Origin of the sequence: Pedobacter sp. Bi27, from assembly GCF_918698255.1 — a bacterium.
Lineage (GTDB): Bacteria > Bacteroidota > Bacteroidia > Sphingobacteriales > Sphingobacteriaceae > Pedobacter.
The window spans coordinates 576,714-807,399 of sequence record NZ_CAKKMW010000003.1; the positions used below are offsets into that span (position 1 = coordinate 576,714).

At 38.5% G+C, this 230,686-nt stretch carries 182 protein-coding genes and 1 tRNA gene (2 of these 183 only partly in view); 105 read left to right on the forward strand and 78 right to left on the reverse strand.

Annotated features, from left to right (window positions below):
- The 4 genes from LQ227_RS12635 to LQ227_RS12650 form a co-directional block, all read right to left on the reverse strand.
- On the reverse strand, positions 1–940 hold the 5' portion of the coding sequence (locus LQ227_RS12635; RefSeq protein ID WP_230149535.1) for a type III polyketide synthase. 113 nt of this gene lie to the left of the window's left edge; the window shows 940 of its 1,053 coding nt (coding positions 1–940); its start codon is at positions 938–940; its stop codon lies beyond the left edge, outside the window.
- Positions 937–1,650 (reverse strand): methyltransferase domain-containing protein, encoded by a 714-nt coding sequence (locus LQ227_RS12640; protein WP_230144668.1) that lies wholly within the window; start codon positions 1,648–1,650, stop codon positions 937–939. The genes LQ227_RS12635 and LQ227_RS12640 overlap by 4 nt, the downstream gene beginning before the upstream one ends.
- Before the next feature lie 3 nt (positions 1,651–1,653).
- On the reverse strand, positions 1,654–2,781 hold the full coding sequence (locus LQ227_RS12645; protein ID WP_230149536.1) for an NAD(P)/FAD-dependent oxidoreductase: 1,128 nt from the start codon (positions 2,779–2,781) through the stop codon (positions 1,654–1,656).
- Between the two features lie 425 nt (positions 2,782–3,206).
- Positions 3,207–4,346, reverse strand: coding sequence for a sterol desaturase family protein (locus LQ227_RS12650; RefSeq protein ID WP_230144670.1), 1,140 nt, complete (start codon positions 4,344–4,346; stop codon positions 3,207–3,209).
- A gap of 209 nt (positions 4,347–4,555) precedes the next feature.
- On the opposite strand from LQ227_RS12650, the gene LQ227_RS12655 reads away from it, so the two are divergent.
- The 4 genes from LQ227_RS12655 to LQ227_RS12670 all read left to right on the forward strand — a co-directional run bounded on the left by LQ227_RS12655 (position 4,556) and on the right by LQ227_RS12670 (position 9,756).
- Positions 4,556–5,713, forward strand: coding sequence for a carboxypeptidase-like regulatory domain-containing protein (locus LQ227_RS12655; RefSeq protein ID WP_230149537.1), 1,158 nt, complete (start codon positions 4,556–4,558; stop codon positions 5,711–5,713).
- Between the two features lie 186 nt (positions 5,714–5,899).
- Positions 5,900–6,961, forward strand: coding sequence for a tetraacyldisaccharide 4'-kinase (gene lpxK, locus LQ227_RS12660; protein WP_230144672.1), 1,062 nt, complete (start codon positions 5,900–5,902; stop codon positions 6,959–6,961).
- Complete coding sequence (locus tag LQ227_RS12665) at positions 6,933–7,748, forward strand: purine-nucleoside phosphorylase (RefSeq protein WP_029275454.1); 816 nt, start codon at positions 6,933–6,935, stop codon at positions 7,746–7,748. Before lpxK ends, LQ227_RS12665 begins: the two co-directional genes overlap by 29 nt.
- A gap of 1 nt (position 7,749) precedes the next feature.
- The gene (locus tag LQ227_RS12670; RefSeq protein WP_230149538.1) at positions 7,750–9,756 is read left to right on the forward strand and encodes a putative porin; all 2,007 of its coding nucleotides are present in this window, start codon (positions 7,750–7,752) and stop codon (positions 9,754–9,756) included.
- A gap of 67 nt (positions 9,757–9,823) precedes the next feature.
- Here LQ227_RS12670 and LQ227_RS12675 read toward each other — a convergent pair whose 3' ends face one another.
- Together LQ227_RS12675 and LQ227_RS12680 are read right to left on the reverse strand one after the other, a co-directional pair.
- Entirely contained in the window at positions 9,824–10,564 is a 741-nt protein-coding gene (locus LQ227_RS12675; protein WP_230149539.1) for an outer membrane beta-barrel protein, read from the reverse strand.
- A gap of 283 nt (positions 10,565–10,847) precedes the next feature.
- Entirely contained in the window at positions 10,848–12,029 is a 1,182-nt protein-coding gene (locus LQ227_RS12680) for an asparagine synthetase B (RefSeq protein WP_230144815.1), read from the reverse strand.
- A gap of 233 nt (positions 12,030–12,262) precedes the next feature.
- Here LQ227_RS12680 and LQ227_RS12685 point away from each other — a divergent pair, with 233 nt between their 5' ends.
- Both LQ227_RS12685 and LQ227_RS12690 read left to right on the forward strand, forming a co-directional pair.
- Positions 12,263–12,724 carry a peptidylprolyl isomerase gene (locus LQ227_RS12685; RefSeq protein ID WP_029275450.1) on the forward strand — a complete coding sequence of 154 codons (462 nt, stop codon included), beginning with the start codon at positions 12,263–12,265 and terminating at the stop codon, positions 12,722–12,724.
- A gap of 145 nt (positions 12,725–12,869) precedes the next feature.
- The gene (locus tag LQ227_RS12690; protein WP_057932097.1) at positions 12,870–13,412 is read left to right on the forward strand and encodes a DUF5606 domain-containing protein; all 543 of its coding nucleotides are present in this window, start codon (positions 12,870–12,872) and stop codon (positions 13,410–13,412) included.
- A gap of 60 nt (positions 13,413–13,472) precedes the next feature.
- Here LQ227_RS12690 and LQ227_RS25580 read toward each other — a convergent pair whose 3' ends face one another.
- Together LQ227_RS25580 and rlmH are read right to left on the reverse strand one after the other, a co-directional pair.
- Complete coding sequence (locus tag LQ227_RS25580; RefSeq protein WP_256449212.1) at positions 13,473–13,601, reverse strand: hypothetical protein; 129 nt, start codon at positions 13,599–13,601, stop codon at positions 13,473–13,475.
- A 208-nt stretch (positions 13,602–13,809) separates the two neighbouring features.
- On the reverse strand, positions 13,810–14,283 hold the full coding sequence (gene rlmH / locus LQ227_RS12695) for a 23S rRNA (pseudouridine(1915)-N(3))-methyltransferase RlmH (RefSeq protein ID WP_108198206.1): 474 nt from the start codon (positions 14,281–14,283) through the stop codon (positions 13,810–13,812).
- A gap of 113 nt (positions 14,284–14,396) precedes the next feature.
- Between rlmH and LQ227_RS12700 the strand changes: the two genes are divergently transcribed.
- Positions 14,397–16,211, forward strand: a complete 1,815-nt coding sequence (locus tag LQ227_RS12700) for a DNA mismatch repair protein MutS (protein ID WP_230149540.1) — start codon at positions 14,397–14,399, stop codon at positions 16,209–16,211.
- Between the two features lie 60 nt (positions 16,212–16,271).
- On the opposite strand, the gene LQ227_RS12705 is transcribed toward LQ227_RS12700, so the two are convergent.
- On the reverse strand, positions 16,272–17,156 hold the full coding sequence (locus LQ227_RS12705) for an AraC family transcriptional regulator (RefSeq protein WP_230144676.1): 885 nt from the start codon (positions 17,154–17,156) through the stop codon (positions 16,272–16,274).
- 218 nt (positions 17,157–17,374) lie between these two features.
- On the opposite strand from LQ227_RS12705, the gene LQ227_RS12710 reads away from it, so the two are divergent.
- From LQ227_RS12710 to LQ227_RS12740, 7 genes are all read left to right on the forward strand, one after another.
- Complete coding sequence (locus LQ227_RS12710) at positions 17,375–20,113, forward strand: DUF1553 domain-containing protein (RefSeq protein ID WP_230149541.1); 2,739 nt, start codon at positions 17,375–17,377, stop codon at positions 20,111–20,113.
- Between the two features lie 11 nt (positions 20,114–20,124).
- On the forward strand, positions 20,125–21,636 hold the full coding sequence (locus LQ227_RS12715) for a DUF1501 domain-containing protein (RefSeq protein ID WP_230144678.1): 1,512 nt from the start codon (positions 20,125–20,127) through the stop codon (positions 21,634–21,636).
- An 87-nt stretch (positions 21,637–21,723) separates the two neighbouring features.
- A complete protein-coding gene (locus LQ227_RS12720) occupies positions 21,724–22,656 on the forward strand; it encodes a sugar phosphate isomerase/epimerase (RefSeq protein ID WP_230144679.1) in 933 nt (310 codons plus the stop codon).
- Position 22,657: 1 nt separating this feature from the next.
- On the forward strand, positions 22,658–24,052 hold the full coding sequence (locus LQ227_RS12725; RefSeq protein WP_230144680.1) for a c-type cytochrome domain-containing protein: 1,395 nt from the start codon (positions 22,658–22,660) through the stop codon (positions 24,050–24,052).
- Between the two features lie 300 nt (positions 24,053–24,352).
- Entirely contained in the window at positions 24,353–25,690 is a 1,338-nt protein-coding gene (locus LQ227_RS12730; RefSeq protein ID WP_230144681.1) for a GH1 family beta-glucosidase, read from the forward strand.
- Between the two features lie 54 nt (positions 25,691–25,744).
- Positions 25,745–26,182 carry a putative signal transducing protein gene (locus LQ227_RS12735; RefSeq protein ID WP_230149543.1) on the forward strand — a complete coding sequence of 146 codons (438 nt, stop codon included), beginning with the start codon at positions 25,745–25,747 and terminating at the stop codon, positions 26,180–26,182.
- A 57-nt stretch (positions 26,183–26,239) separates the two neighbouring features.
- A complete protein-coding gene (locus tag LQ227_RS12740; RefSeq protein ID WP_230144683.1) occupies positions 26,240–26,554 on the forward strand; it encodes a hypothetical protein in 315 nt (104 codons plus the stop codon).
- Between the two features lie 745 nt (positions 26,555–27,299).
- On the opposite strand, the gene LQ227_RS12745 is transcribed toward LQ227_RS12740, so the two are convergent.
- From LQ227_RS12745 to LQ227_RS12760, 4 genes are all read right to left on the reverse strand, one after another.
- Positions 27,300–29,579, reverse strand: a complete 2,280-nt coding sequence (locus tag LQ227_RS12745) for an aconitate hydratase (RefSeq protein ID WP_230144684.1) — start codon at positions 29,577–29,579, stop codon at positions 27,300–27,302.
- 193 nt (positions 29,580–29,772) lie between these two features.
- Positions 29,773–32,538, reverse strand: coding sequence for a bifunctional aconitate hydratase 2/2-methylisocitrate dehydratase (locus LQ227_RS12750; RefSeq protein WP_230149545.1), 2,766 nt, complete (start codon positions 32,536–32,538; stop codon positions 29,773–29,775).
- A 252-nt stretch (positions 32,539–32,790) separates the two neighbouring features.
- Positions 32,791–33,414 carry a hypothetical protein gene (locus tag LQ227_RS12755; RefSeq protein ID WP_230144686.1) on the reverse strand — a complete coding sequence of 208 codons (624 nt, stop codon included), beginning with the start codon at positions 33,412–33,414 and terminating at the stop codon, positions 32,791–32,793.
- A 166-nt stretch (positions 33,415–33,580) separates the two neighbouring features.
- A complete protein-coding gene (locus LQ227_RS12760) occupies positions 33,581–34,249 on the reverse strand; it encodes a polysaccharide deacetylase family protein (protein WP_230144687.1) in 669 nt (222 codons plus the stop codon).
- Positions 34,250–34,269: 20 nt separating this feature from the next.
- On the opposite strand from LQ227_RS12760, the gene LQ227_RS12765 reads away from it, so the two are divergent.
- The 4 genes from LQ227_RS12765 (at position 34,270) to LQ227_RS12780 (ending at position 39,645) form a co-directional block, all read left to right on the forward strand.
- The gene (locus tag LQ227_RS12765) at positions 34,270–35,763 is read left to right on the forward strand and encodes a TolC family protein (protein WP_230146658.1); all 1,494 of its coding nucleotides are present in this window, start codon (positions 34,270–34,272) and stop codon (positions 35,761–35,763) included.
- 114 nt (positions 35,764–35,877) lie between these two features.
- On the forward strand, positions 35,878–37,218 hold the full coding sequence (locus tag LQ227_RS12770) for an efflux RND transporter periplasmic adaptor subunit (protein WP_230144689.1): 1,341 nt from the start codon (positions 35,878–35,880) through the stop codon (positions 37,216–37,218).
- 172 nt (positions 37,219–37,390) lie between these two features.
- Complete coding sequence (locus tag LQ227_RS12775) at positions 37,391–38,392, forward strand: NAD(P)H-dependent glycerol-3-phosphate dehydrogenase (protein WP_230144690.1); 1,002 nt, start codon at positions 37,391–37,393, stop codon at positions 38,390–38,392.
- A 908-nt stretch (positions 38,393–39,300) separates the two neighbouring features.
- Entirely contained in the window at positions 39,301–39,645 is a 345-nt protein-coding gene (locus LQ227_RS12780; protein ID WP_230144691.1) for a hypothetical protein, read from the forward strand.
- Positions 39,646–39,718: 73 nt separating this feature from the next.
- On the opposite strand, the gene rimO is transcribed toward LQ227_RS12780, so the two are convergent.
- The 6 genes from rimO to rpmB all read right to left on the reverse strand — a co-directional run bounded on the left by rimO (position 39,719) and on the right by rpmB (position 43,368).
- Positions 39,719–41,050, reverse strand: a complete 1,332-nt coding sequence (rimO, locus tag LQ227_RS12785; RefSeq protein WP_230144692.1) for a 30S ribosomal protein S12 methylthiotransferase RimO — start codon at positions 41,048–41,050, stop codon at positions 39,719–39,721.
- Positions 41,051–41,132: 82 nt separating this feature from the next.
- Positions 41,133–41,507, reverse strand: a complete 375-nt coding sequence (locus tag LQ227_RS12790; RefSeq protein WP_230144693.1) for a GxxExxY protein — start codon at positions 41,505–41,507, stop codon at positions 41,133–41,135.
- A 99-nt stretch (positions 41,508–41,606) separates the two neighbouring features.
- Positions 41,607–42,569 carry a signal recognition particle-docking protein FtsY gene (gene ftsY, locus LQ227_RS12795; protein ID WP_057932079.1) on the reverse strand — a complete coding sequence of 321 codons (963 nt, stop codon included), beginning with the start codon at positions 42,567–42,569 and terminating at the stop codon, positions 41,607–41,609.
- 84 nt (positions 42,570–42,653) lie between these two features.
- Positions 42,654–42,809: a DUF4295 domain-containing protein gene (locus LQ227_RS12800; RefSeq protein ID WP_010599808.1), complete on the reverse strand. Its 156-nt coding sequence runs from the start codon at positions 42,807–42,809 to the stop codon at positions 42,654–42,656.
- Between the two features lie 98 nt (positions 42,810–42,907).
- Entirely contained in the window at positions 42,908–43,090 is a 183-nt protein-coding gene (gene rpmG / locus LQ227_RS12805) for a 50S ribosomal protein L33 (protein ID WP_010599807.1), read from the reverse strand.
- 44 nt (positions 43,091–43,134) lie between these two features.
- Entirely contained in the window at positions 43,135–43,368 is a 234-nt protein-coding gene (rpmB, locus tag LQ227_RS12810; protein WP_025145121.1) for a 50S ribosomal protein L28, read from the reverse strand.
- A gap of 300 nt (positions 43,369–43,668) precedes the next feature.
- Between rpmB and acs the strand changes: the two genes are divergently transcribed.
- A complete protein-coding gene (acs, locus tag LQ227_RS12815) occupies positions 43,669–45,564 on the forward strand; it encodes an acetate--CoA ligase (RefSeq protein WP_057932078.1) in 1,896 nt (631 codons plus the stop codon).
- Positions 45,565–45,625: 61 nt separating this feature from the next.
- On the opposite strand, the gene LQ227_RS12820 is transcribed toward acs, so the two are convergent.
- Positions 45,626–47,005, reverse strand: coding sequence for a RagB/SusD family nutrient uptake outer membrane protein (locus LQ227_RS12820; RefSeq protein WP_230149546.1), 1,380 nt, complete (start codon positions 47,003–47,005; stop codon positions 45,626–45,628).
- 17 nt (positions 47,006–47,022) lie between these two features.
- The gene (locus LQ227_RS12825) at positions 47,023–50,112 is read right to left on the reverse strand and encodes a TonB-dependent receptor (RefSeq protein WP_230149547.1); all 3,090 of its coding nucleotides are present in this window, start codon (positions 50,110–50,112) and stop codon (positions 47,023–47,025) included.
- 200 nt (positions 50,113–50,312) lie between these two features.
- On the opposite strand from LQ227_RS12825, the gene LQ227_RS12830 reads away from it, so the two are divergent.
- The 5 genes from LQ227_RS12830 (at position 50,313) to LQ227_RS12850 (ending at position 61,114) form a co-directional block, all read left to right on the forward strand.
- On the forward strand, positions 50,313–50,498 hold the full coding sequence (locus LQ227_RS12830; protein ID WP_029276197.1) for a CsbD family protein: 186 nt from the start codon (positions 50,313–50,315) through the stop codon (positions 50,496–50,498).
- Between the two features lie 67 nt (positions 50,499–50,565).
- Complete coding sequence (locus LQ227_RS12835) at positions 50,566–51,618, forward strand: glycoside hydrolase family 130 protein (RefSeq protein WP_230149549.1); 1,053 nt, start codon at positions 50,566–50,568, stop codon at positions 51,616–51,618.
- Positions 51,619–52,871: 1,253 nt separating this feature from the next.
- The gene (locus tag LQ227_RS12840; RefSeq protein WP_230149551.1) at positions 52,872–56,237 is read left to right on the forward strand and encodes a hypothetical protein; all 3,366 of its coding nucleotides are present in this window, start codon (positions 52,872–52,874) and stop codon (positions 56,235–56,237) included.
- 6 nt (positions 56,238–56,243) lie between these two features.
- Positions 56,244–56,684 (forward strand): hypothetical protein, encoded by a 441-nt coding sequence (locus tag LQ227_RS12845; protein WP_230149554.1) that lies wholly within the window; start codon positions 56,244–56,246, stop codon positions 56,682–56,684.
- A gap of 11 nt (positions 56,685–56,695) precedes the next feature.
- Entirely contained in the window at positions 56,696–61,114 is a 4,419-nt protein-coding gene (locus tag LQ227_RS12850) for a DUF6443 domain-containing protein (protein WP_230149557.1), read from the forward strand.
- A 286-nt stretch (positions 61,115–61,400) separates the two neighbouring features.
- Here LQ227_RS12850 and LQ227_RS12855 read toward each other — a convergent pair whose 3' ends face one another.
- A complete protein-coding gene (locus tag LQ227_RS12855) occupies positions 61,401–62,105 on the reverse strand; it encodes a hypothetical protein (protein WP_230144702.1) in 705 nt (234 codons plus the stop codon).
- A gap of 1,887 nt (positions 62,106–63,992) precedes the next feature.
- On the opposite strand from LQ227_RS12855, the gene LQ227_RS12860 reads away from it, so the two are divergent.
- Positions 63,993–64,271 (forward strand): helix-turn-helix domain-containing protein, encoded by a 279-nt coding sequence (locus LQ227_RS12860; protein ID WP_230144703.1) that lies wholly within the window; start codon positions 63,993–63,995, stop codon positions 64,269–64,271.
- A gap of 88 nt (positions 64,272–64,359) precedes the next feature.
- On the opposite strand, the gene LQ227_RS12865 is transcribed toward LQ227_RS12860, so the two are convergent.
- Entirely contained in the window at positions 64,360–64,515 is a 156-nt protein-coding gene (locus LQ227_RS12865) for a hypothetical protein (RefSeq protein WP_230144704.1), read from the reverse strand.
- 275 nt (positions 64,516–64,790) lie between these two features.
- Here LQ227_RS12865 and LQ227_RS12870 point away from each other — a divergent pair, with 275 nt between their 5' ends.
- From LQ227_RS12870 to LQ227_RS12885, 4 genes are all read left to right on the forward strand, one after another.
- Positions 64,791–65,429, forward strand: coding sequence for a DUF6266 family protein (locus tag LQ227_RS12870; protein ID WP_230144705.1), 639 nt, complete (start codon positions 64,791–64,793; stop codon positions 65,427–65,429).
- Between the two features lie 70 nt (positions 65,430–65,499).
- Positions 65,500–65,874 (forward strand): hypothetical protein, encoded by a 375-nt coding sequence (locus tag LQ227_RS12875; RefSeq protein ID WP_230144706.1) that lies wholly within the window; start codon positions 65,500–65,502, stop codon positions 65,872–65,874.
- Complete coding sequence (locus LQ227_RS12880; protein ID WP_230149559.1) at positions 65,793–66,356, forward strand: peptidoglycan-binding protein; 564 nt, start codon at positions 65,793–65,795, stop codon at positions 66,354–66,356. Before LQ227_RS12875 ends, LQ227_RS12880 begins: the two co-directional genes overlap by 82 nt.
- Positions 66,346–66,828, forward strand: coding sequence for a hypothetical protein (locus tag LQ227_RS12885; RefSeq protein ID WP_230149561.1), 483 nt, complete (start codon positions 66,346–66,348; stop codon positions 66,826–66,828). Before LQ227_RS12880 ends, LQ227_RS12885 begins: the two co-directional genes overlap by 11 nt.
- 419 nt (positions 66,829–67,247) lie before the next feature.
- Here LQ227_RS12885 and LQ227_RS12890 read toward each other — a convergent pair whose 3' ends face one another.
- Positions 67,248–70,181, reverse strand: a complete 2,934-nt coding sequence (locus tag LQ227_RS12890) for a pitrilysin family protein (RefSeq protein WP_230149563.1) — start codon at positions 70,179–70,181, stop codon at positions 67,248–67,250.
- Positions 70,182–70,403: 222 nt separating this feature from the next.
- On the opposite strand from LQ227_RS12890, the gene surE reads away from it, so the two are divergent.
- The 16 genes from surE (at position 70,404) to LQ227_RS12970 (ending at position 95,479) form a co-directional block, all read left to right on the forward strand.
- On the forward strand, positions 70,404–71,249 hold the full coding sequence (gene surE / locus LQ227_RS12895; protein ID WP_230149565.1) for a 5'/3'-nucleotidase SurE: 846 nt from the start codon (positions 70,404–70,406) through the stop codon (positions 71,247–71,249).
- 24 nt (positions 71,250–71,273) lie between these two features.
- Positions 71,274–71,534: a stationary phase survival protein SurE gene (locus LQ227_RS12900; RefSeq protein WP_230149567.1), complete on the forward strand. Its 261-nt coding sequence runs from the start codon at positions 71,274–71,276 to the stop codon at positions 71,532–71,534.
- 152 nt (positions 71,535–71,686) lie between these two features.
- The gene (gene lpxB, locus LQ227_RS12905; RefSeq protein ID WP_230149569.1) at positions 71,687–72,799 is read left to right on the forward strand and encodes a lipid-A-disaccharide synthase; all 1,113 of its coding nucleotides are present in this window, start codon (positions 71,687–71,689) and stop codon (positions 72,797–72,799) included.
- A 247-nt stretch (positions 72,800–73,046) separates the two neighbouring features.
- On the forward strand, positions 73,047–74,051 hold the full coding sequence (locus tag LQ227_RS12910; RefSeq protein ID WP_230149571.1) for a LacI family DNA-binding transcriptional regulator: 1,005 nt from the start codon (positions 73,047–73,049) through the stop codon (positions 74,049–74,051).
- 344 nt (positions 74,052–74,395) lie between these two features.
- Entirely contained in the window at positions 74,396–77,446 is a 3,051-nt protein-coding gene (locus LQ227_RS12915; protein ID WP_230144714.1) for a SusC/RagA family TonB-linked outer membrane protein, read from the forward strand.
- Positions 77,447–77,456: 10 nt separating this feature from the next.
- Complete coding sequence (locus tag LQ227_RS12920) at positions 77,457–79,097, forward strand: RagB/SusD family nutrient uptake outer membrane protein (protein ID WP_230149573.1); 1,641 nt, start codon at positions 77,457–77,459, stop codon at positions 79,095–79,097.
- Positions 79,098–79,369: 272 nt separating this feature from the next.
- Positions 79,370–81,814: a glutaminase family protein gene (locus LQ227_RS12925; RefSeq protein WP_230149575.1), complete on the forward strand. Its 2,445-nt coding sequence runs from the start codon at positions 79,370–79,372 to the stop codon at positions 81,812–81,814.
- A gap of 110 nt (positions 81,815–81,924) precedes the next feature.
- Positions 81,925–84,192 carry a GH92 family glycosyl hydrolase gene (locus LQ227_RS12930; RefSeq protein WP_230149578.1) on the forward strand — a complete coding sequence of 756 codons (2,268 nt, stop codon included), beginning with the start codon at positions 81,925–81,927 and terminating at the stop codon, positions 84,190–84,192.
- Positions 84,193–84,249: 57 nt separating this feature from the next.
- A complete protein-coding gene (locus tag LQ227_RS12935) occupies positions 84,250–85,125 on the forward strand; it encodes an ROK family protein (protein WP_230144718.1) in 876 nt (291 codons plus the stop codon).
- 270 nt (positions 85,126–85,395) lie between these two features.
- A complete protein-coding gene (locus LQ227_RS12940; protein ID WP_230144719.1) occupies positions 85,396–86,367 on the forward strand; it encodes a basic secretory family protein in 972 nt (323 codons plus the stop codon).
- Between the two features lie 304 nt (positions 86,368–86,671).
- Positions 86,672–87,343 (forward strand): basic secretory protein-like protein, encoded by a 672-nt coding sequence (locus LQ227_RS12945; protein ID WP_215125491.1) that lies wholly within the window; start codon positions 86,672–86,674, stop codon positions 87,341–87,343.
- Positions 87,344–87,378: 35 nt separating this feature from the next.
- Positions 87,379–89,667 carry a GH92 family glycosyl hydrolase gene (locus LQ227_RS12950; RefSeq protein ID WP_230149580.1) on the forward strand — a complete coding sequence of 763 codons (2,289 nt, stop codon included), beginning with the start codon at positions 87,379–87,381 and terminating at the stop codon, positions 89,665–89,667.
- Between the two features lie 165 nt (positions 89,668–89,832).
- A complete protein-coding gene (locus tag LQ227_RS12955; RefSeq protein WP_230144721.1) occupies positions 89,833–91,236 on the forward strand; it encodes a DUF1080 domain-containing protein in 1,404 nt (467 codons plus the stop codon).
- A gap of 11 nt (positions 91,237–91,247) precedes the next feature.
- Positions 91,248–93,209, forward strand: coding sequence for a hypothetical protein (locus LQ227_RS12960; protein ID WP_230144722.1), 1,962 nt, complete (start codon positions 91,248–91,250; stop codon positions 93,207–93,209).
- A 947-nt stretch (positions 93,210–94,156) separates the two neighbouring features.
- Positions 94,157–94,846 (forward strand): ribose-5-phosphate isomerase RpiA, encoded by a 690-nt coding sequence (rpiA, locus tag LQ227_RS12965; protein WP_230149582.1) that lies wholly within the window; start codon positions 94,157–94,159, stop codon positions 94,844–94,846.
- A 243-nt stretch (positions 94,847–95,089) separates the two neighbouring features.
- A complete protein-coding gene (locus LQ227_RS12970) occupies positions 95,090–95,479 on the forward strand; it encodes a hypothetical protein (protein ID WP_230144724.1) in 390 nt (129 codons plus the stop codon).
- A gap of 515 nt (positions 95,480–95,994) precedes the next feature.
- Here LQ227_RS12970 and LQ227_RS12975 read toward each other — a convergent pair.
- Positions 95,995–96,981, reverse strand: a complete 987-nt coding sequence (locus tag LQ227_RS12975; RefSeq protein WP_230144725.1) for a GlxA family transcriptional regulator — start codon at positions 96,979–96,981, stop codon at positions 95,995–95,997.
- A 144-nt stretch (positions 96,982–97,125) separates the two neighbouring features.
- Here LQ227_RS12975 and LQ227_RS12980 point away from each other — a divergent pair, with 144 nt between their 5' ends.
- From LQ227_RS12980 to LQ227_RS13000, 5 genes are all read left to right on the forward strand, one after another.
- Positions 97,126–97,536, forward strand: coding sequence for a transcriptional regulator (locus LQ227_RS12980; protein WP_230149584.1), 411 nt, complete (start codon positions 97,126–97,128; stop codon positions 97,534–97,536).
- Between the two features lie 6 nt (positions 97,537–97,542).
- Entirely contained in the window at positions 97,543–97,956 is a 414-nt protein-coding gene (locus LQ227_RS12985) for a VOC family protein (RefSeq protein WP_230149586.1), read from the forward strand.
- Positions 97,957–97,958: 2 nt separating this feature from the next.
- The gene (locus tag LQ227_RS12990; RefSeq protein ID WP_230149587.1) at positions 97,959–98,336 is read left to right on the forward strand and encodes a DoxX family protein; all 378 of its coding nucleotides are present in this window, start codon (positions 97,959–97,961) and stop codon (positions 98,334–98,336) included.
- A gap of 156 nt (positions 98,337–98,492) precedes the next feature.
- Complete coding sequence (locus LQ227_RS12995) at positions 98,493–99,812, forward strand: DUF3887 domain-containing protein (protein WP_230144729.1); 1,320 nt, start codon at positions 98,493–98,495, stop codon at positions 99,810–99,812.
- 160 nt (positions 99,813–99,972) lie between these two features.
- A complete protein-coding gene (locus LQ227_RS13000; protein WP_230144730.1) occupies positions 99,973–100,941 on the forward strand; it encodes a YihY/virulence factor BrkB family protein in 969 nt (322 codons plus the stop codon).
- Between the two features lie 6 nt (positions 100,942–100,947).
- Here the strand turns inward: LQ227_RS13000 and LQ227_RS13005 are convergent, their stop codons facing one another.
- From LQ227_RS13005 to LQ227_RS13050, 10 genes are all read right to left on the reverse strand, one after another.
- Complete coding sequence (locus tag LQ227_RS13005) at positions 100,948–101,370, reverse strand: secondary thiamine-phosphate synthase enzyme YjbQ (protein ID WP_230144731.1); 423 nt, start codon at positions 101,368–101,370, stop codon at positions 100,948–100,950.
- Between the two features lie 5 nt (positions 101,371–101,375).
- Positions 101,376–102,437: a YhcG family protein gene (locus LQ227_RS13010; protein ID WP_230144732.1), complete on the reverse strand. Its 1,062-nt coding sequence runs from the start codon at positions 102,435–102,437 to the stop codon at positions 101,376–101,378.
- A 49-nt stretch (positions 102,438–102,486) separates the two neighbouring features.
- Positions 102,487–103,521 carry a DUF2157 domain-containing protein gene (locus LQ227_RS13015; protein ID WP_230144733.1) on the reverse strand — a complete coding sequence of 345 codons (1,035 nt, stop codon included), beginning with the start codon at positions 103,519–103,521 and terminating at the stop codon, positions 102,487–102,489.
- Between the two features lie 103 nt (positions 103,522–103,624).
- On the reverse strand, positions 103,625–105,838 hold the full coding sequence (locus LQ227_RS13020; protein WP_230144734.1) for a cation:proton antiporter: 2,214 nt from the start codon (positions 105,836–105,838) through the stop codon (positions 103,625–103,627).
- A 511-nt stretch (positions 105,839–106,349) separates the two neighbouring features.
- On the reverse strand, positions 106,350–107,342 hold the full coding sequence (locus LQ227_RS13025) for a bifunctional riboflavin kinase/FAD synthetase (RefSeq protein WP_230149588.1): 993 nt from the start codon (positions 107,340–107,342) through the stop codon (positions 106,350–106,352).
- 131 nt (positions 107,343–107,473) lie between these two features.
- Complete coding sequence (locus LQ227_RS13030) at positions 107,474–108,334, reverse strand: YitT family protein (RefSeq protein ID WP_230144736.1); 861 nt, start codon at positions 108,332–108,334, stop codon at positions 107,474–107,476.
- The gene (gene truB / locus LQ227_RS13035; protein ID WP_230149589.1) at positions 108,331–109,062 is read right to left on the reverse strand and encodes a tRNA pseudouridine(55) synthase TruB; all 732 of its coding nucleotides are present in this window, start codon (positions 109,060–109,062) and stop codon (positions 108,331–108,333) included. The genes LQ227_RS13030 and truB overlap by 4 nt, the downstream gene beginning before the upstream one ends.
- Positions 109,063–109,360: 298 nt before the next feature.
- Positions 109,361–110,155, reverse strand: coding sequence for an undecaprenyl-diphosphate phosphatase (locus tag LQ227_RS13040; RefSeq protein ID WP_230144738.1), 795 nt, complete (start codon positions 110,153–110,155; stop codon positions 109,361–109,363).
- An 80-nt stretch (positions 110,156–110,235) separates the two neighbouring features.
- Positions 110,236–110,463: a DUF3098 domain-containing protein gene (locus LQ227_RS13045; protein WP_029275801.1), complete on the reverse strand. Its 228-nt coding sequence runs from the start codon at positions 110,461–110,463 to the stop codon at positions 110,236–110,238.
- Complete coding sequence (locus tag LQ227_RS13050) at positions 110,463–111,341, reverse strand: ABC transporter permease (RefSeq protein WP_029275800.1); 879 nt, start codon at positions 111,339–111,341, stop codon at positions 110,463–110,465. Before LQ227_RS13050 ends, LQ227_RS13045 begins: the two co-directional genes overlap by 1 nt.
- A 199-nt stretch (positions 111,342–111,540) precedes the next feature.
- Here LQ227_RS13050 and LQ227_RS13055 point away from each other — a divergent pair, with 199 nt between their 5' ends.
- Positions 111,541–111,969, forward strand: coding sequence for a hypothetical protein (locus tag LQ227_RS13055; protein ID WP_230144739.1), 429 nt, complete (start codon positions 111,541–111,543; stop codon positions 111,967–111,969).
- A gap of 256 nt (positions 111,970–112,225) precedes the next feature.
- The gene (gene leuS / locus LQ227_RS13060) at positions 112,226–115,012 is read left to right on the forward strand and encodes a leucine--tRNA ligase (protein WP_230149590.1); all 2,787 of its coding nucleotides are present in this window, start codon (positions 112,226–112,228) and stop codon (positions 115,010–115,012) included.
- Positions 115,013–115,284: 272 nt separating this feature from the next.
- Here the strand turns inward: leuS and LQ227_RS13065 are convergent, their stop codons facing one another.
- On the reverse strand, positions 115,285–116,586 hold the full coding sequence (locus LQ227_RS13065; protein WP_230144741.1) for a DEAD/DEAH box helicase: 1,302 nt from the start codon (positions 116,584–116,586) through the stop codon (positions 115,285–115,287).
- Between the two features lie 598 nt (positions 116,587–117,184).
- On the opposite strand from LQ227_RS13065, the gene LQ227_RS13070 reads away from it, so the two are divergent.
- Both LQ227_RS13070 and LQ227_RS13075 read left to right on the forward strand, forming a co-directional pair.
- Complete coding sequence (locus LQ227_RS13070) at positions 117,185–120,415, forward strand: TonB-dependent receptor (protein ID WP_230149591.1); 3,231 nt, start codon at positions 117,185–117,187, stop codon at positions 120,413–120,415.
- A 14-nt stretch (positions 120,416–120,429) separates the two neighbouring features.
- Entirely contained in the window at positions 120,430–122,142 is a 1,713-nt protein-coding gene (locus tag LQ227_RS13075; RefSeq protein WP_230149592.1) for a RagB/SusD family nutrient uptake outer membrane protein, read from the forward strand.
- A gap of 108 nt (positions 122,143–122,250) precedes the next feature.
- Here the strand turns inward: LQ227_RS13075 and LQ227_RS13080 are convergent, their stop codons facing one another.
- From LQ227_RS13080 to LQ227_RS13095, 4 genes are all read right to left on the reverse strand, one after another.
- Positions 122,251–122,544 carry a hypothetical protein gene (locus LQ227_RS13080; RefSeq protein ID WP_230144744.1) on the reverse strand — a complete coding sequence of 98 codons (294 nt, stop codon included), beginning with the start codon at positions 122,542–122,544 and terminating at the stop codon, positions 122,251–122,253.
- On the reverse strand, positions 122,538–122,873 hold the full coding sequence (locus LQ227_RS13085; protein ID WP_230144745.1) for a hypothetical protein: 336 nt from the start codon (positions 122,871–122,873) through the stop codon (positions 122,538–122,540). Before LQ227_RS13085 ends, LQ227_RS13080 begins: the two co-directional genes overlap by 7 nt.
- A gap of 47 nt (positions 122,874–122,920) precedes the next feature.
- Positions 122,921–124,255, reverse strand: a complete 1,335-nt coding sequence (locus LQ227_RS13090; RefSeq protein ID WP_230144746.1) for an MFS transporter — start codon at positions 124,253–124,255, stop codon at positions 122,921–122,923.
- A gap of 273 nt (positions 124,256–124,528) precedes the next feature.
- Positions 124,529–125,866 (reverse strand): APC family permease, encoded by a 1,338-nt coding sequence (locus LQ227_RS13095; RefSeq protein WP_230149594.1) that lies wholly within the window; start codon positions 125,864–125,866, stop codon positions 124,529–124,531.
- A 393-nt stretch (positions 125,867–126,259) separates the two neighbouring features.
- On the opposite strand from LQ227_RS13095, the gene LQ227_RS13100 reads away from it, so the two are divergent.
- The gene (locus tag LQ227_RS13100) at positions 126,260–128,131 is read left to right on the forward strand and encodes a DNA topoisomerase IV subunit B (protein ID WP_230144748.1); all 1,872 of its coding nucleotides are present in this window, start codon (positions 126,260–126,262) and stop codon (positions 128,129–128,131) included.
- Between the two features lie 273 nt (positions 128,132–128,404).
- Here LQ227_RS13100 and LQ227_RS13105 read toward each other — a convergent pair whose 3' ends face one another.
- The 3 genes from LQ227_RS13105 to LQ227_RS13115 are packed head-to-tail and all read right to left on the reverse strand — an operon-like array spanning position 128,405 to position 136,722.
- Positions 128,405–129,427: a YihY/virulence factor BrkB family protein gene (locus LQ227_RS13105; RefSeq protein ID WP_230149596.1), complete on the reverse strand. Its 1,023-nt coding sequence runs from the start codon at positions 129,425–129,427 to the stop codon at positions 128,405–128,407.
- Between the two features lie 7 nt (positions 129,428–129,434).
- On the reverse strand, positions 129,435–131,747 hold the full coding sequence (locus LQ227_RS13110; RefSeq protein WP_230149599.1) for a BamA/TamA family outer membrane protein: 2,313 nt from the start codon (positions 131,745–131,747) through the stop codon (positions 129,435–129,437).
- On the reverse strand, positions 131,731–136,722 hold the full coding sequence (locus LQ227_RS13115) for a translocation/assembly module TamB (protein ID WP_230149601.1): 4,992 nt from the start codon (positions 136,720–136,722) through the stop codon (positions 131,731–131,733). The genes LQ227_RS13110 and LQ227_RS13115 overlap by 17 nt, the downstream gene beginning before the upstream one ends.
- Before the next feature lie 148 nt (positions 136,723–136,870).
- On the opposite strand from LQ227_RS13115, the gene LQ227_RS13120 reads away from it, so the two are divergent.
- From LQ227_RS13120 to LQ227_RS13140, 5 genes are all read left to right on the forward strand, one after another.
- On the forward strand, positions 136,871–137,359 hold the full coding sequence (locus LQ227_RS13120) for a cytidine deaminase (RefSeq protein ID WP_230149604.1): 489 nt from the start codon (positions 136,871–136,873) through the stop codon (positions 137,357–137,359).
- A 222-nt stretch (positions 137,360–137,581) separates the two neighbouring features.
- Complete coding sequence (locus tag LQ227_RS13125) at positions 137,582–139,267, forward strand: PNGase F N-terminal domain-containing protein (protein WP_230144753.1); 1,686 nt, start codon at positions 137,582–137,584, stop codon at positions 139,265–139,267.
- 562 nt (positions 139,268–139,829) lie between these two features.
- The gene (locus LQ227_RS13130) at positions 139,830–142,757 is read left to right on the forward strand and encodes a DNA gyrase/topoisomerase IV subunit A (protein WP_230149606.1); all 2,928 of its coding nucleotides are present in this window, start codon (positions 139,830–139,832) and stop codon (positions 142,755–142,757) included.
- 353 nt (positions 142,758–143,110) lie between these two features.
- Positions 143,111–143,731: a nicotinamide riboside transporter PnuC gene (gene pnuC, locus LQ227_RS13135; RefSeq protein WP_230144755.1), complete on the forward strand. Its 621-nt coding sequence runs from the start codon at positions 143,111–143,113 to the stop codon at positions 143,729–143,731.
- Positions 143,732–143,761: 30 nt separating this feature from the next.
- Positions 143,762–144,850: an acyl-CoA dehydrogenase gene (locus LQ227_RS13140; RefSeq protein WP_230144756.1), complete on the forward strand. Its 1,089-nt coding sequence runs from the start codon at positions 143,762–143,764 to the stop codon at positions 144,848–144,850.
- Here the strand turns inward: LQ227_RS13140 and msrA are convergent, their stop codons facing one another.
- The 7 genes from msrA to LQ227_RS13175 all read right to left on the reverse strand — a co-directional run bounded on the left by msrA (position 144,851) and on the right by LQ227_RS13175 (position 149,889).
- Complete coding sequence (msrA, locus tag LQ227_RS13145; RefSeq protein WP_230144757.1) at positions 144,851–145,393, reverse strand: peptide-methionine (S)-S-oxide reductase MsrA; 543 nt, start codon at positions 145,391–145,393, stop codon at positions 144,851–144,853.
- A gap of 326 nt (positions 145,394–145,719) precedes the next feature.
- On the reverse strand, positions 145,720–146,769 hold the full coding sequence (locus tag LQ227_RS13150; RefSeq protein ID WP_230144758.1) for a hypothetical protein: 1,050 nt from the start codon (positions 146,767–146,769) through the stop codon (positions 145,720–145,722).
- 97 nt (positions 146,770–146,866) lie between these two features.
- Positions 146,867–147,748, reverse strand: coding sequence for a class I SAM-dependent methyltransferase (locus LQ227_RS13155; protein WP_193420498.1), 882 nt, complete (start codon positions 147,746–147,748; stop codon positions 146,867–146,869).
- 4 nt (positions 147,749–147,752) lie between these two features.
- Positions 147,753–148,136 carry a type II toxin-antitoxin system VapC family toxin gene (locus LQ227_RS13160; RefSeq protein WP_230144759.1) on the reverse strand — a complete coding sequence of 128 codons (384 nt, stop codon included), beginning with the start codon at positions 148,134–148,136 and terminating at the stop codon, positions 147,753–147,755.
- On the reverse strand, positions 148,136–148,378 hold the full coding sequence (locus LQ227_RS13165; RefSeq protein WP_230144760.1) for a DUF2281 domain-containing protein: 243 nt from the start codon (positions 148,376–148,378) through the stop codon (positions 148,136–148,138). Before LQ227_RS13165 ends, LQ227_RS13160 begins: the two co-directional genes overlap by 1 nt.
- Positions 148,379–148,402: 24 nt before the next feature.
- The gene (locus tag LQ227_RS13170) at positions 148,403–149,155 is read right to left on the reverse strand and encodes an ABC transporter ATP-binding protein (RefSeq protein ID WP_057932020.1); all 753 of its coding nucleotides are present in this window, start codon (positions 149,153–149,155) and stop codon (positions 148,403–148,405) included.
- Positions 149,155–149,889 (reverse strand): ABC transporter permease, encoded by a 735-nt coding sequence (locus LQ227_RS13175; protein WP_057932019.1) that lies wholly within the window; start codon positions 149,887–149,889, stop codon positions 149,155–149,157. Before LQ227_RS13175 ends, LQ227_RS13170 begins: the two co-directional genes overlap by 1 nt.
- A 147-nt stretch (positions 149,890–150,036) precedes the next feature.
- On the opposite strand from LQ227_RS13175, the gene LQ227_RS13180 reads away from it, so the two are divergent.
- The 7 genes from LQ227_RS13180 (at position 150,037) to LQ227_RS13210 (ending at position 158,437) form a co-directional block, all read left to right on the forward strand.
- Complete coding sequence (locus LQ227_RS13180) at positions 150,037–150,726, forward strand: SDR family oxidoreductase (protein ID WP_230144761.1); 690 nt, start codon at positions 150,037–150,039, stop codon at positions 150,724–150,726.
- Positions 150,727–150,745: 19 nt separating this feature from the next.
- Positions 150,746–151,441: a PspC domain-containing protein gene (locus LQ227_RS13185; protein WP_230149608.1), complete on the forward strand. Its 696-nt coding sequence runs from the start codon at positions 150,746–150,748 to the stop codon at positions 151,439–151,441.
- A gap of 5 nt (positions 151,442–151,446) precedes the next feature.
- Entirely contained in the window at positions 151,447–152,430 is a 984-nt protein-coding gene (locus LQ227_RS13190) for a LiaI-LiaF-like domain-containing protein (RefSeq protein WP_230144763.1), read from the forward strand.
- Between the two features lie 185 nt (positions 152,431–152,615).
- Positions 152,616–153,248, forward strand: a complete 633-nt coding sequence (locus LQ227_RS13195) for an RDD family protein (protein ID WP_230149610.1) — start codon at positions 152,616–152,618, stop codon at positions 153,246–153,248.
- Positions 153,249–153,508: 260 nt separating this feature from the next.
- Entirely contained in the window at positions 153,509–154,858 is a 1,350-nt protein-coding gene (locus LQ227_RS13200; protein WP_230144765.1) for an alpha/beta fold hydrolase, read from the forward strand.
- 91 nt (positions 154,859–154,949) lie between these two features.
- On the forward strand, positions 154,950–156,929 hold the full coding sequence (gene ispG, locus LQ227_RS13205) for a (E)-4-hydroxy-3-methylbut-2-enyl-diphosphate synthase (protein ID WP_230149612.1): 1,980 nt from the start codon (positions 154,950–154,952) through the stop codon (positions 156,927–156,929).
- A 233-nt stretch (positions 156,930–157,162) separates the two neighbouring features.
- A complete protein-coding gene (locus LQ227_RS13210; protein WP_230149614.1) occupies positions 157,163–158,437 on the forward strand; it encodes a mechanosensitive ion channel family protein in 1,275 nt (424 codons plus the stop codon).
- 115 nt (positions 158,438–158,552) lie between these two features.
- Here the strand turns inward: LQ227_RS13210 and LQ227_RS13215 are convergent, their stop codons facing one another.
- Positions 158,553–159,380 carry a S9 family peptidase gene (locus tag LQ227_RS13215; protein WP_230144767.1) on the reverse strand — a complete coding sequence of 276 codons (828 nt, stop codon included), beginning with the start codon at positions 159,378–159,380 and terminating at the stop codon, positions 158,553–158,555.
- A gap of 607 nt (positions 159,381–159,987) precedes the next feature.
- Here LQ227_RS13215 and hemA point away from each other — a divergent pair.
- The 14 genes from hemA to LQ227_RS13285 all read left to right on the forward strand — a co-directional run bounded on the left by hemA (position 159,988) and on the right by LQ227_RS13285 (position 174,289).
- On the forward strand, positions 159,988–161,214 hold the full coding sequence (hemA, locus tag LQ227_RS13220; protein ID WP_230144768.1) for a glutamyl-tRNA reductase: 1,227 nt from the start codon (positions 159,988–159,990) through the stop codon (positions 161,212–161,214).
- Positions 161,215–161,553: 339 nt separating this feature from the next.
- A complete protein-coding gene (gene hemC, locus LQ227_RS13225) occupies positions 161,554–163,134 on the forward strand; it encodes a hydroxymethylbilane synthase (RefSeq protein ID WP_230144769.1) in 1,581 nt (526 codons plus the stop codon).
- 181 nt (positions 163,135–163,315) lie between these two features.
- On the forward strand, positions 163,316–164,284 hold the full coding sequence (hemB, locus tag LQ227_RS13230; protein ID WP_230144770.1) for a porphobilinogen synthase: 969 nt from the start codon (positions 163,316–163,318) through the stop codon (positions 164,282–164,284).
- Between the two features lie 96 nt (positions 164,285–164,380).
- The gene (gene hemL, locus LQ227_RS13235) at positions 164,381–165,751 is read left to right on the forward strand and encodes a glutamate-1-semialdehyde 2,1-aminomutase (protein ID WP_230144771.1); all 1,371 of its coding nucleotides are present in this window, start codon (positions 164,381–164,383) and stop codon (positions 165,749–165,751) included.
- A gap of 326 nt (positions 165,752–166,077) precedes the next feature.
- Positions 166,078–166,944, forward strand: coding sequence for a sensor histidine kinase KdpD (locus LQ227_RS13240; RefSeq protein ID WP_230144772.1), 867 nt, complete (start codon positions 166,078–166,080; stop codon positions 166,942–166,944).
- 8 nt (positions 166,945–166,952) lie between these two features.
- On the forward strand, positions 166,953–167,657 hold the full coding sequence (locus LQ227_RS13245; RefSeq protein ID WP_025146905.1) for a response regulator transcription factor: 705 nt from the start codon (positions 166,953–166,955) through the stop codon (positions 167,655–167,657).
- The gene (locus LQ227_RS13250; protein ID WP_230144773.1) at positions 167,657–168,172 is read left to right on the forward strand and encodes a hypothetical protein; all 516 of its coding nucleotides are present in this window, start codon (positions 167,657–167,659) and stop codon (positions 168,170–168,172) included. The genes LQ227_RS13245 and LQ227_RS13250 overlap by 1 nt, the downstream gene beginning before the upstream one ends.
- Positions 168,173–168,363: 191 nt before the next feature.
- On the forward strand, positions 168,364–169,389 hold the full coding sequence (gene hemE, locus LQ227_RS13255) for a uroporphyrinogen decarboxylase (RefSeq protein ID WP_230149615.1): 1,026 nt from the start codon (positions 168,364–168,366) through the stop codon (positions 169,387–169,389).
- Positions 169,390–169,443: 54 nt separating this feature from the next.
- On the forward strand, positions 169,444–169,677 hold the full coding sequence (locus LQ227_RS13260; protein WP_230149616.1) for a hypothetical protein: 234 nt from the start codon (positions 169,444–169,446) through the stop codon (positions 169,675–169,677).
- Positions 169,678–169,775: 98 nt separating this feature from the next.
- Complete coding sequence (locus LQ227_RS13265) at positions 169,776–170,336, forward strand: CopD family protein (RefSeq protein WP_230149617.1); 561 nt, start codon at positions 169,776–169,778, stop codon at positions 170,334–170,336.
- A 190-nt stretch (positions 170,337–170,526) separates the two neighbouring features.
- On the forward strand, positions 170,527–171,684 hold the full coding sequence (locus LQ227_RS13270; RefSeq protein WP_230149618.1) for a hypothetical protein: 1,158 nt from the start codon (positions 170,527–170,529) through the stop codon (positions 171,682–171,684).
- Positions 171,685–172,081: 397 nt separating this feature from the next.
- A complete protein-coding gene (locus LQ227_RS13275) occupies positions 172,082–172,651 on the forward strand; it encodes an RNA polymerase sigma factor (RefSeq protein WP_025146912.1) in 570 nt (189 codons plus the stop codon).
- A complete protein-coding gene (locus LQ227_RS13280) occupies positions 172,632–173,390 on the forward strand; it encodes a hypothetical protein (RefSeq protein WP_230149619.1) in 759 nt (252 codons plus the stop codon). Before LQ227_RS13275 ends, LQ227_RS13280 begins: the two co-directional genes overlap by 20 nt.
- Positions 173,391–173,503: 113 nt before the next feature.
- Positions 173,504–174,289 (forward strand): outer membrane beta-barrel protein, encoded by a 786-nt coding sequence (locus LQ227_RS13285; RefSeq protein ID WP_230144780.1) that lies wholly within the window; start codon positions 173,504–173,506, stop codon positions 174,287–174,289.
- A gap of 112 nt (positions 174,290–174,401) precedes the next feature.
- On the opposite strand, the gene LQ227_RS13290 is transcribed toward LQ227_RS13285, so the two are convergent.
- A complete protein-coding gene (locus LQ227_RS13290; RefSeq protein ID WP_230144781.1) occupies positions 174,402–174,818 on the reverse strand; it encodes a PIN domain-containing protein in 417 nt (138 codons plus the stop codon).
- Positions 174,808–175,092, reverse strand: a complete 285-nt coding sequence (locus LQ227_RS13295; RefSeq protein WP_230144782.1) for a DUF6364 family protein — start codon at positions 175,090–175,092, stop codon at positions 174,808–174,810. Before LQ227_RS13295 ends, LQ227_RS13290 begins: the two co-directional genes overlap by 11 nt.
- A 151-nt stretch (positions 175,093–175,243) precedes the next feature.
- On the opposite strand from LQ227_RS13295, the gene LQ227_RS13300 reads away from it, so the two are divergent.
- Positions 175,244–176,236, forward strand: a complete 993-nt coding sequence (locus tag LQ227_RS13300; RefSeq protein WP_230144783.1) for an ABC transporter ATP-binding protein — start codon at positions 175,244–175,246, stop codon at positions 176,234–176,236.
- A 7-nt stretch (positions 176,237–176,243) separates the two neighbouring features.
- On the opposite strand, the gene LQ227_RS13305 is transcribed toward LQ227_RS13300, so the two are convergent.
- Positions 176,244–176,654, reverse strand: coding sequence for a hypothetical protein (locus tag LQ227_RS13305; RefSeq protein WP_230144784.1), 411 nt, complete (start codon positions 176,652–176,654; stop codon positions 176,244–176,246).
- Between the two features lie 135 nt (positions 176,655–176,789).
- Here LQ227_RS13305 and LQ227_RS13310 point away from each other — a divergent pair, with 135 nt between their 5' ends.
- Positions 176,790–177,350, forward strand: a complete 561-nt coding sequence (locus LQ227_RS13310) for a DUF4230 domain-containing protein (protein ID WP_230144785.1) — start codon at positions 176,790–176,792, stop codon at positions 177,348–177,350.
- Between the two features lie 164 nt (positions 177,351–177,514).
- Here the strand turns inward: LQ227_RS13310 and LQ227_RS13315 are convergent, their stop codons facing one another.
- From LQ227_RS13315 to ilvE, 17 genes are all read right to left on the reverse strand, one after another.
- Entirely contained in the window at positions 177,515–177,865 is a 351-nt protein-coding gene (locus LQ227_RS13315; protein WP_230144786.1) for a cupin domain-containing protein, read from the reverse strand.
- Positions 177,866–178,002: 137 nt separating this feature from the next.
- Entirely contained in the window at positions 178,003–179,253 is a 1,251-nt protein-coding gene (gene ilvA, locus LQ227_RS13320; RefSeq protein WP_230144787.1) for a threonine ammonia-lyase IlvA, read from the reverse strand.
- A 293-nt stretch (positions 179,254–179,546) separates the two neighbouring features.
- Entirely contained in the window at positions 179,547–180,707 is a 1,161-nt protein-coding gene (locus LQ227_RS13325) for a 2-isopropylmalate synthase (protein ID WP_083488690.1), read from the reverse strand.
- Positions 180,708–180,717: 10 nt separating this feature from the next.
- Complete coding sequence (gene leuB / locus LQ227_RS13330) at positions 180,718–181,809, reverse strand: 3-isopropylmalate dehydrogenase (protein WP_057931994.1); 1,092 nt, start codon at positions 181,807–181,809, stop codon at positions 180,718–180,720.
- 109 nt (positions 181,810–181,918) lie between these two features.
- Entirely contained in the window at positions 181,919–183,388 is a 1,470-nt protein-coding gene (locus tag LQ227_RS13335) for an ATP-binding cassette domain-containing protein (RefSeq protein WP_230149620.1), read from the reverse strand.
- Positions 183,388–183,972 (reverse strand): 3-isopropylmalate dehydratase small subunit, encoded by a 585-nt coding sequence (gene leuD, locus LQ227_RS13340; RefSeq protein ID WP_230144789.1) that lies wholly within the window; start codon positions 183,970–183,972, stop codon positions 183,388–183,390. Before leuD ends, LQ227_RS13335 begins: the two co-directional genes overlap by 1 nt.
- A gap of 121 nt (positions 183,973–184,093) precedes the next feature.
- Positions 184,094–184,396 carry an antibiotic biosynthesis monooxygenase gene (locus LQ227_RS13345; protein WP_230144790.1) on the reverse strand — a complete coding sequence of 101 codons (303 nt, stop codon included), beginning with the start codon at positions 184,394–184,396 and terminating at the stop codon, positions 184,094–184,096.
- An 82-nt stretch (positions 184,397–184,478) separates the two neighbouring features.
- Positions 184,479–185,885, reverse strand: coding sequence for a 3-isopropylmalate dehydratase large subunit (leuC, locus tag LQ227_RS13350; RefSeq protein ID WP_230144791.1), 1,407 nt, complete (start codon positions 185,883–185,885; stop codon positions 184,479–184,481).
- A gap of 103 nt (positions 185,886–185,988) precedes the next feature.
- Positions 185,989–187,470 carry a ketol-acid reductoisomerase gene (gene ilvC / locus LQ227_RS13355; protein ID WP_116251731.1) on the reverse strand — a complete coding sequence of 494 codons (1,482 nt, stop codon included), beginning with the start codon at positions 187,468–187,470 and terminating at the stop codon, positions 185,989–185,991.
- A gap of 438 nt (positions 187,471–187,908) precedes the next feature.
- Complete coding sequence (locus LQ227_RS13360) at positions 187,909–188,373, reverse strand: DinB family protein (protein ID WP_230149623.1); 465 nt, start codon at positions 188,371–188,373, stop codon at positions 187,909–187,911.
- 18 nt (positions 188,374–188,391) lie between these two features.
- The gene (locus tag LQ227_RS13365; protein WP_230144793.1) at positions 188,392–188,781 is read right to left on the reverse strand and encodes a glyoxalase superfamily protein; all 390 of its coding nucleotides are present in this window, start codon (positions 188,779–188,781) and stop codon (positions 188,392–188,394) included.
- Between the two features lie 66 nt (positions 188,782–188,847).
- Positions 188,848–189,486, reverse strand: a complete 639-nt coding sequence (ilvN, locus tag LQ227_RS13370) for an acetolactate synthase small subunit (protein WP_057931987.1) — start codon at positions 189,484–189,486, stop codon at positions 188,848–188,850.
- A gap of 31 nt (positions 189,487–189,517) precedes the next feature.
- Entirely contained in the window at positions 189,518–191,269 is a 1,752-nt protein-coding gene (ilvB, locus tag LQ227_RS13375) for a biosynthetic-type acetolactate synthase large subunit (RefSeq protein ID WP_230144794.1), read from the reverse strand.
- Positions 191,270–191,290: 21 nt separating this feature from the next.
- Positions 191,291–191,881: an ORF6N domain-containing protein gene (locus LQ227_RS13380; RefSeq protein ID WP_230144795.1), complete on the reverse strand. Its 591-nt coding sequence runs from the start codon at positions 191,879–191,881 to the stop codon at positions 191,291–191,293.
- A gap of 48 nt (positions 191,882–191,929) precedes the next feature.
- Positions 191,930–193,612 (reverse strand): dihydroxy-acid dehydratase, encoded by a 1,683-nt coding sequence (gene ilvD / locus LQ227_RS13385; protein WP_230144796.1) that lies wholly within the window; start codon positions 193,610–193,612, stop codon positions 191,930–191,932.
- Positions 193,613–193,850: 238 nt separating this feature from the next.
- Entirely contained in the window at positions 193,851–194,432 is a 582-nt protein-coding gene (locus LQ227_RS13390; protein WP_230144797.1) for an O-methyltransferase, read from the reverse strand.
- 121 nt (positions 194,433–194,553) lie between these two features.
- Complete coding sequence (gene ilvE / locus LQ227_RS13395; RefSeq protein ID WP_230149625.1) at positions 194,554–195,444, reverse strand: branched-chain-amino-acid transaminase; 891 nt, start codon at positions 195,442–195,444, stop codon at positions 194,554–194,556.
- 701 nt (positions 195,445–196,145) lie between these two features.
- On the opposite strand from ilvE, the gene LQ227_RS13400 reads away from it, so the two are divergent.
- On the forward strand, positions 196,146–197,099 hold the full coding sequence (locus tag LQ227_RS13400) for an alpha/beta fold hydrolase (RefSeq protein ID WP_230149627.1): 954 nt from the start codon (positions 196,146–196,148) through the stop codon (positions 197,097–197,099).
- Positions 197,100–197,163: 64 nt separating this feature from the next.
- On the opposite strand, the gene atpC is transcribed toward LQ227_RS13400, so the two are convergent.
- Together atpC and atpD are read right to left on the reverse strand one after the other, a co-directional pair.
- Positions 197,164–197,409, reverse strand: a complete 246-nt coding sequence (gene atpC / locus LQ227_RS13405; protein ID WP_029276466.1) for an ATP synthase F1 subunit epsilon — start codon at positions 197,407–197,409, stop codon at positions 197,164–197,166.
- A gap of 73 nt (positions 197,410–197,482) precedes the next feature.
- Positions 197,483–198,985 (reverse strand): F0F1 ATP synthase subunit beta, encoded by a 1,503-nt coding sequence (gene atpD, locus LQ227_RS13410; RefSeq protein ID WP_029276465.1) that lies wholly within the window; start codon positions 198,983–198,985, stop codon positions 197,483–197,485.
- Between the two features lie 161 nt (positions 198,986–199,146).
- Between atpD and LQ227_RS13415 the strand changes: the two genes are divergently transcribed.
- The 3 genes from LQ227_RS13415 (at position 199,147) to LQ227_RS13425 (ending at position 200,772) form a co-directional block, all read left to right on the forward strand.
- Complete coding sequence (locus LQ227_RS13415) at positions 199,147–200,049, forward strand: SDR family oxidoreductase (RefSeq protein ID WP_230149629.1); 903 nt, start codon at positions 199,147–199,149, stop codon at positions 200,047–200,049.
- Positions 200,050–200,134: 85 nt separating this feature from the next.
- The gene (locus LQ227_RS13420) at positions 200,135–200,599 is read left to right on the forward strand and encodes a redoxin domain-containing protein (RefSeq protein ID WP_230149631.1); all 465 of its coding nucleotides are present in this window, start codon (positions 200,135–200,137) and stop codon (positions 200,597–200,599) included.
- Positions 200,600–200,698: 99 nt separating this feature from the next.
- A tRNA-Arg gene (locus LQ227_RS13425) sits at positions 200,699–200,772 on the forward strand.
- Positions 200,773–200,835: 63 nt separating this feature from the next.
- Here LQ227_RS13425 and LQ227_RS13430 read toward each other — a convergent pair.
- Entirely contained in the window at positions 200,836–201,426 is a 591-nt protein-coding gene (locus LQ227_RS13430; RefSeq protein WP_230149633.1) for a hypothetical protein, read from the reverse strand.
- Positions 201,427–201,796: 370 nt separating this feature from the next.
- Between LQ227_RS13430 and LQ227_RS13435 the strand changes: the two genes are divergently transcribed.
- From LQ227_RS13435 to obgE, 3 genes are all read left to right on the forward strand, one after another.
- Complete coding sequence (locus tag LQ227_RS13435) at positions 201,797–202,330, forward strand: hypothetical protein (RefSeq protein WP_230149635.1); 534 nt, start codon at positions 201,797–201,799, stop codon at positions 202,328–202,330.
- A gap of 423 nt (positions 202,331–202,753) precedes the next feature.
- Positions 202,754–203,329, forward strand: coding sequence for an adenylate kinase (locus LQ227_RS13440; RefSeq protein ID WP_086547556.1), 576 nt, complete (start codon positions 202,754–202,756; stop codon positions 203,327–203,329).
- 155 nt (positions 203,330–203,484) lie between these two features.
- Positions 203,485–204,480, forward strand: coding sequence for a GTPase ObgE (gene obgE / locus LQ227_RS13445; RefSeq protein WP_029277724.1), 996 nt, complete (start codon positions 203,485–203,487; stop codon positions 204,478–204,480).
- A 76-nt stretch (positions 204,481–204,556) separates the two neighbouring features.
- Here the strand turns inward: obgE and LQ227_RS13450 are convergent, their stop codons facing one another.
- A complete protein-coding gene (locus tag LQ227_RS13450; RefSeq protein WP_230149637.1) occupies positions 204,557–205,303 on the reverse strand; it encodes a YdcF family protein in 747 nt (248 codons plus the stop codon).
- A 104-nt stretch (positions 205,304–205,407) separates the two neighbouring features.
- The gene (locus LQ227_RS13455; RefSeq protein ID WP_230144807.1) at positions 205,408–205,773 is read right to left on the reverse strand and encodes a YtxH domain-containing protein; all 366 of its coding nucleotides are present in this window, start codon (positions 205,771–205,773) and stop codon (positions 205,408–205,410) included.
- A 184-nt stretch (positions 205,774–205,957) separates the two neighbouring features.
- Between LQ227_RS13455 and LQ227_RS13460 the strand changes: the two genes are divergently transcribed.
- The 4 genes from LQ227_RS13460 to LQ227_RS13475 all read left to right on the forward strand — a co-directional run bounded on the left by LQ227_RS13460 (position 205,958) and on the right by LQ227_RS13475 (position 211,292).
- Positions 205,958–206,338: an OsmC family protein gene (locus tag LQ227_RS13460; protein WP_057932237.1), complete on the forward strand. Its 381-nt coding sequence runs from the start codon at positions 205,958–205,960 to the stop codon at positions 206,336–206,338.
- A 106-nt stretch (positions 206,339–206,444) separates the two neighbouring features.
- Positions 206,445–207,698 (forward strand): DUF2130 domain-containing protein, encoded by a 1,254-nt coding sequence (locus tag LQ227_RS13465; protein WP_230144808.1) that lies wholly within the window; start codon positions 206,445–206,447, stop codon positions 207,696–207,698.
- Between the two features lie 488 nt (positions 207,699–208,186).
- On the forward strand, positions 208,187–210,331 hold the full coding sequence (locus tag LQ227_RS13470) for a glycoside hydrolase family 97 protein (RefSeq protein ID WP_230149640.1): 2,145 nt from the start codon (positions 208,187–208,189) through the stop codon (positions 210,329–210,331).
- Between the two features lie 484 nt (positions 210,332–210,815).
- The gene (locus LQ227_RS13475; RefSeq protein ID WP_230149642.1) at positions 210,816–211,292 is read left to right on the forward strand and encodes an acyl-CoA thioesterase; all 477 of its coding nucleotides are present in this window, start codon (positions 210,816–210,818) and stop codon (positions 211,290–211,292) included.
- Between the two features lie 168 nt (positions 211,293–211,460).
- On the opposite strand, the gene LQ227_RS13480 is transcribed toward LQ227_RS13475, so the two are convergent.
- Both LQ227_RS13480 and LQ227_RS13485 read right to left on the reverse strand, forming a co-directional pair.
- Positions 211,461–213,212: an ATP-binding protein gene (locus LQ227_RS13480; protein WP_230149644.1), complete on the reverse strand. Its 1,752-nt coding sequence runs from the start codon at positions 213,210–213,212 to the stop codon at positions 211,461–211,463.
- A gap of 979 nt (positions 213,213–214,191) precedes the next feature.
- The gene (locus LQ227_RS13485; protein ID WP_230149646.1) at positions 214,192–214,713 is read right to left on the reverse strand and encodes an NADPH-dependent FMN reductase; all 522 of its coding nucleotides are present in this window, start codon (positions 214,711–214,713) and stop codon (positions 214,192–214,194) included.
- A gap of 180 nt (positions 214,714–214,893) precedes the next feature.
- Between LQ227_RS13485 and LQ227_RS13490 the strand changes: the two genes are divergently transcribed.
- The 11 genes from LQ227_RS13490 to LQ227_RS13540 all read left to right on the forward strand — a co-directional run.
- Entirely contained in the window at positions 214,894–215,697 is an 804-nt protein-coding gene (locus tag LQ227_RS13490) for a ParA family protein (RefSeq protein ID WP_055912555.1), read from the forward strand.
- A 7-nt stretch (positions 215,698–215,704) separates the two neighbouring features.
- Positions 215,705–216,613, forward strand: a complete 909-nt coding sequence (locus LQ227_RS13495) for a ParB/RepB/Spo0J family partition protein (RefSeq protein WP_029280116.1) — start codon at positions 215,705–215,707, stop codon at positions 216,611–216,613.
- Positions 216,613–217,338, forward strand: a complete 726-nt coding sequence (locus tag LQ227_RS13500) for a DUF5683 domain-containing protein (protein WP_230149649.1) — start codon at positions 216,613–216,615, stop codon at positions 217,336–217,338. The genes LQ227_RS13495 and LQ227_RS13500 overlap by 1 nt, the downstream gene beginning before the upstream one ends.
- Positions 217,339–217,588: 250 nt before the next feature.
- Positions 217,589–218,323: a 4-hydroxy-tetrahydrodipicolinate reductase gene (gene dapB / locus LQ227_RS13505; RefSeq protein WP_230149651.1), complete on the forward strand. Its 735-nt coding sequence runs from the start codon at positions 217,589–217,591 to the stop codon at positions 218,321–218,323.
- A gap of 162 nt (positions 218,324–218,485) precedes the next feature.
- A complete protein-coding gene (gene lepB, locus LQ227_RS13510) occupies positions 218,486–219,679 on the forward strand; it encodes a signal peptidase I (RefSeq protein ID WP_230146257.1) in 1,194 nt (397 codons plus the stop codon).
- A gap of 411 nt (positions 219,680–220,090) precedes the next feature.
- Positions 220,091–221,278, forward strand: a complete 1,188-nt coding sequence (locus LQ227_RS13515) for an ROK family protein (RefSeq protein WP_215132417.1) — start codon at positions 220,091–220,093, stop codon at positions 221,276–221,278.
- Positions 221,279–221,409: 131 nt separating this feature from the next.
- On the forward strand, positions 221,410–224,766 hold the full coding sequence (locus LQ227_RS13520; RefSeq protein ID WP_230149653.1) for a SusC/RagA family TonB-linked outer membrane protein: 3,357 nt from the start codon (positions 221,410–221,412) through the stop codon (positions 224,764–224,766).
- A 19-nt stretch (positions 224,767–224,785) separates the two neighbouring features.
- On the forward strand, positions 224,786–226,387 hold the full coding sequence (locus LQ227_RS13525; RefSeq protein WP_230146259.1) for a SusD/RagB family nutrient-binding outer membrane lipoprotein: 1,602 nt from the start codon (positions 224,786–224,788) through the stop codon (positions 226,385–226,387).
- A 58-nt stretch (positions 226,388–226,445) separates the two neighbouring features.
- The gene (locus tag LQ227_RS13530; RefSeq protein WP_230146260.1) at positions 226,446–227,033 is read left to right on the forward strand and encodes a redoxin domain-containing protein; all 588 of its coding nucleotides are present in this window, start codon (positions 226,446–226,448) and stop codon (positions 227,031–227,033) included.
- Positions 227,033–228,367, forward strand: a complete 1,335-nt coding sequence (locus LQ227_RS13535; protein ID WP_230149655.1) for a cytochrome c — start codon at positions 227,033–227,035, stop codon at positions 228,365–228,367. Before LQ227_RS13530 ends, LQ227_RS13535 begins: the two co-directional genes overlap by 1 nt.
- Before the next feature lie 54 nt (positions 228,368–228,421).
- Positions 228,422–230,686 carry the 5' portion of a VCBS repeat-containing protein gene (locus tag LQ227_RS13540; RefSeq protein WP_230149656.1) on the forward strand. It continues 1,086 nt past the right edge of the window, so only the first 2,265 of its 3,351 coding nucleotides appear in the window; it begins with the start codon at positions 228,422–228,424; its stop codon lies off the right edge, out of view.

The window sequence follows — 230,686 nt, forward strand, 5'->3', positions numbered from 1 at the left end:
CTGTTACGCTGCTCATGTTTCCATAAAGCCTTAAAACTTCTTTCGTTTCGTCTATATTTTTGCCTAGCTGGCCAAATAATTCTTCAACAATCTGGATAATTTTTTTTCCACCCGGATGAAAGATTAAATGGTTTATATTATTAATGTCGAGATCATTTTTGGAAAGAAAAGGATGAATAATAGCTGGAAAATGATTGGCAATGGTTTCCGGAACTGCCACATCCAGTACCATTTGCAATCCGGTATTGGTAAGTTTAAATCCCATCATCTCTTCAGCATCATAAAAATGGTACATTTCTTCAGCCAAAATCTCTGGCCCACTATCTTCTTCATTCGAACTTAACAGTACACAGGCGGCACCATCGCCAAATATTGCTGCACTTACAATGTTGGCCATCGAAAAATCGTTTAATTGAAAAGTTGCCGTTGGCGATTCTACCGCAACAACTGCGGCCCGTTTACCAGGATTTGCTTTCAGAAAATTCTTGGCATAAATCATGCCTGATACACCAGCGGCACAGCCCATTTCAGTAACCGGCAGGCGCACAATATCCTGGCGGAGTTTAAGTAAGTTGATCAGATAAGCATCTAAAGAAGGGATCATGATACCGGTGCAGCTCACCGTAATGATGTAGTCTAAATCCTGAGCTTGCCAGTTGGCTTTTTCGAGTGCGGTTTCCAAACATTTGGCACCCAGTTTTATCCCTTCTCTTACATAAATATTGTTTCGCTCCTCAAAACTTAAATCACTAAAAACCGCTTCGGGCGACATGATCGAGTATCTTTTATCTACCGCGGCACTTTCAAAAATCTTTTTTACCTTTCGGATAAAGCGATCATCCTGATCTTTTAGCCAAATATCTAGAAATGGTAAAATCTCATCAGTTGACCTCCAGAATTCGGGCAAGGCTTTACTTACTGCTTTTACGGTTACGCTCATATTGTTTTAATTATCCATTGGTAGCGGAAAGCCCATTTCCATTTTATTGAACTCGATTTCAGCTTTAATTGTTTGCTATATTTAAGCAAATCTGCCCTTTTAAACCCACGCAGAATTGATACTAAGCCGTCTTCTCTAGACATGTCATTTAAACGGAATACATAACACAAAGCTTTAAACAAGTAATACGCTACTGCACTTCTTTGCAGGTCGTTTATTACAATGCCCATTGTTGCCAACCTTTTAAAATTCTCAAGCAGATTAATAATTTCTTCATCTTTAAAATGATGTAGGGTTAAAGTACAAAGCATAATGTCGCAAGGTTCTGTTTTACTTAAATCCTCAAAAATATCGCTACAGGCGTAGGTTATATTGGGATAGTTTTTGGATAAACTTTGCGCATGATTTATCGTGAACCTATTGGCATCTATCCCTTTTAAAATAAAATGTAAACCTTGTTTATTTGCATAATCTGCCAAAGAGCGCAACATATCTCCATTTCCACAACCAATATCAGTAATACGAATAACCTCGTCCTTTGGTTTGCTGGTGATTAAGCTTTTAACTCCTTCGAGTGTAACTTTATTACCACCAAGGAGTTGATTGATGCTGGCTATTTTATCCAGTGCATCGCGTAATATCTCACCTTCCATGGCAAAGTCATCCATAATCTCCGGCGCTGTACTTCTATATGTGGTATCTACTGGCATTTATTATAAAATCTTGATCGGTTTACCATGTGTCTGCTTAATTATTTTGTGGAGAAGAAAGGGCATTTTAGTCAACGCACTCATGGCCAAATTTTCGAATTTATTGTTCCTCAGCAAAGAAGATAATACGCTGCCCACTTTTAAGCGGCTTTTAAATTCTTTATTCCAGTGTAAAGTATAAGTTTTTTCTAATGCTACACGCGAACCAATTTTTCCCTCTATTCTTTGATGCAAAAGTTCTGAAACAATTTTAGCACTGTGGATGGCCATGGCCATACCATTTCCACAAAGTGGATGAATTAATCCGGCAGTATCGCCAATCATTAAAATATGGTTATACACAGGTTCTTTAGTTTCGAAAGAAATCTGACTGATGGTTAATGGTGTATCGAATAAACAGGTAGCATTTTCGAGAATAGCTTTCAAATGCCTGTTTTTATAGACTGCGTTTTCCTGGAAAGCAAGCAGGTTTTTGTGTTTTTTGAAACGCTCATAGTTAGCCAGGTAACAGATATTTAATCGATCATTTTCAACCTTCGAAACGCCACAATAGCCACCTTCAAAATTATGAAGGCTTACCAGGTTATTCGGAAAATCGGCTTTGTAATGCGCTTTAACTGCTAGATAGGGCGATTGTTTGTTGATGAAATTCCGGTTTAGCTTAACATCAATTGCTGACCTTTTTCCATAAGCACCAATAAGGTATGTTGCAACAAAAGCGTTTTTAGCAGTTGTTACTGTAAATTGATTGTTGGCAAAGTTAATCTGTACAACGCGATCATGAATTACGTTTATTTTTCTCCTGATCAGTTCGGTATACAGATAATGATCGATGGTGTATCTGCTTAAACCAAAGCCGCCAAGGGGTAATTTAGTTTTGATGCTTTTGCCAGAAAGGGAAGTGAAAAGCAATTCGCTTATTAATGTGGGAGCCAGATTTTCAATATCCAGACCGAGCCATTCAAAATAGGGGAGCACTTCATTAGAAACATATTCGCCGCAAACTTTATGGTGGGGATAGGTATCTTTTTCGATCAACGTAACATTTAAACCCGCCTTATTCAGGTGGAGTGCTGCTGTTAAACCTGCCAATCCACCACCAATAATTAAAATTTCTGTTTCGGCCTGCATATAATAAGATGGAACCCCAATATAACATTAAAACTCGGGTTTGTTCCATTTAAGCTTCTTTAACCACTGAGGTCATGGAGAGAAAAACACAAAGTGCACTGAGTTGGCTGTGTAATGTACTAACATGCTGTCAGATGTTACCATCTGACAGTTTCATTTGTGCTCGTTCCCAAACGAGTGCACAACAGCTTTACGATTTTGTCGTTTGTGACGATTGATTGTCTTTTCTGGGAGGTTCAAAACTTAAATAGTAGCACCACTGTTCCAGATTTAAACGGGATTGTAGCGGTATCCTTTTGTTTTCCTTCAAAACAAAAGATTTAGCGGAAAGCCCGACTAACGTTGATAATATTTGCGGGTATTACTTTCCTAAAAACCCGATGAAATATAATCCAATCTGCTTTGATTTTCAAATGAAAGCCAGCTTATCTGTCACTTCTTTCTTCCATATTCAAGTCGGTATCAAACGGACTTTTTGTAAATGGATAAATGGTTTGTTTAACAAAACCTTTCGGATACGAAGCTTCATGTACACCTGTTCCGGCGGGCCATTCTTTGCCTGGTAAATAATAGGTGCCAAACATCATATCGATAAAGGGAAATATTGAGGCGAAGTTATGTCCATAATATTTAGGGTCTTCGCAATGGTGCCAATGGTGATATTGGGGTGTTGTAAAAATGTATTTTAACGGACCAAAATTAATCCTGGTATTGGCATGGATGAGTACTGCATGTATTGCAATAAATATAATGTATACATTGAAAACGGTAGATGAAAAGCCCAAAACATAAAGCGGGATGAAAGTCATTGCCCTGGTGAAAAATATATCTATAAAATGGGTACGGCTTCCCGCCAGCCAATCCATATTTTGTGTAGAATGGTGTATGGAATGGAAACGCCATAAGGATACCCGGGTATGGAAAAAACGATGTGCCCAGTATTGAAACAAATCGGTACTGAAAAAAGCCAAAAACAAAGCCACTATAAATGGAAGACCCTGTACCCAGGTGTGCAATTTATCTAAACCTATCCAACCGAAAAATAATACTGCAGGTTTTTGGGTTACAATGCCAAAAAACTGAATAAATAGGTGACTGATTACAAAATAGGTTAAATCGGTACGCCATTCTTCGTGGAATTTGGTTTGCTCATTATTTTTTGGGAAAAACAATTCTAAAGGGACAAAAATGGCAACCATTAATAGGAGATCTAAAATCATCCAATCAAGGCCAAAATGCCAGCCCGATTTGGCTACATCTCTACCTTCTACACTCAAAGCCCCCAATATTACAGCTAAAGCACCGAGTGCAAAGCCTGGCCAGGCCCATTTTAGTTTTTTACTAAGGATTAAACTTAACAATGAAAAGAAGAATGCTGCAATAACGCCTCCAAGCATTAGGGCTTCCATACTGTTTTTTGTGTATATTTCACGGAATTCAGGCGTGGTTAACTTCTCTGGATAATGAAAACAGAGAATGCCAAATAAGGCCAATACGGCTAAAAAAATAGAAATATATCCACTAATCTGGCCTTGGCCCACTACTAATCTTTTGTTCGGAGACATTAAAATATGTTTTTGATAGATAACAATGATAATAAAAAAAGATAATATGGTCGAATAACTTTTGTTAGTTCATTGTTTAATACTTAACCGACCCGAACGCCCTGCGCCGAATACCCAACTTAATCCAGTATATTTTTGTTATTTAAAGAGAATAATTATTTTACACCTAAATAATCAAATATTAGCTAAATAAAGCCTCAAATCTACCTATGTCATATCACTCAAAAATCATAATCTCAATCGTAATAGGCTGCTTTTTCATCTCCCCGCGCGCCTTGGCGCAACAGCTTATTAAAGGACAAGTGGTTAACGAAGCCAATAAAGGTATCGCATCCGTATCGATTTATAATAAGCAGAAATTAATTGCCCTGAGCGATCCTGAAGGAAACTTCAGCTTTAAAATAGATTCCTTAAATAAAGGTCAATCGCTTTCTTTCAGTTCGGTGGGTTACGAAAGCCATTCGGTTAAGGTTGATGAGCGAAGCAGTACAAGTGACCTCATAGTTAAGCTAAAAGACAAATACACTAAATTGGACGATGTGCATATTTATGCTGCCAATTTTGCTTCTGCCTTAATTAAAAATGCGGTCGCGCACCTTGCCGATACCGGTGTGGTGAGCGAAAAATTGTTGTGTAGGCAGTATATGGTAAAGGATGGCAAATATTATAGTTATGCCGAAGGATTATTTAACCTTCGTACCGATGAATATAAAAACGATATCAGGTTACAGCTTGAGGGACTAAGAAGGCTTAAGGAGCTCAAAAAAACAAGAGGTGTGAAGATTAATTACGCTGTTGATTTAAGAATTGAGCTTAAATCTTATTTTGTAAGTAATCTTAACGATAATATGCTCAGCGGAGATAATGATTACGAAATTGAAGGACAGGTTGAATATGAAGGGACAAAATGTTACAAGATCTCTTTCACAAGGGCAAGAAATGTATTGTACAAACGCAAGAATGGCTGGATTTATATCACGGTAGATAAACACCTGGTTAAAGGAATGGAAAGTAATATCGCTACGATAAACAAAAGCATGATCTGGATAAACAGGCAAAACTACACCATCGATAATGGTTTGTCGAAGTTATCTTCTACGTATTTAAAGTGTAATGTAGTGGCCGGCTTATTTTCGGAAGGAGAACCTTCGGCAGAGATGGAACTGATTTTTCTGGAAAATATTGATCTGGAATTAAAAAACAGCGACAACTATTCTACCCTAAAACTTAGACAGGATTTTTATCAATATCCTAAAAAGAACAATGCCGAATTTTGGGCAGTACTTTATCAAAAGCATAACTTAAAGATTCCGGAGATAATTGTCGAAACCTACAAATCGGATAAAAATATTTTGGAACAATTTTAAATCTATCTGTTCATTCGTTCATCGGGTTATTGTTTAAACCGGTTAATTGACTCCAAACGCCAAACTCTCAACTCCAGACTAAATCATCTTCCTACAAACCATTTCATTGATTAAGGGTTGCTTTATTGGGGATCGGCTTAGCCATGCCTTTCTTTTTTAAATAATCAGTATTTTTGAAACCACGATATGCTACTGAACTATCTACGCCTTTTACTGCTTCCTTTTTCGATCATTTATGGAATGGCTATTCTTCTCCGTAAAAAACTTTATGATTGGGGATTGATGCGATCTGTAAAGTTCGATTTGCCAGTAATCTGTGTAGGCAATTTAGCCGTTGGCGGATCGGGCAAAACACCAACAACAGAATATTTGGTGAAGTTGCTGGCCGGTTATAAAATCGCCATACTCAGTAGGGGGTATGGCCGGAAAACGAAAGGTTTTATTGTTGCCGATGGCGCTGCGACAGCCGAAACGATAGGGGATGAGCCATTACAGTACCATCAAAAATTTGCAGGTGTTACCGTTGCTGTTTGCGAAGACCGTTTAAATGGGATTAAGCAATTGGAAGAGAATCACGATTTAGTTATTCTTGATGATGCCTTTCAACACCGCGCGGTAAGGGCAGGTTTTAATATTCTGCTTTTCGAATTTAGAAAGTTGGGTACTTTGCAGTTTTTATTGCCAGCAGGAAACTTAAGGGATGTTTTCTCCTCGCGTAAAAGGGCCGATGTATTATTGGTTACAAAATCGCCGGTTCCCCTGTTACATGTTGCCCAGCAGGCTGCTATAAATGAATTGCAACCAAATGCCAATCAACCTGTATTACATTCTTATCTCAAGTACGGCGATCTTATTCATTTATACCATAATGAAAGCCGTACGCTCGAGTCGATTAAAGATTTCGAAATTTTCCTGCTCACCGGAATTGCAAATCCTGCTCCGTTAATAGAAGAGCTTGAAAAATATACCAAAACCATTAAACACGAAGAATTCCGGGATCATTATGCTTTTAAAAATGATGATATTAAGAAGTTTAAATCTGTTTTTTTGGCAGGGACTAAAAAAGATAAAATCATTATCACAACAGAAAAGGATAGCAAGCGTTTAAGAGCTACCGGATTTGAAGATTTACTGGTAGATTTACCTGTATATTATTTACCCATAGAGGTTGAATTATTTGAAGAAGATAAGATTACCTTTGACGAACTCATTTTAAACTATGTTAAGAGCAATAGAAGAAACCGTTGAATATATAAAACGTAAAACAGAGAACTTTAAGCCAGAAATAGGTATTATTTTAGGTACTGGCTTGGGTGGCTTGGTAAAAGAAATCGAAGTTGAGCATCAATTGATGTATTCTAATATTCCAAATTTTCCAATTTCTACTTTAGAATTTCATAGTGGGAAACTGATTTTTGGAACATTGAACGGAAAGAAAATTATTGCCATGCAAGGGCGCCTACATTATTATGAAGGTTACAGCATGCAACAGATCACCTTCCCGGTTAGGGTAATGAAAGGTTTGGGTATAGAAAACTTAATTGTATCTAATGCTGCGGGCTCGTTAAATCCTGAGTTTAAAAAGGGCGATTTAATGATTATCGACGATCATATTAATTTGCAGCCAGATAACCCATTGCGTGGTTTAATTGAAAGTGAACTAGGCCCCCGTTTCCCGGATATGAGCCAACCCTATAAACGCGATATCATAGCTAAAGCGCTGGAAATAGCTAAAGATGTAGATATTAATTGTCATAAAGGGGTATACGTTGCCGTTTCCGGACCGAATTTAGAAACTAAAGCTGAGTATAAATACCTGCGTTTGATTGGCGCTGATGCCGTTGGTATGAGTACTGTGCCTGAAGTTATTGTGGCCAATCACGCCGGTTTACCTGTTTTTGCCATCTCTGTGTTAACGGATGAGGGTTTTCCGGAAGATCTGCAACCTTTTAATTTAGAAGAAATTTTAGCAGCAGCCGCCAAAGCCGAGCCTAAAATGACGGAGATTTTAACCCGCTTAATTTCTGAACTATAAGATGCATAAAGTCGTTAAAATCTGTTTTTTTCTCTTACTGCTGTTAGGCATTAACAAAACCTTTGCACAAGATTTAAAAACAAGTGTTGGTACCAACAAAGAATTGGATTCTGTTCGGAAGAAACTAGACTCGGGGAAGGATTCTGTCGTTTTTACCGCAAAATATATCAGGTTTACCAAGCTGTCGTTAACTAAAGACAGTATTGTACTGCTGCCTTTAGATACTTCAACTACGAATATCCAGAATTACAGCCCGCTTTTACAGCCCTTGCACCCAACCATAAACAATGGTAACATGGGCTTGGCAGCCAGACCTTTATTGTATGAACCTAGTAAAAGGATTGGCTTTGACGCAGGATTTCATTCGCTCGATTATTACGCTTTAACGCCCGAAGATATTATTTACTATCAGGCCAGGACCCCTTTTACCAGCTTGTATTTTGTTAGTGCCGGGCAAAAAGAGCAGCTTTTTAGAGCCATCCACACACAGAATATTAAAAAAAACTGGAATGTTGGGGTTAATTTTAACCGTGGCGATTCCAGAGGCTTTTACGCCAGACAACGTGGCGATAATTTGAATGTTGCTGTATTTTCATGGTATCAATCGCCAAGCAAACGTTATAATATGTGGGCATCAGCAATTTTTAATACCATGCGTGCCTACGAGAATGGCTCTACCGTAGCTACAGGTTTATTCGACCCTGATTATACTAAAATTGCAAGAGAGGCTGAACCGGTAAATTTATCAGACTCAAGAAATCTGTACCGTAAAAACACCGTTTTCTTAAAGCAAACCTATTATGTAGGTAGGATAGATACCTCTGCAAATGTGAACAATGCTGTTTTACCAACCAACAAGGTTTCGTATACGTTTGAGTATAATAACGACAGCTTCGATTTTTACAAAAATGGAACGGATGTTAATCATGTACTGCCTCCCGGAATTGCGAGTACAATATTTACAAATGATTCGACCCATGTACAACACATTAAAAATGAATTTATTTATAGTTTCTTTTTAAGACCAAAAAATAGTTCGGTTATTAAAAATGAACTGAAGGTTGATGCAGGTGTAAGGCATGATTATTACAAGCACGAATATTTTGGTATAAAACAAGATGCAACCAATTACGAGCGCAGTAGGTTTGCTCATCAAAACATTACCATTTTAGGTGCAGCGGGCTATCGGTTCTCTAATAATATCGATTTCAATTTAGATGTTCAGCAAATTTTGCAAGGTGAAAATGCAGGCGATTATTTATACGAGGCAAAAAGTAAAATCCTTTTAGGTAAAACCATAGGAAGAATCGAGTTGGGTGCTTATGTACAAAACCAATCGCCAGCGGCTATTTTTAATTACTATCATGGCAACCATTACCAATGGACAAACAGCGATTTTAAGAACACTAAAATTGCCAATTTATCATTTAACTATATCAATGATAAGTATGGTTTTACTGCCGGAGCCAAATATTTCTTAACCAGTAACTATGTTTATTTTGCTGCCGACCATACCAATGGTACAACTGCAATTTTACCAAAACAGGCTACTGCCGATATTAGCTTAATCAGGTTGGATGTATCAAAGAAATCGAGGTTTGGTAAGTTTGTGATGGAAAATTATATCGCTTATCAAAAAACAGATAAAAATGCAGTGTTAAGAACACCGGAACTTTATACTTATAACAGTATTTATTTTGATAATACTTTTTTTAAAGTATTAAAGGCTAATGTAGGATTTGATGTAAGGTACAATTCTGAGTATGGAAACTATTTATATTCACCTGCAACAGCGCAGTTTTATATTGATGAGCGCAATCCAACAAACCTGGCTTCAAAACCAGTAATTGATGTCTTTTTTAAAGCAAATTTAAAAAGGGCCAATATTTTTGTTAAATATGATTTTGTAAATCAGGGTTTATTCCAACCGGGTTATTACACTGTAAACAGGTACCCCATGCAAGATGCCCTATTAAAATTTGGGGTAAGCTGGAACTTTTACGACTAAATAATAAAGCATAAAAAAGCCTCCCGATTTAATAATCTGGGAGGCTTTTGTTTTTAAGGCCTTTCGCTTAGAAAGAATAACCTACAGATAAACCAATTACACGGTTGGTCAATTTATTAGAATTGGCCTGTCTGTCTTTAGGTGTTAAATCTGTTAAACCCAAGCCATAGTTGGCACCTACTAAAAATCCTGAATTTGTGCGATAAGCTAAACCAAAGTTTGCACCAAATTCGGTACTATTATAGTTTTTATCGCTGGCACTACCAAATGTTAGGTCTTTATCATTAGAAGTCGTAACGGTAGCACTGGTATTGTTGGAGTTGTTCACTGTTGTAACCGTGTTTTCTCCTTTGTCTTTACCAGAGATGTTAAAGCCGATATACGGACCAGCACTGATCTGAACGGCGCCGGCATCGCCAGTAGGAATTCTGAATACTGCATTTACAGGTACTTCAATGGTCATTAAATTGGTTTTAATTGAAGATGTGGTTGTAATGGTATTACTTCCTGCGGTTGCTGTGCTTACGGATTCAAATTTATTACCCTTATTCTGTAATGATACGCCTGGTTGAATGAAGAAATTATTTCCTACACCGAAATCACCGAATGCGGTCACATTAAAGCCAACATTGTTTTTTGCATTATCATTAAAATTATTGGCTGCGGCATCATCGCCACCAGCGTGAACCTTTGAAAGGTTAACACCAGCTTTTATTCCAAAGCGAGCAGTTTCACTAGTCATTTTTGTTTGTGCAAATGCACCTGTTGCTAATAATAAAACTGAAGCGCTTAATAATAACTTTTTCATAATATTTTTCTTTTAGAAGAATCTTGTTTAAAATTTCAGGCTTTAACCTGCTGTTAATTACAAGCCTCAATTCCAAAAGCTGTGCCAAAGTATCAAGTCTGTTACAGTTTGTTTGGTAATCTATTGGTTTACAGGGGCTTTTTTGAGCGGTTTCAGTATAATTACGATAGCAATTAGTTATGCCGATAGATATGATTTACTGTCTACATAATAGGAATATCTAGTAGAATTACTAATTTTTTAACCCTAAAAGAAAAGATGCCAAAAGGCGATTACGCTAAAATTATGTTTTTTGAGGTTTCTTTTTCGCTGCGGGGAAAAGAACATTATTTAAGATCAAGCGGTATCCTGGTGAATTAGGATGTAGATTTAAATCTGTTGGCGGATCGCCTACGGCATGTTGATAATCTTCCGGATCGTGCCCGCCATAAAAAGTAAACTGGCCTTTGCCAATTTCTCCATGTAAATACCTTACCTCTGCAGCACCTTTATTTTCACCCAAAACAGTCACACTTGTTTTAACTAAACTCTTTCTGAAAGCCGTGGTTTGCCCCATAAAACCTTTAATCACTTTATCATGATCTTGGGTAAGCATGGTTGGGACAAGATCCCATTTGGCTGAAAAATCGAATAAAGTAAAGTAATCGTTGGTTTGGTTCAGTGTACGGGTTTGAGTAGCGTCGATATCCGAAAATTCATAGTTCATTGGGTTGTTATCTAACTTAAAATTCTGGAAGGCCAAGGTTTTATTAAAATCCAGTTTACTTTGTGCATTTGGGTCTGCAGCATCACCATCAAACATTTGGGCGCAAATATCTACCCCATCAGCAGCAAGGGCAATGTCGAAACTATCAGTGCCCGAACACATTGCAAACAAAAAGCCTCCACCAGCACAATATTCTTTGATGTGTTTGGCAACGGCTAATTTCATTTCAGAAACCTTTTTGTATCCCATGCGCTTAGCTAAGGTTTCCTGGTTTTTTACATCTTCCTGGTACCAGGTTGCGTACCTGAAATTAGCCCAGAAACGGCCGTACTGGCCGGTAAAATCTTCATGGTGCAAATGTAACCAATCGTATTTGCTCAATTTATCCTGTAAAATATCATCATCATAAATTACATCGTACGGGATTTCGGCGTAGGTTAAAACGAGTGTAACGGCATCATCCCATGGTAATTTGCTTTTTGGAGAGTAAACCGCAATTTTTGGTGTTTTCTCCAGCTTAACCATCTCCATATTCACCGCAGGATCGCTGATTTCGTTTAAAAGGTTGGTTGCCTTTCCATCGGCCATTACTTCGTAAGATACGCCACGGATTTTAAGCTCGTCTTCAACTGTTTTATTGTATTTAATTAAAAAACTTCCGCCGCGATAGTTTAAAAGCCAATCAACCTCCAGTTGTTTGCTGATTGTCCAATAGGCAATACCATATGCTTTAAGGTGGTTCTTTTGGTCTTCATCCATGTAAATTAACAAAGAAGAAGCCCTTAGCCCCAAGGAGCAAAGCAGGCAAATGAGCAGGATATAATATTTCTTTATCAAATCGGTATGCTTAAAACACTAAAATACCGCATTTAAACTGTATAGAAAAATTTAATGATGTTATAAGTTATACAATTTTGTTATTTTTGCCCTCTACTAAAAAAATACGATTGTTTTTTTAGTGAATAAAATTTAAAATTAGTACCGATATTGATATGAGTAAAGCAATAATAAAAACAGAAAAAGGCGAAATGACTGTAGAATTCTACGATAATGATGCGCCGAAAGCCGTTGCAAACTTTAAAAAATTAGCTAAAGAAGGCTTTTATGATGGTGTAACTTTTCACCGTGTAATTCCTAACTTTATGGTTCAGGGCGGATGCCCAAATTCAAAAGACCCAGCTAAAGCACATTTGGCAGGTACTGGTGGCCCAGGTTACAAAATTGACTGCGAACTGGACGGAGAAAATCAATATCACGATCGTGGTGTTTTATCTATGGCTCACGCTGGCCGCAATACTGGTGGTTCACAGTTTTTTATCTGCCATAGCAGAACAAATACCGCTCACTTAGACCGTAATCATACTTGTTTTGGTAAAGTAGTTGAGAATGTAGACCTTGTAGATGATATTCGCCAAGGTGATAAAATTTTAAACATAGAAGTTTTAGAAGATTAGTGCGCAATGCGTTTGGCGATAAGCGTTTAGCGCTAATACCAATTGCTCAATATTTAGGTTTTAAAACATTAGAAAACGCGATGCGTTTGGTGGCAGGCGTGTTATAACGCTAAACGCCAAACACTAACCGCTAAACACACATAATATGAATTTAAGAGGAATTGTTGCCGTATCTGGCAGACCGGGTTTATTTAAACTGGTTGGACAAAATAAAGTAGGTTACATTTTAGAAGGCTTAGATGCTCAAAAAACTAAAGTTGTTGCCAACATCACCAACACAAAATTAGCTTCGTTAGAAGATATTACTGTGTATGGCGAAGATGAGGAAATTAAATTGGCAGATATTTTTGCTAAAATTTCAGCAAAAGGATCTACTCCGGATTTGAAAGGCGATTTACGTGCTTACTTTCTTGAAGTAGCACCAGGTCACGATCAAGAGAAAGTTTATGCCTCTGATATGAAGAAAATTATCACTTGGTATAACTTATTAAAAGACCTGCCATTGTTTACTGAAGAAACTCCAGAAACGCCGGGTACACCAGCAGAGGTTAAGTTATCAGAAGAAAAAGCAGCTTCAGATAAAAAACAAAAAGCTACAGGATCTAAAGCATCAGCAAGTGCTAAAGCAACTACTAAAACTTCAGCGCCAGCTAAAAAAGCAAGCATGACGAGTAAAAAAGGCGTTTAAGCTTTATTTACCGAAATTATAGCGAACACCAGGCAATTTGTCTGGTGTTTTTTTATGGGTTTAATCGAAGAAATAATAAAGCAAAGCTATAATAACCAATGATGCAATAATGCTGATCCATAGGTATTTATTGTTGCCATTCTGATTGCTTTTATATCTATACTCCCGTTTATATTTATCTAATAACATAATTTCTTTTATTTAATGATGATTTTTATTCGCGTTTTCCATATTCCCATCTTACTATAACCATTGTCATTGCTAAGCGTGATGTCATTATATAATATGCCCGAGGTAAACATAATTTAACCACAGATAAAAAGGATGCACACAGATATAAAATCCGTGTTTATCTGTGTGCATCTGTGGTTAAAACCCTTAACTTAATGGCATTGTTCTAAGCGTGATGATAAGGTTCTCCTTTTAAAATGCTAAATCCCCGGTAAAGCTGCTCTACAAAAAACAATCTGATCATTTGGTGAGAAAAGGTCATGTCAGACAGCGAAATTAACCCGTTTGCCCTTTTGTAAATGGTTTCATCAAATCCATAAGGGCCGCCAATAATAAAAATTAAATGCTGCACGCTACCAACCATCTGTTTATTTAAGTAGTTTGAAAATTCTACGGATGAATATTTTTTTCCTTTTTCATCCAATAAAATAACAACATCGCCATTGTTAATTTGTTTATGCAGCAACTCTGCTTCTTTTGCCTTTTGCTGGGCCTCGCTTAGGTTTTTAACATTCTTTACATCTGGCAAAGCCACAAAACTAAAGTTAATATAGTGCTTTAAACGGTTGATGTATTTATCAATTCCTTCAATTAGATATTTATCTTCTGTTTTGCCAATGGCGATCAGTGTAATCTTCATTTAATATTTTGCCTATCTTTAGAATTTCGAGATTCAAACTTAGAGAAAATTGTAACAAAAAAGACAATCTATCGATCTTATACCTTCGAAAATATATACACCGAAGCGATATCATGTTAAAACAACAAGTAGAAATAATAGCCGATTACGATCAAAAAATTAAGCAGGTTACTGCTGATATAGCAGAGACCAAAAAAATAATCGATCAACTTTCTTTCATCCGGATAGGCCTGTTCCTGGCCGAAATTTTATTCTTTATTCTACTGTTACGTTCTGCAGATGATGGATTACGCACATTAATTCAGCTTGCATTATTGGTGCCGATTATTGCCTTTGCCTTTATTGTGCGCAGGCAAAGTAAGCTAGACCGCGAAATCGATTTTAAAAAGCAACTCTTATGGGTTTATCAGAATGAATGGAATGTTTTAAACGGAACAGCGAATGGCTATGATCATGGTAAGGCTTTCGAATCTGAACTGCATCCCTATACTTCCGACCTTGATATTTTTGGAAGTGCATCGCTGTTTGCACTGATCAACCGTTGTAGTACCAAAAGCGGAAATAACCTCCTGGCTAAAAATTTCGCAGAAAAACCGACCAGAGATAAGATATTACTCCGTCAGGAAGCCATAAAAGAAATAACAGATAAGATAGCAGAAACTTATAGTTTCAGGGCTAATCTGCATGGTTACGACCCAGATAAAATAGAGCAGATTAAAATACAGCTTAAGCACCAATTGGGCGCACAATTGGAATTTGTAAAGGGCAGTTTTTTGAGGTTTTACGTCAAGCTGGTACCTTATATTTCTGTTGGTTTAATTTTGGCGGCACTTCTTATCAGCGCTGCTTTTTGGAAAATACTGGCACTTCTATTTGTAATACATACAGGGTGGAACGTTTTATTAGGCTCAAAAATTAACAAGGTTTTTTACACTTTTGGCGGAAGTTCGAGTCTGTTAAACGGTTATGCCAGTGCTATTTTATGGACAGAGAATCAAAACTGGAAAAGTTCGTATACCTTAGGTTTATTAGATTCAAAAATCCCGGTAAGCAAAGAAATTAAAGGCTTATCCAAAATTATCCAGAATTTTGATGCCAGGCTGAATATCCTGGTTGGCGGTATATTGAACGCACTTTTGCTTTGGGATTTAAAGTGCTGCATCAGTTTAGATATTTGGTACAAATCATCATCCGAGGATGTGATTTCGGCCCTTGACCATTTAGGCGATTTTGAAGAACTGATTTCATTGGCCACAACAGCCTATAATCAGCCAGATTGGGTTTTTCCAGTGGTAGCAGATCAATTTGCATTAGCCACCACTCATATTGGCCATCCGCTTATTAACGAGCAGGTTCGGGTGGATAATGATTTTCATTTAGAAACCAAACCAACTGTAGATATTGTAACGGGTTCTAACATGGCCGGCAAAAGCACTTTTCTACGTACTTTGGGTATTAATATGATATTGGCTTATACTGGTGCACCGGTTTGTGCCAAAACCATGCAATTATCGGTTTTTTCGATCAATACTTATATGCGGATTAAAGATTCGCTGAACGAAAGCACCTCTACTTTTAAGGCAGAGTTAAACCGCCTGAAAATGATTTTAGATAATGTAGTTAAAGACAAAGATACTTTTGTATTGATTGACGAAATGCTGCGGGGTACAAACAGTAGGGATAAATATTTGGGCTCGAAGGTTTTTATACAAAAGCTGATTACCGAAAAAACACCTGCACTTTTTGCTACACACGATTTACAACTGGCAGATCTGATTATCGATCACCCCGAAACCGTTCGTAATTTCCATTTCGATATCCAGATCACCGAAGGTGAAATGAAATTTGATTATTTACTAAAACACGGACCGTGCAAGACTTTTAACGCAGCTATTTTGCTGAAGGAAATTGGCTTAACCTTGGATTAATGTGCTGTCAGATGTTACCATCCGACTGTACATCGAACATCTGTCTGCCAATAAAAAACATCAGTTAAACCTATTATCGCGGTATTGTTTCGGCGAAATGCCCATGATGCTTGAAAAGAGCCGGCTAAAATAGTAAGGATCGTTAATGCCGACTTTTTGTGCAATTTCGTTAATCCGCAGGTTGGTGAACAGTAAATATTGTGTGGTTTTCTGAATTTTGAGCTGGTTAAAATAATCGATCGGTGAGGTTCCGGTTTTCTTTTTAAAAATGGCCGATAAATAGGAAGGTGAAAGGTAGACAGCCAGTGCCATTTCCTTTAAACTAAGCATCTTTTCAATGTTTTTCCGCATAAAATCTATAACCTCTTCAACTTTATCAGGTTCCATAATTTTATCGTTAACGAGATGTTTATCGGTATAAACAACTTCAGCAATGTATTGGTGGAAACATAAATTGGCATAAATTATATTTTCTCTACTAAAACCTCTTTCCAGTCGGTTGTAAATCGTGTCGAACAACATGTTCCGTTCTTCACTAAAACCCGCATAAGCCTTATAATTCTGTAACGAAGCAACCAGTTGATCAGCACCGGTTCCGGAAAAATGGAACCAATAAATAGTCCATGGTAACGCTGGGTCAGCTTGGTAAGTATGTGCTATTTCTTTTGGGATAATAATGAAATTACCGGCTTCAATATGATAATTGGTATCCTGAAATTCTACGTTTCCTTTTCCTTCTATGCAATAAATCAAAATATGCTGTTCTGAACCATTATTTCTTTTTATATAGTGATTCAATGCCTTACGGTAATAACCAATATCGGTAATAAATAAATTGTTTATGATTTCATTTTTAGTGCACTGTTTTATAAGTACATTCCTGGGGATGATAAAGGCTTTTTGAAAATCAAAACTATTTTTCTGTCCTACTTGGCGTTTCTCCATTGTGATTCTTGATAAAAAGTAAGATAATCCATTTTTTGAGCAAGTTAATACATTTTTGTGTTTTATTTTTTTATTGATCTTTGGTTTAAAGGGAGCGAAATCTTAGCGATTTAGTCTAATAGCCGCCTCTATTGTAATTTTTGATAAATGTTTAGCTTAATTTAACTTTGTATACAGTTAAGAAGCCTAAAAATTAGCTTAAATTTATTCTAACCAAAATGTTATTGAAAAAGAAAATATTATTTGCATCAGGCTTCGTACTGGTTGTGATTACCTTAATAGCCTTTTCGCTTTTTTCGTCGGAGAAACCGATCGATTTTAACACGCAGGTTAAGCCCATTTTAAATAAAAAATGTATCTCCTGTCACGGAGGGGTTAAACAGCAAGGCGGTTTTAGCGTATTGTTTAGGGAAGAGGCTTTGGCTAAAACTAAAAGCGGCAAACCGGCAATTATTCCAGGCAATCCGGAGGATAGCGAATTTATCAAACGCTTAAAATCAAACGATCCTGAAGAAAGGATGCCATATAAGCACCCCGCTTTAAATAATGATGAAATTGACATTTTGAGTGGCTGGATAAAACAAGGTGCAAAATGGGGCAACCATTGGGCTTATGTTAGTGTAAAACCGACTGAATTGCCAGATGTGGATAATGATTGGATACGCAACGATCTGGATAAATTTATTTTTGCAAAACTTGAGGAAAATAAACTTGAGCCATCTAAAACTGCTGATAAGGCTACCCTATTAAGAAGAGTAAGTTTAGATCTGATCGGTACTTACCCATCTGATAAGCTGGCCAAATTCTATTTGAACAGTAAAGACGAACAGGCAGCCTACAATGTGCTGGTTGATAGTTTGCTGGCTTCGCCTAAATTTGGCGAGCGCTGGGCATCGATGTGGCTGGATATAGCACGTTATGCCGATACTAAAGGCTACGAGAGTGATCCTAACCGAAATATCTGGAGTTATCGCGACTGGGTGATTAAAGCCTTTAACCGCGATATGCCATATGATCGATTTATTACCGATCAGATTGCCGGTGATTTATTTCCAAATCCAACTGATGCCCAATATATTGCTACGGCTTTTAGCAGAAATACGCCAACCAACGATGAGGGGGGAACCAATAATGAAGAATTTAGAACGGCAGCGGTTTTAGATCGTGTAAATGCCACCTGGGAAGGGTTAATGAGTACAACTTTCTCTTGTGTACAATGCCATAGCCACCCATACGATCCTTTTAAACATGATGAGTATTATAAATTCATGTCGTATTTTAATAATACAAGAGATGAAGACGTTTCTGCAGAATACCCATTACTTAAAGATTTTAATGATAGCCTTAAAAACGAGCTCGATCATTTAACCAGCTGGGTTAAAACGGTTGCAGGTAAAGAAAGAGCTGCCGAAGTTGATTTATTCTTAAAAACTGGTCAGCCGGCAATAAACTCTACAACGGCCGATGAATTGGTAAATTCAGTAATCGGTAATCATAACATTGCACTTTATTTTAAAAATAGTTCATCTGCAAGGTTAAAATCTGTAAACCTTGAAAATGTTGACCAATTGATTTTCCGCTACAACTGCAGCAAACCTGGTGGTACAATGAGTTTACATTTAGGCTCACCAAACGGCCCTGTTGTAAAATCGTGGAAACTCGCCCAAACTGAAGGTTATGAAAATGTAGAAATAGATTTTGCAAAGCAAAGTGGGTTAAAGGATGTGTATTTAAAGTATACCAATCCTTCGGTAAAAAATCCTGACGAATTTATGGTGTACTTCGATTGGTTTTATTTTACCAAGCAGTTTCCCGGAAAAGGCAAGCCTGAGTATGTGGCCAATAAAAAAAGATTTACTGATTTAATGAATGCAAAGGTGCCAACAACACCGATTATGGTCGAAAACCCATTGAGCATGCAGCGCAAAAACTATGTATTTGAGCGTGGTGCATGGACTTCGAAAGGCAAAGAAGTTAAAGTTGGTGTACCTAATTCTTTGGCTTTTGCTATGCCTAAAAACGCACCTGATAACCGGATGGGTTTAGCCATGTGGCTTACCGATAAAAGAAATCCTCTTGTATCGAGAACAATGGTGAACCGATTATGGGAGCAGTTATACGGAGCCGGTTTGGTAGAAACTTTAGAAGATATGGGCACCCAGGGAATGGCGCCTACCCATCAGGAACTTTTGGATTTTATGGCTTATCAGTTTATGTACAAATACAACTGGAGCGTTAAAAAAATGTTGAAGGAACTGGTGATGATGGCTACTTACAGACAAGATAGTAAGGTAACCGAAGAACTGAAAGAAAAAGATCTGTTTAATAAGTTTTACGCCAGGGGTTCGCGGATCAGGTTAAGTGCTGAGCAAATCAGAGATCAGAGCCTTGCCGTTTGCGGGGTATTAAGTAATAAAATGTACGGACCACCCGTAATGCCCTGGCAACCCGAAGGAATTTGGTTTTCGCCTTATAATGGTGCTAAATGGGTGCTCAGTGGTGGGGAAGAACAATACCGCAGGGGAATTTATACCTATTGGAAAAGAACAGCCCCATATCCATCAGCTATTGCCTTTGATGGCGCATCGAGAGTGGTTTGTAGTCCGCGGCGTATCCGAACCAATACCCCACTACAGGCCCTGGTAACCTTAAATGATAGTGTTTATATCGATTTGGCAAGAAAACTGGCGCTACGCATGGAAAAAGTAGGAGGAGGTACCAGCAGATCTAAAATTGCCAAGGGCTATGAATTGATCTTATATAAAACGATCCCTCAAAATAGGTTAAAAGTATTCGAAGACCTGTATGCCAAGGCTTTTGGCGAGTTTAGAAAAAATTCGGCAAGTGTATCGGCATTTATGGGCGATAAACAAAAGAAATTTAAGCCAGAAGAAGCAGCAATGGTACTAGTAGCCAATGCAATGCTTAATCTGGATGAAGTGGTTACCAAAAATTGATTTGATCAGTTATGACAAGAGACGAATTAAACGCACATAGGTTAATTAAAGAAGCACATGAAGCAAATGCACGCCTAAACTCGCGGCGCCATTTTTTAAAAGAAAGTGCGATGGGTTTGGGTGCTTTGGCAATGGGTTCGTTATTGGGTAGCTGCGGTAATCTTTTTTCGAGTCCACAAACAAAGATTGCTTACGATCCTGCACACCCATTATTACCAAAATCGCCGCCACTTGTAGGCAAGGCCCGAAGTGTAATTTATTTGCACATGGCAGGTGCTCCGTCTCAATTAGAATTGTTTGATTTTAAACCAGAGCTCATGAAAATGGATGGTCAGGATTGCCCTCCATCATTACTTGCCGGGAAAAAATTTGCTTTTATAACCGGGGTACCTAAAATGTTGGGTCCACAGGCTAATTTTGCCAAATATGGCCAATCAGGAGCCTTGGTGAGTGATAATTTACCACACTTTTCTACCATGGTGGATGAGGTAAGCTTTTTGAAAGCTGTAAAAACAGATCAATTTAACCATGCTCCGGCGCAGTTGTTGGTACATACAGGTTCACCGCGATTGGGCAGACCAAGCATGGGCAGCTGGGTAACCTACGGTTTGGGATCAGAAAACCAGAATTTACCGGGATATGTAGTATTGACCAGTGGGGGTAGTTTCCCTGATGCCGGAAAAAGTGTTTGGGGAAGTGGCTTCTTACCCTCTGTTTATCAAGGTGTACAATGTAGAAGTGAAGGAGATCCGGTATTGTTTATAAAAGATCCCGATGGAATGAACCGGGATTTGAGAAAAGCATCTATCGAAGCCATTAATAAAGCTAACGAGCAGCAATATCAAGAGTATAACGATCCTGAGATTTTATCGCGGATAGCACAGTATGAAATGGCTTACCGCATGCAGATATCGGCACCAGAGGTGATGAACATCAATGATGAACCAGCCTACATTCACGAAATGTATGGTACACAACCAGGTAAAGCATGTTTTGCCAATAATGTGTTGCTTGCCCGTAAACTGGTAGAAAAAGGAGTACGTTATGTGCAGTTATTCGATTGGGGATGGGATGCGCACGGCGATAATCCAAACAACTCACTTAACATCGGACTGAAGAATAAATGCAGAACCATTGACAGGCCAATTACCGCTTTATTACTCGATTTAAAACAACGTGGTTTATTAGAGGAAACCCTGGTTGTTTGGGGTGGTGAATTCGGGCGTACGCCAATGATGGAAAACAGAAATGGTATTCAAAATCCATTTAAAGGTAGAGATCACCATACAGAAGCATTTACCATTTGGATGGCCGGTGGAGGTGTAAAAAAAGGATTTACACACGGCGAAACAGACGAAATTGGCTATAGTGCCGTAAGTGGAAAAGTTGATGCTTTTGATATTCAAGCCACTATTTTAAACCAGTTGGGCTTCGATCACGAACAATTTACCTATCCTTTTCAGGGGAGGCCATTTAGGTTAACCGATGTGGCAGGTAAGGTGATCTCAGAGATTGTAGCTTAAGTCAGGAGTCGGAAGTCATGAGTCCACAGTCTATTAACCGATTAACCGAATGACGAATCTACAAATGAACCAACAACAAGTGAACCAATGAACCAAACCAGAAGGAAATTCTTACAAAATACAGCTGTTGTAACGGCAGCATCAATTTTAGCCCCCATTCAAAACATGAGCGCCAACGAACTTAAAAATACAAAAGCAAAAGCTGGCTACGAACTATTATTTATGCAAACTGATTGGGGTTTTGGAGGTACAAGAGATGAGTTTTGCGCAGCAGCCAAAAAAGAAGGATATGAAGGCATTGAAGTATGGTGGCCTGGTGAGGACAAAGCGATAAAAGAACTTTTTGATGCGGTTAAGAAATATAAACTGGAAATCGGGTTTTTATGCGCTGGATCGCAGTCGAACATAACTGAGCACTTCGCTTCTTTCAAAAAAAGTTTAGATACCATTTGTGCCAATACTTATCAAAAACCGGTTTACATTAATTGCCATTCTGGAAAAGATTATTTCACTTACGAAGAAAATAAACAGATTATCGATTACGCAACGGCCAAGAGCAAATCGTCGGGCATACCGGTTTATCACGAAACGCATCGTAGCCGTATGATGTTTGCTGCACATGTTGCTAAAAATTTTGCGGAGAAAAATCCAGAATTGAAATTCACTTTAGATATTTCGCATTGGTGCAATGTGCACGAAAGTTTATTATCTGACCAGAAACAGACCATCGATTTTATTTTAGAAAAGGCAGAACATATCCACTCGCGGGTTGGGCACCCCGAAGGACCACAGGTAAACGATCCACGGGCACCAGAATGGGCAAAAGTGGTAGAAGCACACCTGGCCTGGTGGGATAAAATTATAGAACGCAAAAAGAAAAACGGCGAGCGTATGACCATTCTTACCGAATTTGGCCCGGCTGATTATATGCCTACCCTGCCTTATACGCGCCAACCCCTTGCCGATCAATGGGCAATAAATGTTTACATGATGAATTTATTAAGAAAGAGATATCAATAAGATGTTAGAGTTTTTCGGCCGCTTTCACCCAGTTTTTGTCCACCTTCCTATCGGAATTTTGTTACTTGGCTGTATTTGTATTCTCTTATCATTTGTTGCAAAGTTTATCAACCTAAAACCAGCCATTCCTGTTATGCTGCTTCTAGGTGCGTTAAGTGCTGCAGTATCTTGCATTACTGGCTATTTATTGGCCAATGGTGGCGACTATGATGGAAAACTCGTGAGTAATCATCAATGGATGGGAATCAGTGTTGCTGTTATATCTTTTATATTGTGGATTATTTACCAAAAGGTTAAATCAAATGCCATACTGGGTACAATAGCGGTGGTTCTCATCGTGCTCATTTCCATTACAGGGCATTTAGGAGGTTCTTTAACCCACGGTTCTGATTATTTAACCGCGCCGTTAAAATCGGGCAGTACAAAAGGTGGTGCAGCCATACCACCAATTCCAAATGTTCAGGAAGCCTTTGTTTACCAAAATGCTATTCAACCACTTTTTCAGAACAGGTGTTATAGTTGCCATGGCAGCGAAAAGCAGAAAGGCAAGCTAAGGTTAGACCAAGAAGAATATATTTTAAAAGGTGGAAAAGATGGACGCACCATAGTAAAGGGTAAAGCTGATGATAGTGAGCTGATGAAGCGGGTTTTATTGCCGTTGAATGATGAAGACCACATGGCACCTAAAGAAAAACCTCAACTCACTAACAATGAGATTGCCTTATTAAAATGGTGGATTGATAATGGCGCCGATTTTAAAAAGAAATTTAAAGACCTTCCCCAGCCAGAAAATATAAAAACAATTTTAGCCAGCCTACAGAAAGGCGAAAGCGGGGCCGAGCAAATCAAAGCCAGTGATATTCCAACTGAAGAGGTATCGGCAGTTGATAATAAAGTATTGAAAAAATTTACCGATGCAGGGATTACCGTATTCCCGGTTGCCCAGCATACCAATTACCTTTCGGCCAATTTTATCAATGCACAATCGATGGGTAAAGATGTTTTGGACCTGATAAAATCAATCGAAAAACAGCTCCTTTGGCTTAAGTTAGAAAACAATAAAATAAACGATCAAACCTTAACTGCAATAAAAGATTGCAAAAACTTAACCAGGTTAAACCTAAATAATACCCAGATCACAGATGCAGGTTTAGCATCGCTGAAAGATTTAGATCAGTTACAATCATTGAGTCTTGTCGGGACAAAAATTACTGCAAAAGGGATTAATCAATTAAAGAAACTGAAAAATTTAAAATTTCTGTATGTATATCATACCGGGATAGGTAAAGTAGATTTAGCCAGTATAAAAAAATTATTGCCTAAAGTAAGTTTAGATACCGGAAACTATAAAGTACCAATGATAGCGCAGGATACTACCGTGGTTAAAGCACCGTAGTTGCTCGATCAATGAATTGAATTAACTAAATGGTATCGCTAATTTAGATAGGATGTCAGATCGTAATAGCTGATGTCATGCCAAAAATGTGCAGTCGGATGTTACCATCTGACTGATCCCGCAGGATTAAGCAATAATAAAAGCGTTCCTTTCAAAGGTACTGATTTGGGTATCGTATCAGGTCGTGTATCTGCCATTAAGAGCACTAACAAGTAAAATGTAGGTAAAAAGTCTTTTCTATTCCTTGTTAATGATTTGTTAATATTAAACTTGCAACTTATGGCAATTAATTGATAGCGAATGATTAATGCAAGTGATTTTGGCCAAAATTTTTTATGGGGCGTGGCTACTGCTGCTGCTCAAATAGAAGGTACAGCTACCCAGTACGGTAAAGGTCCTTCCATTTGGGACACCTTTACGGCGAAAAATGGAAAAATAAAAAAGAATCACAAATTAGATCCTGCTTGCGATTTTTATCACCGCTATGCTGAAGATATAGCTTTAGTTAAACTGCTTGGCTTTAAAGTGTTTAGGTTTTCTATTGCCTGGTCGCGCATTTTACCTGCAGGTAGGGGAGAGATTAATCAGGAAGGCATCCGTTTTTATCACAATCTTATCGATGAATGTTTAACCCATGGAATAACACCTTACATCACGCTTTACCATTGGGATTTGCCGCAGGCTTTAGAAGATGAGGGCGGCTGGACAAGCTTTAGCATCAATGCTGCTTTTAATGCTTTTGTGAGTATCTGTGCCTTAGAATATGGCGATAAAGTGAAAAACTGGATTGTGTTGAATGAACCTTTCGGTTATACTTCTTTGGGCTATATGTTAGGCGTTCATGCCCCAGGGAAAACAGGATTAGGTAATTTCTTTTCAGCGGTATTACATACTGCACTGGCCCAGGCAGATGGGGGCAAGATTTTACGCGCAGAAATTAGCAAGGCTAATATCGGAACTACTTTTTCTTGTTCGGAAGTAATCCCAAGTACCCAGAGTGATAGCGATATCCTTGCTGCAAAACGGGTAGATTGCCTAATGAACCGCCTTTTTGTAGAACCTACACAGGGCATGGGGTTTCCCACTGCCAATTGGGATGTGTTAGAAAAATTTCAGATCGAATATGGTACCTGGCGGCTTCACGAACGGATGAAATTTGATTTTGACTTTATTGGTCTTCAGAACTATTTCCCTTTGGTGGTTAAGTATAATGCCTTTATTCCGGTTATTCAGGCCTGGGAGGTAAAAGCCAAGAGCAGAAAAAAACCTCATACCGCAATGGGATGGGAGGTAAATGCTGATAGTTTCTATAATATCGTGAAACAGTTTGCTGCTTACCCAAATGTCAAAAATATCATAATCACGGAAAATGGTGCTGCTTATCATGATAAATTGATCAACGGTAGGGTAGAAGACCCTGAGCGGATCGAGTATTTCAAACTTTATTTAAATGCACTGTTGAAGCTCAAAAAGGAAGGTGTAAACGTAACTGGTTATATGGCTTGGACATTAATGGATAATTTTGAATGGGCTGAAGGATTTACTGCCCGCTTTGGATTGATTTATAACGATTTTAAAACACAGGAGCGCAGCATTAAAGATTCGGGCTATTGGTGGCAAAATTTCCTAAAAAGTTAGTTGATATATGGCTGTTTTTTTCTTCATTATTAAACAAATTCTTAAGTTTGGTTGATGAATGATAGAACAGTAGTTTACAGCACTTATTACAATCCGATGGAGGCCAATATTATTAAAGCTAAATTGGAAGATAGTGGATTTGCCTGTTTCCTGGCGGATGAAAATGTTGCAACCTTAAATCCACTTTACAATCAGGCCATTGGCGGTGTAAAACTCATTGTTTTTGAAAGAGATGTAGCGGCCATTAATGCTTTATTAGCTGAAGACAATAGTTTGGCTTTTGAATCATCAGATGAAATTGTTGATGAAGAAGAATCAGCGGAAGGTCAAATAGTTTGCGAGAAATGTGGCTCTACCAATGTGGGTTATGGAATGGCTACCGATAAAAAATACAGTATTTGGGCCACCATACTTGCCTTTTTAACCCTAACTACGCCCATTAAGGCCAATAAATGTCACCACTGCTACGATTGCGGTTATGAGTTTGAATGATTGTAGCGTTACTGTTAATTATTGCGTTTAAGTAACGTGTTATTAGCAATTAGATAGATGAAAAGAATACAACTTGCAATTGCCTGTTTATTGATTATTGGACTCGGCTGTAAAAAAAGAGAAAAAGTTGAAGGCGTTTTAGATACAAAAGCAAAAATAATTCGCGATTGCGTAGGGACATATATACAAACTGAAGGAGCTAAATTATATCGGGTTTGTAATATTGATAAAACAAATTCATTCGCGAACCAGGCAACGGTATCTATTAAATATGTTAAGATAACTGCTTGTAGTGGAGGTTTTAAAGAGATGTCCTGTTATAAAATGCCTATGCCTGATAATGGAATTATCGAAGTTGTGAGCATCATGTAGCCTTAATTCTCAAACAAAAATTAACAAAATGAGTCTTTGTTTTTTGAAGCGCAGGATCTGTAACAGCTATTAAGGTTTGTTCCCATGCTTCGCTATATCCTTACGCTGCGCTTCAGGGATGCCGCTGCGCCTGGAGCTAGAATGCTCATTTTCTGCAAGGAAGGCAAAATCTCCCTCATGGCATCCAGGGAATCTTTGTGTGAAAAGCACCGCTGTCTCTGCCATCTAAACCCGATATACGCGAATGCTGGTTCCTCCAACCAGCAGCAGCATTAGCGGGGACTAACCCCAAGCTAAGAATTACTGCAAAGCTTTCCAAAAAAAAGAAAATTACTGATTGCATCTTTTGAAGCGCAAGGCCAGTAGCAGCTATTAAAGTTTGTTCCCATGCTTCGCTATATCCTTACGCTGCGCTTCAGGGATGCCGCTGCGCCTGGGGCTAGAAAACTCATTTCCTGCAAGGAAGGCAAAATCTCCCTCATGGCATCCAGGGAATCTTTGTGTGAAAAGCACCGCTGTCTCTGCCATCTAAACCCGATATACGCGAATGCTGGTTCCTTCAACCAGCAGCAGCATTAGCGGGACTAGCCCCAACATAAGACCTACTGCAATTGCTTTCCAAAAAAAGAAAGAAAACTTAAAATTATCTGAAAACAAAAAATCCCGTTCTGATTCAACAAAACGGGATTGATACAATGTCATCCAAATCTCGAACTTCCGATTCCGGACTTCGGACTTCAGTCTACTAAAGCGCTGCCTTAGCCGCTGCTTCAGCCCGAATAATATTTAGTGCACCACCAGCTTTAAACCACTCGATTTGTTGATCGTTATAACTGTGGTTAACCGGGAATTGCTCCTGGGTGCCATCAGCATGGTGTAATACTAATGTTAATGGTTTATCTGGAGCGAACTCTGTTAAGCCTACGATATCGATGGTATCATCCTCTAAGATTTTATCATAATCATCTTTATCTGCAAAGGTTAAACCTAACATACCTTGTTTCTTCAGGTTAGTTTCGTGGATACGGGCAAAAGATTTTACCAATACAGCACGAACACCTAAGTGTCGAGGTTCCATAGCGGCATGTTCGCGTGATGAACCTTCGCCATAGTTTTCGTCCCCAACAACAATAGATCCTAAGCCAGCGGCTTTATAATCGCGTTGCGTTGCAGGAACCGGGCCATATTCACCAGTTAATTCATTTTTAACGTTATCGGTTTTATCGTTGAAATAGTTAACCGCCCCAATGAGCATGTTGTTAGAAATGTTATCTAAGTGACCACGGAATTTTAACCATGGGCCAGCCATTGAGATATGATCTGTTGTACATTTACCTTTGGCTTTGATTAAAAGTTTTAAACCTTTTAAGTCGGTACCTTCCCAAGGGGTAAATGGATCTAACAATTGTAAACGGTGTGAAGTTGGAGAAACCAAAACCTGAACGGATGAACCATCAGCTGCCGGAGCCTGATAACCTGCATCTTCTACAGCGAAACCTTTTGTTGGCAGTTCAAAACCTGTAGGTGGATCCAATTTAACCTGTTCGCCTTTATCGTTTGTTAAAGTATCGGTTAATGGATTAAAGCCTAAATTACCTGAAATTGCAATTGCAGCAACCATTTCTGGCGAAGCCACGAAAGCGAAAGTATTAGGGTTCCCATCTGCGCGTTTAGCAAAGTTTCTGTTAAACGAGTGTACGATCGTGTTTTTTTCTGCTTTTTCTGCCCCGGTACGGTCCCACATCCCAATACATGGTCCGCAGGCATTGGTAAAAATTGTTGCGTCTAAATCTTCGAAAGTTTTTAGGAAACCATCACGGTCTGCAGTATAACGTACCTGTTCAGATCCTGGGTTGATACCGAAAGCCGATTTGGTTACCAAACCTTTTGCAATAGCCTGGTTTGCGATAGATGCCGCTCTTGATAAATCCTCGTAAGAAGAATTGGTACAAGAACCGATCAATCCCCATTCTACTTTTAAAGGCCAGCCGTTTTTCTCTGCCTCCACTTTCATCTGCGAAACAGGAGTAGCTAAATCTGGTGTAAAAGGGCCATTTAGGTATGGCTCTAAAGTATCCAAATCGATCTCAATAACCTGATCGAAATAGTTTTCCGGGTCAGCATAAACTTCAGCATCGCCAGTTAAATATTCCTTTATTTTATTTGCTTCATCAGCAACTTCATTTCTACCCGTTGCGCGTAAATAACGTTCCATACTTTCGTCATAACCAAAAGTAGAAGTGGTTGCACCAATTTCAGCGCCCATGTTACAAATGGTGCCTTTACCCGTACAGCTCATTGAGGTGGCGCCATCGCCAAAATATTCTACAATTGCACCTGTACCACCTTTTACGGTAAGGATACCCGCAACTTTAAGAATTACATCTTTAGCGGCAGTCCAGCCGTTTAATTTTCCTGTTAACTTAACACCGATTAACTTAGGGAATTTAAGCTCCCAAGGTAAACCCGCCATTACATCGCAGGCATCAGCACCACCAACTCCAATAGCAACCATACCCAAGCCACCCGCATTTACGGTGTGCGAGTCGGTTCCGATCATCATTCCACCTGGAAAAGCATAATTCTCTAAAACTACCTGGTGAATAATACCAGCACCTGGTTTCCAGAAACCGATACCGTATTTGTTCGATACAGAAGATAAGAAATCAAAAACTTCGGCACTTTCGGTTTTAGCATGAGGTAAATCTATTGCAGCACCTTCTTTAGCCGTAATTAAGTGATCGCAATGAACTGTAGAAGGTACAGCCACTTGCGGGCGACCAGCCTGCATAAATTGCAATAATGCCATTTGAGCTGTTGCATCCTGCATCGCAACCCGATCTGGTGCAAAATCTACGTAGTCAGAGCCACGTTTAAACGCCGTTTTAGGATCTCCATCCCAAAGGTGTGTATACAATATTTTTTCAGATAATGTTAAAGGCCTGCCAACCACTTTACGCGCAGCCTCAACGCGGCTGCCAAAGTTTGCATAAACCTTTTTAATCATGTCTATATCAAAAGCCATACTTTATTTTTTATAATTATTGTCAATAATGAGACTACCTAAATTAAACAATTTTTAACAGACTTGTTTTTGTGAATTGTCAAATTGTGTTATTTAAAAACATTCTATGCAATTTTTACATTAAACAAAAAAGGCTATCCGGTTTACCAGATAGCCTCGTTGTTGATTAACAAACTGTATGTTTATTTGTTTCTTATTGTTTTGTAGAAATAGGCGTAAACTTGGTTAAGTTGATGCCTTCTACAGCTACTTTATACTCCTCAATGCTTGGAATACGACCTAAAATGGCAGAAAGAACAACTACCGGCGTAGATGCCAATAAAGACTCTCCTTTTTTACCATCTTTATCTTCCACTACGCGGCCCTGGAATAAACGGGTTGACGTAGCCATTACAGTATCGCCTTTGGCCGCTTTCTCCTGGTTACCCATACAAAGGTTACAGCCCGGACGTTCCAAGTACATGATGTTCTCATATTCGGTACGCGCTGCAGCTTTAGGTAAAGCATCGCTAAACTCAAATCCAGAGTATTTTTGTAAGTATTCCCAATCGCCTTCTGCTTTCAGCTCATCGATGATATTGTAAGTAGGGGCCGCAACCACCAACGGTGCTTTGAACTCTACTTTACCAGTAAGTGTCTCTACGTTTCTCAACATCTGAGAAACGATTTTTAAGTCATCTTTATGTACCATACAAGAACCTACGAAACCAAGATCTACTTTTTTGTCGCCACCATAAAAAGTTAAGTCTCTGATGGTATCATGCGTATAACGTTTAGAAACATCTGCGTTGTTTACATCCGGATCGGCAATCATTGGCTCGTTGATGATATCCAGGTCAATAACTACTTCTGCATAGTATTTGGCATTATCATCTGGCATTAAAGCTGGCTTGATACCGGTTTTAATTTCTTCAATACGTTTGTTTGCTTTATTGATCAATCCTTGTAAAACCTGGTTATGGTTGTCCATACCCTTGTCTATCATGATCTGAATACGGTTTTTAGCAATTTCTAACGATTGGATCAAAGTATCATCTTGCGAAATACAGATAGATGCTTTTGCTTTCATCTCAGCTGTCCAGTCTGTAAAGGTAAAAGCCTGATCAGCTAATAAAGTACCAATGTGTACCTCGATAATACGGCCCTGGAATACATTTTCGCCATCAAACTGTTGCAACATTTGCAATTGTGTCGCATGAACTACATCACGGAAATCCATGTGTTCTTTCATCTGACCTTTGAATGTTACTTTTACCGACTCGGGAATTGGCATAGAAGCCTCACCAGTTGCCAATGCTAATGCTACGGTACCAGAATCTGCACCGAAAGCTACACCTTTAGACATACGCGTGTGTGAATCACCTCCGATGATAATTGCCCACTCATCAATAGTAATGTCATTCAATACCTTGTGAATAACATCTGTCATTGAATGATATTCGCCTTTAGGGTCGCGGGCAGTAATCACACCGAAGTCATTCATGAACTTCATCAATTTAGGGATGTTTGCCTGTGCTTTTTTGTCCCAAACAGATGCGGTATGACAGCCAGATTGATAAGCGCCATCAACAATCGGAGAAATAACTGTAGCAGCCATCGCTTCTAATTCCTGAGCGGTCATCAAACCTGTTGTATCTTGAGAGCCTACAATATTTACTTCTACACGAACGTCAGAGCCGGCATGTAAAACCTTGCCCTGTGTTAAACCTACCGCATTTCTATTGAAGATTTTTTCCACAGCCGTTAAACCCTGACCTTCAATAGATACCTCTTTAGCAGGGGCGAATACTGGCGAAGGTTCGATAGCTAAAGTTTTAGCTGCAAAAGTTTGGATTTTTTTACCAAAAACGATAGCGTAAGAACTACCAGCTTTGATAAATTCCATTTTTTGCGGTGTCAACGCTTTTGAAATGTCGATCAGCTCTTGATCTCCATTGTATAATTTTTTAGTTTTTGTATTAATGGTAAGTACTGTGCCCGTTTCTATAGAATAAACCTGCTCTAAAACTGGCTCGTCATTTTCGTTACGGATAACATTGCCATTTTCATCCGTTTTCTTTACCCAGTTTTTAAGGTCGATACCAATACCGCCTGTTACATCAACTGTTGTTAAGAAAATTGGAGAAATACCATTGGTGCCACCTACAATTGGAGCGATGTTCACAAATGGAATATAAGGGCTAGATTTTTTACCCGTCCAAAGTGCAACATTGTTTACCCCCGACATACGTGAAGAACCTACACCCATGGTACCTTTTTCAGCTACCAGCATTACACTTTTATCAGGGTGTTGCGCTTGCAACGCTTTAATTTCCTCCTGAGCCTCTGGCGTAATCATGCATTTGCCATGCAATTCGCGATCTGAACGAGAGTGTGCCTGGTTACCTGGAGACAATAAATCTGTAGAAATATCGCCAATACCAGCGATAAAAGTTACCACTTTGATTTCTTCTGGTACTTCTGGAAGATTAGTGAAGAACTCAGCCCTGGCATAACTTTCTAAAATTTCTTTAGCAATGGCATTGCCATTGTTATAAGCTTCTTTTAAACGATCGGTATCTGCATCGTATAAGAAAACCTGTGTTTTAAGTACATCTGCAGCTTTATGGGCTTTATCACCATTATCGGCCAGCGCAATGTCTAACAACACTTTGATAGAGGCTCCACCTTTCATATGCGATAACAATTCGAAAGCAAAATCAGGTGTAATTTCTGCAACGATAGTTCCACCTAAAATAATTTCTTTTAAAAATTCTGCTTTTACACCAGCAGCTCCGGTAGTACCCGGCAAGGTGTTGTAGATGAAAAAATTAACAGCATCTGCCCTGTTAAAATTATTTACATTTTTGATTTGATCGATGATTTCACTCAATAATTCTGCTCCATCAATAGGTTTAGGGTGAAGACCTTGAGCTTTTCTGTCTTCAATCTCCTGGATATAATCGTTATAAATACTCATCTTAGCTATTTTATTCTTTTTGTTATAAGATTGTGCAACAAAATGTACACCCGCTTTTACAAAAAAAGAATACTGTTTTGTATATTAATTTGCGTTTACTGAGCCAATAGGGCCGAGTTTTTTGGTTAAAACAAAAATAGCAAAAAACAACCCTTAAATGTAATTTAGGCAGGCGATTAAACAATTTGGAATTATTCTAAATAACAGTAAAAGAGCGGGATTAAAGGTCGTAAAATCACATAAATTGAGCTATTAATCAAAGCATTTGTTGTTATTAACATCATAGAAAAAGCCCAAGCTTTTAGCTTTGTAATTGCCTGATGTATTAATGCAAACCTTAAAAGGTTCTGTTCTTACTGTACAGTTGTGAAACTTAACTAAATAGAACTCATAACCGTTTTTAACCTTTTTGTACGAACCTCCAATTGGCTGGCTGTAATCTATAGTAAGTCCTCTTATACTGGCAATTAACAAGCTTTCTTCGATACTATTTATATTGCCAATAAATTTGATGAGTTGTTTTTCGTTTATGACCAGTTTTACACTATCATTTTCGAGGTAAGCAATGTAATAGTATCCATGTAAGATTTCGCTTTTGAAACCAGATTTAGGGAGGTTAAACTTAATATTCATGATTTTTGATATTTCACCCTTAGCTGTAATAACCTCCGTTTCTGCATTAATTTTCTCCGGAAAATCCTGACGAAAACACACCCAATGCTCAAATTTTTTATCAGGTTGAATAGCCCTGATTAGTGCTTCGATTGCATTCAGCCCCGGCGGGATTTTTTCAAAACCTTGTTCAACCTTTCTGTTGCATGATAACAGTAGTAATGGAACAATAAAAAGATAATATCTTGTCAGTTTATGGAACATGTGGCTCTTTTAACTGATGATGGATAATTATAGGCTTTTCCATAACCGTTCGTTATCGGACAGATTTGTGCGATTTTGAACAGTTATTTGTTGTTTTATAAATTAATTTATTGATAATCAGTTTGTTGTATTGTGTTTAATGCCTTGGCATAAGATTAGCTTAAGGCTAAAGCGTTGAAAATGTAAAACCTTTTTCACTAAAATAAGCCAATACTTTAGGAAGTGCGTAAGATAAACGGTCGAATGCTTTTAAACTATCATGAAATACAATTATAGAACCATTTTCGGTATGTTTAATCACGTTTTGATAACATTTTTCGGGCGAAAGCTGAGTGTCGAAATCACCGCTGAGTACATCCCACATTACAATTTGCAGTTGGGAGTTGAGAGTTGTGGGTTGGGAGTTGCTGGGCGCTTTAAACTCCGAGCTCCAAACGCCAAGCTCCAAGCTACGAATCTGGCTCTTCCTAATCCTTCCATAAGGTGGGCGAAACAGGTTTGTTTGTGTAAGTTCCTGGCATTTTAGCGTATTTTGAAGGTAGGTTTCATTATCGGTTTTCCAGCCTTTTAAATGATTGAAAGTATGGTTGCCAATGGCATGTCCGTCGTTTTTTACACGTTCAAAAACTGCGGGGTGTTTTACAATATTATCGCCAATGCAAAAAAATGTAGCTTTAGCATTAAAGACTTTTAAAGTTTTTAATACAAAATCTGTAACATTGGGTATGGGTCCATCGTCAAAGGTCAAATAAATAACTTTTTCGGTGCGGGATTTATTCCATAATAGTGATGGATAATACCATTTTAGCAGAAGCGGTGATTTGATCAGGTACATTTTAGCTACAAAGTTACTAAATGCCTGTACAGATTGAAATTATTAAAGTTGTTTATATAGATTTGAAACAAATTATGAAGATGTTTACCAAGAATAAGTTAATTACCGGTTTTGCTTTTGTTATCGCGCTCAGTTTTGCCAATAAGGCTAATGCCCAGCAAGTTTTAACCATCCAACAGGCAGTAGATAATACCCTTAGAAATAATTTACAGATTAAACAGGCCGCATTTAGTGCTGCGTTAAGCAATGAAACGCTAAGTCAATCTAAAAATGCGCTTTTACCAACGCTTAACGGATCAGCAAGTTATAATAAAAACTTTGGCCGTAGCATCGATCCATCAACCAATCAGTTTATTTCACAGCAATTTTCATCAGCCAATGGTAGTGTAAGTGCAAGTGCCGATCTTTTTCAGGGCTTTCAGAAAATAAACCAGATCAGACAGAACAAACTTTTGCTTGCTGCCGATCAAACCAATGTAGAGAAAATCAAAAACGATTTAATTTTACAGGTGGTTACCTCATACATGCAGATTTTGTACAACAAAGATTTGTTGGCAGCTTCGCAACAACAGTTAGATGTAGCTAAACAGACCTTAAAAAGGGAACAAGCTTTGTTAGATGCTGGCAATAAAACCTTAGCCGATATTTCGCAGGCAAAATCTCAGGTAGCTACTGCCGAGTTAAATACTACAAATGCTCAAAATACATTGTCGGTATCTTATTTAACTTTAAATCAATTGATGGAAATGCAGCCAGAAAACAGATTTGAAGTAAAGGCACCTGTTGTTGCAGAAAATTATTCTTTGCAGAACAGTTATGATATTAATACAATTTTTACCAGTGCGGTAACTAATTTCCCTGATATTAAGTTAGCATCATTGAGAACTGAAGCTGCATTAAGAGGAATTAGTGTTGCAAAATCTTCTTATTACCCAAGACTATCAATTGGAGCTGGTTTAGGATCTAATTTTTCAAGCGGTAGAAGTAAGGTAGTTTCTATTACCCCAAATGGATTCTCTGAAATTGGAAGAACCTTAACAACAAACGAATCTGTTGTTGCACCAGATTTTGTAACTGTTTTAGGCAAACAAGCCTTTGGTTCACAAATAGAAGATAACTTTAACCAATATATTGGATTAAATCTTTCTATTCCTATTTTTAATGGGTTTCAGGCAAGAACAAATGTTAGAAAAGCAAAAATTAACTATCAGAATACACAGGTACAAGAACAACTTACCAAGAATAATTTAAGCAAGGTAATCTCTCAGGCTGTTTATGATTTAAAAGCAGCAGAAAGCCGTTATTCATCAACGCAGAATGCATTTCAGGCACAAAAAGATGCCTTTTATGTAATTGAGCAGCGTTATAATGTTGGTTTGGTAAACTCTTTAGATTACAGCACGGCTCAAACCAATAGAAATAAAGCGGAGATAGATTTTATCCAGGCTAAATATGATCTTTTGTTCAGGGCTAAAGTAATTGATTATTATTTGGGTAAACAGATCACATTTTAAGATTAAAAGCTGAAAATAGAAAACGGAAGCTTTAGTTTTATACCATAACATTACAACGTTTTAATTTTAAAACATTACAACATAATACAACAAACGAAATACAATCAATAAATTATGAAACTGAAGCATATTATTATTACCGTAGTTGCTATCGTAGCTCTTCTAGTTATACTAAAGCTAACTGGAGTTATAGGCGGGAACAAAACCGAAAAAGTAACTACAGAAAAAGCATCAGATAAAACTGTTGTTGAAACAGTTACTGCAAGTGGTAAAATTCAACCAGAAACTGAGGTTAAATTAAGTTCTGAAGTATCGGGAGAGGTAGTAGAATTAAAGGTGAAAGAAGGAGATATTGTTAAAGCCGGACAATTGCTTTGTAAAGTACGTCCGGATGTTTTGCAATCGGGTTACGAAAGAACAGTTGCTACCTTTAATGCGCAAAGGGCCAGTGTGGCTGCAGCGCAACAGCAATTGATACAAAACCAGGCTAACTTTGTAAATGCAGAAGCAACTTACAAACGTAATGTAGAGCTTTTTAATAAAAAGGTAATTTCTGCATCAGAGTTCGATGCTGCCAAGGCGTCTTATCTAACTGCTAAAGCAAATCTGGCCAGTGCAAAAGAAAATGTAACCGGTGCTAAATTTACGCTAGAGCAAACAGGGGCAAATGTTAAAGAAGCAGGTGCAAACTTAGCTAAAACAACAATTTATGCTCCGGTTGATGGAGTGGTTTCAAAATTGTCAATCGAATTGGGAGACCGTATTTTAGGAACTTCGCAAATGGCAGGTACAGAAATTATGCGTATCTCTAACCTATCATCAATGGAAGTTAATGTTGATGTTAACGAAAACGATATTACCCGTGTAAAAGTTGGCGATAAAGCTTCGATTGAAGTTGATGCTTTCTCAGATAAAAAATTTAGGGGTGTAGTAACCGAAATTGCAAGTTCATCAACAGCTGTTGGTACTGCGGTATCTACTTCAGTAGATCAGGTAACCAATTTCTCTGTAAAAATTAGAATTACTGAAGAACTAGCTGGTAAACAACAATCTATTTTCCGCCCGGGCATGTCGGCCACAGTTGATATTGAAAGCGAATCGTTAACAGGTTTAGCTATTCCAATTCAGGCTGTATTTACCGATAATGGTAAATCTGGTGATGCTGGTCAAAACCAGGGCAATCAGGAAAACACCGATAAGCAGAAATCTAAATTAACCGATAAAAAAGTGAAGCAATATATTTATGCTTACGATGCTAAAACTAAAAAGGTTAAAAAGACAGAGGTAACCACAGGCATCCAAAATGACCAGTTTATTATTGTAAAATCTGGTGTTAAAGCTGGTCAGGAAATTGTTACCGGTCCTTATTCTGCCATCCAGAACAAGTTAAAAGACGGAATGATTGTAGAAAAAACATCTAAAGACCAATTGTTTAGCAAAGACGCTAAGAAGTAGTTTATAATTAATAGCAAGAAATAGTAACTTGCGTTGTTTAAGGTGTATTCCTAAGGGTTTAGGGTGTAAGGTTTAAGGTTGAGGGCAATTGGTCCTAGCTTTACACCTTACACCTTTTGCCTTAAGCCTTTAAAAGGCCTTACACCTTTTACCTTAAATATTTTTTATAAACATGGTACCTAAAATAGCAATGATTGGGGGCGGGAGCTGGGCGACTGCCATTGTTAAAATGCTTGCAGATAATTTATCTGAAAAGGAAATTTTTTGGTGGATGCGCAACGAGGCTGCCATAGCGCACATTAAAAAATTTAAGCATAACCCCAATTATATTAGTTCTGTTGAGATTAAACTTACTCAGGACGACCATATCTCTTCAGATATCAATTCCATCATAAAATCTGCCGAATTTGTAATTCTAAACGTTCCTGCAGCATTTTTAAAAGACACTTTAACTTCCATCACCGCTGAAGATTTAAAGGGCAAAAAAATCATTTCAGCCATAAAAGGCATAGTACCGGAAGATAATCTGATTATCGGCGAATTTTTGCACGAAAATTATAATATCCCATACGATGATATTTTGGTGGTTAGCGGACCATGCCATGCCGAAGAAGTAGCTTTAGAAAAATTATCATACCTAACCATAGCTTGTACCGATGTAGAAAAGGCATCCACTTTCGCTTCATTTTTAAATACCCGTTACATTAAAACAAACGTATCAGACGATATTTTCGGGACGGAATATGCTGCGGTTTTAAAAAATATTTATGCCGTAGCCAGTGGTATTTGTCATGGCATTGGTTATGGCGATAATTTTCAGGCCGTATTGATCAGCAATGCCATCCGTGAGATTAAACGTTTTGTTGATGCCGTTCACCCCATCAATAGGGATATTATGGAGTCGGCATATCTTGGCGATTTGTTGGTTACAGCCTATTCGCAGTTCAGCCGCAACCGTACGTTTGGTAATATGGTAGGCAAAGGTTATACCGTAAAATCGGCCCAATTGGAGATGAATATGGTGGCCGAAGGCTACTATGCAGTTAAATGTATGCATATTAAAAATCAGGCGTACAATGTGGATATGCCAATTTGTAAGGCGGTGCACAGTATTATTTATGAAAACCGTTCGCCGCATATCGAAATGAAATTACTGGCCGAGAAATTAAATTAGTGTCGCCCTGAGGGATAATTTATGGTGTAAAATGGATATAAATGACATAATGGGTTTTTATCGTATTTTAAGCTTCAAAGAATCGTCATTGCGAGAAGGCTTTTTCAGCCGACGAAGCAATCTTACAACGATCGCTACTAGCGTGCGCATTAAGATTGCTTCGTCGTGCCTCCTCGCAATGACGACCTTTCTATAGGAATCTGTCAATGCTAGTATAGTCAAAAGATCTATTTAATTTATCAGCCTCTGGAAGTCTTCGACTACGCTCTCCACAGGAGTCCTTTGGATAGACTGAAAACCGCTCTACTTAAATTTGTAGCCAGCTTCATGTTTCCTTGCAACCGTAGCTGTTTAGCCCCGGGCAAAGCGGTATCCCTGAAGCGCAGTGGAAGGATACAGCGTAGAACGGGAACAAACTTAAATAGATGCTGTGCCCATGCGCTCCAAAAAAACAATTTAAATCTTTTGTAAAGCAGGTTTGGTGCTTTTCGGTTAGGGTAGTCCTTCTTTTCGCTATTATCTTTTTGCGATCCGTTAGTGGGGATTTTTTTGGCAGTGCAACAAAAAGGATAACCGCTTCAATAAGGTTTATTTAACGGGAGGCAGTGCAAAAAAACGAAAAAAATAATTTTTGCTTGAGGAAAGGAAGTAATTAGGTGTTTTGTACTTCTTGCAGCACCAATTGCTTAGCCCCGGGCGAAGCGGCATCCCTGAAGCGCAGCGAAAGGATACAGCGAAGAACGGGAACAAACCCTAATAGTTGTCACTGTCTTTGTGCTCCAAAAATGATTTATTTTTTATCTCAATTATGCTTATGCTTAGCCACGTAAATATGGTTTATTTAATATTATCTGCGATAAAACAAATACAGCGATAAACTGTTATCACTTAAATAAAATATAGCTGTCATGAAAAGAAAATTAGTAATGGGTTTATTAACGCTGGCCTTATTTGGAGGTGCAGCCTTAACCGTAAATGCTCAGGAAAAGAAAAAAACTGAGGTTGGTAAAGCATTAGATCATACCGGAAAAGCAATTGGTAAAGGTGCTAAATCTGTAGGTAATAAAACTGCCGAAGTAGCAGTAAAAGGCAGTTCGAAAGTTGCAGATAAAACCTGGAAAGGTAAAATGGCTCCAGATGGATCTAATGTTTACATCAATGCCAAGAATGAAAAATATTATGTAAACTCGAAAGGTGCTAAAATCTGGTTAAAACCTAGTCAGATTAAAAATAGACCTGAGCCTAAGAAATAGAAGAATGTAATTTAAAGAAGTCAAGTTTTTAAAAACCTGACTTCTTTTTTATAAACAAAACGGAGGGTTTAATCTATACTATCGTTCCGTAAAGATCGAAATCTTCAGCCCGGTCAATTTTCACATTAACAAAGCTTCCGTTAGCGGCATAACCTGTAGCTGCATCGATTAAAACCTCATTATCAACCTCAGGCGAGTCAAATTCGGTTCTGCCTACAAAGAAATCGCCTTCTTTTTTATCTACCAGCACCTTGAAGGTTTTGCCTACTTTTTCTTGATTAATATCGAACGAAATACCTTGTTGTATTTCCATAATATCATCAACACGTTGTTGTTTTACTTCATCAGTAATATCATCAACTAAGGTATGTGCATGTGTTTTTTCTTCATGCGAATACGTAAAGCAACCCAAACGATCGAATTTGGTTTCTGCAACCCATTCCTTCATTTCTTCGAAATCATGTTCAGTTTCGCCAGGATAACCACAGATTAGCGTGGTACGCATAGCGATGTTTGGCACTTTATCACGGATCTGATTGACTAAATCGATGGTTTTTTGTTTGGTGGTACCACGGCGCATCGATTTCAACATATTATCGGTAATGTGCTGTAATGGCATATCCAGGTATTTGCAGATGTTATCGCGCTCGTTCATGGCATCTAAAATTTCCATGGGGAAACCAGAAGGGTAGGCGTATTGCAAACGGATCCATTCGATTCCGGGAACATCCGATAAACGGCGCATCAATTCATCTAACTTGCGCACACCATAAAGGTCTAAGCCATAATAGGTAAGGTCCTGAGCAATTAAAATCAATTCTTTTGTGCCGTTTTTAGCTAAGATTTTGGCCTCGTTAACCAATTCTTCCATTGGTTTACTCAAGTGTTTGCCACGCATTAATGGGATGGCACAGAAAGAACACGGACGGTTACAGCCTTCGGCAATTTTGAAATAAGCGAAATGAGAAGGAGTGGTGAGCAAACGCTCGCCAATAAGTTCGTGCTTATAATTGGCACCTAACTCATGTAAAATATTCTGTAGATCGTTAGTGCCAAAAAAGGCATCAACGTTGGTGATTTCTGATTCAAGTTCGGGTTTGTAACGTTCAGATAAACAACCTGTAACCACTACTTTGCCAATTTTACCGGCTTCTTTTAGTTCACTGAACTGTAGAATGGTATCGATTGATTCTTGTTTAGCATTATCGATAAAACCGCAGGTGTTAATTACAACGATATCATCTTTGCCCATCTTGTCTGATTCGTGCACAACATTTAAATTGTTGCCACGCAGCTGCCCCATCAATACTTCCGAATCGTATATGTTTTTTGAACAACCTAATGTAATTACATTAATTTTTGGTTGTTTAATTGCGCTTTTACTTCTTACTATTTTGGTATTCATATTAATTTTATTTACACCTTCCTTGCGGCTTGATTCCACAGATTTGGTGATTCCACTGATTCTGGTGTGGATATTTAAAGGACTACACAGCTATTCTTTTTACCTCACAGCTTGTGTTGCCAAAGTTAATCAGTAATCCTGTCTTAATTTTACTGGCTTTTAAATAAGATATAAGTTGGTTCTGAAATAATTTAGGTTGATACCCGGTTACAGATTTTAATTCAACAATTACCTTTTGCTCTACAACCAGGTCACATCTAAATTTACCAATAATTTGGTCTTCAAACATCACTATAAACTCCTTCTCAACATCAAATTTTAACCCAGCTTGCTGAAGTTTTATTTTAAGGGCATTAACATAGATCTTCTCTAAAAAACCTGGACCTAATTGCGTATGGACATTGTAGCAACAACCAATTATAATTTTGGTAAGCTCATGGTTTTCATATTCTTCCATTACTAAAATTACATAATAATCTGTGTAATCCTGTAATCTGTGTAATCAACCACGAAGTGAATTGTAGGCTAAATCCTCGGTGTAATCGACCACGAAGTGTTATTTAAACAAACTATTCACAAACTCTTTCTTATCAAAAAGCTGTAAGTCGCCAATTTTTTCTCCTACGCCGATATATTTAACAGGAATCCTGAACTGATCTGAAATTCCGATTACTACTCCACCTTTTGCTGTTCCGTCTAATTTTGTAATGGCCAATGCATTAACATCAGTCGCTTCGGTAAACTGTTTGCATTGTTCAAAGGCGTTTTGTCCGGTCGAGGCATCTAACACCAATAAAATTTCATGCGGTGCACCTGGCACTACCTTTTGCATCACCTGTTTAATTTTACCCAACTCATTCATCAAACCGATTTTGTTGTGTAAACGTCCGGCAGTATCAATAATCACTACATCTTCATCGTTAGCAACAGCCGATTGTAAGGTATCAAAAGCAACAGAAGCAGGATCTGAGCCCATAGCCTGTGCCACAACCCTCACGCCAACGCGTTCTCCCCAGAGTTTAATCTGGTCAACGGCCGCAGCCCTAAAGGTATCGGCAGCACCTAATACTACTTTAAGTCCCGATTCTTTAAGTTTATGGGCCAGCTTTCCAATGGTAGTGGTTTTACCAACACCATTTACGCCAACCACCATAATTACATAAGGTTTATGATCGCCGTATTCGAACTGGCGGAAATCGTTACTGTTGTTTTCGGATAAAAGCAACTGGATTTCATCACGAAGGATAAAATTTAGTTCTGAGGTATTGAGGTATTTATCTTTGGCAACACGTTCTTCGATACGTTTGATAATTTTTAATGTAGTACTTACGCCAACATCAGAAGTAACCAAAACTTCTTCCAGATTATCGAGCACTTCATCATCAACAGAAGATTTTCCTGCTACAGCTTTGGTAATTTTATTAAAGAAACCGTCTTTAGTTTTCTCTAAACCTTTATCCAGTGCTTCCTGAGCTTCAGGTGCAGTTTCTTTCTTTTTGAAAAAATCGAATAAACCCATATCTAAATTTTTATATAACAAAAAAAGCCCTTCCGGTTAAAACGGAACGGCCTTTAATATTTTTAATATTAAAAAATATTAACCTTATTTAGATGCAATAGCATCTTTTACGTGGTCGTTGTGTACGATAAGTTCTTTGAATGAGTAAGCACCGGTTTTTGGTGATTTTACCATTGTAATTACTTTCGAATATTCTTTACCTGTACCTGTTTTAAGGGTTGCAACTACTTTCTTTGCCATGTTCTTATAATTTTAATTATTAGATTTGAGATATCAGACATTAGATTTGAGACTTGCAAAATGCTTTAGTCTTTAAGCTTTGGTCTTTTATTTCTAACCTATTTAATTTCTTTATGTACGGTTACTTTTCTCAATACTGGATTGAATTTTTTCAATTCTAATCTCTCAGTAGTGTTTTTACGGTTTTTGGTAGAAATATATCTAGACATACCTGGCATGCCACTTTCTTTATGTTCAGTACATTCTAAAATAACCTGAACTCTGTTACCTTTTTTTGCCATTTTAATATAAATTGAAAACTGTTAATCTCAACAGTTAATGTTTTTTACAAAAATCCTTTTTTTACGAAACGGTTAATTGCTTCGCTAATGCCCACTTTATTGATGGTTTTAATCGCTGAAGTAGAAACTTTCAACGTAATCCAACGGTTTTCTTCAGGAATATAAAATTTCTGAAGTTGTAGGTTTGGGTAAAATTTGCGTTTGGTTTTAACGTTTGAGTGAGAAACGTTGTTACCTACCATTGCTTTTTTTCCTGTTAAATCACAAACTCTTGACATGACTTGTAAATATAGTTGTTAATATCGTCCGCTTAATTTTTTTAAGAGTGTGCAAATATCTGAATAATAATTGTAAACAGCAATAGCTTAGCTAATTATTTTTATAATAATATTTATGGGCAGAAAAGGTTTGTGCAATGTTTGTTAATGCCAAATCTTAAATTCTTCCTATATTACATCTATTTAAAATAAATTATTTCTTATCAAACGTTTGATATTCATTTTGATACGATTAGACTGTTTCTCCTTATTATTATTTATTTAAATTAGCCCCCACTAATCCAAAATATAGAACGAGCAATGCAAATTACATCTTTTAAGCAATACGAAGAAGATTATAAGAAAAGCGTAGAAAACCCAGAGCAGTTTTGGGGCGAAGTGGCGCAAAACTTTCAATGGCGCAAGCCTTGGTTCAAAGTATTATCCTGGAACTTTAACGAACCAAATATCAAGTGGTTCGAAGGCGCTAAACTTAATATTACCGAAAATTGTTTAGATCGGCACTTGGCCACCAATGGAGATAAACCTGCTATTGTTTGGGAACCTAATAATCCTGAAGAAGAAAGTGTTACTTATACTTATAAAATGTTGCACGAACGCGTTTGCCGTTTTGCCAACGTTTTAAAACGTAATGGTGCAAAAAAGGGCGACCGGATCTGTATTTATATGCCTATGGTGCCCGAGCTGGCTATTGCTGTTTTGGCCTGTGCCAGAATTGGTGCCGTTCACTCGGTTATTTTTGGCGGGTTTTCTGCTAAATCTATTGCCGACAGGATTAACGATTCGCAATGTAAAGTAGTGATTACGGCCGATGGTTCTTATCGTGGCAATAAACAGATTCCTTTAAAAGATGTAATTGACGATGCATTAATTGGTTGCCCAACCGTTGAAAAATGTATCGTGTTAACCCATATCCGTACACCTGTTTCGATGCTGAAAGGCAGGGACGTGTGGTGGGAAGATGAAGTTAAACACGTAAATGATATTTGTGAAGCGGAAGAAATGGATGCGGAAGATATGCTGTTCATTCTCTACACATCCGGCTCTACCGGAAAACCCAAAGGTGTGGTGCATACCTGTGGTGGTTATATGGTTTATGCGGGTTATACTTTTTCGAATGTATTTAACTATCAGCCTGGTGAGGTTTATTTCTGTACCGCCGATATTGGCTGGATTACCGGTCACTCTTATATTGTTTACGGACCGCTTTCGCAAGGTGCTACTTCGGTTCTTTTCGAAGGGATTCCTACTTACCCTACACCATCACGTTTTTGGGATATTGTAGAAAAACATAAAGTAAATACTTTATATACTGCGCCAACGGCTATCCGCTCATTAATGAGTTATGGTGAAGATCCATTAAACGGCAAAGATTTAAGCTCAATCCGCGTTTTAGGCTCGGTAGGAGAGCCGATCAACGAAGAAGCATGGCATTGGTTCGATGAGAAAATCGGGCACGGTAAAGCGCCTATTGTTGATACCTGGTGGCAAACGGAAACGGGAGGCATTATGATTTCACCTATTGCCACGGTAACACCAACCAAACCTAGTTTTGCTACATTGCCTTTACCAGGAATTCAGCCAATTTTAGTTGATGAAAATGGTAATGAAATTGAAGGAAATGGCGTAATGGGAAATCTTTGTATCAAATTCCCCTGGCCGGGCATGTTGCGTACCACTTATGGCGATCACGAACGTTGCAAACAGACTTATTTCTCTACTTACGAGAATTTATATTTTACCGGTGATGGCTGTTTGCGTGATGAAGATGGTTATTATCGGATCACAGGTCGTGTTGATGATGTATTAAATGTTTCTGGACATAGAATTGGTACCGCTGAAGTGGAAAATGCCATTAATATGCACGCTGGTGTGGTAGAAAGCGCAGTTGTGGGTTATCCGCATGATGTAAAAGGGCAGGGCATTTACGCTTTTGTAATTTACCCTGAAATGCATGGTGAAGCAGAATTATCTAAAAAAGATATTTTACAAACGGTTACCCGTGTAATTGGGGCGATTGCCAAGCCCGATAAAATATTGTTTGTTTCTGGTTTACCCAAAACACGCTCGGGCAAAATTATGCGTAGAATTCTGCGTAAAATTGCCGAAGGGGATACCACTAATTTAGGCGATACGTCTACACTGCTTGATCCAGGTGTGGTAGAAGAAATTATAGCGGCGGCCAAAAAGCTTTAACCATAATTTTAAGAAAAAGAAATGGCCCCGAAAAATCGGGGCCATTTCTTTTATGCTGTTTCTAGTAACCTGGGTTCTGAACCAATTTAGTATTTGCATCAATTTCACGTTGTGGAATTGGGAAAACTAATCTGGTAGAATTCCAGGGTAAGCTACCAATGTTGGTTTGCGTTCTTTTTGCATCATGTAATGAAAAGCCTTCAAAAGCAAATTCTAGTTTTCTTTCATTTAGAATATTTGCCAGGGTAGCGGTTAGTGTTGTTAAGCCAGCCCTGCTTCTAACGGTGGTTAAATCTTGTAGTGGTGTAACGCCTCCAATAGGAGCAGCCGGAGCTAAGCGTGCATTAGATTCTGCCCTGATTAAATACATTTCTGCCAACCTGATAACCGGAACATTTCCGAATTGATTACCAAATTTCGCCGTAAACATATCGTCATCGTCATAAAAAGCATTAATCCTGTCATCATTTGGAGCATAGGTTGCATCAATCCAATCTTGTGAAATTACCGCATCCCCGCGGCCACCAAATGTAGATGAACCATAAAATTCATTAAAACCATTAAATCCGGTAAGCGTTGTTACCTGCACGGCAAAAACATCTTCAGTAGTATTGTCTCCAGGTTTTGCGGGTCTTCCACTTTCTGGCATTTTAGGGAAAGCACTCAGATAAGTATCTGTTAAATGATAATTTCCAGATGTAATTACCCGGTTTGCAGCTGTTCCGGCTGCAGTATAATTACCTATTTGCAAATATAGTCTGGCCAGCATGGCTGCCGCAGCAGATTTAGTTGCGAAAAAACCATTAGTGGCCGGAAGTTTAGCTTCTGCCTCTGTCAAATCTGTTATCGCCTGATTGTAAACGGCAGCTACTGTGGCCCTGCTTACATAATTCGCTTCGCTTATGAGATTGGTTGGTGTTAACACAATTGGTACGCCCAAATTCGTGCTTGGAGAGCCATCATTGTAGGCTTTTGCAAATACCCTAACGAGTTCGAAATATGCCGACCCCCGGATAAATTTAGCTTCTCCCTCTACTCTATTCTTTTTCGCAGGCTCTACTTTGTCGAGGGCAGCAATTACATTATTGGCATCATTAATTGCGGTATAGCCTGCAGCCCAAACATTATCTACAAAGGTATTTGTTTTTAAAAGCTGTTTATTGATGGCCTGGGTCAGTTCCTCATATGTTCCGCCCCATTCAATGGCATCAGTATTTGCTAAGAAATCTGTTATTAAAAACGAACGGCCGCCAAAAAAATTACGGCTACCGAGATCTGAGTAAGCACCAACCAAGGCTCCTTCAACATCCTTTGATGTGAGTAAAGCATTCTTTTGCTCAATGGTATCAACAGGATTTATATCGAGTGCTTTCTTGCACGATGATAAAGCCATCAAAAACATGCAAGCAAATATGATATTATTTATATATGTCTTTTTCATTTTGATTCTTTTTTTAATTATAGGCCAATGTTAATACCTAATGAAATTACCCGTGGTTGTGGTGCTGAGTAAAAATCTACGCCTTGGTTAATGTTTGTAGATTGATAATCTGCATTAACCTCGGGGTCCCATCCTTTGTAACCAGTTATGGTAAGCAGATTTTGTGCCGTAGCATATAACCTTAATTTGCTTAACTTAATTTTGGTTAATACCGAAACCGGAAAAGTATAGCCAAGCGTTAATGTTTTTAAGCGGACATAAGAACCATCAGATAAATATCTTGTTGAGTTTCCGATCCCATTGCCTGCAAACAAACGGGGCTCCGGAACAGATGTAACATCACCAGGTTTATCCCAATAGCTCATTTGATCTGCAGTTTGGTTGTCATAACCGTTTGATGCATTGGCGCTCATATACTGGCCGCCGGCATTGAAAATTTTATTGCCTTTTACACCTTGAAAAAATATACCTAAATCGAAATTCTTGTACGAAAACGTGTTATTTAAGCCAAATGTATATTTAGGATTAGGGTTGCCTGCAAAAATCCGTTGTGCATCGTTAATGTTATTTGTTGTACTCCTGTCTACATTGCCATTTGCATCAACTGTGTTTTTGTAATAAATCGCATCACCATTAGCCGGATTTACCCCCGCATATTCCGGGATGTAAAATACGCCGATCGGTTGCCCTGAAATAGCCGCATTTATTTCATTGCTATTTAAAATCTGCCCGCCTAAATTTGTAATCTTATTGTTGTTAATTGCTCCTGTTATTGCGGTTGACCATTTAAACGCGCCTACAAAATTTTCTGTATTGATGCCCAATTCAAACCCGGTATTTTTTAATGAACCTAAATTCTGGGTTTTAGTAGAGAAACCTGTTGTTTGCGGGATAGGCACATCTAATAATAAATCGGTGGTGTTTTTTTGATAGAAATCAAAAATTCCTGTAATTCTATTCTTTAAAATACCAAAATCAAAGCCGATGTCGAGTTGCTTCGTTTTTTCCCATGTTAAGTCCGGATTGGCTATCCGCGAAGGAATCTGCCCAGGCAAACCACCATATGCTCCTGTTCCAGCGAATAAACCACGGGCAGAATAATTACCAATTTCGGCATTACCCGTTAAACCATAACTGGCCCTGAATTTTAACAAACTGATGGTTTCACTTTGTTTTAAGAAATCTTCTTCAGATGCAATCCAAGCCACTGAACCTGCCGGGAAATACCCATATCTATTATTGGTTCCAAATCGTGATGAACCATCAGCCCTTACACTAAAGCCCACTAAATAACGGTCGTTGTATTTATAATTGGCCCTAAAGAAATAAGACAGAAAGCTAAAAGCACCTTCATTACTGGTTGCAATCACTTTTGTTGCAGCAGAACCTAATTTAATGTAAGAATCACTTGGGAAATCCTGTCCTTCGATGGTGCTGTACTTGGTGGTTGATTTTTGATAACTTGTACCCAAAATAACATCAAAGGCGCTTTTGCCGATAGTTGTATTATAACTGAAGAAATTATTGGTATTCGCATTAATTACAAAAGTCGAAATATTTTGCCCGTAGCCATTTGATGTGCCTGTATTTCTAAAAGTCAATGAACCATAATAACTTTCTTCGTTTTGATTTAAGTTATCAATAGAAAAATCAGTGCTGAATTTTAATCCCTTAGCAATGTTTATGTTCGCAAAAGCTTTGCCAATTGTCCGGTACACGGTTGCTTTATAAAAAGCATTATCGACACTTATAAATGGATTATAGTATAACGGATAGTTTGAAGCTGCTCCGGGTAAAGTTCCACTTATTAAACCCGACCTTGGGTCTATAAAAGGCGTAATGGGAGAGAGCGCTACAGATTGTAACGGACTTGAAAAGGCATTATCATTTGATAGCCTGTTATTGATACTGTTTGAAAAATTAAGGTTAATACCCACTTCTAAAAAATCGGTTACTTTATTGGTCAGGTTTAACCGGCCGCTATAGCGTTTATAACTGTTGCCTATCACAATTCCTTGTTGATCTAAGGCCTGGCCACCGATGTAAAATTTCGTTTTTTCATTTCCTCCTGTTAAATTAAGGTCGTATTGTTGCGTAACAGGTTTATCCTGAAAAGAAGCAGCTTCCCAGTTAGAGTTTACCTTATAAGTTTGATAATCGTTGTTGCCCGCCGAATACCGGTTTAAACGCGCCTCTACACTTGCGCTATAATCATCTAATGCTTCTTGCAGGGTTGCGTAATCTCCATTGAGGAAATCCTGATTCGCCTGGCCCTGCCCAGCCCTGCGCTCTATTTGAACGTACTGTTCTGCATTTAAAAAATCCCTATGGTTAGAAGGTGAGCTTATGCCACCAAGTGCGTTAAACTGGATAAGTGTTTTGCCTGCCTTACCCTGTTTGGTTGTGATCAATACCACACCGTTTGAAGCTCTTGCGCCATAAATTGCCGATGCCGATGCATCCTTTAATACTTCTATAGATTCGATATCATTGGTGTTTATATCTGCCAGCGCACTCGTAGGCGCAGTAGTACTCGAAAAATCTCCCGAGGTAATTGGTATTCCATCAACGATGTATAGTGGCTCGCTACCTGCTGTTACTGATGCAGCGCCCCTTACCCTTACCGTTATTCCCTGCCCTAATTTTCCATTTTGAGCGGCAATCTGAACACCTGCTGCTTTTCCTTGTAAGGCCTGTTCAAAACTTGTTACTGGTAAGTTTTCCAGGTCTTTAGATTTAACAGAGGCTACAGATCCTGTCACATCACGTTTATTCTGCGTTCCATAACCCACCACCACCACATCCGATAGCGTATTGTTTTCTTCATCAAGATTTACGTTAATGCTTTGCCCGGTAATAGGCACTTCTTTGGTTTTGTAACCGATAAAGCTAAAAATAAGTGTTTTGGCATCATCCGAAACGGTTAATTTAAAGGCGCCCGAGGCATCACTCTGCGTGCCGTTAGCTGGTGAGCCTTTTACAAATACGCTAACGCCCGGAATTGGTCCTGAGGCTGACGTAACTTTCCCGGTAATCACTTTGCCTTGTGCGAAAGCAAACGAAATTGTACCGAGATACAAAAGCATACTTAAGAGTAGTTTTTTCATCAAATTGGTAGTTTAGTTAGTAATGTTTAGTAGTTCGTTAAAACGATTTTTTAATATAATTAAAAATTTTTATAAAACCTGCTGTAGTGAAGCAAAATCGGATAGTTGTTTGGTTTTTTGAGCTTAAATCAAAACAAAAAGCGGTAAAAAGTGTTGATACATTTAAAAAAGCATATTATTTACCACAAAAAAACACGAGCATGGATAAGTTAGAATTAAAAGGGAAGTGGAATGAAATAAAAGGAAAGGTTAAACAAGCTTATGCCGATTTAACCGACGATGATTTAAAACACGAAGAGGGGCAAGACGATGAATTGTTGGGGAAACTGCAACAAAAAACAGGAAAAGGAAGAGATGAACTTGTAAAATGGATCAATTCATTATAACATCAATTTTATTAATCATATACAGGCGGCCAATTTTGGTCGCCTGTTTGGTTTAAAACCTTATGTCATGAGTGATATTGCACAACGGTTTATTCAAAATCCAATACTTTGTCCAAAAGATTTAGTGCCGAGTACAACGGGCCTGGAAATCGCATGCCTTTTAAATCCTGGTGTTTTTACCTTTCAAAATAAAATATGGCTTCTGGTGCGGGTAGCAGAACGGCCCGCGCAAAAACAGGGACTTATCTCTTTTCCGGTTTTAAGGAAAAACGGCATCGAAATTATCGAGATAGCGGAGGCAGATCCTGCTTTGGTAGCTAATGATCCAAGGGTGATCAATTATCAGGGTGCCGATTATTTAACCACCTTATCGCATTTAAGGCTCGTTTGCAGTGATGATGGCGTGCATTTTTATCAACCGGCCGGTTATCCTTTATTACAGGGTGAGGGAGAAGATGAAACTTTTGGCATTGAAGATTGCCGTGTATCCCTAATTGATAAAACCTACTATTTAACCTTTACTTCTGTATCTGCCCATGGGGTAGGGGTTGGATTAAGGACGACAAAAGATTGGAAGTGTTTTGAGAAACACGGCATGATTATTCCGCCACACAATAAAGACTGTGCTATATTTGAAGAACGCATTAACGATAAATTTTACGCCTTACACCGGCCTAGTAGTGTGGCGCTGGGTGGTAATTATATCTGGTTGGCCGAATCTCCGGATGGCATTCATTGGGGCAAACACAAATGTATCATCAAAATCAGGCCTAAGCACTGGGATAGTGCCCGTGTTGGTGCCGGCGCTGCCCCCATAAAAACCGCAGCAGGATGGCTCGAAATCTATCATGGTGCAAACGGAAAACGTCAATATTGTTTAGGCGCTTTTCTAATGGATTTAAATGATCCATCCAAAGTACTGGCCAGAACCGAAGAACCGATTATGGTAACAACAGCAGATTACGAGCTGCATGGTTTCTTTGGTGAGGTGGTATTTACAAACGGCCACATCGTTAACGGAGATGAATTAACAATTTATTATGGTGCAGCTGATGAGTTCGTTTGCGGGGCCAAGTTTTCGTTGAAAGAAATTTTGGAGGTGTTGGCTTTTTACCACTAAGACACAAAGACACAATTTTCTGCATCATGCAACCAATGAACTTTGTTTTTTTACCACCAAGACACGATTTGTGTTTTTATACTTTGTAGTAGGAATTAATGAACTTTTAGGCAGGAAGGGAAGAGTTTTTTTATACACTTTATAGTCCTGATAGTATCACAAAATTTCGTTTTTAAACCGGCTTGAAGGGAAGATCCTTTTTTGCGGCCTGAGCAATTGGGTATTGGGCAAAAAAGACCGCACTGGTCTTAGTGTCTCGCTAAGACCTTTTTCTTTTCGCTCAATAAACAATCGCCCATATTTATGAAGCGGATGACTGAGGGTACAAGTATTGTAATATTACCTAGGAAACCTTATCCTCGCGGAAGGAATGGTTACCTAACAGATTATGGAGAAGTTTACCGCAGTAACCCTAGCTATTATCCCAGGTTTAGTTTTTAATTTTAGTCATCATGAATATGAAAAGAGCTTATTATTATCTGTTTTATAAACTATATAAATTTTGGGAAGTGGTATCAATACCTAGAGTTTTGGAGCGATTGGAAAGCGGAATTTTGTACTGATGTTTATTGCTATTTTGGGAGCATCTGTTTTGGTTTATTACAAGGTATTTATCAATAGATACTTCCATTTAAGTGATTCTAACTTACCTGTTATTATTGTCTGTATTTCAATATCAATCTTTAACTATTTCATTTTTCACCATAAAAATCAATGGAAAGTTATAGTTAAAGAATTTGAAACCTTGCCGATAAAAGAGAAATAGACGCGGATCGGTTGTGGTTGGGCTTGTAATAATTGCTGTAATTTTAGATCTTGTATTTAATGAGCAGAATAGATTGGAGTCGATATCGATAGAATGATAACCGTTTATATAACGTTTTTTATAATTTGGAATAAATAATGGGAGGTTTGTCATGTAAAACGGTACGTTGGTGTAATTTTTTTGCTAAATGTTGATTATCAAGAGAAATTGATCACATCAAAACATTTAAATATGGTATCTAAATTTTCGGCTCTCCACTTCCTTCCAATGGGTATTTACTGCCCCGATCTTAAAGAACAAAAAATACTACGGCTTTTACCTGGTGCTGAGTTCGTTTTTGCAGTAGCGGTTTTTGTTTCGACCTCCTGAAGATTCCATCTAGGATCTTATTATTTTTTTTAGCATTGTTTCAAAGCAAATTGGAGCAGTGCAGGGATAAGCTTTGGCCAGTCTCACTTTATATTCTCAAAAATAAAATTCACTCTCTATGAAGAATAACTATAAATTTCTTTTTGCGCTGTTGTTTTTATTCCTAAAACATCAACTTTCTTTTGGACAGTTTGAAGTGCCAAAGGTCATTCCACCATCACCTGATGTAGCATCCTTAACAAGGTATGCGGAAATTCCCGTTAGCTACAGTACCGGTGTGCCTGATGTAAGTGTGCCTATCTATACGGTTAAGACAGGGAGCATTTCGCTGCCAATAAGCATTTCCTATCATGCAAGCGGGATAAAGGTTAGGGATATTGCAAGCGTGGTAGGCCTTGGCTGGGCCCTGAATGCCGGGGGAACAGTAGCAAGGACAGTTTTGGGTAGAAGAGACGAGAGCCTTGACTATATCTCGCCTTACAAAACTACAGATGACCTCCAGACTGCCCGAACCTCTGTTACCAGTGAAGGTGATGCGATCAATCTGATGAATCATTTTCAGAACATGAACAAAAATAATTTTGAGACACAGAGTGATAGGTATGCCTATAATTTTGGAGGTAAGTCAGGATTTTTTAGGTTTGACTGGATTAATGGTTCTGTAAGGTTGATTCCGTATGCCCCACTTAAAATTACAAAGGAATATATTGACAATAATGTAGCTCCCCAGAATCTTTATTATGCCATAACGGATGAAAGTGGTACAAAATATTATTTTCAGGCAGCAGAGTCGACCACACAGGGCGGAATGTCGCCGACTACTGCGTGGAACCTGACCAGAGTGGTTTCCGCTGACCAAAAGGATGAGATAAAGCTGCATTATTCTTCTGGTGAGGTTATTGTTCAGCTCTCGGAAGTTACTACCGTGGTGAGAAATCCGGGCAACGGGCTTAGTGGAGCCTCGCAAGTCCCATCATCAACGGAATTTGTCAGGACCCCTATAGGCAGCCAGAATTACCCTAAGCGGCTGGACAGCATAACTACTACAGACGCGATTGTTAAATTTGAGTACAGCGGTGATCGGGTGGATGGAAGACAGATGCGCTTGGTAAAGGTTACTGTAAACAACAGGGTATCTAACGATGCGATAAAAGAAGTTACTTTGGGACAAAGTTATTTTGGTACCTCGACAGACCATACCCTCAGGATGCGGCTCGATGCGATCCAGGTGAAAGGTGGTCCAGGTTCACAACCAGAGAACTATTCCTATTTGTACAACAATAATGTACCTCCGGGATACTATACTACCAGTGGGTATGTTTTTCCTGGCGGAAGTTCATTCCCGCCCTACATATTAGAAGATTATTGGGGGTACAGCGGAGGGGGTAGTGGGATTCCCAGTGAGTTTCTGGGTTTTTTAAATTCTTCGGAAATAGGTCTATATGGGGGTAGTAGAAATCCCGTAGCCGCTTCGGTACAGGATTGCATCCTGCAACAGATAAAGTATCCGACAGGTGGTAAGACGGTATTCGAATTCGAAAATAACAGGTCAGAAAACCCAAAATTTTATGATTATCCAAATCAGACCAATGCGAATAATGGCATAGTGGGCGGCCTGAGGATAAAAACAATAAAAAACTATTCGGCTGAAAATTCGCTGGCATTTCAAAAAACATATACTTATGATTGGGTAGGATCTGAGCACACCATTTCATCTATACTGTTCAGGTATCAACAGCCAATAAACTATGGTAGAAGTGTAATGAATGATATAGGAAGCTATACCGGACATATCCCTATAGGAGTAATTAGCAGTAATGTTGCAACCTCCTCAAGTCTTTATCCATTGTCAGTCCTGTCGGGTTCCCCTGTTGTCTACGGACAGGTGTCAGAATACAATGGGACATTAACAGAAAATAAAGGAAAATCGGTCTTTACTTACTATCTGCCTTTTGACACTAGGCTGGAATCTACAAATATATTAAGTGCTCCGAAATTTATCAATGAATTTACGATCGACAGGGGTACAATGAACCCATTGCTAGCGTCTAAAACAGTCTATAAGAATATCAACGGTTTATATACCAAGGTAAACCAGGTAGAAAACCGGTATTCTCCTAGAAGAATGAACGAATTTCTAACTGGCATACGTGTCGATCAGGAGGTTCAGTTTAGGGATCTAACAGGGTACTTCTCTCCTGATGATTACGACACCCCATATTGGTTGGAATATTTAAACTCATATACTTGGGAAGCGACGAAAGGGTATGAAGATGTAACGACACTTGATACCACCATAACAACGGATTTTTCAGACCTAAGCAATCCAGTGAGTCAAACTACTGTCTACAATTATGACAATCTTGATCACCTGATGCCTACCAAAAAGACTGTCACTGATAGTAAAGGAGGGAACATCACAACAGAGATGAAATATCCCCATGATTTTGCCGGAACGCAGCCCTACACCGATATGGTAGATACCTATCATATGTGGGCACCGGTTGTTGAACAGCTAGATTACAAGAATTCGGTTACCCCATTGAGTGCAGTTAAGAACAACTATTACAATTGGGGAAGTAATATTGTTGCACCGATAACTATTGCGGGCAAGATCGGAACGGGAAGCTATGAATCCCGGGTTACTTTTGAGGGCTATGATGATCATGGGAAGATAAAGAGTGTCTCTAAAACAGGAGCTTCAAAAACATGCTATCTCTACAGTTACAGGTCACAGCATCCTATTGCCGAGATCAAGAATGCAGACTATACGACAGTAGAGTCGTTATTGGGAGGTAGTCCGGCTGTTACTGCTTTTAGTAATCTGGTCAGTCCCGACAAAACGGCGATCGATAACTTTCTTTTGCCACTGAGGAACAATCTTCCCGATGCATTCATTTCGAGTTATGTGTACAAGCCACTTGTTGGTATGGTGAGCCAGACGGACGCAAAGGGTATGACCGTTTATTATGAGTATGATGCTTTCCAGCGGTTGAAACTGATCCGTGACCAGAACAATAATATTGTCAAGACCTATTGTTACAACTATGCAGGCCAGGTCACCGATTGTAATGCTGGCGGAGGGACGACAACTCCTCAGCCTAGCCAGGTCTATGCACGTATCGAGGTACTGAACCCGAGCTGGAGCGCTCCGATTGATGGAAGTACAACTGAGGCGGATATCTACCTTGCCCTTTATAGTGATGCGGCCTGTACGCAGCCTGTGTCGCGTCCTCAGGGTTTTGATGTGAATGTAAGTACTACGGGCACTTATTTTTACAACAACAGCTCTTCGGTTTCGAGCTGGACCAATACCTATAGTGTGCCGGCCAATACCGGTCGTGTGCTGCTCGGCCGTTATGTGACCGATTCGTGGTACTCTTATTACGATCCTTATTATGGCACGATAATCAATTCAGAAAACTACACCTACCAGGTGGAGGACAACGGCGCAAATGTTTATATTCCATCACCAACTTATTAGAAAACCATGAGCAGACATTTATATTTTTCATTATTCATCCTGTTGCTGATGGTGACAGGGATATCAAATTCATTTAGTCAGGAAGCTGTTAAAACTAAAAAAGAACGAGAAGAAGTGGCAGGCAGGGAACTCGGCCTCGATAAAGATAAATCTGTCAGATTGGTGGAGCGGCAGGAGAAATACCGTGTGCAGGTGGCGGCCGTGCTGCAGGATACCAGCCTGCGCCCCCAGCAGCGCAGTGCGAGGTTAAAAGCACTGGCCCGGGAGCAGAGTGCCGCGCTCAATATATTATTGAGTCCCCAGCAACGGGAAAAGATGTCAGCTGCGATCAGTTCACGGAACGGGGCCCGAACAGCGGCACACCGGAAAGAAATGGAATCCAGGCTTCCCGGTAAAAAGGACAGGAGACCGGCCGTTGACAGCACTAAAGTTAAACTAAAGAATTAATGCCTCTCCAGATGAAAACAGGAATAAAGATTATCGGCATATTTACTGGGCTTTTAGCCCTCTGTGCAGGCCTTGCAGGCCATGCACAGCTTTCGGTCAGCTATTCGCCCTCGAGCCAGAGCTATAGTACTGGGAGTGCTATCTCTACACTTTCCCCGACAATGAGCGGGGGCAGTGCATCAGCAGGCGGACAGACGACCACTACTTTTGTCAGTAGCGGACTGTATAACCCGCTGAACACGGCGGTAGATGCGGCGGGCAATCTGTACATTGCTGATTCGGACCACAACCAGATCCAAAAAGTTACACCATTGGGTACCATGAGCATATTGGCCGGTTCCGGATCTGCGGGATCAACAGATGGTACGGGTACGGGGGCAAGTTTCCAGCACCCTTCTGCACTTGCTGTTGATGCTTCGGGCAATGTCTTTGTTTCCGATCAGCAGAACCACCGGATCCGTAAGATTACCCCGGCAGGGGTAGTGACAACCTTTGCGGGCAGCGGATCACCTGGCTTTGCGAACGGAACGGGGACGGGCGCAAGTTTTTACAGTCCGATAGGACTGGCCTTTGATGCTTCGGGCAACCTTTATGTGGCCGATTATTCGAACAACCGGATCCGCGTGATTACGCCATCAGGGGTGGTGAGTACCTTTGCGGGCACGGGTACGGCAGGGTCTTCCAATGGCAGTGCCTTATCGGCCACCTTTCGCAATCCGATGGGTGTGGCGGTGGATGCCTCGGGCAATGTTTATGTGGCCGACAGGCTGAACCATATGATCCGTAAGATCAGCGGGGGCACGGTGAGCACGGTTGCGGGCAACGGATCGATGGGTTCGGCGAGCGGCTATGGTACCTCTGCCAGCTTCCAGTACCCCAACAACCTGGCGGTGGATGGCTCGGGAAATATTTATGTGGCCGACCAACAGAACAATATGGTCCGCAAGATCGATGCTTCAGGTTATGTTTCGGCCTTTGCGGGCGCGACCTCTTCGGGTACGGTAAACGGTACGGGTTCGGGGGTAAGGCTGAGTTCGCCCTACGGCTTAAGTATCGATAGCCAGGGCACGCTTTATGTGGCGGAGATCGGAAGTCACTATATCCGCAAGATCGCCACGGCTGCTTTTACGGTTGCACCAGTGCTACCGGGCGGTCTGAACTTCAACAATACGAACGGCAACATCAGTGGGGTTCCAACGACAGCGTCTGCTGCAGCCAATTATTATATTACGGCCTACAATACCGCCCAGAGCAGTTCGGCCTTTGCGCTGAACATTACTATAATAGGTGGAAGTGTTGCGGGCATCCAGCCGAGTTACAGCCAAAATTTTGTTATGGAGACCGTTGTAAAAGAGGCCGGTGCAACCAGTTTGGCACAGGTAGGCAGTTTGCCTGTTGCCCAGGCGAACCGAAACATTCAATATTTTGACGGGCTGGGCAGGCCTATGCAGGCCGTGCAGGTACAGGCAAGTCCAGGCGGAAAGGATATTGTGCAGCCCACAGCTTATGATGCCTACGGGAGGGAAACAGTAAAATACCTGCCTTATGCGGCGCAGTCGGCAAACAACGGAGCTTATAAAGCTGATGCTTTGATCCAGCAGTCGGATTATTACGGTATTAGCACCGGCTGGGATGCAAATGTGGTTAAAACGCCGGTACCTTACAGTGTAACGGTGTTCGAGGCTTCACCATTGAACCGCGTGGAGCAACAAGGTTCGCCAGGTGCAGACTGGCAACCTGTTACAGGCCGGACAGTAGTAAGTGAATACGGGGCCAATGTGGCGGGGGATGTCAGGAAATGGGCTGTGAGCAGTACAGGCGCGAGTTCAGTGAACAGTTTTTATGATGCAGGGAAACTTTACAGGTCGACTATAAAAGATGAGAACTGGGTGCCGGGGGATGTAAGGACGGGTACAACAGATGAATATAAGGACTTGGAGGGACGGGTAGTGCTGAAGCGTGTCTGGGAAACGGATATTAAAAGCCTTTCGACCTATTATGTATATGATGACCTAGGTAATTTGCGCTATGTACTACCACCGGCAGTCAACCTGAACACTGATAGGTTATCCGCTGAGATCGCTGGTTTTACCGAATCGGATGATGTCTTCAAGGATTTTATGTACGGTTATCATTACGATGGCCGGAAACGGTTGACCGAGAAAAAGATCCCCGGCAAAGACTGGGAATATATGGTGTACAATACCCTGGACCAGGTGGTACTGACCCAGGATAAGATACAGCGTAATTCCAGCCAATGGCTGTTTACCAAATATGATGCCTTAGGTAGGACGATCATAACGGGGCTGTATACCGATTCAAGGGAACGCGGGCCTATGCAGGATTATGTGGATGGCCTGTTAGCTGATAACACCTACCAGTTATGGGAGGTACGGAACAACAGCAATGAAAGCGGAACTTATACAGGCTATAGTAATAATGCCTTCCCAAAAAGTGTGGCTTATTATCATAGCATAAATTACTATGACAATTATAACTTCTTTAACAATACCATGGGCATGCCTGTTCTGCCGCAGGTAGGGAACGATCGGGTAAAGACCATGCTGACAGGCATGCGTACAACGGTACTGGGTACTGGGACGATGCTGCTTTCGGTAAATTACTATGATGGCGAGGCACAGGTGATCCAGACCAAGAGCGAGAACCATATCGGGGGCAGCGATGTGGTGGATTATGAGTGGAATTTCGACGGAAGCTTAAAGAACAGTGTTCGTGTGCATGTGGGTAATGGGACAGGAACGACTGTAGCCAATAGCTATGTATACGATCATGTAGGCAGGAAGAAAACAACAAAATCCCGGATTAACGGTGGCGACCTGGTGACTTTAAGCAGCTTAACCTACAATGAGATCGGACAATTAACAGGTAAGGGACAACACAGTACCGATGATGTGAATTTTGCGCAGCATATAGCTTATACCTATAATGAGCGGGGCTGGCTGACCAGTCAGGGCAGTTCGCTGTTCAGTTTTTCACTGGGTTATAACAGTGGCAGTGGCCCACAGTATAACGGGAATATCTCTTCTCAGAGCTACACCAACGGTGGCGCATCAAATACATTTAATTATAGTTATGATAGACTGAACCGTTTGACGGTGTCCAGTGCAGGAAATAGCCTGGGTGAGAGCATCAGCTATGATGTAATGGGAAATATCAAAAGCCTGAACAGAGATAACTTCGGGGCCAATGATTACCATATCGACCAGTATCAAGGCAACCAGTTAAAGACCATCAGTGGTTTTACGAATGAAAGTTATACCTATAACGAAAATGGTAACCTGATAAGTGACGGCCCTAATGGCAACAACATCAGCTATAACTATCTAAACCTTCCCCTACAGGTAAGCGGTGCCAGGGCCGTGAGTTATACCTACGATGCGATAGGAAATAAATTGATGAAGGTAAGTGCTGTGAACGGTAGAATCGATTACCTGGACGGTATTGTTTACAAACCTAATGGTACCATTGATTATATCCAGACTGAAGAAGGAGTAGCACGCAGCAGCAATGGAAGTTATAGCTATGAATATAACCTGTTGGACCATCTAAGAAATGTAAGGGTGAGTTTTCTGAAAAACCCAGTATCGGGTACAGTGGAACCAATACAGAGGGACGATTATTATGCCTTTGGATTAAGAAAACCTGCAAGTGGGGGGACGAATAAGTATCTTTATAATGGTAAAGAATTTCAGGAAGAACTTGAACAATATGACTATGTAACGAGGTTCTATGATCCGGTGATCGGACGTTTTAAATCAGCGGATTTTTACTCGGAGTTTTTTCCTTGGATGAGTAATTATCAATATGGATCAAACTCTCCATCAAGTAAAATAGATTTAGATGGTTTAGAGGGATTTAGTACTATTTTCTTGGAGAATACAACTTTTATCCCTGCGGAACTACCGATGGAGAATGCTGTAGGTAATTTAGCTAAGGCAGGCGGGGAAGTGAATGGTGCGCGCATTTCGATACCGACTGAAGTGGTATCGAGCCCTAAGTTCGAATGGCATCATATTATCCCTAAAGCGCTAAGGTATCTAGAGATTGTAAAAAAAGCGATTAAGGAAGGATTTGAGTTTGATGGCGAGGAGAATCTGATGAATTTAGAAAAGTATAGTGCAAAAACCGGTAAAGGAGTTCATGGAAATGCTCCAAAATTAACTAGAGCAATAAGAAACCAACTAGCTGAAGCCGAAAAAGCGAATCCAGGAGCCTCTGCTGCTGATATTTTAAGAGCAGTCTCTAAAAATTCTCGGCAAAAGATATCAGATAATCCATATACTAAACTTAATGATTTGTATGGTTTTAATCCTTTTCTTTTTGCTCCAAAAATCAACCCAATAATTACAGTGGGTCCAATATCTCCTGGGGTTATTTTGCCAGACGATAAACCAGCGACAAGAAATTAATAAAGAAAATGTAGTTAAAAACCGAGACTCTTTATGGGTGAAGAGTCTTATTAAAGCAATTTGTTATGCACAATGTGGTGCCTACACAAAGAATAAAGAGCTGGCATCTGTCGGCTCTTTATTCTTTGTAAGGTATTCCTGATGGTCAGAAAACTTATAGGATTACCCCATTTTTTAAAACAAAGGCATCATTTGATCACAGGCTTCTTGTTCTCAGATGTCGAAACTCAATGAAGTATCGCTGTTCCTTTTGGTATACAAATAGTCTTTGAAACCTACATAAAATCTAGATCAAAATTCTATTTGTTGCCTCGATATCGCATCCTGTTATACCGTTTTCGATTAATGCACATTTTAAATTGTAACTAATATAATTGTCGACTCCAAAAGGAGCTGTAAAGAAATCTAAATTTTTATCAAATTCTGAGGTAAAGCAAATTTTTTCTGCAAAAATGGTGCGATAAATATTTTTGTTTACGGAAAAGTCGTTTTGTAACTTTTTGGAAGTGTCAAGGTAGTGTTGTTTGGAGGTGAGGGCAATGTTTTGTGGGTGGTCCCGTGCGACTCCTGCCGTAATAAAGATAGATCGTTCGTAGTCTACAAAATCCAAATAGTCTTTATTGTCCGAAGCAATGTGTAATAGGTAATAATTTTTCAGTTCTAGGTTTTTGTGTATGATTTTAGTTGGGTAAAGTTTATATGATGGAAATTTGAACTGCTCAATTATTATTTTAGTTTTTTCATTTATAATATAACCAATCGATAAAATAGAACTAATTATATCTGTGGGTTTAGCGCTGTTGCACATTACCAATCCATCTAGATCAGGCACAAAGGGTGGGAAATTGCTCCCCTTTGAAGATGCTTCGTAATAAGAATAATATGAATCAGGTTTGTCTTCGTTATAACCAGGTTTCCATTTCTGAATTTGTGGATAATTTGGGCCAGTTTCTTTAGTGCTACAAGCTTCTTTGAAAAGATAGAATTTCATGGAGTATTAAATTTAATAATAGGGTATTTAGTGTCTTGAAGGATCCTAAAATTTATTCGGTAATTAGTTTGTTGGTTGAAGAATACAGTTTAGCTGTTATAAATGTAGATAATTTATATTTCTAAGCATATTGATCTGGTTTTAATTATCTAAATTGACTGCAAGTTATTTAAACATTCGCACTTTTTAGGCATTGTACGATTTTAAAAAAAACGGATGCGAATAATGATATTTTGCTCAACCTTATTAATCAAGTTCATGATTACCTCCCCATCTAAATTAACACGTTCAGGTTTTCGCTGGATATAGGGCGCTCAGTCCTTATACTGTTTTTGTAAGTTAAAGATTCATTAATGGTTTTTTGAGGTAGATATGTATATTTAATGATCTTTTATCTGCTCACTTGGGGATTTCAGGGATAGTAGACACCGGATTTCAATCCAAACTGTGCACCCGGCTTTAGTCCCTGAATAAAGGGAGATTTGAATCAATCTGTCCCAAAGATAAAAGATCATCCGAACTTTCAGCTTTCAGTTTTTTGAACATGGCAATCTACTCTGCCGGGGTTCCCAAATAGCTTTTAGTTCCCTGAATCCCTTTAACGGCTTCCATTCGTCATTCAGAAACTATCCAAACCTGAAAAAACGGTCCATCAAAACTATATCACCCAGAACAACCTACTCTTTCTTTTTTTAGCCAATTTTAAAGCATCTACGGCGCGTTTTATTGCTCAGACGAAGATTCCGGAAGCCTTAGAACCAAGTTTAAAAACGCTAAAAATCAGTCGACTGCACACTTTAAGCGGTAATCAGTGCACATTTTGGAGCGAAATAAGTGACCATTTTAGATAGGAATGAGTGACCATTTTTGGGATAATCCCCACTGACTATAGGATAAACCTGTCTTTAGTTAGCTTATGTAACGCCGCTTAGTAATCAATCTTCTGGCATTTTACCTGGCAAATTATTGGAGGCAGAGAAAATAGATCGTCAGAGAGCGCATGCTCAAGGTAAGCAGAAAATCCATTATTCGAAACCAAATAGGACAAATGTCAAGTCATATCGGATCGATTACTCATAATTTCATAATTGAGTATAAGATAATTACATATTGTGAAATAGCATAGCTAATTTAGAATGGCAGGTCATCATCCCGATCACCATTATAAAAAGGAACAAACAGCGGTGGCGGTTCAGGCAAGTGGGCTCTACATAGCATCAGGTCATTCCTTGTACCAAATACCTCTAATTTCCAGCTCGAAAGCTAGATTGAGCTGCTGAGAGGGGATGGCAAACTTTGGTTTTTTCGCTTGGGGCAGGTTTTTAATGTTCCGTTTTTGATGACACAAACCTACCTGGTTGCAATAAATTGCTGTTTTTGATATACGATTTGAAATAAGTTGTCGTTATACAGGATATAATATGTAATAATACTACGTCTTTAATTACTGATTAAATTTACGCTCGATGGAAAAACTAACACCAGTTACTTTTTCAGCCCTATCAATTAAATTATCTAATACGGTGCATAAACCGCTCATTTGTGCACGGCAAAACCGCCCCCAACGGGTAGCTTGTATTCCTTTCAACCTGGGGCTCATCTGCAGCAGCCGGGGCTACCCATAAATTTGGGGCAAGCTGCCCCTGCAATAAATTACAATATACACACCACAATTAACTCGAATTTTACCAGGCTTGTTAAACCGTGTTGATGTTGTTTGTCGCAAAAATTTAAAGGTGAATACCACACTTTCTAACCGATTTTAGCCACTACAGCACTACGGGTTTAACCGCCTGAATTATAGCACAGAAACATTTTTCGGATCCGGATTGCGGAACGCCTCATTAACTTTTCGTAGTACGGTTTCATGATTTAATTTTACGCTCCATGAATAACCTTGATGCACTTGTACAGGTAATGTACAACATTTACCTCGTACTGAACAAAGAACAACTAGCCTTTACTTTTATCGATCTCCTTGGCGACCCTAATGCGCAACTTACCCGCCAACAGGTTAAAGACTACCTGAACATCAGCGAAAGTACCTACAAACGTAAGGTAAAAGATGGCACGTTAAAGCCTATAAAACTACCTGGTGGCGATCGTTTTTACGCGAAAGATTTGCTGGCTGCCTACCTGGAGAGCCAGCAAAAGGGCCGTATTTAATTACCCCTGCATTACCTGTTCTGTACCCTTTGTTGCTACCAAGTTAACCCCAAGGTTACCCCAGGGTTACCCCGGCGTCACCTTTTCTCTACCTAAAAGGTAAAGCCAGCGCCTGCTTTCGCAGAATGGCACCACCGCCGATGGTTATGCTGCCCTTGAGCAGGGCGCCACCCAATGTAATTAGTTGAGAATTTTTAACCACAGATGCGCACAGGTAAACACAGATTTTTATATCTGTGTGCATCCTTTCTATCTGCGGTTAAATTATTTTTCGTGCCCCATGGTTTAATTTAAAGGTATTGTGCCGCCACAAGCGCCAAGGTTTTTGCGCCGCCTGCCACAATTATAATGGCTCATTTTAGCTCAAAAACGGTCGTATTTAGCTCAATTTAGCTCATTTTAGCTCAAAATGGGGCGCCAGTGCTGCTAAGCCGCTAGGTTTGGACATGGATTTAAACATACCGGTATAAACAGAAATCCTTTTATAGAAACATTTTTTCACTTAAAAAAACAAAAATTATGGCAACGTATTCAAAAGGCGCAAATGGCGCATTCTCGGGCAAAGTAGGCAGTGTAGTCGGCAGCAACTGGCGCAGTGTAGATTACCTAAAGGGCCTGCCCAAAAAGAGCAGTAAACCCAGTACCCAACCGCAATTGGCCCAGCGCAGTAAATTTGCCCTGGCACCGATGTACCTGAGCCCTATTAAAGACATTTTAAACATTGGCTTTAAAGATAAACAGCTGAGCAAACTTACAGGTTACAATGCGGCAGTTAAGGTCTTTTTAAACCAGGCGATTGTAGGTGACTATCCTGATTATACTATCGATTTTTCGCAGGTGGTGCTAAGCAAAGGTTCGCTTTCGGTTTTTCATGGGCTTAACGCGGGTTTGCAGGGTGCAGACCTGGTACTGAACTGGCAGAGCATTTTAAACCGCTACAGTGCCTTTACCGATGACCTGCTAACGGTAGTGCTCTTTAACGATACCAAAAAGATGTACCTGGTGTACGAAGAAGCGCAGCGCGGCGCGCTTACTTATACCGCGGCAATTGGTGCCGGCTTTACGGGTGATGTTTTTTACGGATGGGCTTTTGCGGTTAAGCGCGATGCCACTTCGGTATCAAGCAGCCAGTACCTGGGCACTTATACCATTCCTTAGTTTATCTAGTTAATTAACCCGCCCAAACCTTGCAAAGCCGCAGGTTTGGGCTTTTTTAAAAAGAAGAGATATGAAAACATTAAAACTGGCTTTAACGGCACTGATGCCAAAAAGGCAAATACTCGAAAAACTGATGCTGGCCACCATTTTGGTTTTGGGCTGGCTTACACTCCCCAATTTATTAAGGACCTTCGAACCCACCGCTGCCCTGCTGGATGCAGGCATCTGGCAGTTGCTTATGCTCGGCCTGTTGTGTTATGTGGCCTTATTGCAAATTTCCTGGTGGCTCTTGTACCGCTTTTGGCTCGGCCTAGGCCTGCTTAATTTAACAGATATGGTTTTACGCTTTAAACAACTTACATCATGGCAACAGTTAAGATTTTTTTGGGCATCGTTTGCTTTGCTCTTTTTAGCGGGGATAGCCTGCCTGGCCGCTATAACATAAACCAGGCGCCGAACCGGGCATTTGCCGATAGGGCCAAACTGTTGTGCATTGCAAAAAACGAAATAGGCGTGCGCGAAGTTTCAGGCCATAACGATGGGCCCCGGGTAGCTGCGTACCTGCGTTATACAGGTGTTGAACAGGGCAGCCCCTGGTGTGCGGCTTTTGTAAGCTGGGTTTTTGGCCAGGCCGGGTACCGCGCACCACGCACCCCCTGGAGCCCGGCCTTATTTCCGTTAAATAAGCGCACCAAAGAGATAGGCCCTGCAGTGGTATTCGGCATTTACTTTAGCCACCTAAAGCGCATTGCCCATTGTGGCCTGGTGGAGCGGCAGGAGGGCGATTGGCTCATTACCATTGAAGGGAATACCAATATAGCGGGCAGCCGGGAAGGCGATGGGGTGTACCGCAAACGGCGGCCATTAAAAGCCATGAGATACTTTGCCGATTGGACCAATAAGAAAGGAGCGGATCATGAAAACTGAGTTAATCTTATTGATGGCCTGTAGTATGCTGCTTTCGGCCTGTGGGAGCTTAAAAAGCAAGAAGACGCTGCATACGGAAAACCTTCAATCGAACAGCAATTACCAGGAGCATACCGATCTGCAAAGCTGGGCAAAAGAAAACACCTTACTGCTTGATACCAGTAATAGCGAATATGTGGTACAAATTATCCCGGTGGGGAAATTCCGCTACAGTGCTGAAAATGGTTTCGAAGGAGTGGCCGAAAAAGTTCTGGTAAGCGGGAAAGTTGGTAAAAGGAAGACCCTTCATCAGCAAAAGCAAGCGAGCCACCAGCTTCAGCGCCAAAAGCGCAGCCTTGAAAGCAAACAGGTAAAAAAGAAGTTGCAGCACATAGATAAAAGCAGGAAGCCACGTTGGGCCGCGATGTGCATTGGGCTGGTGGCGGCACTTGGCCTGGCTTATTGGTTAATAAGAAAACGGCTGTTTACCTGAACATTAAATGCCCCTATTGGGGAAATTCCGCTACAGTGCCGAAAATAGTTTCGAAGCAAGGGCGAAAAAATCCTGTTAAACAGAAAAGCGGTAAAAGGAAGATCCTTAATCAGTAACCTTGATGTACATAGGGCAAGTTGTGGTATGGGTCTGGCTTGCTGGCAAATGAGAAAAACGGGTCTTCGCCTGGATATTAAAATGCTCCCTGTAAAACCAGCTTAAGGGGAGCATTTATTTCACATTACTTAAATTATCCAAGACTTAAGCTGATAGTTAGGCTAAACTAAATAACCTCCTAGGCAATGAACTAATTAACCAAACAAAAAAAGCGATCCCCGTTTCCGGGAATCGCTGGTAATTTTGATATTAAAGCATTAGGTTTTTACCTTAAACCCTCCGCCTTCCTACCTTTAACCTTATTAGTATCCAAAAATCTGCTCCAGGCTTAGTTTAGTTACCGGACCAAATTTTGCTAAATCGGCCATGTTGATTTTTTTCTCTGAGGCTACGATACAATAACTGTAAGGTTTGCCCGAAAGATTGGTTTGGTGGAATGATTTTACATCATTAAAAGTTAATGGTTTTAAGTTCGCGTATTCATCAGCTCTCGAGTCGTGATCGAAACCTAATTTTTTATCGGCCAAATAGCTATAGATAATTCCATCTTTGGTGATGCGGCTGGTTTCCAGGCCATTTAACGAGTTGGTTTTTGATAATGCAAATGATTTATCAGACTCTGGTAAAGTGGTTAATAACTCATTCATACCGGCAACGGCTTCATTCATTTTATCGGCCTGTGTACCTACATAAGCAATAATGGTATTTTCTTTTTCTTTGGTATTTGGAGAAGAATATACTGCAAAAGTAGAATAAGCCAAAGCTTTAGATTCTCGGATGGTTTGGAATACTACTGAGCCCATGCCGCCGCCAAAATAGTTGTTAAACAAGGCGATTTTTGCAGCATTGGCCGGATCGTATAAGCCACCGTTGCGTACCCAACGGATTTCTGCCTGCACCATATCGTAATCGGCAAAGTAAACTTTGTTCGAATCGGTTTTGGTGTATACAAATTTTTTGATTGGTGCGGCATCAGTAAATGCTTTGGCCAATGGGTGTGCTTTTACAATATCAGCAGAAAATGCGGTTAAAGTTTTAGGGCCATAATAAGTAATGGTGTGTTTGTAATTGGTAAGGTTGTGCAAGATATAGATCAAATCTGCCGATTTCATATTTTTGATCTCATCATTGCTTAATCCGTAATTGAAAGGATTATCTGCACCGTACTGTGCATAACTCATTAAACCACCAAGAATTGATGATTTGTTTAATTTTGCGTTATCTCTCGATTTTAACAAACGGCCTTTTAAATCTTCTAAGGCTTTTTCGTTTGCTTTGCAATTGGCCAGTACATCTTCTACCAGGGCAACAGCTTTATCAAAGTTTTCTTGTAAACCACTGATGGAAACTGTGGTTACATCGGTACCTACGTTTATGCTATAGCTGCAGGCAATGTTGTAAAATGCTTTACTAATATCTTCTGCCGAATATTTATCGGTACTTAAGAAGGCCAAATATTGAGCGGCATAAGGCAACAATTTATAGTTGTACGAGCCCATATCAAAACGGTAGCCTAAACGGAAAATTCCGTTTTCGGTGTTTTGAACCGCAATTACATCAGCAATGCCGGCTTTACCGAAATTAAGGTCTTTGGTATAATCTAAAAACTTAGGGGCTATGGGTTTTACCGGCGCAGCAATAATATCTTTCGTAAATGGAGAAACCTCATTGGCATTGGTTTTTACCGCGGTAATGGCCGGTTTTTCTACTTTAACAATACTTTTATCTTCGCCTTTATGTTTTAAGATAGAAACATAGTTGTTGACGAAAAATTTATTGGCAAAATCTACAATTTCCTTTTTGGTTACTTTAGCCATTGCATCGGTTGATGCCAGGGTTTTATCCCACTCGGTACCACGGTTTTGGATAAAAGCATTCATCGCAAAATCTGCACGCACATCGTTATTATCGAAACTTTGTAACTCTGCTAATTTGATGTTCGCAACAGTTGCTTTAATCAAACTTTCGTCGAACTCGCCTTTTTTAAGCAGTTCTACCTGTTCTAACAATAATTTTTGCGCTTCTTCTAAACTTTGGCCAGCTTTAGGTGAGCCAGATAAAATGAAGATTCCATAATCTTTCATTGAGTTATAACCAGCGCTTGCCCGCAACATTTTTTGCTGTTTATTGATGTTGATATCCATTAAACCTGCTTTACCGTTGGCTAAAATGCTGCCGATTAAATCTAACAATAAACTTTGATGCGTATTTTGGGCAAAACCCCTGTAAGCAACATATAAATTTTCGGCACTTGGGCCATAAATATCAACGGTTTGAACCTGTGTTAACGGTTTTTCTGGTGCGGGGTTGTAAAGCGACAAAGGTTTAGGTGCCATATAAGCGAAATCTTTGTCGATTTTTTTAATTAAATCATCATAGTTAATATCGCCGCTCATAATTAAGGCCATATTATTGGGCACATAATATTTGTTGTAATATTTTCTGATTTCGATTAAGGATGGATTTTTTAAATGCTCGATGGTACCAATGGTGGTTTGTTGTCCGTAGTTATGTGTCGGGAACAAAGCATACAGCATTTTTTCATACATTTTACGGCCATCGTTATCCATACCGATGTTTTTCTCTTCGTAAACAGCTTCTAACTCTGTATGGAAGATGCGGAAAACAGGGGCACGGAAACGTTCTGCCTGTACGGCCAAAAATTTATCAATGGCATTTGATGGAAGATCTTCCTCGTACACGGTTTCTTCTACCGCGGTGTGGGCGTTGGTAGAATTGCTCCCGATCGATTTCATCATTTTATCGTATTCGTTTGCGATAGAATAATTAGAAGCTTCGCCCGAAGTTTTATCAATTTCCTTGTAAATCTCTTTACGTTTGGCCGGATCGGTAGTTTTGTTGTACGTTTCGTAAAGTGCTTCGATCTTATCTAAAAGCGGTTTTTCTTTGGCGTAGTTTAAGGTTCCAAATTTATCCGTTCCTTTAAATAAAAGGTGTTCTAAATAATGCGCCAGGCCGGTATTGGTACGCGGATCGGTATTACTGCCCGCTCTTACGGCCATTTTATAGGTAATATTTGGCTCTTTATTGTTCTGAGATAAAATTACTGTCAAACCGTTTTTTAAAGTATAAAAACGTGTTTTGGTCGGATCGTTGGTTACATACCTGTAGCTAAAGCCGCCAGATGTTCCTGTTTTCCATTGATAGGTGGTTTGCGCCTTCGCTAAAGCACCTGTAATTAGAAAACAAGCCAAAGTAAATAGTTTGAATTTCATTGAATTGGTTTTGGTTTATGATAATGAGTGTGTAGCTGTTGCTTTAAGCGTGATCTTAAATACAGCCTTCATTTTTAATAAGTTATTTATCCAAATATATATGCTTTCTGGCAGGGAATGAAATAATTTTGATTTCAAAACTAAAAATCTAGGAATAAATGATTTTAGCATATAAATCATGGCTTATTGTGCCTTGAATTTATAATCTGTATTTTTACCGGCATGACAAAGCAGGGCACAAAACCAAATATTTTAGTTGTAAATGATGACGGGATTACAGCTACGGGCATAAAGAATTTAATGGAAGTAATGCAGGAGCTGGGCAATGTAGTGGTGGTTGCACCAGATAGTCCGCAGAGCGGAATGGGACATGCCATTACCATAGGCAAACCTATCCGTTTTGATAAGGTTGATCTTTATGCAGGTGTAGAAATGTATAAATGCAGTGGAACCCCGGTTGATTGTGTTAAAATTGCTGTAAATAAGATTTTTAAAGGTAAAAAACCTGATTTATGCGTTTCGGGAATTAACCATGGACTAAATAATTCGATTAATGTACTTTATTCAGGTACCATGTCTGCAGCAGTAGAAGGCGCAATTGAAAAAATTCCATCTATTGGTTTCTCATTAGACGATTTTGCAGCTGATGCCGATTTTAGTCATACCAAAAAATACATTAAAAACATCTGTGAGCAGGTTTTGTTGAATGGTTTACCAGAAGGAACCTTGTTAAATGTGAATTTCCCAAAAGGTGATCAGCTAAAAGGCGTTAAGGTTTGCCGCCAGGCCAATGCGAAGTGGATGGAAGAATTTGATGAAAGAACCGATCCTTACAAACGGCCATACTATTGGTTAACCGGTGTTTTCGAAAATTTCGACAAAGGAGAAGATACTGATGTTTGGGCATTGGAAAACAATTATATTTCTATTGTTCCGGTCCAGTTTGATTTAACGGCACACCATGCCATACAAACCATAAACAGTTGGGATTTTATTGGCAACAATGCGGCTAAATCTGCAAGTGCCGGCACTAAAGTTTCAGCGCCAGATGGCATTAATTTAGGTTAAGCGCTTGCCATTATGATTGATCGGTTGAAAAGATTAAATAATTCTGTATGGATAGGTTTGGGCATTGGTTTGCTTGTGCCAGCAATATTTTGTTCCATTGCCTGGTACATTATTGCTCATGTAGCTTCCCTTGCCAAAGCAGATTTGTTATATATTGGTGGTATTGCCATAAATGCTTATACCATGCAATACTTTTTTAAATACAATAAAGAAAATATTGGCAGGGGAATATTGGCCGCAACGTTTTTATGCGCTTTTGTATTTTTTGCTTATAAAGTTTTTTAAAACGGGCGTCATTGCGAACTGAAGAAGGGGATGGTGAGCTGGGGTGAAGCAATCTTTCCAGAACAACGGAGAATTAAAGGATAGACAATAACATAAAAGATTGCTACGTCGTGCCTCCTCGCAATGACGATTTTGTTATAACATAAGAAAATATGAAATACTACCTCGTAGCCGGAGAAGCCTCAGGCGATTTACATGGCGCCAACTTAATGAAAGCCTTAAAAGCGGAGGACGGCGAAGCTGTGTTCAGGTATTTCGGGGGGGATAAAATGCAGGCCGAGGGTGGCGAGTTGGTTAAACACTATGCCGATATGGCTTTTATGGGCTTTACAGAGGTAATTCTAAATTTAAGGACCATTTTCAAAAATCTTAAAGCCTGCAAGAACGATATTATACAATGGAAGCCCGACGTGTTGATTCTGATCGATTTTCCGGGGTTTAACTTAAAAATCGCGGAGTTTGCAAAGGCCAACGGCATTAAAGTATGTTATTATATTTCGCCTAAAGTTTGGGCATGGAACCAAAAACGGGTGCTGAAAATCAAAAAGGTTGTCGATCATATGTTCTGCATCTTACCTTTCGAAGTAGATTTCTACAAAGAATGGGGCATGCAGGTAGATTATGTAGGCAACCCATTATTAGACGAAATTGCGCAGTTTACGCCAGATCTAAATTTTCGGGAAAACCATCAATTGGGAGATGGAAAAATTATCGTCCTGCTGCCTGGTAGCCGCAAGCAGGAAATAGAACGTTTACTTCCGGTAATGTTGAGCGTTACCGAAAACCATCCCGATTATATTTTCGCCATAGCAGCCGCACCAACCTTTACCGAAAGTTATTATCGCCAGTTTACGGGAGATAAAAAAATTCACTTGCTTTTTAACAGTACCTATAATTTATTGCACCATGCGCATGCTGCAATTGTTGCTTCAGGAACAGCTACGCTAGAAACTGCTTTGTTTAAAGTGCCACAAGTGGTGATTTATAAGGGTGGAACCATTTCAATTGCCATTGCCAGGATGTTGGTAAAAATTAAGTTTATTTCACTGGTTAATCTTATTGTAAACAAGAAGATTGTAACCGAACTTATCCAGGAAGATTGTAACACCCAAAAGGTGAACGGAGAACTCGAAATTATCTTGACAGGCGAGGGCAGGAATGAGATGTTAAAACATTATGATGAGCTGCTTTTACTTATGGGAAAACCAGGCGCTTCGGCAAAAACGGCCAGATTGATTACGACCTATTTGCACAAAACAATTTAACAGGATAGAGGGGCCTGATGATGAACTTATTTACTTTTACAGGATATTAATTTTGATACAAAAGACGCTTTAATGGCGCCTTTTGTTGTTTTAAGCTTTCATATTTACCTTGTACCATCCTTTAACAAGTGTTTCTAAAACGATTAACATAAAAAATGTTAAATTGCGTCTTTATAATGGGCAAAAAATTAAAAGCTGCAATTTTTATTTAGCTTTGAATTGATTAACTTAAAGAAACTCCAACCAGATGAAATCGCTTTCTATTAAAGATATAGCCGTAAAAGCAAATGTATCCATTACCACAGTTTCATTCATTATTAACGGTAAAGCAAAAGAGAAATCAATAAGCGAAGCAGTAATAGAGAAAGTTGAAAAAATTATCGAAGAAAGCGGTTATAAGCCTAATCAGATTGCAAGAAGCTTAAGAACTGGTAACTCCAATATCATCGGTTTAATTATCGAAGACATCTCCAATTCATTCTTCTCCAGGATTGCAAGGTTAATCGAAGACAAAGCCTATAAAAGAGGCTATAAAATCATTTATTCCAGCACCGAAAACAATGTAGATAAAGCGAAAGAACTGATCAACATGTTCAAATCGCGCAAGGTTGATGCGTATATCATTTCTCCGATAAAAGGAATAGAAGAAGATATACAAATGCTCCTTGATGATGGTAACCCGGTAATCCTGTTCGATAGAAATTTGTCAGACATTAATACCAGTTATGTTGGCGCAGATCATTTTAATGCCTCGCACCAATCCATACAGAGTTTTATCGATCAGGGTAAAAAGAATATCGCCCTGGTTACCACTGATATAAATGTGGAACAAATTATAGAGCGATGCGATGGTTATAAAAAAGCACTGCAAGATAATGGAATCAAATATGATGACAACCTGGTTTTAAAGATCCACTTTAATCAGGAAGAGCGCGAAACGATTGCTCAGATTCAAGAACTCTTCGAAAATAAAAAAATCGATGCAGTGTTATTTGCAACCAATTATTTAGCAATTAGTGGTTTAAAAGCATTAAAACAAATCAATAAAAAAGTAGGAGATGATTTAGGAGTTATCGCATATGATGACCATGAAGCATTCGAACTGCATACCCCCCGTATTTCTGCTGTCCAACAACCCCTGGAAGAAATAGCTGAAACCATTATTAAACTCATCTTAAATCAGCTTTCTTCAAAAGGTAAATCGCCTGTTGAAGAGGTAATTATCCCCGCCCGTTTAGTCATCAGAGACTAGGAAAAAAATCATCCCTCGCTGCATTGTAATATTTTTTTTACTTACTAAAACGTTTTATTATAATTTAAAATTCTTATAATTGACCGACTAAAACGTTTTAGCATAGCCGATCTATTATTATGAGAATTACAGCAGCTCCTTACTGGATTTTAACCGTTTTTACCAAACCGCAGAAATAGATTTTGGTCGCCGGAGTTTTTTCTATCATGATCAAATCAAACCTTTTAAATCGATAAGATACCTGAAAATGTTCGGCAACTAATCCATCCGGTCATTTCCATAGCAGATAAAATATTACCAGGAAAAAAAATAACTAATCAATTTATAATTTAACAAAACCGTTAATGAAAATTAATTTACTTAAAATCACGGGGCTGTCTGCTGCAATTATATTGCTAAATAGTCCGGCGTTTTCAATGAATTTGGAGTGGGAAGGTACACGGAGGTTCTTGAATGATAACAAGCTCAATGGGCGGGTTCAGGCGCAAAAGAATGTTACCGGAACAGTGGTGGATGATAGTGGCCTGCCAGTTCCAGGGGCAGGTATCAAAAACCAAACAACAGGTAAAACAACTGTTACCGATGCTAACGGTAAATTTGCTATCGAAGCCAGTGAGGGGCAGGTGCTCCGTTTTACTTATATTGGTTACGATACCCAAGATATAACTGTTGGCCAATCATCAGTTATCAACGTAAAATTTGCAGTATCAAAAAATACAAACCTAAAGGAGGTAACCGTTGTTGCTGTTGGTTATGGTACACAGGGCATTAAAGAAACTACTTCTGCAGTAGGCCATGCCGGTATTGAAGATTTTAGACAAAGTGGATCAAGAAATCCTTTAGATCTTATCCAGGGCAAAATTGCCGGTTTAAACTTAACCAGACCAGGTGGTAGTAATCCAAATAGTGGTGTTTCTGTACAGCTTAGGGGATCCGTAACGGTGACCGGAAGTCGTAGTCCTTTATTTGTAATTGATGGCATACCGGGTGGTAACCCAGATTTATTGCAGCAGGACGATATTGCTTCAATCGATGTATTGAAGGATGGTTCGGGAGCAGCAATATATGGTACCAGCGCCAATGCCGGTGTAATTTTGATTACGACCAAGAAGGGTAAAGCAGGCCCTGGCGTGTTCGAATATTCTAGTTATTTGAGAAAGGAATATCTGCAGAACCGTCCAGATTATTTAACCGCTGACGAATATCGCGAAAAAATAACATCAGGACAGATTAAACAGCAGAATTTTGGTAGTTCAACCGACTTTTATAATGATTTGATCAATCACGATAATCTTTCGCAGAATCACAATCTTTCTTTCAGCGGGGGAACCGATAAAACAAACTACAGAGCGAGTTTAAACTATCGCGATTTAGAAGGTATTGCTAAAGAGAATGGTAGAGAGGAATACACCTTAAGATTAAATGTAAACCAGAAAGGATTGGATGACCGCTTGAATATTCAGATGAACTTGGTTACCAATTTTAATAAAGCCAATTTATTGGGCGGTGGCGGATGGGAAAGTGAATCGGCAAAAAACCCTACGCTTTCTAACTTCAAACCAGATGGTTCATATCGTTTTGATTTAACGAGTACCAACGAGTATGCGCGTTTATTCCAGGAAACGAATTACAGAAAGCAGCAAACGACTTCTGGTGACGTAAAGGCTGATTTAGATATCATTAAAGGATTAAAGGCTTCAATTTTTGGGTCGGTAGTGCGAAATTCATATGTGGATGGTCAATACCGCTTAAAAGCCAGTGAGAACTCTGTTGAAAATACCGATTTCCCTAATGGCGGTTATGCTTACAAAGGAGATTTTCTTTCACAGGCTTACGCGCTTGAACCTACCTTAAATTATACCAATACATTTGCTCAAAAGCATAATATTACGGCATTGGCAGGTTATAGCTACCGTTATTATATGGAAGAGAGCTCAAACCTGTCTAACCGCGGGTTCATCAACGACCTTTTTCATGAGGATAATATATCACAGGGAGCTGCATTGGGTGTTGGTAAAGCAACAATGGCCAGCGGTAAAAACGACAATACTTTAATTGCATTCTTCGGAAGGGTAAACTATGCTTTCGATAATAAATACCTGGTTCAGTTTATCTTAAGAAGAGAGGGTTCATCAAGGTTTGGGGCAAATAACAAGTGGGGTAACTTCCCTGCTGTTTCTGCCGGATGGAATATTACTGAAGAAAGTTTTATGAAAAATATTCCTTTTGTTAACTACCTGAAATTACGGGCTGGTTATGGGGTTACCGGTAATTCACCTACTGTTAATAACGTATCCCGTGTTACGCTTGGCGGTGGCGGTAAATACCTATATCCTGATGGTAACTACTACGAAACTTATGGACCAGATAGAAACCCAAATCCGAATTTAAGATGGGAACGTAAACAGGAGGCAAACATCGGTTTAGATTTTACCTTGCTTAACAGCCGCTTAACGGGTTCGATTGATGTATTTAAAAGAACAACAAAAGATCTTCTGGATAGTTATACAACACCTCAGCCACCGTACGTTCGCGATAATCTGCAAACCAATGTTGGTCAGATCTCCTCTAAAGGCATAGAGTTGGGCTTAAGTTACATGGTAATTAAAAATGATAACTTCAGTTGGAACATGGATGCTACAGCAAGTACATTAAGCAATAAGCTGGATAGCTACTCAAATGATGTATTTAAAGTTAAATTTATTACCCGCGGAGGCATTGGCGGTGCGGGAGATTTGGGTGATGCCTTTACCATATTTGAAGGCGGAAAAATCGGCGAATTCTATGGGAAAAGGTTTGCTGGTTTCACACCTGAAGGCAAATGGTTATTCTATAACAGAAACGGCGAAAAGGTTTTAAATGGCCAGATCAATACCTCACGCAACGATTTAAATGCAACAGATTTAGCCGTTATCGGTAACGCCATTCCTAAATACTATGCTTCGTGGACAAATAGCTTTACCTATAAGAATTTCGACCTTCGTATATTTTTGAGAGGTAAATTTGGTTTTGATGTATTAAACACCACGGCATTAACCTACGCCAACAGAACATGGTCTGGTAATTTATTGAGGAGCACTTTCGATAAATACAAAGATATTAACGATACCTACATGTATTCCGATTACTATTTAGAAAGTGGAAGTTTTGTTAAACTTGATGAGGTTACTTTAGGTTACAACTTTAAATTTAAGAATAAGTACATCCGCAAGCTGCGCCTTTATGCAACCGGACAAAACCTTGGAACCATTACGGGTTATACCGGAAATGATCCTGATTTTGTACAGGATAATGGTATCGGAAACGAAATTGATGGTAAGAGTTTAGGTATTGATACAAGAGGCCCATACCCAAGTACCAGATCATTTGTAATCGGATTAAATGTTGGATTCTAAAAACTTAAAAATGAAAAATAAATCAATTATATATGGTATGCTTGCTGGCGTATTAAGCATTAGTGCTTGTACCAAACTTGATGAAAATGCATACGATCAGTTATTAACTGATAATTTTTATAATAACAAAACAGAGGTATTATCGGCCGTGTTAAGACCCTATACACACGCAAATGCATGGGTTACCCCATCTGGCCAGGATGGTTGGTGGCGCCTTGCCGAATTATCTGGTGATCAACTGGCATGGCCTACCAAAGGCCGCCATGGTGAGGATGGAGGTAAATGGAAAAGATTACATTACCATACCTGGACCGTTGATGAAGGTGGAATTAACCAGGCATGGGTATTAATGAACTGGGGAATGGGCTTATGTAATGATCCGATTGAAAATATCGAAAAACGTGATATTGGACAGATGGGCATTACGCAGGTGGAAAAGGAAGCTTATATTGCTGAATTAAAACTTTTAAGGGCATTTCATTATCTTAAATTAATGGATCTGTTTGGAAATATCCCTGTAGTAACCAAAGTAGGGTTTCCTGAAAGGCCTGAAACCATGCCGAGAAAAGAGGTATTCAACTTTATCGAGTCGGAGATCAAAACCAATATCGATAAAGCACCTAAACTTTCACGTGCAATGGTGGGCAGGATAAGCCAGGCTGCTGGTTATGCCATGTTGGTAGAACTTTATCTAAATGCAGAGGTATGGACAGGGACTCCACGCTGGGATGATTGCATTGCTGCAGCAAATAAACTAATCTCTGGCGAAGCAGGAGCACAGAACGGCGTTATGGCGCTTGATCCTAACATTACCGACCAGTTTAAAACCACAAACGACTTATCTAAAGAGGTTATTTTCTCTATTGCTTATAATTATTCAATTGCCAATTTTCAGCCTTCTTGGCCAGCAGAATTCTATCACTTTAAACAACAGCAAATTTATGGTGGTGGTAGAAATGGTAACGATGGTATTGTGTTGATTCCCGGTGTTTTTACAACTTACGAAGACGCTGACTTGAGAAAAAGAGGTTGGCTTTTAGAAGGGCCTATGTTCCAGTTTGTTGCTCCAACCCAACCAGTTCTTGCATCTGAAGAATACAATGGATCGCAGTTGGAATTTGTTGATAATATCAGGAAAAACAAAGTGGGCTCTACTGTAAGCAACATGAGCGAAGGTGAAGAAAATTCTGGTGTACGTTTTAACAAATATAAATTAGGTAATCAGTTTCCTGGCCCTGGCGGAGTGCCTGCCATTGATGTGAATTACAACAATGGCGATTGGAATATCTATCGTTTAACTATGATTTATTTTGCTAAAGCAGAAGCAATTATGCGTAAAAATGGGGGAGTAGCTACAGCAGAAGCTGTTCAGTTAATTAACGATTGTAAAAAACGCGCGTTTAGTGAGGCAGATTTTGCTACCCGTGCCTACACTACAACAAGTTTAACTTTAGATGAGCTTTTGGCTGAAAGGGGAAGAGAGTTTATTTTTGAAGGCATGAGAAGAGATGACCTGATCCGCTTTGGCAAATTTGCATCAGGTAGCTGGTGGGATCATACGCCATCAACAGCGACAAAGGCGCTCTACCCAATTCCTTTAAGGCAATTAACATTGAATACCAATCTAAAACAAAATCCTGGTTATCAATAAAAAATAACAAAAAAAGGTGTCCAATTTGGGCACCTTTTTTTGTTATTTTTGCTCAAGCTCTTTGTAACCTATATGTTACGAATTTAAAGGGTAAAAGATGTACATTTTTTTATTAATATTGAATTAGTAAAACGTTTTACTTTAATCGACTACCGAGCAGCAATAATCCACTTAATTTACGGTCATTTTTACGTTTTTTCTGTGATCAGAATTAGAAAATCTAGCCGGGAAAATTAGGTAAAACGATTTATGAACGAACCAAATATTAATTTATGAGAAAACTTTCCTTAGTAGCACTTTGTCTTTTTTTTAATTTAATTACAAAAGCACAAGATAAAGCACCCGCTTATCCCTTAATTACACATGATGCATATTTTAGTATTTGGTCTTTCGGCAATGGGCTTAACCAATCGGTAACTAAACATTGGACAGGTAAGGAGCAATCTTTACTGGGCATTATAAAAGTAGATGGTAAATTTTACCGGTTTTTAGGGGAGGAAAGCAAAACCTTTAAAGAAATACTCCCAGCTGCCGATGCATTAAAATACCAGGCCAGCTACAGTTTCGACAAACCTGAAGCAGGTTGGGAAAATAACAGTTATAACGATAATAGCTGGAAAAAAGCCGAAGCCCCTTTTGGAGACGATAATTCTGCCAAAACAAAATGGAATAGCGATGATCTTTATTTTAGAAGAACCTTCGATGTAGACAATGTATCGGCGACAAAAAAATACCTGAAACTCAATCACGATGATAATGTAATTGTTTATTTAAACGGTAAAGTAATTTATAAAAAGAATGGATGGGCTTCTGATTATATTTATGTGCCAATTGAAGATGGCATCTTAAAAGCAGGAAAAAATGTATTGGCCATCCATTGCAAAAATACAGCTGGTGGCAGGCATTTAGATGCCGGGCTTGTAGAAGAAGCTGCAGACAATGTAAAAATTGCTACCGCTACTCAAACCAATGTATCTATTCAGGCTACCACTACCAAATATACTTTTAGCTGTGGCCATGTAGAACTACAGGTAGCTTTTACCTCCCCATTATTGCTTAACGATATTAAATTAACAGCCAGGCCAATCAGTTATATCAATTATACCGTAAAATCTACTGATGCCAAGCCGCATAGTGTTGATATTTTCTTTGGCGCATCATCAAACCTGGCTGTAAATACACCAAGCCAAAGTGTATCGGCCTGGAAGCGTTCGAAAAACAATCTCTCCATCTTAAAAACAGGGACTGTAGAACAGCCAGTATTAAAGAAACGGGGCGATGATCTGCGTATCGATTGGGGCTATTTATATGTGGCCGTTCCCGCTAAGTTTAATGCCACTCAGTTTATAGCTACTCAGAATGAAAGCTTAAAAAGTTTCGTCGATTCCAGATATCCAACACAAACACAGGTTTTAAATTCGAAAAACCTAAACCTAAGCAGTATTATTTCTTTCGGTTCGGTTTCTTCAAGCCCGGTAGATAAATATATGATGTTGGGCTATGATGACCTAAAATCGGTTGAATACTTTGGCGAAAAGCTACAGCCCGTTTGGCGACAGGCTGGTTCACAGCAATTCGAAGATCAACTGGCCGAGGCGAGTACTCAGTACCCTTCGTTAAAAACCAAGTGTGCCATTTTTGATGCCAAACTATACGCCGATGCCGAAAAAGCAGGTGGCAAAGAATATGCAGATCTATGTAAACTGGCTTATAGACAGGCTATTGCGGCGCACAAAATTGTATACGCACCAAATGGCGATATCCTGTTCCTATCGAAAGAAAATTTCAGTAATGGATCAATCAATACAGTGGATGTAACTTATCCATCAGCACCACAATTTTTAGTGTACAATCCCGAATTACTAAAAGGAATGTTGAATGGCATTTTCTATTACTCGGAAAGCGGAAAATGGAAGAAACCATTTGCAGCACATGATTTAGGTACTTATCCTTTAGCCAACGGCCAAACCTATGGCGAAGATATGCCTGTAGAAGAAGCCGGCAATATGATCATCTTAACAGCTGCCATAACCAAAGCAGAAGGAAATGCAAAGTATGCCGAGAAACATTGGGAGGTAATGTCTGTATGGGCAAACTATCTGCTAAGGGAAGGTTTCGATCCGGCCAATCAATTATGTACGGACGATTTTGCCGGCCATTTGGCCCGGAATGCGAATTTATCGGTAAAAGCTATTGTAGCTTTAGGTGCTTACGCACAAATGGCGCAATTATTAGGCAAGGCCGATATAGCTACAAAATATAGAACAGCTGCCTTACAGATGGCCCAGAACTGGATGAAACTTGCAGATGATGGCGATCATTACGCTTTAACTTTTAATGATAAAAATACCTGGAGCCAGAAGTACAACCTCGTTTGGGACAAACTTTTAAAACTTGATCTTTTTCCTAAAGAAGTATACAAAAAGGAAATTAACTTTTATTTAACCAAACAAAAAGATTTCGGATTACCGTTGGACAGCCGTAGAACTTACACCAAATCTGATTGGATTATGTGGACAGCTACCTTGGCCGATAACGAAGCCGATTTTCAAAAATTTGTAAGTCCGATATACCGTTTTGCAACCGAAACGGAGAGTAAAGTACCATTGAGCGACTGGCATGAAACTACCAATGGGAAAATGACAGGCTTTCAGGCGAGAAGTGTTGTTGGCGGTTATTTCATCAAGATGTTAGCTGATAAATGGAATATTAAATAATCATATCATCAGCATTTGCAAGCCTGTAACTGTGCTCACAAATGCTTTTTTAAAAAAATACACAGCCTGGTTTTGGTTATATCAGCTGGAAAGGATAAACACACAAACAAATGAAATTTAAATTAATCGCATCCATTTTATGCTGCCTTGCTGCCAAAAGTTTAATGGCGCAGCAGAAAGATTGGGTTCACTACGTTAACACACTTCAGGGCACAAACTCCAAGCACGAACTCACCAGGGGGAATACCTATCCAACAACGGCACTGCCATTTGGCATGCACACCTGGACACCTCAAACTGGTAGAAATGGCGATGGTTGGAAATATCAATATTTTAAAGATAAAATCAGAGGCTTTCAGCAAGCGCATCAATGCAGTTCGTGGACGAGAGACTATGCCGTATTTTCTTTAATGCCAATGGTTGATGAACTGATAGTAAATGAAGATAAACGCGAAACTAAATTTAGTCATCAGGACGAGATTGCTAAACCAAACTATTATAAGGTAACATTCGAAAATGATATTACCACCGAAATTTCACCGTCAGAGCGTGGCGCACACCTCAGGTTCAGCTATCCAAAAGGCAAAAGAAGCTTTTTAATTTTAGACGGATACAACAGATTAAGCGGTGTTCAGATCTATCCTAAAGAAAATAAAATAACGGGCTGGGTAAACAATGGCGAAGGTTTTAAAAGAGGTTGGAAGAGTTATTTCGTAATTCAGTTCGATCAACCGATTAAATCTTACGGTACCTGGGAGAATAAACGTAATACTATTGCAAAAGATTCTATTTCTGCTGAAGGATTGGGAAAAGGTACATTTGTACAGTTCGAATCTGGAACGAAGGTGCAGGTGAAAACTGCTTCATCTTATATTAGTTTACAACAGGCCGAACTTAATTTAAAAAGAGAACTGGGCAATGATAAGACCTTAGAAGATACCAAAGCCCATGCTGCTGCGGCGTGGAATAAATCGCTCGGCAAGATAGAAGTAGAAGGCGGATCTAAAGCAGATATGGAAACTTTTTATTCTTGCTTTTTTAGGGCAAGCCTGTTCTCCAGAAAGTTTTATGAAATAAATGAAGCCGGAAAACCATATTACTTTAGTCCGTATGACGGTAAAGTGCATGATGGATATATGTTTACCGATACGGGTTTCTGGGATACCTTCCGTGCGCAATTTCCACTAAACACACTGGTGCAGCCAGAAATGCACGGTCGCTATATGCAGGCCATGCTCGATGCCTATGAGCAATGTGGTTGGTTGCCATCGTGGTCTTTTCCCAGCGAAGCTGGAAGTATGATTGGTAACCACGCTATTTCTTTGTTAACCGATGCATGGGCGAAAGGAATCAGAACGTTTGATCCGAAAAAGGCGCTAGATGCTTATTATCACGAAGCAATGAATAAGGGGCCATGGGGCCCTGCAAATGGTAGGGATGGCGTAACAGAATATAACCAATTAGGTTATGTACCTTATCCAAAATACAGAGAAGCTACAGCCAAAACACTAGAGTATGCCTACGATGACTATTGCGCTTACCATTTGGCAGAAATGATTGGAGATAAGCATTATATGAAGGTTTTTGAGAAACCTATGTTCAATTATAAAAATGTTTATGATCCTTCTACCCGTTTTATGAGGGGTAGGAACGCAGAAGGAAAATGGTCGCCAAATTTCGACCCAACGGAATGGGGAGGCCCGTTCACCGAAGGAAATGCCTGGCATTGGCAATGGTCGGTTTTTCAAGATACCAAAGGTTTAATTAATTTGATGGGAGGGAAAAGTAATTTTATCGCCAAACTCGATTCTGTTTTCAGCGAACCTAATAAAGTAAATGTGGGTTCGTATGGCGGGATGATCCATGAAATGACCGAAATGGTAATGGCCAATATGGGTCAATATGCACATGGAAATCAACCGATACAGCATATGGTGTATTTGTATAATTATGCCGACCAACCCTGGAAGGCCCAGTTTTATGCCCGTAAGGTGATGCATGAACTGTACAATGCCACAGAAAATGGTTATCCTGGAGACGAAGACCAGGGGCAAACTTCATCGTGGTATGTGTTAAGCGCGTTAGGGTTTTACAGCGTAACTCCAGGTACGGGGGAGTACGTTTTAGGAAGCCCAATGTTTAAAAAAACGACTATTAATTTAGAAAACGGCAAAAAATTCGTGATTGAGGCACCCGCCAATAATGCTGCCAATGTTTATATAACATCGGCAAGCTTAAATGGTAAAAATTACACCAAAAATTTTATAAACCATAGCGATTTGTTAAAAGGAGGGGTGTTAAAATTAGAGATGAATGTTAAACCTTCGTTAAATAGGGGGGGATTAGAAGAAGATAAGCCATTTTCACTTAGTAAATAGCTACTTTTGGCGAATTAATTCAGATTATAAAGAATAGATAACAGAAATATATATAGAATGGAAAAGCCTGTTGCATTAGGTGTAGATATTGGCGGCTCGCATATTACGGCCGCATTGGTGGATTTAGAAACGAGAACTTTGGTGAAGGATTCCATCAAACGTAGCCCTGTGAATTCGCAGGAGAGTAAAGAAGTGATTTTATCCGCGTGGTGCGATATCATCAATAAGGCTTTTAAAAACATTAAAAACGGTGCCCGGAATGTTGGGATTGCCATGCCTGGTCCTTTTAATTATAGTGAAGGCATTTCATTAATTAAAGACCAGGATAAGTTTAAATCACTTTACCAGATCAATGTAAAGGAAGAACTGGCTGAAAGGTTGGATATCCCTGCAGCGCATATTCATTTTATAAACGATGCAGCAGGTTTTTTACAAGGTGAGGTTTTTGCAGGCGCTGCCAAAGGAAATGCCAGTGTGTTGGGCTTAACGCTTGGTACGGGCCTGGGATCATCGCTTTGTCTCAATGATAAAGCTTTTGATGCTGACCTCTGGAACTCCGAATTTTTAGACGGAATTGCGGAAGATTACCTTTCTACGCGCTGGTTCGTAAAACGTTTTAACAAGCTTAGCGGTAAAACGGTAGATGGCGTGAAAGAATTGGTGGAAATGGTAGAAACCGATCATTTTGCTACCCGGGTATTTATGGAATTTGGTTATAATCTTGCCCAGTTCCTGATCCCTATTATTAAGAAACACAAAATCGATACTGTGATTGTTGGTGGTAATATTGCGCAATCTTTTAGTGCTTTTGCACCCGAGTTGATCGCAACCTTAAAAGGTAACGACATCGACACGGAAATAAAAATATCCGAACTTAAAGAACATGCAGCGTTAATTGGTGCTGCAAGTTGCTGCGATTTAAGCTTAACTTAATAAGGAGAAGACTGCAGGTGACTTAACATAACTAGACCTGCAGTCTGTTCCTCTTTTGTCTTTCTCTACAGCGTAATGCCCTTTTTCATGGCAATCCTGTTTATCATTCGTGTATTTTAGTTATTGATCTTTTTGTCTCAGTTTATTAAAAAAATGGAATTAATTTTTCATCTGCGATATTATGCTTATTATTGCTTGATAAAACGTTTTAGTATGGCGTTAGATCACGTTTAAATTTTTAAAATATTTCATAAAATACACCAACAAACCATGATTAAGAAGTTTTTAATAATCGCGTTGCTGGCGAGCGCTATAAGTACTTTTGCACAGAATAAAGGTTATGAATTAACCTTCAACGGTGAAAGCAATATAGCTGATGCCATAACCAAAGCCAGATTGGATACTGCTTTTATCCACGTTTACCCAAAATTTGCCATGGCCGATGGGTATCGTACCAAGAGAAAGGTTGAGCTAACATTTGCCAACAACGAAACCGAAACCATTAAAGCCAAAGCAGGAGAAATTAAGGTTAACAGCGGTTGGGTAAAAGGTAAATCGCAGTCTAAGATCGATAAAGAACTATTTAATGCACTTTCAAAAAACTGGGTTTCTTACAGTAAAGAAAAACACAAAGGTTATGAGTTAACCTTTATTAGCAAAGATCCAAATTTAGATCCAACGGTAAGAAAGAAGTTAATTGCTACTTATTTCGAAATCTATCCAACCCTGGTTAAAACATTTAACGATAAATCTACGCACGATGTGTTATTTGTGGTAGATACAGCATACAAAGCAGTTGCAGAAGCAAGCGGAAACAGAATTTTGTTTAGTGCGGCTTACATGAAAGCGCATCCAACCGATATTGATGTGGTAACACACGAAACCATGCACATTGTTCAGGGTTATGGCTATAGTGCTGGCCCGGTTTGGTTAACCGAAGGTATTGCTGATTATGTACGTTATAAATATGGTGTTGATAATGTAGGCTCGAAATGGAGTTTGCCGGATTATAATGCAAAGCAGAGTTATAAAAATAGTTACCGCATTACCGCAAGGTTTTTTGCATGGTTGGAGCAAAATGTGAAACCTGGCTTAATTGCTACTTTAGATCAACAGTTAAGAGCGCATCAATACAAGGAAGAATCTTGGGCAGCCTTAACCGGGAAAACTATCGACCAGCTATGGGAAGATTATAGCAAAGAACCACAAAAGGTAAGCCTTAGTTACAGCAGCAAAAAATAAGAAATTTATCTAGATGGAACGGTCGTCATCTCGATCCGATAGCTATCGGATGAAACGCAGTGGAATGTTCCAAAGGAACTCCTTCGGAGGAGAGATCGATCTATACAGATTAGCTTCGCTGAGCCTTCGGGTTCTCGACTCTGTTGCAAGTTGCTCGAAAATGACGACCTCTGCTTTGTAAAAATAATCATCACTAAAGTAAAATTTTTGATCATTTACTAAATCGTTTTACATATTATATTTATTTTGCAGAACTAAACAGGCTAACCAAAGTAACAATCCATCACAATAAAAATATAATCAGATGAAAAAAATATTTACTTTTTCAATCTTCCTAATGTTTGTTTCGGCTTTTTCAGCTCATTTAAAAGCACAGGAAATCACAAAGAAAAGTGGTTATACATTATCGTTCGAGAGCAATTTTAAGGAATTAGACCCTCAATTGAAGAAACGGTTAATCAAAACTTTTTTCGAAGTTTACCCAAAACTGGCCAAAGCGTATAATCCAGCTACCATAAAAGAAGTGAAATTTTTTGTAGATACAGCTTACAAAGGCGTGGCGGCAACTGCTGATGGTAAAGTAACCTTCAGTTCGATCTGGATGGTGAAACATCCTGAAGACATTGATGTAGTAACCCATGAGGTAATGCACATTGTACAAGATTATGGCCGAAGTGTTGGCCCGGGCTGGTTAACAGAAGGTATTGCCGATTATGCACGCTATAAATTTGGCGTAGATAATGAAGGTGCCAAATGGTCGCTACCTGCTTTAAAACCAGAACATAGTTATAAAAATAGCTACCGCATTACTGCAGGTTTTTTTGCCTGGATGGAGAAAAGTGTAAAACCGGGTATAATCAAAACGGTTGACGCTTCTTTAAGAGACCACACTTATACCAAAGATATCTGGACAAAATTAACGGGTAAAGATTTAGATGCGCTTTGGGCAGATTACGTTAAAAATTCGGAAGTTTAAAATAAATACAAGCATATAAAACACAAACACAACAAATGAAAAGATTATTTATCGCTTTATTGAGTGTTGCGGCGTCAACCAGCTTCGCGCAAACAATAGGCAAAATTACAGATCCGGTAGATTGGATAAACCCTTTAATGGGGACGGCATCCAAGCCATCATTATCTAACGGAAACACCTATCCGGCAATTGGTTTGCCATGGGGAATGAACATGTGGACGCCACAAACCGGTAAAAGTGGCGATGGATGGGCTTATGTTTACGATGCCGACAAAATCCGCGGCTTTAAACAAACACATCAGCCTTCGCCCTGGATGAACGATTACGGCGCTTTTTCAATTATGCCTGTTACTGGCAAATTAAGATTCACAGATGATGACCGTGCCAGTTGGTTCAGCCATAAAGCAGAGGTTTCTAAGCCATATTATTACAGTGTTTATTTAGCCGATGCTGATGTAACCACCGAAATTACCCCAACAGAACGTGCTGCGCAGTTCAGGTTTACCTTCCCTAAAACGGATAGTGCTTACGTGGTAGTAGATGCACAGAATAAAGGTTCTTACATTAAAATTATACCGGCAGAAAGAAAAATTATCGGTTATACCACTAAATATGCCCGCGGTCCACTGCCTAAAAATTTCAAAAATTACTTTGTAATCTATTTCAACAAAGATTTCAAATTGGCTAAAACCTGGGATGATAAAAAACTTAACGATAAAGATTTAGAATTAACTGTAGATCATGCCGGCGCTGTTATTGGTTTCGCCACACAAAAAGGCGAGCAGGTAATTGCAAAAGTAGCCTCTTCATTTATCAGTTTTGAGCAGGCCGATTTGAACCTAAAAAGAGAATTGGCTAGCGATGGTTTCGATGCCACGAAAGCAAAAGGCAGAGCAACCTGGAACAAAACTTTAAGTAAAATCGCGGTTGAAGGGGGGACGATTGATCAAACCCGTACTTTCTACTCAGCAATGTACCGTACTTTATTCTTCCCTAATAAATTATATGAGATTGATGCACAAAACCAGATTGTACACTGGAGTCCTTACAACGGACAGGTTTTACCAGGATACATGTTCGCTGGTACGGGTTTCTGGGACACTTTTAGGGCATTATATCCATTCTTAAACCTGGTTTATCCTTCAATCAACAAGGAAATGCAACAAGGCTTAATCAACGATTACAAAGAAGGCGGTTGGTTGCCAGAGTGGAGCAGTCCGGGTTATGCAAACATTATGGTGGGTAACAACTCTGCTTCGGTAGTTTCTGATGCTTATATCAAAGGTATGCGCGGTTATGACATTGAAACGTTATGGCAGGCTTTAAAACATGGCGCAAACAACGAGGGCCCTATGGAGGCCGTTGGTCGCGATGGTGTTAAATATTACAATGAATTGGGTTATGTGCCTTTCGATGTAAAAAAGAATGAAAATGCCGCTAAAACATTGGAGTATGCTTACGATGACTTTACCATTTATCAATTGGGAAGAGCTTTAGGCAAACCGGCTTCGGAGATCGATATTTATAAGAAAAGAGCCATGAACTACAAGAATCTTTTCGATCCGGCTTCGGGTTTAATGCGCGGTAAAAATCAGGATGGAACTTTCCAAAGCCCATTCAGTCCATTTAAATGGGGCGGTGCATTTACCGAAGGCAACAGCTGGCATTATACCTGGTCTGTTTTTCAGGATGTTGATGGCTTAGCCAAATTAATGGGTGGCCATAGTAAATTTGTAACCAAATTGGATTCTGTGTTCTCTATGCCTCCGGTATTTGATGAGAGTGCCTACGGTGGTGTAATTCACGAAATCCGCGAAATGCAGATTGCAAACATGGGCCAGTATGCACATGGTAACCAACCGATCCAGCACATGATTTACCTGTATAACTACGGTGGTGCGCCTTATAAAACACAATATTGGGTAAGAGAAACCATGAACAGAATGTACAAACCTACTCCTGATGGATATTGTGGTGACGAAGATAACGGGCAAACTTCTGCCTGGTACGTTTTCTCGGCAATGGGCTTCTATCCGGTAACACCTGCAGTTGATCAGTATGTTTTGGGTGCTCCTTTGTTTAAAAAAGTAACTGTTACTTTAGAAAATGGTAAAACTGTGGTGATTAATGCAGCTGCCAATAGCGATAACAACCGTTATGTTCAGTCGTTACAGATGAACGGTAAACCATATTCTAAAAACTGGATCAGCCATAGTGGTTTGCAAAAAGGTGCGGTGTTAAACTTCAATATGACAGCAACGCCGAATAAAACCAGAGGTTCAAATCCGGCTGATTTCCCTTATTCATTATCAACAGAAAAATAGAAAAAACAATAGAGACTGTATCATAAATATAGAATTTTCATCCTGTCTAAAGGACTCCTACGGAGAGCCTGTAGAAGGATGGATTAAGTTGACGCTTTATGATACAGTCTCATATTTAGGAAAAACCTTTAGTCCTGATTGGGCTAAAACTAACAAACCAAGTATATGAATATTTCAAAGACGGGTTTTACAGCCATTTTCTGGCTTTGCGGAACCCTGTTGGCATTTGGCCAGCGTATTGATCTCAAAGATCTTTCAGCCTTTAAAAATCCTTCAAATTCATGGTCGATCGCTCAAAATGTGGTGGCCGACCTAAACGCCGAAAATGTTTTAAAAACAACCAAAGGTGGAGGGATATTGATTAATCAATCTACAGCAAAAAAAGCGGGTTCTGACTTATATACCGTAAACGAATACGGGGACGTAGCAGTAGAATTAGATTATTTAACTGCAAAAGGAACAAATTCTGGTATTTATCTTCAAGGTAATTACGAAATTCAGATTGATGACGCATGGGGACTGAAAAACCCAAGTTCATCAAACAATGGCGGTATTTACCAACGTTGGGACGATAGCAAACCTGAAGCCGAAAAAGGGTTTGGAGGTGTTGCTCCCCGTCAAAATGCAAGTAAAGCGCCAGGTTTATGGCAGCACATTAAAATTATCTTCCAGGCACCAAAATTTGATGCATCAGGAAAGAAAACGCAAAATGCTAAAATTATCAGTGCAGAACTAAACGGGGTGGTGATTCACGAAAATGTTGAGTTATTTGGTGCAACGAGAGGAGCTGCAGGAGCTGAAAAAGCAAAAGGACCTTTACGTTTACAGGGCGATCATGGTTCGGTAGCGTTCAGAAATATCCAGATTAACGAACTATCAGAAATTCCAAAACCAAACCAAAACGGTGGGGCAGATCCAATTTACATTGAAGCAGCAAGCAACAACATGATCAGAAGTTTTGTTGATGTTGCGCCAAGAGTACGTTCGGTACATGCTATTTCGGTAGGCGGACCAGAAAAAGTTGCCTATAGCTACGATTTAGATAATGGTACATTATTACAGGGATGGCATGGCGATTTTATCGATGCTACACCAATGTGGGATGGCCGTGGAAATGGAACTTCTCGTGCATTGGGCAGTGTTACCCGTTTCACTAAAAAACCAATTTTGGCCATTGCAAAATTAGCGAACGATCAGGCTAAATGGATAGCTGATACTGCTGGTACTGGTTTCAGAACCAAAGGTTATGTAATGGATAAACAAGACCGTCCGGAGTTTAAGTACATCATTAATGGAACAAATGTTATAGATGCCGTTAAGGTGATGGAAAATGGACAAGGTTTAACGAGGGAGATTGCTGTTGATAAACCATCAAAAGATCTGTATTTCTTATTGGCAACCGCTTCTGATATAGAGGAAGTAGCCAAAGGTTTATACCTGATTGATGATAAATCTTACTATATCCAACTTGCTGAAGGTTCTGCTAAACCAGTAATCAGAGAAGTTGATGGCAAGAAAGAAGTTATCGTAGCTATTGGAACTAAGTTAAATTATACCATTTTGTTTTAATTGGAATGACAATGAGAAATACATTTAAAAAATTAGCAATACTGGCATTAAGTTTTAGCTTTACTACAGTTTTTGCACAAGAAACACCGAAAGAAGAAGATTTTTTCAGAATTAATAAAGTACGCGTACCCGAAGGCCCCATTTTAGAAGTTGGGGGTCTGATTACTTTGCCAAATGGCGATTTAGGTATTTCTACCCGTAGAGGAGAAGTGTACATTGTAGAAAACCCTACAAGTGCCAAGCCTTACTGGCGCAGGTTTGCTTATGGTTTGCACGAAATTTTGGGCATCGCCTATAAAAATGGTGCATTATATGTGGCACAGCGCGGCGAGTTGACCAAACTGGTTGATAAAGATCAGGATGGCAAAGCCGATGTGTACGAAACCATTTATGCGTGGCCATTAAGTGGGCACTACCACGAATATAGTTTTGGGCCGAAGTTAATGCCTGATGGTACTTTTATGGTTACCGGAAACGTGGCCTTTGGCGATGAAGAATGGTGGAGAGCAGAAAGCCGTGTGCCGATGCGTGGTTGGGCCATGAACATTACAGAAGATGGTAAAATGAGTCCTTATGCTGCGGGTTTCCGTTCGCCAGCGGGGATTGGCACTATTGATGGCCAGTTTTATTATACCGAAAACCAGGGCGACTGGGTAGGTTCAGGTGGTTTATGGAAAGTAAATAAAGGTGATTTTATGGGGCATCCAGCCAGTTTAAGATGGACCAACTTACCTAACTCTCCAGTTAAACTGCAGTCAGATTTCTTTTACTCGCAAATAGACGAGCGTAGAACCAAAAACGAACAAGGAAGATACATTAAACCAGAAAATAGGGTAAACGAAACATTCAAAACCTTATTCGAAATGAAGAAAGTATTCCCTGAATTACGTTTGCCATCGGTTTGGTTGCCTTATGGTATTTTGGGGATCTCTTCTGCAGAACCTGTTAAAATTCCAGCAAATACATTCGGCCCGTTTGCTGGTCAGATTTTAGTCGGCGATCAGGGAATGAGTATCATTTCGAGGATTTTTATGGAAACGGTGAAAGGCGAGGAACAAGGTGCTGCCTTCCTTTTCCGTAAAGGTTTCCGTTCAGGCGTATTGAGGTTAGAATGGGGAACTGATGGTTCATTGTTTGTTGGAGAAACCAACCGTGGTTGGGGATCGGCAGGTGATGCTAACGAAGGTTTAGAAAGACTGGTATACAACAATAAAACCCCTTTTGAAATGAAAGCCGTTAGGGCAATGCCCGATGGTTTTGAAGTGGAGTTTACCATGCCTGTTGATCGTAAATCGGCCGAAGATTTAGCTTCATATGATGCAGAAAGCTTTATTTACAAATATCACCCTGTGTATGGTTCACCTCCTGTAAATACAGAGAAATTAAAAATCTCTGGTGTTAAAGTTTCGGCAGATGGTTTAAAAGCCAGAATTATTGTACAAAACCTTCGCCAGTATTATATCCATACCTTAACATTAGATGGTTTAAGATCTCAAGATGGTTTTTATTCATTAGTTCATCCGGTAGCTTATTATACCTTGAACCAGATTCCTGATGGAAATAAACTTTCTACCAGTGAAGTAAGTACCAAAAACTCTGCGGCACCGGTAAATGCTCCTGCTAAGAAAACAACTGCTCCAAAGGCAACAACCGGGAAAGCACCTGAAGCAAAAGGAACAGCTACTCCGGCTAAACCTGCTGCTACGGCTAAAGCACCTACTTTTAAAGAAGTTGAGGGTTTATTAACAAAAAATACTTGTCTGGCCTGCCACAATCAAACCAAAAGACAGATTGGCCCGCCATTCGTAGAAATTGCAAAACGTAAGTATTCAGCAGAGAAAATATTTCAGTTGATCCACAACCCACAGCCACAAAATTGGCCGGGTTACTCAACAGAAATGCCTCCAATGCCGCAAGTAACGAAAGCAGAAGCTTTAAAAATTGCAGGATGGATAAATTCTTTAAATAAATAAGTGAGTTTAATTGTTAGGAAACGGTTGGTAGAAATACCAGCCGTTTTTTTGTTATAAAAGAAATGGGGATTCCACTATTGCAGAATCCCCATCATCTAAATTAACGCTCTCATCTACATTAACGCTGTAAATAAGATTTATTGTATTGTGCGTAAAATTTTTCTGCCTTGATATGTGTGAGGTAGTTGAGTCGTTGTGAGTCATCATCATTTCGACTACGCTACCACTGACAAGCCCTCCAATAGAATGGTCGTCATTGCGAGGCACGAAGCAATCTTAAAGCGCTCGGTACTAGCGATAGTTGTAAGATTGCTTTGTCGGCTGAAAAGGCCTCCTCGCAATGACGATTCCTCGCGGCACCTAGCACTCTGTCATTTATTGATTTTTATAAAATAAATTATTCCTCAGGATGACATAATTCATGGAATAAAGAAATGGGGATTCCACTATTGCAGAATCCCCATCATCTAAATTAACGCTCTCATCTACATTAACGCTGTAAATAAGATTTATTGTATTGTGCGTAAAATTTTTCTGCCTTGATTGTGTGAGGTAGTTGAGTCGTTGTGAGTCATCATTATTTCGACTACGCTACCACTGACAAGCCCTCCAATAGAATGGTCGTCATTGCGAGGCACGAAGCAATCTTAAAGCGCTCGCTACTAGCGATAGTTGTAAGATTGCTTTGTCGGCTGAAAAGGCCTCCTCGCAATGACGATTCCTCGCGGCACCTAGCACTCTGTCATTTATTGATTTTTATAAAATAAATTATTCCTCAGGATGACATAATTCATGGAAAAAAGAAATGGGGATTCCACTATCGCAGAATCCCCATCATCTAAATTAACGCTCTCATATACATAAACGCTATAAAAACGATTTATTGCATCAGCAGTAAATTTTTTTTCGTTTTTGCGATGTTTATCATTTAAACCTATTTTTACGTTATGGCTACTATAGAAAAAACTCAACAAGATGCAGAAAAACTGGCAGCTGCCCTGGCTGCAGTAAAATTTGTTAAAGATGGTGATATAGTAGGCCTTGGTACGGGATCTACCACGATCTTTGCCATTAAAGAATTGGGTAAACGTGTAAAAGAAGGACTTAAGATAAAGGCCGCCGCGAGTTCCATCCGAACAGCAGAACTCGCTAAATCTCTGGGCATCGAGATTCTTGATCTCGGGCATTTAAGCAAAATTGATATCAGTATCGATGGGGCTGACGAATTTACAGAGTCACTCGACCTGATTAAAGGTGGTGGCGGGGCGCTGTTTAGAGAGAAGATAATTGCTTCATTGAGTAAAAATGCCATCATCATTACCGATGCTTCAAAAAAGGTCAAAAAATTGGGTGCTTTCACTGTTCCTATCGAAGTAATTCCATTGGCCTATCAATATGTGTCCGATCAGATTAATAAGCTTGGTGGAAAGGGTATATTGAGATCTGTAGCTAACGGAACATTTATAACCGATAATGGTAACCTGATTATCGACGCCGATTTTGGCCTCATTGATGATCCTGCAAAATTATCTGCTAACCTGAACCAGGTTAACGGATTATTGGCTCATGGATTATTCATTAACATCACTTCAAAAGTAATTATGAGCGAAGGAACGGATATCATCATTTTCGAATGATAGTTGGTTCACTGGTTCATTAGTCATTGGTTTATTGTTTACATCGATTAATCGACTTCTGACTCAGGACTACTGACTTCGGACTAATAACATTTTCACCGATAAATCGTTCCTTCCCTAAAGTCTTACAATTTTTTTACCGACAGTTTTATTTCACTCACCGATAAAACATCACAACTGAGGGAAAAGCCATTCCCCGGCATTGGTATTCGTGATACATTTGAATTATAAAAACAAACAGTCATGGAAAATTTAATCAAAAAAAATCACGCAGATAAACAATTTGGTTTAGGTGTTTTAATCATAGCAATCGGTTCGGTGTTCTTGTTAAGAAATTCTGGTATAGATGTTCCATACTGGATATTGAAATGGCATACCATCATGTTAGGCGTAGGTTTATGGATGGGTTACCGCAAAAACTTCCAGGGCAGCAGCTGGTTAGCCTTAACAATTATAGGTGGTTTATTTACCCTTAAAGCAATAACCATTTTTGATTTCGACCTGTCAAGAATCAGTACGGCTTTAATACTAATCGGATTAGGAATATATGTAATTCTAAAACCTAAAAAGGTGCAAAACTTCGATCAGTATTTTGAAAAGAAACCCGTTGATTTTACTGATAAAGAAAGCTAAAATTCTTAACTCCATCATATATCTTAAAAAGGGACATTTTTTAACAATGCCCCTTTTTTTTTATTTGAAATAAATGTGTCTAAAATGCATGATAGGTTATTTCGCAACTTTACCGTCATTTCGACTGAAGTGAAGCGGAACGGAGAAATCTGTTCAAGAGATCCTTCGACTACGTTACTATCGATAGACTCCAATATAATGATCGTCATTCCCGCGTAGGCGGGAATCTTAAAGCGCATGCTAATAGCGATCGTTGTAAGATTGCTTCGTCGGCTGAAAAAGCCTTCTCGCAATGACGATTCCTCGCATCCTATTACTGGGAAAAGAATCTCCTGTAATTCGTATTGATTTTATACAATAAATTATCCCTCAGGATGACAAACAAAAAAGAAACGGGGATTCCACTCTTAGGCAGTATCCCCGTCATCTAAATTAACGCTCTCACATACATAAACGCTGTAAATAGAATATATTGTGTGCAGCTTAATTTTTTTTATTTTTTTTCCATAAATGAGTTAAACCTGCAAAACAGGTACGGCTTTATGGTATTTGTTCCGGTACTCAATCGGTGTTAAACCGGTAATTTTTTTGAAAACATCTCTAAACGATTTTGTGTCTGTATAACCTACATCAAACATTACCTCAGTTATGTTTTTTCTGCTCGATTCGAAACTCCGCTTGGCAGCCTCAATTTTAACCCTTTGAATGTATTCGATTACTGTGTTTTTGGTCGCACTTTTAAATCTCCGCTCAAAACTTCTTCTACCCAACGCCAGCATATCGGCCAGTTGATCGACCGTAATCCGATCCTGGTAATTGCCATCAATAAATTCCTGTGCCTTTTTGATTTTTGCATCTTCATGCCCCTTCTGTCCTTGAAACATCATAAAAGCCAGCTGACTTTCGCGATCGATATCAATAGCAAAGTATTTTGCCGCTAAAATGGCGGTATCTCTATCTGTATGTTTTTCAACCAGGTATAAAAGTAAGTTCCAGTAAGAGTTTGCACCACCGCTGGAGTATAAACCCTGCGCATCGGTAATAATACTCCCATCAACCAACTCTACTTCGGGAAACATCTCTCTAAACTGGTTGGCAAACAGCCAATGCGTAGAACATTTTCTGCCATTTAACAAACCGGTTGCGGCCAGTAAAAAAGCACCCATACAAAGCGAAGCCACTTCTGCACCTTTTGCATGATGTTTTACAATCCACGGCAATAGATCTTGATTCGACTCCATCGCATAACCAATATTGCCACTGATGGCCGGTACAAAGATCAGATCGGTGTGATCAACCTCGTGCAGCAGTTTATCGGCATGAACAGAAAAAAGGCTATTGTTCAACCTCACCTCTTTCGTCATCCCTACGAGCTCAACTTTAAACAATGGCAACTTGCCCGACGCTTGTAAAAACTCGTTAACGGCGGTAAATAGATAGCGGGGATCTGCAATGGCTTCAATCACGGCAGTCTCTGGAATTAAGATAGATACATGTTTCATAATCCAAATATAACGAGGCTAATTGTCGTAAACAACCCCCGCAATTGTCGTTTCTACATATTTAGCTTGTTAATTTCTGCCCGTATGTTTGTGTTGTTAATCGTTTACAATTGAATCTTTAAAGCGGTAATGCCGATAATGACAATGGAAGAGTATATTTTAAATGAGGATATTAAGGTAATGTGTATTACTGCCGAATCTTTCCCAAACGGAGTTTTGGCGGCACATCAAAAACTTCATGCCCTGTTTCCACTTGATAAGCAACGCAAGTATTTTGGAATAAGCAGGCCTAACGAAAAACGGGAGATTATTTATAAGGCTGCCGTTGAAGAAATAACAGATGGCGAAGCTGAGAAATTTGGGATTGAGGCCTTTACCATAAAGAAAGGAATATTTATTAGTGAACTGGTTCCCGATTTTATGAAAGATGTTAGCCAGATTGGAAAGACCTTCGAAAAACTGCTCAATCAATCCAACATTGATCCAAACGGCTATTGCCTTGAAATGTATATTAACGAAACAGATGTGCGCTTAATGGTAGGCATCAAAAAATAAAATCAATTGGCAAGTATAAATTCATATCTCACTTTTAACGGCAACTGCCGAGAGGCAATGACATTCTATCAGGGTTGTTTGGGAGGAGAATTGACCTTCGAAACCATTGGAGAATCGGTTATTGTTGATAAAATGCCCAATATTATGAAGCGGAGTATTATGCATGCTGTTTTGGCTAAAGATGATTTGGTGATTATGGCAACAGATATGGTAGAAGAACGCGGATTAATTAAGGGAAATTCGATTTCTATGATGCTGAATTGTAATTCGGAAGAAGAGGCCCGGGCTTTTTACCGTAAACTTTCAGCAGGAGGGAAGGCCTCCCATCCGCTACAGGAAACATTTTGGGGAGCACTTTTTGGCGATTTAACAGATCGCTTTGGGAATAATTGGTTAATAAATTACGATAAAAACAGATAAATATGAAGAAGTTAAAAACGTGGTACTGGATTATCACCATTATTTTTGCATTAATGATGGTTATGGATGGTGTTGGCGGAATTACTCAACAGGAAGCAGGCAAAGAAGTGCTTAAACACCTCGGTTACCCGATGTATCTGCTCATCATTGTTGGTATTGCAAAACTGCTTGGGGCGGCATCCATCCTTCAAAATAAATTTAAAACCATTAAAGAATGGGCATACGCGGGTTTTACGATTAATTTTATTGGCGCCTTTGCCTCCAGGGCATTTGTTGGAGATGGCATATCGCTTTTAATCCCTCCACTTATTGCCCTGGTAATTATGTTTATCCCATACATTTTGTGGAAGAAACTGACATCAAATGTTAAAATTAGTTAAAACTAAACGGCTAGTTTAGGTTGCGGCTTTTCAGAACCAAATATTGTTAACTTTGGGTATTGTAAACAACCAAACACAATACATGAACCATCATGATTTTTTAAATCCAGAAAAGGATTAATCATTGAATCTCATTACCATTAAAACAAAACACGGATGAAAAAAAGCCTTTTATTTATAATTGCTTTATTATTTACAAGTACAGCATTTTCTCAAAATGTGATCCAGCTGTTCAACGGTGCAAACGACTTTTTTAAACTGTTGCAGGAAGAGAAATTTAAAGATGCCCACGCTTTCTTTGATGATACTTTAAAAACGAAATTAACAGAAGAGAGTTTAAAGAAACTTTGGGGAGATATTGGAACAAAATATGGAAAGGCAGAATCGTTAGATGCCGTTCAAAGTAAAGCTCAGGGCGAGTTTTTTGCAGTAACAGTAGAAGGCAAATTTGCCAACGGTGATCAGAACTTTATCTTAGGTTTTAATAAACTACAGAAAATCGTCGGAATCTTCCTCGCGCCTTCTCGAAAAGCAGCCGCTTATTTAAAACCAACTTATGTTGATACCAGTTTATACAAAGAAAAGTCGGTTTACATTGGGCCGGCAGGAAAACAGTTGGCAGCCATTATCACCACGCCAAAAAATGCTAAAAATTTCCCTATAGTGGTCTTTGTGCATGGTTCTGGTCCGGCAGATATGGATGAATCAGTTGGTGGGAATAAACCCTTTAAAGATTTAGCTGGCGGTTTAGCAACCAAAGGTATTGCTTCTGTTCGTTACGTAAAACGGACCTTAATCTATCCGAATGAATTTAATAAAGCATTTACAGTAAAAGAAGAAGTGCTGGATGATGCAACTGCAGCTATTGCACTCGCAAAAACTGTTGTTGGCGCTAATCCTAAAGCTGTTTATGTATTCGGCCACAGTTTGGGCGGAATGCTGGCACCTAAAATGGCTACTATTACACCTGATTTAGCAGGGATTATTTTGGCAGCAGCACCTGCAAGAAAATTAACAGATATTATTGTTGATCAGAATAAGTATATGTTCGATCAGGCTAACGATACAACAGCTGCCTTTAAAAAACAACTGGCAGATGCTTATGTTGAAATTGATAAAAGCAGAATTTCGCAGTTGGGAACTACCATAAAACCTGATTCTTTAATTTTAGGACTGCCTGCAAAATATTGGACAGATTTAAATACCTACAATCAGGTTGCTGTAGCAAAAAGCCTTTCGAAACCTAAAATATACGTATTGCAGGGCGGTAATGATTTTCAGGTGGGTAAAGTAGATTTTGATTTATGGAATACTGCCTTAAGTAAAAAGAAAAATGTGGTTCTTAAATTTTACCCAGACTTAAACCACCTGTTAAGTGCTCAAACCGAAAAGGGTACAATGGCCCAGTATCAAGCAGCGGTAAGTGTGTCAGAAACTTTAGTTAACGATATTGCTTCATGGATTAAGGCCAAATAATATAAAATGATCTAATCGATACAGAAAAAGCTCCGACCAAAATTCGGAGCTTTTTTTGTGCATTTAGTTTCTTTACATCCTGTATTCGCCTCATTAATTAACAAACAATTCAAAATATGAGTGGTTTAAGTTTAGAGCATCTCATCTTAAATCGTTTGTTATGGCAAAGCATAAAATCACTTTAAAAGGAATATGGGGCATTTTAAAAGCATCGTTTACAGGTTTTAATGATCATAAAGTAACGAAACTTAGCGGCTCATTAGCCTATTATACGGTGTTTTCTATGGCGCCGTTGCTCGTGGTAATTATTTCTTTGTGTGGTATATTTTTAGGGAGAGAAATAGCCGAAGGACAGGTTTATGCCCAGCTTGAAGGCTTTCTAGGTAGAGAATCGGCTGTTTCCTTGCAGCAGTTAATCAAGAATGCTTATCTGGATGGAAAAAGTACCATCGCTTTAATTATCGGTATCATAACCCTATTAATTGGGGCAACTACCGTTTTTGGCGATATCCAGGATTCTATTAATACCATTTGGGGTTTAAAACCGAAGCCGAAAAGAGGATGGGTAAAAATGCTCCAGAACCGGTTCTTGTCCTTTTCGGTAATTATTAGCCTGGGTTTTGTACTGTTGGTTTCGTTAGCGGTTACATCTGTACTCGATGCCTTTAGTGATCGCTTGCAGGCCCGCTTTGCCGAAATATCTGTTATTGTATTTTACGTTCTTAATCAAATTGTAACCTTGGCTGTTATTTCATTAATATTTGGCGTAATATTTAAGGTATTACCTGATGCAATTATAAAATGGCGTGATGTAATTGCTGGTGCAGTAGTTACCGCTTTGCTATTTATGATCGGTAAATTTGCCATTTCACTTTATATAGGGCAAAGCAATGTTGGTAGTACTTATGGTGCAACAGGATCGTTGGTAGTTGTGCTTTTATGGACTTATTATTCTTCTATTATTTTATATTTTGGTGCCGAATTTACCAAGGCTTATGCGGTTGCTTTTGGATCTGAAATTTACCCTTCTCATTATGCGGTTACCACAAAAGAAATTGAGATAGAAACGGGGAGTAAATCCATTCAGGATAATCATCCCGAAATTAAAAAAGAGGTTAAGAAAGCTTAAAATTATTTATTCACCCCAGGCTGTAATGATTAATCTTCTTTGGCCGCCATGGTTGCGGTGTTCGCAAAGATAAATGCCCTGCCAGGTACCAAGCGCCAATCTGCCGTTTCTAATCGGAATGGTAACAGAACTACCTAAAAGTGCTGACTTTAAATGCGCAGGCATGTCGTCCGATCCTTCATAGTCGTGCTTATAATCGGGATCATTTTCTTTTACAGTTTTATTGAAGAACATTTCAAAATCAACCCGAACCGTAGGATCTGCATTCTCGTTGATGGTGAGCGAAGCAGAAGTATGCTGTATAAAAACCTGGCAAATGCCAATGTTAATTTCGTCAATTTGGGGCAGGGCATCCTCAACCTCATCAGTAATGATATGGAAACCCCTTCTACGTTCTCTCAGTGCTAAGGCTTGTTGGTATATTTTCATTTGAATTAATTCTCAATAATTCTAATGAAATCCTTTTCGCTAGGTAAAACCGTTAAATACTTACTTGCGAAAATTTGTTCATTGTTTTCCGGAAGCGTATATCTTACCACAGATTCACTTTTATCCTGACAAAGGATAATACCGATGGTTTTGTTTTCATCCTCAAGTCTTACTTCTCTATCAAAGTAGTTCACATACATCTGCATCTGGCCTATGTCTTGATGTTTTAGTTCTCCGATTTTTAAATCGATAAGTACAAAACACTTTAAAATACGGTTATAAAAGACTAAATCTATTTTGAAATGTTTTTCTTCGAAAGTTATTCTTTTTTGACGCGCTACAAAGGTAAAGCCATTGCCTAATTCTAATAAGAAATGTTCGAGTTTATCAATTAATTTTTGCTCTAACTCGCTTTCTGAATAAAAACTTTGTTCTGGTAGGCCTAGGAATTCTAGTACGTAGGGGTCTTTTATTAAATCCTTATTTTTTTCGATTATTTGTCCTTTCTGGCCAAGTGATCGTATCTCTTCCTTGTTTTTGCTTATTGCTAAACGTGTATATAATGCTGAATCATATTGACGCTGCAGCTCGCGTAGACTCCAATTATTTTTTATTGCTTCTATTTCGTAAAAATTACGTTCGTTTATATCGGTTATTCTCATTAACTTAAGGTAGTGAGACCATGTAAGTTTGAATTGCGCAGACAGTGTCTGCTGAATTGAATTTGAAGTTTTAGGAGACGCTGTTTTGGAAATTTCATTGTTTTCGAATTCGTCAGACACTGTCTGACGAATTGAATATGTAAGGTAAAAATACCTCATTTGTTTTAAATTTGTTTCAGAAAAGCCCTTGCCAAACTCTGAAATTAGCTTTTCTGAAAGCTCACTCAAAATTTGTTTGCCATATTCGGCTTTTTCTTTGCCGTCCTGTTCCTCTTCAACAATCATCTTACCGATTTCGTAGTAGGTCATAGCCATTATATTATTAATGGTTTGCGATACCTTTTGTCGAGACTGGACTAGCAGTTCAACAACCCTACTGTATAGATTTTGGTTGTTTATTTTCATTTTAAAAACCTTTAAAAATCGATGCCTAAATGCGAGCTTATAATCTTCCTTACTTCAAAAACTCTACATTCCATATCTTTTCTGCTTTTCTGCCAATCAGCCAAAAAGAGGCCGCCAGTACCGAAAAGAATAAAGCTTTATGCCAACTGTCCCAGAAGTATTCAAAATAGCGTGTGTAGAGGTTAATAAAGAGAAAAGTAATACCAAATTCGCGGGCAATGTCATCACGGTATTTTAAACCAAATAAAGTACTCGCTACACAAATGGCGCCTGAAATTAATGCCCAATAAAATAAGCTTAACTGCCTAACCTTATACCATTCTTCTAAACTGGCAAAATTGCCAAATACGGATAGGGCCCAAAGCGAAACAAACAAATAAACCATTCCGGCAATATAAGTAACCTGAAAGAAGTTGTGTGTTTTGGGGAAAGCTTTCATAATAAACGATGCTGCGGTTAATGCAGCGCCAAAAACCACAAAGCGTAAAGGGTAATTCATACCAAGAAAGTAATAATTCCAACGGCTCAAATAACCTGTTTCAGTACCAAACCAAGCACCTAGAGATATCAAAGCAAAAATCCAGATCAAACGCGAATTGAAGATATAACCTAAAGCACCATAAATGAAAACGGATACTAAAATCAGGATGGAGAAGTTGCCAGATCCATTGTCTAGCGCCTTTCCAAAATAAGCAATGGCATTTGCCGTGAGTAAAATTGCAGAAAAAACGATAGCTTCATTACTAAACTTTAAATGGGCCAGTTTCTTTTTTCGCTTAAAACCTAAGATATAAAGCCATGCTGCCAATCCGCCAGAAACAATAGCAATTACGATGTTTGGTGTATTGTAAACCCGTTTTAAATAGTTTAAGATCGAATTATCAATGAGGAGCGATCCAAGTGCAATAAAACCGCAAGCCAGGGCTACCCAAAAAGCATACTGTGCCAGGCGTAACCAATCGAAGTTTTTGGCTTCATAACTTTTACGGAGTTTATCGCCGGTTTCGTTATTAATTAAGCCGTCACTTTGCCATTGCTCAATCATATCATCAAGAAACTCACTCTTTTCTCTATCGACTTTCATAGGTTAGGTTATATACGAAGATAGCTTTTTTAGCCCTTAGTCAAAAGTCCCGAGTCAGCAGTCTATATCGACTAAAGACTGCTGACTAAGGACTTCGGACTAACTAAATAACCTCTTTTATTTTCTTATTGTTCCCAACAATCCAAATTACATCGCCGTTATCGAATACAAAGTCTGAGGAAGGATTCAATATCCGATCAGTACCTCTTTCTATGCCGACAATTAATGCCTGTGCTTTTTCGCGGATACCTGCATTTCTAATACTTAACCCATAAACCGGCGATTCGGCATGCACAACCACCTTTTGCAAGGTCATTTCTTTATTCGGAAAATTACTTTCTTCAGCTGTTTCTGGCGCATCAACTTCTAAAAGTACTTTAACAGCAGCCAATTGATCATCAGCACCAATTAATAGCAGTTTATCGTTTGGATAAAGCCGCTCATCTCTTCCCGGTGTTGGAATGTTATTTCTTCCACGTTCTATTAAAGCAATGTTAACGCCATATTTTTCCCTGATCATTAATTCGGTAAGTGTTTTTCCAACTACTTCCGATTCAGGGGAAACAGTGAGTTCAGTTAAGTGGGTATCCCAGGGTAAAATATTAGGTTTTTGATGCTCACGTGCATTTAAATTCAACATGAAACGTCTTTCCAGTTTATCGTAAAAAGACTGTAGTTTCCTGGAGAAGATGATCATACCTAAGATAATCAGGGCTAATGCGATCACAGCGGCAATCCAGGTATCAAAAAACTCATACATTAAAAAACCTACAAAGAAAATGCCTAAGGCAATTCTGAAAAACTCGATTGCGATTAACGGGCCCCGGGTATATTTTTTGTTTAGCCAAAGGTGGGAATAGGCTGTTCGCTGGATTCTTCGGATAGATAATGCCCATAAAAAAGGCGACATTAAAATGAAGGAAACCACTACGCTGATAATAATAGAAGTTAAACTATTGGCAATATTGCTCACAATAAAAGGCTGAACGTACCTGTAGGCTAAAAAGATGATCGCAATGATAATTACGGAGTGAATAATGGTATTAAAAATATAAGACCTCAATAAAACCTTCCAATCGCTTAATGTTGTAATTCCTTCTGTACTGGAGCTGTATCTTTCGATCCCATCTAACCATTTTTTAGGTAAAACACGGTTCAAGTACCGGTAAAAAGGTTCAGATAGTTTAATCAGATATGGCGTAGTAAATGTAGTGATCGCTGCTGCCGCTACTGCAATAGGATAAAGGAAATCGCTTGTTACTTTAAGGGTTAAGCCTAATGAGGCAATGATGAATGAAAACTCACCAATCTGCGCCAAACTCATGCCCGATTGTACAGAAGTTTTTAACGGCTGACCAGATAATAACGCACCCAAAATGGTAAATATAATTTTCCCTAAAATAATCACTAATGTAGCAACGATAATCGGTACAGCGTACTTAACCAGCATAGCAGGATCAATCAGCATACCAACCGAAACAAAAAATACCGCTGCGAATAAATCCTTTACCGATTTGGTTAAATGTTCGATTCTTTCTGCCTGTGTGGTTTCTGCCAAAATGGATCCCATAATAAATGCACCCAAGGCAGGAGAGAAGCCCACCTTATCGGCCAGTAATACCATTACCAAACATAACGCTAAAGATACCACCAACATGGTTTCGTCGTTCATTAATTTCTTGGTTGCTTTAAGAAACGAAGGAACCAGGAATATTCCGCCCAAGAACCAAAGTACCAGGAAAAAAGCCAGTTTTAAAATGGAATACAGCATTTCTGTACCTGCCGATTGCTGACTAACCGCCAGGGTAGAGAATAATACCAGTAACAAGATAGCCACCAGATCTTCAACAATTAAAACACCAAAAACCAGGCCAGCAAACTTTTTATGTTTTAAACCAAGTTCTTCGAAAGCCTTAATGGTAATCATTGTTGATGAGATGGACAAAATTCCCCCCAGAAATAAACTATCCATGTCTTTCCAGCCCATTGCTTTACCGACCAAGTAGCCCGCCAGAATGATAAAAAGCACTTTCACGATCGCCGTGATGGAAGCAGAACCGCCAACTTTAACCAGTTTTTTAAAACTGAATTCTAAACCTAAACTGAATAAAAGGAAGATTACGCCTATTTCGCCCCAAATATTGATGCTTTTTGTATCGGTAACTGAAGGGAAAAAATCTAAATGTGAGCCAACCAAGAGGCCGGCCAGTATATAACCTAAAACCAGCGGTTGTTTAATTCGTTTAAATATGAGGGTGGTTATCCCTGCAGCAGCAAGGATTAATCCCAAATCGGCAATTAAGTCAGGTAAATGCATCTATAAAAAATGGGTATTGATGATTAAATAATTTATTTCCAAGTGTTGTTACTCGGCATTTTATTGAAAACTCCACATTTGTGGTTAAAAATGAAATTACTTACCAAAAAACATGTTTTGGGTAGAGCATCTTAAACAGGCACCAATAATTATATTTTAATCTCTTGATTACAACTTTTATATTGATGGTTTTGTTCTTGAAAAAATGGAACAGCAAAAAAGTGATCAGTACAAACGCACTGGATGATATTTTTATAATTGAACTGTTAATGAAATCTTTTTGCAAACTTTCACTATCCTGATTGAAATCGGAATTGGATTTGATATTTTTTTTGCATGAAATGAAACTTATTCTGGTGTTTTTTAATGGTACATCATTTCTTTTTTCCAGCGATGCGAAGGCCGCAAAATTAATGGAGATAGACAGGAAAAAGATGATGTAAAAAAGCCTCATTGCCGCTAATATAACGAAAATGAGGCTTTTTTGAAAGGAAAATTGGATTTAAATCTGTTAACTTAAAAATTCAAAATAAGCTAAAGTAGCCTCCTTATCTTTTTGTAACTGAACAGTTAAAGCTTCTAATCCGGTAAATTTTACATCATGACGAAGGAATTTCAAAAAGTTCATCTTAATATCCTGCCCATAAATTTCCTGGTTGAAATCGAAAATATTTACTTCAATATTTCTGGTCATTCCGTTAATGGTTGGGCGTTGCCCGATGTAGGCCATCCCCTTGTATGGTTGAGGGTTTAAGGTAGAGGGTTTAGGGTTTGGGACTTCAGACTCCGGACTTCGGACTTCGGAGTCCATTTCTACGGTAACCGCATAAATGCCATCGCCCGGAATCAGTTTATAAGTTTCTTCTATAAAGATATTAGCTGTTGGGAAACCTATTGTTCTTCCGATTTTATCGCCTTTAATTACCCTTCCAAAAATAGAAAACGGATAACCCAGATAATCGTTGGCCAAGCTTACATCGCCCGCTAAGAGTGCCTGTCGGATTTTGGTAGAACTTACTGCAACATCATGAATATCCTGCTCCATAATTTCTTCAACACTAAAGCCATAATGTAAACCTGCGGCCTTTAAATCGCTTAAATTTCCAGAACGGTCTTTCCCAAAGCGGTGGTCGTAACCAATAATGATATGCTTAGTGCCAATATTATTCACTAAGGTGTTTTTTATATAATCTTCAGGCAGCTGATTAGAGAAATCTCTGGTAAATGGTGTGATGATTAAATGATCTACACCTAAACCTTTTAAAATTTCGGCTTTTTCATTAATGGTATTGATCATTTTTAGCTCCTGGTTTTCAGGATCTATAATCATTCTGGGGTGGGGGAAAAAAGTTAATATTACGCTTTCTCCGTTATCGGCTTTTGCCTTTTCTACCAGTTGTTTAATGATTTTCTGGTGTCCGAAATGCACGCCATCAAAAGTGCCAATGGTTACAATGGCGTTATCTAATTTTTTAAAATCGGAAAGGTTATGATATATTTTCAATGGTAAAATCTATTTTATTGATCTGGGTTTTGTATGAGGGATGGAAGCGGTATCCCCCGATTTTCTATCGGGGATTTAGCGTACAGCCCGACCCTTTGCGTAGCTTAGGGACATGCCCAAATTTATTGTTATTAATGTAAAGCATGGCGTTTCACTACCCCACCTTTTAAATCGGCAATTTGTTGTTGTATTACAAAGGCATCCGGATCGATCTGTCGTATTGCGGTTTGTAATTTGCTCATTTCTAGTTTGGTAACCACGGTAAAAATAATATCGATATCTTTCTTTTCTCCGTAACCACCTTCGCCTTTATAAACGGTCACCCCGCGTTTCATATCGTTAATGATGAACCCTTTTATGTCGTCCTGGTGCTCTGAGATAATGGTTACACCAGTGTATTGTTCTATACCGTTTACAATGAAATCGATTGTGCTTGATGCTGATAAGTAGGTTAAAATAGCATACAACGCAGTATTGATGTTTAGGAAATAAGCTGCGAAGGCAAAAATAATAATATTTAAAATCAGGATGATATTTCCAACGGTTAAAATGCTGTTTTTACTGATGTAAAGTGCCAAAACCTCTGTCCCGTCGATAACACAGCCACCGCGCATGGCCAATCCAATCCCACCGCCTAAAAATAACCCGCCGAAAAATGCGATGAGCAATTTATCGTGGGTAATGGGCTGAAAGGGAAGAAAAATTAAGGCCAACGAGAGCGCAGCAATGGCAATAGCGGTTTTAAGGGCAAAGCCTTTACCAATCTGCCTATAACCTAAAATTACAAAGGGAATGTTGATAATTACAATAAGGTACGATAAATTCCAGTCTGTTAAGGTGCTTAGCAAAAGAGAAATACCCGTTACACCACCATCAATAAAATGACTGGGCATTAAAAAGCTTTTTAAGCCAAAACATGCCGAAGTTACACCTGCAATAATTAAAAGAATTTCTTTTATAAACCTGATGTTTCTGTTTTTGATGCGGTTCATGCCTCTGCTGCAGTTTTAGCTTCTTCTTTCTTGCTACGAATATAATTAACAAGTTCTAATACCTCAAACGCATCTTTAAGCAAAAAGTTTCCGCTCCGGGTACGGGTAAGTTTGGAAAGATAAGCACCACTGTTTAAAGTTTTACCAAAATCGGATATTAATGAACGGATGTAAGTGCCTTTACTGCATACAATTCTAAAATCGATCTCTGGCAGTTCGATCCGCGTGATTTCAAACGCTGGAACGCTTACAAAACGTTTACGTAGCTCAACCTCTTCACCCAGCCTTGCTTTTACGTATAAACGCTCTCCATTTACCTTAACAGCAGAGTGTGCTGGTGGATATTGTTCTATATCGCCAATAAATGGTGTACAGGCAGCGTATATATCTTCTTCGGTGATGTTACTGATGTCGAAAGTTTGATCTACTTCAGTCTCCATATCGAATGATGGGGTAGTAGCACCTAAAATCATGGTGCCTGTATATTCTTTCTCTTCTGCCTGGAAAGTGTCTATCTGCTTAGTTAGTTTGCCTGTACAGATGATTAGCAAGCCTGTAGCAAGGGGGTCTAAAGTGCCGGCATGACCAACCTTTAGCTTTAGCGGTTTTAAAGAATTACGGATTTTGCCTACTACATCAAACGAAGTCCATTTGTATGGTTTGTTAATTAAGAGCAATTCGCCTTCTGCAAAATTGAAGTCTTTAAATTTTGAATTTTCGGTACTCACAAATCTTTTTTGCGCAAAGATACGGATTCAATGTCGTTTTTTAACACAGATGAAAAGGATGCCAGGGAAATCGTTTTTAACTTTGTTCTGGTAATTTTTCCTCCTTCTTCGCATGCCTGCATTATGTTTGTCACGGAAGCACGAAAAACACGGAAAAACTTTAATTCTATTCCGTGATTTCTGTGTTTCCGTGGCTAATTAATTTTTGCACATGTTTTAAAAGCGATTTCCCTGAAAAGGATGCACACAGATAACAATCATCCGTGTTTCTGTGTAAATCTGTGGTTAATATTCTGAATTATATAATCTGTAAGTTGTGCCCGCTCAGCAATAAGATGATAATGATTAAACCAGCAGCAATTCTATACCATCCAAAAACCTTGAAACCGTGTTTGTTTAAGTATCCGATAAAACTTTTTATCGCCAAAAGTGCCACTATAAAAGCAAAAAGATTACCAATAATTAAAAGATTAGTCTGCTCGTGGGTAATGGTGTGCCCTTCTTTATAAAAATCGTAAAGTTTTTTTGCTGTTGCAGCAAACATGGTAGGTACAGCTAAAAAGAATGAAAATTCTGCAGCAACTTTTCTGCTTAATTTCTGACTCATACCGCCAACAATAGTGGCTCCTGAGCGCGATACACCTGGTAGCATGGCAATACACTGAAAGAAACCTATTTTCAGCGCTGTTAAATAAGTTACTTCCTCCTCTTCATTAATAGTTGGTTTATTAAACCACTTGTCTACAAATAATAAGATCACACCGCCAACTAACAGCGAAATACCAACAGCCATTGGGCTTTCTAATAATTCGTCGATTTTTTTGCTCAATAGCAGACCAAATATGGCAGCTGGGATAAATGCAACCAGTAATTTAATGTAGAAATTTATCGATTTGAAAAATCTTTTGAAATAGAGTACAACAACAGAAAGTATTGCACCCAATTGTATCACAATGGTAAAAAGTTTTACAAATGGTTCTGATGCAATGCCCATAAACGATGATGCAATAATCATGTGTCCGGTACTCGATACAGGCAAAAATTCAGTTAATCCTTCAACAATAGCAAGGACAATGGCTTCAAAAGAGTTCATATGTTTTGAAAAGATAAGAAATAAAGAAAACGCTTAATCAATAAATTAAGCGTTTTCAAGTATAATCCTTTAGGATAAAATTATTTTTTTAGGATAGCATAAATGCCAAAAGCAAAACCCGCCAGCACCACTATCGGAGCCAATAAAGTTCTTCTGAAATCATAAATATCGCCAGTAGTACCCATCATTAATATAAAACCAACTGCTACAATTGCAATGCTGATTAACAATAACTGATAGTTTTTTTTGGTAAACACCAATTCGCTTTTAACGTCCTTTACAACCGGACCTGTTTTTTTTTCTGCCATTATCTATAAAGATGATAAGATTTTAAACGTAAATATCTGCTTACTGCAAACCAAGTACTAATGCCTGTTATAAAAATACCCACAATTAAAAGGCCTATAAATACGAAGCCAAATTCCTGGTAGTTATTTAAAATAATAATCTCAGGTACCTCTTTGCGGGCGTAAATTAAAGTTGCCAATAAAATTATGATGGCAATAAATGCAGCAATTAAGCCGTGTAATGCAGCGTATAATAAGAAAGGACGTCGAATAAAGTTTTTCGTTGCACCAACCAGCTGCATACTTTTAATTAAAAAGCGTTGTGAGTAGATTGCTAGTCTTATTGTGTTGTTAATCAGTGCTATAGATATGATTAATAGGAGTGCAGCAAAGGCTAAAATAATTAAGCCAATGGTGCTGATATTTTTGTTAACCATATCAATTAAAGAGCTTTGGTAAACCACTTCTTTAACAACAGGATTTTTAGAAATACTGGCTTTTAAGGCATCAATGCTTTTATTGTTCGCATATTCTGCTTTTAAATACACATCGAAAGTAGATGTTAGTGGGTTGTAACCTAAAAAGTTAACAAAATCCTCACCTAAATCCTGCGTTAAATTTCTTGCGGCAAGCTCTTTATTTACATATTGAGTTTGCTTTACCGCAGGATTTGCATTTAATTCTTTCTGAAAGGCCAAAACATCGGCTTCTTTTGCGCCTTCATCAACAATAATGTTTAAAACGATGTTTTCTTTAACGTAGTTAGACAGATTTTTGGCATGTACAAGTACCAAACCAAGCAGCCCCAGCATTAATAAAACCAAAGCAATACTGATTATAGTAGAGATATAAACGGTTTTGGTTTTCTTAGATGCATCACTTACTTCGAATTCTTCCATGTATTTCATTTTTGTTTCTGCGAAAATATAAATTATACCTGATAAACACCAATTAATGATTGCTAAATGAATATTAACGCAAAGCTTTTGCTTTTAGTTTGAGCATTAATTCTTTAATTAAATTTACTTTTTGTGAAAACGCGGTACGAAATTTGTTGAAACGGCGTTAATTATGGATATCTTAAAACTAAATTTAACTATGAAAAGACAAGTTACTCTTCTAAGCCTATTCTTACTTATCGCCTCAACAATTATTTCTTGCAAAAAAGATGATACTTCATTAAAAGCCCAGATGTTAGGCCGATGGACGTTAAATAAAATTGTAACTTCCGGTTATACTGCTGAAGAAACATTGAAAGATCCAAAAAAGATTAATGGAACTGTTACCTATGGTACAACAAGTGATTATGTTGACTACAAATCAAATAACGATGATCAGGTAGAGCTGAGTTTATCAGGTAACAGAACAATCGGAACTTATGTAATCATTTATTCTGATCAGTTCAGTATGGATATTAATGATGGGCTGAACTATTGTAAAGTAAACAGTATTACTGCAAACAAATTAGAGTTTACTGCTAAAATTGATAAAACAAACGTTACTAAAGTATATTCTTTATCAAGATAAGATCTTAATTCCCCGATTATTTGCTGCGCCATTGGTTTTTAACATCAATGGCGCATTTTTTTGTAGTGGCACCAGATATTCCCTTATTTAAGTAATCGATAGTCAGATGATAACATCTGACTACACAAAGGCATCGAGGTTTTACCCTTAACCTCTTCTAATTCTGCATTTCTGCTGGCAAAATATTATCATGAATCTGCTTTTTTAAGCCCCTTAATTTCCGTATTTTCGCACCTTTAAAAATTTAAAACTTGCAATGGATTACCAATTCAAAGAAATAGAACAAAAGTGGCAGAAATTTTGGGCAGATCATCAAACGTTTAAAGCCGAAAGTAATTCTGATAAACCAAAATATTATGTGTTAGATATGTTTCCTTACCCATCAGGAGCAGGTCTGCACGTTGGTCACCCACTGGGTTACATTGCATCAGATATTTTTTCAAGATATAAACGCCTTAAAGGCTTCAATGTATTGCATCCAATGGGATACGATTCGTTCGGATTACCCGCAGAGCAATACGCCATACAAACGGGGCAGCATCCTGCTATTACCACCGAGGCAAACATTGCAACCTACCGCCGCCAGTTAGATCAGATTGGTTTTTCTTTCGATTGGAGCAGAGAAGTACGCACCAGTGAGCCATCTTATTATAAATGGACACAGTGGATTTTTATGCAGTTGTTCAATTCATGGTACAATATCGAAAACGATAGGGCAGAAGATATCACCACGCTGATCGAAAAATTTAATGCTTCTGGGACTGCTGATGTTAAAGCAGTTTGTGATGAAGATACTAAAGAATTTATGCCGAGCGATTGGGCAACCTTTACCGATGAAGAGAAACAGATCGAATTGTTGAAATACCGCTTAACTTATCTTCGCGAGAGTACGGTAAACTGGTGCCCTGCTTTAGGAACCGTTTTGGCGAATGATGAAGTTAAAGATGGTTTCTCGGAACGTGGCGGTTTCCCTGTTGAGCAAAAGAAAATGATGCAATGGAGCATGCGGATCACCGCTTATTCTGACAGACTTTTGCAGGGTTTGGATACCATCGATTGGCCAGAGCCGATTAAAGAAATGCAACGCAACTGGATTGGTAAAAGTGTTGGAGCATCCGTAAAGTTTCAGGTTGAAGGAAACGATAAACAAATTGAAGTTTTTACCACCCGAGTAGATACCATTTTTGGGGTTTCTTACCTGGTTTTAGCTCCGGAGCATGAGTGGGTTGCAGAGTTAACTACTCCTAAACAAAAAGAGGACATTGCAAACTACATCGCTTTAACTAAAAAGAAATCAGAGTTAGACCGTATGGCCGATACCAAAACGGTGTCTGGTGCTTTTACGGGTACCTATGTAATTAACCCTGTAAGTGGTGAACGCGTACAGTTGTGGATTGCTGATTATGTGTTGGCAGGTTACGGAACTGGTGCCGTAATGGGCGTTCCGAGTGGCGATCAACGCGATTGGTTATTTGCTACCCATTTTAATTTACCGATTATCCAGATTTTGGATGGACAAAAGGATATTGATGTTCAGGCAGATCCAACCAAAGAAGGAAAATACATTAATTCTGGTTTCATAAACGGAATGACTTACAAAGAAGCTGTTCCATTTTTGAATAACTGGTTGGAAGAACAGAAAGTAGGGAAAGCAAAAGTAAACTTCCGCCAACGTGATGCGATTTTTGGTCGTCAGCGTTATTGGGGCGAGCCGATTCCGGTTTACTTTAAAGATGGATTGCCTTATTTGGTAAATGAAGAAGAATTGCCATTGTTACTTCCTGAAATTGATAAATATTTACCGACAGAAACGGGAGAACCACCTTTGGCGAGGGCTGAAGACTGGGTTCCAAAAGATGGCGGACATTACGAATTAAGCACCATGCCAGGTTGGGCTGGAAGCAGCTGGTACTGGTACCGTTACATGGATGCCAACAACAACAACGATTTTGCTTCAAAAGAAGCTGTTGAATATTGGAAAGATGTCGATTTATACATTGGTGGCTCTGAGCATGCAACCGGTCACTTATTGTACAGCCGTTTCTGGAATAAATTTTTGAAAGATTTAGGTTACACCAAAGAAGAAGAACCTTTCAAGAAACTGATTAACCAGGGCATGATTCAGGGTAGAAGTAATTTTGTTTATCGCATTAACGATGAGAACGGAAAACCTACTAATACTTATGTATCAGCTGGATTAAGAAAAGAATATAAAACTTCAGCATTGCACGTTGATGTGAACATTGTTGAAAATGACACTTTAGACATCGCTAAGTTCAAAGCCTGGAGAGAGGAATATGCCAACGCAGAATTTATTCTTGAAGGCGGGAAGTACATCTGTGGTGTCGAAGTAGAGAAAATGTCGAAATCAAAATTCAACGTGGTTAATCCCGATGATTTGATTGAACGTTATGGTGCTGATACTTTGCGGATGTACGAAATGTTCTTAGGTCCGTTAGAGCAGAGTAAACCCTGGAATACGAATGGTGTTGAAGGTGTATTTAAGTTCTTGCGTAAATTCTGGCGCTTGTTCCACAACGAAGAATGGGCTTTCCATGTAAACGATGCTGTTCCTACAAAAGCCGAATTAAAATCGTTGCATAAAATCATTAAAAAAGTGCAGGATGATATCGAGCGTTTCTCGTTTAATACTTCTGTATCGAGTTTCATGATTGCAGTAAACGAGTTAACCGATCTGAAATGCAAAAACCGTCAGATTTTGGAAGATATGGTGATTATCCTTTCACCTTATGCGCCACATATCTGCGAAGAGCTTTGGGTATTGTTGGGTAATGAAGCCGGAACTTTATCCTACACGGCTTTCCCGACATTTAAGCCTGAGTATTTGGTAGAAGATGAATTTGCCTATCCGGTTTCGATCAATGGTAAAATGAAAATGAACCTGAATTTGAGCTTAACTTTGGCTCAGCCAGAGGTAGAAAGCATTTTATTGGCAGACGAGCAATTCCAGAAATTCTTAGACGGAAAACCAACCAAAAAGATCATTTTCGTTAAAGGAAAGATTATTAATGTGGTGGTTTAAGGAGTCTAAAGCTTAAAGACTAAAGCGGAAAGCTTTCCTGCAAAGTTTTATAAAAGGAACCCCCGAGTTGTACGATCAATTCGGGGGTTCTCGTTTTATCGTCGTTGCTCTGTTGGCTGAAAGCCTTATCGCAATGACGACTGCTTTTACTTATTTTCCACCCCTCAACTGTAGATAGGTATAAAAACAAAACCCAAGCTGTATTTTACAACTTGGGTTTTTATACGATAAGCAGGAAAACTTTAGTCTTTCTGCTTTAGTCTTTCAGCGTTCTATCTTTCCCCTCTTTTTCTGTTTCCACCAAATCTTCTATTGTTGCTGGCATTGCGCGGTTTGCCGCTCATATTACCATCACCGCCTTTTTTAGCGCCTCCACCGCCTTTAGATTGGGCTTGTGGTTTACGTTTAACCTGGTTTTTGGCCAGCATACTTTCCCAGCTTAATGGATAAGGATGATCATCAACAACCGGGAGCGTAATTTTAATCAGTTTCTGGATATCCAATAAGTATTCGTTTTCCTCTGCATCGCAGAAAGAAATGGCAATCCCGTTTGCACCAGCACGGCCTGTACGGCCAATTCTGTGTACATAAGATTCAGGAATATTCGGCAATTCGAAATTGAAAACGTGCGATAACTGATCGATATCAATACCACGTGCAGCAATATCGGTAGCTACCAAAACGCGGATTTTACGGTCTTTAAAATCAGTTAATGCCCGTTGTCTGGCATTTTGCGATTTATTGCCGTGAATGGCAGCAGCTTTAATACCTGCATGGGCCAAATCCTTAACAATACGGTCTGCACCATGTTTGGTCCGGGTAAAAACCAAAGCAGTTTCGATCTTTTTATCCTCAAGAAGGTGGATCAATAATTTCTTTTTATCAGGTTTGTCTACAAAATAAACCGATTGAACAATTGTTTCTGCTGTAGAAGAAATGGGGGTAACCTCTACTTTTGTCGGACTAGATAAAATCGTATTTGCCAACTTCTGGATTTCATCTGGCATGGTTGCAGAGAAAAATAAAGTCTGGCGTTTTGCAGGCAATTTAGCCACTACTTTTTTCACATCGTGAATAAAGCCCATATCGAGCATACGGTCGGCTTCATCCAATACGAACAATTCGATAGTATTTAAGCTGATAAACCCCTGGTTCATTAAATCTAATAAACGGCCTGGTGTTGCAACTAAAATGTCAACGCCTTTTCTTAAAGCTTCTACTTGTGAGTGTTGATTTACACCACCAAAAATTACTAAATGGCGTAAATTTAAATGACGGCCATAAGCCTTAAAACTCTCTTCAATCTGGATGGCAAGCTCGCGTGTTGGCGTTAAAATTAAAGCCTTTATGTTTTTGGTTGCCTTGGTATTGATGTGTTTTTCGTGCAATAACTGCAACATTGGGATAGCAAAGGCGGCGGTTTTTCCGGTACCGGTTTGCGCGCAGCCTAATAAATCTTTACCTTTTAATATCGTTGGAATGGATTGCTCCTGTATTGGTGTCGGTTGTGTATAACCTTCGGTCTCAAGGGCCTTTAAAATTGGCTCAATGAGGTTTAATTCTTTGAATAACATGTATGTTTCTGTGTAATATTTATCGAAGAAGCTAGAACAATCAATTGTTGAAGGACTAACTTGCGGAGAGAATATGCCATTCAGAATGGCAAGCCCTTATTCCTGCTTCGGCGGCAAAGATACAAAAAATGTATGAGAATTTACTATTTGATAAACGTAACCTCAAATCGTTATCTATTACTCACATCTGTTATTGATCTAATGCATTAATCCTTTTAGTTAGTATTTTATAGTCTGTTTGTGTATGTGTTTTTTTGTAGTATTATTATTTTTATATGTATATTTATTTTTAATCAAGTGTATATTGTACACTAATTCATTACTTAATTAAAAATATCATTATGTAAATCATCAATAAAAATACCTAACAACCTATCTAACCACTTACTTATGAGAAAAAATCTACCACCCTTCAGGAGAAATCCATTCTTCTTGCATGCCTGCCTTTTTTGGTGCATTGGCATCATCCAGCAAAAAACTAAACCACTTAAACACCTCGTCATAACTGACGGAGATCACCTGATACTGCTAAGTTTATTAACCTAGAAGTACATCAGTCGTATTGAGTACGCATTATTCACCTAATCATTTATAACCTATGAAACAAAATCTATCTTGTATCAAGAGGAGTTTTCTTCTCTTGTGTTTGGGGATGTTATTTGCCCTCGGCGCAATGGCCCAATCAAAAATCACTGGTAAAGTTATTGCAAGTGATGATAAACTCCCTGTGGTTGGCGCCACGATCAAAATTAAAAATGGTAGTGGTGGTACCGCTACTGATGCAAATGGGGCCTTCTCGCTGAGTGTAAAACCTACTGATGTGTTGGTTATTTCTTTTGTTGGCTATGGCAATAAAGAAGTAACAGTGGGTACCCAAACCAACATTTCAATTGTATTACAAGCCAACAATAATAACCTTACAGAGGTTGTAGTGACAGGTTATTCTTCTCAGCGGAAGAAAGACTTAACCGGTTCTGTAGCTGTAGTAAGTATGGAACTGTTAAAGGCCCAGCCTGCAGCTAGTGCTGTAGAGGCGTTGCAAGGAAAAGCAACAGGGGTACAAATTGTAAATGACGGGGCTCCTGGTTCAACGCCACAAATAAGAATCCGGGGTTTTAGTACCATTAATAACAATGACCCACTTTATGTAATTGATGGGGTTCCGTTTGAGGGAAAACTATCCTGGCTTAACCAGAATGATATCGAAAGCATGCAAGTATTGAAAGATGCTTCTTCAGCTTCTATCTATGGTTCAAGAGCCAATAATGGTGTGGTTATCATTACCACAAAAAAAGGCTCAGCAGGACTACCAAAAATTACGCTCGATTCTTACTATGGCACACAGTCGCCAAGAAAAAATAGCTTCCCACAAATGATGAATCCTCAACAATATGCACAATATGTATTTAATGGGTATACTAATGCCGGAAAGCCTATTGCTGCTGGAGATAACTATGGTTCGGGCACAGTACCGGTATTACCTGAATATTTGGTGGCAGGTTTAAAACTCGGTCAGAATGTTACTGCTGCAGATGCAGATCCTTCTAAGTACAACTATAGCCGTGATCCAAATCTGTTTTATCAAATTACAAAAGCAAATAAGCAAGGTACCAATTGGTTTGATGAGATAACCGAATCTGCACCGGTTCAGAATTATAATATTAGTGCACTGGGAGGTTCAGACAATGCAACCTATTCTATTAGTGCCGGATACTTGAACCAAAAAGGAACGATAAAATACACAGGTTTTAAACGTTATAGTTTTAGATCCAATACTGCGGTATCTGCTTTTAATAAAAGGGTGCGTTTCGGAGAAAATGCACAGTACAGTTATTCTGAAGGCGTCGGATTTGGCGTTAACCCGAATACTCCCGGTGGTTATCAGGATCAGGGAAGTGCTTTAGGATGGGCATACCGCATCCCAACAATTATCCCTGTTTATGACATTGCCGGAAACTTTGCCGGTAGCCGCGGTAGTCAGTTGGGAAATGCAGAGAACCCACTCGCATTTCTATTCAGGGCAAAGGATAATGTTAATAAAAACAACTTCTTTTTTGGGAATATCTTCGGTGAGGGTGATATTATTCCGGGTTTAGTATTAAAAACCAATTTTGGGATACGTTACGAAAATTACAATAGCTTATCTATGCGTTATCCGAATTTGGAATTCTCTGAAGGTAATAATTCAAATAATTTAAGCGAAATCCAAGGGTATAATACAGAATGGACCTGGACTAATACTTTAAATTATAATAAAAAATTTGCTGAAAAACACAGCTTAAATGCATTAATCGGTACAGAGGCAATCAGATCCAGGACCAGACAATTAACTGCAGGAAGAAATGATTTTTTTCTTTTGGGTAATCCGGATTATTATTATTTAAATACAGGTTCTTCAAATATCAGCAATGCCAGTACCGGAGCAATTGGTTCACTGTTCTCCGTGTTTGCAAAGCTTGATTATTCCTTTAATGATCGTTATCTCGCCAGTTTTACTATCCGTAGGGATGGTTCATCTAACTTCGGTTCTGCTAATAAGTATGGTAATTTTCCGGCAGCAAGTGCTGCATGGAGGTTATCTGAAGAGGAGTTTATGAAAAGCCTCAATTGGGTTAGCGATTTGAAACTTCGTGTTGGATACGGACAAACCGGAAATCAACGGATACCTGGATATCAATATATCAATAGATTTCAAAGTTCTATTGTTAATTCAGCTTATGCGCTTGGTGGCGGTAATGGTCTTACAACTGGTGTGCGACAAAATGCCTATCAAAACCCTGATATAAAATGGGAAGCTGTAAATTCTTTAAATATTGGTCTTGATTTTACTTTGTTAGGTGGGGCTGTTGATGGATCAGTAGATTGGTATAACAAGAAAACGACTGACATGCTTTACCCGGTACCGCTACCAGCAAGCATTGTAGGAATGGGAAGTTCACCTTTTGTAAATATCGGCGATATGAGTAATAAAGGGGTCGAATTTAATGTCGCTTATCATTATGGAAGAAGCGCTGATAGCCCTTTTAAATTTGATATTGGTGCAAATTTCTCCAAGAATAACAATAAAATCGTAAGGTTGGCACCAGGTATTCTCAATCAGGTTTATGGTAATTATAGGAGCTTACAAACCAGCGTTTTACAGGAAGGTGCGCCACTGGGTTCATTTTTTGGATATAAAACCGCAGGAATTTACCAGAGTACTGCTGATATTCAGAATAATCCTTCTTATTCGGGTGCCAGGGTTGGTGGATTACGTTATCAGGATATTAATGGTGATGGTATTATTGATCCAAAAGATCGGACAATTATTGGAAGTCCACATCCTGATTTCACTTACGGTATAAATTTGAACGCATCTTACAAGAATTTTGATATCTCAGCTTTCTTATATGGTGTAAAAGGAAATGATATATTTGAAGCTACACGCTATTTTACAGATTTCCCTTCCTTTGATGGAGCAAAAAGTGTTAGGTTACTTGATGCCTGGAGCCCAAGCAATACATCAAGCCTGATTCCTTCAGCTTATGCCGGAGCCTCCGATCTGGAATTTGCTTCTTCGAGTTATTACATTCAAAACGGAAGTTTTTTAAGGCTGAAAAATTTGCAAATCGGCTACTCCATCCCAACAGCTAAAGCTTTCGGACCAAATTCTGGCATCAATAAGATTAGGGTGTATGTTAGTGCAACCAATGTATTTACCATCACTAAATACACAGGGTTGGATCCGGAAATAAGTCAAATTGTAGATGGCTTCTCAGCGCCAGGGGTAGATCAGGGTGTTTACCCATCACCACGTCAGTTTTTAATCGGTATTAATGTTGGTTTTTAATTAAAAATATCAAAATGAAACATATAAAATATATTCTTCTTTCCTTATTAATCTGCAGTACTTTTTCCTGCAAGAAAGAATTTTTAGAATTGCAACCACAGGGTGAACTCACCGAGGAACAGTTAATGAGCCAAGAGGGGGTTGAAGGACTTTTAATAGGTTCTTATAGTTTACTTAATGGCAATTTAGACGGAACATGGGGTAATTATGGTGCAGCACCAAGCCAATGGTTATTTGGCGAGGTTGCATCTGATAATGCCCATAAAGGGAGTAGCACAGGAGATCAGCCGCCTATGAATGCCATTGAACAGCATTCGCCAACCAGTACAAATGATAATATATCGAATATTTGGAACAGGTGTTTTGAAGGAATTCAACGCTGTAACCGCACTTTAAAAGTTCTTGCTAGCTTACAGGCAGGTTCAGGATCGGCCAAATTTGATGATGCCCGTGCAAAAGAAATTCAAGGTGAAGCCCGATTGTTACGTGGACATTATTATTTCTTTTTGGTTCGCATATTTAAAATGGTTCCTTATGTTACCGAGGCCAATAGTGGTGCTTTTGTTCCTAATGATAAAGACATTTATCCTAATATTGTAGATGATCTTCAGTTTGCCGTAGCCAATTTAAGTACAACCAAACCAAAGAATCAAAAAGGTAGGGTAGATAAATATGCTGCTCAGGCTTATCTTGGAAAGGTACTTTTATATCAAAAGAAATATCCTGAAGCTTACGATTTGTTGAATGCCGTAATTTTGGCCAAACCAAGCTTGGTTGATATGCCTTATGGCGATAATTTTGACATTACCAAAGAAGACGGGCCAGAAACCATTATGTCTGTTCAACATTCAGTTGGAACAGATGGCACAGGCGGCGATAATGGTAATGTAGGCGATATGCTTAACTTTCCGTACGGTAATGCGCCGATTAACTGTTGTGGTTTCTTCCAGCCAACGATAGATCTGGCCAACTCCTTTAAGGTAGATGCCCTTGGTTTACCGCTACTGGATGGCAGCTATCGTACTAACCCATATAAATCTGATTATGGATTAACCGGAGCGGATAAAACAAATTATGCAGTAGATAAGACTTTACCTTTAGATCCACGAATTGAATCGACAATAGGAAGACGTGGCGTTCCTTATCGCGATTGGGGTTTAATGCCTGGTGATACCTGGATTCGCGACGCCAGCAACGGCGGCCCTTTCCTGGCTGTTAAGAATACCATTGATGCTGCTCAGATTTCGAGCGGAACAGCCCCGGGCAGTTCCAACGTAACCGGATTAAACGTAAACCTGATCCGCTTAGCTGATGTTTACCTGATGGCGGCAGAATGTGCAGTGGAAAAAGGCGATTTGGGCAGAGCTTTAATACTGGTAAATGCAGTTAGAGCCCGTGCTGCTAAAATTACCCCTCGTGATATAAATGGGACTCCGGCGGCGGCTTATAAAGTTAGCCAGTACACCTCATTTCCAAATGATACCTATGCCAGAAATGCGGTGCGTTTCGAACGCAGGTTAGAGTTGGCATTGGAAGGTCATCGCTTCTTCGATTTGGTACGCTGGGGTGTAGCAAAACAAACACTGGAAAGTTATTTTTCTTTTGAAGGTGGGTACTTCAATTACTTAAAAGGCATTACCATCGAAACCAGAGATGATTATTTCCCTTTACCACAAGATCAGATTGATAGAAGTAACGGTACCCTAAAACAAAGCCCGGGTTATTAGGTTATAAATGAGATACATGAGCGGGATGGTGGTCGTTTCTTACCTCCGTTCATGTATTTTTTGCTTAATTAGATAACTGGTTATTGCAGGCTTTAATGACAATCGGTTTTAATTTAAGCTAAAATCAAAGTTCATTTTGTCTGGATTCTGCTGTTGCATTTCTAAATTTAGCTTATTCACCATATTATTAAATTCTACATTGTTGATTACCTCATTATTGGCTAGCCACACTAAGTTTCTATAATTTTCTTCTCGGGTGAGGCCAAAATTTACCTGGCCGTATTTATTGAGTAAAAATATATTTCTTGTTGCTTTTAAAATATCAATAAAGGTATTGACTTCCGCTTTTGATGGTTTGTTTTGAAAAAATTCAATAGCATCTACGTTCCCATGTTTTACCAAATAAAAATCCGTTTATAGGTGATTAAAAACAAAATCAACAGTATTATCGATAACCCAAAATAGAAGAAGTAAACCGAGCTTTCAACGCCTTCTCCATCATTTCTTAACAGATACAATAGGATAGACACCATACCTAATATTGTTGATGAAAATAGGAGGCCATAAATACCCTTATTGCTTTTATAAGTTCTAGTGCCTACGTTTTCGTAAGCGATCACATATTCACTTGAACTAAGTAAACTCTTCTGTTTAACCTCAAGTCCGTTTTCAGTGATTAAAAATGATTTGTATCTAAATCTTAAATCTTTTTGTACAAGTAATTCGTTCATATCTATTAGATTGTGTCGACTCCTAACTCAAAACGCCCAACCCCAAACTATTTCTCCTCCTTAAACCTGCTAAAAAACAGCAGCGCAATCAAACAAAGTGCGAAGCCTACAATTCCGTTCAATCGTAATCCGAAATCGTTGCCGGGGTCCTTCCCGTAAATGGTAAGCATGGCGAAAATAGCGATACCCAATGTTTGCCCGAGTTTTACAAAAAGGTATTTTACTGCGAAGAACATGCCTTCGTGGTTTTCTCCGGTTTTTAAGGTATCTCTTTGGGCAATGTCGGCCAAAATAGCCGTTGGTAAAATACCAAGAGCAGCTAATGGAAACGAAGCGGATAGTACTAGGATGTAAATCTGTGTATGTGGACCAAATGGTAATTTTCCTAAAAAGAAAATGGTGACGAAGATTAAACACAACACGCCAAAGGCAAGTAATACAAAAGGTTTTTTGCCGATTTTAGCCGAACCAAAATTAACCAACGGGTAAAATAGCAAGGACGCAAAAACCATGGCAGCCATAAATTTTCCACCTTCCGATTCTGGTAGACCCAATAAAACCGTACAAAAAAACAATAAACCGCTTGAAATAATACTCAGGGCCGTATAAAAAGCGAAATCTGATATCAGGTAATATTTAAAATTGCTGTTTTTAAAGGTGCTTTTAATTGCTGGCCATAAAGGGATATGAGTAGGCTTCGCAATCGAAAATTCCTTTTCATTGATGAAAAAAATTGGCAACAACATCACCAGTCCGGATAAGATACACAAACCCCATATCGCGGTCTGGATGGCTTCGCTGCGGTTGACTACATGAAAATGAGCCTCAACCAGATCGGCAAAGTTGTTGGTACAGGCCGATAAAATGATTCCAATTACAAAACCAACCTGCTGATAACTCGATAATTTAACTTTTTGTTTTGGCGTATTGGTTACTTCGGCCAGCAGCGCATTATAAGGAATAATATAGGTAGTAACCGATACAAAAAATAAACAAAGTGTTATGGTTAACCACCAGGCATTATGCAGGCTCTCCGTTTTTTGGATCGGGTAGAAAACCAGTCCGCAAAAAAGCATAGCAGGAACAATTGCCCATTTCATAAAGGGCATCCTGCGACCGTTTTTATCGGTGCATGCATCACTTTTAGACGCAATAAACGGATCGTAAATGGCATCTACCAGCCTTCCTGAGGCAGCAATAATAGAAAGGATATTAAACGCACCCAATAAAACGAGTTGTGGTACCAAAGGTGGCAGGCCAGCGTTGCTTGGGGGAAGATAGAAATAGGGAAGCATTACGATGATAATGTTTGTCATCGTGCTCCAACCAATCATACCAGCAGCGTAAGCAATTTCTTGTTTTAAGGAGAGAGTTTTGTTCATTAATTATTTTATGTTCTTTTATGTTTTTTGTAAAGCTGGTTTCTGTGTTAATTGGTTAGATCAGCCCTGCTTTCCATTTTATTCCGCTGCGCTTCATGTCCATTCCAATCAGGTTTATTTTAATCGGTCTGCCTTTCTATCTTAAACCCGACAGTAGCAGAAATACTTTTTGTAGTTCCTTCGACAGGCTCAGGATGAAAATGACAAAAAGATTGTAGCGTATGGCGGGACTATCGAAACCGACCAGCACCGCAACTGCTTTTCAAATCAAAATTATTTCTTATTAAACCATCTGCTCACAAAATAGATTACCAGAAAGCCAACAAAAATGTATAATCCGTTCAGTGCCGCATTTGGGTCGTCGGCATAAATGCTGAAGGCCACGAAAGTATAAGCAGCAATAAAAATAATAGGCAATATAGGATATAAAGGAACAGTATAGATGGTTTTTTTATCAAGATGTGCTGTTCTTTTCCGGAGAATGAAAATCGTAGCTGCCGAACTGGCCATGCTAATGCTTTCTAAGAAAATAGTATAGTTTAAAATCTTGTCGAAGGTTTTGGCATAAAAAATAATTACCACAGCAATTAATGTAAAAACGGTTAAGCTAATGGTAATTACCTCTGTTTTTTTGTTCATCCTGCTGAATATTTTTGGCAGGGCACCTTCTTCGCCCATAGCAAACATGGCCCTTGGGTTGCTCAGCAGATTTACATTTACATAACCCATTACGGAGAAAAAGATGATTACAGAAAGTGCGTTAAATCCGGCAGGACCAAATATCTTCGACGCCAAGATCGCGGCTATGCTTTCTGCCGATTTTAATTCTTCAAAACCGATCACCTTTACATATACATAGTTGATGGACAGGTAAAGAATAACAATAATAGTTAAGCCAATAATAATGGAACGTGGAATTACTTTTTTGGCTTCTTTAACTTCGCCACCAAAGTTGATGGTTTGCGCATAACCTGCGTAAGAAAAAGAAACCGCAATTAAACACAGGCCCAGGGCTTTTCCATAATCAGACCAGGTTGGTAAAGCACCAGTTGCTGTTTTAAAAATTGGGGTAACGGTTTGTGTTTGTCCGCCGAAAAATACAGCGCAAATGAGTGTTAAAATCATTCCGATTTTAATTACCGTTAACACATTTTGTGTTTTAGAACTCGCTTTTAAACCTAACAGATTAATAAAATAAAATACCAAAATGGTGGTAATGGCTATGGCAACCCGATAGGTTTCATTCTGTTTATCGATGGGTAAAATAATTTTGCTCAGGTATTCTGCCCCAATAATCGAAATAGCTGCTACCGATGCTGCACTTGAAATGATTACAATACAATTAATGGCAAAGGCAATGGATGGGTGATAAGCTGCTGAAAATATTTTATAGTATCCTCCTGTTACCGGAAAGCGGGAACCAATTTCGGCATAAGTTAACGCGCCACAAAAGGCTACAAAACCACCGATAAACCAAGCCAAATAAAACAGTTCGGGAATTTGTGCCTTAGCTGCAACGTTTACAGGCGTACGGAAAACGCCCATGCCAATAACCAAACTCACCACAATCATGGATAAATCGAATAGCGAAAGTTGCTTCTTTTGTTGCATTAAATAGAATTATGAATATTGCGTTGAAGATAGGGAAATTTGAATGATTGAGTGAGAGAATGATTGATGGATTGAATGGATAATATTGGCTTAGGTTTCTAAGGTGGTGAAAAATGGCTGATGGTTTGATAGCTCATAGTTGATAGCCTGGTTTAATTGGCCATAGGCTATTGGCAATAGACCACGTGCCATCAACCCTATACTTCTGACTGTTGACATGTGGAAATTTTCTTTTGCGAGCCTCACAGAATAAATCTATTATTGTATAATAATTCTGAAGAAGGTATTTGAAAATATTTTTATTTCAATCATCAGGGTTATTTCTACAAATTCTTCATCGCTTTGCAAACCAAAAAATGCAAGGTTTTTCATTGAAGAACAGATAAATACAGTATGGCAGAAGTAATTTATAACGACGATAGTATCCGTTCATTAGATTGGAAAGAGCACATCAGGCTTCGTCCGGGGATGTACATTGGTAAACTTGGCGATGGATCTGCGCAGGATGACGGTATTTACGTTTTGCTAAAAGAAATTGTAGATAACTCTATCGATGAGTTTGTAATGGGTACCGGAAAAACCATCGAAATTACTGTTTCCGAACAAAAGGTAAATATACGTGATTACGGTCGTGGTATTCCACTCGGCAAGGTAATCGATTGTGTAAGCAAGATCAATACCGGTGGTAAATACGATAGCAATGCTTTCCAGAAATCTGTTGGTTTAAATGGGGTAGGTACTAAGGCTGTAAATGCACTTTCTACCAGTTTTATGGTGCAGTCGTACCGTGATGGAAAAACGAAAAAAGTAGAATTTTCCAAAGGGGAAATTGTAAATGAGCAGCCAATTATCGATACCACTCAACGCAATGGCACGGCGATTACTTTTTACCCTGATGAAACCATTTTCAGGAATTACCATTATATCCCTGATTTTGTAGAGAGCATGGTTTGGAACTATGTTTTCTTGAACACAGGTTTAACCATAAATTTTAATAATCAGAAATATTTTTCGGAAAGAGGGCTGTACGATCTACTTTCTAAATTTAATAAGCCAGAAGAAATCCGTTACCCAATTATCCACATGATTGGACCGGATATCGAAATTGCGATGACCCATGGGCAGCAATATGGCGAAGATTACCATTCGTTTGTAAACGGACAACATACTACACAGGGTGGTACACACCAGGCGGCTTTTAGGGCAGCTGTAGTGAAAACCGTTAGGGAGTTTTTCAAAAAAGAGTTTGATGCCGCCGATGTTCGTTCATCTATTATTGCAGCAATTTCTGTGCGTGTACAGGAGCCCGTTTTCGAATCGCAGACCAAAACAAAACTGGGCTCACAGAACATGGGGCCAGAAGGCCCATCGGTAGCTACTTTTATCAACGACTTTGTTAAAAAAGAATTGGATGATTATCTGCATAAGAACAAAGAGGTTGCTGATGCACTAGAGAAAAGAATTCTCCAATCAGAAAGGGAACGTAAAGATATTGCAGGGATTAAAAAACTGGCGAACGATAGGGCGAAAAAAGCCTCTTTACACAATAAAAAACTGCGCGATTGTAAAGTGCATTTTAATACCACGCATGAGAAACGATATGAAACTACCTTGTTTATTACCGAGGGAGATTCGGCATCGGGTTCGATCACAAAATCGCGCGATGTAGATTGTCAGGCGGTGTTTAGTTTAAAAGGTAAGCCGCTTAACTGTTATGAGCTTACCAAAAAAGTAGTTTACGAAAATGAAGAATTTAACCTGCTGCAGCATGCTTTAAATATCGAAGATGGTTTAGAAGGGCTTCATTATAACAATATTGTAATTGCAACAGATGCCGATGTGGATGGTATGCACATCCGTTTGTTGATGATGACTTTCTTCCTTCAGTTTTTCCCCGATCTGGTAAAAGCAGGCCATGTGTATATTCTACAAACGCCGCTTTTCAGGGTAAGAAATAAGAAAGAAACGATTTATTGTTACAGTGACGAAGAACGTAAAAATGCGATCGAAAAACTGGGTAATAAACCAGAAATTACCCGATTTAAAGGTTTGGGTGAAATTTCACCTGATGAATTTGGTTTGTTTATCGGGAAAGATATCAGGTTAGACCCCGTTATTTTGAAAGATCAAACGATTAAAAGTTTGCTTGAATATTACATGGGCAAAAATACGCCTGATAGACAGCAGCACATTATCCGTAACCTTAGGGTAGAGAAGGATGAGGTGACTGAAGAACCTAAAGTGATTACTGAAGAAGTGGCATAAAAAAGATCCTTCGACTCCGCTCAGGATGACAATCGCGTTTGGATGCTTGCGGTTAATCACTCTTGACGTCCTGCTGAACTTCTTTCAGCATCTATCTTGTTATGCTTTGGTTCATGTCTCCACGAACCAGCCTTATCTATAAAAAGGAAGTCAAGCTTTTAAAGCTTGACTTCCTTGGTTATAACCGTTTTATAGCTTTAAGATTCCCGCATGTGGGGGAATGACGATCACGTTTTGGAAAGATCCTGAAACAAGTTCAGGATGACGACCGACTTATTCTTTAGGCACATTCACTGTATCTTCCGGGTGTTGTGGAGGCAATACATCTACCTTTTTCTCTACGATGGTAATTTTGGTAAACACGGCGTACTTACTAGGAGAAATGCCGTTATCGTACTTCTCTGCATAAGCTTGTGTAAATTCAGCGCCGAAGTAAAGTATAATTGAGGTATAATAAATCCACAATAAAATAACGATGATCGAACTGGCTGCACCAAAAGCCGAACCCGGATTGCCTTTTTCAATATAAATCCCGATCAGGTATTTACCAAGACTGAAAAGAACAGCAGTAAATAGTGCACCAATTATTGCCGATTTCCATCGGATGATCACATCGGGCAATACCTTAAATATAACGGCAAATACAGCTGTAACGGCAGCAAGGGTAATTACATTGTTTAAAATATAAATAAGCAAGGCCATGGTATCGTTTGCAACAGGAATCACTTCATCTATATTGCTTTGCGAAAGCAGGTTGGCCAATTTAGAACCCAAACCCACTACCACACTATTTACCACTAGTGATACCAGTAGTAAAAAGCCCATTGAGACAATTAAAGAAAAAGATAATAATCTATTTGTAAGCATTTTAATCCAGCCTTTTTTGGGGACAGCCTTTACTTTCCAGATCATGTTGATGCTATCTTGTATTTCGATAAAAATGGCTGTCGAGCCAATAATAAGTGCAACAATCCCAACGATTAAACTAAAAGTAGATTGACCAGTTTTGTTGGCATGTTCTACAAAACCCTGTATCTGGCCTGCAGCATCTTTCCCCACCAATTCGGTAACCTGTCCGAAAAATTTCCCTCTTGTTTCTTCGTTTTTTTTATCGCCCAAAAATAAAGTTGCAGCCGAGAGGAGGATAATAATTAGTGGTGTAAGTGAAAAAATGGTGTAATAGGCAAGCGAAGCACTTAATTTAGTTACCCTATCTTCCATAAAACCTTTTCCGGCAGCAACAAAAAGATGATAAAGCGCAATAAAGAAATATTTGATCTTATGGATAACTCTCATAGAAAAATTAAAACGGATATCCTATCCCAATGTTAAAAATTAAATTCTGTTTACGCCAGTCTTTATTACCGAAGGCAATATCATCGAACACCCATCTTTGTCCTTCTGGTAGGTAAGGTTTGCGTACCGGGAAGGCCACATCTAAGCGAACTACGAAGATGCTGACATCTACCCGTAAGCCTGCACCGGTACCCACGGCTAACTCGTTAAAAGCATTTTTCAGCTTAAAGCCAGATCCAAGCCTTGCCGTCTCAGGTTTACCAGGTTCTCCAAGGTCCTCTTTCCTCAGCCAGATATTTCCGGCATCTACAAACAATGCGCCATAAAGTACACTCACTATTTTAAAACGCAGTTCTGAGTTCAACATTAACTTAATATCACCACCCTGATCGGCAAAAATAGCGTCTTCTTTAACCTTAAATGTTCCAGGGCCTAAAGTTCTGGCTGGAAAGGCCCTGATATCGTTACTGCCGCCTGCAAAAAACTGCTTAACAAATGGCAGTGAGGTAGAGTTTCCATAGGCATAACCATAACCCAAATTTAACCTGTTTGCCCAGATTAAGTTTCTGGTAATTTTATAATAGTCTCTTAAATCGGCTTCTGCCCTGATAAACTGCGTTAATGGTATGTTAAAAAGGGTACGTTTCCCTTCTTCATCTTTTGGCACAAAAGCTCCCCATACATTTCCCCCAGTTTCTAAACCGCCAAAGAAATAGGTGTTATTTCTGCGGCTATCCTCCATCTGGTTGGTATAGGTGAAGTTATAGTTGCTACCAATAATAAACTGACTTTCTAGTGTAGTTCTTAATAGCGGATTAGCTTCATAAAGACTGTCTCGCTTACCATCAGGGAAACTTGTAGAAATATAACTGATTGATATCGGATTGAAATTATGTTCCTTGTATAAATTCTCCTTAAAGTTGTAACCATATTGCCCTTTAAAAGCGTGCAATGTATAGTCAGAGCCACGGTTTAACATCTGGTAAGAAAGTGAAGCAATGGTTTTCGGGATGAAAGCATTGGTGCTATTCGGTTTGTAAAAGGGAACAATAAACCTGGGGAAAGTCAGTTTTCCTTCGGCAGTTAACGACAAGGAGTTTTTGCCTAAAGAAGTTCCTTTAGTTTGCGTTTCGAAACCACCGCTAACACTCAAATCTAATTGTTCTGCATTTCTAAACAAGTTTCTGGTGGTTTGCGTTACTTTAACCTCCGAACCAACGAAATTGTTCGATTTACTCGTTCCTACAACCGAAAAGGTAAGTGAGTTTTTCTTTAAAGGGGTTAAATAGATATTTAAATCAAGCTGATTGTTTTTGAAACTATCAACGGGTAAAAATTCGGCTCTTACATCCTGAAAAGCGCCTACATTTACCATTCGGTTTAACGATTGGTTATGGTCTTTACGGTTATAAGGTTCGCCTTTTTGAAAGAATACCAAGCGGTCGAAAAGCCTTGGTTTAAAGGTGTTCCGGTCATCGTATATATTGAAATCGTTATATTGTAACGGCTTTAGTTTTCTTAATGTACTATCTCTCCTTAAGGAATAGTTAGGGTAGATGTTAATGTTTTTAATGGTATAAGGTTTTAATCCTGCATCAGGAGCAATGTCTTTTACTTTAACCGAAACATTAACCAGATTTTTACCTATGGTGCTATCTACCTGCATAATTAAATAATCGGGACTGAAATAGAAGTAGCCATTTTCTTTCAAGTCGTTATCAATCCTGATCCGTTCATTTTTGTAGGTATCGATGTCATAATAATCGCCAACTTTTAACAAGGTTTTATCTTTGTTAGCATTGATAATTTTTGTGAGTGCTCCGGTATCGGGAGGGAAATTAATCTTGTTGATTTTATATCGTTGCCCGGTAACTGCAGTATAAATGGCCTTACCTTTTTTTCCTTTTACAACGGTATCGCCGGTAACATTTGCCTGCAAATATCCTTCGCTAATAAGATAGCTGGATAATACATCATTGTTGTATTTCAACTTTACCTCGCTTAATAATACAGGTGCTTCTCCTTGTCTGCGCAGCCAATTTCTAAAACCCTTTGGCTTTTTAGGTTGGCCAGCAAGATTGTAGATGCCCAGTTTATATTTAATACCAAGTATAGATTTATTGGGGCGCGGTCTTGTTTTAGCTTCAAGATCGGTTTTAACCTGTTTTTCATTGTCAATTTTGCCTGATGAGTCTGGATTGATTTTTACATCAGCACCGGTATACAAAATCTGTCCTGGTTTTAAGGATTTGGTACTGCTGCAAGCCGCCCAAACTAAACAGGCCAGTAAAAATAAAAGCGGTCTAGTTAGTTTTCTCATCTTGTGCTTTCTGTTCAATGTTTCTTATTCTTCTTATTCTTTTCTTTTGGAATATCTCTCTAAATTTATTGTAATCTACCACCAGCGTAAAACCTAAGCCTGTTTCAACAATCTGTCCCTGTACAATCATATCGTTCTGGTTTCGGCGGTATGCCCTTAAACGGTATCGTCCATCGGCAGAGAGTGCATATTCTACGTTTACGTTTCCTGCAATATTGGTCGATTTTTCTCCCGGTGCCTGTGGTCCTTCTAAAGCAAAAGAGCTTCCTACGCTAACGGTTAATCTATCGTTTAGCAGTTTTTTCGATAAGCCAACCTCCAGATCTGTTTTTTGCTGCATCGAACCTGTTGAGTAATCTTCAGAAGAATTTACACCGAAGTTAAGATCAACACCCTGGATTAAATCGGAGGTTAAATTATTCAATTGTTCCGTTAACAGCTTACTTACACTCGAACGGGCAAGGGTAGAAACGCCGCCACCACCGCCGGCCAAACTTTGAAAAGGATTATTGGCAATAAACCTGTTTAGGGCAAGTAAAGAAAGGACCTGTTTGTTCAACTCACTTTCATCGCGGTTTACATTAATTAATTTGGTGTAAACCTGGCCATTTAAAGCGCCTCGCTCATTTTCTGGCAGATCGAGCTTAAATGAAATGGCTGGCTTTAATAATTCCCCTTTTATCATCAAATAAACCTGAAAAGGCAATTTTGTTCTCGCTTCGTAAAGATCTGGCTGGTTTAAGAGATCGATAGGTGCAGCGTTAACTTCGTATAAAGCCGTAATATTTGCAGTAGCTGAAGTAGGTTCACCTGTCCAGACAATGGTACTGCCTTTAACCAGTTTAAATTCTTTTTTTACAACAGCCAGCGTTAAATTGTATGAACCATCAACTATTTCATAACGACCGGTCATGCTAATTTTACCGCTTGGATCCATCGTTACATTTAAGTCTGCATCGCCTCTAACTTTTAAGTTATCGCCAGTAGATGGATCTACAACCACGTTCAGTTCTGCTTCGGGGTCTACTTTTACAGCTGCTACGAGGTTTAAACCTTTAATCGGTGATTTACTGATGCTATCAACCTTTAAAGCTTTTTGTCCGTTAAATGGAGGTGCATCAGCATCAATAAACTGTACTATACCTTCCTGATCGATAATCGCCGGATCACTTGAAGGCAAAGCAAAGAAGAATTTTGTACCCTTATTTACATTAACATTCATGTTTACATCTGGCTGGTTCAAATCTCCGCGTACTTTAATATTGCTTGTTAAGAATACAGTTCCGTAAATCATGTCATTATCAGCTGCGGTCGAATTAATTGCCCTGAAATTGTTCGTACGAATATCTAAACCAAAGCGATAATTTCTAAAATCGGTGGTATAAACTTTTCCATTGACGGTTGCTTTTTGATTTAAAGAATCGATCAATGTAAAGTTGTTAAAACTGATGCCTTCATCTGTAAACGATATTTTCTCATTCGGCATACGGAAAAACGAGTTTACATAAGCCACATTAAAGCCTGCATTATTGAAAGTTAAATCGCCCAGTATTTTCGGGGCTGTTAGTGCACCTTTAACTGTTAACGCGCCTGTTAAGGTGCCAGTACCACGTTTAAGCTGACCGGCAGATAAACTCTCTATGTTTTTCATTTCAATCTTATCGATGTTTACCGTAAGATCTAAAGCGCTTTCTGGTGCAGTATAATAGAAGCCGTTAACCCTTAACTCGTGCACCCCAGTTAAAGCAACATTTACTTCGAAAGCATTTTCGGTATTGTTATTTACGGCAAGGCGTAAAGTGCCCAGTTGATCTTTTTGATAACGCAACTGATCGATGGTTAAATTTGCTTCAAATTTTGGTGTGCTGGCCAAATCTTTAACATTCGCCGTTCCATTTAAACGGCCACCAACCAAAGTGGTATCGGTTTCTGCAAATTTGGTTAAAGTTTCTAACTGGAAATCTTTAAATTCTACTGCCAGGGGTGCATTTGGTTCGGTAGGATTACTATTGATGGAAAGTGATTGACCACTGTTACTGATCTGGAACTGGTTAACCAATATGCCTGATGCACCAAACTGAATGTAATTATCTTGCGAAACCACCCATTTTTGATAATCGAGCAATAGCTTTTGTGGATCTAAAGTGAATTTGAAATCCTTATTAATTGATTGAAAGGTACCACCAATTACATATTTATTTTTAAGCTGCCTATCACGCAGGAAGATGTTAACGCCTAAATTATTATTTGATGCATCGCCACTTACTTCTGTATTAAAGAGTGCAATAGCTGGGCTTTGGAGACTTTTAACCCTTAAATTATAAGCCAGTTTATTGTTATCGTTATTGATGTTTAAAACCGTAGTATCTACCTTAAAATCGCCATACACTACCTGCGGGAAATTGCCTTTAATCTGCAGGCTATCTTTTTGCGTATCGATCAATCCATAAAACTGCGATTGCTTGAATACGGTTAACTCGGGTACAAACTCCTTTAATAATTTAGAATCGTAAACCTGTACAAAAAACCTTAACCTTTGGTCGGGAACTTTCGCAACGGTACCAAAGGCATAGTATTTATTAATTTCGTTAATAATGGCATCGCCAACTTTAGTGAGCTGGTACTTGCCATCAATTTTCGCTGATAATATTTCAGATTTTAAGGTCAGTTCATTTTCGGTAGCGGTTGATTTAGCCCGGATGGAAATCGTATCTACATTGATTTTTTGTTTGTCTTTAACCAATTGTAAGCCCGTAATATCAACCGACCCATTTAAATAATCAGCATCGGCGGTAGCGAGGTCTACTTTAACTATACCTGCTGCACTTAATACCGTTGGACTAAAGTTTAGTGCCTGTAAGTTTACCTGCTTTAAGTTTAAGTCGGCTTTTATAGCAGGATATTTTCCTGCCAGATTCACTTTAGCATCTAAATTAAAGTTGGCATTGCTATCGGGCATGCTACTCTTAATACTGATGTTCTGATTGCTGTAATTCCCGGCAAGGCTTAAATTACGGTAGGTATATTTGTTGTAATAAGCACTAATCACTTTGGCATTAAACTTTGCATTAATTTTTTTAGGATCGAGTCCTGTGCCTGCCACATTTGCCTTAACCGAAATCCTACCCAGTTTAGGTTGCATTTTTAATAGCCTGCCAACGTTAAAATTGTTTAAGTTAACGTCGGCCTTATAACTTTCCTTACCTTTTGGTCCTTTCATACCTGCTACCAGAATCGCTCCACCCATATCGGTGTTGATATTCAGGTTAGTGTTGAAATCGGTCATTGAACCCTTAAATGTGCCTTTCGCATCAACTACATTTGGCAATTCGATCGTAGGTGGCAACGATTTTTTGGGTACCGCCACCAAAATATCTCCTTTGGTTAGATGAAACTTTTTGATATTTAAATCGAGATGGGTTTTTTTGATATCAGGTAGACCTTTCGCTTTTCCACTAATATCTATCTGCGTATTTTTTAACCCACTGATCTGCAGTTTTGGGATATTCAGGTTATTCAGATAGCCATTAACATCTGCTGTTAGTTTTATTTTTTCGTTGCGGTAATTTGCTGGAACGGCATCGCTGAAAAAGCCAGCATCTTTTAAGCCGATGCTTGTATTTTTAAAAGCTAAATTCAATTTAACACGCTCCGGATGGTTGGTTAAATCCTCCATTGACGTAAAATTTAGCTCTGTAGCATTTTCGATTGAAGTATTGGGTGTTTTTAAAATGAAATTGCTCAGTTTGATCTGTTTGTCGTTATATACCGCATCGCCCCTCAGCTGATCCAGTACAAATCCGCTTTTTTCCTTTAACGATCCATTTTTAACATTGGCTTTTATACCAGCGGCGCTATAACTTACATTACTGGCGCCTAAGTTGAGCTGGGTAATTTTAAGGTGGTTAAAGTCCATGCCTTTAGTGATAGGCTTTGCCCCAATATTATCAAACTGTACATTGTTATCGGCCAAACTGATATTCTTAATAATTAAACCCAAAGGCGATTTTTCGGGAACTACAGTATCTTTAACTTCCTTTAAATCGTTACTTGATGCAGGTTTAAAAGCAAAAAGAATATTCGATTTATTTAAATGGGCATCATCAACAGCATACTTACTGTTGGTTAAATCTACTTTTAGGTTTACCAGGCCCAGATCGTTTACATCGGCAACGGCTTTGGTGGTCGATAACTGATCGTCGTAATTTACCTTTACCTTACTGAAAATGAAGTTTTGCACTTCTATTAATGGCAGTTTGCCCTGTTCTTTCTCGCTGCTATCAACACTGTTTGTAATATGCTGCACCAGGTGGACTAATGGTTTTTGCTGCAGATAACGTAAAGAAGTGTTCACTAAACTCAATTCTTTAATTACGTAGTGCTGATTGGCTAAATCGAAATCTTTGATTTTGGTTTTAAAGGCACCCAGGTATAATTTCACATCATTACCAGCCACATCATCACGATAGTTAATGCCTATATCTTCAAATGAAACTTTATCGACAGAGAATTTAAGGGTAGAAGTGGTATCTTTATCTACTTTTTCTTCAGGCTTTTTCTGATCGCTCATAAAAGCATCAACAAGGAACGAAAAGTTGAATGTTGTATCAGGACTAATACGTTTAACATTTGCACGTATGTTTTTCAGCTCAATATTGTTAACCTCAATGGTGTTTTTTAACAGTTTGAATAAGCTGATATCAACCGCAAGTTTTTCAGCATATAATAAGGTATCGCCTTTGCGATCTTCGATATAGAATTTATTTAAAACCACATCTTTTGGCAGCGCAATTTTAATGCTTTCTAAACTTACCTCGGTTTTGGTTTTGTTTTTAAGATAGTTAATAGCTTTGTCTTTAACAAAATTCTGAACTGCTGGAATATTTAAAGATAGCGCCAAACCAACAACCAGAATGATGATGGAAGCAATTACCCACAATAAAATTTTTAGACTTTTGCGTACGTATTTATTCAAAGCTAAGCGTGTTTGGTGTTTGATAAATGCCAAAAGCATGCCATTAAAATTAATTTTAAGGCACGTTTTACTAAATAATACAAAAAATAACTTAAATTGTTCGCCCGCTATAAAAATTTAATATTGGCGGTTTCCTAATTAGTTACAAATGAATTCAATAAATCTAAATATAACTTTTGAACAATACGAAAGTATTACAGAATTAACAGTGGCAGACAGAACGCTTTGCGAACTTGCAGCAGAGGCTTTAAATACTTCATATTCTCCTTATTCTAAATTCAGGGTTGGTACAGCAATCCGTTTGGCCTCTGGCGAAACGATATTAGGCAGCAACCAGGAAAATTTAGCCTACCCATCTGGACTTTGTGCAGAGCGTGTTGCCCTTTTTACCATTGGTGCTACCTATCCAAACGCAGTTATTGAAAGTATGGCTATTACTGCCCAAACTGATAATTTTGAGATTTTAAAGCCCGTTACTTCTTGCGGGGGCTGTTTGCAGGTGATGGCAGAGTTTGAGCGCAAGCAAAATACGCCGATTGAAGTGACTTTTTACTGTTTGAACGGAGAAGTATTAAAAGTTCCGAGCGTGAAGAGTTTACTGCCTTTTGCTTTTGTAGAGGATCGGTTGGAAAGATAGGCGGGGGAGGCATCTCTCGACAGGTCGTCTTTGCGAGAAGGCTTTTTCAGCCGACGAAGCAATCTTAATGCGGTCGCTAATAGCGATAGTTGTAAGATTGCTTTCCCGAACATTCGGGATTCCTCCTCGCAATGACGAATTTCTATTAGAATGTAATTCTCCCTTCCTTCGCCCAACCTCGGACCTCCGACTTTTATGCTTATATTTGGTTTTTTAACCATAATGAAGCAACTCTACACCCTCGTTTTCTCCCTTTTAATTTCTTTTGGCGCAAATGCGCAGGCCGTCCTTAAAAATAATGCGGTTTATAAAATAGTTTACTTTCGCTCCGCTGATGGAAAGCCAAAGGAAGACCGTAATCCAACTGTGGTAATGGCTTCAGCAAGCCAGAATTTAATTAGCAATGCTGCTATTCTCGATCGTAAAGCAAAGTATCCTTACGAACAAAGCATTGTTGCGAAACCTGCACAAATTTTATTTCAGGTTGCCGATTTAGGTGTAGATAAGCAGATTTCAACTGCCGATAGCCTTGCCATTGGCAAGCAAACTTTTGAGTTGAGCAACGAAACCAAAGTGATTTTGGGTTATACCTGCAAAAAGGCCACCACGGTAGTTAATTCGAATAGAATTGAGCTGTGGTACACTACTGAAGCAGGTATTAAAGCGGCACCAACCAATTTGGGCCAGAACCTTGGTTTGGTTTTAGAGCAGGTGCGTAACGGCGGTAGCTTTGTAACGGCTACAAAAATTGAAGAAGTTAAAAATTCGAAATTGATCGATCTGCAAAAAATAAGTGCTAAGCTTACCGATGCATTAACGTACAAAGATTTGCTTTGGAAAAGCAGGTTTACCACATTAAGTGTTTTTAATAACGAAACGATCAATTTTATAGATAAACCACAATCGAACGATTCTGTATTCCGCTTTGCGGGAGGGACCGTGATTGCCAGGAAAGTTAAATTTCCTGAGCTTCAGTCCAACCCCAATGTTTTTATCGATTTAACCGAACAATCGAACGGCGATGCCTATGATAGAACAGGATCTGTATTTATCATCCCAACCGATAAACAGATCAGTTTAATGGATGCACTTAAAAATTCTGTTAAAGACCTGCCGGTTTACGACAATGGTAATGGAAAGAAATACCAAGGTGTTGTGGCTACAGCAAATTATAATCCTGTTATAGAATTGATGCGCTTTTTTACCCCTTTCGGTGTGGGTAAATACAATACTTTAAAATTAAAGGATAAAAATTGGGCGGAGAAAGTTTATTACAGGCAGGATGTTTCAGAGTTGTTTCCGCTCATAAATGGAAAAGAAGTTTGGATAGCTGTTTTTGTTGGTAACTATGATAAGGGCGGCCATAAAGTTTCTTTAAATATAACACTGCATACTGGAGGAAGACAAAAAGAAGCCAAAGAAGTGATTTTGCCTTTATTTAATTCGACCAACGTAATGGAAATGGCTGGACAAGAATATGCAACCATGTTTAGCAGCGATAAGGGTTTGGAAGTCTCTTTTACCTTAGCAAAAGACCTAAAAGATGCAAAACTGCGATACATTACAACCGGGCACGGTGGTTGGGGAAATGGCGATGAGTTTGTGCCACGGAAAAACACCATCTGGCTGGATGAAAAAGAAACATTCGCTTTTACACCATGGCGCCAGGATTGCGGTTCATACCGATTATTGAATCCTGCCTCTGGAAATTTTGAAACGGGTCTTTCCTCGTCAGATTTAAGCCGTTCTAACTGGTGTCCAGGCACAGTTACCAATCCCGAATGGATAAGTTTGGGTGATTTAAAAGCCGGTGCACATACCATAAAAGTAACCATCCCAATGGGTAAACCAGAAGGCTCGAGCTCAAGCGCATGGAATGTTTCGGGTGTGTTGTTGGGGGTTGAATAATTAATCAATCTGTCATCCTGAACGCAGTGAAGGATCTTTTTCTTTCCTCTTTTACTATATAAGATTATATAAGGGAATATAAGCTCGGTTGACCCTATAATGGTTTTTTTATTTTTAATTTCAAATAGCGTCTATGGTTTGATTCTATACACCTTGCAACCCTAAATAGCACCACAAAACTATTTTTCTGAACCGGATTGAAGAGGAGATCCTTTTTTGCTGCCTTGGGCCGAGCTGGAGGGCAAAAAAGATCGCATCGGAAAGCCGGAGGAAACATTAAACAAAACCTACGGAACCCTGCTTTCCAAATCAACACAAATAAATTTAGATTTCGGCAGGTGAGACACCTGCCGATAGGATGAAATTGTTTAATTTGAATTTAAAGATCTCTCCGCTACGGTCGAGATGGCGAAATATACTCCGTGATTTCCGTGCCTCCGTGGCCAATACATAAATCGTCAGGTCATTAAAAACAAATTTCCCATCTCGAAATGTGAATAACCTCTCTTCATTCTATGGAATCATTTTTATTATATTTACGGCTGCCAATTTTTGTAAATAAATGAGTGAAGAATTAGATCAAAACGTAAACGAAGAGCACAAACATACCATAACCCCAATCAACGGTTTATACGAAAACTGGTTTCTCGATTATGCGTCTTATGTAATTCTCGATAGGGCAGTTCCGCATATCAACGATGGGCTAAAGCCTGTTCAACGGCGTATTATGCACTCGCTTAAGGAGATGGATGATGGACGTTTTAATAAGGCGGCGAATGTAATTGGTAACACCATGAAATATCACCCGCACGGTGATGCATCTATTGGCGATGCGATGGTGCAGATCGGTCAAAAAGATTTATTGATTGATATGCAGGGTAACTGGGGCGATCCGATTACTGGCGATAGTGCTGCGGCACCACGTTATATCGAGGCACGTTTATCAAAATTTGCCAACGATGTGGTGTTTAACCCTGATACGACCGAGTGGCAGTTAAGTTATGACGGGCGTAATAACGAGCCAATAACTTTACCGGTTAAATTCCCTTTGTTATTGGCACAAGGTGCTGAGGGGATTGCCGTGGGTTTGGCTACCAAGGTAATGCCGCACAATTTTATCGAATTGCTGGATGCCTCGATAGAAGCGCTGAAAGGTGTGCGGCCGAATATATTGCCCGATTTCTTTACGGGCGGTATGGCCGATTTCTCGAATTATAATGAAGGGCAGCGTGGAGGTAAAATCCGCGTGCGCGCAAAAATAACCGAGAAGGATAAAAAGACTTTAGTGATTACCGAAGTCCCGTTCAGTACCACAACGGGCTCTGTTATTGATAGTATTTTATCGGCCAATGATAAAGGCAAAATCAAGATTAAAAAGATTGAGGATAATACCGCGGCTAATGTAGAAATTGTAGTGCACCTGGCACCAGGTATTTCGCCTGATGTAACCATTGACGCACTATATGCTTTTACCGCTTGTGAGGTGTCTATTTCGCCAAATACCTGTATTATTCAAGGGGATAAGCCACTCTTTTTGAGTGTAAACGATATCCTGATTGAAAATACAAAACACACTAAAAATTTATTAAAAAGAGAGTTGGAGATCCGCTTGCACGAGTTGCAGGAAAAGATTTTCTTTAGTTCTTTACTTAAAATATTTATTCAGGAGGGGATGTACAAAAATCCTGAATATGAAAACTCAACCAATTTTGATACCGTAGTTGAGGTATTACACATTTTATTTGATCCGTTTAAGCCATCGCTTTACCGCGAAATTTTACCTGAGGATTTTAAGAAGCTGATTGATAAGCCAATGAGTAGCATCACTCGTTTTGATGTGAAAAAGGCCGATGAGCAGATGAAAAATCTGGAAGATGAAATTAAAGTGGTTAAAAATCATTTAAAACACCTTACCGATTATGCCATTGCCTGGTACCAGAAACTGAAAGATAAATACGGAAAAGGAAGAGAACGTAAAACCGAAATCCGTTTGTTCGATCGCGTAGAAGCTTCAAAAGTTGCATTGGCGAATGTGAAACTGTACATGAATGCAGAAGATGGTTTTATTGGGACAGGATCAGGATTAAGGAAAGATAAACATGTTGCCGATTGTTCGGATATTGATGAGGTAATTGTTTTCCGTGAGGATGGTAAATGCATCATCACCAAAGTTGCCGAAAAAACCTTCGTGGGTAAAAATATTATACACGCACAGGTATTTAAGAAAAACGATGAGCGCACCATTTACAATATGGTTTATAAAGACGGTGCAAGTGGTACTTCCTATATTAAAAGGTTTGCCGTAGTTGGCGTAACACGTGATAAAGAATACGATTTAACCAAGGGATCGAAAGGCTCGAAGGTTTTATATTTTACCGCCAACCCTAATGGTGAGGCTGAAGTAGTGAATGTTGCATTAAAACCGCATTCTAAATTGCGCAAGCTTCAGTTCGATCAGGATTTTGCAGAAGTGGCCATTAAAGGACGTGGCTCACAGGGGAATATCATTTCTAAATATCCGGTTAAGAAAATCATTCTGAAGAGCAAAGGAGTTTCTACTTTATCAGGACTAAAAATCTGGTACGATGATTTATTAAAACGCTTAAATGTTGATGGTCGCGGAAAATACCTGGGCGAATTTGATGGCGACGACCGCATTTTACAGGTACACAAGGATGGCTTCTATGAGTTAAGTTCTTTCGAATTGAGTAACCACTTTGATGATGGCCTGATCTTGATCCAGAAGTTTGATCCGGAAAAGATTTTTGCCGCGGTCCATTTTGAAGGTAAAGCACAAAATTATTTTATTAAACGTTTTGCATTCGAACTGCAAGCTAATGGTAGGAAAACCATTTTCATTAGTGAGGAGCAGAAATCAAGGTTGCTGTTCCTTACATCAAATCCGGGAGCAAAAATTATTGTTGATGTTTTAAAGGGTAAAACCCAAATTCCGGAAACATTGGATTTAACCTTAGCAGAACTGATTGACGTTAAAGGACTAAAAGCAAATGGCAATAGACTGTCACCCCACGATGTTCAAAAAGTAGTATTAGAAGAGCCTGAGATAGAAATTGAGGCGGTTGAGGAAGCAACAATTGACGAGGAAGAGGGTGCTGAAGAACCACTAGATGAGGTGGTTACAAACGAAAAAGCAATTGCGAACGAGGAAACCGTAACAGAACCAGAAGTGCCGGAAGAGGTAATAGACAAACCTGTTGTAGCGCAGCCAAAACCAAAATTCGAACGCAAAGAAGAACCTCAAGAAGTGCCTGTGGTTAAGCCAGAAAAACCAGAGGTAAAAGAAAAACCTGTTACTGTAGAAAAGCCATTAGTAGAAAAGTCTAAGCCAGAAGCCGAACCTGTTAAAAAAGAAGTTAAAACCGGAGATAAACCCGAAGCAGAAGAAAAACCTGCCAAAAAGATAGATTTCGAGATCACTAATCCTGACGATATCGATATTGATGACAAAGGACAGTTAGGGTTGTTCTAAATAGATTTGAGAGTTGTCAACTTTAATGGCCTGGTAGCAAGAAAGTTGACAACTCTTCACATTTCAATCAAAACATTTCATTTTTAAACCTATATTTGCCTTGCTCAAAGGGGTGCTTTTGATGTTGCAATGTCTGTTGCCATCAATTTGCTGAGATTATACCCATTTAGAGGTTTAAGCCAAAAGGTTTAAGGTATAGGGTTTAACCTTACACCCTATACCTCAAACCTTACACCTTCTAATGAACCTGATGCGGGTAATGCCGCCGTAGGAAGAGGTTAAAATTTACAAAACTGTTTCGCCCCGAAAACGGTATCTAATTATTTTACCGGCCAGAAGGCAAATTATTGTAAATGAATTTTCAAGATTGGTTTAGGCTTTTTCAGGAGCAGATTTTACACACCTCATTAATCGAATGGTTGGCTGTGGGTTTTGGGGTATCTGAAGTTTTATTGGCGAAGAAGAATAGTATCTGGCTTTATCCAACAGGAATAATTTCGATCCTGTTATCGATGTTTCTACTCTTAAATGTAAAGCTGTATGCAGAAACCTTGCTGAGCATTTATTATTTGGTGATGAGCGTTTACGGATGGATAATCTGGAAGAAAAGAAAACAGGAGGGAGAAAATCAGGTTTCATGGTCGAGCAATAAAGAATTAACCATTGCTGTTTTAATTTCTGTGATTGGTTTCGGTGTCCTTTACCTTGTATTGAGGCATTATACCGATTCGGATGTGCCAGTTTTTGATGCCTTTGTATCTTCAACGGCATGGGCAGGTATGTGGCTGTTGGCCAAGCGTAAAATAGAAAACTGGATATTCCTGAACATTTCTAATATTGTGGCCATTCCGTTGCTGTTTCATAAAAAGCTTCCACTTATGGCCTGTTTAACTACGTTTTTGTTCACTGTAGCCATATTTGGGTTTTTAGACTGGAAGAAGATCATTGACAAAAGCAGACTCAAACTGGCTTAGTTGCTTTCCTACACAAAGTAAAAAATAATCATGCAAGAAACATTAACCATCACCTGGCAGGAAAAAGTAAAAGCTTATGCAGCAATTTCTGAAGAAATGGGAAAACTTCATCCCGAAATTTTAGAACTTGCCTATCAGGAAAACTGGTTTAAGCTTTTTGTACCCGAAATTTATGGCGGACCAAACAAAAAACTTCCTGAAATTTTAAGATTGGAAGAAGAATTGGCTGAAGCTGATGGAAGTTTAGGTTGGACCATTACACTTTGCGCCGGTGCAGGCTGGTTTGCCGGGTTTCTAAATCCTGAACTGGCTGCAGAGATTTTTGCTGATCGTGAAGTTTGTTTTGCCGGGAGTGGTGCCGTTGGTGGGGTGGCCATTAAAACGCAAAGTGGATATCTGCTTAATGGAAAATGGAGCTATGCCAGTGGGGCATTGCACGCCACTATATTTACAGCCAACTGCACGCTTAAAAACGAAAATGGTGATGATATTTTAGATGAAAATGGAGAACCTGAAATAAAATCATTTATCCTTAAAAAGGAGGAAGTAAATATTTTACCCGGATGGTCTTACTTTGGTTTAATTGCAACGGGCAGTCATGCTTTTGAAGTCTGTGATTTAAACGTCGACGAAAATAGGACCTTTAAAATTAACCAGCATATCGAAGTGGCAGATTCTGGCTTTGATTATCCCTTTTTACAGCTCGCAGAAACCACGTTAACAGTAAATAGTTTAGGGATGACCAATCATTTTATTAAACTGGTAGAGCAATCTTTTTATTCACGTTCTGGATTGGGGAGATATAATGAAGCGCAAATTTTGTTTTTCAACAACGAACTTAACCGTTGTAAAGAAGAAGTACTAAATCTTCGTACAAAATTCTACCATGCGTTTGAGGAGTCCTGGAATCAATTAATGGATGATGGCGAAATTGATGAGGATACCTTAATGGAGGTGAGTTCAATCAGTCGTAAATTGGCCCATGCCTGTTGGAAATCGGCAGCTACATTATTCCCATACTGTGGCTTGGAGGCTGCAAAAAAGGAATCAGAAATTAATAGGGTTTGGAGAGATATTCATACAGCGAGCCAACACGCTTTACTTACTTTCGAAATTTAATTATTCCAAAAGCGCTGGTTTAATTTTATCTTTAAAATCAGTAGCAAACTTATTAAGTTTAGGTTGTATCACAAATGCACAATAAGGTTTCCCCTGATTATTGTTAAAATAGTTTTGATGATAATCTTCAGCTTCATAAAATTCGGCTATAGGAGAAACTTCTGTCGCAATGGGCTTATCGAAAATATGTTGTTGGGTTAAATCTTCGATCATTTTCTCCGTCTGTTTTTTCTGATCTTCATTTTCATAAAAAACCACCGAGCGGTATTGCGTGCCAACATCATTACCCTGTCTATTTAAAGTTGTTGGATTATGGGTTTTAAAGAATACCAATAAAAGCTCATTGAACGAAATAACACTTTCATCGAATGAGATTCTAATTACTTCTGCGTGTCCGGTATCGCCGTTACAAATTTCCATATAGGTAGGATGCTTTAAATCTCCCCCCATATAGCCTGATGTAACCTGGCTTACTCCATTTAACGTCTGAAAAACGGCTTCGGTGCACCAAAAGCAGCCGCCGCCAAATGTTGCTGTTTGCATATCCTACGTATATAAAATCTATTCCAATTTTTAGATCAATCAAAAAAAGACATTTTTTTGATATTAAAGATTGGTCGGACACCGATTATTCCTATAAGTTTTAAGGAGATGCTGTTAGACAGCGCTTTAGGGTAAATACTTCAATGTCCTTAGGATTAGGTAGTCTTAATTAACAGCAGATAAAAAAGGATGCACACAGATATAGAATCTTTGTGTATCTGTGATTAAAAAACTTAACTAAATGGAATTGATAAATACATCACAAAATGTATCCTATATAGCATGAAAACAAAAAAGCCTGTAATCGTAATTACAGGCTTCTACTTTTATTGATATTGAATATATATCGGTTTTGGTGTAAGCTTTAACAGCTCTTCTGGAGTCATCAAACGCTTCGGATCTTTCTTTAGATCATTTTTGTAAAACAATTTAAAGCCGGTAAACTGTACAGGTTCGCCTTGTATAAAATGGCGGTAGGTGCCTTTTTTTAATTCAGGCTCGCCCCATCCATCCATATGCATTACAACCTGCACTTCTGGACGTAATTTGATACTCGGAGAATTGGTTACCATCTTCTTCGTAAAACGGTGCAATACAAATACTTTTGGAGGTAAATTGTGTTTTTTAACAATATCTGCTAAATATCCGGTTACATAATTAATATCGGCAGCATCATAGGTGCCTATCTTTTTGCCTGGCAATGTTCCGTCTTTCATTGAAAATTCAGGGTCGATACCTAAATGAACGTATGGCAATTCCAGGTATTTTGCGATGTGAGGTAACTCTGCTTTTATGGTACTTAAAGCTACCTGAAGATCTAAAAATACAATGGTATTGGGTTGCATTTTGGCAATTTTCAAAACAGAATCAATCTGTTTATTGCCCATTCTGTTGATGTATTTTCCATCTTTCCCCGGTGTTCCACTTGCTACTGCAGCAATATAGTGTAATCCTGGTTGTACAGGGGTAGAGGGATCAGCCTTTTCCCAATGTTTAACCTCAGCATTTAAACGTTTCCACATTTCTTTAGGCGCATATTCGCCAAGCGCACCCATTTTTTTCGAATGCAGGTTTCCATAATAAACAACTATGCGTTTAAAAGGTAAAATGGCTCCCGCCAAAGGATATGGTTGTTTTTTTACTGGCCATCTTCCGGTAGTATCTCCGTTTGCCAGTTTTTTTACCAACGAATCGTAAAGCTTTGGATCAACCGGTTTCATTACGTTTACCGTCGAGTCCGTTTTCTTTTTAGTTGAATCAGAAGAGAAGATTTTACCGATACCGCCACTGCTCTTACCGTCTGAATTACAGTTGGCAAATAAGCTGATTGCGGCAAAACCAAGTATTAGTGTGCCTGCTAATTGAGGAAATTTCATAGATATTATATAGATAATTAAAGTTTAGACAGTTTCCGAATCTGTTTTGATGAAAGTAGGGTGGAAATCTCGTAGTTTAAAATAAAGTAATCAACATTTACACATTACAGAATTTGCCAAAAACCCCCAATGGCAATTTAATGCCCGAAGTAGCCTGTAGAAAAAGTTCTCCAGTTTCGAGGTTTTTAACTGATGGGAATGAGGTACGGATAAGGTTTTCTACAATTACCGACGAAAACCCTAATGAATAAGTATTTAGGATTAAGAAGTGTTCTTTTTCATCCAGTAGTTGTACCACATCCTGCATCATTTCCTGGATATGATCTTCCAATTTCCATTTTTCGCCATTAGGGCCATGGCCGTAAGCAGGAGGATCTAAAATGATTCCGTTGTATTTTTTGCCTCTTTTTAATTCTTTTTTTACAAACTTTAAGGCATCCTCTACCATCCAACGGGTATCTTTCAACCCCGAAAGCTCTTGGTTTTCGTTTGCCCAGGTAACTACCTGTTTAATCGAATCTACGTGCGTAGTTTCAGCACCTGCTGCATTGGCAATTAGTGATGCCGCACCGGTGTAGGCGAAAAGATTTAAAACTTTAGGCTGTGGCGTTTTAAATTTTTTAATAGATGAAGAGATGAAATCCCAGTTTACTGCCTGCTCAGGGAATACGCCCACGTGTTTAAAAGAAGTTAAACCTAAGCGGAGTTTAATGGCCACTTCATCATTTTTATATTCTACATGCCAACGATCAGGAATAGATTGATTTTTCTTTACCCATTCGCCAGAAGTAGCTGAACGGCCTCTGAAAGTAATGTTTGCTGTTTTTTTCCAATCTTGCTCTGAATATGTTTTTTTCCATACCGCCTGAGGTTCGGGACGGATAAGGGTTACATTTCCAAAACGTTCTAATTTTTCAAAATCCCCGCAATCAATCAGTTCATAATCTTTCCAGTGGGTTGGGGCAAGTAATTGTATCATGTATTTAAAATAACTTTAAATTTGGGTAATTTATAATGTATTGATCGTCAGTGATCAAAGTGAGCTTGTCTGCTAATGCCTGTGCAATAATCAATCTGTCAAATGGGTCTCTGTGGATCAACGGTAACGCTAAATACTCGTCAAGATGTTGTTTTTGGATATTCAATACTGATATACTGAAATTGCTTATTACCTCATACATCTCTTCTAGGTTTCTGGTAACAATCAGTTTTCCTATGTTAAGCTTTATAATGATTTCCCATAAACTGGCAATGCTTATAAATTTTTCATTTTCAGAATCAATAATGCTGTTTATTGTTGACTGATCAAGATTATGATCTTCATTAATTAATGAAATGAAAATATGCGTATCGAGTAAAAGACGCATTACATATAATCTTTTAAATCGTCTATTGGATCATTAAAATCTTTAGGGATGATAAATAAACCTTTTGCAGCGCCATATAAGCTTTTTGGTTCTTCAACAACATTTGCTTTTTCACTTGCTGATTTAGGAAAGCTCTTCGAATGTTTAGCTTTTAAAAAATCAATAAAATCTTCTACCTCATTTACCATGCTTTCTGGTAAGGTTTCCAATTTGTGAATGATATTTTTTGTAGCCGTTGTCATAACTAAACAAATATAAGAATTTTCTTAAAACTTATCTTTTGCTGCCTTCATGAAGCGGCTGGCAAATACGAAATCGTTCAATTCTTGGATATCAGTATGGGCAATTTCTTTGTTGCTGCCTTCCCAGAATTTTTTTCCTTCGTGTAAGAACAAAATATAATCGCCAATACCCATAACTGAGTTCATATCGTGTGTTACTACAATAGTAGTGGTTTTGTATTCTTCGGTAATTTCCTGAATCAATTCATCAATTACAATGGAAGTTTTTGGATCTAAACCTGAGTTCGGCTCATCACAGAATAAATACTTAGGGTTCATAGAAATGGCACGTGCAATACCTACACGTTTTTTCATTCCTCCCGATAATTCTGCCGGGAATAATTTGTTTTTACCTGCAAGGTTTACCCTTTCCAAACAAAAATCAACTCTTTCAAGCTTTTCTTTTCTGCTCTGATCAGTAAACATGTTTAAGGGAAACATGATGTTTTCTTCAACAGTCATACTATCGAACAGGGCAGAGCCTTGAAACAACATGCCAATTTCTTTACGCACCTCAATCCGCTGCTCGTAGGTCATCGGTGTAAAATCGCGGCCATCGTACAATACCGAACCTGAATCTGGCTGATGCAAACCAACCATGCATTTCAATAAAGTTGTTTTTCCTGATCCGGAACCACCGATAATTAAATTGGTTACACCTTCTTCAAACTTTCCAGAAATGCCTTGTAATACATCATTTCCGGAGAAAGATTTATAAATATCTTTAATTTCGATCATTACAATAAAAGTTGAGTAACTAAATAATCGCAAACAAGAATAGAGATACAGCTAATTACAACTGCTCTTGTACTGGCCTGCGAAACTTCTAAAGCACCACCACGAACGTAAAAACCTTCGTAAGCTGGAACTGATGTAATAATGAAACCAAATACAAATGCCTTTACCAAAGCAACTGTGATGGTGTAAGGATTAAAATCAGTTGTTATACCTTGAATATATTCTGCAGGAGTAACAGCACCCGAAATAGAACCGCCAATATATCCACCGGTAATACTTAAAAACATAGAAATGATTACCAGCATGGGTACCATGGTTATGCCCGAAATAATTTTAGGAAGGATGAGGTAGCCAGGTGCATTTATACCCATAATTTCTAAAGCGTCAATCTGTTCAGTAACACGCATCGAACCAATTTCTGATGAAATGGCCGATCCGATTTTTCCTGCCAGTACAATTGCACTAATGGTTGGGCTTAACTCTAATATACTCGAGTCGCGGTTTACAGAACCGATAATTGTTTTTGGAATAAAATCACTAACCAGCTGGAAAGCAATTTGTAGCGTCATTACTGCACCAATAAAAGTAGAGATGATAGCGATTAAACCTAAAGAGCCTACACCAACATAATCCATTTGTTTGGCGATTTCTTTTAGGTATATTTTCAGTTTTTCCGGCCTTCTGAATACAGACTTGAGTAGCAGGATGTATCTGCCGAAATTGGTAAAATTCATTCCGTATATATTTGCTTAATTTAAATGATCGTTCTATACTACTACAAAGAAACAATAAAAATTTGGAGCACTTTGCTAATTGTAAAAATATTCGTGGTTTTGAATATAAATATGGTTTTTTGTTAACAAAAATTAAACCATAAATAAATGAAAGCTGTAATAACCGGAGCAACTAAAGGAATTGGTAGAGCTATTGCGACTAAATTAGCCCAAAATGGGTACGATTTAGTTTTGGTAGCAAGGGGTTTAGATGAACTCGACAGGCTTCGACAGGAATTAACTCCTTATGGGAATGCTATTTTTATCCAGGTAGCAGATTGTTCAGTTAAAGAAGAGGTGTATGCTTTTTTAAATTCGACTGCTATAAATCTTGATCAAGTAGATGTTTTAGTAAATAATGTGGGGATCTTTTTGCCTGGCAGCATGCTCGATGAGGATGACGAAACCTTCGAAAAACAGCAGCACATAAATACAAATGCCTGTTATTACATCAGTAAATTTTTTGGAAAAAAAATGCGTTCAGCCAAGCGAGGCCATATATTCAACATCTGTTCGGTGGCCAGTAAAGCACCTGTGAAAAATGGAGGCAGTTATAGTGTAACAAAAGCAGCGATGTTAAGTCTTAATCATGTATTGCGGCAAGAGTTAGCGCCTCACAATGTTAAAGTAACTGCATTTTTGCCGGGCTCTACTAAAACTTCATCCTGGGAAGGAACAACAATTCCGGATGAAAAATTTGTACAGCCTGAAGATATTGCAGAAACTTTGTTTACCATTTTAAACTTAAGTAAAGGGGTAAATGTAGACGAGGTTTTGATTACTCCGCTTGATTTTTAAACACAAAATGAACAACGTTATGGAAAAGAAGCTTTTTAGAAACGAACACGATAAGATGATTGCTGGTGTAGCTTCGGGACTTGCAGATTATATGCAGGTGGAGGTTACCATAATTAGATTATTGTTTGCATTATCGGCTATATTTATGGCTGGGGGTGGCTTAGTTGCCTATATAATAATGTGGATTATTGTTCCGGTTAATAATGATCCGGCAGCAAGATTTTCTAAATTTAACGATTACTTTGGCAAGCAAAACCCAAATGCACAACCCTTTGGGACTGCCGATCCTTTTGCGGGATCTGCGAACCAGGGAAACCAGAATTGGACACAACCTGTTGATGGTGGACAAAAAACACCTTTCGAAACACAGCCGAATTTCGACAAATTCAATAAATCTAACGATACTGGCCGCACCATAGGCGGATTGGTATTGCTAGTGATAGGATGTTTTTTCCTGATACGCGAAATGGATTTTATACCCGACTGGTTTAGTATCCACAATTTATTCAAGTACATGTGGCCATTGATATTTATTGCCTTAGGTGTAAGTATCATTGCTAAATCAAAAAGGAAGAATGACTGGGCTGCTTTTCAGAACCAACAGGAGGCTGAACAACAAAAAACAGCTGATTTTTCTGAAACCATTGTAGAAAATGAACCTACAGCACCAGTTAACAAAGATGACAATTCAACATCCGCTAACCCTCAAGTATAAATAAAATGAAATTAGATAGATTAATTTGGGGTATTATCCTGCTTTTTATTGGCGGTGTACTTCTACTCGAAAACTTTGGTGTAATCAACTTTTATTGGCGCAACGTTTGGAGCTTTTGGCCAGTGTTCTTAATTATAGCAGGTTTAAATATCCTGTTCAATAAAAACAACTCGCAAACTGGCAGTATCATTTCTATTGGCGTTTTAGTAGTGGCTTTGTCGTTCCTTTTTTACAAAGGACAGCAAGTGCCCGAGCGTGGTAACTGGTGGGGACACCATTTCAAAAAAGATATCGATGTTAATATCGACCATAATGATGGCGACAACGACGATGATGATAACGATAGTGATACCTCATATAATCACTTAAGTTTATCTGAGCCATTTGTAGCTGCAGATAATGCCAAAAAAACAGTACTAAATATTTCCGGAGGTGGCATTTCATTTAATCTCGATGGTGAAACAACCGAGTTGATTAATGCCGACATAAAGAAAAGACATGGTAACTTCTCTTTAAAGAAATTGCTTACCGATAGCGCCACCGTACTTACTTTCCAAATGGATGATAAAAAGAGTAAATGGAATTTTGGTGATGGTGGTAACGATGTTAACTTTAAATTGAATAAAGAAGCCAACTGGGATATTTTAATGAAACTGGGCGCTGGCGAAGCAAACTTTGATTTTGCCAATTACAAAGTGCGTACCTTCCGCTTTGATGGTGGAGCAGCAGCTTTGGATATTAAATTCGGAGATTTATTGCCAATAACCGACGTAATTGTGAAATCTGGCGTGGCCGATGTTAAAATTAAGGTGCCTACCAATTCAGGCTGCCGAATTAAAACCAAAACAGGTTTATCAGCTAAAGATTTCGATGGTTTTGAGAAATTGAGCGATGGTGTTTACGAAACGTCAAACTATAAAACCTCAACCAAAAAAATCTTTATTAATTTAGATGGCGGATTGAGTAACTTTGAAGTAAGCAGATACTAGGGAGGTGGAAGGTTTTAAGGTGGAGGGTGTAAGGCTTTAGTCGGTCTAACTTTTGTAAAATGCCGATCTTACAATCTAAAATCTCATCATCCTGATCCAATCAATGAATCCCTGATATAAAGGCAGAAGGTTTTAAGGTGGAGGGTATAAGGCTTTAGTCGGTCTAACTTTATAAAACGCTGATCTTGAAATCTTATAATCCAATGAATCCTGATAAAGAATACGTAGTTGTAATTAATGGAAAGCCACAAGGGCCGTATAGTTTAGCCGAACTGAAAGATTTAAACATCAGTGCGAATACTTTTATACGTAAACCCGGAATGGACGATTATAAAGAAGCTCACGCAATTCCCGAATTGCGTGAGCTTTTGGGTTTTAGTTATCAAAAAACAGCACCCCAATATTTTGCCGCTTTCGATCAAAGGCTGTTGGCATCAGTGATTGATCATTTTATTATTTTTGGAATATATAGCATCATTATTTTAACGAGCTATATTTTTATCGAAGGCAAAGACCAGCGGATTATGGCTTTTCTAATCCCATTTCCATCCATATTTATCATTAAGCTCATTTATGGCAGTATTGCCGAGGCATCTAAAAGTCAGGCTACCATTGGTAAAAAGCTGCTCAATATCAAAGTAACCGATTTAGAAGGTAGCCGGGTTTCTTTTGGTATTTCCCTGGTGAGGAATTTTTCTAAAATCTTATCTGTAATTCCTGTTTTCTTTGGCTATTTATACAGTTTCCTCAATAAGAAAAACCAGTGTTGGCACGATATTGCAGCCAATACGTTGGTGATAAAGGATAGGTTGATATAAGTTAGAAAAGCAAAGTCAATACAACTATTTTTGTTACTCGGGCTGTACGCTATATCTTTGACTTTCCTTAGACTAAGCTCAGGCTTACAGCCAAAGGATGCCGCTGCCATCCCGTTTATGAAACTTGGGTCTGTGCAATGATGCCAAACCCACTTACCGCTAAAAAATAAACCAATTTCAATTTCTGCTTTCAGTTAAAAGATGTTAAATAAGAATTAAGCTATTATTCTATTGATTAGTTTTAGTAAAATTAATCTAACATGCTACGTATCCTTCTCACCACATTTTTTGTTTTTTATCAACTTATATCTTTTTGCCAAACCTCATCAGACTCATTAAAATATGCAAAGGATGAGTATAATTTAGGTTTTGAAAAGTTAAAACCAGGAACAAAACTTCTGGAGGGGTGGAGTTTAGGTACTTCGGGTAGCGGCTACAAAGTCGCAATAGATTCTACTGAAAAACATGATGGCAAATACGCGTTGTTAATTGCAAAAGTTGATGAAAAAATAAAATCGGCTTATGATTTTTCAAAGCTTATTCTTCCGGCGAAATATGAGGGGAGCGAAATCGAAATTAAATTCTATATGAAATTAGAAAACGTAGATAAGTATGTAGATTTTCCTTTCTGGATTGAAGACGAGGACAATGGCATGCTACAATATACGAATTTATTGACCACCAAAATTAAAGGCACAAAAGAATGGCAGCTATACCGCCTGAAATTATCGCTTCATAAAGAGGCCTCAAAAATTTACCTTTTTCCAGCGCTTTACGGCACAGGTAAGCTATGGGTTGATGATATTCAAATATTGATTGATGGTGTAGATATCAGTCAGGCAAAAATTAAAACAGATTATAATCCCAATGGTCCACAACTAATTAATTATGGAAACAATACAGCGGCATCAGGTAAAGTGAAAGTAAAGGATGCCGAATTGTATTATGAAACCTATGGAAGAGGCGAACCCCTGTTATTATTGCATGGAAACAGCCAATCGATCAGCGTTTTTAAAAAACAGATTAAAGCATTCTCAAAAATTTATAAGGTTATTGCTGTAGATACCCGTGGACAAGGGAAAAGTACCGATTCTAGTACTCAGCCACTTTCATATGACCTCTACGCTGAGGATATGAAAACATTACTTGACTCTTTACATATCCGAAAAACCAATATTTTAGGTTGGAGCGACGGCGGAAATACGGGGTTGATCATGGCGGCTAAATATCCTACATATATAAAGAAACTCGCGGTTACCGGAGCATGTACAAACCCAAATGAAGCAGTTTCGGCCAGTACTTTAGAAGAGGTTAGCAAAGCAATTGAAAGTTTGAAAACCAGACAAGATGTTAAATCTAAGTATCAGGTTAGGTTATTTACCATGTTGCTTACCGAACCGCATATTACTGCTTTTGACCTGAAGAAGATTAAAGCACCAGTTTTGGTAATGGCAGGTGAGAAGGATATGATTTTAGAGAAGCACACTAAATTTATTGCGGCTAATATCTCTAAATCACAACTGTTTATTTTTAAGGGCGCTTCGCATTATGTGCCTGTAGAAATGGTTTCCGAATTTAATACCAAGGTACTTTTGTTTTTGGATGAATAAAAAACAATTAAGCTATTCGCCTTTCCCTAGCTTTATCTTTTACAACATTCCAACATTAAAACATTCCAACAATCCTTATCTTTGCAAACAGATGGAAAATATATTGGCAAAACATGATCTGGCAGGCGGATATTGCAACAGTTTAACAACTTATTCGAGGTATTTAACCCGAGAAGTTAACATAGGTGATATTGCTTTAGGCGGGCACAATCCAATCCGGATTCAATCGATGACCACTACCGATACCATGGATACATTGGGTACTGTAGCGCAGACGATCCGTATGGTAGAATCTGGTTGCGAATATGTTCGTATTACCGCACCGAGCATTAAAGAAGCCGAAAATCTGGCCAATATTAAAAAAGAACTACGTTTCCGAGGTTATAATGTGCCATTAATTGCCGATATCCATTTTACGCCTAATGCTGCCGAAATGGCTGCACGTATTGTAGAAAAAGTAAGGGTTAACCCAGGCAATTACGCAGATAAAAAGAAATTCGAAAATCTAGAATATACACAGGATGCTTACAATGCAGAGTTAAGCCGGATTTACAAAAAGTTTATTCCTTTAGTTAAAATCTGTAAAGAGTACGGCACCGCCATGCGTATCGGCACTAATCATGGATCACTGTCCGACAGGATTATGAGTCATTACGGCGATACTCCCCGTGGAATGGTTGAATCGGCCATGGAGTTTATCCGCATGTGCGAAGACCAGAATTATTATAACCTGGTGATCTCAATGAAAGCCAGTAATACCCAGGTGATGGTTCAGGCTTACCGTTTGCTGGTAGAAACTATGGCTAAAGAAGGGATGAATTATCCTTTGCATTTAGGCGTTACCGAAGCAGGTGATGGAGAAGATGGCCGCATTAAATCAGCCGTTGGTATTGGAACCTTATTAGAAGATGGTTTGGGCGATACCATTCGTGTTTCCTTAACCGAAGACCCTGAATTTGAAGCACCGGTTGCTAAAGCCCTGGCAGACCGTTATGCTTTAAGGAGTCCGAAGTTTGAAGTCGGAAGTCTCGAGTCGATTACATTACGCTCTACGCCCCACGCCCTACGCTCAACTTACAATCCCTACGAGTACAATCGCCGTATTACCACTACTGTACAGCATATTGGTGGTCATCACCATCCGATAGTGATGATCGACGTTTCGAAAGAAAACTTAAAAGATCCTTACTTTTTAAGTTCAGTTGGTTATAACTACAGTGCAGGTTTAGATAAATATAATCTGGCCGATCAGGCTTGCGATTTAGCCTTTTTAGGTGATAATTTACCATCTTTTTCTTTTCCTGGGAATTTAAAACAAATTTACAATTACGAAACCTGGTTAAAACTTAAAGATAAAAACAACTGTCATCCTTTATATACGCTTACGGAATATGGTTCTGCGGATGTTAAAGATGAATTTTTGAATTTCGTACAGCTTGATTCAAAACAATTTAGCAATGCAACAATTTCACAATTGGATAACACTGTTGTTTTAATTTTGGAGACTTCTGCAACGCATGGGATGGCTGATCAAAGGGCCTTTTTTGTTGCTTTGCAGGAGAAAAATATTCAGACCCCTGTAATTATTAAGAGAACTTATCAGGGTGCTGACGCAGATCATCTAATGCTTTATGCTGCAACCGATATTGGCGCTTTATTTACGGATGGCTTTGGAGATGGGGTATGGATTGATGCAGAAGGTCAAAACCTTTCGTTGATTAATTCTACCAGTTTTGGGATTTTACAGGCTACACGCACACGCATCAGTAAAACAGAATATATTTCTTGCCCAAGCTGTGGCAGAACACTTTTCGATTTACAAGAAACCACGCAGTTGATCCGTTCACGTACCGACCATTTAAAAGGAATAAAAATCGGTATCATGGGCTGTATTGTTAATGGGCCAGGCGAAATGGCCGATGCAGATTACGGTTATGTGGGCACCGGGCCAGATAAAATTACCCTGTACCGTGGCAAAGAAGTGGTAAAGAAAAATGTAACTACTGCCTATGCGCTTGATGAACTGATCGACATCATTAAAGATGATGGCAACTGGGTAGAGAAGGTTTAATAATTAATACTGTGCACCGTGGTTTGTGTCCCCACAAACCACTATACTGTCATTCTGAGCGCAGCGAAGAATCTATATGCTGGTGCACAGAATTACAAACTACTGCGCCATTATCAATACCAGCATAGTTTTAACAGCAACAATATGCTCACAGCAGATTCTTCATTGCATTCAGAATGACAAAGGCTAGAGCACCATTTAATTTTCTAACCAATAAATCCTAAATTGCCTTAATGAACATCCCGGAGTTTCAACCCCTGTTTAACGAACTTAGAAACTGGCTTGCTGGCAAAGGCCTTGCTGATGGCGAACTCGTTTATTCTTACTTTTTTATTGGGCTGCTTGGCGTTATTCTATTTCTGTTCATCACCATATTTTTAACCCGACAGCTTTTTATTGGTGTGGTAAAAAGTGCAAAAACAAAGTCAGACTGGCAAAAAGCTTTATTCGAATTTAGGGTTTTCAGGGCATTTGCTTTAATATTTGGGGCCTATATCATCTATAATGTTGTTCCTTATCTTTTTATCGATTTTAAAAACGGGTTATTTTATGCGTTAATATTCGCTAAAATCTACATGGTTTTAGCTGTGATGTTTGCTGTAAATGCATTTCTGAATGCTTTGGTATCCATCATGGAATCATCAAAGAAATATGCCGATAAACCCATTAGAAGTTATAAACAGGTAGCCAAAATTGTATTTTATATTGTTGGTTTTGTGCTCATCCTGTCCATTATTCTTGGCGAATCACCGCTGTATGTTTTCGGTGGTTTTGGCGCAGTTACCGCTGTTTTTATTTTGGTTTTCAGAGATCCGATTTTAGGTTTTGTAGCTTCTGTACAAATGAGTGCCATCGATCTGGTTAGGGTAGGCGATTGGATTACCGTAGAGAAATATGGTGCAGATGGCGAAGTAACCGAAATAAATCTAACTACCATTAAAGTGCGCAATTGGGATAAAACGGTAACCATTGTCCCAAGTTACGCTATTGTGAGTGAGTCATTTAAGAACTGGCGAGCAATGGAGGAAAGTGAGGGCCGAAGGATTAAACGCCACATTAACATCAAAATTTCGAGTATTAAATTCTGCGATGACGAATTGATTGGAAGACTACAGAGTATCGATTTTTTGAAAGATTACCTTAAAGAAACGCAGGCTTTTATAGAGAGGTATAATGCCGAAAATACGGTAAATCCCAATAATCTGGTTAACGGCCGCCACATGACCAATATTGGCACTTTTAGGGTTTATGCAGAGAAATACCTGGAGAGTAATCCTTATATCAATACCGATTTAACGTTTATGGTGCGCCAGTTACAGGCTACAGAAAACGGATTGCCGATCGAAATTTATGTTTTCTCAAAAGAAAAAGCCTTAAAACGTTTTGAAGAAGTTGCCGCAGATATTTTTGATCACTTGTTAGCAGCTGTTCCTTACTTCGATCTGGAGATTTTCCAAAGCCCTAGTGGTAGTGATATGCGTAATTTTGTGAGGAGAGGGGATGATTAGATAATTAGGGTTTGATGGCAATCAATTTAGGTGGTCGTCACCCTGGATTTTTATACATGTTTCCTGCAATATAGACCCTGAAATAAATTCAGGGTGACGACCGCTTGGGTAATAATTATCCTTCATCCAAAAATAACAAAACCTTTTCACAAACCTTAAACAACAGCGGTGGCAAAGTTTCATTGGTATAAGGTTGCGTAGCGCCGTAAACATGGTTAGCGCCTTCAATTTTAACTAATCTGCTATTCGGATTGGCCTCCGCCAAAGTCTGTGCGGTTTCAAAAGGAACATTTACATCATCATTGCCATGGATAATCAACCAGGGGATGTTTACCCGTTTTGCAGCATCTAAAATATTCAATGCTGCAGCATTCTCTTCCAGATCTTCCAATAAACCAACATTTAAAGGCATTTGCTCTTTGGTACGGGCATTAGTAACGAAGATTCTGCCATTTTTTTTCCATTCGGCTTCCTGTTCTTTTTTCCACAGACTGGCAAAATCGCCAATGGCACTCCAGGTTACCAGTTTGTTGATCCTTAAATCATTCGCAGCCTCAATAATTGATAATCCGCCACCGCGGCTATGACCTATCAGGTTTACCTTTGTATCCTTACCGTATGCTTTTTCGATAAAATCTAGTACCGCATTTAAATCAAAAAGTTCTTTTGATACGGTATTATTGGCAAAAGTATCAATATCGGTTACATCTTTTGGGTCATTAACTGGCACACCGCTATGCGATAAATTGAACTTAATGTAACGGTAACCATTGCTGGCAAAATGCCTGGCCACTAAATTGTGAGCACCCCAATCTTTAAAACCTTTAAAGCCATGAACAAAAAGTACAATGGGCGTATTAGGGTTTTTCTCATCGAAAGTGATATCACCAATAATTAATTTTCCGTCAGAACCGCTAAGGCTAAAATTGCTTTGTGTAATCATAATTTAAAGGAATTGGTATAAAATATAAACCTACGAAATCTAATTTTGTTGTGATGTTTGGTGTTTAGATCAGAGGAATATTAATCACAACCCCTATTAAATAGCCCTGATGAAAATGGAAATCCCTTTTGGAACAGTTGAATTGTCGTTTATAAATTTTATCCAAAAGGATTGAAATGTACAGCAGGAGAGAACCTTTCCCATCGGCACTGGGACTGCGCTTCAAAAATGGAGCATATATTCCATCAGGAAATTAACACTACTGCAAGCTTTCTCGTCTTCTTAACCAACAATAAAACTCCAAAAACAATTTCTAATATTCCATAAAAATAAATTAAAAGCCAGGTGAAGGCAACCATTTTGGCATATTCACGTAATATACTGCAGTGGATAAAAAGTGGTTACATTCAGTCAGGGCGTAGAAGAGGGCGTAAATTCAGAGAAAAATTTTACGATTGGTTTGTTCATATAAATCAATATGCTTTGATTAATCTTTAAGTTCTTTATTTAAAACCGTTCTAAATTGATGTAAATTACAGGTTAATGACAGTCACATGCGTTCACCCTGTTACTTTTGTATCCCGATAATAGTTAATAACGGAAGCACTTGGAATATTTAAAAGTAATAGCTTTTACGCATCACCACATCGACCTGAAATCTTTAGGGAAATTAGTTATTTGTGATCAGAGTTTAGATAGCAGGTTGAAGAATGTTCAAGCAGAACTTCCCGTTAGTGAAATCTTCTATATTGGAACCTGTAACCGTGTGGAGTTTGTTTTCCTTACCAAAGAGAAAACCGACAAAGAATTTGTAACCAGATTCCTAACTGTTTTAGACATGGGACTGCCTCCTGAATTTATGGAGCGTTTTCTTGATAATGTTACAGTATACGAAAACGAAGAAGCTTTTAACCATTTGCTCAGAACATCGTGCTCTTTAGAGAGTTTAGTGGTTGGTGAAAAGGAAATTCTTGCCCAGATCCGTAAAGCTTACGAAAACTGCCGCGATGCAGGTTTTACTGGCGATTACATGCGTATGATTATGGACCGTGTGGTTAAAACCGCAAAAGAAGTTTATACGCACACCAATATTTCAAAAAATCCGGTTTCTGTTGTTTCATTGGCCTACCGTAAGCTAAAGGAATTAAATATGTGTGGCAACTCACGTATCTTGATTATTGGCGCCGGCGAAACCAATCAGAACATTGCAAAATACCTCAACAAACATAAATACTCCAATTTCTCGATTTTCAACCGTACGTTTTCTAAGGCTGAATCTTTGGCACAAGAACTAGGTGGTAAGGCTTATCCTTTAGCAGCCCTTGAAGATTTTAATGAAGGATTTGATGTGATCATTACCTGTACCGGCTCAACCGAGGCAATTATTAACGAAGCCTTATACGCCAAACTTTTAAATGGCGATCAGGGTAAAAAGGTAATTGTAGATTTAGCCATTCCGAATGATGTTACGCCTGCTGTGATCCATAACAACCCTGTACATTATATTGAGGTAGAATCGCTAAAAGAGGTAGCGCGCAAAAATATCCAGGAACGTTACAACGAACTGGTACATGCCGAAGAAATTATAAGCAATAACATTACCGAATTTTTCTCTGTTTTAAAACAACGCCGTATCGAATTAGCGATGCAGGAAGTGCCAAGAAAGATTAAAGAGATCAAAAATACAGCCATAAATGGTGTATTTGCCGATGAAATTAGTCAGATGGATGAAGCCTCACGCGAAGTTTTAGAACGTGTAATGAACTACATGGAGAAAAAATACATCAGCGTTCCAATGGTAATGGCAAAAGAAATCCTGGTAAATCAACCTTAATTATCCCGCAAAGATTGCTAAGGGCAGGCGCTAAAAACGCTAAGTCTCGTTTCCATCATTTTTTTCTGTCATTCGCTTCCTCAATATTTAGTGGAGGCCCAATAGAAAAATCGTCATCTCGACTGAAGCGCAGCGAAATGGAGAGATCTTTATAGACCGATTTAGATTCGCTTATCACTCCAATAAACTTTCCGAATGACTAAAAAATGTGATACCGATTCCGTAATGTCATAGAAATCCTTTAAATTATCCCTTCTGTAACCTCACTGTCTCATTTTTAAACAATTCATGGTATAAACCACTAATTAAATTAAATTTGCAACTCATTTAACCTTTATAGTGAAGAAATTAACCATTGGAACACGCGGTAGCGACCTGGCTTTATGGCAAGCAAATCATATAAAAGATGAATTGGCTGCTATTGGAATAGAAGCAGAAATAAAAATCATTAAAACGCAGGGCGATAAAATCCTGAATTTAAGATTGGATAAACTGGAAGGCAAAGGCTTTTTTACCAAAGAATTGGAAGAAGAGCTTTTGGGTGGAACGATTGATCTGGCTGTACATTGCCTTAAAGATTTACCTACTACACACCCTGAAGGATTGATCATTGCCGCTTTACCACCACGTGAAGAAGCAAGCGAATACCTATTGATTTTAAAAGATTGTGTAGATGTTTCGCAAAAGCTTTCGTTAAAAAAAGGCGCAATGGTTGGCACTTCATCTAATCGCCGCAAAGCTCAGTTATTGGGTTTACGTCCCGATTTGGAGGTTGAAGATTTACGCGGAAATGTACCCACCCGTATCCAAAAACTTCGTGATGAAGATTATGATGCCATTCTGATTGCAAAAGCTGGTGTTAAACGCTTAAATCTTGATGTGAGCGATTTGCATGTGGAAGAATTAGAAACTACTGAATTTATTCCGGCACCCGCTCAGGGCGCGTTGGCTATTCAGATCAGGGAAAATGATACCGAGCTTTTTGATGCACTGCAAAAATTGCACGACCCAGAAACGGCAGAGACTGTAACTGTAGAACGTAAGGTGTTAAACCTATTCGAAGGCGGTTGCCATATGCCTTTGGGCTGTTATTGTAAAAAAGAAAACGGAAAATTCGAAATATGGACTTCAAAAGCCGAAACGGCCGACCATTTTCCTGAGCGTTTGTTTTTACGTGCAGAAAGTACCGAAGGTTTGGCAGAAAAAATTGTGGCCAAGTTTAATGTAGAAAGAAAGAAACCAGCGAAGGTTTTCATCTCACGCGAAATTGGCGAACACAGTTATTTCCGTAGAGCATTAGAAAATAATAATATTGAAATAGAAGGACGTTCGTTGATCCGTACATTTCCGATAGTAACGGTTTTAGATCAGTTTATCTTAAGACACGTAGACTGGGTTTTCTTCAGCAGCCGCAATAGTGTAGAATATTTTTTCAACTTAAAACCGGTATTGCCAAAGAAAGCAAGGTTTGGCGTGGTAGGAAGAGGATCAGAAGATGCCCTGCGTAAATTTGGCCATATTGCCGATTTTGTTGGCGAGAGTGGCGATATTACCGAAGTTGCAGAAGATTTTGCGCAATTGGTTGGCGGTCAGCAAATCCTGTTTCCAAGAGCACAGGATTCTTTACAATCGATTCAGAAATCATTACCAGCTGATGCTAAAATAATCGATCTGCCGATTTACGAAACGGTAATCGAAGATGATATTGACCAAAGTTATGCCGATGTGCTGATTTTTACCAGTCCATCAAATGTTGATGCCTATTTCGCTGATAATTTATTGGAACCTGGCCAACAGGTAATTGCCATTGGAAACTCTACCGGTAAGAAATTTGATGAAATGGGCGTGAAGTATGCCTTGCCTTATTCGCCTGATGAAATTGGACTAGCTGAGGCAGTGTTTGGAATAGAGATTAGGTAAGGTTTGGGGTAGAAGGTTTAGGGGGGGAAGTTTAGCGTTTAAGGTTCAAAATAGTTAAGTCTTGATACCCGATACTATAATCTGGATACTAAATCTAAAAATCTGTGCAATCATCCCGAAGGAAAAAATAGAAAGATATTCAAGTCTCGATACTTGATACTAAATACTTGATACTAATAAAATGTTAAATCGTCCGCGTAGATTAAGGAAAAACCCATTGGTGAGAGAGATGGTAGCCGAAACCCGGTTATCGAAAGATATGTTTGTGTACCCTTATTTTATAGTGCCAGGCAGCAATGTTACACACGCCATTGATGCCATGCCAGGGGTGAACCATTATTCGGTTGATACCCTGGTTAAGGATGTAGCGGCCGGATTGAAAAAAGGACTCAACAAAATTATGCTTTTCGGTGTGGGCGATGAAAAATCTGAAGACGCGAAATCTGCTTATCATGATCATTCATTGGTTCCAACTGCTGTTCGTGAATTAAAAAAACAGTTCGGTGATGATTTATATGTAATTACCGATGTTTGCGTTTGTTCTTATACCACCCATGGCCATTGCGGTATTTTAGAGAACGATTATGTTCAAAACGATAAAACAGTAGCGGTAATCGCTAAAATGGCTTTAACACATGCCGAAGCTGGTGCTGATATGTTTGCGCCGTCTGACATGATGGACGGAAGGATTGAAGCCATACGTAATCTCTTAGATGAGAATGGCTTTGTAAATGCAGCTATTATGAGCCATGCCACAAAATTTGCTTCTGCATATTATGGTCCTTTTAGAGAGGCTGCAGACTGTGCACCAAGCAAAGGGGATAGGAAAGCATATCAGATGGACTTCAGAAATCCATTAGAGGCTTTACGAGAAGCGCAGCTGGATGAACAAGAGGGTGCTGATGTGTTAATGGTGAAACCAGGTTTAGCTTATCTGGATATTATCCAAAGGTTAAAACAGGATACCAATTTGCCTATTGCGGTTTATAATGTATCAGGCGAATACTCCATGGTAAAAGCAGCTGCCGAACGCGGTTGGATAGATGAACAAAAAGTAGTAATGGAGACCATGCATGCCTTCGCCCGCGCAGGCGCAAGTATTATTACCACTTACCATATTAAAGATATTTTAAATAACAACTGGATTTAGATAAGCTGAAAGCTTAAAGCAAAAAGACCAAAGCCATTTTATAGCGCTTTACTTTTCGCTTTAAGCTTTAGTCTTTCAGCTTTAAGCTTAATAAAAATGTTAGATTCATTAAAGAAAATGTTTTCAGGCAACGAAGCCGATATTCCGGTAAATACAGGTAGTAAACCTGATATTTCGAGAGTAAAATCTGCTGAATTGTACGAAAAATCAAAAACGTATTTCCCAGGTGGGGTAAACTCACCTGTTAGGGCTTTTAAATCTGTTTACGGTACACCACTTTTTATCGAAAAAGGTGATGGCTGTTATATATGGGATGCCGATGGTAATCAGTTTATTGATTTCTGTGGCAGTTGGGGGCCATTAATTTTGGGACATAACAATCCTAAAATCCGCGAGAAAGTTGCCGAGGTAATGCAGAACGGAATGAGCTTTGGTGCGCCAACAGCTTTAGAAAATGAATTGGCTGAGCTGATTATTAAAAACAACCGTTTTGTAGAGAAAATCCGTTTTACGAGTTCAGGTACCGAAGCGGTAATGTCGGCCATTCGTTTGGCAAGAGGTTTTACCGGTCGCGATAAGATTTTAAAGTTCGAAGGCTGTTACCACGGTCATAGCGATTCGCTTTTGGTTAAAGCAGGTTCTGGTTTGGTTACTTTTGGTGAAACCTCTTCTGCGGGTGTGCCAAAATCTTTTGCTGAAGAAACCATCGTTGTACCCCTAAATGATAAAACAGCTATCGAACAAGCTTTTGCTCAGTTCAAAGACCAGATTGCTGCGGTAATTATTGAGGGTATTCCGGCAAATAATGGTTTGATTATTCAAGATGAAGAATATATTCATTTTTTACGTAAAATTTGTACGGATAACGGTTCTCTTCTGATTTTTGATGAAGTTATTACCGGTTTCAGGGTAGGTTTTGAAGGAGCTGCTGCACATTATGGCATTACACCTGATATTGTTACTTATGGCAAAATCATTGGTGGTGGCTTACCTGTTGGGATGTATGGTGCACGTGCTGAAATTATGGCACATATCTCTCCTGATGGTGGTGTGTATCAGGCAGGTACCTTGTCTGGGAATCCGGTGGCTATGGCAGCAGGCATTGCAACATTAACAGAACTGAACAAATCAAGTTTTTACAAAGATTTAAATGCCAAAGCGCAAGAATTTGTAGCCAGTATTCAGCGTTTTGCAACCGCACGTAACTATAAATTTAAGGTATTTACCATTGGTTCTATCTTCTGGTTTGCTTTTACCGATAAAGATAAAATCCAATCGGCTGATGATATTGATGCCAGCAGCATGGAGAAATTCAAAATTATGCACCGCGAGTTATTGAATAGAGGAATTTATTTAGGCCCATCGGGATATGAAGTTGGTTTCGTATCTTCAGCACATACTAAGATCGAATTGGAGAAAGCGAAACGTGCTATTTTTGAAGCATTAGATTTAGTGTTTAAGAAGTAAGGCTTTTTTGTTTAACCACAGAGGACGCTGAGTTTCCATAGAGAGTAAGAAGTTGTTAACCATAAAAGACATATAAAAAATAATAAGTTGGGCTATAAACTTTGAGAGAATGGTACCATCCTTAATTTCAATGAGGACTACCTGGAAAAGTGGGGCAATAAAACAATCTGTGAAATCCAAAAATCTGTGTAATCAACCCGGAGGAAAAATGGTTCGTGAGGACACAAACCATGGCGATATAAAATAATCGGTGAAATCACATTATCTGTGTAATCAACCCGAAGGAAAAGATATTTAAAATTAAAAGCCCCTTTAGGGGTTGGGGTATGAAGAAATCTATAATTATATTTTACGCATTATTGCTTTACGCACTGATTCAGCTCATTTCGTGGGGAACATTGGTGGTGCGTTTGCAGCCAAGCCGCATGACCATGATTATGGGCGAAGGTTCGGTGTTTTTGTTTTTGCTCTGTATCGGCGGTTATTTCCTTCATCAATCGTTAAAACGTGAAGATAAATTGAGGGAACAGCAGCAAAACTTTCTGATGTCGATTACACATGAGCTGAAATCACCTTTGGCGGCGATAAAACTTTCTATCCAAACCATTGTTAAACGTGATTTGGATAAGGCACGCCAAACTTCATTGCTTAACAATTCGTTAAAAGATATTGAGCGTTTGGATGATCTGGTTGAAAATATGTTGTTGGCCACCAAAATTGAAAACCGTTCCTATACTTTTCCGAAGGAAGAATTTAACTTCTCGGAGCTGGTATATAAAATCACGGATAGGTTACAGGTTCATTCTTGTGGATGCGAGCAGATTATAAATGCTAAAATTCAGCCAAATTTGCAGTTAGTGGGTGACAAATTTGCCTTATCGTCAGTAGTAACCAATTTAATTGAGAATGCGGTGAAGTATTCGAACCCGTGCGATGAGATAAATGTGCATTTAAACAAAGTTGACGGGCATATTCAATTAAGTGTGGTGGATCAGGGGCCGGGTATTTCAGATGCCGAAAAAATGTTGATATTTGATAAGTTTTACCGCGTTGGTAACGAGAATGTCAGAAAAGCGAAAGGAACAGGTTTAGGCTTGTTTATTGTGAAAGAGGTTTTACAATACCATGATGCAGATATTACAGTAAAAGACAATTTGCCTCAAGGAAGTATTTTTGAAGTAACATTTAGTTAATCTCAATTATGTCACAAAAATTAAGAATTCTATTGGTAGAAGACGAGGATCACTTGTTAGATGCTATCAAATTAAACCTCGAACTTGAGGGTTATAAAGTTCACGCCGTTAAAGATGGCAAAACCGCTCTTAAAATTTTTAAAGAAGAACGCTTTAATCTGATTATTTTAGACGTAATGTTACCTGAAATGGACGGTTTCCAGGTTTGCGAAACAATCCGTTTAGAGAATGCAGAAGTTCCGATTATGTTTTTAACTGCTAAAAACACTTCAGAAGACCGTGTTTTAGGTTTGAAAAAGGGAGCTGACGATTATTTGGTTAAACCTTTCAATTTAGAAGAATTAATTCTTCGTGTTGGTATTTTGGTTAAACGCAGTTTAAAATCTGATGATTTAAAAGAATTGAATTCTTACAAAATCGGTGATAAAACAATCTATTTTAACTCTTTCGAATTAAAACACGATGATGGTACCATCACTCCGTTAACCAAAAAGGAAACGATGTTGTTGAAGCTATTGATCGAGCGTAAAAACGATGCGGTTTCAAGAGAGCAGATTTTAGAAACTGTTTGGAATTATGATGTTTATCCTTCAACAAGAACAATCGATAACTTCATTTTAACTTTCCGTAAGTATTTCGAACCAGATCAAAAAAATCCAGTTTATTTCCACTCTATCCGTGGTGTAGGCTATAAATTTACTGATAGTCATTAATGTACAATAATAAAGGCAGATATGCTTTAATGGCAGTTTTTGCGCTTGCTGCATTGGTTTGTGTATTTTACAATCAATATCAGCTGGCCGCTGTTTCAGGACTGTTGTTTGTCTTTGTTATTTGGAGCCATTTTAAGCATAGTTCGGTTTTGATGGCATCAAAACATTTCAAGAATAACGAATTCGGTAAAACCAAAGCCTTATTGGCTGAGGTGGTTAAGCCAGAGCGCTTGGCTAAAAGCCGAAGGGGTTATTACGAATTCATGCAAGGCAATATGGCTTTGAAGGAAGAAGACTATGATAAGGCAGAGTATCACTTTCAGTTGGCAAGCCGCTTTCCGGTGGGAGGTAAAAATGAGAAATCGTATGTACTGATCCATTTGGCTAATCTCGCCTTGCGGAAGAAAGATAGAGAAAGGGCAGAAGCTTATACGAAATTGGCCAAAGAGTTTGCCGAAACGCAACGCTCGAAAGACATTATCGTTAAAATTGAAAAAGAAATAAGCAAGTTATAATATTAATATTGTCATTTTGAATAACGAAGCACCAGTTTAGGGATAAAAAGGTACTTCGTTTTTTTTTTATTTATACCTTTGCAAAATTAAATTTTAGGCAGTCCGTCATCCTGAACTCAGTTCTGGATCTAACTAAAGAAAGATGCTGAAATAAATTCAGCATGACGCGTAGTGCAACACCAAATACAATCATGAAGAATAACTTATTTTTAGACGCAGCATTTTCAAAACAAACCGAACGCCCACCAGTATGGATGATGCGTCAGGCAGGTCGTTTTATGCCACAATATTGGGAAATTAAAAACAAATACTCTTTTTTAGAGATGTGTAAAAATCCAGAAATTGCAGCAGATGTGACCATGTTACCTGTCGATTTGTTGGATATTGACGCCGCCATTTTATTCTGTGATATTTTGGTAACCGGCGAGGCTATGGGTGGTGATTTGAGTTTTACTCAAGGCGTTGGACCTAAATTTGCAAACCCCGTACGTACCGCTCAAGACATCGAAAACTTAAATGTTGATTGTCTGGACGAATTGCAATATGTTGCTGATGCGATTAAAGTGATTCAACAACGATTGGATAGCAGAATTCCATTGATCGGTTTTGCAGGTGCACCATTTACGGTAATGAGTTATTTAATTGAAGGTGGTTCATCTAAAGATTTTAAATTAACCAAGCTCTTTATACACAATCAGCCAGAATTGGCACACAAACTTTTGGCTAAAATTGCTAAAGTAACGGCTGACTACCTGAATCTTCAGATTGCTGCTGGTGTTAATGCTGTTCAGATTTTCGACAGTTGGGCACTTGCTTTATCATGGAATGATTATCAGGAGTTTTCTCACGGTTATATTCAGGAAATTATTGCTAACCTAAACAGAAAAGATATTCCGGTGATTTCTTTTTGTAAAGGAAGCTCAGTTTTTGCTCCGATTATGGCAGAAGCTAAACCCGATGTAATTTCAGTTGATTGGAACGCTGATTTATTGAACATTAAAAATGCTTTGCCAGCAGGCATTGCCGTTCAGGGAAATTTAGATCCACATATTTTATATGCTGACAAAGCCGTAATTAAAGCACAGATCCATAAATTATTTGAACGCATGCGTGGTACCGAAGGTTTTATCTTCAATTTGGGCCATGGTATAATGCCAGATATTCCTTTCGATAATGTGAAGTATGCAATTGAGGTGGTAAAGGAGTTTAGGTATTAAAACCCTAAATTCAAACTCATTTTGCTTATATTAGCTTAAATTATTTTATCATTCATGACAGTTAAATCATTACGCGACGAAGATAAATTGCCAATAAAAAAGGTAATTAATGCCATAAATAAAACGATGGATGATGTTCTTCGCGTAGTGGATGCTATGGATTTAGGTAGAACCGAGGTGAAAACCGATGGTGTTTACAGAACTTTCAATAATGGCGAGACTGTAAAAATTTCTTCTGGAAATTTTAAAAAAAAAAGAGTTGAAAAGAAAAAGATTAAACTTTTTTGATAATGGCCATCAAGCCTAAGCTAAGAATTTTTGCAGGACCAAATGGGGCTGGTAAAACAACGCTGGATAGAGACCTATATTTTGAATAAAATAAAATAATGATAGAAACCTTATTGCCATATTATCACTATTTTCTTGCAATACACATTGTATTTGTAATTAGCTGGATGGCAGGACTGTTTTATATCCTGAGTCTTTTTATTTACCATACCGAGGCAAACGATAAACCTGAACCCGAAAAAAGTATCCTCCAAAAACAGTTTGTTAAAATGGAGGCTACTTTATGGAAAATTATCGCCACGCCGGCCATGATCATTTCTGTTTTGGCAGGGGTATCTATGCTAACTTTAAACCAAGGTTTGCTTCAAGCCGATTGGATGTGGGTTAAGCTAGGTTTTGTTGTTGGTTTACTCATTTATCATTTCATCTGTCAAAACATCGTTAAACAGCTTAAAAATAACCAATACAAGCTAACGAGCTTTCAGTTGAGGTTATGGCGTGAGCTGGCTACCATTTTTATGATTGCCATTGTATTTGTGGTGATTCTTAAAAGCGCCATTAACTGGATTTACGGTTTAATAGGGATAATGGGCATAGCAATGGCCATTATGATTGCGGTTAAACTGTACAAGAACTATCGTAAAAAACGTGGCGAATAATCTTTATACCACAATTCACTAGGGCACCGAGAATATTGTTTGTAATTAGAGGTGTTAATAAAAACTTTGTGTCCTTTGTACCTTAGTGGTCGACTCGTAAATCACTTTGTTTCCTTTGCGTAAACTTCGCGTGCCTCGCGGTTAAATAAACCAAAAACTATTCTAAATTTGGGCGATAAAATCAAAACGCATGTTTACAAATACAGGTCTGAAAAAGACCTTACTCTTAATACCATTTCTTTTTAGTGCTTATTTCGCTTCGGCACAGTTTGATCAATCGGCTTTCGAAAACCGGATCCGTCCAGATAGCAGCTTAACCAATGAGGTTCATTTTAATTTTTACAATTTAAACTATGTCCGTAATTACGAGTATACCAACGATTTTCATGATGGTTATACTTTGTACGGAACACAGTTGCAGCCTCAAATCGTTTATTATGCGCATCCTAACCTGGCGATTACCGCCGGTGCTTTTATCAGAAAGGATTTTGGTAGAAACGGAATTTCGGATGCTAAACCTTTGTTTAGCGTAAAATATCATAAAAGAAACCTTACTTTAATTTTTGGAAGTTTAGAGGGCAATATTCAACATAAGTATATCGAGCCATTATACGATTTTGAAAGAACCCTAACCACGCCAATTGAATATGGAACACAGTTATTGGTAGAGCGCAAGAAGTTTACTTTAGATGCCTGGATTGCCTGGCAGAAAATGATTTATAAGGGTGATCCTGCTAAAGAAGAAATTATTGGTGGTTTATCTACCGAAAGCACCATCGCAGAAGGTAATGGATGGAAGTTTAGTTTGCCTGCTCAATTTTTGGCTTTTCACCAAGGTGGACAAATTGATGTACTTAAAGAAATTCCGATTACCACCATGTTTAATGGAGCAACTGGTTTAAAACTGCACAAAGCAATTAATGCCAACATTAAACAGGTATATACCGACAACTATATTGCGGTGTATAAAGATTTTTCGCCGGATAAAAGAAGAGCTTACCAAGGTGGCTTTGGTTTATGGTTAAATGTAGGTGTAGAAAGTAAATGGGGCAGTTTGGTGGCCTCTTACTGGAAAGGGAATAACTTTATTTCAATTAAAGGTATGCCACTTTATGAATCGGTTTCGGATAACCTGTACAGTCCAGGTTTGAAGCAAAGCGCCAGAAATATTGTTTCATTGCGTTATGCTTACCAAAAAGAATTAATTCCACATTTATATCTTGATGTTCGTTTCGAGCCGCATATTGATCTTGATCATACCGATAAACAACTTCAGTTTAACCATTCATTCTTCTTAACTTATAAACAAGATTTCAAATTGTTTAAGGTGAAAAAGGATGGAAGGTAGAAGGTAGGAAGGTTGAGGGTGATTATTCTCATAAGATTTCAAACCCTGTAGGTTTTAAAACCTACGGGGTTTTGTGTTTTATAGACTTCCGAAGTTCCCCAGCGCTTTGCTCCTTTTTAAACTTCGGAAGTCCCTGCCAGCTAAACCCGATAACAGCGAAAAACACGAAGGTGAGGAACGAACCGAGGCTTTGAAGCGAATAGCGGGACTAACGCTTCAAAAATGCTCCTGCCTTTGCTTTACAAATCAAAAAACTATATCTTTCTAGAGAAATTTTTAATACTATATCTTTCTGGTAATCAGTAGGTACAATGCTTATTTTAACTTTATTTAACTTTTTTTCTCACTTCATGCAACCATTGTTTGTAATCTGCCATCTTCTATATACAAACACACAATGAAATTGACGCGAAGCTATACGATAAACGATTTGATGGAAGGCTGCAAAGCTGGCGACCGGAAGATGCAAGAGCTGCTTTACAAGCAAACGGCATCGAAGATGCTGGCTGTTTGTATGCGCTACGCCAAAGATAGAATGGAGGCAGAAGATGTGCTGCAGATGGGTTACATCAAAATCTTTCAAAAAATAAAAGAATATAGAGGCGATGGTTCTTTTGAAGGGTGGATTAGAAGGGTTATGGTGAACACCGCAATTGAAAGTTACCGTAAAAATTTACGCAGCTTAAATGTGGTTGAAATAGATGAAGCTTACGAGCAACCATCAACTGGATTTGATTTTGGTACTTTAGGGATGCAGGATTTAATGAAGGTGATACAAAAATTGGCGGATGGTTACCGCATGGTTTTTAACATGTACGTAATTGAAGGCTATTCGCACAAAGAAATTGGTGAAACGCTTGGGATCTCAGAAGGTGCAAGTAAATCGCAACTGTCGAGAGCAAGAGCAATATTAAAAGAAGAAATTATAAAAATGGAGGGATTTGGTTATGCAACCTATACGGGATAAAGATTTTGATCAGTTATTTAAAGATGCTTTTGCTGATGCGGAAGTAACACCTTCAAGGGATTTATGGAGCAATATTGAAAGCGAAATAACACCTAAGAAAAAAAGAATCATACCGATTTATTGGTTATCGGCAGCCGCTGTGTTATTGATCGCTACGATTGGGGTTTTGGTTTATCAACAGCAAAATACCAGCAGCAGAGAGAAACAATTGGCCAGTAACACGATTGAAAAAGCGAAACCAGTGGTACAAGAGCCAGTTGTTAAAGATTCTTCGGCTACAATTGTTGCACCAGTTGAAAATATCGCACCAGTTTTGCCAGTTCAACCTAAGGCGGTAAGTGTTATTGCCAAAACAAAGGTGAAACATGAAGTTAAACCTGCTGTGGAGCAACAGCGGATAGTTACTGCCCCTGAAATGCAAAAGCAAGAAACAGTTGTAGCTAAAGTTGTAGAACCAAAAAAAGATATTAAAGCAGAAATCGAAGAGGCAATTTTACAGCCAAAAGAAGAGGTTGTAACTGCGCTTGTTGCAACGCCAGTTAAAACGGATGCACCTATTAACGATAACGAACAAAGTAATAAAGGCATCCGTAATGTTGGCGATGTGGTAAACCTCATTGTTAATAAAATGGACAAAAGAAAAGATAAACTGATCCAGTTCCGTACGGATGATGATGATTCTTCTTTGGCATCGATCAATATTGGTCCATTTAAAATAGGTAAACGAAATAAGAAGTAAGCCAGGATTGATCAGGATTTACAGATTTTAGGATTCAAACCATTCACTCATTTAAGTCATTCACTCACTATTCAATAATTCACTCATTCAATAACTCAATAACACACACATATATGAAACGTCTAATTTATACAACACTTTTGGTAAGCGTGCTTGCCGGTGTTATGGCTCCAGGTGCTTTTGCACAACAAGATAGTACCAAGAAGAAAATGGATTACAGTGAAGGACATGGTATCATCATTAAAACCAAATCTACAGATTCAGTTAAAAAAGGCCGTTTTGTAGGCGGAATTACTTTTACCAGAGTTGATTTAGGTTTCTCCAGATTAATCGACAATGGCAGTTTCAACTTATCGCCAAACAACGATTTTTTGGATTATAAAGGTGGCAAAACCAGTACTTTCTCTTTCGATGTTTTGCAATTGGGCTACCGTTTCAACTCTAACTTTAAGGTTTATGTAGCCGGTGGTTTCGACTGGACATTGATCCGCTTGCGAAAAGACATTACTATTGCTAAAAACTCCAACGAATTTGTATATACCGATCAGGCACCTGTACATTTTTCAAAAAACCGATTCTCGAGCAGTTATGTACACATTCCCTTAAACTTCGAATTCCGTACCAGCGAAAACAAAAACAGCAAAAGATTTTACCTGGTTTTAGGTCCGGAGGTTAGCTTTTTGTTAAACGGAAAAATTAAACAGATAAGCGAAGAACGTGGTAAAGAAAAACAGTATGATAGCTACCACTTTCAATCGGTTCGTTACGGAGGTACAGTTAGATTTGGTTATGGTGGTATAGGATTATTTACCAAGTATTATTTTAACGACATGTTTACTACCTCGCAACAAGCTGGCTTAAAAAATATGAGTTTCGGGGTTACATTTGGATTAAATTAACGCCCCTAAATCCCCCTGAAGGAGGACTTAAAATTCTCTCAAAAAGAAAAGGAGAGGTTGACACACAAATAAACAGATCCTGTTTCGGTTAGGCGAGACAGGATTTTTTATTTTATAATGTTTTTAGAAACATTGTAGGCGTTAATACACTTAGCTTACTCCTTTTGTAGTCTTTAATATTTCGCGTAATTATAGCATTAATTGATCCATGGTTTTCAGCCGAAAAATTTTGGAGTGCATCTTCAAAATCTGTGAATTCAGAATCGATTGAAGTCAAAATAACATTTTTGTCAATTATTAAAATATCTAAAAAAGTAAATAATATCTTAAAGTCGGCCAAAATATCTTTATGACTAAAGTGTTTTCTCAACAAATAATACGTGTTGGCTATTATTAAACCCGAAACAAAACCATTGATTTTTTGGTTGACACATAAATTCAGAATTTTTGATGAATCAATAAAAAATGGTTCTCGTTTCAGAAAAAAATCAAGTAAAACATCAGAATCAATGAGAATGTTATCTTTCATTATTATTTAAATATTTTTGATATTTCTCATCCTTGACTTTCTGTAGTTCTTTTTTATAATCATAATCATCAGGTAGTTCTACTTTCGGGCGGAGCATCAAAGATTTTATGATCGGAGAAAGCTCATCATCGTCTCTTACAATCTCTTCTTTTTTGATAACAGCTTTTAAATAATTTTCTACCACTGCAGATAGGCTTCTGCCTTGCTGTTCTGCATAAGCTTTTGCCTGTTTAATAACAGACTTATCTATAGTTAAGGTTAGTTTAGTGTTCATGGCCTTATAATTGCTGATGTCAAGATGTATTGATGTAAAGATACATAGATGCTTGGATACGTGCAAAAATAAAATATAACACACGTGTAATTTTGTTTGCACCTTAAATCTTCCACCTTAAAACCCTCTACCTTTTTCTTATCTTTACCACGTGAGCAATACCATAATCAACGTTAAAAATTTAACCAAGCAATATCAGGCAGAACAGGCCGGAGGGATTAAAAATGTAAGTTTTGAAATCAAAAGAGGCGATATAGTGGCCATAATCGGAGAGAGTGGCAGTGGAAAATCGACCTTGCTGAAATCCATTTACGGATTGCTCAAGACCGATGAGGGTGAAATCTTTTTCGAAGATCAAAGGGTTAAAGGTCCCGATGAACAACTCATCCCAGGCCACAAACAGATGAAAATGGTTACGCAGGATTTTTCGTTAAATATTTATGCGAAGGTTTACGATAATATTGCCTCACAGCTATCGAACACAGACCTTAAAACCAAAGCCGAAAAAACGCTTCAGATTATGGAACATCTTCGGATTTCGCCACTGCAGAACAAAAAAATTATCGAACTGAGCGGCGGAGAGCAACAGCGCGTGGCCATAGCAAAAGCAATGGTTGCCGATACACAGGTTTTACTTTTAGATGAACCTTTTAGTCAGGTTGATGCGTTACTTAAGAATCAACTGCGTGCCGATATTAAACGAGTAGCCTCCGAAACTGGGGTTACCGTAATTTTGGTTTCTCACGATCCGGCCGACGGTTTATTCTTAGCAGACCTGTTACTTATAATAAAAAATGGAGAATTGCTGCAAACTGGAAAACCAGCTGACATTTACCAGCATCCCAAACACATTTATACCGCTCAGATTTTAGGCAATGCCGTGGTTTTATCGAAAACTGATGCCGAAAAAATTGGTTTAAAAACGGAAAAAGAATTCGTTGTGTTTTATCCCGAATGGGCTGAAATAAGCAATAGTTGGAGCAGCAGGCGCTATGAGGTAAAGGATGTGTACTACAAAGGTTTTTATGATGAACTGCTTTTAGAAAGAAATGGTGTTAACATCCGTGCTTTGCAGCTAAACAGGGGAGAGCATAAAAAAAACGACCACGTTCAATTGAACATCAGTCGTTTTTTGGAATTTTAAATACTAGTTATAAATCGTTTCCAACAAGAACTATTTTTACCCTTACTGTTGATGTAGGTTTTATTGGAGTTGTTGCCTGGTAATCTGAACTTTGTACATCGATAGATACTCCACCTTTGTATACTTCGAAGCTGTATGCATCAACATTATAAACAAATGGTAATGCAATATAACTTGCACCACTATTGTAGGAAATGTAAACCAAAGTTCCTTCATTGTCGACATGATACTGGTCGATTTCAGGTACAGAAATATCTGCAGTAAATGTTTTTTGATCATTACTTAATACCCATGCGTTGGGAGATATATCTTTAACGACAGTTAAAATGGCATTGGCTGGTTGAACAATCGTGTCTTTTTTGCAAGAAGCCAGACCTAGTGTGGCAATGCAAAGCATTAAGATGGTAAATTTTTTCATGTTGATTAGTGTTTATTTGTGTGTGTGATATTGGTATTACAAATCTGTTGCCAAAAAAATATAATTGTGGATTAATGGATTAATTATTGTGCAACAGATTAAATACATAAATGTTGGTACCTTATTTTTTTAAACATGAAGTTCTTTTTTCGCCTCTTACCCTGGTTAATTTTAATCGTTGCAGGGTATTTATTTATTTCCAAAAAGTTCAGTATTAATACCTCCGTAGAGAGCAAACATCAGCTTCTGGTAGAGAAAATTGAGGCAATTGGTAAATTAGAGCTGGTAAGGTACCAGATCAGCGATGTTTTAGAACACAAAAATAAAACAGACTTTTTACCCGAAGCCAGTGTTTTGTTGATTGTTAAAGCTGAAGCGGTAGGCTGTATCGACTTAACAAAAATTACCCGTGAAGATATTAATATTGATGCGGACACCGCTGTAGTAAATTTGCCACAGCCTGAAATATGTTATGTAAAAATCGACCATAAAAACTCGCGTGTTTACGATACCAAAATGGCTTTCTTCCGCGAGGCTGGTTTGGTAGATGAAGCATATAAAGCAGCCGAAAGACAAGTAACTGCTGAGGTTAAAAAATCGAGTATTTTAACGCAGACTAAAACCAATGCTACAACGGTACTTAAACCGATTATAGAAGGTTTGGGCTATAAGAATGTGAGGTTTACTTTTGAGTAGGGTTTAAGGTGGAGGGTTTAGGGTTAAGCGATCGTCACATAGTGTCGTCATCTCGACCGGAAAGCAGTGGAGTGGAGAGATCTGCCTCGAGATAGATTTAGCTTCGCTGAGCACTTCGTGGTTCTCGACTGCGTTGCACTCCGCTCGAATGACGGCTATCGGTTTTACTTCAAAAAATCTTCCCTATGCGGATTAAAAATATCGATCAATAATCCGGCTTCTAAACATACAACGCCATGAAATACGTTTGATGGGGCAAAGAAAACATCACCTTCATTTAAAATTTTCTTATCATCGCCCATGGTTACTTCAAAACTTCCTTTTGCTACATAACTCATTTGTAAATGAGGATGATTGTGGATGGTACCAATGGCATCTTTTTCAAATTCTACTTTAACCAACATCAACTGGTCATCGTAAGCCATAATTTTGCGTTTAACACCTGCTCCTAAATCTTCCCAATCAATATCGCTGTCAGAAATTAATGCCTTGTTGTTTAAGTCTTTGAAATTCATTTTTCTATTAAGATGTGTCATGTTGAGCTTGTCGAAACACTTTAATTGTCCTTCGACAGGCTCAGGATGACAAAGAAATTAAATTATACTTTGTGTGCTTAGCGAAAAAACTTTGCGCCCTTCGCGGTTAAAGAACCTTAAACCAAATATTCAAACAAAGTCTGGTCCTGGTTTAGCTCAATAATTTCAAATTTAAAATCTTTCATGCGTTGCAATAAACTTGCATAATCGTTTTTATTAGAAAGTTCGATACCAACCAATGCAGGGCCATTTTCTTTATTTGTTTTTTTAATAAACTCGAAACGGGTAATGTCGTCCTGTGGACCTAAAACTTCATTCACAAATAACTTTAAAGCACCTGGTCTTTGTGGGAAACGTACAATGAAATAATGTTTTAAGCCTTCAAAAAGCAAAGATTTCTCTTTAATCTCTTGCATGCGCTCAATATCGTTATTCCCGCCACTTACGATACAAACTACCGTTTTACCTGCAATCTGGTCTTTAAGCTGATCTAATGCGGCCACAGAGAGTGCTCCTGCAGGCTCAACCACAATGGCATCTTCGTTATACAATTTTAAAATGGTTGTACAGATTTTTCCTTCAGGGATTAAATGCATCTGATCCAGCAGTTCCTTACAATATTCGTAAGTGATATGGCCAATTCTTTTTACAGCTGCACCATCCACAAAGCGGTCTATTTCTTCTAAAGTAAAAGGACCGCCATATTCCATTGCCGTAACCATTGATGGTGCACCAAGTGGTTCAACACCAACTAATTTCACTTCAGGTTTAACGGTTTTCATGTAAGCGCTTACACCCGATGCTAAACCACCTCCGCCAACCGGCATTACAATCATATCTAGTTCAGGTAGATCTTCGTAAATTTCTACACCAACCGTTGCCTGTCCTTCAATTACTTTTTCATCATCGAAAGGTGGAATAAAAGTAGCTGATTTTTCGGCACTATAAGCCAAAGCTTCCTTTAAACAATCATCAAAAGTATCGCCTACTAAAACCACTTCAACATTGTCGCCACCAAACATGTAAGTTTGTTTAACCTTTTGTTTCGGTGTAATCTCTGGCATAAAAATCACCCCTTTAATGCCGAGTTTTTTACATGAATAGGCCACACCTTGTGCATGGTTACCAGCACTTGCACAAACTACACCGTTAATTAATGCATCTTGTGGCAAGGAGCTAATTTTATTGTAGGCACCACGCAATTTATACGAGCGTACAATCTGCAGGTCTTCTCTTTTTAAATAAATATTGGCATTGTAATGAGCAGAAAGTCCGGCGTTAAACTCTAAAGGCGTACGTTTTACCACCCCTTTTAACCTTTGCGATGCAGATAAAAAATCTAATGTATTCGGTGTTGTAGTATTCATAATTTAGTATCAAGAAGAGAGATATGAGTATCGAGACTAATATTTCACTTGTATTTTTTTGTAAAGCAGGGTTTGGTGTTCCATCGGTTGCAGCTGTCCTGCTTTACATTTTATTTCGCTGCGCTTCATGTTCATTCCAATCAGGTTTAGGTGGGCTAAGTTTGTGTTTCAAACTTAAATCCTCCACTTGCCCTCCCGAAAAGACGGGATAAACTCTCCAAAGGGGTACACCCCCAAAGTTTTTAAGGCAATTCTCAGCTTGCTTTTAGCTTTAGTCTTTAACCTTTCAGCTTTTAAGCCAAATGCAAAGCAACCAATTGGTTTAAATCGTAATCGTTAATACCTTGTTTGCTATCGGCTAAAACCAAAAATTGTTTGTAAACAATATCTAAATGATCTTTTTCCAATTTATGGCCTAAACGGTCTAAATGGTGTTTTAAAGCATGGCGTCCGCTTCTTGCAGTTAATACAATGGTTGCATCAGGGAAACCAACATCTTCTGGTTTAATAATTTCGTAGTTCTCGCGGTTTTTCAAGAAACCATCCTGGTGGATACCTGAGCTATGAGAAAATGCATTTCCACCAACAATTGCTTTATTCGGTTGTACCGGCATATTCATCTGGTTCCGCACCATGTGGCTCATTTCATAAAAACGGGTAGCATCAATCTGGGTATTTAAGCCCAAAATCTTGTGGGTTTTCAAAATCATGACGACTTCTTCCATTGATGTATTCCCTGCGCGCTCTCCGATGCCGTTTATCGTACATTCTACCTGACGGGCACCATTTTGTAAGCCTGCGATAGAATTCGCTGTAGCTAAGCCTAAATCATTGTGGCAGTGCACAGAGATAATGGCTTTATCGATATTTTTTACGTTCTCTTTCAAAAAAAGAATTTTCGAGCCGTATTGATCTGGTAAGCAATAACCGTTGGTATCTGGAATATTTACCACGGTAGCACCGGCAGCAATTACTGCTTCAACCATTTTAGCTAAAAATTCGATATCGGCACGGCCGGCATCCTCTGCGTAGAATTCAACATCTTCCACAAATTTTTTCGAATACCTTACGGCTTCAACAGCACGTTCTAAAATTTCTTCGCGGGTACTGTTAAATTTATGTTTAATGTGGAAATCGGATGAACCAATCCCAGTATGGATACGAGGTCTTTTTGCATAACGTAAAGCATCTGCAGCAACATCAATATCATTTTTATTTGCACGGGTTAACGCGCAGATAATTGGGTTGGTAACTGCTTTTGATAATTCAATTACACTGTTAAAATCTCCTGGACTAGATACCGGGAAACCAGCTTCAATCACATCAACACCTAAAAGCTCAAGTGATTTAGCGATTTCTACTTTTTGGTTTGTATCTAACTGGCAGCCTGGAACCTGCTCCCCGTCACGCAATGTCGTGTCGAAAATATAAACTTTGTTCGGGTCGTGAATCATAATCTTAAGTTTAGGAAGTGATTAATTTTTGTGATAAGAATTTAAGAACCAATTTGCCCATTTCGGCTGTGCCTAAAACTTTAAACCGGTTTGTATTTTGGTCGGCAATGTCATGTGTTCTAAAACCTTCTTTCAATACCTGGTCGATGGTGTCAACCAATAATTTGGCTTCTTCTTTTAGTCCGAAGCCAATTTCCAACATTAATGCTGCCGATAGGATAGAAGCCAATGGATTAGCTAAATCTTTACCTGCAATATCATGTGCAGAACCGTGGATCGGCTCGAAGAAACCTGTGCTTTCGCCAACAGATGCTGAAGCCAGCATACCCATTGAACCTGCAATCTGCGAAGCTTCATCTGTCAAAATATCTCCAAATAAATTGGCCGTTAAAACCACATCGAATTTCTTAGGGTTTTTGATCAACTGCATGGCTGCATTATCGATGAACATATGCTCTGTTTCTACATCGGGATATTGTTTTGCAATTTCCTGAACAGTTTCGCGCCATAAGCGAGAGCTTTCTAAAACATTGGCTTTATCTACCGAACATAATCTTTTGTTACGTTGCTGTGCAGCCTGGTAAGCTTTATGTGCAATGCGTTCTACTTCATAACGGTGGTAAATCATTAAATCTGAAGCCGTATTACGGTCCTCAGAACGAATTTTTTCACCAAAGTAAACATCACCCGTTAATTCGCGGAAGAACAAAATATCGGTTCCTCTTAAAATTTCCGGTTTGATGCTCGATGCCTGAAGAAGTTCATCAAATAGTAATATCGGACGGAGATTAGCGAATAAACCCAGTTCCTTACGGATTTTTAACAGGCCTTGTTCCGGTCTAACTTTTAAACTTGGGTCGTTGTCGTATTTGGCGTGGCCAATTGCGCCAAAAAGGATAGCATCACTTTGTCTTGCTTTTTCTAAGGTTTCATCTGGCAAAGGCTCGCCAGTAACTTCAATAGCCGCATGGCCCATTAAAGCTTCCTCGAACACAAATTCATGGCCAAAAATTTCGGCAATTTTTTCTAATGCTGCTTTTCCCCAAGTGGTAACCTCGGGCCCAATACCGTCTCCAGGTATTACTAAAATGTTCTTCTTCATTGTTGACTCCTCTTTTGCTTTACAATTGCTTATTGGTTGCCACGGAAGCACAGAAATCACAGAAAAATTTTGTTTCCGTGGTCACCGTCTTTCCGTGGCTAAGCTTGCATCAGCTTAATATTTCTGTGTTTAAACTTTCGACGACTTTTACCTCGCCTTTTTCTAACAATATTCTTTTTTCTATGCAGGTTGGCAGCTGCGATTCAAAATGGCCAACGTAAATTAAGGTCATCCCGTTGCTGCACAATTCATCAACCAATTGGTTAAAATGTCTTGTTTGCTGTTGGTCTAAACCCTGGCAAGGTTCATCCAGAATTAATAGTTCCGGATTTTTTATAATCGTTCGCGCTAATAATACCAATCGCTGTTTACCGAGTGGAAGTGCGGTTAATAATTCATTTTTGTTATCGGTTAATCCAAAATATTCAATCAGCTCATCAACTTGAGCTCTTTTGCTATAAGGTAGTTGCTGAAACAAGCCCACGGTATCGTAAAAGCCCGAAGCAATACACTTCCAAACGGTTGAAGTGGCATCGAAATACCAATGAAATTCTGGCGATATTAAACCAATATGCTGCTTAATATCCCAAATGCTTTCGCCTGTTCCACGCCTGTTGCCAAACAAATAAAGCTCGTTGGCGTAAGATTGGGGGTGATCGCCATTGATTAAACTCAATAAAGTGGACTTTCCTGAGCCATTAGGGCCTTGCAATAACCATTTTTCGCCAGCCTTAACTTCCCAGTTGATATTTTTTAGCACCTGTTTTTCTCCATAGCTGATGTTTACATCAACCATCTTTACCATATCAGTTGATGAATAAATTGGCGACTCCTTTAAAAAAGCGGGGATCTTCCTTTTATGTATTTCGGGTGGAAGATCTCCAATTTCTCTTGAAAATGAGCTAACAATCTGCCCGTCTATAATCTCCGCAAAAGAATCGATGCTTTCTGGAAATTCTAAATCATTACAGATTAAAATTAATTGTACACCTTCTGCTGTAATCTGGTCTAAAAGTACATTCAGGTTTTTTCGCGATGCTTTATCTAAACCGGTATAAGGCTGATCGATAATTAACAATTGAGGTTTTAACCATAAGGCTTTAACAAGCTGCAGTTTTTTATGTTCGCCGCTTGATAATTCGATTAGCTGTGAACTGGCAAAAGTAGCAAAGCCCAGTGCTTCTAAAATGGGTTCAACCAGATCGAAATGAAGTCCTTTTTCTTTGCCGTAAGCTACCAGTTCTGCATATACTGTCAAAGTATCATTGGCCTGTAAACTGGTGTAGCGTTGCTGATAATAAAAGTTTGCAATACCTTCGAGATTTTTAAACTGATACCAGCTTTCTACAAATAAAACTTCGGCCGGTAATTTACTTTGGGCGTCGTAATTGATTTCAATGCTACCCTGTGAAGGAATTAAACCTGCAATCGCTTTAGCCAAAGAAGTTTTTCCGCTCCCACTTTCACCCCATAAAACCCAGTTTTGGCACACATTTACTTCCCAATACAAATCCTTTAGCACCGCTTTATTGCGGTAACTTAAGTTTAGGTTTTGTATGTAGACAAATGGTTTAAGCATTATTTTGCCTCTTCAAATTCTGCGATTAATTCTTTTTGGGCTAAGATGAAATCGATATCATCATAACCGTTTATCAAACACGATTTTTTGTAAGGATTGATCTCAAATGATTCCTGAGCACCGGTTTCTACAATGGTAACCGTTTGATTTTCTAAATCAACTTCTAGGGCTGATTTTGGATTGTTGTCAACCGCGTTGAAAATCTGCGCCAAGAACTCATCACTTACCTGGATGGGTAATAAACCATTGTTCAAAGCATTTCCTTTAAAGATATCGGCAAAGAAACTGCTGATTACCGCGTCAAAACCAGCATCTTGAATAGCCCATGCAGCGTGCTCGCGACTGCTGCCACATCCAAAGTTTTTTCCTGCTACTAAAACCTGACCGCTATAGGTTGGGTTGTTCATCACGAAATCAGCTTTAGGTTGGTTATCGTTTTCATAACGCCAATCGCGGAACAAGTTTTCGCCAAAACCCTCGCGGGTAGTCGCTTTTAGAAACCTCGCAGGGATAATCTGATCGGTATCAATGTTCTCTATGTTTAATGGCACTACTGCCGATGTTAATTTTGTGAATTTTTTCATGTCAATTAGTATCAAGTAAGGAGTATCAAGTAGCGAGACTTGTATTCCACTTTTTATCTTTATTCTTTAAGCCTTTTACTTAATGGTGGTAGTTTTATGCTCCATGTTTTTACCCTCCACCTTAAGCCTTACAACCCTCTACCATTTCAAAGTGTTCAACTGTTGGGAAAGGATCATAAAAGTGATGCAATAACTTTTTCCAATCCTGATATGCTGCTGATCCTCTGAAACCTTCGGTATGTGCCTCCAGTGTTTTCCAGTTTACCAACAGGATATATTTATTTTCTACCGCTATACATTTTTGAAGCTGATGCGAAATATAACCTTCCATTGAGGAAATGATTTTTTCCGCTTCACTAAAAGCTTTTTCAAAATCAGCCGATAATCCGGCTTTTACATTTAGTATGGCAACTTCTAGTATCATATATTTTAAAAGTTGTCATTCTGAGGAACGAAGAATCTGTTTCTTAGCTTGCAGATGCTTCCTTCGTCAGTATGACTTTATTTTAAGCCTTCTCCAACAAATCCCTTACATCGGTAATTTTTCCGGTTACGGCTGCTGCTGCTGCAGTAAGTGGACTGGCCAATAACGTACGTGCATTTTGCCCTTGTCTGCCTTCAAAGTTTCTGTTTGATGTAGATACACAATATTTACCTGCCGGGATTTTATCTTCGTTCATACCTAAACAGGCACTACAGCCTGGTTCGCGTAACTGGAAACCAGCAGCTTCGAAAATTTTATCCAAACCTTCGTTTTTAGCTTGTTGCTCAACTTGTTTTGATCCTGGAACTATCCAAACCGTAACATTATCAGCTTTGCGTTTATCTTTAACAAAATCGGCAACTTCGCGTAAATCTTCAATGCGTGAGTTGGTACAGCTTCCAATGAATACATAATCAACCGGTTTCCCGATTAATGAAGAGTCGTCATCAAAGCCCATATAATCTAACGCTTTCTGGTACGAAAGTTTCTCTTTTTCTGGTTGTGCACCAGTTGCCGGAATATGTTCCTGAATACCCATACCCATTCCTGGGTTTGTACCATAGGTAATCATAGGTGCAATATCTGCGGCATCAAAAGTTAAAACACTATCGAATTTTGCATCAGCATCACTATATAATGTTTTCCAATAAGCTAAGGCTTTATCCCACTCTTCGCCGGCTGGAGCAAATTCTCTTCCTTTAATGTAATCGAAAGTAGTTTGGTCAGGTGCAATTAATCCACCGCGTGCACCCATTTCGATACTCATGTTACAGATCGTCATACGAGCTTCCATACTTAAAGCTTCGATTGCCGAACCTGCATATTCTATAAAATAACCTGTACCGCCTGCGGCAGAGATTTTGGCAATAATGTATAAGATAATGTCTTTCGCGCCAACACCTTTTCCAAGCTCGCCGTTTACCTCAATTTTCATGGTTTTAGGTTTCGACTGCAATAAACATTGCGTTGCAAACACCTGCTCTACCTGCGAAGTACCGATACCAAATGCGATCGCACCAAAGGCACCATGGGTTGAGGTATGGCTATCGCCGCAAACCATTGTTTTACCAGGTAAGGTGATACCCAACTCAGGGCCGATAACATGTACAATGCCTTGAAAAGGATGCCCTAAACCATACAGTTCTACACCGAATTCTGCACAATTTTTGGTTAACATATCCACCTGATAGCGTGAAAGCTCCTCTTTAATTGGCAATAACTGATTTAATGTAGGTACGTTATGATCGGCCGTTGCTACAGTTTGTTTCGGACGGAAAACAGGTAATCCTCTTTTGCGCAAACCATCAAATGCCTGCGGAGAGGTTACCTCGTGTATTAAGTGTGTATCAATGTATAAAATATCAGGAAATCCTTCTTCACTTTTTACAACGTGAGCATCCCAAATTTTTTCTACTAATGTTTTTGACATTTTATTATTATTTAATGTTTGTCAGTCCGAACTTGTCGAAGATTTTTTCGTTATAAACAAAAAGAGTTCCTTCGACAGGCTCAGGATGACATTCTTTTTGTTTCTATGCTGTTTTAATCGCTTTCATTGCAGTCATTGCTTTACGCAAGGTTGCTCCAATCTGTTCTACCTGGTGAGAACGGATAGCCTCATTGATATCGATTAATTGTCTGTTATCAACAGCGCCATCTTTACCTTCGTTGAAGTTTTTACCAACTAAATCAGTGTCTACTTTTTTCATGAAATCGCCCAAAAGCGGTTTACAAGCCTGATCGAACAAATAACAACCGTATTCAGCAGTATCAGAAATAACACGGTTCATTTCGAACAACTTCTTACGTGCAATGGTGTTGGCAATAAGTGGTGTTTCGTGTAACGATTCGTAGTAAGCCGATTCTGGTTTGATACCTGCCTGTACCATGGTTTCGAAAGCCAATTCAACACCAGCACGAACAAAAGCAACCATTAAAGTATAGTTATCGAAATATTCCTGCTCACCGATTTTAACATCACCAGCAGGCGTTTTTTCGAAAGCAGTTTCACCTGTTTCAGCTCTCCATTTTAATAAATTTTTATCTCCGTTTGCCCAATCTTCCATCATGGTACGGCTAAATTCGCCACTCATAATATCATCCTGGTGTTTTTGGAATAATGGGCGCATAATATCTTTTAATTCTTCCGAAATTTCGAAAGCTTTGATTTTAGCCACATTGCTTAATCTGTCCATCATGGCCGTAATACCACCTTGTTTTAAGGCTTCGGTAATTACCTCAACACCATATTGAACCAATTTAGAAGCGTAACCTGCATCGATTCCTTTTTCTACCATTTTATCGAAAGATAGGATAGAACCTGTTTGCAATAAACCACAAAGGATGGTTTGCTCGCCCATTAAATCTGATTTTACCTCAGCTACGAAAGATGATTTTAATACACCAGCTCTGTGACCGCCTGTACCTGCGCAATATGCTTTTGCCTGTGCCAATCCTTTACCTTGAGGATCGTTTTCAGGGTGAACTGCAATTAAGGTAGGAACACCAAAACCACGAACATATTCTGCTCTAACTTCGCTACCAGGGCATTTAGGTGCAACCATAATAACGGTTAAATCTTTACGGATCTGCATACCCTCTTCAACGATATTGAAACCGTGAGAATATAACAAAGTAGCTCCTTCTTTCATTAACGGCATAATTGCATTTACAACAGCAGTATGTTGTTTATCTGGAGTAAGGTTAATTACTACATCTGCATTTGGAATCAGTTCTTCGTAAGTACCAACTGTAAAATTGTTTTCAGTTGCATTTTTCCACGAATCGCGTTTGCCTTCAATTGCTTCCTTACGTAAAGTGTAGCTTACATCTAAACCACTATCTCTTAAATTTAAACCTTGGTTTAAGCCTTGTGCACCACAACCTACAATTACCAGTTTTTTGCCTTTTAATGCGCTAACGCCATCTAAAAATTCAGAACTGTCCATGAAGTCGCAAACACCTAATTGGTTTAATTTTTCTCTAAGAGGTAATGTGTTAAAATAATTTGCCATTGTTTTTTATTGGTTAATTTCTATTTAATTATCGTTATATATTCTTTTTTTCTGCAGGTTGATTACACAGATGAGGTGATTACACTGATTTTTTTTATTATCGGTTCATATCTCATCCGTTTCCATCATCCATTTTTTTCCTGCGGATTGATTACACAGATGAGGTGATTACACTGATTTTTTTATTATCGGTTCATATCTCATCCGTTTCCATCATCCATTTTTTCCTTCGGTTTGATTTCACAGATATAGTGATTTCACCGGTTTTTTATTTGAAAAGCAGGTTCCTGTGCTTTTCGGTTGTTTCAGTCCCGCTTTCCGTAAAAAATTTAGAATGTCATGCTGAGCGTAGTCGAAGCACAGTCTAAAATTTTTACTGCTATCGGGTTTATTTTAGTTGGGCCTGTTTTTCAAAACCCTCATCCATCTTACATCTTTTTATATCTGTCTTTTCAGTGCCCATGCATAACCTTGGTGTACATTATCATGACCAATAGTTGTGATCAGAATTTCTTCAATGCTGTTCATCTGTACGCCATAGGTAGCTGTTGTAAAAGGAGTGATGTTTGAAAATTTTCCGTTTGCATAATCTTCCTTTATTTTTTCAATGCTTTCCAATGCTATAACTTTCAATTCTGCTACTTCTTCTTCTGTTACGGTGTAGGTTGGCTTCGTATCTTTTTTATAATACTCGTTAAATTTTACCGAAACAGCATCTTGCAATACACCTGTACGAACATAACAAAGCGTTTGTGTGCTCACTACAACATGGCCAAAATTCCAGATAATGTTATTGTTGTAACCATCGGGAATTTTATTTAATTCTTCGATTGTTAAATCATCTATCAACTTAATAAATGCCTTGCGTGAGTTTATTATAAAATCAAATACCTCGTTCATCATATTATATTTCGTATCTATCTAATTATCGTTTTGTTTTTCAGCTTCGGTTAATGTTTCGTTAAAGGTAATCTTGTTAAAGAACGGGTCGTTTACTGTTACTGCCCAGGTTCCGTAAAAAGTTTTCTCTAAACCTGGCCTGTTGTACTTATATTTTTTATCTATTATTTCTTTATGAAATGCTTTCAATCCTGTACAATCTACATATACATTTGCACCGGGAGAACTATCTCCATGGTGCTCACTTAAATGGAGTTCGATGTCACCTAATGAAATCTGCATATAAACAGGGGTATTTTCTTCAAACGTGTGTTCCCAGTCTATTTTAAAGCCCAACCAGTTTACGTAAAACTCTACTGCTTTATCGTAATCGAAAATTCTTAAAATCGGTATGGCTTTATTGCATTTCATGTTCTCGATTTTTCTTAAAAGATTGCTTCGTCTTTCCTCCTCGCAATGACGGATTTGTTATAGACCTTACATCGTAAAAATCTTCTGTCCTTTTTCTAAAAACTCGTTTTCTACTAATTCTTCACCTGGTTCGAAAGCTTCGAATTCCTTTAGTTTTTCGTGAAAACCGGCACTGTCTTTAATAATGGCTACTCTTGCAGATCGTACAAATTCAATTAATTCGTAAGGTTCTAAAGCTTTTACCAAAGCATCAGTTTCTTCGCGGTGACCAGTTACTGCAAAAACGGTATAATCTTTACGGATCACTACTGCACTTGCACCGTATTGTCTTAATAAACGCTCTACAGTTACTTTTTCTGCAATTTCATCTGTAGAAACTTTGTAAAGCGCCAATTCCTGCCAGATAATTTCTTCGTTGGTGTTGAAATAAACTTTCAATACCTCAATCTGTTTTTCTATCTGACGGGCCAGCTTCCTCACTACTTCGTAACCTTCGTGGATGACGATGTTGAAACGGTGTATTCCTTCAATTTCAGATGCGGAACTGTTTAAACTTTCGATATTGATTTTTCTTTTCGAGAAAATAATCGCAATCCTGTTGAGTAAACCAATGCGGTTTTCGGCGTACACCGTAATGGTATATTCCTGTTTTCCTTCTAGGTCAACGGTGTCTTCTGTATATTTTATTTTATCTTCAGTACTCATGATAGTTTCTTTTTTATCTTAAACCTCTACCTTACTTCAACCTGATTTCGCTTACACTCATTCCTTGTGGAACCATTGGGAAAACATTATTTTCTCTGCCCACCATAACTTCTAATAGGTAAGAACCTTCATGGTTGATCATAGTTTCTAGTGCCTGTCTTAAGTTTGCACGCTCATCAACTTTGCCCGCTTCGATATAATACGATTTTGCTAAAGCAACAAAGTCAGGACTTGTGATATTCACGAAAGAATAACGCTTATCATGAAAAAGCTGTTGCCATTGACGAACCATACCTAAAAAGCGGTTGTTCAAGATCAGAATCTTCACTGCTGCGCCAAATTGCATAATGGTACCCAATTCCTGAGGCGTCATCTGGAAACCACCATCACCGATAATAGCGATAACGGTTTTATCAGGTGCGCCATATTTAGCGCCAATTGCTGCTGGTAAACCAAAGCCCATTGTACCTAAACCACCAGAAGTAATGTTGCTGCGGGTATTGTTAAATTTAGCATAGCGACAGGCTACCATTTGGTGCTGACCAACATCGGTAACGATTACGGCATCACCACCACAGATTTCGTTGATGTTGCGCAATACTTCGCCCATGGTCATTTCATCACCAGTTGGATAAAGTTCGGGAGTAATGACTTGATCTATTTCCTCCTGGTTATATTGTCTGAACTTAGCTAACCAATCTTCGTGTTTGTTTTCGTTAACTAAATTGGTTAATAGGGGTAAAGTTTCTTTACAGTCGCCCCAAACACCAACTTCTGCTTTAACATTTTTATCAATTTCGGCAGGGTCGATATCTAAATGTACAACTTTAGCTTGTTTGGCATATTTATCTAAACGACCGGTTACACGGTCATCAAAACGCATACCGATGGCAATAATTACATCAGCTTCGTTCGTTAATACGTTTGGCCCGTAATTACCATGCATCCCTAACATACCTACATTTAGTGGGTGTGAAGTTGGGATAGCACCTTCGCCCATAATGGTCCATGCAGCAGGGATTCCTGATTTATTGATAAAAGCTTTGAATTCTTCTTCAGCTTTTCCCAAAATAACACCTTGTCCAAATAAAATGAAAGGTTTTTTTGCTGAATTGATTAATTCGGCTGCCTGCTCGATATATTCTACCCTAACTTTTGGCTTCGGGCGATAACTGCGGATGTGGTTGCACTTTACATATTCAGGGAATTCCTCCAGTTGTAATTGTGCATTTTTGGTAATATCGATTAAAACAGGACCTGGTCTACCACTTTTAGCGATATAAAAAGCTTTAGCCAATACCTCTTGAATTTCTTTGGCATCAGTAACCTGATAGTTCCATTTTGTAACCGGAGTAGTAATGTTAATCACGTCAGTTTCCTGAAAAGCATCCGTTCCCAATAAGTGGGCGAAAACCTGTCCGGTGATACAAACCAATGGCGTACTATCGATTTGTGCATCTGCCAAACCAGTAACCAAATTGGTTGCACCTGGCCCGCTGGTTGCGAAAACAACACCAACTTCGCCGCTTGCTCTTGCAAAACCCTGAGCAGCGTGGATACCACCTTGCTCATGGCGAACTAAGATGTGTTCTAATTTATCGGCATAATCATAAAGAGCATCATAAATAGGCATGATTGCTCCTCCCGGATAACCGAAAATGGTGGTTACACCTTCTTCAATTAATCCATTCAACAAAACCTGCGAGCCTGTTCCTTTGAATAAGGTTTTTGAGGTTTCTGCTTTCGCCTCGTTTTGTTGTATTGTATCTTGTGCAGTTTCCATAGTTATGTTTTTGCGGTTCTACTATTCTTTAATTTTAAACCCAATTCTTTGTCTGTCGTTCCATTTTAATTGAGCAACTTTCTCGTCTATTAAATTTTCCATTGCATCATACAGCTCGTTGAGCTGAACATCATGTTCACCAATCCGTTCTTTAATTTCTATCAATTGTTCGTTAAGGTTGCTTTGCTTCAGCAAAATTTTACGAACATCAACAAAGGCTCTCATAATGGCAATGTTCATATTAATCGCCTTATCACTTTTCAAAACACCACTCAGCATGGCTACCCCTTGCTCAGTAAAAGCGTAGGGCAATTTTCGAGTACCTCCCCAACTTGAAGTCACAAATTGTGACTTCAAGTTGGTTCCGCCTTTCATCACAATTTGTGATGATCTACCTTGACTACTTGCATCAATCTGAAGTCTTATCTCTTCAAACTCAGCAGAAGTTAACTGAAACATAAAATCTTCAGGAAAACGCTTTATGTTACGTTTTACCGCCTGATTCAGTGCCTTCGTTTCAACTTCATAAAGCGATGCCAAATCGAAATCCAGCATTACTCTTTCTCCCCGGATTTCATAAATCCTATTCTGAATACTTTTAATTATTTGCATAATCTATTTTATTAGTAATCAATTAATCTGGGGGATGATTTTTTGATTTTAGTATTCGTCAGTTACGCAACCACTAGCTGCGTCTGAAACGGTTTTAGCATATTTATATAAAACACCTTTTGTTACTTTTAATGCTGGTTGTACATAGTTTTTTCTACGCTCGGCAATCACTTCTTCGCTAACTTGCAGGCTAATGATGTTGTTTACCGCATCGATCAAAATCCGGTCTTCATCTTCTACCAAGCCTATTAAGCCACCTTTGTAAGATTCAGGTGTAATGTGACCAACCACAAATCCATGCGTACCACCAGAGAAACGTCCGTCGGTAATTAAAGCCACTGATTTGCCTAAACCAGCACCAATAATTGCTGAGGTTGGTTTTAACATTTCTGGCATACCTGGCGCACCTACCGGACCAGAATTTTTAATTACGATTACATCGCCAGGTTGAACACGTCCGCTAGAAATTCCGGCAATTAAATCGTGTTCGCCGTCGAATACACGTGCAGGGCCTTCAAATTTCTCACCTTCTTTTCCACTTATTTTTGCAACAGAACCTTTTTCAGCCAGGTTTCCGTAAAGAATCTGTAGGTGACCAGTGGCTTTAATCGGCTCACTTAGTTTCTGGATGATTTTTTGATCATAATCCATGATCGATTTTACATCGGCTAAATTCTCAGCCATGGTTTTTCCGGTAACAGTTAAACAATCGCCATGTAATAAACCCTCGTTTAATAAATATTTCAATACTGCCGGGATACCTCCATATTGATGTAAATCCTGCATTAAGTATTTTCCACTAGGTTTGAAATCGGCAAGTACGGGTGTTACATCACTCATGCGCTGGAAATCATCTTGGGAGATTTCGATACCGATAGCTTTACCCATTGCAATAAAATGTAATACTGCATTCGTACTGCCACCTAAAATGATAATTGAACGAATGGCATTTTCGAATGCTTTTCTCGTCATGATATCTGATGGTTTGATATCTTTCTCTAATAAAATTTTGATGTATTTACCTGCATCTAAACATTCTTGTTTTTTCTCCTCGCTGATTGCTGGATTCGAAGATGAATAAGGCAAACTCATACCTAAAGCCTCAATTGCTGATGCCATTGTGTTTGCAGTATACATCCCTCCACAAGCACCTGCACCAGGGCAGGTATGTTTTATGATGCCCTGATAGTCTTCTTCAGAAAGGTTACCACATATTTTCTGCCCCAGCGCTTCGAAAGCTGAAACAATGTTCAATTCTTCGCCTTTGTAATGGCCAGGCGCAATCGTACCACCATAAACCATAATTGAAGGGCGATCTAAACGTGCCATGGCCATAATCGCGCCAGGCATGTTTTTATCACAGCCAGGGATAGAGATAATTCCATCGTAATATTGGCCACCACAAATGGTTTCGATACTATCAGCAATTACATCACGGCTTACCAACGAATAACGCATTCCATCAGTACCGTTGCTCATCCCATCACTTACACCAATGGTATTAAAAACCAAGCCGACTAAATCATTTTTCCAGACCCCAGCTTTGACGTCTTTTGCAAGATCGTTAAGGTGCATATTGCAGGTGTTACCATCGTAACCCATACTTGCAATACCGACCTGCGCTTTAGCCATATCAGCATCAGTTAATCCGATTCCATAAAGCATAGCTTGCGCTGCCGGTTGTGTAGGGTCTTGTGTAAATGTTTTACTGTACTTGTTTAATTCGCTCATTGTTTAAATTGTATGTATTCTGTTGTATTTCAATTATTTCTTTTTGAGGCAAAAAAAAACCGCCTCTTGTGGGAGGCGGTTTCGATATGGTATATTTTTAATATTATACGCAACGATTTCCACCTCTCTTTTGAGAAATGACAATAATTAGGTTGCTAATAATGTTTGTGTTTATATTCATGTCTTTGATGAATCACAAACATACTAACTATTTAAAAAAGTAAAGAACTATTTAATCTTATTTATTTTTTACTCCGATCACGATTCCTGTTGCCCAAACCTGCTTGGTTAAGTGCAGATCATCACGGGATTCTAAATCTTTGATCAATTTTATAGCCTTATCCTGGTGGCCATCAGGCCAATTCGATTGTGGCAACATATCATCGATGATGTAAAGTCCGCCGGTATTAAGCATAGATATCGCCTCATCTAAAAGCAAATATTTTCCATGCCAGGTATCAGCAAAAATATAATCGAACTTTTTGTCTTTATTCTTTTCAATCCATTCCGCACCATCGGTATCAACTAATGTTAAGCGTTCATCCTCACCAAGAAAAGTTTTGGCAATCGCTAAAAATTTAGCGTCGTTATCTATCGAGGTAAGTTTACTATTTTGATCTAAACCATCTAATATCCAGGAAGTAGATAAACCTGTTCCTGTTCCAAGTTCCAGAAATTTACCTGAAGGCTTGGTAGAAGCAAGTGTTCTGAGCAAAGAGCAGGTCAGCACATCAGATGCCATGTCAAATCCTGATGCTTTTGTTGCACCATTAATTTGCTGGTAGGCCTTCGGGAAGTGTTGATTGATTTCTTCAGTCATCTGTTTTTTAGTGTTTTTTTTGTTTAGAATTCTTTTTGGTTGATGGTTTTTTAGTCGATGGTTTATAGCTTAATCGGCCATCAACAATGAACTATTTAACTATCAACCAGTTTGCTTCTCACTATATAATCACTTCGTAATTCACTTTTTCCAGTACCAGGTTTTTATAAGCTCGCTGTATGGTATAACCGAGAGATTCTCTCCACAACGGGCGATATACAATATCATCAATTGATGCTATACCTGCTATCTCGGTTGCTGTTCCACATAAGAAAGCGTTGTCGGCATTTTTTAAATCTTCTGTAGTTAATTTTTTCTCAATGCATTCTATATCGAGAACGGTGCAAAGTTCTTTTACGGTTGCACGTGTAATTCCTGGTAAAATATTTCCTAAAGATGGTGTAAACAGTTTTCCGTCTTTTTCAAGAAAGATGTTTGCTCCAGATGCCTCGGCAACAAAACCGTGCATATCCAAAAGCAAAGCCTCGTCATAGCCTTTAATATTTGCCGCAGTAGTAGCTAAAATAGAATTAACATAGTTTCCACTCAATTTCGCCTCCATTGGAATGGATTTTGGGTTTGGCCTTTCATAATCAGAAACCGTTAATTTTAACAATTTGTTGCCAGAATATGCATCCCATTCCCAGGCACAGATTAAGATCGAAACCCCACTCGGCTCGTTTAATTTCATGTTCGGGTGGCAAAATACCAAGGGACGGATATAAGCATCTTTCAGTTTATTCAACTGAAGTAATTTATAGGTTGCTGCAATTAATTCCTGTTTATCCCATGGGAAAGGAATGTTTGCCAACTGGCAAGAACGCTCTAAGCGATCGAAATGGGCCGCGGCTTTGAATATGCGGTTGCCGTTGTGTGTTTTATAGGCTCTAATACCCTCGAAAGCAGCATAGCCGTAGTGTAGCGACTGCCCGTAAAGGTCAGTACTGCTATTTACAGCTTTTTCGAACTGTCCATCAAGGTAAATAATCGTATTAGAATTATAGTATTTCATCTGTTTATTCTTGTTGTTTTTTAACCGTCAGATGGAGCTTACCACAATAAATAAGCATTCCATTTTTTATTTTGACTATTTATTATGGACGGTTCATAATACTGTCTTTTTGTTATTTAAAAAAAGCGTCCCGTTTGTATCGGGACGCTTTAGGTATATTTAGTTTTTTAAAATCTATTTAAACTGCGTCCGCTTATTACCCCATAAAATGTTTAGGAGTAGGAGGTTAAGTAAAATGACAGGTAACAACACTACATTACCAGCTGCTTTTGCAGGAGTAGTGGTAGAAAATATGTTGTTCTGAATAGTCATTGTTATCTTATTGTTTATAAAAACCAATTTAGTTTTTGGTTCATTAATATGCAAGAGAAATCAGAAAAAAGTTAAATAAGAATATTATTCCGAAAATATATTAATAATCAGAATATTGTTCTTAACTAGAGTTGGATTAGTTATTTAATGCCGATAGCCGTAGACCAAATATCAAAACGGTATACAGTCTGTTTGTTATGCTTGCATTATAAATTTTCTATTTTTCTGCCTAAAACGAGTTAAAGGCTGTATGAAATTTAAAAATCAGGTCAGATTTTGATGTTAAAATGCGAAGAATTATTAGTGTTTTTTTGTGGATATTAAAGTATTATTAAACTTGCTTGATTGCTATTGTAAAGTGGTGTAATTTAATATTAGAAACTATTCTTATGAAAACAATTTATATCTTTTTTGTTGTTTTAATCGTATTATTTAGTGGTTGTTCCCCGTCAGATTCAACCTCACATCTCAAAATGGGGAACCAGACCATTTTAACTTCTGATACAGTAAGGTTATCTGTTAAGGTAGCAGGCAAAGGACCTGTTTGTATCTACTTGCATGGAGGCCCTGGTCAGGACTTTCTTTCCTTTGAAAAAATGGGTGGAGCAAATCTGGAGAAATGTTTAACAATGGTTTATCTGGATCAAAGAGGATCTGGTCATTCGCAAAATGCAAAGAATTATAGTTTAAACCGGATTGTTCGAGATGTTGAAGAACTGCGGTTGAAATTGGGCGTAGAAAAAGTGTACTTACTTAGTCATTCATTTGGTGGTATTCTGGCCATTAACTATGCCTTGAAGTATCCAGAACATTTATCGGGCATCATCATGGCGAATACAATAGCCCACTTCATGAATCCAAATCAGATTAAGGAACAAATTGAATATGGATATCGGTTACTAAAAAAGGATACCACTATAAATGAAACAGATTTTAAAAAATTAATGAATGGAGCGGCGCTGGTTAGAAAAAAGTTAAGCACGGTGCATCTTGGATATAAATATATTGTCAATGATGTAAATACCGTTATCAAAATGGACAGCATCGAAAATTCCTATAAACGCACATCAGATTTCGGAATGACACTTTTTATGCCTTTAATGGATAGCACAAAGGTGCAGAAGTATCCAGAATATTTTAAAGATTATGCGTTACTTACCAGTGAAATTAAAATACCTGCCTTGATTATAACGGGTAAAGATGATCACGCTGTTGGACGGGACTATTACAAAAATTATAAGTTTAAAAACCAAGAGGTAGTACAGTTAAACGGCTCGCACATGCTTTATTATGAAAACAATAAAGAATTTACGGCAACAGTATGTGATTTTGCTAAACAATAATATAAAACAAAAAGCCTCCCTGATTTTAAATCGGGAGGCTTTTTAAATGAGTTAATTATTTTGCTTAAGCGACGCCTTCGGCTAAAACCACAATTTTGTTGTGAATAGCTTCTACTACACCGCCTTTAATAAAAAAGCGCTGCTCATCAGCTTTGTTTGCTTTTATAATAACTTCTCCATCTTCTAAAGTAGAGATGATAGGGGCATGGTCTTTTAAAATCTGGAAAGAGCCTAAAGTACCAGGCACCGTAACTGCTGTTACTTCACCTTCGAAAACTTTTTTATCTGGAGTTAATATTTCTAAATTCATGTTTTTTTTGTTTAGCGTAGAGCGTAAGGCGTGGGGCGTTTACACGCTTGTCGCCTTACGCTTGTCGCGTTTCTTAGTTCGCTTCTGCTAATAATTTTTTACCTTTTTCGATCGCATCTTCAATGCTACCAACCAAGTTAAATGCAGCTTCTGGATACTCATCAACTTCACCATCCATGATCATGTTAAATCCTTTGATGGTATCTTTAATGTCAACCAATACACCTTTTAAGCCAGTAAATTGCTCAGCTACGTGGAAAGGTTGAGATAAGAAACGCTGAACACGACGTGCTCTTGATACAACTAATTTATCTTCTTCAGACAATTCGTCCATACCTAAGATCGCGATGATATCTTGTAATTCTTTGTAACGTTGTAAAGTTTCTTTAACACGTTGTGCAGTGTTATAGTGCTCGTCACCTAAAACAGCAGGAGAAAGGATACGTGAAGTAGAATCCAATGGATCTACCGCAGGATAAATACCTAGCTCAGCAATTTTACGCGAAAGTACTGTAGTAGCATCTAAGTGGGCAAAAGTTGTTGCCGGAGCCGGGTCAGTTAAATCATCCGCTGGTACGTATACCGCTTGTACTGATGTAATTGATCCACGTTTTGTTGAAGTAATACGCTCTTGCATTAAACCCATCTCAGTTGCCAATGTTGGTTGGTAACCTACAGCTGATGGCATACGACCTAATAAAGCCGATACCTCAGAACCTGCCTGCGTAAAACGGAAGATGTTATCAACGAAGAAAAGGATGTCTTTTCCAGCGCCTTCGCCATCTCCATCACGGAAATATTCTGCAACTGTTAATCCTGATAATGCTACACGTGCACGTGCACCAGGAGGCTCGTTCATTTGTCCGAAAACCAATGTTGCTTTAGATTCTTTTAATTTTTCAGTATCAACAGCTTTCAAATCCCATCCACCTTTTTCCATTGAGTGTAAGAATTCGTCACCATAGTTGATAACGCCTGACTCAATAAACTCACGAAGTAAATCGTTACCCTCACGAGTACGCTCACCAACACCTGCGAATACTGACAAACCAGCATAAGCTTTAGCGATGTTGTTTACCAACTCCATAATTAATACCGTTTTACCTACACCAGCACCACCGAATAAACCGATTTTACCACCTTTTGCATATGGCTCTAATAAATCGATAACTTTAATACCTGTAAAAAGTACCTCAGTTTCAGTTGATAAATCTTCAAACTTAGGAGGAGTAGCATGGATAGGACGACCATCAGTTTTATCAACTGTGTTGATACCGTCAATCGCTTCACCAACTACATTAAATAAACGACCTTTAATTTGGTCGCCAACTGGCATTTTAATTGCAGCACCAGTGTCAACTACGTCCATTCCACGAACTAAACCGTCTGTAGAGTCCATCGAGATTGCGCGTACACGATCTTCACCTAAGTGCTGTTGAACTTCTAAAACAATTTTTTGTCCATTTTCTTTCGTTATCTCTAACGCATCAAAAATTTTAGGTAGATGGGCATCATTAGCAAAGCTAACGTCAACCACAGGGCCGATAATTTGTGCTATTTTTCCTAAGTTAGGCATATCTGTTGTGAGTAAATTTATTACAGTCAATGAATTAAAGCTGTTTAAAGGGGCTCCAATTCGGTTGGCAAAGTTAAGTTTTTCTTACTTAATTTTAAATATATATTATAAATTTTTTCAACATGGTTTTTATAGATAATTTAGAGCCATAAATAAGGCATATGAAAACCATTTTAACAACAGGTAGCAACGGTCTTTTAGGGCAGAAATTAACTGAAAAAATTCTCGCCGAAGGCAGGGTAAAGCTTGTTGCTACTGCTAAAGGAACAAATCGCTATCCCGTAAAGAATGGCTATGGATATGTAGAAATGGATATTTTAAATACTGCTCAGGTTAGGGAAGTTATCGAAAGATACAGCCCTGATGCCATTGTGCACACCGCCGCAATGACCAATGTTGATATTTGTGAAGCCAATAAGTCGCTCTGTCGTCAATTAAATGTAGATGCAGTTCAAACGCTGATAGCAATATGTGAAGAAAAAAACATTCAGCTTATTCATTTAAGTACCGATTTTGTTTTTGATGGTGCCAACGGACCATATAAAGAAGAGGATGCAGTTAATCCGGTAAGTTATTATGGCGAATCGAAAGTACTGGCGGAAGAGCTGGTGAAGAACTCAAAAGCGAACTGGGCGATCTTAAGAACAATATTGGTATATGGGATAAGCAGTGATATGAGCCGGAGCAATATTGTACTTTGGGCCAAAGAGGCATTGGAAAAAGCATCGCCTATTAATGTAGTAAACGATCAATGGCGTATGCCCACTTTAGCTGAGGATTTAGCTGAAGCCTGCTTGTTGGCTATAGAAAAAAATGCAAAAGGAATTTACCATGTATCGGGTAAAGATTACATGAGTATTGCAGATTTAGTGCGAAAAGTTGCCGAGTTTTGGAGTCTTGATCAATCATTTATTAATGAAATAAGTTCGACAAGTTTAAACCAAACGGCTAAACGACCGGTTAGAACTGGTTTTGTTTTAGATAAGACCATTAAAGATCTAAATTACTGTCCACATAGTTTTGAAGAAGGCTTAGCAATTTTAGATCAGCAGATAAAAGGTTAGTTTTGAGTCCGCGGTCTTGAGTTGAGAGTTAAAAACAATTAAGCAATAAAACAATTTAACAATACATTAACCAATTAATTATAGTATGGCATTACAAGTTGGCGATAACGCCCCTGATTTCAAATTATACAGTTCTGATTTAACCGAAATCGCGCTTTCTGGTTTCAAAGGTAAAAAAGTAATTATCCACTTTTTCCCGATGGCTTTTACCGGGACGTGTACAGAACAATTATGTACCATGCGCGATAATTTTAGCTATTACGAAGGGATAGATGCACAGGTAATTGGCATCTCAGTTGATTCTCCATTCTCTTTGGCTAAATTTAAAGAAGTTCAAAGTTACCAGTTCCCTTTATTGTCTGATTTTAACAAAGAAGTGTCAGCAGCTTACGGTGCTTTTTATGATGAATTTGTGTTCGGATTGAAAGGTGTTTCTAAAAGAGCGGCTTTTGTGATCAATGAAGAAGGAAAAATAGCTTATGCAGAAGTTTTGGAAGATGCACATGATTTGCCTGATTTTAAAGCAATTAATGATGCATTAAGCGCATAAAACATATTCTGCAAAGAATTATTTTGAGATTTTTTTAAAATTTAATTGGAAATTAAAATATCAAATTATACCTTTGCAGTCCGTTAACGATACGGAAACGCATTTGTAGCTCAATTGGATAGAGCATCTCACTACGGATGAGAAGGTTTGGGGTTCGAATCCCTACAAGTGCACCTGAAGGGAGAATTGAAAAATTCTCCCTTTTTTGTTGTTCAGTTTGAAAGATCTTTTTTAGCTTAACCCCGCTTTTCCCAGGAACCTTTCTCGCCAAGAATTTTTAAATAGCTCTTATATGGCTCACTAGCGTGATAAAGTTGATACAGCTGATTGGTTAGCGCTGTAAGAAAGTTAAAGAAAATTAAAAATTCTTCTTCTGAGTTATAAATTCCGCCCCACTCATTCAACCTCCAATTTAACATTTTTCCATTCTGAGTGGTGATCGAAAATTCCAGGTAAGGAATATTTACGTCTGTGTTTTTGTAATAGTCCTGCTGTAGTCCACCCAAAAAGCCTATTTGCTTTACGGGAACCTGAATGGAGTGTATTTCTGAAAACAAAACGGAACCGAAACTGGAACTGGTAAAGCCTTCTTTACTTAGTGAAACAATTTCTCCAGACCGCCTTTCGGAGGCCACTTTAAACAACCTGTAAATGGCCATAAACATTAACGGTAAGGAGATCAGCAATAGCCAGGCGGGGAAAAGCGGATCCGGATGTAGCAGTAAAACGATGGCTGTTAATGAAATAGTCAGCAAGGTGGTAAAAAACCAAAACAGAATAGTTGCGTTTTTTTTGCCGTTATTAAAATGGAAGCGATAGGTATTCATAAATAACTAATTGGATAAATATCAAACCACAATTTCGGAAATTATTGCAGTAACGAAAGAGAAATTAATTGTTAAAATTTTTAATTTAGCCATAAACCGGAAGCTGAAAGAATAGTTTTCAGTTGTTGAAATTGGAGCGCGTTTTTATTTTGGTCGTCAATCACCTGGAATTGAATTTCTGAAATAAAAATGGAAAAATTTAATTCGTCTCCTTTGCCGAAAAATACAAATGAAAAATGTTTTACTTTAATTGTCCTGCTGTTAATGTTGCGCTGGCAAAAGCACAATGTAACCGAGCAGATATAGCCACTGCTCCATAAGGGCTATTGGTTGAAGATAATTATTTATATGCTACAGCTATAAGAAATAAATGGAGAATCATCAAATAGACTATATGCAAATACAGTTACAGGAAAATATTCCGTTAACTGAAGAAGAAATAGCACAAATGGAAACAGCGCAAAAAGCAGTCATGAGAATCGCTGTAATTACGCTTGTTGCTGGTATATTCTTTATTGGAATAATCGCTGCTTTAGCTGTAGAAAAGGAAACGCTCAACAATCTGAAGTATTACGACTATATCGCTTTTGCAGCAATAGGATTATTAATGTTTAGTTTTTGTTACTGCATTGCCTGGTTAGTAGATAGGTACAGCAAATACAATTGGAAGAAAGATAAATTAAACGGAAAAAACAGATTAACGAGTGTAGTTATCGGTCGGGACAAAACAGAGCATGCAGAATACCTGACTTTTTCGGGTCCAATTAAAAATGAAAAAATAAGGATTGAGGTTAAGCAAGAAGATTATAGCCGCTACAAAATTGGATCGAAAGTTATTGTTACTTATCTGAAATTTAGCAAGAGGGCTCTTGATATCACAGACTTTAAATATGAGGATCAATAAAAATGGTCTTCTATGCTAAGCGGTAAATGTTTTTTTGTTGATGGCAACATCACGGCATTTCGTTTTTTGCAATTTAGGTATATTGGAAATATCAGTCCAGTAAGGTTAGAGATACTTAAGTTTTTTGTAAAATTTAATAAAAATGTAAAAGGATTGTTTGGTTAGGCCCTCTAGTATTTGAAGAAAATTCTGTTAAATATAAAAATGGCACAAGATTCTTCTTAGAAGGAGATAAATGTCATTAAAATAGCCCATTTTTAAATAAATCATCAATTTTAAATGGCATCTAAATTAATAATTATATATTTGCAGCCTTGAAAGTAACAATGTCTAATCCTATTAATCAGTGATTTGAAGATTACTTTTAACAGAGCCATAGGAATAAGGCTTTTTTAATTTTTGAAGACAACCTAAACAACTTGAATGCTTAATTTAGTTCTCTTTGGCCCTCCAGGGGCGGGTAAAGGCACCCAATCTGAAAAGCTGATTACAAAATATCAGTTGGTACACGTTTCAACAGGCGATCTTTTTAGAGCACACGTTAAAGGAGAAACCGAATTAGGAAAAAAAGTAAGTCAATTGTTAGCTGATGGAGAATTGGTTCCAGATGCCATTACAATTGCCATGCTTGAAGAAGAGGTAGATAAAAATCCTGATGCTAAAGGATTTGTGTTTGATGGATTTCCGCGTACCGTTCCGCAAGCAATTGAGCTCGATCTATTTTTGGAGCGTAAAGGCAGTAAAATTGCTGGTGTTATTGCTTTAGATGTTGACCAGGACGAGTTAACAAAACGTATTGCCGAACGTCACAAAACCAGCGGCCGTCCTGATGACGATGCTGAAAAATTAAAAAAACGGATTTCAGAATACTTTGATAAAACCATCCATGTATTACCTTATTATGAGGAGCAAGGAAAGTTGAATAAAGTAAACGGAATAGGTGAAATAGAAACAGTATATAATGATCTTTGCGCTGTAATTGATCAGTATAAGGTATAAAGTTCATGTAGCGGATATAAAGAGACGGTTTTAATTAATTCCCGATCCAATATCAAAAACATAAAAAGAGTTATAATGTTAAAACGTTATAACTCTTTAATTTTAAAGGAATTGTTGTTTTCGACGTTCCAGTATTAACATTTCAATATTAAAATATGTCACAGGGTTCGAATTTCGTAGATTATGTAAAGATTTGTTGCCGTTCTGGTAAGGGCGGGGCAGGTTCGGCACATTTACATCGTGATATTTTAACATCAATGGGTGGCCCCGATGGTGGTGATGGCGGTCGTGGTGGCCACATTATCGTTAAAGGCAGTATCCATATCTGGACATTATTGCACCTTAAATACCGTAAGCACATTATTGCTGAAGATGGGGGAGCAGGCGGTAGTTCCCATAAATTCGGTAAACAAGGTAAGGATGAAATCCTGGAGGTTCCGCTTGGTACCATTGCTAAAGATGCTGAAACTGGAGAAATCCTTTTCGAAATTACCAAAGATGGCGAGACTAAGATTTTAACAGCCGGTGGCCGTGGTGGCTTAGGGAATGCACACTTTAAAAATTCGGTTCAACAGACACCGCGTTTTGCACAACCGGGTGAGCAAGGACAAGAGGTTTGGAACATTTTAGAATTAAAAGTTTTGGCCGATGTTGGCTTGGTTGGTTTCCCAAATGCTGGAAAATCTACATTGCTTTCAGTAGTTTCGGCTGCTAAGCCAGAAATTGCCGATTATCCTTTTACTACCATTGTTCCTAATCTGGGTATTGTAAGTTACAGAGGTGGGAAATCTTTTGTAATGGCCGATATCCCTGGGATTATTGAAGGTGCATCAAAAGGTAAAGGTTTGGGCTATCGTTTCTTACGCCACATTGAGCGTAACTCCGTATTGTTATTCATGGTCCCGGCTGATACAAGCCGTTCAATTAAAGAAGAATACGAAATCCTTAAAAGCGAACTGGAATCTTACAATCCTGAATTAATGCAGAAACCACATGTTTTAGCTATTACCAAATCAGATATGTTAGATGAAGAACTGATGGAAGAAATGAAACAGGATCTGCCAAACATTCCATCTATATTCATTTCATCAGTAGCTGAAAAAAATATTTTAGAACTGAAAGATATGCTTTGGAAAGCGATTGAAGGATAAAGCAGTTCAATAGTGTCAGTTGTTCATTAGTTCTACTCCTGCCTAATGAACTAATGAACCTTAACTATTAATCAAACTAGGCTCTCAAACCATCTACTGCCAAACCAATCCATTCTTTAAATAACATTTCCCATACGCCTAATGCACTGGCGTTTGGGATGATGATATCACTTAAGTCGAATTCAGTATCTCCAGAAAAATTTGTTGGGTAATATTCAATTTTCTGTTTGGCTTGTTTATCAAAAATCAGTTTTGCCCTTGGGATGTGCCATGCACTGGTAATCACCAAAATTTTAGCTTTAGGCTTGTTTTTCGCAATGAGTGCCAGGCTGTACCTGGCATTTTCGATGGTATTTCTGCTTTGGTTTTCAATCAGGATTGCAGAATCAGGAATTCCGATCAGTTTTAAGTACTGAATGACTAAATCAGCTTCTTTAATTTTTCGGTCTATTAAATTTGCGCTCCCACCGCTAAGTAGTATCTGCTTAATCTGTCCTTTTTTATAAAGTGCGATTGCTTGGAATAATCTATCTCCTGCCCAATTAAAAGCAATTTCATTGTTTCGTTTGTTTAAGCCAGAGAAGCCCCCAAGCACTATTCCGACATCGAATTTACCTGCCCTTGGATAGTCGGCTTCATAACTGTTTATTATTTTCCCAACAATAAAGCCATTAGAGAAAAAGAAGAAAATAATCAAACTACAGATTAAATACCTTTTCCTTTGTTTAGATTGTTTTGTTGCAATTGCAAAAATCAAAAGCACAAAAATCCAAACTATAGGTTTAATGAGGAAAAGCAAAATCTTTGAGAGGATAAAAATCATATACAGATATTATCCTGCAAAACTAAGAATTTGTTTAAATGATAAAGGGGGGGAGGCAAGGTATTAATTGATTAAAATATAATCAATTAATACCTTGCCACATTTTATCCTTGGCCTTCTTGTACCTGGCCATTTTCATGGGCACTTTCTAAAATTTCTTTCACATCTGATTTACGTTTCTTAGCAACAGTATGTTTAAAATGAGGCACTTCATGTTCAATAATATCTTCTTCGATGGCTTCTACGCCAAAAACCTTCTCTTTTAAAAGGTTGTATTTGTCTTGAAAGCCGTAACGTAGATTTTTAGCTCCGCCAACAATTTTTCCACGCGTACCTGCGCCGCTATCAGGAGCAAATAAAATACTAATAACTGCGCCGGCCGCTAAACCAGCAACTAAGGCCAGTGCTATTTTTGCACTGTTATCCGATTCGTGCTTTAAATATTTTCCGATTAACTTTCTGTATTTCATAATTATGCGGTTTTAATAAATGAACAATTCGCTTGATATAATGTTTGATGTTTTTTGATTTGGAAAGCAATGTTATAGTTTTTTGCTAAAGCGGTACAACTTCTCTATCGTTTTCAAAAAAAGACCAGACTTTTACCTAAGTTTAAAGTTAAAGCACAATATTTGAGGTACTAAAACTAATTATATGGTAAAAGCGACAATAAATAAAGAGCATTATGCATGTTCTGTAACAAATGGTTCTCATGATATTATAGTAGACGAGCCTTTAGAATTGGGTGGTACACATAAAGGTTTTGCCCCAAAAGGATTGTTAATGGCCTCTTTAGCATCGTGTGTAGCCATTACCTTAAGAATGTATGCCGATAGAAAGGAATGGCCAATTGATAAAATTGAGGTAGAAGTAAATATTGATACCGAAAATGGGGAGACCATATTTTTTGAAGAAATTGTATGTACAGGAATACTTACCGAGGAACAAAAAATCAGATTGGAAGAAATTGCCGCAAAATGCCCGGTAAGTAAGATTTTAGCATCCGGTCACGAAATCAGATCGAAGGTACTTTAATGCTAACGGTGCAAAACTCGTTTGTACATTGATAAAAAGCTTTAATATCTTTACCAATAAAAAAACCTTGGTGTGCTTTGCGCCTTGGTGGTTAAAACAATAATCAATGCCTACCGAAATAAAATGCCCCAACTGTGCCCATGTTTTTCCGATGGAAGAAGCCATGGCCGAAGATTATAAGAAAGAGTTACGTGAGAAAGCGGCTGCTTATGCAAGGCAGAAAGATGAAGAATATCAACGTAAACTGCAAATTTTCGAATCAGAAAAACAACAGCAATTGAAAGCTTTTGATGCCAAACTTGCTGAAGAGAAAACCAAGCTTAAGGATAGTCTGGAGGAAAACCTGCGTAAAAGCATTTCGGCCGATTTTGAAACAAAACTGCAAATGCTGGAAGGTAATGCGAAAGATAATGCCGAAAAACTAAAGTTGGCCCGCGAAAAAGAATTGGAGTTTTTACGCCGCGAGGAAAGCCTTAAGGTAAAGGAAGAAGAAATGGAACTTGCCTTTCAACGTAAAATGCAAGAGCAGCGTAACGAGTTGGTAGAACAGATCCGTAAGCAAGAGGCAGAAAAAAATAGTATTAAAGATACCGAACACCAATTGCGTTTAAAGGAATTGGAAAAACAGCTCGACGACCAGAAAAAATTGGCTGAAGAAATGAAACGTAAGGCTGAGCAGGGCAGTATGCAATTGCAGGGCGAAGTTCAGGAACTGATTTTGGAGGAATTGCTTCGTACCAATTATCCTTTCGATTTAATTGAAGAAGTTGGCAAAGGAGTGCGTGGTGCAGATTGTGTACAGGTAGTGCGTAATCAATTCGGACAGGAATGCGGTAAAATTATTTACGAAAGCAAGCGTACCAAAGATTTTGGTGGCGACTGGATCGAAAAACTGAAAAAAGATATGCGCAGTATGGGCATTGATGTAGCGGTAATCGTGAGTCAATGTTACCCAAAAGGCATGGATTGTTTCGGGCAGCGCGATGGGGTTTGGATCTGCTCTTTCGAAGAAGTAAATGCTGTGGCATACGTGTTGCGCGAAGGTATTTTGCGCTTGGCAGGTGCAGTAAAATCGCAGGAAAACCGCGGCGAAAAAATGCACATGCTTTACGATTATTTAATGGGAGCAGAGTTCTCAGAACAATGGAAAGCCATTAGGGAAGGTTTTATGAGTATGAAACTATCCATACAACGCGAGCGTGATGCGATGGAACGTTTATGGAAAGCACGTGAAAAGCAGTTAGAAAAAGTATTGTTAAATGCGACCCATATCCGCGGTTCAATAGAAGGTATTGCCGGTAGCGATAGTGTGCAGTTGAGCTTAACCGATGAAGATGATGATACCTTGCTTTTAGAGTAACTCACCGTACGTCATCCCGTCCCGATTTTTATATCGACTCGTCATCCTGAACTTGTTTGAAGATCGATTTTGAATGGACCGACGTTGCCCATCACCAGGTGTGAACTGCAAACTGCCAGCTGTTTTGGGCGTTACCCAATCCCGTGAAAAACGGGAAAAGGGGCGGGCTTTTCAGGGCTACGCTTCGCTCCGGTACCGATGAAGGATCGGCACTGAACCTTTACAATCCCTAACTCGGAGATATTGCGTGACTAGACCTCGCAGGTTTTAAACGGCGTAGCGCTCAATGAGCCCATTGATATTAACCTCCGCTGCGGTTCGTGTCGTCACGAACTGAAACATAGTAATTAGAAATACTTTTCGCATGAGGTTATACCTGATTAGTATTAAATATAAATTGTATTTAATTAAATGCGTTTTTATATTAGAGAAACCAAAACCTGCAAGTTCTAATGTATATAAATAGTAAAACAAAAATAAATGATAACATGAATAAGAAACTTAACCAATCCTTTAACCGCTTTAAAATCCTTACTTTAATAGGCACTTTGCTATTTTTTGGGAATGCTTTCGGGAACGTTCCCGAAAAGGATTTGAAATCGCCAGATGGCAATTTAGTAGCCAGTTTTGCTTTGGCCGAAGGGGGAGTACCTACCTATAGCTTAAAGTACAAAGGAAAAGACGTTATTAAAGCCAGCAAGCTGGGGCTTGAACTTAAAGATGGTAAATCTTTAATGAAAGGTTTTACCATAACCGATACTAAAACCAATACTTTTAACGAAACCTGGAAACCGGTTTGGGGCGAAGTAAAAGAAATTGTAAATCATTACAACGAACTGGCGGTAACTTTAACGCAAAAAGAAACTAACCGCTATATCATTGTGCGGTTACGTTTGTTTAACGATGGTTTGGGTTTTAGATATGAATTTCCTGAACAAAAAAACTTAGATTATTTCGTAATTAAAGAAGAGAAAACCCAGTTTGCCTTAGCTGGCGATCATAAAGCTTTTTGGCTTCCTGGCGATTACGATACACAGGAATACAGTACGGTAACCTCAAACTTATCAGAAGTACGCAGTAAAATGAAAGCTGCGGTTACACCAAATGCGTCGCAAACTACTTTTTCGCCAACAGGTTTACAAACGCCTTTAATGATGAAGAGTAAAGATGGTTTGTACATCAATATCCATGAAGCGGCATTGATCAACTATTCGCTAATGTCGTTAAATCTCGACGATAAAAATATGGTTTTAGAATCATGGCTAACGCCCGATGCAGTTGGCGATAAAGGTTATTTGCAGGCACCCTGTTTATCGCCCTGGAGAACCATTATTGTGAGTGATAAAGCAGGTGACATTTTAACCTCAAAGCTAACCTATAACTTAAACGAGCCTACAAAAATTGAAGATGTATCGTGGATAAAGCCAACCAAGTATGTAGGTGTTTGGTGGGAAATGATTACAGGTAAAAGTACCTGGGCCTATAATGATTTAACCAGTGTGCAATTGGGCGTAACCGATTATGCCAAAACAAAACCCAATGGGAAACATGCTGCAAATACTGCACATGTAAAAGAATACATCGATTTTGCAGCTAAAAATGGATTAGATGCTGTTTTGGTTGAAGGCTGGAACGAGGGCTGGGAGGATTGGTTTGGTAAAACAAAAGATTATGTATTTGATTTTGTAACGCCCTATCCCGATTTCGATGTAAAAGAATTACACCGTTACGCCGCAAGTAAAGGTGTTAAAATGATTATGCACCATGAAACTTCTTCGTCGGTACGTAATTATGAGCGCCATTTAGATACCGCTTATAAATTTATGAAAGCCAATGGTTACGATGCCGTTAAAAGCGGTTATGTAGGCAACATAATCCCAAGGGGAGAGCATCATTATGGCCAATGGTTAAATAATCATTACCTGTATGCCATCCAAAAAGCAGCGGAATATAAAATTATGGTGAATGCACATGAGGCTGTTCGCCCAACAGGCCTGGCGCGTACTTATCCGAACTTAATCGGAAACGAATCGGCAAGGGGAACAGAATATGAAGCTTTTGGGGGCAATAATGCCGATCATACCACTATTTTGCCCTTTACACGTTTAATAGGTGGGCCAATGGATTATACCCCAGGTATTTTCGAGACTAAAGTAAGTGTTTATAACCCTGAAAATACTTCTTTTGTGCACAGTACATTGGCCCGCCAGCTGGCACTTTACGTTACCATGTATAGTCCGCTGCAAATGGCTGCCGATTTGCCTGAAACGTATAACAAGTACATGGATGCTTTTCAGTTTATTAAAGATGTGGCGGTAGATTGGGACGATACCAAAGTTTTAGAAGCAGAACCAGGCGATTATATCACTTTTGCGCGTAAGGCGAAAGGTAAAAACAATTGGTTTGTTGGCCGCACCAATGATGAAGTGGCCCGAACATCTAAAATTGATTTTAGCTTTTTGGATCCTGGTAAAAAATATACTGCAACCATTTATGCCGATGCAAAAGATGCCCATTACGAAACCAATCCTAAAGCCTATACCATCCGTAAAATGGAGGTAACCAGTAAAACTACATTATCGCAGTATTGTGCACCAGGTGGGGGATACGCGATTAGTATTATGGAGAAATAAGTTAAGTTAGTGAATGTCAGTGTTACCAGCTGACACTCTTTCTCTTTTAGTCGCAGCCCCCCGCTGCGACTTTTTTATTGTTTTTTTTGCCACGGATGTACACAGATAAACACGGATTAAAATTTATTTCAATATCTATCATGTTAGTCAGATTCTGAGCTGATCTACCAGTGACAGGTTTAGAAAATCAGTCGAAATGACGATCCTACAGGCCTGTCATCACCCTTCCTTTGTTTTTTTAAAACTAACCTCTCAGGATGATGGCCCTAGTAGAGTTCTTTCCCGCAGATCTTACTGATAGTCGCAAAAAAAAACAATTAATTTGCGTTAATCATCTTAAACCTGCGGGACTGTTTTTGTAATTGGCAGTTAATTGTGCTGAGTTATCTTAACAGATCATAACAGCTGACTGCAGGAAAATATCTTATTTTATAATATCTTAGCAAAGACATTAAAACCAAGCAATTCTTAACAAAATATTACTATGCCCAGAACCAAAAACCATATCGAACTTCAATTTTTAAGTGAACCCTCTGATGTTAATTATGGAGGTAAGGTACATGGTGGGATGATGATGAAATGGATCGATCAGGCTGCTTTTGCCTGTGCTTTACAATGGAGCCAAACTTATTGTGTAACAGTTTATGTTGGTGGAATCCGGTTTTTTCACCCGGTTCATATCGGGCACTTGGTTAAAATGGAAGCACGCATTATTTACACGGGTAAAACCAGTATGCATATTGCCGTTGATGCCTTTTCGAAACCAGTAGGGCAGGCCGATTTTGTGAAGAATACACACTGTATTATTGTTTTTGTTGCGGTAGACGATGATGGACAGCCAAAAGGAATCCCGGCCTTTAAGCCAAAAACCGAAAAAGAAATTGCCATGCATGGCTACGCCATTAAATTAATGGAACTGCGTAAAAGCATTGATAAAGAGATGGAGCCATATATCGTATAGCGCTGGGCGGCATAGTCCCTCCAGTTTTAACCACAGAGAAACAGAGGAAGGCATAGAATTAAGCGTTTGGCTGTTGCCATTTTCCATCTTCCGTTTTACATTTTTTATTTGCCTCTGTGATACTCTGTGTAAAACTTAGCGCGCTCTGTGGTTAAAAAGAAGCAGGATCTACTCTACAACTGGCAAGCTGAAACAAAACTTGCTGCCTTCGCCAATGGCGCTTACCACCCATATTTTTCCATTTTCGGCTTCAATAAAATCTTTAGAAATGGCGAGGCCCAATCCGGAGCCCGATTTATTCTGACCATCAGTTGGTACCTGGAAATACCTGTCGAATAATCTTTTCTGGTATTTTTCGTCAATGCCTTTTCCAAAATCGCGCACAGAAAATTCGATAAACTTGTCTTTTTGGAAAACATCGATGATTACCTTCGATTTTTCTGCACTGTACCGCAATGCATTAGATAAAAAGTTAACCAGTACCCAGGCTGTTTTCTGGATATCGGCATTCACATCCGGCAAGTTCTGGTTGCAGTTAAGTACCAGTTGAATCGATTTTTGTTCGGCCTGAAATTTAACAGCATCAACGGCATAACTTACAATTTCTTCTGGTTTGGTTATGGCAAAAGTGAGTTTTAAATTACCGGTTTCTACTTGCGAAAGATCTAAAAGTTCGCTGGTGATTTTTAGCAGTCTGTCGCTATCTTCTCTGATGTGGTTGAGCAGTTCATGCTGTTCTTCATTCATGGCACCCACACGCTCATCGTTTAGCAATTTCAAACTCATTTTGATAGATGATAGGGGTGTTTTTAACTCGTGCGAAACTGTAGCGATAAAATTTGTTTTGGCTTCATCGAGCTCTTTAAACTGCGTAATATTTTTTAACGTGTAAACGCTTCCTGCAGATTTAGAAGAGGCAATTAAAGTGTTTTCATCCTGTTCTTCATAATTTGGGATGATGATTTCGCGGTTTTCCAACAGGAAATAAGATTCCTTATCATCAGCATAAATTTTTAGGGTATTATCATTGGTTTCGGGTTTAATAATCCGTTTAAGCAGCTCGTTCTTTTGCATCAGTTCGGCCACGTTCTGGCCAATAACCTTATCTTCATCAAGGCTCATCAGTTTTGCCGCCAGATGATTTAGAAAGAGTACTTCACCTTTTTCATTTAGGCCGATTATGGCATCCTGCATTTGTGCAATAATGGCTTCAATACGTGATTTTTCGGATTTAATTTTAGATAAGTTGCTGTTTTCCCATTCGTTTAGTTTAACCACCATTCCGTTAAAGGAATCTGCCAGTTCTGTAAACTCATCGTCGTTTTCGAAATGCAGGCGCTGTTTATAATTTTTACGACTGATCTGTTTAATCGCTGCACTAAATTCGGCAAGGGGGTTGGCTACAAAACCTGGAAAGTTTACAATGAACGTAAAGAGGATAATAAAACTCAGGGTAGCGGCAATCATGATGTAGAGGTTTGCCCTAGATGAGGTTTCATTGGCCAATTCATTCTTATCGTAAATGGCCTTCATGTTTACCTGTTCGATATTTTGTAGTGCAACGCGCAAATTTTTAATGCTATTTTCTTTAATGCTTAACGATTGTGGACCGTTTAGCATGGCAAAAGCCGTTTCCAATTTCTGGAAAGCCACTTTTTCGCCGGGTTCGGTAATGTTTAACCCTTCGTTTTTTAAGTTTTCCTTAAATACAGCCAGTTGAGTACTGCTTAATGGAAATTGGTTCTGATCGATTACATTGCGCATAGCAGCAACGTATTTCAGTGATTTGTAGTTGTCTTTAAGGATTACCTTCGATTTATCTGAAAGCTCGTTTAAGAAAAAGAGCGCGATTAATCCGAAGGACAAAACAAGTATAAAGAGAAACCCGAATCCGAGGCGGAGCTTGGTTTTTATTTTCATCTGTTTATGTTTTTTTTTAATGGTGATGAAGCTATCATGATTTGCTTATTTTATTGTGTGATATTTGAAAATCATTGATGGTTTCATGACTTTTTTGTTTAACCGCAAAGGCGGAGAGATTTTCGCTATTAACGCAAAGCAATTTCTCTCTTTTTTTTGTAAAAATAGGTTATATTAAATCTGTTTCCTGATTAACTAAATTATATAACCAAGGTTAAATAAATAGTTATTCATTTAGCCTGTAGTCAATAGCTATGCCAATAGATTGGGTTATTGTTTAAGTTGTTGTTTTATAGTATTTTATGGTGTTTCTAAAAATGTTTTAAGCAAAAAACCTTTTCATTTTGGAAGGGTTTTTATCATTTTGAACCATTGCTTCTGGAGGTTTAATGCGCTGTTCTACGTTTCTAGACCTGATTGCAAAGGAAAGCCCGCAGCGCAGAGAGGACTTGCAACAGAAAGCAGGAGTGACGCTATATGAAACACAGGGTTTGCTTTTCAAAAAAAGAATAGAGTTTGTTTTTTCGGAAAGCAGGTTTGGTAACATTTAGGCTGGTGCAGCCCCGCTGTCCGCTTTACTGCGTGCCGCTTCCCATCAGGTTTAGGTGGCGCGGCCGGTAATAAGATTTGGGGCTGTAGGGTGCAGAAAATGAAAATTTAATTTAGACTGAACGATTTTTAAGGTTATGGCGCTGCCTTTTGTTCCCTAAACCTGATTGCAATGGAAAGCCCGTAAGCGAGGTATCCCGATTCATCGGGACGGACTTGGAATGAAAAGCGGGGCTGACGCTCCTATGAAATGCAGGCTGGGCTTTCCAAAAGAAGAATAGAGCTCTATTTTTTTGAAAGCAGGTTTGGTAACATTTAGGCTGGTGCAATCCCGCTGTACGCTTTACTGCGTGCCGCTTCCATCAGGTTTAGGTGGCGCGGTCTGTACCGTGATTTAGGGTTGCAGGATGCAGGAAAAAATGAATGACGATTAGAATTTGATAAACTTATCTATCTGCCCGTTTGTAAACTTAATCGTATCTGGATGATTGAAATTACCTTCGGCATCTAACTCGGTTTTAATATTAGGAATGTGCAAACGTAAGGGTAAAATATGCAGATGAATATAATGACAAACGCCTGTGAAATGATCTACACCGCGGATATTACCATATTTACCAGAAGAAATTCCGACTAAAGCGGCCTTTTTATCATAAAAGCTATCGGGGAAATTACAGGCATCTATTAACACTTTTAACACCCCTGGGTAGCTTCCATTGTACTCTGGCATGATAAATAAAAACTTTTCAGTGTTATTAATCATGTTCTGGATTTCTTGAAAAGCTGCTGATCGTTTGCCATACATATCCGTATTCAAAACATCTATAGGCAGGTGCTCCAGGCTGAACAAACTGGCATCGGCTCCTTTTTCTTTTAGTTGCCTTTGGTAATATTTAGCAACTTTTAGCGTATTGCTATTGGGCCTGTTGGTAGCGGCTATAATTGTGATCATGGATAATTGTTAATAAGATGTGTAAAACCCAAACACGCTTCTTGCTAAAATTGCCATATAGTTTGTATCTTAGCTGATTGTGAAAAAGGCCGTAAACAACGCAAAAATAGAACTTTTTGCCAATTAAAACGCATAAATAACACAGCCCAAATAAACGTTAAGTAAATTTCGGATACATAGATGAGCAAAATTATTGCATTAGCAAATCAAAAAGGTGGTGTTGGTAAAACAACTTCATCTATAAACCTGGCTGCGAGTTTGGCCGTATTAGAATACAAAACTTTACTGGTTGATGCTGATCCTCAGGCAAATTCGACTTCAGGAATCGGTTTCGATCCCCGGAATATTAAAGATAGTATTTATGAGTGTATCATTAATGATATCGATCCTTTACAGGCCATCCAAAAAACGGATACACCAAATTTAGATTTACTGCCCGCTCACATCGATCTGGTTGGTGCAGAAATCGAGATGATTAACCTGAACAACCGCGAGTACAAAATGAAAGCGGTTTTGGAGAAAATTAAAGATCAGTATGATTTTATTATCATCGATTGTTCACCATCTTTAGGTTTAATCACCATCAATGCTTTAACAGCGGCCGATTCGGTTATTATTCCTGTTCAGTGTGAGTATTTCGCGCTAGAAGGTTTGGGTAAGTTATTAAATACCATAAAAATTGTTCAGAACCGTTTAAACCCTGATCTGGAAATTGAAGGTATTTTACTTACCATGTACGATGTGCGTTTACGTTTATCAAACCAGGTGGTAGAAGAGGTGAGAACACATTTCCACGAACTGGTTTTCGATACCATTATTCAGCGTAATACACGTTTAAGTGAAGCACCTAGTTATGGCGTTTCGGTAATTATGCACGATGCCAATTGCAAAGGTGCCATTAACTACCTTAATCTTGCGCGCGAAATTGTAAAGAAAAACGGCCTTCTAAAGGAAGAAGAAAACATAGGAACAGCAACTTTATAAACTATAGATGACATCTTTTCAGCGAAAAACAGGTTTAGGAAGAGGGTTAAGTGCGCTTTTAGATGATAGCGAATCTTCTCATCCGCCAAAACAGCAGGTAAATGCTGTGAGCGAAACCGAGCAGATTGGCAATATCAGTCACGTAAGTTTAACTGAAGTTGAAACCAATCCATACCAGCCACGTACCGAATTTGACCAGGTAGCTTTAAACGAGCTTGCCGATTCGATTAAGATACAAGGTTTAATACAACCGATTACGGTTAGAAAACTTGGCGCCAACAAATACCAGCTCATTTCTGGTGAACGTAGGTTCAGGGCTTCGAAACTAGCTGGTTTAACACAGATTCCTGCTTACATCCGCAGTGCCAACGACCAACAGATGTTGGAAATGGCCTTGATCGAAAATATTCAGCGCGAAAATTTAAATGCCATTGAGGTGGCATTGAGTTTCCAGCGGATGATTGACGAGGTAGGCTTAAAACAAGAGCAATTAGGCGAACGTGTAGGCAAAAACCGTACAACGGTTACCAATTACCTGCGTTTGTTAAAACTTCCGCCAGCTATTCAGGCTTCCATCCGAGATCAGAAAATTAGCATGGGGCATGCAAGAGCCTTAATTAATGTTGATGGTGTTGACAAACAATTGTTTATCCACCAGGAAATTTTAGAAAAAGGATTATCGGTACGTAAGGTAGAAGAACTTGTACGTAATTTGCAGCATGTACCTTTAAAAGGCAGCGAAAAATCGAAAGAAAAAGCTGTTTCTTTTCAATATCAAAAATTACAGGACGATCTGGCCTCTAAATTTGCTACCCGCGTAAAGTTAAAAGTAAGTCAGAACGGTAAAGGCGCTATAGAAATACCTTTTATGAGTGATGACGACTTAAACCGAATTTTAGAGTTATTAGACTGGTAATGCAAAAGACTAAGCTTTTAATACTGGTTGCTGCATTTACATTTTTTCTTGTAAACTTAGCCTCGGCGCAGGTTAAGGATACGGTATTAAAACCTGCTGATACTTCGAAAATTAAATTATCTAAATCGTTAGATACTGCGGCTAAAAAACCGATGACCAGAAAGGATTCGATGAAAGCTAAGTATGTTAATCCGGGTAAGGTTGCTGGTAGAAAAGCTGTTTTCAGATCGATGATTATACCAGGGTGGGGGCAATTGTACAATATACAACTGCTTAACGACGGTTATGGTACAAGAGCCGGAAAAAGCCAGTTTTTTCAAAAGCTGTATACTGGTGGTAAAATTGCAGCTATTTATGGTGGTATAACCGTACTTACCATGTCGTACATCGAAAGTAGCAAACAATATAATTTAGCGCTAACAGAATTACAATATCGCGACTCGCATGGCGATCAGCCTGATCCTAACGGCCCTTTTGGCAGCCGTTATTCTACTACAGGCATAACCCAACGTAAAGATACCTATAGAAGAAATAAGCAGATTGTATTGTTCTCTTACGGTTTGGTTTATTTCGCCAATATAGTTGATGCCTATGTTGCAGCCCGTTTGCATTTCTTTAATATTGATGATAACCTTTCTTTTAAGGTAATGCCATCTATGATTAATACCAATTCGATGTATGGTTTCAATGCAACGCCTGCGTTAAAATTATCACTAACATTTTAAAATCTAAAACCATCATGGATATTCAATCTAGGATACTAAATTTGAAATCATAATTGTTTATCCGTTGCTAAGGGTTAGATTAACAAGAATAAAAAACTGAAAATAAAAATAAACACATGAAACCATCATGATTTTTCAAACCAAACTTGAATGAATAAATGGCTCAAGCCTTCTTGAAACACCATTAAAAACATCTACATTGGTGAAAAATCTGATAGCTTCATAACGATTAAAACTAAACTATAAACACATGAAAATTGCGCTTTTAGGATACGGTAAAATGGGGCAGATTATCGAAAAATTTGCAGTAGAACGTGGCCACGAAATTGTTTTAAAAATAACGATCGATAATCAGGAGGATTTAACCAGACAAAATTTAAAATCGGCTGATGTAGCCATCGATTTTAGTACGCCTGATTCGGTTTTAAAAAATATTGATGCCTGCTTTGATACCAATGTGCCCATAGTTGTAGGTACAACAGGCTGGTACGGCAAACTCCAGGAAGTAAAAGACGATTGCAACAACAGTAACAATACCTTGCTTTATGGGTCTAACTTTAGTATTGGCGTAAATTTATTCTTTAAGCTGAACCAAACTTTGGCCAAGCTGATGAATAATTACCCTGCCTATGAGGTTCAGGTGGAAGAAATTCACCACACACAGAAACTGGATGCACCAAGTGGTACAGCCATTACCCTTGCGGAAGGGATCGTAGACAACCTGGATAGAAAACAGGAGTGGTTAAACGAAGTGGTTGGGACTGATGTTGAATTGTTTCCGAAAGCAGAGCAATTGCTGATAGAATCGCATAGGATAGAAAATATTCCAGGTACACATACTGTAATTTACAGTAGTGAAGTGGATGAAATAGAAATTAAACACACTGCGCATAATAGAGCTGGTTTTGCTTTAGGTGCAGTTGTGGCGGCAGAATGGTTGAAAGATAAAAAAGGATTTTTCAGCATTACTGATATTTTTGAATAGGAAATAGTTTTCAGTTGAAAATTGGCAGTTTTCAGTTAAGCGATTTATGCAATTAACTGAATAACCAAACAGATAATAATCTGTGTAATCACATAATCTGTGAAATCACACCGAAGGATAACAGGTAACCGATTAATAAATCGCAAACCAAAAATAAGATATATGAATTATAAATTCTGGCAACGAAAAAAAGATGCCCCAAAGAAGAAAAAAACTAAAACCCGTGAGTGGGTTGATGCAATTGTTTTTGCAGTAGTAGCAGCAACCATCATCCGCGTATTTTTTATTGAGGCTTACACCATTCCGTCTGGTTCAATGGAAAGGTCTTTGCTTATCGGCGATTTTCTTTTTGTGAGCAAAGTTAATTACGGTGCACGTATCCCGATGACTCCAGTTGCTTTTCCTTTTGCCCACCATACTATGCCTTTAACCACTTCTACCAAAGCCTATTGGGATGGTGTGCAGTGGAAATATCACCGTTTACCAGGTTTATCTAAAATTAAGAGAAACGATGTTGTGGTATTCAATTTTCCCGAAGGAGATACTGTTGCAGTAGAAAACCAGGCAGAAAGTTATTATGCATTAGAAAGAAGCATGGGCCGGCAGCAGGTTAGAAGCACATTTACGATAATAGACCGCCCGGTAGATAAACGGGAGAACTTTATTAAAAGATGTATTGGGATTCCGGGCGATGTAATTTCGATGAGCAATGGCGTTGCCAATGTAAATGGCAAAAATGAGCCTTTAAAAAATACAGGCATGATGCCATATCGCATCGAGTTCAAAACCATGGATTTTAATTATTCTGTACTTGATGAATTTAAACTTAATTTAGGCGGAACACCTGCTGTTGCAGATAAGACCTACATTGTAGATGCCTCGCCAGAAATTGCCGATAAATTAAAAACATTTGATTTTGTGAAATCAGTTACCTTAAGCCCAGATCCTGCAGGCGCTGTTCCGGGAGGTGTTTTTCCGAACGATCCAAACAGGGTATGGAACAGGGATAATTTCGGGCCGATTAAAATCCCTTCAAAAGGATGGACCGTTAAAATCGATAGCAATACCATGCCGCTGTACTACAGGGCTATTAGAACTTACGAAGGAAATAAAGTAGAGCAAAAAGCAGGTATTTGGTATATTAATGATAAAGTAGCCATTACTTATACTTTTAAAATGGACTACTATTGGATGATGGGTGATAACCGCCATAATTCGGCCGATTCGCGTTATTGGGGTTTTGTACCCGAAGACCATATTGTAGGTAAAGCTTTATTTGTTTGGATGAGCTGGGATAGTACTGCATCTTTCTTGCATAAAATAAGATGGAGCAGGTTGTTTATGGGCATCCATTAATTTATACGATATTTTTTAGAAAAAGCTTGCTTTATGCAGGCTTTTTTTTATGCCAAAATCACCTTTTTAAAAAAATTAAAAAGTTTTCATTATTTATATTTTTTTTTCATAAGTTTGTTATGTCAGCGGTTGGTAAAAAACATGTAAAAATCTAACTGTATATTCAATTTACATCTTCTGATAAAATTAATGGGTTCAGTTTTCCCATGATTAAACAGTTCAAATTCTACTAATCGAATAATACTGATAAAGTAACTAGCCAATTTAACTAACCATTACCAAATAGATTATGAAACAAACCAGTATCATGTTTTTGTGGATACGTATATAAAACAACTTTCTTTTTAATTTTTTTAAAAAGATTGCATTTCTTTTGTTTTTTTTATATTTTTATATAACCAAATTGAAAAAATGTCAGCAACTATTAAGAAAGCACAACGACTAAGGGCCGACATTATTAAGCTACTTTATTATAAAAAAAAATCATCGCTTACCGATTTAAGTAAACGTACTAAAAAGAGCCTGCCTCTAATTACGTCGACTGTAAATGCTTTGATAGAAGATGGTTTAATTATAGAGCAAGGATTGGCACCATCTACCGGGGGCCGCCGCCCTTTAAATTTTTTATTAAATCCTGATTACAAAAGGTATATAATAGCAGTAGCAATGGATCAGTTAACCAGTCAATTAACCATATATGATTTGTCAAATCATCAGGTTTTACCCACGCAGGTGATTGATTTAGACATGACCGAGAGTAAAAGTGCTGATACTTTAATTGAATTTATTGACCACTGCATAAAGAAATCAACAATCGATAAAGAAAATTTATTGGGAATTGGTATTGGTATGCCGGGTTTTGTAAATGCAGAGAAGGGAATGAACTATTCATTTATGCAGGTTGAAAACGATATAAGCCTGCAAGACTATCTCGCTAAAAAATTAAGTTTACCGGTTTACATAGATAACGACTCGAGTTTGATTGCCTTAGCTGAATTAAATTTTGGTGAAGCAAGAAATTTAAAAGATGTACTCGTAGTTAATATTGGCTGGGGTACAGGTTTAGGGATGATTATTAATGGCAAATTATATCGGGGGAGTAGCGGTTATGCTGGCGAATTTAGCCATATCCCTTTATCTAATTCCAATACCTTATGCTCTTGTGGTAAGCGGGGATGCCTTGAAGTGGAAACGTCCCTTTTGGTGATGGTTCAAAAAGCAGAAGCAGCGGTAAAAAATGGAGAAGAAACAAGTTTAAGAACACTTTTTAATGATAAAAGTAAAAGCCATGTAGATCATTTCTTGAATGCAGTTGTAAAACAAGATCCTGTCGCTATTTCTATTTTAGCTGATGCTGCATTTCAGATTGGTAAAGGATTAGCCACTTTAATCCATATTATGAATCCTGAACGGATTGTATTAAGTGGCCGTGGTGCAAAAGCTGGAAAAATGCTTCTGCCGCCAATACAACAGGCAATTAACGAGTTTTGTATACCTCGGGTAGCCGAACAAACAGAAATTAAATGCTCTAGTTTAAGTGATGAGGCTGAATTATTGGCTGCTGCCAGTTTGATGGTCGAAAATAGCTTATTTGATTAAGCTAATTTCAATTGAATAAAGAATTAAACAAGTTTTTAACTAATAACCGAACTGTATGCGTAAATGAAAGAAATGACCCTCAACTAAGTCCCGAATTATTTCAAACTAATATCAACTAAACAAATAAAATTATGAAAAAAATGTACTTAAAGTGTCTAAGTGTGCTATTGTTATGTTTTTTAACAATAACCGCTTTTGCACAGAAGAATATTACTGGTACCGTTAAAGACGCGTCCGGTGATCCCATTCCTGGGGTGAGTGTTCTCGAAAAGGGAACTCAAAATGGAACTTCTACCAACGGCGAAGGTAGATTTACCCTTACGGTAAAAGACGGCGCTAGATTGATTTTTAAATCTATTGGTTTAGCCACTCAAGAAGTTGCTGCTTCATCAAATCTGGCTATTGTAATGCTTGATGATTCAAAATCACTAAACGAAGTTATTGTTACTGGCTTTGGTGTTAAAAAAGAAGTCAAAAGGCTAAGTTATTCAGCAACAGCCGTTGGTGGTACAGAATTAGCGCAAGCAAATAATGCCAATGTGGTAAATGCTTTGCAGGGTAAGGTTGCGGGTGTTATGATTAATCAAGGTGCCAGCGGCCCTACTTCTTCTTCAAGAATTAGAATTAGAGGCAACTCGTCGTTAAGTACAAACACACAACCTTTAGTTGTTTATGACGGAATATTGTTGGAACCAGGTACTTCTGGAGCAGACTCATGGGGTGATGCTGCAGATTTTGGTAATATTATGAAAAACATTAACTCTGACGATATAGAAAGTATTAGTGTGTTAAAAGGGGCTGCTGCATCAGCATTATACGGTTCTAAAGCAGCAGGAGGAGTGTTATTAATCACTTCAAAAAAGGGTAAAACTACCAAAGGCTTGGGCGTAACTGTATCGCAAACCAGCTCTTTTGATAATGCCTATAAATTTGTAGATCTTCAGAATGAATATGGAGGTGGAATTTCACCTGTTTTTGCAAAAGATGCAAATGGGATGGATGTTGTTGATCAGCAGGCCAGTTATTACGTAGGTGGATATTCTTTTGGTCCTAAATTGGATGGAAGAATGGTTAAAGATTTAGATGGGGTTGTTAGGCCATGGGTAGCCAATAATCCATTAGATTATTTTAATACTGGAAAGTTCATCAATACAAACGTATCGGTTGAAGGTGCTAACGAAAACACAACTTACCGGTTAGCCTATACCAATTTGAATAATTCAAGTGTTGAACCTGGAAACAGCTTAAAAAGAGATGCATTTGCATTTAGGGTAACCAGAGAAATTTCAAAATCAATTTCAGTTGATGCCAGTGTAAACTACACCATGTCGAATTCATTGAATCCGGCAAGACAGGGAAGTGCAAATAATCCTTTGTTTGCGTTTACCTATTATAAGCCTAGAAACGTTGATTTAAATGCCTATATCAACAATAATATCAATCCGGTAACCGGAGGCGCTTTGGGTTCTAGTAATCGAAATCTTTATGACCCTTATGGTATAGGATCGTTTGCATATGGACTTCAAAATGATAATAGAACGCAAAAGGAAAATAATTTATTGGCCAATATTGATGTAAATATTAAAATTCTTCCTTGGCTTTCGGCTTTGGTGAGAGCTAACACTAATTTTTACAATATTGCTTACGAAAGAAAAAATAGAGGAGCTGGTGTTGGCTTCGCCGGTGGCGATTACGAGATCACGCAAAATACCAATAAATCCTATCGTGTTCAAGGTTTGTTAAATGCGAGTAAACAACTTTCAAGTGATTTTGAGTTAAATGCTTCAATCGGAGCGGAAACTTATCAAAAAAACCTTGGCGACGCTGCATTTTATAACAGGTCGGTTACCAATGGCGGACTTAAGGTTCCGGATCTTTATTCCATTTCGAATTCCGTTAACCCTTCATCAACAACCGCTTATCCAAATTTGGGTGAACGTACAGACGCAGTTTACTTGTATGGCGATCTTACCTGGAAAAATATGTTGACCTTAAATGTTAGCGGAAGAAATGATTGGTCATCGGCGCTTACTTATAGAGATGGGCACGGTAATTATTCATATTTCTATCCAAGCATAGGTTTAGCCTGGATATTTACCGAGTTACCAGCATTCAAAAATAGTTCGATATTATCTTTTGGTAAGTTAAGAGCATCATATTCTTACACAGGTTTATCGGCTCAGCCACAATATACGAATACAGCCGGCTACTATAGGTTACAAGACGGTAGTTTCAGTAATGCTAATGGAGGCAATCAATCGGTTTATGGATTTAGTGATAACATTCTTAGAAATGACAATTTAAAAAATGAGTTAACCAAGGAACTCGAAATTGGTACCAATTTAGGCTTCTTCAAAAACCGTATAAACATTGATTTTGCTTACTATAAGAAAAATTCCTACAATCAAATTTTAAGCTTTTCTTTACCACAGGAATCAGGAGTTACTTCGCAAGCTTTAAATGCCGGTAACATCCAGAACCAGGGTATCGAGGTTCTGGTAACTGGTAAACCAATCGTGTCAAAAGATTTTAATTGGAATGCTTCAGTTACTTTTACACGTAACCGGAACAAAATATTGGAATTGGCACCAGGGGTTGAAAATTATGACTTAGATCTAGCTTTTGGTAATGATATAACCTCGGTAGCCAGAGTAGGCGAACAATATGGTTCTTTGATTACAGGGTATGGTTATTCATATTATCAAAAGAAAGATGCAAACGGTAATCCAATTGCCAGTGCAAGTAATGGTAAAAAAGTATTAGGTAATACGGGTTATGGAACCACCGGTGGTTATTACACTTTTGTAAGATCCCAGGATTATGATGGTACCAGAAAAAATTTGGGTACTATGATGGAGGATTATCTTGCCAGTACCAGACAAGAATTATCTTATAAAAACTTTACATTCAGTTTTCAAATTGATGCTAAAATTGGTGGTTTAATGGCCTCTGGAACGCATCAATATGGATCAGCTAATGGTTCGTTTGCCAATTCACTTTTTGGCAGGGATGAAGCATCAGGTGGTGTAACTTATACCGATGCAAACGGTGTAGTACAGCATGATGGTATTATTCCTGATGGTGTATTGAATGATGGATTAAAAGCAAATGGAGTAGACTTAGGCGGAATGACCTATGCAGATGCAGTTAAACAAGGTTTGTTAAAACCAGTACCGGCTTACGCTTATTATGAAAACTTAAGTCAATGGTCTAGTGGTATCAGGGAATATTCAGTATTTGAAAATTCTTGGGTAGCACTTCGCGAAGTAACAGTAGGCTACACTGTACCAAGTAAATATTTAAGTAAATTAAAAATAAATACTTTAAGCCTAAATTTAACCGGTAGAAATATAGCCTATTTGTATAAAACAGCTAAAGATGGTGTAAATCCTGAAAGTATTTTTAGCAACAGGGCAGGTGCTTTTGCTGAATATGGCGGTTTTCCTTTGGTAAGAAGCTTAGGTTTTAATATCAGGGCATCGTTTTAATTATTTAAATAATAGAGATATGAAGACTATAAATAAAACAAAAATATATTTCCTGATAATTTCAGCTTTGCTTGTAGTGGGCGGTTGTAAAAAGGAAAGCTTTGTAGAAGCAAATTTAAACCCTAATACAATATATGAAGTTAAGCCTGAAGATCAATTTCTTAGAGCTGCAGTAGGGTCCCAGGATGATTTCGAGTACTTTGCAGATGTGTACCGTGCCGCAAACCTATGGATGCAGTATAGCACACTAAGTACTGGAAACGGACTAAACTTTAATAATGTTGGCTCGCAATTTAATACGCGTTATGGTAAAATATTTTATGGCAGATTAGGCCCAGCTTTGATTGATGGGATAAAAAACATAGAATCAATGCCCGATGCTGATAAAAATGCAAGGGTTCAGATGAAAGCAATTTCACAAATACTCTTATCATATTATGCATTTTATGTGAGCGATATCAATGGAAGTATACCATATACTGAAGCTTTCCAAGGGAGGTATGGTGGTACTAAAACCCCACGTTATGATACGCAACAGGAAATATTTGCAAAAGTAGATGCAGAATTGAAAGCAGCTGTTGCTACTTTAAAAGGCTCGACCACCGGTCAGATCAGTCTTGGTGGAAATGATCCATATTTCAATGGAGATGCAACACTTTGGACTAAAGCAGCAAACGCTTTACGTCTGAAAATCGCTATTCGCTTAATGAAAGTTGATCCAACTAAAATGAAAGCAATTGCTACCGAAGTTTTAGCAGATCCAGTACAGATGGCAAATGTTAACGATTCCTGGATGCTTAAGGTTGGCCCATCTTATGCAGATGCAAGCGGAAACTTTAGCCCATCGAACTTTGCAGCAGGTAAACCCGTTTTAGACTTTCTTGTTGCAAAAGGGGATCCTAGATTAGCGATATATTATCGTCCAAATGCAGCTGGAAATTACGTGGGAAGTTTTACCAGTCCTGATGAAGCAAAATTACCAGCTAATGCGCCGTTGTATGCTTCATTAGATAATTTATCACAGTTGCAACACCGATTGTTTACGCCTAATTTCGACAATAATGATGGCTTAAAAGCTGGTACAGGCAAAGGTTTTTTTCCTGTGCTAACATATGCCGAGTATTGCTTTATACGTGCAGATCTTGCGGCCCGTAATATTACTACAGACGTTGCTGAAACATGGTATAAAAAAGGTGTATATGCATCTGTTCAATTTTATAGTGATAGAGCAGTTGATGCGAATGTAAAAGATTTTACCGCTGTAACTCCTGCAGCAATTGATGCTTACTATGCTAAAGTTGGAGTTAATTTTGATCCGGCTAAAGCAACTGATCAAATCGCTTGTCAGGCTTACCTTGATTTCTTTAGACAACCTTTAGAAGCCTGGGCCTGGTGGAAAAGAACTGGCTTTCCCAATACCACCTCGGTGTTGGCGTGGTCTGAATTAAAGGCCAACGGAACGCCACTTACTTTAGCACGTAGAGCAGGTATAGATTTATTAAGTCCAACCAACTTAAACTATGCAAATCAGCAGACTGCGATTGCTGAAATGGCTAAAAATCCTGATTTTGGTGCCGGTCCAAATGATCCTTTTGGTCGTGTTTGGTGGGATAAAAAATAATCACTAAATTAAAAGAACCCTTAGTCATTTTACTAAGGGTTCTTTTTAATTAAAAGCAATGAAATTAGCTAATGTTATTATTCGACTGAGTTTTTTACTCGCTATCGTTATTTTTCCTGTTTTTATAAAAGCTCAGGAAAATTTAGTATCCCCTGCAAAAATAAATGCGATTAAATTAATCAATTTAACAGGTAAAGAAAGTCGAATTAATTTAAACAAAACAACAATCATTGTATTTTTAAGCCCCGAATGCCCGCTATGCAAAAATTATTTACCAGGCTTGGTAAAACTTCAAAATGCGAATAAAAGCATCAATTTTTGCGGAGTAATCCCAGGTACCAGTTATTCAATAAAAGAAATAAATGAACTTAAAAATGAATATGGTATCAACTTCGATCTGTTAACAGACAAAGACAAACGATTATCAAAATATTTAGGTGCAACCACTACGCCTGAGGTTTTTTTAATCAGTAAAATGGGCGCAATAGTTTACAGCGGATTAATCGATAACTGGTCTTCCTCACTCGGACAGAAACGCTTGGTAATTACCGAAAAATATCTTGAGCAAGCTATAAAAGACCTTCTAAACGGCAAACAAACATTTAAAAAAACGATTCCTGTAGGGTGCTTAATTAACGACATATAATGAATCCAAAATCTTTAGTATTATTAAAAATTATTACCATTATACTTGGGACATTCATTTGCATACCTCATGTAAGTGCCCAAAAGGTAACTTACTATAAAGATGTTGCATACATTATCCAAAATAAGTGCCAACCCTGTCACAGGCCAGGAGAAGCTGCTCCATTTGCTTTATTAACCTATGAGGATGTTGCAAAAAGAGGCTCTTTTATTAAAAAGGTAACCCAATCTGGTTATATGCCGCCATGGAAGCCAGATAACCACTACAGACTATTTAAGAATGATAGATCATTAACAAATGAAGAAAAACTAACTATAGCCAAATGGGTTGACGCGAAAATGCCGATGGGCGATATTAGCGAAATGCCTAAAAAAGCAGTTAAAACATATATAGATGGGACCCAATATTTCAGGAAACCCGATCTTGTTTTAAAAACAATTAAACCATATAAAGTTTTAGGCGATAATAAGGAGCGGTTTATTGTTTTTAAAATTCCTTTTGATATTGGCGTAGAAAAAAACGTAGAAGCAATGGAGTTTTTTTCATCCAATAAAAAAGTAGTACATCATGCTAACTTTGCTATTCACCCTGTTGCAAATGATATTGATATTAACCAGGGAGCCGATTTTTTAAATTTAACAGAAGATGATCGGACTAAATACTCGCAGTATTTTCCTTTCAAGAAAACAATGACTTATTATGGAGGATGGATTCCAGGAACCTCTTATGAATCTTATCCAAATAATTTTGGCTGGGTAATGCCTAAACGGGGGGTTATATTATTAACTGTACACTTTGCTCCCGTTTCAAAGGAGGAAGAGAATATTTCAGGTGTAAATTTCTTTTTCAAAAAAACGCCAATAGGGCGGAAAGTTGAGGTAATTAGTTTAGGCTCTGCAGGCGTAGGCGAAAAATCTATCGAGCCTTACTTTTTTATCCCTGCTGAGTCTGTAAGAAAGTTCGAATTAAAAATCACAACACCACAAGATCAATCTTTATTATACATTTGGCCACATATGCATTACCTGGGTAAGATATTCAAATCATACGCAGTAACGCCTAAGAAAGATACCATACAACTCGTTTCAATTCCATCCTGGGATTTTAGATGGCAGGAAATTTATCAATTTAAAAATTTAGTAAAAATCCCAAAGGGCTCTATACTAACAATAGAGGGTACTTACGACAATACAACGAGTAATCCTAACAATCCAAGCAGTCCTCCCCGAAATGTTTATTCGGCCAATGATATGAAATCTACCGATGAGATGTTGACCATGTTACTTGTGTTTTTGCCCTACAAAGAAAATGATGAACAAATACAATTAAAATAAAGGCTTACTACCAACTGTGTAATTTAATTTCAGCTTGATTTAATAAGAAGTACCATGAAAATAAGAATATGGCTATCTGCACTTTTTTTCTTAATGCAAGCTGCTGTTGTTAACAACGCTAATGCACAACAGCCTTTATTTACCTTGTTACCAGCAAAGGAAACAAATATCAGTTTTGTAAATAGAGTAATTGAAACGGATTCATTACACGTTATGAACTATGAATATTTGTATAACGGATCAGGTGTTGGAGTAGCCGATTTTAATGGCGATGGTTTGTCAGATATCTTTTTTTCATCAAATGCATCAGATCATAAATTATACCTTAACAAAGGAAATTTAAAATTTGAAGATATTACGAACAAAGCAGGTGTAAGAGGAAATGGTACATGGGGAACAGGGGTATGTATTGCTGATGTAAATGCAGATGGCTTACCCGATATATATGTAAGTCATTCCGGGAAATTTCCTGACAGTAAACTTAAAAATGAGTTATTTATTAACCAGGGAATAAAAGCTGGTATACCTGTTTTTAAAAACATGGCAGAGGTTTACGGCCTTGATGCAATAGGAACCCAATCTACACAAGCAGTTTTTTTTGATTACGACAAGGATGGTGATTTAGATATGTTTTTGTTAAATCATTCAAATCAAACATACAAACCTTTTTTAAATACTAAAAAAGTACGATCTACCCCAAATATGAAATTTGGGAATCGTTTATTTAGAAATGATTCTAAAAACAATCAACCCCATTTTGTAGATGTTACGTTAACCTCTGGAATTATAAATAATGCCTTAAATTTTGGCCTAAACGTAGCGGTAAGCGATTTAAATAATGATGGCTGGCCGGATATTTATACTTCAAGTGATTATACTGAACAGGATTGCCTTTATATCAACAATAAGAACGGTACTTTTTCTGAAAGCATCCGGAAGTCTATCAAGCACATTTCAAAGTATTCAATGGGTTCTGATATAGCCGATTATAACAATGATGGTAAACCCGATATCATCACGCTTGATATGTTGCCCGAAGATAATCATAGGCAAAAGCTGCTTAAAGGACCAGATGAGTATGATCAATATCACTTATTACTGGATAGTGGATATTACAATCAGCAGATGAGAAATATGCTGCACTTAAATCAGGGATTAGGAGGAGATGGTAATTTGCGTTTCAGCGAAATAGGACAATTGGCAGGCATTTCTAATACAGATTGGAGTTGGGCACCTTTATTTGCTGATTTTGACAACGATGGTTGGAAGGATTTATTTATTTCTAACGGATATTTAAGAGACTTTACGGATATGGATTTTCTGAAATATACCGTTGCAAATGCCCAAAAGGAATCACTTAAACAAGGGAGTTTAAAATTTCAAACCTTCGATCTGGTGAAGAAAATGCCATCGAATCAAATCTCAAATTATATTCTTTCAAACAACCATGATTTAACTTTTACCAATAAAACAGTAGAGTGGGGCATTTCAACACCTTCCGTTTCAAATGGTTCTGCTTATGCCGATTTGGATAATGATGGTGATCTGGATTTAATTGTTTGTAATATAAACTCACCGGTAATGGTGTATAAGAACAATTCCGATTTACTGAAATCGAACTATTTAAAAATTAATCTTATTGGAGAAGGATTAAATACAGGAGCAATTGGGGCTAAAATCTATATTAAAACAGATGATAATTTACAGTATCAGGAGAAGTATGTGGTACGTGGTTATCAATCAAGTGTAGATCAAATCAATTGTTTTGGTTTAGGTAAACACAATAAAATAAATTATGTAAAAATAGTTTGGCCAGACGGAAAAGAAAGTTTGATTGAAAATGTACAATCAAATCAGACACTAACAGTTAAGCAGAATGAAGCTGTAATAAAAAAGGAGAATATTAGTGCACCAAAAGCACTATTTACAGATTATACTGCAGATTCAGGCTTAGATTTTAAACATCATGAAAACGATTTTATCGATTTTAAAGGCGAAACCCTTTTACCTTATCAACTATCTAAATTTGGACCTGCGGTAGCTAAGGCTGATATTAATAAAGATGGAATAGAAGATGTTTTTATAGGTGGGGCAATTGGTCAGGCAGGTGAATTATTCTTAGGCGATAAAGCGGGGAACTTTAGTCCTTCTCAAAGTCAGCCTTGGGAAGAAGATAAAGCGAGTGAAGATGTAAATGCTGTTTTTTTCGATGCAAATGGCGACGGGGCTTTAGATTTATGGGTGGTAAGCGGTGGAAATGAGTATGATGAAAATGCCCCAGAGTATCAGGATCGATTATATTTAAATAATGGGAAAGGT

What these genes read in the sequence shown, in the direction of transcription:
- LQ227_RS12640 (WP_230144668.1), bottom strand. Translation starts at nt 1,650, where the DNA reads ATGCCAGTAGATACCACATATAGAAGTACAGCGCCGGAGATTATGGAT.
- LQ227_RS12645 (WP_230149536.1), bottom strand. Translation starts at nt 2,781, where the DNA reads ATGCAGGCCGAAACAGAAATTTTAATTATTGGTGGTGGATTGGCAGGT.
- LQ227_RS12650 (WP_230144670.1), bottom strand. Translation starts at nt 4,346, where the DNA reads ATGTCTCCGAACAAAAGATTAGTAGTGGGCCAAGGCCAGATTAGTGGA.
- LQ227_RS12655 (WP_230149537.1), top strand. Translation starts at nt 4,556, where the DNA reads ATGTCATATCACTCAAAAATCATAATCTCAATCGTAATAGGCTGCTTT.
- lpxK (WP_230144672.1), top strand. Translation starts at nt 5,900, where the DNA reads ATGCTACTGAACTATCTACGCCTTTTACTGCTTCCTTTTTCGATCATT.
- LQ227_RS12665 (WP_029275454.1), top strand. Translation starts at nt 6,933, where the DNA reads ATGTTAAGAGCAATAGAAGAAACCGTTGAATATATAAAACGTAAAACA.
- LQ227_RS12670 (WP_230149538.1), top strand. Translation starts at nt 7,750, where the DNA reads ATGCATAAAGTCGTTAAAATCTGTTTTTTTCTCTTACTGCTGTTAGGC.
- LQ227_RS12675 (WP_230149539.1), bottom strand. Translation starts at nt 10,564, where the DNA reads ATGAAAAAGTTATTATTAAGCGCTTCAGTTTTATTATTAGCAACAGGT.
- LQ227_RS12680 (WP_230144815.1), bottom strand. Translation starts at nt 12,029, where the DNA reads ATGGATGAAGACCAAAAGAACCACCTTAAAGCATATGGTATTGCCTAT.
- LQ227_RS12685 (WP_029275450.1), top strand. Translation starts at nt 12,263, where the DNA reads ATGAGTAAAGCAATAATAAAAACAGAAAAAGGCGAAATGACTGTAGAA.
- LQ227_RS12690 (WP_057932097.1), top strand. Translation starts at nt 12,870, where the DNA reads ATGAATTTAAGAGGAATTGTTGCCGTATCTGGCAGACCGGGTTTATTT.
- LQ227_RS25580 (WP_256449212.1), bottom strand. Translation starts at nt 13,601, where the DNA reads ATGTTATTAGATAAATATAAACGGGAGTATAGATATAAAAGCAATCAG.
- rlmH (WP_108198206.1), bottom strand. Translation starts at nt 14,283, where the DNA reads ATGAAGATTACACTGATCGCCATTGGCAAAACAGAAGATAAATATCTA.
- LQ227_RS12700 (WP_230149540.1), top strand. Translation starts at nt 14,397, where the DNA reads ATGTTAAAACAACAAGTAGAAATAATAGCCGATTACGATCAAAAAATT.
- LQ227_RS12705 (WP_230144676.1), bottom strand. Translation starts at nt 17,156, where the DNA reads ATGGAGAAACGCCAAGTAGGACAGAAAAATAGTTTTGATTTTCAAAAA.
- LQ227_RS12710 (WP_230149541.1), top strand. Translation starts at nt 17,375, where the DNA reads ATGTTATTGAAAAAGAAAATATTATTTGCATCAGGCTTCGTACTGGTT.
- LQ227_RS12715 (WP_230144678.1), top strand. Translation starts at nt 20,125, where the DNA reads ATGACAAGAGACGAATTAAACGCACATAGGTTAATTAAAGAAGCACAT.
- LQ227_RS12720 (WP_230144679.1), top strand. Translation starts at nt 21,724, where the DNA reads ATGAACCAAACCAGAAGGAAATTCTTACAAAATACAGCTGTTGTAACG.
- LQ227_RS12725 (WP_230144680.1), top strand. Translation starts at nt 22,658, where the DNA reads ATGTTAGAGTTTTTCGGCCGCTTTCACCCAGTTTTTGTCCACCTTCCT.
- LQ227_RS12730 (WP_230144681.1), top strand. Translation starts at nt 24,353, where the DNA reads ATGATTAATGCAAGTGATTTTGGCCAAAATTTTTTATGGGGCGTGGCT.
- LQ227_RS12735 (WP_230149543.1), top strand. Translation starts at nt 25,745, where the DNA reads ATGAATGATAGAACAGTAGTTTACAGCACTTATTACAATCCGATGGAG.
- LQ227_RS12740 (WP_230144683.1), top strand. Translation starts at nt 26,240, where the DNA reads ATGAAAAGAATACAACTTGCAATTGCCTGTTTATTGATTATTGGACTC.
- LQ227_RS12745 (WP_230144684.1), bottom strand. Translation starts at nt 29,579, where the DNA reads ATGGCTTTTGATATAGACATGATTAAAAAGGTTTATGCAAACTTTGGC.
- LQ227_RS12750 (WP_230149545.1), bottom strand. Translation starts at nt 32,538, where the DNA reads ATGAGTATTTATAACGATTATATCCAGGAGATTGAAGACAGAAAAGCT.
- LQ227_RS12755 (WP_230144686.1), bottom strand. Translation starts at nt 33,414, where the DNA reads ATGTTCCATAAACTGACAAGATATTATCTTTTTATTGTTCCATTACTA.
- LQ227_RS12760 (WP_230144687.1), bottom strand. Translation starts at nt 34,249, where the DNA reads ATGTACCTGATCAAATCACCGCTTCTGCTAAAATGGTATTATCCATCA.
- LQ227_RS12765 (WP_230146658.1), top strand. Translation starts at nt 34,270, where the DNA reads ATGCCTGTACAGATTGAAATTATTAAAGTTGTTTATATAGATTTGAAA.
- LQ227_RS12770 (WP_230144689.1), top strand. Translation starts at nt 35,878, where the DNA reads ATGAAACTGAAGCATATTATTATTACCGTAGTTGCTATCGTAGCTCTT.
- LQ227_RS12775 (WP_230144690.1), top strand. Translation starts at nt 37,391, where the DNA reads ATGGTACCTAAAATAGCAATGATTGGGGGCGGGAGCTGGGCGACTGCC.
- LQ227_RS12780 (WP_230144691.1), top strand. Translation starts at nt 39,301, where the DNA reads ATGAAAAGAAAATTAGTAATGGGTTTATTAACGCTGGCCTTATTTGGA.
- rimO (WP_230144692.1), bottom strand. Translation starts at nt 41,050, where the DNA reads ATGAATACCAAAATAGTAAGAAGTAAAAGCGCAATTAAACAACCAAAA.
- LQ227_RS12790 (WP_230144693.1), bottom strand. Translation starts at nt 41,507, where the DNA reads ATGGAAGAATATGAAAACCATGAGCTTACCAAAATTATAATTGGTTGT.
- ftsY (WP_057932079.1), bottom strand. Translation starts at nt 42,569, where the DNA reads ATGGGTTTATTCGATTTTTTCAAAAAGAAAGAAACTGCACCTGAAGCT.
- LQ227_RS12800 (WP_010599808.1), bottom strand. Translation starts at nt 42,809, where the DNA reads ATGGCAAAGAAAGTAGTTGCAACCCTTAAAACAGGTACAGGTAAAGAA.
- rpmG (WP_010599807.1), bottom strand. Translation starts at nt 43,090, where the DNA reads ATGGCAAAAAAAGGTAACAGAGTTCAGGTTATTTTAGAATGTACTGAA.
- rpmB (WP_025145121.1), bottom strand. Translation starts at nt 43,368, where the DNA reads ATGTCAAGAGTTTGTGATTTAACAGGAAAAAAAGCAATGGTAGGTAAC.
- acs (WP_057932078.1), top strand. Translation starts at nt 43,669, where the DNA reads ATGCAAATTACATCTTTTAAGCAATACGAAGAAGATTATAAGAAAAGC.
- LQ227_RS12820 (WP_230149546.1), bottom strand. Translation starts at nt 47,005, where the DNA reads ATGAAAAAGACATATATAAATAATATCATATTTGCTTGCATGTTTTTG.
- LQ227_RS12825 (WP_230149547.1), bottom strand. Translation starts at nt 50,112, where the DNA reads ATGAAAAAACTACTCTTAAGTATGCTTTTGTATCTCGGTACAATTTCG.
- LQ227_RS12830 (WP_029276197.1), top strand. Translation starts at nt 50,313, where the DNA reads ATGGATAAGTTAGAATTAAAAGGGAAGTGGAATGAAATAAAAGGAAAG.
- LQ227_RS12835 (WP_230149549.1), top strand. Translation starts at nt 50,566, where the DNA reads ATGAGTGATATTGCACAACGGTTTATTCAAAATCCAATACTTTGTCCA.
- LQ227_RS12840 (WP_230149551.1), top strand. Translation starts at nt 52,872, where the DNA reads ATGAAGAATAACTATAAATTTCTTTTTGCGCTGTTGTTTTTATTCCTA.
- LQ227_RS12845 (WP_230149554.1), top strand. Translation starts at nt 56,244, where the DNA reads ATGAGCAGACATTTATATTTTTCATTATTCATCCTGTTGCTGATGGTG.
- LQ227_RS12850 (WP_230149557.1), top strand. Translation starts at nt 56,696, where the DNA reads ATGAAAACAGGAATAAAGATTATCGGCATATTTACTGGGCTTTTAGCC.
- LQ227_RS12855 (WP_230144702.1), bottom strand. Translation starts at nt 62,105, where the DNA reads ATGAAATTCTATCTTTTCAAAGAAGCTTGTAGCACTAAAGAAACTGGC.
- LQ227_RS12860 (WP_230144703.1), top strand. Translation starts at nt 63,993, where the DNA reads ATGAATAACCTTGATGCACTTGTACAGGTAATGTACAACATTTACCTC.
- LQ227_RS12865 (WP_230144704.1), bottom strand. Translation starts at nt 64,515, where the DNA reads ATGCACACAGATATAAAAATCTGTGTTTACCTGTGCGCATCTGTGGTT.
- LQ227_RS12870 (WP_230144705.1), top strand. Translation starts at nt 64,791, where the DNA reads ATGGCAACGTATTCAAAAGGCGCAAATGGCGCATTCTCGGGCAAAGTA.
- LQ227_RS12875 (WP_230144706.1), top strand. Translation starts at nt 65,500, where the DNA reads ATGAAAACATTAAAACTGGCTTTAACGGCACTGATGCCAAAAAGGCAA.
- LQ227_RS12880 (WP_230149559.1), top strand. Translation starts at nt 65,793, where the DNA reads ATGGCAACAGTTAAGATTTTTTTGGGCATCGTTTGCTTTGCTCTTTTT.
- LQ227_RS12885 (WP_230149561.1), top strand. Translation starts at nt 66,346, where the DNA reads ATGAAAACTGAGTTAATCTTATTGATGGCCTGTAGTATGCTGCTTTCG.
- LQ227_RS12890 (WP_230149563.1), bottom strand. Translation starts at nt 70,181, where the DNA reads ATGAAATTCAAACTATTTACTTTGGCTTGTTTTCTAATTACAGGTGCT.
- surE (WP_230149565.1), top strand. Translation starts at nt 70,404, where the DNA reads ATGACAAAGCAGGGCACAAAACCAAATATTTTAGTTGTAAATGATGAC.
- lpxB (WP_230149569.1), top strand. Translation starts at nt 71,687, where the DNA reads ATGAAATACTACCTCGTAGCCGGAGAAGCCTCAGGCGATTTACATGGC.
- LQ227_RS12910 (WP_230149571.1), top strand. Translation starts at nt 73,047, where the DNA reads ATGAAATCGCTTTCTATTAAAGATATAGCCGTAAAAGCAAATGTATCC.
- LQ227_RS12915 (WP_230144714.1), top strand. Translation starts at nt 74,396, where the DNA reads ATGAAAATTAATTTACTTAAAATCACGGGGCTGTCTGCTGCAATTATA.
- LQ227_RS12920 (WP_230149573.1), top strand. Translation starts at nt 77,457, where the DNA reads ATGAAAAATAAATCAATTATATATGGTATGCTTGCTGGCGTATTAAGC.
- LQ227_RS12925 (WP_230149575.1), top strand. Translation starts at nt 79,370, where the DNA reads ATGAGAAAACTTTCCTTAGTAGCACTTTGTCTTTTTTTTAATTTAATT.
- LQ227_RS12930 (WP_230149578.1), top strand. Translation starts at nt 81,925, where the DNA reads ATGAAATTTAAATTAATCGCATCCATTTTATGCTGCCTTGCTGCCAAA.
- LQ227_RS12935 (WP_230144718.1), top strand. Translation starts at nt 84,250, where the DNA reads ATGGAAAAGCCTGTTGCATTAGGTGTAGATATTGGCGGCTCGCATATT.
- LQ227_RS12940 (WP_230144719.1), top strand. Translation starts at nt 85,396, where the DNA reads ATGATTAAGAAGTTTTTAATAATCGCGTTGCTGGCGAGCGCTATAAGT.
- LQ227_RS12945 (WP_215125491.1), top strand. Translation starts at nt 86,672, where the DNA reads ATGAAAAAAATATTTACTTTTTCAATCTTCCTAATGTTTGTTTCGGCT.
- LQ227_RS12950 (WP_230149580.1), top strand. Translation starts at nt 87,379, where the DNA reads ATGAAAAGATTATTTATCGCTTTATTGAGTGTTGCGGCGTCAACCAGC.
- LQ227_RS12955 (WP_230144721.1), top strand. Translation starts at nt 89,833, where the DNA reads ATGAATATTTCAAAGACGGGTTTTACAGCCATTTTCTGGCTTTGCGGA.
- LQ227_RS12960 (WP_230144722.1), top strand. Translation starts at nt 91,248, where the DNA reads ATGAGAAATACATTTAAAAAATTAGCAATACTGGCATTAAGTTTTAGC.
- rpiA (WP_230149582.1), top strand. Translation starts at nt 94,157, where the DNA reads ATGGCTACTATAGAAAAAACTCAACAAGATGCAGAAAAACTGGCAGCT.
- LQ227_RS12970 (WP_230144724.1), top strand. Translation starts at nt 95,090, where the DNA reads ATGGAAAATTTAATCAAAAAAAATCACGCAGATAAACAATTTGGTTTA.
- LQ227_RS12975 (WP_230144725.1), bottom strand. Translation starts at nt 96,981, where the DNA reads ATGAAACATGTATCTATCTTAATTCCAGAGACTGCCGTGATTGAAGCC.
- LQ227_RS12980 (WP_230149584.1), top strand. Translation starts at nt 97,126, where the DNA reads ATGGAAGAGTATATTTTAAATGAGGATATTAAGGTAATGTGTATTACT.
- LQ227_RS12990 (WP_230149587.1), top strand. Translation starts at nt 97,959, where the DNA reads ATGAAGAAGTTAAAAACGTGGTACTGGATTATCACCATTATTTTTGCA.
- LQ227_RS12995 (WP_230144729.1), top strand. Translation starts at nt 98,493, where the DNA reads ATGAAAAAAAGCCTTTTATTTATAATTGCTTTATTATTTACAAGTACA.
- LQ227_RS13000 (WP_230144730.1), top strand. Translation starts at nt 99,973, where the DNA reads ATGGCAAAGCATAAAATCACTTTAAAAGGAATATGGGGCATTTTAAAA.
- LQ227_RS13005 (WP_230144731.1), bottom strand. Translation starts at nt 101,370, where the DNA reads ATGAAAATATACCAACAAGCCTTAGCACTGAGAGAACGTAGAAGGGGT.
- LQ227_RS13010 (WP_230144732.1), bottom strand. Translation starts at nt 102,437, where the DNA reads ATGAAAATAAACAACCAAAATCTATACAGTAGGGTTGTTGAACTGCTA.
- LQ227_RS13015 (WP_230144733.1), bottom strand. Translation starts at nt 103,521, where the DNA reads ATGAAAGTCGATAGAGAAAAGAGTGAGTTTCTTGATGATATGATTGAG.
- LQ227_RS13020 (WP_230144734.1), bottom strand. Translation starts at nt 105,838, where the DNA reads ATGCATTTACCTGACTTAATTGCCGATTTGGGATTAATCCTTGCTGCT.
- LQ227_RS13030 (WP_230144736.1), bottom strand. Translation starts at nt 108,334, where the DNA reads ATGAACCGCATCAAAAACAGAAACATCAGGTTTATAAAAGAAATTCTT.
- LQ227_RS13040 (WP_230144738.1), bottom strand. Translation starts at nt 110,155, where the DNA reads ATGAACTCTTTTGAAGCCATTGTCCTTGCTATTGTTGAAGGATTAACT.
- LQ227_RS13045 (WP_029275801.1), bottom strand. Translation starts at nt 110,463, where the DNA reads ATGGCAGAAAAAAAAACAGGTCCGGTTGTAAAGGACGTTAAAAGCGAA.
- LQ227_RS13050 (WP_029275800.1), bottom strand. Translation starts at nt 111,341, where the DNA reads ATGGAAGAATTCGAAGTAAGTGATGCATCTAAGAAAACCAAAACCGTT.
- LQ227_RS13055 (WP_230144739.1), top strand. Translation starts at nt 111,541, where the DNA reads ATGAAAAGACAAGTTACTCTTCTAAGCCTATTCTTACTTATCGCCTCA.
- leuS (WP_230149590.1), top strand. Translation starts at nt 112,226, where the DNA reads ATGGATTACCAATTCAAAGAAATAGAACAAAAGTGGCAGAAATTTTGG.
- LQ227_RS13065 (WP_230144741.1), bottom strand. Translation starts at nt 116,586, where the DNA reads ATGTTATTCAAAGAATTAAACCTCATTGAGCCAATTTTAAAGGCCCTT.
- LQ227_RS13070 (WP_230149591.1), top strand. Translation starts at nt 117,185, where the DNA reads ATGAAACAAAATCTATCTTGTATCAAGAGGAGTTTTCTTCTCTTGTGT.
- LQ227_RS13075 (WP_230149592.1), top strand. Translation starts at nt 120,430, where the DNA reads ATGAAACATATAAAATATATTCTTCTTTCCTTATTAATCTGCAGTACT.
- LQ227_RS13085 (WP_230144745.1), bottom strand. Translation starts at nt 122,873, where the DNA reads ATGAACGAATTACTTGTACAAAAAGATTTAAGATTTAGATACAAATCA.
- LQ227_RS13090 (WP_230144746.1), bottom strand. Translation starts at nt 124,255, where the DNA reads ATGAACAAAACTCTCTCCTTAAAACAAGAAATTGCTTACGCTGCTGGT.
- LQ227_RS13095 (WP_230149594.1), bottom strand. Translation starts at nt 125,866, where the DNA reads ATGCAACAAAAGAAGCAACTTTCGCTATTCGATTTATCCATGATTGTG.
- LQ227_RS13100 (WP_230144748.1), top strand. Translation starts at nt 126,260, where the DNA reads ATGGCAGAAGTAATTTATAACGACGATAGTATCCGTTCATTAGATTGG.
- LQ227_RS13105 (WP_230149596.1), bottom strand. Translation starts at nt 129,427, where the DNA reads ATGAGAGTTATCCATAAGATCAAATATTTCTTTATTGCGCTTTATCAT.
- LQ227_RS13110 (WP_230149599.1), bottom strand. Translation starts at nt 131,747, where the DNA reads ATGAGAAAACTAACTAGACCGCTTTTATTTTTACTGGCCTGTTTAGTT.
- LQ227_RS13120 (WP_230149604.1), top strand. Translation starts at nt 136,871, where the DNA reads ATGAATTCAATAAATCTAAATATAACTTTTGAACAATACGAAAGTATT.
- LQ227_RS13125 (WP_230144753.1), top strand. Translation starts at nt 137,582, where the DNA reads ATGAAGCAACTCTACACCCTCGTTTTCTCCCTTTTAATTTCTTTTGGC.
- LQ227_RS13130 (WP_230149606.1), top strand. Translation starts at nt 139,830, where the DNA reads ATGAGTGAAGAATTAGATCAAAACGTAAACGAAGAGCACAAACATACC.
- pnuC (WP_230144755.1), top strand. Translation starts at nt 143,111, where the DNA reads ATGAATTTTCAAGATTGGTTTAGGCTTTTTCAGGAGCAGATTTTACAC.
- LQ227_RS13140 (WP_230144756.1), top strand. Translation starts at nt 143,762, where the DNA reads ATGCAAGAAACATTAACCATCACCTGGCAGGAAAAAGTAAAAGCTTAT.
- msrA (WP_230144757.1), bottom strand. Translation starts at nt 145,393, where the DNA reads ATGCAAACAGCAACATTTGGCGGCGGCTGCTTTTGGTGCACCGAAGCC.
- LQ227_RS13150 (WP_230144758.1), bottom strand. Translation starts at nt 146,769, where the DNA reads ATGAAATTTCCTCAATTAGCAGGCACACTAATACTTGGTTTTGCCGCA.
- LQ227_RS13155 (WP_193420498.1), bottom strand. Translation starts at nt 147,748, where the DNA reads ATGATACAATTACTTGCCCCAACCCACTGGAAAGATTATGAACTGATT.
- LQ227_RS13160 (WP_230144759.1), bottom strand. Translation starts at nt 148,136, where the DNA reads ATGCGTCTTTTACTCGATACGCATATTTTCATTTCATTAATTAATGAA.
- LQ227_RS13165 (WP_230144760.1), bottom strand. Translation starts at nt 148,378, where the DNA reads ATGACAACGGCTACAAAAAATATCATTCACAAATTGGAAACCTTACCA.
- LQ227_RS13170 (WP_057932020.1), bottom strand. Translation starts at nt 149,155, where the DNA reads ATGATCGAAATTAAAGATATTTATAAATCTTTCTCCGGAAATGATGTA.
- LQ227_RS13175 (WP_057932019.1), bottom strand. Translation starts at nt 149,889, where the DNA reads ATGAATTTTACCAATTTCGGCAGATACATCCTGCTACTCAAGTCTGTA.
- LQ227_RS13180 (WP_230144761.1), top strand. Translation starts at nt 150,037, where the DNA reads ATGAAAGCTGTAATAACCGGAGCAACTAAAGGAATTGGTAGAGCTATT.
- LQ227_RS13185 (WP_230149608.1), top strand. Translation starts at nt 150,746, where the DNA reads ATGGAAAAGAAGCTTTTTAGAAACGAACACGATAAGATGATTGCTGGT.
- LQ227_RS13190 (WP_230144763.1), top strand. Translation starts at nt 151,447, where the DNA reads ATGAAATTAGATAGATTAATTTGGGGTATTATCCTGCTTTTTATTGGC.
- LQ227_RS13200 (WP_230144765.1), top strand. Translation starts at nt 153,509, where the DNA reads ATGCTACGTATCCTTCTCACCACATTTTTTGTTTTTTATCAACTTATA.
- ispG (WP_230149612.1), top strand. Translation starts at nt 154,950, where the DNA reads ATGGAAAATATATTGGCAAAACATGATCTGGCAGGCGGATATTGCAAC.
- LQ227_RS13210 (WP_230149614.1), top strand. Translation starts at nt 157,163, where the DNA reads ATGAACATCCCGGAGTTTCAACCCCTGTTTAACGAACTTAGAAACTGG.
- LQ227_RS13215 (WP_230144767.1), bottom strand. Translation starts at nt 159,380, where the DNA reads ATGATTACACAAAGCAATTTTAGCCTTAGCGGTTCTGACGGAAAATTA.
- hemB (WP_230144770.1), top strand. Translation starts at nt 163,316, where the DNA reads ATGTTAAATCGTCCGCGTAGATTAAGGAAAAACCCATTGGTGAGAGAG.
- hemL (WP_230144771.1), top strand. Translation starts at nt 164,381, where the DNA reads ATGTTAGATTCATTAAAGAAAATGTTTTCAGGCAACGAAGCCGATATT.
- LQ227_RS13240 (WP_230144772.1), top strand. Translation starts at nt 166,078, where the DNA reads ATGAAGAAATCTATAATTATATTTTACGCATTATTGCTTTACGCACTG.
- LQ227_RS13245 (WP_025146905.1), top strand. Translation starts at nt 166,953, where the DNA reads ATGTCACAAAAATTAAGAATTCTATTGGTAGAAGACGAGGATCACTTG.
- LQ227_RS13250 (WP_230144773.1), top strand. Translation starts at nt 167,657, where the DNA reads ATGTACAATAATAAAGGCAGATATGCTTTAATGGCAGTTTTTGCGCTT.
- hemE (WP_230149615.1), top strand. Translation starts at nt 168,364, where the DNA reads ATGAAGAATAACTTATTTTTAGACGCAGCATTTTCAAAACAAACCGAA.
- LQ227_RS13260 (WP_230149616.1), top strand. Translation starts at nt 169,444, where the DNA reads ATGACAGTTAAATCATTACGCGACGAAGATAAATTGCCAATAAAAAAG.
- LQ227_RS13265 (WP_230149617.1), top strand. Translation starts at nt 169,776, where the DNA reads ATGATAGAAACCTTATTGCCATATTATCACTATTTTCTTGCAATACAC.
- LQ227_RS13270 (WP_230149618.1), top strand. Translation starts at nt 170,527, where the DNA reads ATGTTTACAAATACAGGTCTGAAAAAGACCTTACTCTTAATACCATTT.
- LQ227_RS13275 (WP_025146912.1), top strand. Translation starts at nt 172,082, where the DNA reads ATGAAATTGACGCGAAGCTATACGATAAACGATTTGATGGAAGGCTGC.
- LQ227_RS13280 (WP_230149619.1), top strand. Translation starts at nt 172,632, where the DNA reads ATGCAACCTATACGGGATAAAGATTTTGATCAGTTATTTAAAGATGCT.
- LQ227_RS13285 (WP_230144780.1), top strand. Translation starts at nt 173,504, where the DNA reads ATGAAACGTCTAATTTATACAACACTTTTGGTAAGCGTGCTTGCCGGT.
- LQ227_RS13290 (WP_230144781.1), bottom strand. Translation starts at nt 174,818, where the DNA reads ATGAAAGATAACATTCTCATTGATTCTGATGTTTTACTTGATTTTTTT.
- LQ227_RS13295 (WP_230144782.1), bottom strand. Translation starts at nt 175,092, where the DNA reads ATGAACACTAAACTAACCTTAACTATAGATAAGTCTGTTATTAAACAG.
- LQ227_RS13305 (WP_230144784.1), bottom strand. Translation starts at nt 176,654, where the DNA reads ATGAAAAAATTTACCATCTTAATGCTTTGCATTGCCACACTAGGTCTG.
- LQ227_RS13310 (WP_230144785.1), top strand. Translation starts at nt 176,790, where the DNA reads ATGAAGTTCTTTTTTCGCCTCTTACCCTGGTTAATTTTAATCGTTGCA.
- LQ227_RS13315 (WP_230144786.1), bottom strand. Translation starts at nt 177,865, where the DNA reads ATGAATTTCAAAGACTTAAACAACAAGGCATTAATTTCTGACAGCGAT.
- ilvA (WP_230144787.1), bottom strand. Translation starts at nt 179,253, where the DNA reads ATGAATACTACAACACCGAATACATTAGATTTTTTATCTGCATCGCAA.
- LQ227_RS13325 (WP_083488690.1), bottom strand. Translation starts at nt 180,707, where the DNA reads ATGATTCACGACCCGAACAAAGTTTATATTTTCGACACGACATTGCGT.
- leuB (WP_057931994.1), bottom strand. Translation starts at nt 181,809, where the DNA reads ATGAAGAAGAACATTTTAGTAATACCTGGAGACGGTATTGGGCCCGAG.
- LQ227_RS13335 (WP_230149620.1), bottom strand. Translation starts at nt 183,388, where the DNA reads ATGCTTAAACCATTTGTCTACATACAAAACCTAAACTTAAGTTACCGC.
- leuD (WP_230144789.1), bottom strand. Translation starts at nt 183,972, where the DNA reads ATGAAAAAATTCACAAAATTAACATCGGCAGTAGTGCCATTAAACATA.
- LQ227_RS13345 (WP_230144790.1), bottom strand. Translation starts at nt 184,396, where the DNA reads ATGATACTAGAAGTTGCCATACTAAATGTAAAAGCCGGATTATCGGCT.
- leuC (WP_230144791.1), bottom strand. Translation starts at nt 185,885, where the DNA reads ATGTCAAAAACATTAGTAGAAAAAATTTGGGATGCTCACGTTGTAAAA.
- ilvC (WP_116251731.1), bottom strand. Translation starts at nt 187,470, where the DNA reads ATGGCAAATTATTTTAACACATTACCTCTTAGAGAAAAATTAAACCAA.
- LQ227_RS13360 (WP_230149623.1), bottom strand. Translation starts at nt 188,373, where the DNA reads ATGATGAACGAGGTATTTGATTTTATAATAAACTCACGCAAGGCATTT.
- LQ227_RS13365 (WP_230144793.1), bottom strand. Translation starts at nt 188,781, where the DNA reads ATGAAATGCAATAAAGCCATACCGATTTTAAGAATTTTCGATTACGAT.
- ilvN (WP_057931987.1), bottom strand. Translation starts at nt 189,486, where the DNA reads ATGAGTACTGAAGATAAAATAAAATATACAGAAGACACCGTTGACCTA.
- ilvB (WP_230144794.1), bottom strand. Translation starts at nt 191,269, where the DNA reads ATGGAAACTGCACAAGATACAATACAACAAAACGAGGCGAAAGCAGAA.
- LQ227_RS13380 (WP_230144795.1), bottom strand. Translation starts at nt 191,881, where the DNA reads ATGCAAATAATTAAAAGTATTCAGAATAGGATTTATGAAATCCGGGGA.
- ilvD (WP_230144796.1), bottom strand. Translation starts at nt 193,612, where the DNA reads ATGAGCGAATTAAACAAGTACAGTAAAACATTTACACAAGACCCTACA.
- LQ227_RS13390 (WP_230144797.1), bottom strand. Translation starts at nt 194,432, where the DNA reads ATGACTGAAGAAATCAATCAACACTTCCCGAAGGCCTACCAGCAAATT.
- ilvE (WP_230149625.1), bottom strand. Translation starts at nt 195,444, where the DNA reads ATGAAATACTATAATTCTAATACGATTATTTACCTTGATGGACAGTTC.
- LQ227_RS13400 (WP_230149627.1), top strand. Translation starts at nt 196,146, where the DNA reads ATGAAAACAATTTATATCTTTTTTGTTGTTTTAATCGTATTATTTAGT.
- atpC (WP_029276466.1), bottom strand. Translation starts at nt 197,409, where the DNA reads ATGAATTTAGAAATATTAACTCCAGATAAAAAAGTTTTCGAAGGTGAA.
- atpD (WP_029276465.1), bottom strand. Translation starts at nt 198,985, where the DNA reads ATGCCTAACTTAGGAAAAATAGCACAAATTATCGGCCCTGTGGTTGAC.
- LQ227_RS13415 (WP_230149629.1), top strand. Translation starts at nt 199,147, where the DNA reads ATGAAAACCATTTTAACAACAGGTAGCAACGGTCTTTTAGGGCAGAAA.
- LQ227_RS13420 (WP_230149631.1), top strand. Translation starts at nt 200,135, where the DNA reads ATGGCATTACAAGTTGGCGATAACGCCCCTGATTTCAAATTATACAGT.
- LQ227_RS13430 (WP_230149633.1), bottom strand. Translation starts at nt 201,426, where the DNA reads ATGAATACCTATCGCTTCCATTTTAATAACGGCAAAAAAAACGCAACT.
- LQ227_RS13435 (WP_230149635.1), top strand. Translation starts at nt 201,797, where the DNA reads ATGGAGAATCATCAAATAGACTATATGCAAATACAGTTACAGGAAAAT.
- LQ227_RS13440 (WP_086547556.1), top strand. Translation starts at nt 202,754, where the DNA reads ATGCTTAATTTAGTTCTCTTTGGCCCTCCAGGGGCGGGTAAAGGCACC.
- obgE (WP_029277724.1), top strand. Translation starts at nt 203,485, where the DNA reads ATGTCACAGGGTTCGAATTTCGTAGATTATGTAAAGATTTGTTGCCGT.
- LQ227_RS13450 (WP_230149637.1), bottom strand. Translation starts at nt 205,303, where the DNA reads ATGATTTTTATCCTCTCAAAGATTTTGCTTTTCCTCATTAAACCTATA.
- LQ227_RS13455 (WP_230144807.1), bottom strand. Translation starts at nt 205,773, where the DNA reads ATGAAATACAGAAAGTTAATCGGAAAATATTTAAAGCACGAATCGGAT.
- LQ227_RS13460 (WP_057932237.1), top strand. Translation starts at nt 205,958, where the DNA reads ATGGTAAAAGCGACAATAAATAAAGAGCATTATGCATGTTCTGTAACA.
- LQ227_RS13465 (WP_230144808.1), top strand. Translation starts at nt 206,445, where the DNA reads ATGCCTACCGAAATAAAATGCCCCAACTGTGCCCATGTTTTTCCGATG.
- LQ227_RS13470 (WP_230149640.1), top strand. Translation starts at nt 208,187, where the DNA reads ATGAATAAGAAACTTAACCAATCCTTTAACCGCTTTAAAATCCTTACT.
- LQ227_RS13475 (WP_230149642.1), top strand. Translation starts at nt 210,816, where the DNA reads ATGCCCAGAACCAAAAACCATATCGAACTTCAATTTTTAAGTGAACCC.
- LQ227_RS13480 (WP_230149644.1), bottom strand. Translation starts at nt 213,212, where the DNA reads ATGAAAATAAAAACCAAGCTCCGCCTCGGATTCGGGTTTCTCTTTATA.
- LQ227_RS13485 (WP_230149646.1), bottom strand. Translation starts at nt 214,713, where the DNA reads ATGATCACAATTATAGCCGCTACCAACAGGCCCAATAGCAATACGCTA.
- LQ227_RS13490 (WP_055912555.1), top strand. Translation starts at nt 214,894, where the DNA reads ATGAGCAAAATTATTGCATTAGCAAATCAAAAAGGTGGTGTTGGTAAA.
- LQ227_RS13495 (WP_029280116.1), top strand. Translation starts at nt 215,705, where the DNA reads ATGACATCTTTTCAGCGAAAAACAGGTTTAGGAAGAGGGTTAAGTGCG.
- LQ227_RS13500 (WP_230149649.1), top strand. Translation starts at nt 216,613, where the DNA reads ATGCAAAAGACTAAGCTTTTAATACTGGTTGCTGCATTTACATTTTTT.
- dapB (WP_230149651.1), top strand. Translation starts at nt 217,589, where the DNA reads ATGAAAATTGCGCTTTTAGGATACGGTAAAATGGGGCAGATTATCGAA.
- lepB (WP_230146257.1), top strand. Translation starts at nt 218,486, where the DNA reads ATGAATTATAAATTCTGGCAACGAAAAAAAGATGCCCCAAAGAAGAAA.
- LQ227_RS13515 (WP_215132417.1), top strand. Translation starts at nt 220,091, where the DNA reads ATGTCAGCAACTATTAAGAAAGCACAACGACTAAGGGCCGACATTATT.
- LQ227_RS13520 (WP_230149653.1), top strand. Translation starts at nt 221,410, where the DNA reads ATGAAAAAAATGTACTTAAAGTGTCTAAGTGTGCTATTGTTATGTTTT.
- LQ227_RS13525 (WP_230146259.1), top strand. Translation starts at nt 224,786, where the DNA reads ATGAAGACTATAAATAAAACAAAAATATATTTCCTGATAATTTCAGCT.
- LQ227_RS13530 (WP_230146260.1), top strand. Translation starts at nt 226,446, where the DNA reads ATGAAATTAGCTAATGTTATTATTCGACTGAGTTTTTTACTCGCTATC.
- LQ227_RS13535 (WP_230149655.1), top strand. Translation starts at nt 227,033, where the DNA reads ATGAATCCAAAATCTTTAGTATTATTAAAAATTATTACCATTATACTT.